We start from the raw sequence: 213,730 nt of genomic DNA on the forward strand, positions 1-213,730 counted from the left end.
ACTAACCCTTTTCACTCCCAGGAGTGAATTCGGTATCGGTTCGCTCACAGACGGCAACGTTTATATGCGACGAACCGTCAGTTGTGGTGAGCCATCGCGGAACCCATCACACCATCACTCCAACGGGAGCGATTTATGCATATCCAGGGCGACCATGCCGAGCTGGTCGTCGGAGGCCGTCTCGACGTCCGCAGCGCGGCGGACGCCCGTACCGTCCTGCACACCGCCGTGGACTCCGGTTGCGGCGATCTTGTGCTGGACCTGACAGCATTGGATTCGTGGGACGCCGCGGGGCTGGGCGTGATCATGGGAGCGCACCGAAGGGCGGGCCGGGTCAACCGACGGCTCGTGCTGCGGGGCGTTCCGCCACAGATGCAGCGGCTGCTCGTAGCCACACGACTGCACCGAATCCTGGCGATCGAGGCTGAAAGGTGATGTAAGGGGAGCGCAACGCCCCTGCCCTTCGGCAATACTGTCCGGGGCTTTAGAGTTCGGTTTCCGGCCTGCCACTCGGTGGGTCGAGGAGGGGAACCGGACCGGTCCGGCTAAGCGGACTACGGTGGTCCGACACGACCCCGTACGCGACGCATATGGGGGGCGGAAACAATGGACCCACACTCCGGTCGACCAGACGATCTCGCGGTACCAGAGCCCGAGACGGGTGCCGCCGACGAGACCATGGCGCTGGCGCGCATACCGCGCCCGCCGCGCGAGCCTGCCCCCGTCTTCGGCGGGGAGACCCTGTGGCCCGAAGGGGACCCGGGTCGCCCCGGTCCCGCCCGGGTCGTCCAGGTGGTCGCCGGCGACTTCCTGCTCACCGTCAACCCGGTGGACGGCAGCGAGGTCGCGCAGTGCCCGCCGGAGGAGCGGCGCGCTCCCGCGCGCCGCACCCCGCAGGACCGGCTGCGGCAGGCGAAGGACCGCCGCCCGCAGCTGCCCCCGGGCCCGCGTGCGCCCGAGCTGCCGCTGCTGGAGCGCGAAGAGGAACGGGAGCGGCTCGTCCGGTTGCTCGCCCGCGGCCGCTCCGTGCGGGTCACCGGCCCCTCCGGCGCCGGCCGCAGTTCGCTGCTGGACGTCGTCGCCGACGCCTGCGCCGACCTCGCGCCCGACGGGATACTGCGGCTGTCCGGCTACCGCCGCACCTCCGCCGACCTGCTGCAGGACCTCTTCTCCCTCGTCTACGAGGTCGACGGGTACCGCCCCGACCGCCCGCGGCTCCTGGAGCTGCTGAGCGACGTCGGCGCGATCGTCGTCCTGGACGACCTGGAATTCGGCGGCGCCGCGCTCGAAGAGCTGCTGAACGCCGTGCCGGAGTGCGCCTTCCTGATCACCGCGACCCCGGACGTCGCCGCCCCCGCGTCCGACTCGCTGATCGAAGAGGTCTTCCTGCCCGGCCTCACCCGCGTCGCGTGCCTGGCTCTGCTGGAGCACGTCGTGGAGCGCCCGCTCGACGAGGAGGAGGCCGCCTGGGCGGCAGACCTGTGGTTCGAGTCCGAGGGTCTGCCGCTGCGTTTCTTCCAGGCCGGTGCGCTGCTGCGGCAGCGCGACGTCCTGCGCAACCCGATCGAGGCCGAGCAGGAGTGGGACGACTCGGTCTGGACCTCGGGCTCAGGGCCCGAGGCCGACGGCCCGTTCGACGCCGAGCCCGCCGGTCGTATACCGCTGCCGTCGCTCGCCGAGAGCGCCGCGCCCGCCGAACTGCTCGCGTCCCGGCTGAGCGAGGCGGCCCAGCAGGCGCTGGACTTCGCCGTCGCGCTCGACGGCGAATGCCCGCACCCTTCGCACCTGCCCGCGCTCGTGGGCGACACCCACGGTGACGCCGCGCTCGGCGAGATAGCCGCCTGCGGCCTCGCCGTCCCCGTCGCCTCGCACTACCGGCTCGCCGCCGGGGTGCGTCAGCAGCTGTCCGTAGGACTCTCCACGGAGGCGGAGGACACCGCCCTCGCCCTCGCCGCGGCCCAGCACTACGCCTGGTGGGCGGGCCACCCCTCGGTCGCCCCCGAGCGGGCCGCCACCGAGGCCGAGGCGATCCTCGCCGCGATGGCCGCCTGCCGCGACGCCGGACACCCCAGCAACGCCGTCCTCCTCGCCCGCACCGCGGCCCCCGCGTTCGCCGGCGCGCTGCACTGGAGCGCCTGGGAGCGGGCACTGCGGATCGGGCAGGAATCGGCCCGGCTGGCCGGGGAAGTGGCCGAAGAGGCGTACTTCCATCACGAGTTGGGCGTCCTCGCGCTCTGCACCGGCAGCCTCGACCGGGCCCGGGCCGAGCTGGAGGCCTCCATAGCCCTGCGCGGGGCGCTCGCCGACCGCCAGGGCACCCTGGTGGGCCGCAGGACCCTTGCGCTCGTCAACGACCGTTCCAGCGGCTCCGTGGCGCTCACGCTGCCGGGCGCCGGCCTGGAGATACCCGGCGCCGGCCCGGACTCGCACCTCACGGCGTCCGCCGCGCCCGGCCGCGATTCCTACGAACCGCCCGTCACGGTCATCAGCAAGCGGCTCGCCGCGGGCGGCCCGCCGGCCCGCAGGACCGCACGGACCGTCTTCGGAAACTCCCGCCGCAACCTCCTCGCCGCGGGCGCGGGCGCCGCACTGGCGGCGATCATCGGCACGGTCGTCACGCTCGGCACCTCGGCGGGCAGCAGCGAGAACCGCAACGTGCCGAACAACGTGAAGCCGGTCGAGTCCGCCCAACCGGACGACCAGAACGCGGGCCTCCCCGCCGACCAGCAGACCTCCGACGGCACCACGTCGACGAAACCGGGCACCCCGACCACGGGCACCGCCCCGACGACCCCGGGCGGAGCGCCCGCTACGTCGGGCAAGCCGGGTACGGGCAAGCCGGGTACGGGCAAGCCGAGCACCCCGGGGTCGGGCGGCACCAGCGGATCGTCCTCCAGCGGGACGGGCGGTACCTCCGGCGCTGCCGGCGGGGCCGCAGGGGGAGGCACGTCGACAGGTGCGACCGGCGGCACCTCGTCCGGCACTTCGACCGGGACCAGCACGGGAACGAGCACCGGCACCTCGACCGGAACGTCGACCGGGACCAGCACGGGAACGAGCACCGGCACCTCGACCGGCACGTCGACCGGGACCACCACAGGTACGACCGGTGATCCCACCGGCGGCACCTCCACCGGGACCACCACGGGTACGACGGGTGACCCCACCGGCGGCACGTCGACCGGGACCACCACAGGTACGACCGGTGACCCCACCGGCGGCACCTCCACCGGCACTGGCGGCTAGGACGTAACGCGAAGGCCCCGGCCCCCGGACGTTCGCCCGGGTCGGGGCCCAGCGCGCCTAGCGTGATCCGCTCGTGAGCGGAACGGCCTGCGATCAGAACAGGCGGAGTTTGTCGTCCTCGATGCCGCGCATCGCGTCGTAGTCCAGGACGACGCAGCCGATGCCGCGGTCGGTGGCCAGGACGCGGGCCTGGGGCTTGATTTCCTGGGCGGCGAAGACCCCCTTCACCGGGGCGAGGTGCGGGTCGCGGTTCAGGAGTTCGAGGTAGCGGGTGAGCTGCTCGACGCCGTCGATGTCACCGCGCCGCTTGAGCTCGACCGCGACCGTGACGCCTTCGGCGTCCCGGCAGAGGATGTCGACCGGGCCGATCGCCGTCATGTACTCGCGCCGGATCAGGGTCCAGCCCGCACCCAGTACTTCCATGCGATCCGCGAGCAGCTCCTGGAGGTGGGCCTCGACGCCGTCCTTGATGAGACCGGGGTCGATCCCGAGCTCGTGCGAGGAGTCGTGGAGGACCTCCTCGATGGTGATGATCAGCTGCTCACCGGCCTTGTTCACCACCGTCCAGACACCGTCGTCGCCCACCTTGAGGGTGCACGGCGGGGACATCCAGTTGAGCGGCTTGTAGGCGCGGTCATCGGCGTGGATGGAGACCGAACCGTCAGCCTTCACGAGGAGCAGACGGGTCGCCGACGGAAGGTGGGCGGAGAGCTTGCCCGCGTAGTCCACGGAGCAGCGGGCAATGACGAGGCGCATGGTGGGCAACGCTACTCGACGCCCCGCCCCGTGCGCGATTCGCCCTCAAGAGGAGGGTCCGGGCGACTGTTGAAAATTGGCCGGTTGTGGGCGCTACCTCCTGGTGCGCCAGGACCGTGCCGCCTACCGTTGTATGTGGAAGCCGTCGTGCGGGAGAAGCTCGGCCGGTTTCCGGTCCATGTCCGTCTGGCCCCGCACATCGCGGGGTCACGAGAGGAGTACCCATGTCGCTCGACGTCTCACCGGCCCTCCTCGAACAGGCCGAGCGAGGCGAGGTCGACGAGAAGGAATTCGTCGACTGCGTCCGGACCTCCCTGCCGTACGCATGGGAGATGATCAGTTCACTGGTGGCGCAACTCAAGGTTGACGGTGGTTCCTTCGCCGACAACCAGGTGCCGCCGCCGGACGAACAGGCGCGCGGTCAACTGCTGCGCGCGCTGGCGAGTGACGCGATACGCGGTGCCCTGCAGCGCCATTTCGGGGTCCGACTCGCGTTCCAGAACTGCCACCGGGTAGCGGTTTTCCCGCTCGACCCGGCCGTTGACGGGAGTTACGGGAAGTTTACATCCGTTCGCTCCCAACTGCTCAACCAGTCACCGGAGTTCAGGGACTGCTGATCCTCGTGTGACAGCGGTTCACGTGCTCCCGCCTCCGGTTCAGGCCAATTGCGGGAGCACGTCGCTGCCCAGTCGCATGACGTTCTCCTCGGTGACAGCCAGATCTCCCGAACCCTCCACCAGCAGTGCGAAGCGGGTGATCCCGGTCCGCTCGGAGGTGGCCGCCAGCCGGTCGGCGCAGAGCTGGGCCGTACCCACCGGGTGGAGATCGCAGAGCAACTCCGTGTAGCTGAGCGGGTTCCGCATCGCGCGGGCGCTGCCGTCCACGGTCTGATGGGCCGCCAGCCCGCGTTGCAGCCAGCCGGGCATCGCCTTGACCAGCGCCTCGACCGCGTCCTCACGGCTGTCGGCGATCTGGACGACGCCCGCCGACACATGTTCGGCGCCGGCCGCCGCGACGACCTCGGGGGAGAGCCCCGCGGCCCGCGCCGTGAGCTGCCAGAGCTCGACCATCCCGGCCTTCTCCTCGTCGCCGCAGTGCATCCCGAGCAGCATCGGCAGACCGCGTTCCGCGGCCAGCCGGACGGAGTTGGGGGAGGTGCAGGCGACCACCACCGGGGGTCCCGGCTCGTCGAGCTCGTCGGGGCGCGGGACGACGGGCACCTCGCGGAACGCGTAGCGCGGCCCGTCCGCCCCGACCCGGGGCTCGCGCAGCCAGCGCATCAGCAGGTCGAGTGATTCCGGGAAGCCGTGCTCGAAGGCCTCGATGCCGGCGCCGAAGACCTCCAGGTCCACCCAGGGGCCGCCGCGCCCGACACCGAGGGTGAAACGGCCGCCGGAGGCTATGTGCAGCAGTGCCGCCTGCTCGCCGAGCGCCACCGGATGGGCGGTCGGCAACACGCTGACCGCCGTGCCGACCCCGATGGTGCTGGTGCGACCCAGCAGAAACGCAGCGAGCGTCACCGCGGACGGGCAGACTCCGTACGGAACGAAATGGTGCTCGGCCAGCCATACGGCGTCCAGCCCCGCGGACTCGGCCAGCTCGGCCGACCGTACGGCCCGGTGCAGCACCTCACCCTGGCCCTGGCCGGGGAACTGAGCCGCGAGAACAAAAGTCCCAACACGCATTGGTCACTCCCTCCTCTACAGGCACTAACGCTTGACACGTGCCAAAGGCACGGCCTACCGCAGCGATTTCATGATTTTCGGCAGTGGATGTCGGACAGGGCCGGGTGGGAGCGGGATCGGAGGTACGTCCGCCTCATGACCCGCCGCGTACTCTGGGACGAGCTGCCCCGATCCGACCGAACCGCGAGGTGTCCCATGTCGCCGCGTCGAAACCACCCGCGCGGTGGTGACAGCCCCGCCGACCGTCCCGGGGAGTCGGGTTCGGGCCGCGGCCCCGAGCGTACCGAGACCTGGCAGGGCGAGGAGTGGTCGGTTCGGCCGATCGCCGGAAGTGCCGCGGGCAAGAGCTACCGGTGCCCGGGCTGCGACCAGGAGATTCCGCCCGCCGTCGGCCACTTGGTGGCCTGGCCGGAGTACGGCGGGGGCGTCGACGACCGCCGGCACTGGCACCGGGCGTGCTGGAACGCGAAAGACCGCCGCACCACGAGGGTGCAGCGGTCCCGTAACGCACCGCGCTACTGAAAAAAGCGCTGTCAGACGTCGCGCTTGGCCAGTACCGCGTAGGCGCCGCCCAGGGCGATCGCCGTGATGATCGCCAGCAGCCCGAGGCCGGGCCAGCCGGTACTGGTGCCGCCGTCCATCGGGATCCGGTACATGGACGCGAGCCCGTTGAGCGCCGAGTACTTGATCAGGAAGTCGCGCAGCGAGTGCATGCTCTCGGCGAACATGAAGAGCGCGAGGATCAGCGGCAGCAGCACCACGCCCATCATGGCCGTGATCGCGCCCGCCGAGTGCCGCAGCAGGGTGCCGATCGCCAGCGAGAGCAGACCGAGCAGCGCCACGAACAGACCGGCGCCGACGGTGGCGCCCAGCCACTGGCCGCCGTGGGCGACGACCTTGCCGGCCTCGATCGAATCCCGCATCACCGAGTCCTCGTAGGCGGAGGACGGGACCTTCTGGTCCGACAGGGCCGCGGAGTTGATGAGCGCGGTGATCCCGCAGGCCGCAGTCGTCGTCACGAACGACAGGCCGAAGAAGACGATCGCCTTGGCCGTGAGCACCCGGGACCGGCTCGGGCAGGCGGTGAACGTCGTACGGATCATGCCGGTGCTGTACTCGGAGGTCACCACCAGGACGCCGAGGGTGATCACCGCGAGCTGGCCGAGCATCAGCCCGAACAGGCCGCCGCTGAGCAGCGGCGCCCCGACGTAGTCGCTGTGGGTCATCGCCAGGGTCACCAGCATGCCGATGCCGATGACGACGGCGAGCATCACGCTGAGCGTCCACACCGTGGAGCGCACCGTGCGGATCTTCGTCCACTCGGACTTCAGCGCGTGCGCGAGCGTGGTGTTCTGCACCGGGATCGGCGACGTGTACTGCTGGGCGTACGCGTAGGGAGCGCCGGGGGCGGGGACGGGGGCGGTCATCGGGCGTCCTCGCTGTCGGACTTGTTGAGGCTGGGAGCGGTGGGCGGCACCACGGGGGGCGCGGCGGGAGCGGCGGGAGCGGCCGGGGGAGCCGGCGCGGCCGGGGCGGCAGGCGCGACCGGCGGCTGCGCGGGCACGGCGGTGGTCGCCGCGTACGGCTGCGGCGGCGGTCCCGCCGGCTGCTGCCCGTACGGCTGCGCGTAGGGCTGGGCGGGCTGCGCCGACGGCTGGGTGTAGAGCTGCTGCTGGGCCTGCTGCGTGGGCGGATGACCCCAGCCGGCGGGCGCCTGCTGCTGGTAACCGGCCGGCGGGTAGCCGCCCTGCGGGTACTGCCCCTGCGGCGGGTAACCGGCCTGCTGGTACCCCTGCTGCGGGTGCGGGGCGGGCTGCTGCAGCCCCTGGCGCAGGTCCTCCGTGGAGCGGTAGTCCACCGCGCCGCTGGTCATCCGCATGTACGCCTCTTCCAGCGAGGCCTGGTGCGGCGACAGTTCCCAGAGGCGTACGTCGATCTCGTGCGCGAGGTCGCTGATCCGCGGCAGCTCCAGGCCGGTGACGCGCAGGGCGCCGTCCTGCTCGGGCTGCACGAGGCCGCCGGCCTCGCTGAGTGCCTTCGACAGCTTCTCGCGCATCCCGGCGTCGTCAGGGGTGCGGACCGTGGCGTGCGCGGTCGAGTTGCGGGCGATGAAGTCCTTGACGCTCATGTCGGCGAGCAGCTGCCCGCGGCCGATCACGATCAAGTGGTCGGCGGTCAGCGCCATCTCGCTCATCAGGTGGCTCGACACGAAGACAGTGCGGCCCTCGGCGGCGAGCTTCCGCATGAGGTTGCGGACCCAGAGGATGCCCTCGGGGTCCAGGCCGTTCACCGGTTCGTCGAAGAGCAGCACCTCGGGGTCGCCGAGCAGGGCGCCCGCTATGCCGAGCCGCTGGCCCATGCCGAGCGAGAAGCCCTTGGAGCGGCGCGACGCGACGTCCTGCAGCCCCACGACGCCCAGCACTTCGTCCACCCGGCGGGCCGGGATGCCGGACAGCTGCGCCAGGCACAGCAGGTGCTGGCGCGCGCTGCGGCCGCCGTGCACCTTGGCGTCGAGGAGCGCACCGACCCTGCGGGGGGCGTTGGTCAGCTGCCGGTACGGCTGGCCGCCGATGGTGACACGGCCGGCCGACGGGTCGTCCAGGCCCAGGATCATCCGCATGGTGGTGGACTTGCCCGAACCGTTCGGTCCGAGGAAGCCGGTCACGGCGCCCGATCGGACCTGGAACGACAGGTTGTACACAGCCGTCTTGGCGCCATAGCGCTTGGTGAGGCCCGTTGCCTCGATCATGCTTGCCCCTCGCCTTCAACCGGGGCACGTGCCCCCGTGAGGTTTAGGAGGCTACAGGGGCCCGAACGGTTCCAGCAGGGGTGTACTTCCGGTACCCGTGCCGGTACCGCTCACGCGTCACGGTTCTTGAGAATCAGATATCCGCCGAGCAGCGCGGCCACCACCCATGCCGCCATGATCGCGAATCCGGCCCAGGGGCCGTACGGCGCGGCGTTGTCGCCCACCTGCACCACGGTGGTGATCTGGCGGCCTGCCTGGTCGGGGAAGTACTTCGCCACCGTCTTCACCTTCGGCACCGCCGACAGGATCGGCGAGACGAGGAAGAAGAACGGCATCAGGATGCCCAGCCCGAGCATCGGGCTGCGCAGCATCGTGGCGACGCCCACGCAGAACAGCACCAGGAGCGTCATGTAGAGGCCGGTGCCGATCACCGCGCGCAGGACGCCGGGGTCGCCGATCGACGCTTTGTGGCTGCCGAGCAGCGACTGGCCGAGGAAGAACGAGATGAAACTGGTGGCCATGCCGACCACCAGGGCGAGCGCTCCGGCGACGGCGACCTTGGAGAAGTAGAACGAGGCACGCTGCGGGACCGCCGCGAGCGAGGTACGGATCATGCCCGAGCTGTACTCGCTCGCGATCACCAGGACACCGAAGACGACCAGTGCGAGCTGGCCGAGCAGAATCCCGGCGAAGCTGGTGCCCGTGGGGTCGAAGGTGAGCTTCTCCTCTGCGGAGAAGGTCTTGAACTGGCTGTTCACCACTGCGCAGATGATCGCGCTGAAGGCGACGGTGACGAGGAACGCCAGCGCCAGCGTCCACACCGTGGACCGTACCGTCCTGATCTTGGTCCATTCCGACTGCAGGACCGCGCCGGGAGCCGCCATGGTCAGGACTCCTTTCCGGTGCTGGGGGTGCTGTCCTTGCCGCCGGACCAGCCGGCGCCCCACTGCGGGGCGGCGCCGTCCGTGACGGGTACCGCACCGGCCGGGTCGCCGGCGAGGTGCCCGCCCGCGTGGTATTCCACCGAGTCGGCGGTGAGCTGCATGAACGCTTCCTCCAGTGAGGCCCGCTGCGGGCTCAGCTCGTGCAGGGTCAGCTGGTGCTTCGCGGCCAGCTCGCCGATCCGCGCGGGATCGCCGCCCTCGATCTCGAAGGAGCCGTCGCCGGTGACCACCGGGGTGATCTGCGCGGCGGCCAGCGCGTCCCGCAGCCGTTCCGGATCAGGGGTCCTGACCCGGACGTACGAGCGGGAGTTCATCGCGATGAAGTCGGCCATCGAGGTGTCCGCGAGCAGCCGGCCCTGGCCGATGACGACCAGGTGCTCGGCGGTCAGCGCCATCTCGCTCATCAGGTGGCTGGAGACGAAGACCGTACGCCCCTGGGCGGCCAGATCCTTCATCAGATTGCGGATCCAGTGGATGCCCTCGGGGTCGAGCCCGTTGACCGGCTCGTCGAACATCAGGATCTCGGGGTCACCGAGCAGGGCGCCCGCGATGCCGAGCCGCTGGCCCATCCCCAGGGAGAAGCCCTTGGACCGCTTCTGGGCGACCGAGGACAGGCCAACGGTCTCCAGCACCTCGGCGACCCGGGTGGCCGGAATGCGGTTGGACTGCGCGAGGCACAGCAGGTGGTTGTACGCGGTGCGGCCGCCGTGGATGGCCTTCGCGTCCAGGAGGGCGCCGATGTACTTGAACGGCTCGTTCAGGTCCCGGTAGTGCTTTCCGTCGATGCGCACATCACCCGCGGTCGGGTTGTCCAGGTCCAGCATCATGCGCATGGTCGTGGACTTGCCCGCGCCGTTCGGCCCGAGGAAGCCGGTCACCACGCCGGGGCGCACGGTGAACGTGAGGTGGTCGACAGCGGTCTTGTCCCCGTACCGCTTGGTGAGCCCCTGCAGTTCAATCATTGTCCCAACGTAATGTCCGCCCGGACGCCCGTCACGCCAAAAACCCCCATCCGAGGAGGACGGGGGCTTCTGGTGATGGGGGATCAGCGGGAGGGGTGTGCCCGCTTTTGTGGTGTTACCTGCTCTGCTGTGCCGGGACGCCGCGGGAGATCGGCTCCTCGTCGGCCGGGCCGGTGGCCGCGGCCACCGCCGCACCGGTGAGGGTGGCCAGCATCTCGCGGACGTTGGTCAGCTGGGCGTTGATGCTGTCGCGGCGGTTGGTCAGCGCCGCCAGCTCGCGCTCGGACTCGCTGCGGATCCGGTCGGCCTTCGCGTTCGCGTCCGCGACGATGTCCTCGGACTGGCGCTGGGCCGTCTCCACCGTCTGGCGGGCGCGGCGCTCGGCGTCGGTACGGAGCTTCTCGGCCTCGAGGCGGAGCTGCTCGGCGCGGTGCTCGATCTCCGCCAGGCGCTTCTCGGCCTTGGCCTGACGCGACGCCAGGTCACGCTCGGACTGCTCGCGGCGCTTGGCCAGGTTCGTCTCGAAGTCGGCTGCGGCCTGGGCGGCCTTGGCACGGGTCTCCTCGAAGAGGGCGTCGGCCTCCTCGCGCTTGGCCTGGGCGTCCTTCTGGGCCTCGCCACGCAGCTGCGTGGAGTCGGACTTCGCCTTGTCGACGATCCGGGCGCCCTCGTCCTCGGCCTTGGACTTGCGGTCCGCGGCGAAGGTCTCGGCGTCGTTGCGCACCTGGTTGGCGGCGGACTCCGCGAGCTCGCGGTGCTGCTCGGCCGCGCGGCGGGCCTCCTCACGAAGGTCCTTCGCCTCCTCCTCGGCGAGGCGGAGGATCTTCTCGACGCGGGCGCCGAGGCCGGCGTACGACGGCTCCGCGTCGTTGACCTGCGCCTGCGCGTTCTGGGTCTCGAGGTGTAGCTCCTCGATGCGCTTCTCCAGCGCGGTGATCCGGGTCAGTGCGCTATCACGGTCGGCGACGAGCTTGGTGATGCGGTCGTCCACCTGACCGCGGTCATATCCGCGCCGAACGAGTTCGAAGCCGAAGGGGGAGGAGGTGTCACTCATGGGGTTCCTGTCAATTCAGACCGGGTGAGGTGATAGAGGGAATCCTAGGGGCCCGGACGGCGTGTCACCGAGCCATTGCCTATTAGGTATGGAGAATGTCCGCTCAATCGAGTGGAGCATCGTCGTTGCGCTTGCCCCCCGAACGGGTGGTTCCGGCCCCCGCACCGGCGGTCACCGCGTTCTTCCCGGCTCCAGGGGTCTCGAATGACTCCAACGCCTCCAGGACGTCCTGGACACGGGAGATCTCGGCATTGATGTCCTGTCGGCGGCGCACCAGGATCTCCAACTCGCGCTTCCCCTCGGTGACCGTACGCTCCGCCTCGGCACGGGCCTCCCCCTTGATCCGCTCGGCATCCCGCTCCGCGTCGGCCTTCTTCTGCTCGGCCTCCTTGAGCAGCCCCTCGGCCTTCTTCACGGCGGCGATCCGTACCTTGCTCGCCTCGGACGAGGCCATGGACTTGAGCTCCTCGGCCTTCGCCTCGGCCTCGGTGAGCTGCTCGGTGGCGGCCGCGACCAGCTTGTCGACCCGCTCGCCGGCTGTCCGCATCTGCTCGGAGGACTCCTTGCGGGCCCGCTCGTGCAGCTCCTCGACCTCGGTCTCGACGCGGTTGCGCAGTTCCTCGGTGCGTTCTCTTATCGACGTGGCGTCCCGGCGCGCCTCGCCGAGCAGGGTGTCCGCGTCCGTACGGGCCCGCTCGACCAGTCCGTTGCACTCCAGCGTCGCCTCGGCGAAGATCCGTTCGGCCTCGGTGCGGGCGGCACCGACCATCGTGTCGGACTGCTCCTCGGCGGCGGCGCCGATCCGAAGCGCCTCGGCCTGCGCCTTGGCGATCAGCTCGTCCGCCTGCTCGGCGGCCTCGCTGCGGCGGCGGTTGGCGTCCTCGCGGGCCTCGTCGCGGATCCGGTCGGCCTCCGCGCGGGTCGCCTCCGACTCGCGCTCGGCGGTGTCCAGGGCGTCCTTGGCCAGGATGCCGAGACGTTCGGCCTCCTCGCGGGCCTTCGTGATCAGCTGGTCGGCCTGGCCGGCAGCGTCGGTACGGCGGCGGTTGGCGTCGTCACGGGACTCCGTGCGCAGCCGCTCGGACTCGTCGATCGCCTCGGAAACGGTGCGTTCCGCCAGCGACTTGGCGGCGTCCGTCTCCTCCTTGGCGTCGCGGCGGACCCGCGCGGCGTCCTCGGCGGCCCGCTCCCGTTCGGAGTTGGCGTCCGCGTGCAGCCGGTCGGCCTCGCCCTGGGCCTCGGTACGCAGCCGGTCGGCGGCGTGCTCGGCGGCGGAGCGCAGTCCGGCGATCTCCTCGGCAGCCTGCTCGTGCAGATGCGCGACGGCGTCACGGACCTGCTGAGCGGTCTGCTCGGCGGCGGCGACCAGTTCGGTGGCACGCGATTCGGCCTCGGCGACCAGCCGGTCGGCCTCGACCCCGGCCTCCTGGACCCGGGTTCGGGCCGACGCGAGCAGCTCCTCGCTCTCGCGGCGGGCCTGGGCCCGCTCCTGATCGGCCTCGCCGCGCGCGGCCGCGAGCAGTTCCTCGGCCTCGCGGCGGCGGCGGGCCGCCTCCTCCTGGGCGGCGGCCAGCGCCTCGCCGGCCTCGGTGCCGGTCCGCTCGGCGGCCGCGGCGGCCTCCGAGCGCAGCCGGTCCGCGGTCTCCTGCGCCTCGGTGCGCAGCTGTTCGGCCTCGGTCGCGGCGTCGGTACGCAGCCGCACCGCGATCGTCTCGGCCTCGGCGCGGGTCTGCGACGCGTCGGCCGCGGCCTCGTCACGCAGCCGTACCGTTTCGGCCTCGGCCTGCTCCTGCAGGACCCGGACCCGCTCCGCTGTCTCGTTCCGCAGCCGTTCCGCCTCGTCGGCGGCCTCGCGGCGCAGCCGTTCGGCCTCGCCACGGGCGTCGCGCAGCGCCTGCTCGGCGGTGGTGACGCGCTGCTCGGCCTCCTCGCGCAGCCGCACCAGGTCCGCCTCGGCGTCGGCACGCAGCCGCAGCGCGGTCTGCTCGGCCTCGCCGCGCTGCCGCAGCGCGTCGGCCTCGGCGTCGTCCTTGACCTGGCCGGCCTGCTGCTCGGCCTCGCCGCGCAGCGCGTCGGCCTCGGCGCGGGCCCGCTCCAGGGCCTCCTCGGCCTTCTTGTTCAGTGCGGAGGCACGCTCGGTGGACTCGGCCCGCATCCGGTCGGACTCGGCGGACGCGCCCTGGCGCATCTCGTCGCCGTCCGCCTTCGCCTTGGCCAGCAGGCCCTCGGCGGTCCTGGCGGCCTCCTCGATCTGCTGGACGGCCTCACGGCGGGCCTCACCGCGGATCCGCTCGCCCTCGGCGACCGCGTCGGCCCGCAGCTGCTCGGCCTCGCCGCGCAGCCTGCGCGCCTCCTCCTGCAGCTCGACGGTCTTGGCCCGGTACTCCTCGGTGTCGTCCTGCGCGGCGCCGCGCAGCTCCTGAGCGGACGCCTCGGCCTGGCCGCGCAGCCGCTCGGCCTCCGCCTCGGCCTCGCCGCGGATGCGCTCGGCCTCCTCGGCGGCCGCCCGGGTGGTGGACTGGGCGTCCTGGGACGCCTTCGTCAGCACCTCCTCGGCGCTCCTGGCCGCCTGGGCCAGCTGCGCCGCGGCGTCCTCGGACGCGGCGGACCGCGCCGTCTCCTGGGCCTCGGCCCTGACCCGCTCGGCCTCGGCGACCGCGTCGGCCCGGACCTGCTCGGCCTCGGCCTTGGCGGCCTCCGACTCCTTGGTCGCCTCCGTCACCATGCGGGCGATCTCGGCGCGGGCGGTACGGGTGCGCTGCTCGTTCTCGGCCTCGGCGGTGGACAGCCGCTTCGAGGCGGCCGTGTTGGCCTCCTCGCGCAGCCGGTCGGCCTCGGCACGGGCCTCGCGCAGCGAATCGTCCGCCTCGCGCATCCGCTCCTGGGCGAGCCGGGTGAGCTCGGTGGCCTCCTGGCGGGCCGCGTCGGACTCGCTGAGGGTGGAGGTGCGCAGCTGCTCGGCCTGGCTGCTGGCTTCCTGCGCCTGGTTGGAGGCCGCGTTCAGCAGCCGTTCCGCATCGGTCCTGGCCCGCCGCAGCAACTGCTCGGCCTCGGACTTCGCGGACTCCGCCTCTGCGGTGAGCCGCTCGCGGGTCTGCTCGGCGATCCGGGTCGCCTCGGCGCGGGCGGCGGCGAGCGCCGCCTCGGACTCGGCGCGGGTCTCGTCCAGCAGCCGGCGGGCCTGGGACTCGCTGCGGGCCCGCAGCTGCTCGGCCCAGGCCACGTTCTCGTTGACGTGGGTCTCGACGGTGGCCCGGCGCTCGCCCAGCTCCTCGTCGAGCTGACGGCGCCGGGCGACGGCCTCGGCATGCCATTCGGCCTCGAAGCGGGACTGGCGCTCGGCCTGTTCCTGCAGCAGGCGCTGGGTGGCGGCGCGCGCCTCGCGCAGCTCGCGCTCCGCGTCGGTGCGCAGCTGGTCCGCCTGGATCTGGGCGTTGCGCAGCAGCTGGTCGGCCTGGTGGCCGATGTTGTCGTAGGCCGGGCGGGCGGCGAGATTGCGGCGTGCCTCGTGAAGTTTGGCGCGCAGAACCTCGACCTGGTAGCCCAGGTCGTCGGCGTGCTCGACGGCCTTACCCCGCTCGGTGCGAAGCCGCTCCATCTCAGCTTCGAACAGCGAGAGGTGATCGTCGGCCTCGTAGCGGTCGTTGCCCCGCACTCCGCGGTCCCATCCGTCCCCTGGCGTTCTCACCCGCCAACCGGGTGAGACTCTCCGGAGCCCTGTTCGCACAGAGCCCTACGGAGAAGTGTGTCTGATCCACGCCGTGGAGCGGGCCGGTACCCCACGCCCACCCGTCGGCTGGGCCACTCTACCGGCCCAAGGGGGGCTGGGGTCAGTGGTCCTTGGCGGCGGTGACCAGCTCGGTGAGGACACCATGGCAGTCCTTGGGGTGCAGGAACGTGATCCGTGACCCCATGGAGCCGATTCGCGGCTCTTCGTAGAGCACCCGGACGCCCTTCCCCGCGATGTCCGCGGCGTCGCCGTCCACGTCCGCGGTGCCGAAGGCGATGTGGTGCACGCCCTCGCCGTTCTTTGCCAGCCATTTGCCGACCGCGGAGTCCTCGCGGGTCGGTTCCAGGAGCTGGAGGTAGGAGGCGCCGCCGTCGGAGGTCTCGTTGATCTTGAGCATGGCCTCCCGTACGCCCTGCTCCTCGTTCACCTCGGAGTGGTGGACCTCGAAGCCGTACGTGGCGCGGTAGAACTCGACGGTGGCGTCGAGATCGAAGCACGCGATACCGATGTGGTCGATGCGAGTCAGCATGGGAACAGTGCACCGCTACCTGACCCGGTAACGCAACGTGCGCGCGATCACACGTTCCGCCCGATGACCGCGCGCTTACCGCTCAGTACATTGACGGTAACCCTCGTTAACTTCTCTCTTCCTCTGCTGAAGGGGCCGCACCATGAGCCAGCCACGTACGTCCGTGATCGTCGCAGGTGCCAGAACTCCCATGGGAAGGCTGCTCGGATCCTTGCGATCCTTTAGCGGCGCCGACCTCGGGGGCGTCGCGATCAAGGCGGCGCTGGACCGCGCGGGGATCGGCGGCGACCAGGTGCAGTACGTCATCATGGGCCAGGTGCTGCAGGCCGGCGCCGGCCAGATCCCGGCCCGCCAGGCCGCCGTCAAGGGCGGCATCCCGATGAACGTCCCGGCCCTGACGATCAACAAGGTCTGCCTGTCCGGCCTCGACGCGATCGCCCTCGCCGACCAGCTGATCCGCGCCGGCGAGTTCGACATCGTCGTCGCCGGCGGCCAGGAGTCGATGACCAACGCCCCGCACCTGCTGCCGAAGTCCCGTGAGGGCTACAAGTACGGCGCGATCGAGATGCTCGACGCGATGGCGTACGACGGCCTCACCGACGCCTTCGAGAACATTCCGATGGGGGAGTCGACCGAGAAGCACAACACCCGCCTCGGCATCGGGCGTGCGGCCCAGGACGAGATCGCGGCCCAGTCCCACCAGCGCGCCGCCGCCGCGCAGAAGAACGGCCTGTTCGAGGCCGAGATCACCCCCGTCGAGATCCCGCAGCGCAAGGGCGAGCCGGTGATCTTCAGCCAGGACGAGGGCATCCGCGCCGAGACCACCACGGAATCGCTCGCCAAGCTCCGCCCCGCCTTCGCCAAGGACGGCACGATCACCGCCGGCACCTCCTCACAGATCTCCGACGGCGCCGCCGCGGTGGTCGTCATGAGCAAGGCGAAGGCCGAGGAGCTGGGCCTGGAGTGGATCGCCGAGATCGGCGCGCACGGCAACGTCGCGGGCCCGGACAACTCGCTGCAGTCCCAGCCCTCCAACGCCATCGCGCACGCGCTGGCCAAGGACGGTCTGACCGTGCAGGATCTGGACCTGATCGAGATCAACGAGGCGTTCGCCGCGGTCGCCGTGCAGTCGATGAAGGACCTCGGCGTGACACCTGAAAAGGTGAACGTCAACGGCGGTGCGATCGCCCTGGGTCACCCGATCGGGATGTCCGGGGCGCGGGTCGTCCTGCACCTCGCGCTGGAGCTCAAGCGGCGCGGCGGCGGAACGGGTGCCGCCGCGCTCTGCGGCGGAGGCGGCCAGGGCGACGCCCTGATCATCCGCGTCCCCGGCAAGTAGTAACGAGAGACGGAGCACTGATGGTGGACGTCGCCACGCTGGTCGAGCAGGCGCGGGAGGGCAGGCCGCGGGCCGTGGCCCGGCTGATCTCGCTGGTGGAGGGGGCGTCCCCGCAGCTCCGGGAGGTGATGGCCGCGCTCGCGCCGCTGTCCGGCGGCGCGTACGTGGTCGGCCTGACGGGCTCGCCGGGCGTGGGCAAGTCCACCTCGACATCCGCGCTGGTCACCGCGTACCGCAAGCGCGGCAAGCGGGTCGGGGTGCTGGCGGTGGACCCGTCCTCGCCGTTCTCCGGCGGCGCGCTGCTCGGTGACCGGGTGCGGATGTCGGAGCACGCCTCCGACCCCGGCGTCTACATCCGCTCGATGGCGACCCGGGGCCACCTCGGGGGCCTCGCCTGGTCGGCGCCGCAGGCGATCCGGGTGCTCGACGCGGCCGGCTGCGAGGTGATCCTCGTCGAGACGGTGGGTGTCGGGCAGTCCGAGGTGGAGATCGCCGCCCAGGCGGACACCTGCGTGGTGCTGCTGGCGCCGGGCATGGGCGACGGGATCCAGGCCGCGAAGGCCGGGATCCTGGAGATCGGCGACGTCTACGTGGTCAACAAGGCCGACCGGGACGGCGCCGACTCCACCGCGCGTGAGCTGAACCACATGCTCGGGCTGGGCGAGTCACGCGGCCCGGGGGACTGGCGGCCGCCGATCGTCAAGACCGTCGCGGCCCGCAGCGAGGGCATCGACGAGGTCGTCGAGGCCCTGGAGAAGCACCGCGCCTGGATGGAAGAGCACGGCGTCCTGGACGCCCGCCGCCGGCGCCGTGCCGCCAACGAGGTGGAGAACATCGCCGTCACCGCCCTGCGCGAGCGAATCGGCGACCTGCACGGCGACCAGCGGCTCGACGCCCTGGCGGAACGGATCATCACGGGCCACCTGGATCCCTACACCGCGGCGGACGAACTGATCGAGAGCGTCACGCAGGCGTAGGCTCCCGCCGCCACCTCAGCGGGGCAGTGACGCGAGAGCCCGGCCCCGCCCGCAAACCCAGCCCGCCTCGGGCAGGAAATCAACTGCGGCCGCGCGCCGAACGCAAGTGCTCCGCGATCGGCAGCAGCGCCTTGTGCAGCGCCGCCAGGTCCGCCGCCGGCAGCAGTCCGATGAAGTTCTCCCGGACCGACGCCACGTGATGCGGCGCGACCTTCCGCATCGTGTCCCAGCCGAGCTCCGTGAGCACGGCGTACAGCCCGCGCCGGTCGGACTCGCAGTTCTCCCGGCGGACCAGGCCGGTGCTCTCCATCCGGGTGACCTGGTGGGAGAGCCGGCTCTTGGACTGGAGAGTGACGCGTGCGAGATCGCTCATCCGCATGCGCCGGTCGTCGGACTCCGAGAGGTTGACCAGGATCTCGTAGTCGTTGTTGGTGAGGCCGAACGGCTGCAGGTCACGCTCCAGCTGGTGCATCAGCAGTCGGCTGACGTCGAGATGTGTGCGCCAGGCGCGCTGCTCGTCCTCGGTGAGCCACTTGGTGCCGTTCTCAGTCTCCATGTGAAGATTCTACATGTAGTTGAAAACCGTACGAACGGCCCCCGTAGTCAACCGGTCACAGCCCGAAGCGCCGCTGCAGATCGCCCAGCTGACCGGGCAGCCGCGGCACCTGTCCCTGCTGGCCGCCCGGCGCCCCCGGCACGCCCGCGCCCGGCACGCCGGGCCCGGCGGAGGCCGGCACGCCGCCGGTCGCCGTCTCCGGCATCAGGACCTCGGTGGACTGCAGCAGCACCTGACCGGCCCCGACGAACTCGAACTGGTGCTCCTCGCCCGACGTCCCGCCGATCCCGGTCAGCGCCCGCAGGCCGCCCAGGACGCCGCGCATGTAGCCGTGGTCGTAGTGGTGGCAGGGGGAGGGGCAGTCCGCCCAGCCGACCAGCGCCTGCGGGTCCACCCGGATCGGCGGCTCCACGAAGTGCACGGCCCCGTTCGAGGCGGCGACGAACTTGCCGGTCCCGATCAGGGTGAGGAAGCCGGGGATGATCGACTGCTTGAGCGCCAGGCCCGGCTGGAAGGCCAGCAGGTTGCCCGACCGGATGGTCAGGTTGCCGTTCTCCAGGTCGAACGAGTTGACGTCGTACGCGCGGTCCGCGAGCAGCAGCTTGCCCTGGCCCTCGGCGACCACCCAGTCCGCGGCGTGCAGCGGCGAGTGGAAGTTGGTGGCGACCAGCCGGTCGAGCCGGCCGTGGCCGATGCCGTGGAAGTCGATCTGCCCGTAATAGGCGATCATCTTCCCCTTCTGCAGGAACCACTGCCCCTTGAGCTCGACGCTGAACGCGTACGGGTTGACGTTGTCGTCCACCGGCAGCGTGTGCGGATCATGAATGACGGGCCCACCGGCCATCGCGGTCACAGCTTGTCCTCCGACGCCTGTACGTACACCGTGCCCTGGCCCGACAGTTCCAGCTGGAACGCCTCGCCCGAGCCCCGTCCGACCATGTCCCGCCAGCCCAGTGCCGTGGACAGCTTGTTGCGTACGTCGCCGCGGTGCGCGACGTACGCCTGCGGGTCGACGTGCACCGGGCCCTGGTGGGTGATCGGCAACTCGATGACGCCGCCGTGCGCCATGACGGCTACCGAGCCCTTGCCCTGCAGCGTGGTGGTGAACAGCCCCTGGCCGGTGACCTGGCCGCGGATCACGCCCATGACGCCGCCCTGCGAGCCCATGAACATCGTGGACTGCTGCAGCGTGCCGTCGAAGGCCAGCAGCCGGTCCGCCTCGACGTAGAGCGTCTCGCCGCTCAGGTCGATGGTGTGGATGTGGTGGCCGCCGTGCCCGAACATCACCGAACCCTGGCCCTCGACGGTCATCAGCGGCGTCGCCTCGTTGGCGACCCGCCGGCCGATCATCGAGGCGATACCGCCCTGGCCGCCCTGGATGTTCGGCGTGAACGACACCTCGCCGCGGTAGGCGAGCATCGCGCCGCGCTGGCTGAACAGCCGCTGGCCGGGCAGGATCTGCGCCTCGACCATCTTGGAATTGATCTTGGTGAACGGCACTAGAGCTGTCCCCCGATCGTGTTGCGCTCGCTGGGCTGCACGTAGACCAGCCCCTCGCCCTCGAAACGGATCTGGAAACTCTCCCCGGATCCCTCGCCCATCACCGTCCGCCAGCTGATGCCGGTCTGGAAGTGCTGCTGCAGATTGCCGGTGTGCGCCACGTACGCGCCCGGGTCGACCTGCAGCGGCATGCCCGCCGAGACCCGCAGCACGATCGCCGGACCGTCCGAGGTGATCGCGGCCTGGCCGACGCCCTCGACGGTCGTGGTGAACAGGCCGTTGCCCTGGCTCGCGCCGCGCAGCCCGGTGAAGGTGGTGCCGGTGCGCAGCCCGGGGTCGGTCGCCAGCAGGTTGCTGGCCTCGACGTAGAGCTTCTCCCCGTTCAGCCGCACCAGGTTGATCTCGCTCGCACGGTCGGCGAAGTAGCACGTGCCGTGCCCCTTCACCTCCATGACCTCCATGGATTCGCCGGTGAGCCGGCGGGTCACCATGCCGCGGATCCCCTCACCGCCCCCGGACATCTTTTTGAACGCCATCTGGCCGTCGTAGGCCACCATCGCGCCGTTCTTCGCCTTGACGGCGTCGCCGGTCATCTCCACGGCGAGTACTTTGCTGCCCTGCAATCGGAACATGGCCACGGTCAGACGCTATCCGTCCGTGCGGGAGCCGTCACCGGAATCGGGCGAACAGGCGCTTCCCCGGCTGCCACCTCGACCTCCAGCAGTGATGCGCCACGGCGCTCGGCCTCGAACGCCTCGACGCCGCCGCGCAGCCCGAACAGCCGCTTGGACAGCGCGATCCACAGCACCGCCAGCACGTTGAGGGTCAGCGTCGCGATCTTGACCCAGCTGACCTTCTCGGTCAGTTCGTAGACCTCCAGCGGCAGGAACGCGGCGGTCGCGACGACCGTCAGGTACTCCGCCCAGCGCTTGCCCCACCAGAGCCCGAACGCCTCGACGATCTCGATGAGCGCGTACACGAGCAGCGCGACGGCGACGATCACCAGCGTCGAGTGCTTGTAGTCGAAGGTCTTGCGGATGGTGTCGATGACCGGGGAGTGCTCCAGGTCGTAGTGGAAGTGCTTGGCGACCGGGCCGAAGACCGAGAGCTGATCCTCGAAGAGCTTGCGGACGGAGTCCTGGGAGTTGCTGAACTGCCACACCGCCCACGCGGCGAGCACGATGAAGACGCCGCGCACCAGCCGCTCGGCCGCCAGGAAGCGCAGGATGAACAGATCGCGCAGCGCCCGCCCGCGCGGTACCTCGGGTGCCTGGTCGGCCGGCCCCGAGCCGTGCGGCTCGCCCAGTGCGAAGTCACCGCAGCGCAGACAGCGCCAGACCTCGCCGACGGACGTGGTGGCGTGCAGCCGCTCGCGCAGATGGCGCTCGTCCGGCGCGTAGGTGATGTGGCCCCGGCGCGAGCAGTGGCGCCGGTCCCAGTCGAACTTCATCGGTCCCGTTCCCCCGGTTGTCGTCGTCCGTCGGTGTCTTTCACGTGTTCTACGTGGAGGGGGACGCTATCGCCCTCCCTCCGGTTCTCGACCCCCGGGGCGGGCCCAGGGGAGGAGGCGGCGATAAATGGACCGCCTTGTGATCACATTCACAGAGCATCCGGAGGATGCCCAGGCCTCTAGGCCGGGGAGGAATCCGGCTTCCTGCGTAGCGGGGCGGGGAGAACCGATTCGCCGGCGGGTGGATCGGCGGGAGTGGCCAGGGCGACCCCGGCAGGTGCGGGATGTCGGAGTTGATGGACAGCCGGTCGATACGTGTGCGATCGGTCACTCGTTCGTGTGATCGTCGGGGAATCCGAGCAGAGAAGCGAAAAACGCGACCCTACGGTCGCGTCATGACGACAACGGCCGCCGCCGACGGCGCCGGGCACGCCCGGTGCACCTACCGGCTTCGCGTGTCGTCCACCGCGCTCGCCGCGCTGTCGGGCGAGTGGGACCGGTGCCGGTGGATCTGGAACGAGTGCGCGGCCCGGTCCAAGAAGGCATACCGGGACCAGGAGAAGTGTGGTCCGGCCCGGCTCGACGCGATGCTGACCGAGGCCCGCAGCCGTCAGGAATGGCTGCGCGAGGGCAGCAGCGTTCCGCAGCAGCAGATCATCCGGGATTTTGCCAGGTCCCGCGCCAAAGCACTCAAGGACATCAAGGCCCGGTTGCCGGTCAAGCAGCGCGCGGGGATGCCCCGGTACAAGAAGAAGGCCCTGGCCGACCCGACCCTCAACTACACCCAGCGCGGTTTCCGGTTGAAGGACGGACGCCTGCACCTCGCGGGGGGTATTTCGCTGACGGTGGTGTGGTCGCGGGACTTGCCCGCCGACCCCACGAGCGTGCGTATCCACCGCGACAGCATCGGGCACTGGTACGCCTCCTTCGTCGTCAAGACACAAGCGCAGCCGCTCCCCGCGACCGGCGCCGCGCTCGGCATCGACTGGGGCGTGAAGGAAACCGCGACCACCACCAGCGACGACCACGACCTCCCCCATCCCGGGCACGGCAAGAAGGCCGCCGGGAAGCTCGCCGGATATCAGCGGATGATGGCCCGCCGCAAGCCCAAGCGCGGGCAGGCCGCTTCGAAGGGATACCGGAAGGCGAAGCGGCAGGCCGCGATCACGCACAAGAAGATCGCCCGGCAGCGACAGGACACTGCCCGCAAGTGGGCCAAGCGTGCCGTGACGGATTTCGATCAGCTCGCGGTGGAGGACTTCCGGCCGAAGTTCCTCGCCAAATCCACCATGGCCCGCAAAGCGGCCGACGCGGCGATCTCCGCCACCAAGCACGAACTGATCAACATGGCGCGCAAACACCAGCGCATCCTGCATCTGGTGCACCCCGCGCACACCACCATGGACTGCGGACACTGCGGAGCGAGAACCAAGCACGCACTCCCGCTGTCGGAACGTACCTACACTTGCACCGCGTGCGGAGCCGTCTCCCCCCGAGATAAGAACTCCGCCCGCGTGATGCTCGTCCGGGCTGGTCTCATCCCGGCTGGCGTTGATCGTGGAAGACCTGATAGCCCGCCGGGCCGCCAGGCAACGTGAGCCAGGAATCCCCCTCCTTGGGAGGGGGAGGATGTCAAAAGAACCGCCCCCGTCGATGATGAGGAATCCGTGGACATCAAGACCGCCTCCGCCCTGCGCCGGCTCCGCCTGGTCTCCGCCCCCGAGGCGGTCTCCTTCCTCCTGCTGCTGCTCTGCTCGATCCTGAAGCGCACCACCGACTTCAACGCCGTCCCGGTCATGGGCATGGTGCACGGGGTGCTGTTCGTCCTCTACGTCGTCCTCTGGGCCCTGGCCTGGTACCGGGCCAAGTGGACGCTGGGCCGCGGCGCGCTCTACGCGGTGCTGTCCGTGCTCCCCACCGGCGGTTTCTTCGCCGAGCGCATGCTGCGCCGCGAGGCCGAGTCGGAGATCATCGCCGCCCGTGCCCGCCAGGAAGGCGTCGTCGCGTGATCGTCGCCTTCTCGGTCTCCCCGCTGGGCGTCGGCGAGGACGTGGGCGAGTACGTCGCCGACGCCGTCCGCGTCGTGCGGGAGTCCGGTCTCCCGAACCGCACCGATGCGATGTTCACCTCCATCGAGGGTGAGTGGGACGAGGTGATGGACGTCGTCAAGCGCGCCGTCGCCGCCGTCGAGGCCCGCGCGCCGCGCGTCTCCCTCGTGCTCAAGGCCGACATCCGGCCCGGCGTGACGGACGGGATGACGTCGAAGGTCGAGACCGTCGAGCGGTTCCTCGCTCCCGCCGCGGATTCCGCCGCGGCCCCCGCCGCCGGGAGCTGACGGACGCCGCTACCCCCCGCCGGTGGCGAGGGTGAGGCCGAGCGGGGTCCTTTCGTACAGCACCCGGTGGCCGTCGCGGTGCGAGGTGAGCAGGCCCGCGTCGCGCAGCACGGACAGATGCGCGGAGACCGACGACAGCGCGAGGTCGTGACGGCGGGCGAGCGCGCTGGTGGTCGCGGGCGCGTCCAGGTTGGTGAGGATCGCCGCCCGGTTGGGACCCAGCAGCCGGATCAGCGGCTCGGCGGGCGCGGGGCCCGGCACGGTCCACAGGGTGGCGGTGCCGCGCGCCGGATAGACCATCGTGGCCTGCCAGGGCGGGTCGAAGCCGCTCACCACGTCCGGCCGGACGAAGACGCTCGGCACCAGCAGCAGCCCTTCGCCGCCCAGCGTCCTGACGTGGTCGGTCCGCTGGTCCACCGTGAGCGTGCCGTCCGACCAGCTCACCTTCGGGTGCAGATCGGCGAAGAGCCGCTCCGGGCCGCCGTCGGCCAGCCGGCGCGAGTGGAAGGCCACATCGGCCTCCAGCACGGCGCGCATCCGGGGCCAGAACGGGGCGAGGAGCGTGTCCCAGACCCGGGCCATCAGCTCCGCGAGCTCGTCCACCGTCCGCGCCGGGTCGTCGAGCAGCGCCCGGGCCCGTTCGTCGGCGGCGGCACCCGGGATCACCGCCAGCGCCCTGGCCAGGTCCGCGTGGGCCACGGCCGGGTCGGTGCCGCGGACCCGGGCCAGCTCCTCGTCTATCGTGGCGAAGACCCCGTCGGGCGGCGGGCACAGGAAATCCGGGTTGTGGCCGCGCCGCGGCATCACCAGCTCGAAGGGGCTGAGATCGAGCCCACGGGCCACCGACCGGACCTGTCGCAGCCACGGCAGGTGGTACCCCTGGCGCGCGGGTGTCCGGAGGGTACGGATCGCCTCCTGGGTCTCCCAGAGCGGTGAGATCGCGAACCGGGAGGACAGCACATCGTCGGCCGTGAAGTGCATGTGGAACGGCATGACGTCTCCCAAGTTTCGTTTTCAGCCGAAACAGTAGAAGCCATGTCCCGATGTCCGCCAGGCTGCGTCCATGACAACGGAAAACTCAGACTCGGGACTTCAGAAAAGTGACGAGCCGACGTGCGACGGGACAGCGGGGACGACGGCCGATCCCGTCGAGCCGCAGCCCGTCGGATATCGCACGGTGTTCGCGGTCCGTGAGTTCCGGCCGATCTTCGCCGCCCACGTACTGTCCATGTTCGGCAGCTTCTTCGCCGAGGTCGCACTGGCGGTACTGGTGTTCCAACGCACCGGGTCCCCGTTGCTGACGTCTCTGATCTTCGCGCTCGGCATGCTGCCGTACGCGCTCAGCGGGGTGCTGCTCTCGGGGGTCTCCGACCGGTACCCTGCCCGCCGGGTGCTCGTGACGTGCGACCTGCTCTGCGCGGCCTGCGTCGGCGTCCTCGCGCTGCCGTTCACGCCGCTGGCGCTGCTGTTCCTGCTGCGGGCGGTCCTTGCGATGATCACGCCGCTCTTCCAGGGGACGCGGGCCGCGAGCCTCGCGGACATCCTGGAGGGCGATGTGTACGTCCTGGGCCGTTCGCTGCTGAGGATCGTCTCGCAGAGCGCGCAGATCATCGGGTTCGGGATCGGCGGCCTGGTGCTGGTGGTGCTGTCGCCGCGCGCCGCGCTCACCGTGGCCGTGGGGACCTTCCTCTGCTCGGCCGCGCTGCTGCGCTTCGGCACCCTGGACCGGCCGGCGCGGGTCACCGGCAGCGGCTCGATGATGCGGCAGTCGCTTCTCGGCGCCCGCGAGTTGCTGAGCCACCGCAGGATCCGGGCGCTGCTGCTGTGGTGGTGGGTGCCGCCGATGTTCTTCGCGGTGGCCGAGGGGCTGGCGACACCGTTCGCCGCCGCGGCCGGCGCCGGTTCCGCCGGGGTCGGTCTGCTGCTGGCGGCGATGCCGGCCGGAACGGTGATCAGCGAGCTGGCGGCCGGCACGCTGCTGTCACCGGCCGCGCGCACCTGGATCGCGATGCCGCTCGCCGGCCTGGCCCTGGTGCCGATGGTGCTGTTCGCCTTCCACCCGCCGCTGCCGGTGGCCATCGGCATCATGCTGGTGGTGGGGCTGTGTTCCGCCTACGCGCTCGGGATGGACAAGTGGTTCGTCGAGGCGGTGCCGGAGGAGATGCGCGGCCAGGCGATGTCGTTGCTGGGCGCGGGCATGATGACGCTCCAGGGCCTCGGCATGACGATCGGCGGCGCGATCGCCGAGGTCGCCCCGCCGTACGCCGTGATCGCCGGCGCCGGGAGTCTCGGTCTGGTGAGCACGCTGCTGGTGCTGCGCTCCGTGGCGGCGACCGGCCGCGGTGTGGTGGAGGCGGTCTGAGGCAGGAGATTCCTTTGCCGCTGGTCGACGCGCGTAACACCTCCCGGGCACCGGCCGGTTCCGGCCGGCCGGCGCCGTACGGTTCAGCGCCGCGCCAGGTACGCGTTCATCGCCCGGTGCAGGGTCTTGTTGACCGCGCCCTGGAGCGGCAGCTCCCACTCGCCGAGCGTCTCCACCGCCTCGCCGCCGGTACCGAGCTTCCAGCGCAACAGTCCGAACGAGCGCGCGTCCGGGTCCAGGCTGTCCGGTACGCCCCGCATGTCGTACACGGACGCGCCCAGCACGTGCGCGTCGCAGAGCATCCGCCACTGCAGCGCGTTGCTCGGCCGCACCTCGCGGCGGTGATCGGCGGAGGCGCCCGTCTGGTACCAGACGCGGGACCCGTCCGGTGAGACGAGCAGGGTGTGCGCGGCGAGGATCTCGCCGCCGTGGCGGGCGGTGTAGAGCCGCATGGCGCCCGGCCGTTCCGCGTTCAGCACCTCGTACTGGCGCCGGTAGTAGGCCAGGTCGCGCCCCAGCCGGAAGCCGTCGCGCCGCTCCGTGACGCCCAGCAGCTCATGGAAGGCCGCCATCTCCTCCAGGCCCCCGACGGCGGTCTCCACCCCCGCTTTGGCTGCCTTCTTGACGTTCCGCCGCCATTCCTGGTTCAGCCCGGTCCACAGGTCGTCGAGGCCGCGGCCGGCCAGCGGTATCTCGAAGATCAGCCGGGGCTGGGCGTCCCCGTTGGCGCCGTCCTCGCCGCCGCGCCGCCAGCCCGCCTCGCGCAGCCGGTCGGCGACCGCGGCGCCCAGCGGGTCCACCAGGTCCGGCAGGACGTCGCCCATCCGGCGGCCGGGCGCCACCGCCTCCTTGAGGGTGCGCGCCGACCACCGCCGGTACGGCAGCGGCGGCCCCATCCGTACGGCGAAGGCGCCGGTGCCGCGCAGATGGTCCAGAAGCGGCTCCAGCAGGCGGTCCAGGTTCGGGTCGGACCAGTCCAGCACCGGGCCCTCCGGGAGGTACGCGAACGATCTCCGGGTGCCGGGCAGCTGCCGGTACAGCACCAGTGCCGAGCCGACCATCGCCCCGGTGTCGTCGAACCAGCCCAGACTCTCGGCCGACCAGCCCGGTTTGACCCGGGCCCAGGAGGGGCTCTGCAGGAAACTGACCGAGCGCGGGCCGCGCCGCCGCACGAACGCCAGGTGTTCGTCCTCCGGGACGGGACGCAGTCGCAGTCGTGGCGCCGGGCCGGGGAGGGCGTTGCGGGCGGCGTCCTGGTGGGTGGTCATCGTCAAGGTCGTCCTCCGCGGTGCGGTGGGCCTGGTGGCCCGCTCACCTCTCTCACGCCCCACAGGACCGCTATGTGACAGAGATGTTCGCGACAGCGCGCACCGGTTTCCCAAGCGGCCCCGGGACGGGCAGACTTCGGCGTCTGCGCGGCCGACGGCCGCGACCGGCCGGGGAGCACAACGGGTGACATCAGCAGTGGGCAGTGACGCGGGGACCGGCGATCCCGGCGGTCAGGACGCGGTGCGCAGCGCCCCCTTCGGCGGCCCCTGCCCGCCGGAAGCCGCAGCCCCTCCCGCTCCCATGGAGCCGGCCGCCGCCTCCTCCACCACGACCGACACCGCGGCCTCGCTGAAACGCAGCGGCAGCGTCATGGCCCTGGGCTCGCTCGCCTCGCGCGCCACCGGGTTCGTGCGCAGCGGCATCATCACCGCCGCGCTCGGCACCACCCTGCTCGGTGACGCGTTCAGCGTCGCGAACACCGTCCCGAACATCCTGTACATCATGCTCATCGGCGGGGCGCTGAACTCGGTGTTCGTCCCTCAGCTGGTGCGTGCCGCCAAGGAGCACGCCGACGGCGGCGCCGCCTACACCGACCGGCTGCTCACCGTCTGCCTGGCCGCGCTGCTGGTGATCACGGCCGGCGCCGCGCTCGCCGCCCCCTGGCTGGTCAGCGCGTACGGGCCGGACTTCACCAGTGCCCAGCGCGACCTGACGATCGCGCTCGCCCGGTACTGCCTGCCGCAGATCCTCTTCTACGGCGTGTTCACCCTGCTCGGCCAGATCCTCACCGCCCGCGACCGGTTCGGCGCCATGATGTGGTCGCCGGTCCTGAACAACGTCGTCGTCATCGCGGTGTTCGGCCTGTACCTCGCGGTCGCGCACGACACGACCGCCGCCGGCACCATGAGCGACGCCAACGCGCTGCTCCTGGGGCTCGGCTCCACCGCGGGCATCGCCGTGCAGGCCCTGGCGCTGATCCCGGCCCTGCGCGGCGCCGGATTCCGCTGGCGGCCCCGTTTCGACTGGCGCGGCTCCGGGCTCATGCAGCCCATGCGGGCCGCCGGGTGGACGCTGCTGCTGGTCTTCGTCAACCAGATCGCCTACTGGGTCGTCACCCGGCTCGCCACCTCGGCCGGTGCCCACGCGCTGGCCGGCGGCAGTCCCGTGGGTGTCGGCTTCGCCGCCTACAGCAACGCCTACCTGCTGTGGGTCGTGCCCCAGGGGATCATCACCGTCTCCCTCGTCACCGCCCTGCTGCCGCGGATGAGCCGGGCCGCCACCGAGGGCGACCACGCGCGGATCGGCGCCGACCTGTCGTACGGGCTGCGCGGCTCGGCCGCCGCGATCGTGCCGGCGGTGCTGGCCTTCCTGGCGCTCGGCCCGCAGATCACCGGGGTCGTCTTCCAGCACGGCCGCACCACCGACGCGGACGCCCAGGCCATCGCCTGGATCCTGATGGCGTTCGCCCTCGGCCTGCCGGCCTTCGCCGGCCAGTACCTGCTGGCCCGCGGCTTCTACGCGCTCGGCGACACCCGTACGCCCTTCTTCCTCAACGTCGTCATCGCCGCCGTCAACGCCGGGCTCGCCGTCGCCTCGTACACGCTGCTGCCGGCCCGCTGGGCCGTGGCCGGCATGGCGGGCGGTTACGCCATCGCCTGCTGCGCCGGGCTGGCGTGCACCACCTGGGTGCTGCGCCGGCGGCTGAACTGGCGGCCCGCGGTCCTGGGCATGCACGTCCGGCTGGCCGTCGCGTGCCTGCCGGGCGCGGCCGCCGCGTACGGGATCGCGCAGAGCAGCGGGCGGCTGCTCGGCACCGGCTTCGCCGGGGACTGCGCCGGGCTGCTGCTCGGCGGCGCCGCCCTCGGCTGCTCCGTTCTGGTCCTGGCGGGCCCGTTGCGGCTGACCGAGGTGCAGTCGCTGGCCGCCCCGGTCCTGCGGCGGCTGCCCGGCCGCTGAAAGTTTTCCTGATTTCGTTGTCACCTTTCGGGCCCGCCGTGCGTGTAGGTAGCGGGAGGGACATTGAACATCCGTACGACACACGCGCCTCCGGGGTGGGTGTGAGCCCGGGCGCGACGCCGCAGGACGACTTCGACGAGTTCTACGCCGTCACCGCGAAACGCCTGGTCGCCGCGGTGTACGCGGTGACCGGCGATCTCGGCGAGGCCGAGGACGCCGTGCAGGAGGCGTATGCCCGTGCGTGGCAGCGGTGGGCGAAGCTCACGGCCGAGGGGGACCCGACGCCGTGGGTGCGGACGGTGGCTCTGCGGCTGGCGGTGAGCACGTGGCGCAAGACACGCAACCGGGTACGGGCACACTTCAGGTACGGGGTGCCGGCGGATGCGCCCGCGCTGGCACCCGACCGGGTGGCTCTGATCGCCGCTTTGCGTGAGCTCGGCGAGGAGCAGCGCACGGCCGTCGTGCTGCACCATTTGATGGACCTGCCGGTCGAGGAGGTCGCCCGGGAGACCGGAGTGTCCAACGCGGCGGTACGAACCCGGCTCAGCCGCGCACGCAGGGCGCTGGGCGACCGGCTGACCGAGGAAGAGGAGGTGCCCCTCCATGGCTGACCCGCTCGACGACCGTCTCCGGGACCTGGCTCGCGACACCGAGCCGCTGATCCTCCTCGCCGGCCCCGCGGACGTCCGCAGGCGTGGGGAGCGCCGCCGTGCCCGGCGCCGGGTCGGCGCGGTGGCCGTGGTGGCCGCGGCCGCGCTGGCCGTCGGCTCCTGGGCGGTCCTGCCCCGGCTGGAGAGCGGCGCGCAGCCCCCGGCGGTCAGTGGTTCCCCCTCGCCGGACCCGCTGCCGACCGAGCCGCTGACCGGCGCGCTGCTCCGGCCGACCGCGCTGCCCTGGGACTCCTACTGGCACTGGCGCACCGTCGCGGGGGACGTCTCGGCGAAGATCCCGCTCATGCACTGCGGAACGTCGCTGTACGATCCGGCCTCGGCGAGTGTCCGTTTCTATCAGGGGAACGCGAACAGCAGCGCGCGGTACGCGATCCATGACCTTGGTGACGGGGCCAAGGCTGCTGCCGAACTGAACCGCATACGTGATGAATTGGGCAAATGCGGACTAGTTGCTGCCTACACTGGGAAGGAGGAGGGGACCATGGAGACCGTGTTCCGCGTCTATGCGACAACGAAGCTGGGCAGCCAGGTGAGCCAGGTCTGGCTGGCGGACCGGGGCCGGTACGTGTCGGTGCTCCAGGTGGTCATGCCGGCGAGCGCGCGCCCGAATCCGCCGTACTTCGACGGGACGCCGGTGCAGTGCATGGCGCGGTCCCTCGAGAAGCTCGTTCCCCCCTCCGTCCCGGCCACCCCCACCCCCAGTACTTCTCCGCCGTCCGCATTCGCCGGGGGCTCCGGGGGCTCGATCGGGGGCTCGGCCGGCGGCACCGGCCCGGCGACCGAGGGCGGCGTCCCGTCGGTCCCGCCGCCCGATCCGAAGTTCCCGCCGGACTACGTCCCCCCGACTTCTTCCGACCGCTGCTGATGAGGACATTTCCCGTGACACCCATACGAACGTCCCGCATTCCCTTTTCCCGTATACGTGCCCTGGCCGTGCCGGCCCTGCTGGCCGTCGCGCTGACCGCCTGTGGCGGCAGCGGTGGTGATGACAACGCCAAGGGCGGCAGCGACAAGGGCGGCGCCGGCGCCCCGGCGGCCGTGCCGGTCACCGTGTCGCCCGCCAACGGCAAGACCGGGGTCGACCCCGGCAGCCCGGTGAAGGTGTCGCTGACCGAGGGCACCATCGGCGCGGTGACCGTCACCGCCGCGGCCAAGAGCAACGACGGCGTCGAGGCCGTGGAGGTCACCGGCAAGCTGGACGCCACCAAGCACAGCTGGCTGTCCGACCGCACGATGACCCCCGGCACCGCCTACACGGTGAAGGTCACCGCGGCCGACAAGTCCGGCGCGCAGAAGGAGCAGACCAGCACCTTCACCACGCTGGCCGCGGCCAAGACCAACGGCGTCACCGTCACCCCGGTGGGCAACGCGGTGGTCGGCGTCGGCCAGCCGGTCTCCATCGCCTTCGACAAGCCGGTCACCAACCGCGCGGCCGTCGAGAAGCAGCTGTCCGTGACGACGACGCCCGCCGTGCAGGGCAGCTGGGGCTGGATCACCGACCCGCTGACCGGCACCCAGCGCGCCGACTGGCGGCCGGCCGCGTACTGGGCCAAGGGCACCAAGGTCACGATGACGGCCAAGCTCAGCGGCCTCGACACCGGCGGCGGCCGCTACCTGCGCCGCGATGTCACCTCCACCTTCACCATCGGCACCGCCCGGGTCTCCAAGGTCGACATCGGCGCCAAGAAGATGACGGTCACCGAGGACGGAAAGACCGTCAAGGTCATCAACATCTCGGCGGGCAAGAGCGACTTCCCGACCTGGAACGGCCGCATGGTCGTGCTCAGCAAGCAGTCCACGATCCACATGACGTCGACGTCGGTCGGCATCGCCACCAACAAGGACGCCGCGGACTTCTACGACAAGGACGTCAAGATGGCGGTGCACCTGACCACCTCGGGCACCTTCGTCCACGCCGCTCCGTGGAACGACGCCAACATGGGCAAGGCGAACACCAGCCACGGCTGCGTCGGGATGTCGGACGCGGACGCCAAGTGGTTCTTCGACAAGGCCGTCCGCGGTGATGTCGTCGAGGTCGCCGGATCGACCCGCGCCACCGTCGACAAGGGCAACGGCTACGGCGACTGGAACCTCACCGCCGAGGCGTGGGCGAAGCTGAGCGCCCTGTCCTGACCCGTCCTTGAATCCGTCCCGGGCCCGTTCCGGAACCGGTCGCCGAGCCTGCGCTCGCACCCGTTCCCGAACGGGCCCGGGTGTCTCCGGTTCCGATGGACGAGACAGCCTCTCCCACTATGTGACCGACCGGTAGGCTCATCGGCGTGCCGAAGCCCCTGAGCCTGCCCTTCGACCCCATCGCCCGCGCCGACGAGCTGTGGACCCAGCGCTGGGGACGCGTTCCGTCGATGGGCGCCATCACCTCGATCATGCGCGCCCAGCAGATCCTGCTGGGCCAGGTGGACGCCGTCGTCAAGCCGTACGGGCTGACCTTCGCCCGCTACGAGGCGCTGGTGCTGCTCACCTTCAGCAAGGCCGGCGAACTGCCGATGTCGAAGATCGGCGAGCGGCTGATGGTGCACCCCACGTCGGTCACCAACACCGTGGACCGCCTCGTCGGCTCCGGCCTGGTCGCCAAGCGCCCCAACCCGAACGATGGACGCGGCACCCTCGCCTCCATCACCGACAAGGGCCGTGAGGTGGTCGACGCGGCCACCCGGGACCTGATGGCGATGGACTTCGGCCTGGGCGTCTACGACGCCGAGGAGTGCGGTGAGATCTTCGCGTCGTTGCGCCCGCTGCGGATAGCCGCGGGCGACTTCGAGGACGGGCGCTGAAGCGTCCGGCGTTCGAGGAGGGGCGTGAGGGCGCCGGAATCGCACCGGTTACGCTCAATGCCATGAAACAAGGGACGCTGACCCGCTACCGCGTGATGGCCTATGTGACCGGCGTCCTGCTGGTCCTCCTCACCCTGGGCGTGATCGCGAAGTACCTCCTCGACATGAACGGCGCGGCCGGCTTCGTCACCGCCGTCGGGATCGCCCATGGCTGGCTCTACGTGGTCTACGTGGTGTTCGCCTTCGACCTGGGCTCCAAGGCGAAGTGGCCGCTGGGCAAGCTGGCCTGGGTGCTGCTGGCGGGCACGATCCCGACCGCCGCCTTCTTCGTCGAGCGCAACGTGACGCGCGAGGTGGCCCCGCTGGTCGTCGCCGCGAACGGCGAGCCGGCCCAGGTCTGACGCCCGTCGTGTGACACCTTGGACGTGACGTTTGGACGTGACGTACGGGGTGTGACACATGGCACGTGACGCATCGCACCGCCCTTCCCCGCAAGGGGTGGGCGGTTTGCCATCGACATTTACTAGGACGTCCTAGTAAATTCGAGGGTATGGACGCCGAAGGCATCGAAGAGGGCCGCCAGCGCTGGCAGGCCCGGTACGACGCGGCTCGTAAGCGGGACGCGGACTTCACCACGCTCTCCGGGGATCCGGTCGAGCCCGTGTACGGGCCCGCCCCCGGTGACACCGTGGACGGCTTCGAGCGGATCGGATGGCCCGGCGAGTACCCGTTCACCCGCGGTCTGCACCCGACCGGCTACCGGGGCCGTACGTGGACGATCCGGCAGTTCGCCGGCTTCGGCAACGCCGAGCAGACGAACGAGCGCTACAAGATGATCCTGGAGGCCGGCGGCGGCGGTCTCTCCGTCGCCTTCGACATGCCGACCCTGATGGGCCGCGACTCCGACGACAGCATGGCGCTGGGCGAGGTCGGCCACTGCGGTGTCGCCATCGACTCGGCCGCCGACATGGAGGTGCTCTTCGCGGGCATCCCGCTCGGCGACGTCACCACCTCGATGACGATCTCCGGCCCGGCCGTTCCGGTCTTCTGCATGTACCTGGTCGCCGCCGAGCGGCAGGGCGTCGATCCGGCCCTGCTCAACGGCACGCTGCAGACCGACATCTTCAAGGAGTACATCGCGCAGAAGGAGTGGCTCTTCGCTCCCGAGCCCCATCTGCGCCTCATCGGCGACCTCATGGAGCACTGCGCGACGGGCATCCCCGCGTACAAGCCGCTCTCCGTCTCCGGCTACCACATCCGCGAGGCCGGCTCCACGGCCGCGCAGGAGCTCGCGTACACCCTCGCCGACGGCTTCGGCTACGTCGAGCTGGGGCTGTCGCGCGGAATGGACGTCGACGCGTTCGCCCCCGGGCTGTCGTTCTTCTTCGACGCGCACCTCGACTTCTTCGAGGAGATCGCCAAGTTCCGCGCCGCCCGCCGCATCTGGGCGCGCTGGATGCGCGACGAGTACGGCGCCAAGACCGACAAGGCGCAGTGGCTGCGGTTCCACACCCAGACCGCGGGTGTCTCGCTCACCGCCCAGCAGCCCTACAACAACGTCGTGCGCACCGCCGTGGAGGCGCTGGCCGCCGTCCTGGGCGGCACCAACTCGCTGCACACCAACGCCCTCGACGAGACCCTCGCGCTGCCGAGCGAGCAGGCCGCGGAGATCGCGCTGCGCACCCAGCAGGTCCTGATGGAGGAGACCGGCGTCGCGAACGTCGCCGACCCGCTGGGCGGCTCCTGGTACGTCGAGGCCCTCACCGACCGGATCGAGGCCGACGCCGAGAAGATCTTCGACAAGATCAGGGCGCTCGGCGCGAAGGCGGTCCCCAGCGGCAAGCACTCTGTCGGCCCCATCACCAGCGGCATCCTGCGCGGTATCGAGGACGGCTACTTCACCGGCGAGACCGCCGAGTCGGCCTTCCAGTACCAGCGCGCCCTGGAGAAGGGCGAGAAGCGCGTCGTCGGCGTCAACTGCCACCACGGCTCGGTCACCGGTGACCTGGAGATCCTGCGGGTCAGCCACGAGGTCGAGCGCGAGCAGGTGCGCGTGCTGGCCGCCCGCAAGGCGGCCCGTGACGACAGTGCCGTCCAGGAGGCCCTCGCCGCCATGCTCGCCGCGGCCCGGGACGGCTCGAACATGATCGTCCCGATGCTGGCGGCAGCCCGCGCCGAGGCCACCCTCGGCGAGATCTGCGGTGTCCTGCGCGAGGAGTGGGGCACGTACACAGAACCGGCCCGCTTCTGAGCCGAGATCGGGGGCTCCGCTTCACCCCGGACGGGGGGAGCGGAGCCCACGAGCGCGTGTTCCGCGACCACAGCGAATAGGCTGGAAGCGGTTCGAAGAACACCGCTGGAGGGACCGCCGTGGAGTACGCCCGCATGCGTCTTATCGCCGATGAGTTGTCCACCAGGCCGGAAGCCTGGGCCGTTGAGATCAGCGGCGGAGAGATCATCATGATAACGAGCCCGGCGAAGCGGCATGAATTCATCTCGTTCCAGATCGCTGACCAGCTCAACGACCAGCTCAGGGGCACGACCCCGCGAGTGATCGCGCAGTCCGGTGCCGAGATCGAGGACCCGCGCGGGGCAGCAGCTCTGCGCCGTCCGGACATCACGATCCTTCCCATGGATGTCCTTGATGAGGACGGCGACACCGTTGACCCCGCGGATGTGACGGCAGTCGTGGAAGTCGTATCGAGGTCGAACCCGGAGAACGACTACGAGGGCAAGACCCGCGACTACGCGGTGATGGGTATCCCCTACTACCTGCTTGTGGATCCCCGCAAGGGCACCGGTCTTGTCCTGTCCCAGCCGCGCTCCACGCCGGAGGGTCAGCGGTATGCGGCCCGCGTCGAGTTCCTGTTCGGTGAGACGGTGCAGGTGGGCGAATGGCACGTCGATACGGAGGGCTTCCCGTTGTACGGAGCGCCGGGCGCCGGCAGCCGGTAAGGCACCTGCGTGCCGGGGCGGCTCGCGGGCGGAGCGGGGGGCGTTGCTTCCGGCGGGGGATCTGGATCACGATGGCCGCGTCCATGGAGCACGACCGGAAGGCAGCACATGTCCCTCGAAGCGACCGTTGGAGACGACGGGATGATCTACATCCGCGAGACCGACGAGCCGGAGATCGTGGCCGTCACCAGTCCCGCCAAGTGGGAGGCGTTCGTGAAGGGCGTCAAGGCGGGGGAGTTCGACGCGTTCGCTGAGGAGCCGGACACGGCTTAGAGCTTGCCCTCAGCCCGGTCCTGTCGCGGCGGATCCTGGAAGCTCACCCGGAACAGGGCGCCGCCGCCCGGTGCGGGTTCCGCCGTGATGGTGGCGCCATGGGCGTGGGCGATCTGCCGGGCCATGGCGAGGCCGAGGCCCGAACCGGGCAGTGCGCGGGCGGAGTCCGCGCGGTAGAAGCGGTCGAAGACGTAAGGGGCGTCCTGCGGGGCGATCCCCGGCCCGTGGTCGCGGACGGTCAGCTCCACCACCTCCCCCTCCCCGGGACGGGACCCGGAGCCGGTCCGGGTGAGGGCGACCTCGACCGGGGCTCCCGGCGGGCTGAACTTGGCCGCGTTGTCCACGAGGTTGGTCAGCAGCCGGCTGAGCCGGGCCGGGACGCCGGGGACGTGCGCCTGCGCGGCGGCCGGGTCCGTGGCGAGGGTGAAGGGGACGTCGGGCCAGTGGCCGCGGGCGGCCCGTACGGCATGGCCCGCCAGGTCGGCGAGGCCCACGTCCTCGACCAGCGGCAGCGGTTCCTCGTCCCGCGCCAGCTCGATCAGGTCGTTGACGAGCTGGGTGACCTCGCGCAACTGCCGCTGCAGAGCGCCGGAGGCGCGGTCCCGCTGGGCGTCGGTGAGCCGGTCGGCGCGCGCCAGCAGGTCGGCGTTGGTGCGCAGCGCTGTGAGCGGTGTGCGCAGCTCGTGCGAGGCGTCGGCCACCAGCCGGCGCTGCGCCATGACGGACTGCTCCAGCTCGCCGAGCATGGTGTTGAAGGCGGTGGCGAGCCGGGTGACCTCGTCCTGGCGGTGTTCGGGACCGGCCGGGATCTCGATCCGGTGCCGGGCGTCCCGGGTGGCGGCGATCCGCTCCGCCGTGGCCGTCAGCCGGGCGACCGGCGCCAGTCCCGTCCGGGAGACCCAGTAGCCGAGGAGGGCGGCGAGCAGCACCCCCGTGCCGCCGACGCCCGCGAGCAGCCAGGCGGCCTGCCGGACGCCCTGCTCGACGGTGTCGGACCGCACCGCCACCTGCAGCGCCCGGCCGCCGCCGAAGCCGCTGGTGAACATCCGCGCCGGATGCCCGGACAGCGTGATGTTGCTGAAGTACGCCGGACGGTCGCCGGCCGCGACCTCCCGCACCGGCGCGGAGACCGGCAGCGGATACGGCTCCCGCGGGTCGGCCGCCGGGTCCGCCGGGACGATCTGCGAGCAGGCGGGCGCCGACAGGAACACGCACTCCCCGGCCACCACCTGCGGGCTCTCGCCGCGGTGCTGCTGCTTGACCAGCGTCGCCGACTGGGTGAGATGCAGATCCAGTTGGTGGACGAGTTCGTAGCGGATGACGAAGAAGGCCGCCGCGCAGACCCCGACCGCGACCAGGGCGACGGCGGCGGACGCCGCGACCGCCAGCCGGGTGCGCAGTGGCCGGTGCCGGCGCCAGCGCGCCATCCCGCGGGTCCCCGTCACCCGAGGTCCAGCCGGTAGCCGACGCCGTGCACGGTCTGCACCAGCCGCGGCTCGCCGCCCGCCTCCAGCTTCCGCCGCAGATAACCGATGTAGACGGCCAGCGAGTTGGAGTCCGGGCCGAAGTCATGGCCCCAGACCCGCTCCAGGATCACCTCGCGCGGCAGCGCCTGGCCCGGATGCCGCATCAGCAGCTCCAGCAGCGCGAACTCGGTACGGCTGAACTCCAGCGGGCGGCCGCCTCTGCTGCCGGTGCGGGTGACCGGCTGGACGACCAGATCCGCGTACGAAAGTTCCGGTTCCTCGCCGCCCCCCGACGCGGCCCGGCGCAGCAACGCCCTTAGCCGGGCCAGCAGTTCGTCCAGTGCGAACGGCTTGACGAGATAGTCGTCGGCGCCCGCGTCCAGGCCGTCGACCCGCTCGCTCACCGAGTCGAGCGCCGTGAGGACGAGCACGGGCGTACGGTCGCCCAGCCCGCGCAGCCGCCGGCAGACCGCCAGCCCGTCGAGCACCGGCATCATCACGTCCAGCACGATCGCGTCCGGCTGCCAGGCCGCCACCTCCGACAGCGCGGCGAGCCCGTCGGCGGCCCCGCGCACCGCGTAGCCCTCGACGGTGAGGCCGTCCTCGACGGCGGCGCGTACCTCGGGTTCGTCGTCCACGACGAGGATGCGGGCGGGCGGTGGTGCAGTGTCCATGGGCCCAAGGGTCCCAAACCGGGCTCTTAGAACCCTCTTAGACCGTCCCGTCAGCGTTGCGGCCATGCGGACCTCACAGGACATTCCACTGTCAGTGGTCATCGGGGCGGGCGGCACCGGTGGGCACATCTATCCAGGACTGGCACTCGCCGACGCGCTGCGCCGGGCCGATCCACGGGCGGTCGTCACCTTCGTCGGCACCGAACGCGGGCTGGAGACCCGGCTGATACCGGAAGCCGGCTACCGGCTGCACACGGTCAACATGATCCCGTTCGACCGGTCGCTCGGCGCCCGCCGCTATCTGCTGCCGGCCGCGCTGCTGAGCTCGGCGGTGCGCTGCCGGACGATCCTGCGCGAGCAGGGCGCGCAGATCGCGGTGGGGATGGGCGGCTATCCCAGCGCGCCGGTGATCCTCGGGGCGCGGCTGGCGGGGCTGCCGAGCCTGGTCCACGAGTCCAACGCGGTGCCGGGCCGCGCCAACCAGTTCGCGGCCCGGCTCACCCCGAACATCGCGCTGGCCTTCGACCGCAGCCGCGCGCATCTGCCGTCCGGCAGCACGGCGGAGACCGTGGGCATGCCGCTGTCCGGGCCGCTGGCCACCCTGGACCGGGCCGCCCTGCGCGGCCGGGCCCGCGCCGAGCTGGGCGTACCGGCCGGGGCCCGGCTGGTCCTCGTCAACGGCGGCAGCCTGGGCGCCACCCGGCTGACCGACGCGGCGATCGGACTCGCCGCGCGCTGGCGGGACCGGAACGACGTACGGCTGCTCATCAAGACGGGCCCGGCCGCGCTCGCCGAGGCCAGGACCCGGCTGGCCGGGAACCCGGTCGCCGAGGCCGTCCCGTACCTGGACCGGATGGACCTCGCCTACGCGGCCGCCGACCTGGTGATCTGCCGGGCCGGGTCCGCGACCATCGCCGAACTGGCCACGACCGGGGTGCCCGCCGTGCTCGTCCCTTATCCACACGCGCCCGGCGACCACCAGACGCACAACGCCCGCGTCCTGTCCGACGCCGGGGCCGCCGTGCTGCTCCCCGACGCCGAAGCGACCGCCGACCGGCTGGCCGCGCTCGTCGAGCCGCTGCTGCGCGACCCGCGCCGGCTCGCCGCGATGAGCGGCGCCGCCGACCCCGGCACCCACGCCCGGGCGGCCGATCTGCTCGCCGCCAAGACTCTCGAACTGAGGAACGCCGCATGACAGCGACCACATCTTTGAACCCTGTCGACTGGACCGGCCGCACCGTCCTGGTGACCGGCGCCGAGGGCTTCATCGGCAGCACCCTGGTCGACCTGCTGGTCGAGCGCGGCGCGAACGTCCGCGCCCTGGTGCACTACAAGCCCTACGGCGAACGCGGCCACCTCGCCGGCTATCTGCGGCCGGACAGCCCCGTCGAGATGCTCGCGGGCGATGTCCGCGACGCGGGCCGCGTCATGGACGCCGTCGACGGCTGCGACACCGTCTTCCACCTCGCGGCACTGATCGGCATCCCGTACAGCTACCAGGCCCCCGAGGCCTATGTGCAGACGAACGTGGCCGGCACCCAGAACGTCGCCGGTGCCTGTCTGCGGCACGGAGTGCGCCGGCTCGTCCACACCTCCACCAGCGAGGTCTACGGCAGCGCGCTCACCGTGCCGATCAGCGAGAGCCACCCGCTGCAGCCGCAGTCCCCGTACTCCGCCTCGAAGATCGGCGCGGACATGACGGCGCTGTCATACTTCCACTCCTTCGAGCTGCCCGTCACGGTCGTCCGGCCCTTCAACACCTACGGCCCCCGGCAGTCCGCGCGCGCCGTCATTCCGGCGATCCTCGCCCAGCTGCACTCCGGCGCCCGGCAGATCCGCCTCGGATCCCTCGCGCCGACCCGCGACTTCACCTACGCCACCGACACCGCCGCCGGCTTCCTGGCCCTGGCCGGCTGCGACCGGGCCCTCGGCGAGGTCGTCAACCTCGGCACCGGCCGCGAGGTCTCCATCGGCGACATCGCCCGCTCCCTGATCGCCGCCTCCGGCCGAGAAGCGGAGATCGTCGTCGACCCGGCCCGCCTGCGCCCCTCGGGCAGCGAGGTCCAGCGCCTGCTGTCGGACAACTCCCGGGCGCGCCAGTGGGCGGGATGGGAGCCACAGGTGTCCCTGGAGGAGGGACTGCGCCGCACCTCGGAGTGGGTCGCGGAGAACCTGAACCTCTTCGCGACGGACCGCTACCAGGTGTAGAGGCGGCCCCGGGTCAGCGGATGGCCGCCAGGCCGCCCAGCAGCAACGTCGTGAAGGTGCGGGCCCAGGCCGCGTCCACCGGTTCGCCGCTGACCAGGGTGCGGTGGACGACGGCGCCGGCGATGACGTCGAAGATGAGGTCGATCTGGGTGGCGGTGTCCGTGCCGTGGGGGCCCAGCGGCGGGCCGTCCGGCGGGAGTTCGCCGCGCTCCTGGGCGCGCCGGCGGCCGAGGACCACGAGGCACTTCTGCCGGTCCACGATGGCCTCGCGGATCCGCCGCCGCAATGCTTCGTCGTGGGTGGACTCGGCGACGACGGCCATCAGGGCGGTCCTGGCCTCGGGGAGCGCGAGCAGCGCCGCGAACTGCAGCACCACGTCCTCGATGTCGGCCTGGAGGCTTCCCCGGTCGGGCAGCTCCAGTTCGTCGAAGAGCACCGCGACCGCGTCGACGACCAGCTCGTTCTTGCCCGCCCAGCGGCGGTAGAGGGTGGTCTTGGCGACGCCGGCCCGGGTGGCGACATCGCCCATCGTCAGCCCGCCCCAGCCCAGTTCGACCAGGGCGGCCCTGGTGGCTTCCAGGATCGCGTGGTCGGCGTCGGCGCTGCGGGGGCGGCCCGTCTTCTTCGCTGAAGTGCCGTTGTGCATGGCTGGGACCATACCGGCCAGTACGCCGGGTGGCCCGCGACCGCTCCGTGACCGGGATCACGCCGCCCCGCGGGGTTGAAGCTTGCGGGGACCGGACAGTTTGGAGTTACGCTACGACTCGTAGCGAAAGAGCGATGACCACTGGCGCAGGTGGGGACCCACGCCGAGAAGGACACTCTGGAACAGCGGTGGAGGCTCCCGGCTGTCCGCGATCCGGCGGACGGTTCGGGGGCCGTTCACACTTTTTTACGACGAGGGGGGAGGATTGACCTCATGCAGCCACGGAACATGTCCATGAGCGGCGTGGTCGACCTCGCCGCGCTGAAGGCGGCCGGTGAGGCCAAGGCGAAGGCCGAGCAGGCCAGGGCGCAACGGCAGGACGCCGGCGCCCCCGCCCCTTCCGCCGCCTCCCCGCTCGTCATCGATGTCACCGAGGAGACTTTCGAGAGCGAAGTACTGCAGCGCTCCTCCGAGGTCCCGGTCGTCATCAGCTTCTGGGCCGAACAGGCCGAGCAGAGCAAGCAGCTCAACGAGACGCTGGAACGGCTGGTCGGCGAGTACGCCGGCCGCTTCCTGCTGGCCCGCGCCGATGTGTACGCCAACCAGCTGCTGTTCCAGCAGTTCGGCGCCCAGGGCGTGCCGGCCGTCTTCGCGGTGCTCGCCGGTCAGGCGATGCCGCTCTTCCAGGGTGCGGCCGCCGACGACCAGATCCGCGAGGTGCTGGACCAGCTGATCGCCGTGGGCGAGCAGCGCTTCGGCATCGTCGGCGCTCCGGTCGAGGCGGGCGCGGCTCCGGCCGCCGCCGCCACCCCCGAGCCCCGGCCCGCCACTCCGCAGGAGCTGGCGCTGTCCGCCGCGCACGACGCGCTGGACGCGGGCGATCTGGGCGGCGCCGTCCAGGCGTACCGGAATGTGCTGGCGGACGAGCCGGCCAACGCCGAGGCCAAGCTCGGCCTGGCCCAGGCCGAACTGTTGCAGCGGGTGCAGGACGCCGACCCGCAGGCGGTCCGCAAGGCCGCCGCCGACAACCCCGCCGATGTGCCGGCCCAGCTGGCCGCGGCGGATCTCGACCTCGTCGGCGGGCATGTCGAGGACGCCTTCGGGCGACTGGTGGACACCGTGCGCCGTACGGCCGGTGACGACCGGGACGCGGCACGGCTGCGTCTGCTGGAACTCTTCGACGTCATCGGCACCGACGACCCCCGCGTGGTGACAGCGCGTGTCGCACTGGCTCGCGTCCTGTTCTGACCGCAGCTGATTCATCGATACGGCGACCGCACTTTACGCAATCGTGATGAAGTGCGGTCGCTGTTACTTCCGGTAAGAGAGTGACCCCTTTTCTTCCGGAAATCTTTCTCTTTGTCGGACATTCACGCCCTCGCCGCAACTACGCTGCGTGATATCGCGACGTTTGATGATCGCGCTCTCGACATCCTTCCGTTACTCGCTGGTAACGAGACCTCTTGTGCAGCGGCTGGGAATGGACCACCATCGGCCAAGCTCGGTCCTGTTCCCCCGACCATCCGGCAGCCAGCTGGTGCGGCTGGGGGCGACCCCCAGCGGTAGCCGGGGGAGGGTCCCCACCGAGTGGAAGTGCACGGCGTAACTGCCGCCGCTTCCGGACAGGGGGGTCTCTGCCCACCCAGCAGGGCCTGTCCAGCAGGTTGCGCGAGAGCGTGGCCAGTGGTTGTCGCTCGGGGGTGATCGCTGATGATTCGGACTGCGCCGTCCGCATACCCGCGGACCGGCCTTCGATGACGGCGCTCCCTTTCCCGAGGACGTAGCTCTTCTCCCCATCCCGGCCCCGGATCTCCATATCCGGCCGGATGTGTACGTCCGATCAGGAGGAAAGTCATGGAGTCGGTCGTTAGAGGCGGCACCAAGTGGAAGCGGTTCGCCGTTGTCATGGTGCCGGGTATTGCTGCCACGGCAGTGATCGGCATGGCGCTCGCACAGGGCGCGCTCGCCGCGTCGTTCGCAGTGTCCGGCCAGAACTTCAAGGTCAGCGCTGACGAGCTGCACGGCTTCGGGTTCGTCCAGTACGGCGCGATGGACGCCCAGGTCGGCGGCACCACTGTGCCGGTCGCGGTCTCGGGCTTCCACTCCGCCGACATCACCAAGATGTGCCAGTCCGTTATCACGCATGTCCCGGTCTTCGGCGATGTGACGCTGCGGCTGGAGGCCGGTGGCAAGGGCACGCCGGTCCACGCCGAGAACCTGTACATCGACCTGGACCAGCTCAACGCGGACGCGTCGTTCACGAACATCAACATCGGTGTTCCGGCAGGCGCGGCGGGCAACAACAAGGACGCCACGGGCATCGACGGCCCGCACAAGGCCGGCCAGGGTCCGCAGAACCCGGGCGCCTTCGCCCAGGAGGCCCAGGAGGCCACGCTGACCAAGGTGCAGCAGACCGCTTGGGCGACCAGCGCGGGCACCTTCAAGCTCAGCGGATTGAGCCTGTCGGTCAAGAAGGGCAGTAACGAGTGCTACTAGGCACTTGACCGGTCGGGTGAGGGGTTTGCGCCCCTCACCCGGTCGCCCTCCAACTTTCTTGCGCAAAAAAGTCAGTCCCAGGGAGCTGTTCCATGAGTGCCGAGTCGACAGGGCTGCAGGGTCACGAACCAAACGCCTTCCATACCGCCCACACGCGTTTCCGTAACTGGCGGTGGCAGCGGCCGTTCTGGGCGGGCCTGCTGACCCTCCTGGGGGGCATCCCCATCGCGTACCTTCCGTACGCGAACCTGACCCTCGGCCAGCTCACCGTGCGGATGTCCACCACGGCGGGCGCCGGGTCGCTGATCATCGGCATCCTGTTGATGGTGCTCGGGCTGACCATGTGGTTCCAGCCGGTCGTACGCATCTTCGCGGGTGTCGCCGCGATCCTGTTGGCACTGGTGTCGATCCCCGTGTCCAACTTCGGCGGATTCCTGATCGGCTTTCTGCTGGGCCTGGTGGGCGGTTCCCTCGGCATCGCCTGGGCGCCCGGAGTTCCGGCGGCCGACGCTCCCGGTCAGTCGGCCCAACTGCCGGACGGTGCGCCGACCGGTGGCCACGACTCCGGCCCGGAGCCCGAGTACCACCCCGCACCACAGCTGGAGAAGCACTCGGTGTCGCCGGGTGCCGGAGTGGACGAAGTGACCACAGACGACCATGGGAGGCGTAGTGCGGGGTGACGAGGCTCTGCCGGCCGACGGCGACGGACCCCGTACGAGACTGGTGCCGCGCCACGCGGCGCCGAGGAAGTCGCTCTTCACCAAGCTCCAGATGCCCGCGGGCAAGGCGATAGCCATCGCCGCGATGCCCACAGCGGTACTGATGGGCATGGGCATAACCCCGCATCTCGCCCTCGCCGACGAGATGCCGAAGAACCCCTACGCTCCCGGTCCGTGTGTCACGCAGTCCGACACGCCGGCACCGGATGCCACCACAGCCAAGCCGAGCGCGACGCCCTCCGCGACGGAGAGCTCCGCGCCCAGCACGAAGCCGAGCTCCTCGCCGAGCCCGTCCGCGAGCACGGCCGAGCCGAAGAGCGCCCTCAAGGCGCTGCCGAAGACCGTGCCCACGACCGCATCGAAGACCGGGCCGACGGCCACGCCGAGCGCGGCTCCGAAGGCGACGCCGAGCCCGACGAAGTCCTACAACCCGTGGGACCCGCTGGGTGTCGGTGACGCGATCAAGGACGTCCTCGGTCTGAACAAGCCGGCCGCCCCGACGACGGCGCCCACCACGGCACCGCCGACGACCGCTCCCACGACGGCGCCGCCCAAGGCGCCGAGCACGACTCCTGCCAAGGCACCGGCGGCGAAGCCGTCGTCCACGGCGACCACGGCGGCGAAGTCCGCCAAGGCAGCGGCGGACGCGGCGGCCAAGGCGGCCGAGAAGTCGGCCACCGCCACCCCGTCGGCCACCCCGACCACCGTGGACGGCAAGACCCCGTTCCCGTGTCCGACGCACGACGCCAAGGCGCTGGCCGACGCGCCGTACGAGACGGAGCACGGTCTGCTCCCGGACCAGCCCTGGTACCTGGAATCCAGCGTGCTGACGCTGAAGGGCCTGGACTACAAGGGCATCGTCACGGTCCGGACGACCAACGGCACGATGAAGAAGGTCCTGAAGTTCACCGCGTCCTCGCTGGACATCAAGGATCTGCACCAGCTCGTCAACGGCCCCGGCTACGTCCACCACGTCCAGGGTCCTGGCACGACGTCCACGATCCAGAACGGCACGGTGACGATGTACACCGAGGAGCTGAAGGGCAACCTCTTCGGCCTCATCCCGGTGACGTTCAGCCCGGACACGCCCCCGCCGATCAACGTTCCGCTGGCGGTCTTCACGAACGTCAAGATCCGCCAGGCCGGACAGTTCGGCGGCACGCTGCACATCAGCAACCTGCACCAGTCGATCACCAAGGGCACCTACCCGTAACCGAGGGCGCCCCCAGAGACCCGTCCGGGAGCCGCACAAACGCCGAGGGCGCCGAACCCGTCAGGGGTTCGGCGCCCTCGGCGCATTGCGTGCCACGACCTTCCGTGCCACGACCTTCCGTGCCACGACCTTCCGTGCCACGACCTCCGTGCCGCGACGCCGTGTGCGGCGGCGTCGCGTGCCGGGCGGCTACTTGCGGATGTCGTCGCCCAGGTGGTGCACCCGGACCATGTTGGTGTTGCCGGGGACGCCGGGGGGCGAACCGGCGGTGATGATCACGGTGTCACCCGCGTTGTACTCCTTGAGCTTGAGCATCTCGGTGTCGACGACGTCCACCATGGCGTCGGTGTTGTCGACGTACGGGACCACGTACGTCTCGACGCCCCAGGTCAGCGCGAGCTGGTTGCGGGTCGAGGGGTCGGTGGTGAACGCCAGCACCGGGGCCGGGACGCGGTAGCGGGCCAGCCGGCGGGCGGTGTCGCCGGACTGGGTGAACGCGACCAGGGTCTTGGCGTCCAGGAAGTCGGCCAGCTCGGCCGCGGCGCGGGCCACGGCGCCGCCCTGGGTGCGCGGCTTCTTGCCGGGCGCCAGCGGCTGCAGGCCGCGCTTGAGCAGCTCCTCCTCGGCGGCTTCGACGATGCGGGACATCGTCTTGACCGTGTCGATCGGGTACTTGCCCACGGAGGACTCGGCGGAGAGCATGACCGCGTCCGCGCCGTCGAGGATCGCGTTGGCGACGTCGGAGGCCTCGGCGCGCGTCGGGCGCGAGTTGGTGATCATCGACTCCATCATCTGGGTCGCGACGATCACCGGCTTGGCGTTGCGGCGGCAGAGCTCGATGAGCTGCTTCTGGACGACCGGCACCCGCTCCAGCGGGTACTCCACGGCGAGGTCGCCACGGGCGACCATGACCGCGTCGAAGGCCATGACCACGGCCTCCATGTTCTCGACCGCCTGCGGCTTCTCCACCTTGGCGATGACGGGGACCCGGCGGCCCTCCTCGTCCATGACGCGGTGGACGTCCTTGACGTCCGAGGCGTCGCGGACGAACGACAGGGCGACCATGTCGACGCCCATCGCCAGCGCGAAGCGCAGGTCCTCGATGTCCTTCTCGGACAGCGCCGGGACGTTCACGGCCGCGCCGGGAAGGTTGATGCCCTTGTGGTCGGAGATCACTCCGCCCTCGACGACCAGACACCGCACCCGGGGGCCCTCGACCTGGATGACCCGCAGGGCGACGTTGCCGTCGTTGATCAGGATCGGGTCGCCCTTGCTGACATCGCCGGGCAGGCCCTTGTACGTGGTGCCGCAGATGGTCTTGTCGCCGGGGACGTCCTCGGCGGTGATGGTGAACTCGTCACCCGAGACCAGCTCGACGGGTCCGTCGGCGAACTTGGCCAGCCGGATCTTGGGGCCCTGCAGGTCGGCGAGGACGCCGATCGCACGGCCGGTCTCCTCGGCGACCTTGCGCACGCGCTGATAGCGCTCCTCGTGCTCGGCGTGAGTTCCGTGGCTGAAGTTGAAACGGGCCACGTTCATGCCGGCCTCGGCCAGCGTCTTCAGCTGGTCGTAGGAGTCGACGGCGGGTCCCAGGGTGCAAACAATCTTTGCTCGGCGCATGGGCGCAATCCTATCGGGTTTGTTCCGCTCCGGAATATTCCTGGGGCGTCGTGGGTATGAAGCGAGGTCAGCGTTGGGCGAGCGCATAGGTGGCACGGGCGATCTCGAGCTCTTCGTCGGTGGGGATCACGGCCACCGCGACTCTGCTGGTGTCCGTGGAGATCAGCCGCGCGGCATGGCCGCGGACGGCGTTGCCCACGGCGTCGACCTCGATACCGAGGGTCTCCAGGCCCTGCAGGGCCGCTTCGCGCACCGCGGCGGAGTTCTCCCCGACCCCGGCGGTGAAGGCGATGGCGTCCACCCGGCCCAGCACGGCGGTGTACGCGCCGATGTATTTGCGCAGGCGGTGGATGTAGATGTCGAACGCCAGCCGGGCGGCCTTGTCGCCCTCGGCCATGCGGCGTCCGATCTCGCGCATGTCGTTGTCACCGCACAGGCCGAGCAAGCCACTGCGTTTGTTGAGCAGGGTGTCGATCTCGTCCACCGTCATTCCACCTACGCGCGCCAGGTGGAAGACTACCGCCGGGTCGAGATCGCCCGAACGGGTGCCCATGACCAGACCCTCCAGCGGCGTCAGCCCCATCGAGGTCTCCACGCAGGTTCCGCCCGCCACCGCGGAGGCGGAGGCGCCGTTCCCCAGATGCAGCACGATGACGTTGACCTGGGACGACTCCTTGCCGAGCAGCTCCGCTGCGGCGCGCGAGACGAACGCGTGCGAGGTGCCGTGGAAGCCGTAGCGGCGGATCTCGTAACGGTCCGCCGTCCCGGTGTCGATCGCGTACCGGGCGGCGTGCTCGGGGATCGTCGAGTGGAACGCGGTGTCGAAGACCGCGACCTGCGGCAGGTCCGGGCGCAGCTCGCGGGCGACCTTGATGCCGGTGATGTTCGCCGGGTTGTGCAGCGGGGCGAGCGGCACCAGCTTCTCGATCGCCGCGACGACCTCGTCGGTGATCAGCGTCGGCTCGGTGAAGCGGGTACCGCCGTGCACGACGCGGTGGCCGACCGCCGCCAGCTCGGGGGAGTCCAGGCCGAGGCCCTGCCCGTCCAGCTCGGCGGCGATGATGTGCAGGGCGGCGTCGTGGTCGGCGACCTCGCCCTCGCCGATCCGCTCGACCAGCCCGGCGGCGAGCCGGCTGTCCGCGCCGGGACCGGCGGCCATGTCCAGCAGCTGGTACTTGACGGAGGACGAGCCGGAATTGAGGACGAGGACGCGGGAGGGGCTGCCGGCCGGTCCTGCGGGGCTGCTCACTGGGTGTCTCCTTCGCCCTGCTGCCGCGCCGGGGATTCGCCCTGCGCCTGGATGGCCGTGATGGCGACCGTGTTCACGATGTCCTGGACCAGAGCACCGCGCGACAGGTCGTTGACCGGCTTGCGCAGGCCCTGCAGCACCGGACCGACCGCGACCGCGCCGGCCGACCGCTGGACGGCCTTGTAGGTGTTGTTGCCGGTGTTGAGGTCGGGGAAGACCAGCACGGTGGCCTGGCCAGCCACCGCCGAGTCCGGCATCTTGGTGGCCGCGACCGACGGTTCGACGGCCGCGTCGTACTGGATCGGACCGTCGACGGCCAGGTCGGGGCGGCGCTCGCGCACCAGCTCGGTGGCCTTGCGGACCTTGTCGACGTCCGCGCCGGAGCCCGAGGTTCCGGTGGAGTACGACAGCATCGCGATCCGCGGCTGCACACCGAACTGGGCGGCGGTTGCCGCCGCCTGGATGGCGATGTCAGCCAGCTGCTCGGCGTCCGGGTCCGGGTTGACGGCGCAGTCGCCGTAGACGAGGACCTTGTCGGCCAGGCACATGAAGAACACCGAGCTGACGATCGCCGCGCCCGGCGCGGTCTTGATGATCTCGAAGGCCGGGCGGATGGTGGCCGCGGTGGAGTGCACCGCGCCCGACACCATCCCGTCGGCCAGGCCCTCCTGCACCATCAGGGTGCCGAAGTACGAGACGTCGGCGACGACGTCGTAGGCCAGCTCGTAGGAGACGCCCTTGTGGGCGCGCAGCTTCGCGTACTGCTCGGCGAACCGCTCCCGCAGCGGTGAGGTCTGCGGGTCGACGACGGTGACGCCCGGCTGGTCGAGGGAGATGCCCAGGTCGGCGGCCTTCTTGCGGACCGCGTCCTCGTCGCCGAGCAGGATCAGGTCGCACACTCCGCGCCGCAGCAGCACCTCGGCGGCGCGCAGGATGCGCTCCTCCGCGCCCTCCGGCAGCACGATGCGGCGGCGCTGGGAGCGGGCCCGTTCGATCAGGGTGTGCTCGAACATCATCGGGGTGACGCGCTCGCTGCGCGCGACCGACAGCCGCTCCGTCAACTCGGCGGTGTCCACGTGGGTTTCGAACAGCCCGAGCGCGGTCTCCGCCTTGCGCGGGGTGCCCGCGCCGAGCTTGCCGTCCAGCGCGAACAGCTCGGCGGCGGTGGGGAAGCTGCCGGCCGCGACCGCGATCACCGGGGTGCCGGGCGCGAGCCGCGCCGCCAGCGCCAGGATGTCCGGGCCCGGCCGCTCGTCGAGGGTGAGCAGCACGCCCGCGATCGGCGGGGCACCGGCCGAGTGCGCGGCGAGCGAGCCGATGATGAGGTCGGCGCGGTCCCCGGGGGTGACCACCAGACAGCCGGGGGTCAGCGCGGGCAGGAAGGCCGGCAGCATCGCGCCGCCGAAGACGAAGTCCAGCGCGTCGCGGGAGAGCCCGGCGTCATCGCCGAGCAGGACGTCCGCGCCGAGTGCCTCGACGATCTGCGCCACGGTGGGCGCCGACAGCGCGGGCTCCTCGGGGATGACGTAGACGGGCACCTCGGGCCGGCGGGCGAGCCGGCGGCCGGCCTCGTCCGCCTCCGCCGGGCCGACGCGGTTGGCGACCATGGCGATGACGTCGCAGCCGAGGTTGGTGTAGGCGAGGTAGGCGTTGCGGACCTCGGCGACCACCGATTCGGCCGTCTGGTCGATGCCGCCGATCACCGGCAGCACGGAGGCGCCGCATTCGTTGGCGAGCCGGGCGTTGATGCCCAGCTCCGCCGGAAGATTCGTTTCCGCGAAGTCGGAGCCGAGAATCAGCACCGCCTCGTACTCCCGGGCGACCTCGTGGAACCGGTCCACCAGCCGGGCGGTCAGCGCGTCGCGCCCCTGCTCGGCCTGGAGGGCCGCCGCCTCCGCGTACCCCATGCCGTAGACCGTGGACGGGTCCTGGGACAGCCGGTAGCGGCTGCGCAGCAGATCGAACAGCCGGTCGGGCCCGTCGTGCATCAGCGGCCGGAACACCCCCACCCGGTCGACCTGGCGGGTCAGGAGCTCCATCACCCCCAGTTCGACCACCTGGCGGCCGTCGCCGCGGCCGATCCCCGTTACATAGACGCTGCGCGTCACGCGCGTTCTCCGATCCATCGTCGCGCTGGGTTGCTGCTCATCGCTGCCGGCTCACCACTGCTTCCCGCCACTGCTCTCTTCGTGCCGCGCTCCGTTCCCGGTGCGGCCGCTCTCCCGTTCGTACCTACTCCAAGACGCTAACGCGACGCTGGTGCCGTCGCTTGCCGGCACAGGGCCCGCGCGGAGGTGCCCTTCGACCCTCCCCACGATGCCATTCGCCTGCTCACCAGCGAAAACACCGGGAGGAGACTGGAAAAGTCCACCAGCGGAACAGCTCCAGTGCAAGGACAGGTGAGTCGGACATGACCGCGACGCAGCCGGAGAAGGCAGCCGCCCGGGCACCCGGGACACAGCCCCCCGCGCCCTGGGAGGGCTTCAGGGGCGGACTGTGGCGGGACGCCGTCGACGTCCGTGACGTCATCCGGTCGAACTGCACGCCCCACGAGGGCGACGGCTCCTTCCTGGCTGGTCCGACCGAGCGTACCGAGAAGGTCTGGCACCGGGTGAAGTCTGGCACCGGGTGCTGGGGATGCTCCCGCAGGAGATCGCCCGCGGCATCCACGACGTGGACGTGCGGACGCCCTCCGCCATCGACGCGTTCGCCCCCGGCTGCATCGACGAGGACCTCGACCTGATCGTCGGGCTGCGGACCGACGCCCCGCTCAAGCCCGCGATCATGCCCAAGCCTCGCCGGCTGTCCGCTGAGCCGCCTGTACTGCCACAACCCGGACACCATGCCGATGCGCGGCGGTACCCGCACCCCCGCCGACGAGATCGTCGAGAAGGCCGCCTCGTTCATTCACCCCGTTCATCCCCGCCGCTGGCGGCGGCGCCACCGTCAGCGGCGGCGAACCGCGGCTGCAACCGGTCTTCACCGGTGAGCTGCTGCACCGCTTCCGGCACGAACTCGGCCTGCACACCGCCCTGGACACCTCCGGCTTCCTGGGCAGCCGGGCCCACGACGCGCTGGTGGCCGACACCGACCTCGTCCTGCTGGACATCAAGTCCTGGGAACCGGGGCTGTACCGGGAGCTCACCGGGCGCGAGCTGCGGCCGGCCCTGGACCTCGCCCGCCGGCTGGAGACGCTCGGCAAGGAGGTCCGGGTGCGCTTCGTCGTGGTACCGGGACTGACGGACGGCGAGGCCGACGTCGAGGGCGTGGCCGCCTTCGCCGGCGGCCTGCCGAACGTCACCCGGGTGGACGCTTTGCCCTTCCACAAGCCCGGTGCGGGAACGTACGAGGCGCTCGGCAAGAGGTTCCCGCCGGCCGCCACCCCGTCGCCGGATCCGCAGGTCATGGACCGGGTACGGGCCCAGCTCCGGGCGCACGGCCTGCACATGGTCCGACCTTCGCCCCACGGGCCGGCGGAAGCGGGGATGCGAGGTGGTACGCATCTCCGCACGGTTCCCATAGGGTGAAATAAGGTGATGAGAGAGGAGTGTCGGTGGAGATCCTGGCGACCGGAGTGCAGAAGGACGAGCGGCCCCTGCTGGAGCGGGATTTCGCCGCCCGCTACCAGCTGCGCTGTCTGGAGACCTTCCTGACCATCGACACCGTGCCGCTCGCCGCAGGCTACGAGATCGTCAGCACCAGTGTGAACGCGCAGCTGGACGCCGACGTCCTGGAGGTGCTCGCCGAGGGCGGCACCAAGCTGATCGCCCAGCGGTCCACCGGATTCAACAACATCGACCTGGACGCGGCCGAACGCCTCGGCCTCACCGTCGCCCGCGTCGCCTACTACTCCCCGTACTCGGTGGCCGAATTCGCCTGGACGCTGGCCACTGCCCTCAACCGCCGGATCGTCCGCGCCGCCACCCGCACCCGCGACTTCGACTTCCGCCTCGACGGCCTGCTCGGCCGGGACTTCCGGGGCCGTACGGTCGGCGTCGTCGGCACCGGCAAGATCGGCGCGGCGTTCACGAGGATCGCGCACGGCTTCGGGATGAAGCTGCTGGGCTGGGACGTCGTACCCGATCCAGCCTGTGTCGAGCTGGGCATGGAGTATGTCGAACTGGACGTGCTGCTCACCGAGTCCGACCTGATCTCCCTGCATGTACCGCTGCTTCCCGACACCCACCACCTCGTCGGCGCGCACGCGCTGGCCCGGATGAAGGACGACGCGATCCTCATCAACTCCAGCCGCGGCGGGCTCATCGACTCCGCGGCCCTGGTCGAGACGCTGCGAGCCGGCCGGCTCGACGGCGTGGGCCTGGACGTCTACGAGGAGGAGGCCGGCGTCTTCTTCTTCGACAAGTCGTTGGAGATCATGACGGACGACACGCTGGCCCGCCTGCTCACCTTCTCCAACGTCCTGATCACCTCGCACCAGGCCTACTACACCGTGGACGCGCTCGACCAGATCGTCGAGGCCACGGTCCGCAACGTCGACGACTTCCTGGCCGGCCGGGTCGGTGCCGGCACCCTGGTCCCGAAACGCCCGGCGAGCCCGGCCCCCGCCCCGTGACACCCCAGGCCCCGAAACCATCCAGGAGAGACCAGCCCATGCGTATCGGAGTCCTCACCGCAGGCGGCGACTGCCCCGGCCTCAACGCCGTGATCCGATCGGTCGTGCACCGCGCGCTCACCGGGCACGGCGACGAGGTCATCGGCTTCGAGGACGGCTTCGTCGGGCTGCTCGAAGGCCGCTACCGCCCGCTCGGCCTCAACTCGGTCAGCGGCATCCTGGCCCGCGGCGGCACCATCCTCGGCTCCGCGCGCCTGGAGCGCGGCCGGCTGCGCGAGGCCGCGGACAACGCCGAGGAGCTGTGCCGCCAGTACGGCATCGACGCCCTCATCCCGATCGGCGGCGAAGGCACCCTGACCGCCGCCAAGATGCTGTCGGACGCCGGAATGCCGGTCGTCGGCGTGCCGAAGACCATCGACAACGACATCTCGGCCACCGACCGCACCTTCGGCTTCGACACCGCCGTCATGGTCGCCACCGAGGCCATCGACCGTTTGAAGACCACCGCCGAATCGCACCAGCGCGTCATGGTCGTCGAGGTCATGGGCCGGCACGCCGGCTGGATCGCCCTGGAGTCCGGTATGGCGGGCGGCGCGCACGGCATCTGCATCCCGGAGCGGCCGTTCGACCCCGCCGACCTGGTCGCGATGGTCGAGGAGCGCTTCGCCCGCGGCAAGAGGTTCGCCGTCATCTGCGTGGCCGAGGGCGCCCACCCCGCCGAGGGCACCATGGACTACGGCGTCGGCGAGGTCGACAAGTTCGGGCACGAGCGGTTCGCCGGCATCGGCACCCGGCTCGCCGTCGAACTGGAGGAGCGCCTCGGCAAGGAGGCGCGTCCCGTCATCCTCGGCCACGTGCAGCGCGGGGGCGTCCCGACCGCCTACGACCGGGTGCTGGCCAACCGCTTCGGCTGGCACGCCGTCGAAGGCGTCCACAAGGGCGCCTTCGGGCACATGACCGCGCTGCGCGGCACCCAGATCGAGATGGTGCCGCTCGCGGACGCGGTGGTGGAGCTGAAGCGGGTCCCGGACGAGCGGATGGACGAGGCCGAGTCGGTGTTCTGACCCGGCCGTTCCCTGGCCGCTTCGCCGGGACCGCTTCCAGGGCCCGTTCCAGGGCGGTGGTTCAGCCGATGGTGAGGACGATCTTCCCGGTGTGGTGGCCGTGCTCGCTGGCGCGGTGCGCCTCGGCGGCGTCCGTCAGCGGGTACGTGCGGGCGATGCTCACCTGCAGCGAACCCTCCGCGTGCAGGGCCAGCGCACCGGCCAGCGCCCCCTCGGTGCGGTCCTGGCCGGGGCCGCCGCTGGAGAAGCGCACCTGGTGGGCGGGGGCGTGCATCGCGTCGGCGATGGTCACCACCCGCTCCGGGCCGCCGGCCAGCTCCACCGAGACGCCCAGCACGTCCCGGCCCGCCGCGTCCAGGACGGCGTCGACGGGGCCGCCGGACACGGCGCGGACCCGCTCGGCCAGGCCGTCGCCGTATGTCACGGGAACGGCGCCCAGCGAGCGCAGGTACTCGTGGTTCGCCTCGCTCGCCGTGCCGATGACCCGGACGCCGCGGGCCACCGCGAACTGCACGGCCAGCGTGCCGACGCCGCCGGCCGCGGCGTGGATCAGCAGGGTCTCGCCCGCTTTCACGTCCAGCAGTTCCAGGGTGCGCCAGGCGGTCTCGGCGGCGACGGGCAGCGCCGCGGCCTCGGCCCAGGACAGCGAGGCGGGCTTGACCGCCAGCCGGCCGGCGTCGACCACCAGCTGCTCGGCGTAGGCGCCGGCGACCGGGCCGAAGACCTCGTCGCCGACCGCCAGGCCGGTGACGCCCTCGCCGACCGCCTCCACGGTGCCGGACGCCTCCAGACCGGGTACGTGCGGCAGTTCCACCGGGAAGACGGCGGAGACCGCGCCGCTGCGGATCTTGCAGTCGAGCGGGTTCACGCCGGCGGCGTGCACGGTCAGCCGCACCTGGCCCGGTCCGGGAGCGGGCACCTCGATGTCGGTGGGCTGCAGGACGTCGGCGTCGCCGTACGCCGCGAACGCAATGGCCTTCGTCATGGGAACGCACTCCTCAAAGTGGTGGACAGCACCGAACCGTTCCGGCCCGGCCTCGTCGTGGTGTTCACAGCCTGGCCCGCGCGTCCCGGAAACCCGCCCCGCCTTTCGGACAGTCCCAGCTGTCCGAAAAGCCAGGCCGTAGCCGCAGCGCGCCCAGTTCCGTTGACGCTATGGAATCCAGCGGCTGGAACGAACCGGAACACGCTCTGACCGTGGCCCTGGAAGTCGTCCAGGCCCCGCTCGGCCAGACCCTGCCGACCCACATCTCGTACGGGGACACCGCAACCGGGCCATCGCCGAGGACCTGCACATCAGCGAGTCCACGGTGAAGTTCCACGTCGCGAACATCCTGAACAAACTCGATGTCGACACCCGCGGCGAGGCCGCGGCGCTGGCCCGTTCCGGGGGGACATTGCGGCGGCTTGAGGGGCGATTCACCAGAAGTACCCCGAACGGACCATGTACTTGATCCGGTGGGCACCGGCGGTGCAGTCTGATCCATCCGACGACGGCGGCGGATGAGGGAAGGTGCCCCGCGTGGCGACGACAGCGGACGAGGCGCCCGGCTACGGCTCCGGTCACGGCGCGGGCGACTGGCGGTGGACGCTGTTCTGCTGCCTGGCGGCCGCGGGTCTGCTCGGCGGCGCGCTGGGCGGCACTCTCTTCGAACTCACCGAGTACGGGCAGTACACCTATCTCGCCCTCGGGCCGATCGTCGGTGGCGCGCTCGGAGCGGTCTCGGGCGGTCTGGCCGGCGGGCTGCTGGTCTGTCTGCCGCCGCGCTGGGCGTTCGCCCCGGGGACGGCGCCGTCCTCCGCCGCCGCGGTGGTGGTCCTGCTGGAGCTGGGCACCGTCGACGCGTTCACCTCCGAGGGCGCCGTCGAGCAGTTCTTCTCCGGCGGCCCCGGGCTGCCGATGCTGCTCGTCCCGGCGCTGGCCGCGGCCGGTGTCGCGCACGTGGTGGCGCGCGGCTGCCGGCGGTTCGGCGGGGCGTTCTCCGGCAGCGCATGACCGCGCCCCGGGCGACAGCTCGGGGCTGCGGGCCGGGGCGCGGAATCCATCCGTGCGACAGGTGCGGTGTCAGCCGGTCTCAGCCGGTGTAGACCGCGAGCGCCTTGGTGAAGTCCCAGTTGTTCTGGCTGATTCCGCTGCAGGCGTCCGCGTCGGTGCCGGAACCGCACTTGCGGTCGCGGTTGACGGACCAGAAGCTGACGCGGGCCAGGTGGTGGCTGGTCGCGTAGGAGACCATCGACTTGAAGTTGGCGAGGGTGACCTTCTCGCCGGCGCTGTCGGTGATGCCGTTCATCGAGGAGAAGCCGACCTTGCGGTAGGCCGCGTCCGAGGAGAGCCCGTAAGCGCTGGCGACGGCGTTCTTCAGACCGTCGACCGCGGACTTGGTGGTGGCCGCCATGTCGACGGCGCCCTGGTCGTAGTCGAACGGCATGACCGCCCAGCCGTCCGCGTTCAGCCCGGCTGCGGCGCCCTTCTTGATCAGGTCCTTGCCGTTGGAGTCGGGCCCCGTGGGGGTGGTTCCGAAGGTGATGTACACCTTCACGTCGCTGTTGTTGGTCTTGATGATCTTCAGGGCGTCCACGGTGCGCTTGCGGACCGTGGAGTTCTCGACCGCCGAAGCCTCGATGTCGATGTCGATGGACTTCAGCTTGTAGGCGGTGATCGCCTTCTGGTACGCGCCGGCCAGTGCGGAGGCCGAGGTGCACTTCTCTTCGAGCTTGTTGCCGCTCCAGCCGCCGAAGGAGACGGTGACATCGCCGCCCGCGTTGCGGATCGCGTTGATCGTCGACGCGTCGGTGCCTCCGGTGAGCGCGCGGCTCCCGTCCCACTTGGGATTACAGCCGCCGTCGGAGAGCATGAAGGCCATCGTGAACTGCTTGATGCCGGTGGCCGACATGACGGACGTCGCGGACGGCGGGGTGCCCCAGCCGAGGTACAGGTACGGGGCCGCGATGCCGCTGGGGAGAGCGGCGGCGGCCTGCGGGGCGGCCTTCGCGGCGGTGGGGGTGGTGGCCTGGGCGGTCGCGCCGAGCGCGGACGCCGCGGCGAGCCCTACGGTCGCGGCCAGCGCGATGCGGCCGCGGCGGGAGTGCGGGAAGACGAGCATGGGGGAGAACTCCTAGCGTGTACGGGAGTTGGCTCTGGGAATGCTGCGTGAACGCTAGTGGTCCTGCATGCCTGCGACAAGAGATTGGTTAGGAAAGTTTCCTATTGCCATGGGAAGAAGAGCCGTTCAGCCGCCGGTACGGCCGTCCCGGCCGGGCCCCGCGGACCAGCGGTAGCTGAGCTCCGGCCGCCCCACCTGCCCGTACTGCGGGCTGCGCACCGCGCGCCCGGTGTCCACCAGATGTTCCAGATAGCGCCGGGCGGTGATCCGCGAGACACCGACGGCCGCGGCCGCCGCGTTCGCCGAGATCCCGCTCACCGCCTCGCGCAGCGCTGCCGTGACCGCCTCCAGCGTCGGGGCGCTGAGCCCCTTCGGCAGCACCGGTGACTCCGGGCTGCGCAGCGACGCCAGCGCCCGGTCCACCTCGTCCTGCCCCGAGGCCTCGCCCCCGGCCAGCTCACGGCGGAACCGGGCCCACCGGTCGAGGCGGTCGCGCAGGGTGGGGAACGTGAACGGCTTGAGCAGGTACTGCACGACGCCGGCGGACACCGCCTGCCGCACCACCCCGAGGTCGCGGGCGGACGTCACCGCGATGACGTCGGCGGTGTGACCGGCCGCCCGCATCGCCTGGACGACCTGCAGACCGTGCCCGTCCGGCAGATGGAGGTCGAGCAGCACCAGGTCCACCGGGTGCTGGCGGAAGAAGCGGAGCGCGTCCCCGCCGGAGTGCACCGTGCCGACGACCGTGAAGCCGGCCACCCGCTCGACATACAGCCCGTGCGCCGCGGCGGCGATCGGATCGTCCTCGACCACCAGGACCCGGCTGGTGCCGGGGCTGTGCACGGTCTTCTGTCCGGTGTGCGCGATGTCGCTCATGTCCGTGCCTCCCGCTGCAGCGGCATGCGGACGGTGAACACCGCACCGCCCCGGTCGTCCTGCCCCAACTCGACCGTGCCGCCGCCGCGCCGTGCGGCCTGCTCGACCAGGGCCAGGCCGAGCCCGCGCCCCTCGCTCTTCGTCGTCCAGCCGCGCTGGAACACCTCGCGCAGCACCTGGGGGTCCACACCGCGCCCGGTGTCGGTGACCTTCAGCAGCAATTCGTTCCCTTCGGTCCGCGCGGTGACCGCGACCTTCGGCCGGCCGGTGCCCTCGACAGCGGCGTCCAGGGCATTGTCGACAAGATTGCCCAGGATTGTCACGAGGTCGCGCGCCGCGAATCCGTCGGGCAGGACGCCGTCGTCGATCCGGCTGTCCTCGGTGACGGTCAGCTCGACCCCGCGCTCGTTGGCCTCGGCCGCCTTGCCCAGCAGCAGCGCGGCGAGCACCGGTTCACCGACGGCGCCGACGACCTGGTCGGTGAGGGCCTGCGCCAGCTCCAGTTCAGCGGTGGCGAAGTCCACCGCCTCGTCCGCGCGGCCCAGTTCGATCAGCGAGACCACGGTGTGCAGCCGGTTGGAGGCCTCGTGCGCCTGGGAGCGCAGCGCCTCGGCGAAGCCCCGCACCGAGTCCAGCTCGCCGGTCAGCACCTGCAGATCGGTGTGGTCCCGCAGGGTGACGACGGTGCCCCGGCGCTCCCCGCCGAGCACCGGTGAGGTGTTGACGACCACGACCCGCTCGGCGGTGAGATGCACCTCGTCGACGCGGGGCTCGGCCGCGAGCAGCGCGCCGGTGAGCGACGCGGGCAGCCCGAGGCCGTCCACGTAGCCGCCGACGACCTCGCCGGTGAGACCGAGCAGTTCGCGGGCCGCGTCGTTGCAGAGCAGCACCCGGCGGTCGGCGCCGAGCAGGATCAGCCCCTCGCGCACCGCGTGCAGGGTCGCCTGGTGGTAGTCGTACATCCGGCTCAGTTCGGTGGCGGCCATGCCGTGCGTGTGGCGGCGCAGCCGGGCGTTGGCGAGGTACGTGCCGAGGCCGCCGATCGCGAGCGCGGCGGCCGCGACGGCGATCAGTACGGTCAGCTGGCCGCGCACCTCGTGGCTGATCGCGTCCACCTTGATGCCGACGCTGACCAGCGCGATGACCCGGCCGCCGGGCCCGTCGCGCACCGGTGCCACGACCCGCACCGACGGGCCGAGCGTGCCGGTGTACGTCTCGGTGAAGGTCTCGCCGCGCAGGGCCCGCGCGGTGTGGCCGAGGAACGGCTCGCCGATCCGCTGCGGGTCGGGGTGGGTCCAGCGGATGCCGTCAGGCGCCATGATCGTCACGAAGTCCACGCCGGCGTCGGCGACCACCCGCTGCGCGTACGGCTGGAGCACCGTGCTCGGATCGGTGCCGGGCGCCGCGAGGGCGGCCTGCCGGACGGTGGGGGAGTCGGCGATCGACGCGGCCGCCGCCCGCACCCGGCCGTCCGCCCCGTCCTCGGCCCGGCTGTGCGCCTGGACGTAGGCCAGCACCGCGCACCCCGCGACGACGACGGCCACGATCACCACCTGCATGGCGAACAGCTGGCCGGCGAGGCTGCGGGGACGCGAGGGAGCGCGCCGGATCATCGGCATGCCCCACAGTCTGCACGCCCTACCGAGAACTCAATGAACGCAAACGTGACCCCGGTCACGCGGCCGCGCATAGTCACCGAAGTTACCGAGACCTCGGGAGGCAGACGTGACGACGCAGAGCCGCGACGTGACCACGCAGAGCCGCAAGAAGGACCGTACGCACTATCTGTATCTGGCAGTGATCGCGGCGGTCGTCGCCGGGATCGTGCTGGGACTGGCCGCACCCGGTGTGGCCAAGGAGTTCAAGCCGCTGGGCACCGGCTTCGTGAACCTGATCAAGATGATGATCTCGCCGATCATCTTCTGCACGATCGTGCTCGGCATCGGATCGGTGCGCAAGGCCGCCAAGGTCGGCGCCGTGGGCGGGCTCGCGCTCGGCTACTTCATGGTGATGTCGACGGTGGCGCTCGCCATCGGCCTGGTGGTCGGCAATGTGCTGCACCCGGGCAGCAGCCTGCACCTGACCACGGCGGCGAAGGCGGCCGGGCACAAGCAGGCGGCCGGCAGCGAGGGGACCGTCGACTTCCTGCTCGGCATCATCCCCAAGACGATGGTGTCGTCCTTCACCGAGGGCCAGGTGCTGCAGACGCTGCTGGTCGCGCTCCTGGTCGGCTTCGCCGTTCAGGCGCTCGGAAAGGCCGGGGAGCCGGTGCTGCGGGGCGTCGGGCATATCCAGCGGCTCGTCTTCCGGGTGCTGTCGATGATCATGTGGGCGGCGCCGGTGGGCGCGTTCGGCGCCATGGCGGCGGTGGTCGGCGAGACCGGCACGGGCGCGCTGAAGTCGCTGGCCGTGATCATGATCGGCTTCTATGTCACCTGCGCGATCTTCGTGGTCGTGATCCTCGGCACCCTGCTGCGGCTGGTCGCCGGTGTGAACCTCTTCCACCTGCTGAAGTACCTCGGCCGCGAGTTCCTGCTGATCCTGTCGACCTCGTCGTCCGAATCGGCCCTGCCGCGGCTGATCGCCAAGATGGAGCACCTGGGCGTCAGCCGCCCGGTGGTCGGTATCACCGTGCCGACCGGCTACTCGTTCAACCTCGACGGCACCGCCATCTATCTGACGATGTCCTCGCTGTTCATCGCCGAGGCGATGGGCGACCCGCTGTCGGTCGGCCAGCAGATCTCCCTGCTGCTCTTCATGATCATCGCCTCGAAGGGCGCGGCCGGTGTCACCGGCGCCGGCATCGCCACCCTGGCGGGCGGCCTGCAGTCGCACCAGCCCGCCCTGGTCGACGGGGTCGGCCTCATCATCGGCATCGACCGCTTCATGAGCGAGGCCCGCGCCCTGACCAACTTCGCGGGCAACGCCGTCGCGACGGTCCTCGTCGGCACCTGGACCAAGGAGTTCGACAAGGACCGCGCCGTCCGGGTCTTCGCCGGGGAACTGCCCTTCGACGAGTCCACCCTGGTGGACGACCACGCCGAGGCGGCCCCGAAGGTCGACACAGCGGAGACGGCCGACACGATGCCGGCCCCCAGGGACCACGAAACCGTGAAGGCCGGTTAGCGGTTCGCGCAGGGCGGTCAGGGGTTCTGCAGGCCGGCCCAGAAGCGTTCGCTGACGGTGTCCAGGAAGGCCCGGCCGCCCGCGCCGCCCGACGCGGGTACGTCGTTGCCCCAGTTGAGGGTCGCGACCATCACGGACTGGTACTCCGAGTGCATGCCGCGCAGCACCGGTTCGATCCGGTGCCGGGGCAGCGGCACCAGGGCCGTGACGGGTTTGACGTACGCCTGCCAGCGGGTCGCCACGGCTTCCCGCAGCAGTGCGTCCAGCCGCTTGTCGCCGCCGGTGACCGTCAGGAGTTCCGGCAGCGACAGGCCGAGCACGTCGGCCAGTGCCGCGGTCTGCCGCTCGTTGCCGGTCCAGCGGCCCTGGACCTCCATGCGTTCGTAGTCGGAGATCGGCATGCCGACCGCCCGCGCCAGGTCGGAAGGGGCGATACCGCGGGCCCAGCGGTGTTCCAGCAGGGTGGTCGGCGTGCTCATGAGATCGGACGGGTCGCACCACAGGGCGCCGGCCAGAGCGGGCAGCTCGGAGGCGCGCGGCACGAGTTCACCGCGCTCCCAGGCGGCGATGGTCTCGGGCCGTACGGGGGTGCCGTAGGAGGTCCACATGGCATGGGCGATGTGGGAGTGGTTCATCCCGAGCTGGGCACGCAGCCGTCTGATCGCCGATGCGTCGAACGGCAGCCGGGGCGGATCAGAAGAGGGTCGGTGCACGGGGTCAGCGTAGGGGTGCCGGTGCCGCGTCCCCATGGTGCGGACCACCGAACCGGGGCGCGTGAATACGCCACCGGTTCGGAGGAACGTACGAGTGCGGAGGTCAGGCCGGTCGCAGCCAGACCGTGGCCAGCGGCGGGAGGGTGAGCAGGAGGCTCTGCTCCTGCCCGTGCCAGGACGTCGGTTCGGCCTTGAGCGGGTGCCCGGTGCTGCCGGTGGCGGTGCCGCTGCCGCCGTAGCGCGCGTCGTCGGTGTTCAGCACCTCCTGCCAGGCCCGGTCGGGAACACCGATCCGGTAGTTCTCGCGGACCACCGGTGAGAAGTTGCTGACGCACACCAGCGGTTCGCCGTCCGCGTCGTAGCGGAGGAACGAGAAGGTGTTGTCCTCGGCCGCGCCGCCGTCGATCCAGGCGAAGCCGCCCGGGTCGGTGTCGCGCTGCCAGAGGGCCGGCGTCGCGTTGTAGGTGCGGTTCAGCTCCCGGACCAGATCGCGGACCCCGCGGTGGTCGGCGGCCGCCGCGTACGTCTCGTCCAGCAGCCACCAGTCGGGCCCGTGGTCGTGCGACCACTCCGCGCCCTGCGCGAACTCCTGCCCCATGAAGAGCAGCTGCTTGCCCGGATGCGCCCACATGAAGCCGAGGTACGCGCGGTGGGTGGCGCGCTGCTGCCACCAGTCGCCGGGCATCTTCGAGACCAGCGAGCGCTTGCCGTGCACGACCTCGTCGTGGGAGATCGGCAGCACGTAGTTCTCGGAGTAGGCGTAGACCATCGAGAACGTCATCTCGTGGTGGTGGTACTTGCGGTGCACCGGCTCCTTCGCCACGTACTCCAGCGAGTCGTGCATCCAGCCCATGTTCCACTTCAGCCCGAAGCCGAGCCCGCCGGAGTCGGTGGAGCGGGTGACGCCGTCCCAGGCGGTGGACTCCTCGGCGATCGTCACGACCCCCGGGCAGCGCCGGTAGACGGTCGCGTTCATCTCCTGCAGGAACGCCACCGCGTCCAGGTTCTCCCGGCCGCCGTGCTGGTTGGGCGTCCATTCGCCGTGCTCACGCGAGTAGTCCAGGTAGAGCATCGAGGCCACCGCGTCGACCCGCAGGCCGTCGATGTGGAACTCCTCGCACCAGTAGACGGCGTTGGCCACCATGAAGTTCCGGACCTCGGTGCGGCCGAGGTCGAACTCCAGGGTGCCCCAGTCCGGGTGCTCGGCGCGGTTCGGGTCGCCGTGCTCGTAGAGCGGGACGCCGTCGAAGTTGGCCAGCGCCCAGTCGTCCTTCGGGAAGTGCGCGGGCACCCAGTCCATGATCACGCCGAGCCCCGCCCGGTGCAGCGCGTCGACGAGGAACTTGAAGTCGTCGGGGGAGCCCAGCCGCGAGGTCGGCGCGTAGTACGACGTCACCTGGTAGCCCCAGGAGCCGCCGAACGGGTGCTCGGCCACCGGCATCAGCTCGACATGGGTGAACCCCAGGTCGGCGACGTACGTGGGCAGCTGCTCCGCCAGCTCGCGGTAGGTCAGACCCGGCCGCCAGGACGTCAGATGCACCTCGTAGACCGAGAACGGCGCCTGGTGGACGGGGACCGCGGCGCGCCGGGCCATCCAGTCGGCGTCGTTCCAGGTGTGGTGCGAGGAGGTGACGATCGACGCCGTCGCGGGCGGCAGTTCGGTGCTGCGGGCCATCGGGTCGGCCTTCAGCGTGCGGCCGCCGTCCGGGCGGGCGATGTCGAACTTGTACGCCGTCCCGTCGCCGACCCCCGGCACGAACAGCTCCCACACGCCGGTGGAGCCGAGCGAGCGCATCGGGAAGCCGGTGCCGTCCCAGAAGTTGAAGCCGCCCGCGACCCGCACCCCGCGGGCGTTGGGCGCCCAGACGGCGAACCGGGTGCCGGTGACGCCCTGGTGGGTCATCGGCCGGGCGCCGAGCGCCTCCCACAGCTGCTCGTGGCGGCCCTCACCGATCAGGTGCAGGTCCAGCTCGCCGAGCGAGGGCAGGAACCGGTACGGGTCCTGCACGGGGTGCTCGCCGTCCGCGTACCGCACCAGCAGTTCGTACTCGGGGATCTCCCGCAGCGGCAGCACCCCGGCGAACAGCCCGTCGCCCTCGTCCAGCAGTTCCGCGCGCAGTCCCTTCGCGGTGACCGCCACTCCCAGCGCGTACGGCCGCAGCACCCGGAACAGCACGCCGCCGGTCACCGGATGGGCACCGAGCAGCCCGTGCGGGTCGTGGTGCGCACCGTCCAGCAGCCTGCCACGGTCCGCGTCGTCCAGCGGTTCCGCGGGCCGGACGCCGCGGACCGCGACCCGCGCCGGAGCGGCGTCCTGGGTCGAGGTGGCGGGCGGCGAGACCGGCCTGGCCGGCACGACAGGGGCGGCGGGCGCGGCGGGAGCCGCGGGAGCCGCGGCCGGGGGGCCGGGCCGGGGGGTGGTGATGGAGCCCGGGTCCCGGGTCTCGCCCCGGGACGGCGGAACGGCCTCCGTCGTCTGCCGGGGAGCGCTCCCCGAGGCGGGCGGGCGGGTCACCCCGGACTCGTATCCCCGTGCGGCGGCCTCCGACACCGCCGGAGCCGGAGCCGGGGCAGGAGCAGGAGCAGGCGCCGGAGTCACTGCGGGTGTGGGCGCGGGCGCCGGCGCGGCGGGCGTCACGGGAGCCGGCGGCCGGCCGAGCGGCTCGCCCGGCGCCTTCTCCGCCGGGGATACGGCGGTGGTGGGCACGGCGGCGGGCGCGCCCGGCGTGAGGGGAGACGGCTGGCGCTCGGTCACGGTGTGATCCTCCTCGGAGGGGGGTTGGATGCGAGGCGGTCGATGGCTGACATCGGAATGGGGAGCCAGGCGGGGCGGTGCCGGGCCTCGTACAGGACTTCGTAGACGGCCTTGTCGGTCTCGTAGGCGCGTATCAGTACGGGCTGGTCGCGCGGATCGGTGCCCGACGTCGCGGCGTAGCCGGTGCAGAACGCGTCCCGGTGCCGTTCCGCCCACGCGCCGGCGGTCGGTGCGGCCGGATCGCGGTGCCGGGCGGCGTAGTCGAAGGAGCGCAGCATCCCCGCGACGTCCTGTACCGGTGGCGCCGGCAGCCGGCGCTCCGACAGCGGACGCGAGGGCTCGCCCTCGAAGTCGATCAGCAGCCAGTCGTGGTCCGCGGTGCGCAGCGCCTGGCCGAGATGCAGATCGCCGTGGATGCGCTGGGCGGCCACCCGCGCTCCGGTGCCGCCGAGTTCCGACAGGTCGTGGAAGGCCGCCCTCAGCCGGGTGCGGTACGGGCGCAGCTCCGGGACCTCGGCCGCGGCGGTGTCCAGCCGCTGCGCCATGGTCGCCGCGATCAGCTGGATCCTGCGGCGGTCCAGCGAACCGGTGGGCAGCGCGCGGGCCAGCGCGGCATGGACCTCGGCGGTGGCGGCGCCCAGGGCGCGGGCGTCGGCGGTGAACTCCGTACCGTCGTCCATCGCCCGCAGGGCCAGCTCCCAGCCGTCGGCCGACCCGGGCAGATAGCGCTGCAGCACGCCGAGCGTCGCGGGTTCCGCGCCGATGCCGTCCGGGGTGCCGGCCGGCTCCGGCAGTTCCAGCGCCTCGAACCAGGCGGCCGGCGCCGCGACCCGCCGGGAGCCGTCGCGGGCCAGGGCGAGGGAGAGTTCGAGGTCCGGGTTGGCGCCGGGGGAGACCCGGCGGAACACCTTGAGGATGTACTCGTCGCCGTAGATGACCGAGGTGTTCGACTGCTCGGCGGTGGACAGCCGCGGAGCCAGCCCGGCCGGGACGGTGGCCGACGGCTCGGTGAGGAAGCGCAGCCGACCGGTGCGGCCGGGGGCGCGGAGACGTTCCAGCAGCACCGCGGTGAGCCGCGGGTCGTACAGCCCCTCGTAGATCGTCAGACCGTCGAGTGGCCCGCCGGTGGCCTGGCCGACGGCGGCGGGCGCGAGCGAGGGCGGGAGCAGCGTGCGGGTGCCGAGCAGCAGTTGGTAGCAGTCGGCGCGGCGGCCGGCCTGCTCCACGTCGAGCAGCAGATGGAGCAGGCCCGGGGTGCCCAGGCGGCCGCCCAGGGGCAGCAGTTCGGTCGCCGACACCAGGTCGAAGCCGGTGATCGGCCGGCCCTTGCCGGCGAACCAGCGCTGCTGCGGTAGCCATTCCAGCAGCAGTGGGCTGAGCGAGTGCAGCAGCCCGGGGGCTGTGGCCGGTGAACGGCCGGTGGTAGGAGAGGTGCGGGTCCAGGAGCTGTCCGACATGACGTCCTTTCCCCGGGGAATCGCGCACCCTGCCCGGAAGCGTGCGGCGGGGAGTGCGCGTAAGCCTCCCGGATGACGGGCGGTGGCTGTCCGGCGACACGGGGAGCCTGCCCCGGCCGGGTGACAGGAAACCGCCGTACGGGCCCGCCCGGAGGGTGTTCCGGGCGGGCCCGCCGGTCGGGGGCCGGCGGCCTGGGGGTAACTCCCAGCGGTAGCTGGGGGAGCTACACGGGGTCGCGGCGCAGCCGGAACCAGTAGAAGCCGTGACCGGCGAGGGTCAGCAGATAGGGCAGTTCGCCGATGGCGGGGAACCGCACCCCGCCGATGAGCTCGACCGGGTGCCGGCCGCTGAACGTCCGCAGATCCAGCTCGGTGGGCTGGGGGAAGCGGGAGAAGTTGTGGACACACAGGACGAGGTCGTCGCCGTATTCCCGCAGGAACGCCAGTACAGCGGGGTTGCTGGAGGGCAGTTCCGTGTAGGAGCCGAGGCCGAAGGCCGGGTTCTGCTTGCGGATCTCGATCATGCGCCGGGTCCAGTGCAGCAATGAGGACGGGCTGCTCATCGCCGCTTCGACGTTGGTGACCTGGTAGCCGTAGACCGGATCCATGATGGTCGGCAGATAGAGCCGGCCGGGGTCGCACGAGGAGAAGCCCGCGTTGCGGTCGGGCGTCCACTGCATCGGGGTGCGGACCGCGTCCCGGTCGCCGAGCCAGATGTTGTCGCCCATGCCGATCTCGTCGCCGTAGTACAGGATCGGCGAGCCGGGCAGCGACAGCAGCAGTGCCGTGAACAGTTCGATCTGGTTGCGGTCGTTGTCCAGCAGCGGGGCGAGCCGGCGGCGGATGCCGATGTTGGCCCGCATCCGCGGGTCCTTGGCGTACTCCGCGTACATGTAGTCGCGCTCTTCGTCGGTGACCATTTCGAGGGTCAGCTCGTCATGGTTGCGCAGGAAGATGCCCCACTGGCAGGTCTGCGGGATGGCCGGGGTCTTGGCCAGGATTTCCGAGACGGGGTAGCGCGATTCGCGGCGCACGGCCATGAAGATGCGCGGCATCACCGGGAAGTGGAACGCCATGTGGCACTCGTCGCCGCCGCGCTGGAAGTCGCCGAAGTAGTCGACGACGTCCTCCGGCCACTGGTTGGCCTCGGCGAGCAGCACGGTGTCCGGGTAGTGCAGGTCGATCTCGGCGCGGACCCGCTTCAGGAACTGGTGGGTCTGCGGCAGGTTCTCGCAGTTGGTGCCCTCCTGTTGGTAGAGGTAGGGCACCGCGTCGAGCCGGAAGCCGTCGATCCCCAGATCGAGCCAGAACCGCAGCGCGGCCAGGATCTCCTCCTGGACCTGCGGGTTCTCGTAGTTGAGATCCGGCTGGTGGGAGAAGAACCGGTGCCAGTAGTACTGCTTGCGCACCGGGTCGAAGGTCCAGTTGGACGTCTCGGTGTCGACGAAGATGATCCGCGCGTCCTGGAACTCCTTGTCGTCGTCCGCCCAGGTGTAGTAGTCGCCGTACGGGCCGTCCGGGTCGGAACGGGACTGCTGGAACCAGTCGTGCTGGTCACTCGTGTGGTTCATGACGAAGTCGATGATCACGCGCATGCCGCGCTGGTGCGCCGCGTCCACGAACTCCACGAAGTCGGCGAGGTCGCCGAATTCCGGGAGCACGGCGGTGTAGTCGGAGACGTCGTAGCCCCCGTCGCGCAGTGGCGAGGCGAAGAAGGGCGGCAGCCACAGGCAGTCCACCCCGAGCCATTGCAGGTAGTCGAGCTTGGCGGTGATGCCCTTCAGGTCACCGACACCATCGCCGTTGCTGTCCTGGAAGGACCGCACGAGGACTTCGTAGAACACCGCCCGTTTGAACCAGTCGGGATCTCGGTCCTTTGCCGGTGTGTCCTCGAAGGTGTCGGGAACGGGTTCGTTGACGATCAACTGAGTGACCCTCCGATCGAAGGAGACGGTCGCAGATGAACGATGTGCGCGGGCGTACGGCCCGGTTCGAGGCGCACATAGTTTTCCCTGCCCCAGTGGTAGGTCTCGCCGGTGAGCTCGTCGCGCACCGGGACGGACTCGTGCCAGGTCAGGCCGAGCTCCGGCATGTTCAACGAGACGGTGGCCTCCTGGGTGTGGTGGGCGTCGAGGTTGACGACCACCAGTACGACGTCCTCGCCGCTGCGCTTGGAGTACGCGAGCACCGCGTCGTTGTCCGTGGGGTGGAAAGCCAGCTCACGCAGCTGCTGCAGGGCCGGATGGCGGCGCCGCAGCCGGTTGAGCCGTGTGATGAACGGGGCCAGCGAGCGTCCTTCCGCCTCGGCCGCGGCCCAGTCGCGGGGACGCAGCTCGTACTTCTCCGAGTGCAGGTATTCCTCGCCGCCGTGTCGTACGGCGTCGCCCTCGTACAGCTCGAAGCCCGCGTAGACCCCCCAGGTGGGTGACATCGTCGCGGCCAGCACGGCGCGCACCTCGAACGCGGGGCGGCCACCGTGCTGAAGGTACGCGTGCAGGATGTCCGGCGTGTTGACAAAGAAATTCGGCCGCATGTAACTGGCCGCGTCCCCGGACAGCTCCGTCAGGTAGTCGGTCAGCTCCTCCTTGGCGGTGCGCCAGGTGAAGTACGTGTACGACTGCTGGAAGCCGATCTTCGCCAGGGTGTGCATCATCGCCGGCCGGGTGAACGCCTCGGCCAGGAAGATCACGTCGGGATCGGTGCGGTTGATGTCGGCGATGACCTTCTCCCAGAAGACCACCGGCTTGGTGTGCGGGTTGTCGACCCGGAAGATCCGTACGCCGTGCTCCATCCAGTACCGCAGGACGCGCAGCGTCTCGCGCACGATGCCGGGCATGTCGGCGTCGAAGGCGATGGGGTAGATGTCCTGGTACTTCTTCGGCGGGTTCTCGGCGTAGGCGATGCTGCCGTCGGGCCGGTGGGCGAACCAGTCCGGATGCTTGTCGACCCAGGGGTGGTCGGGGGAGCACTGCAGGGCGAAGTCGAGGGCGATCTCCAGCCGCAGCTCGCGGGCCTGCTCCACGAAGAAGTCGAAGTCCTCGATGGTGCCCAGATCGGGGTGGATCGCGTCGTGCCCGCCCTCCGGCGAGCCGATCGCCCAGGGGCAGCCGACATCGTCCGGGCCCGCGACGAGGCTGTTGTCCGGGCCCTTGCGGAAGGCCGTGCCGATCGGATGGATCGGCGGCAGGTACAGGACGTCGAAGCCCATCGCGGCGACGGCCGGCAGCCGTTCGGCCGCGGTGCGGAAGGTGCCGGACCGCGGCGGGCTGCCCTCCTTGACGACCGCGCCCTCGGAGCGCGGGAACAGCTCGTACCAGGAGCCGAACAGCGCCCGCCGGCGCTCGACCTGCAGCGGCATCGGACGGGAGGCGGTGACCAGCTCCCGCAGCGGGAACCGGTCGAGGACGGCGGTGACCGCGGGGGCCACGGCCGCGGCGTGCCGTTCCGCCGCGGTCCTGTTCTCGTCGAGCAGTACGTCGACGGCGGCGAGTACGGCGGCCCGGCCGTCGTTCTTGGGCACCCCGGCGGCGGCCAGCTCGTGCAGCCGGGCGCCCTCGGCGAGGACCAGGGCGGTGTCGATCCCGGCCGGGATCTTGATGCCGGCGACATGCCGCCAGGTGGTGACCGGATCGCTCCAGGCCTCCACGGTGTACGTCCAGCGGCCTTCCGCCGGCGGGGTGACGTCCGCGCCCCACCGGTCGGTGCCGGGGGCCAGCTCCCGCATGGGGGTCCAGGGTCCCGAGCGGCCGTTGGGGTCGCGCAGCACGACATTGGCGGCGACCGCGTCATGGCCTTCGCGGAAGACCGTGGCGGTGACCTGGAAGGTCTCGCCGGCGACCGCTTTGGCCGGCCGGCGGCCGCAGTCCACGAGCGGGCGGACGTCGAGGACGGGGATGCGACCGATCATTGCCTCACCTGGGAGCGCTGGGGAGTGGACAGGAGGGGGATGCTCCGGAGGCTGCTTGCGCCGGCGGGCGGCGGCGCGGCGGGCGGCTTCCTTGCGTGCTCCCGCTCTTTGTATCTGCTCCTGTGGACGTGTTCTCGCGTGCATGGCCGCTCCTGTCCGCGTTCACTCGGTTGGAGGGTCGGGCGAATGGCGGAGTCATGAGGGGGATGAAGTGACTCCGCATTGCCGGGAGCCTTCCCATTGGATGGCAGTCAAAAGCTCCCGGGAAGGGGTACCGGTGCGTACTTTGCGGGGAGTTGGAGAAGCCGTCCGGCCCCGCAGGACGGGAGGGGCCGGACGGCTGGTCGGTGAATATGCCGGAGGACGGTCAGAGCGGGCGGCTGGACCAGGTCTGCCAGGGCTGCGCGGCCACCCAGCCGGCGATGGAGGTGAGCTTGATCCCCAGCCCCTGCTCGGCCTCCCGCGGGTCGCCGTCCATCAACCGCTCGTCCGTGCCCTCCGCCATGTAGTGGTAGATCCCGGCGACGCCGGCGGCCGCGTTCGGGCCGATGGCCTTGGCCAGCGCGGCCTCGAAGGCGGCGGGCGGCAGGGCCTGGTACGCGACGGGCCGGCCGAGGCCCTCGGCGAACGCGGCGGCGAGTTCGTTCCCGTCGACGGCCTGTCCGCCGCCGATGTCCAGGACCCGGCCGTCGAGGCCGTCGTTGAAGAGCGCGGCGGCCACCGCGACCGCCAGGTCGTCGTGCGAGATCCAGGCGATCCGCCGGTCGGCCGGCAGCGGGTACGCGAGCACGCCCTCGTCGACCAGGGCCGGCCCGTTCCAGGGACTGAACAGGTTGTCGAGGTACACCGGTGGCCGCAGCACGACCAGCGGCACACCGCAGTCCGCCAGCACCGCCTCGGCGATCCGGCGGGTCTCGAACGCGGCCACTCCGGCGGTGTCCGAGGGCACGCGGGTGTTCGCGTTGTACACGATCCGGGTCACCCCGGATTCGAGCGCGGCCTCCGCGATGTGCATCGCATACGTCTCAATACGTAGGGGGTCGTACTCCAACGGCATGGTCACTACTGCGTGTGTGGCGCCCTTGAACGCCCACATCACGTCGTCCCGGCTACCGAGGTCACCGGCCACGAACGAGACCCCCGCGATGTCCGGGCGCGCTACGGCCGGCCGCCGCGTCAGGCTGCGGACCCGGTGCCCGCGTCCGGCGAGCAGCCGGGCCACGGCGCCCCCCTGGAAGCCGGTCGCTCCCACGACCAAGCAACGCTGGTGAATCTCCTCCGACATCGGTGTGTCGCCCTTCGCTAGAATGAATCAGCGATTCCGCCTCACCTCAGGCTGGTCGGGGCGCACAGGGGCGGCAATAAGCAAACCGGGACGGGGATTAAGGGTTCGTCCATGGAATCTGGCGGGAACGACCTCCTCAGCGAACTGCTCAGGCCACTGCGCCTGACCGGCGTGTTCGACAGCCTCTGGACGGTGCGGGCGCCCTGGGCGATCGAGGGGGACTCCGAGCAGAGCTGCGCGATCCTGCACTACATGGTCGAGGGCGACTGCTGGATCAGCGCGGGCGACTGCCCGCCGATCCAGCTCCACCAGGGGGACTTGGCGGTCTTCCCCACCGGGACCGCGCACCGCCTCTCCGATCTGCCCGGCCGGCAGGGCGTCCCGCTCAGGGCGGTGCTCCCGGAGCGCGAACCCGGCACGTCAGGAGTGCTCGTCGTGGAGGGCACCGGCGAGCGGAGCCGCATCCTGTGCGCCGGACTGCACTACGACGCGACGGCCGCGACCTCGCTGTACCGGGCGCTGCCGTGGTCGCTGGTGCTGGACCGGACGCAGGTCGACAAGGAACCGCTGCTGCGCGACACCCTCGCCTCGCTCGCCGCCGCCGAGCGGCGCGGCGAGCCGGGATCGCAACTCGTCACCCTGCGGGCGTTCGAGATGGCCTTCGTGCTGGCGCTGCGCCCGCTGCTGCGCGAGCTCTCCGACAACCCGGCCGTGCTGCCCGCGCTGCGTCACCCGGGCATCAGCAGGGCGCTCATCATCGTCTCCACCCGCTTCTCGGAACCGTGGACGATCGAGGCGCTGGCCCGCGAGGTCGGCATGTCACGGTCGGCCTTCACCGCCACCTTCCGGGAGCTGGTGGGCGAGGCGCCGGCCCGGCATCTGACCGGGCGTCGGATGCAGGAGGCCGCCCGGCTGCTCACCGAGACGGCGGTTCCGCAGGCGGCCGTGCCGCCCCGCGTCGGCTACCAGAGCGCGGTCGGGTTCCATCTGGCGTTCCGCAAGTGGTTCGGGACAACGCCTGGTGAATACCGCGGCAACTGGCCGGTTCATAAACGGGACCGGCAGGACGTTCATTGATTAGCACACGTGTATGAGGCAGTCTCTTCAACGGCGCGTCGAAGATCGTTGAGGAGACACGGTGACCAGGTCCGGCCAGGAGTACAAGGATTCGCTGCGAGACGGACGCGAGATATGGATCGACGGGGAGCGGGTCAAGGACATCACCCGCCACCCGGCCTTCCGCAACACCGTCGACTCCATCGCGGGACTGTACGACCTCTCCCACGACTCCGCGCACTCCGCCGTACTCACTGAAGGCGGCGTCCACCGGGCCTTCCTGATACCCCGTTCGTACGAGGACCTGGTCGCCCGCCGAAAGGCGCACAAGGTGTGGGCAGAGGCGAGTTTCGGCTATCTCGGCCGCACTCCCGACTACATGGCGGCCGGGATCGCGGGCTTCGCGGCGGCGCCGGGGCTGTTCACCACGGACACCTTCGACGGCGCTCCGAACGTCGCGGCATACCACCGGCGGATGTCGGAGGGCGATCTCTATCCGACGTTCACCATCACCAATCCGCAGATCGACCGGACGAAGTCCGCGGCCGAGCAGGAGCGCGACGACCTCGTCGTCCGGGTGGTGGCGGAGCGCGACGGCGGCATCGTCGTCCGCGGCGCCAAGATGATCGGCACCGCGGCGGTCTTCGGCAACGAGGTCCTCGTCGGCACCATCGAGCCGCTGGCCCCGCAGGACGTCGAGCACGCGCTGTGCTTCTCGATACCGGTCGACACCCCCGGCCTGAAGTTCATCTCCCGCACCTCGTACGAGGCCCAGGCCCGCAGCGTCTTCGACAACCCGCTCTCCTCGCGCTTCGACGAGAACGATGCCCTGCTGGTCTGCGAGGACGTCTTCGTCCCGTGGGAGAACGTGCTCGCGTACCGCAACGTCGACGTCTGCTTCGGGCAGTGGTGGCAGACCCCCGCGTACGTGAACTTCGTCCACCAGGCCGCCACCCGCTTCTGGACCAAGCTGGAGTTCCTCACCGGCGTCGCGATCCTGCTCGCCAAGGCCAACAACACCTACCAGCTGCCGCCGGTGCAGACCCAGATCGGCCGGCTGATGGGCTGGGTGGCGCAGGCCAGGTCGATGGTGCTGGCCGCCGAGGCCGGGTACGAGCAGGTCGACGGCGGACGCGGCGGCGTGATGCCCGACAAGGAGATCTCCTACGCCCACCGGATCATGGCCGGTGACCTCTACCCCAGGGCGATCAGCGAGATCAAGCTGCTGGCCGGTGGCGGTGTCATCCAGCTCCCCGCCTCCGCGCAGGACCTGCTGCACCCGGAGATCGGCCCCGTCATCGCGAAGTACATCCGCTCGCCGGGACACCCGGCGCAGGACCGCGTCAAGCTGCTCAAGCTCGCCTGGGACGCGCTCGGCACGGAGTTCGCCGGACGGCACGAGCAGTACGAGCGCTTCTACCACGGCGCCCCGCACGTCTATCTGCTGCAGCAGGCGTGGGAGGGCGACACCGGTGCCTGCGAGAGCCTGGCCCGGACCTGCCTCGACGGGTACGAACTGCAGCCGCTGCCCCGGGCCTGAGGCGATGGTGCATCGACGCGGCCTCGCGCTCGCCCTGCTGGCCTCGACCCAGCTCCTGCTGATCCTCGACACCGCGATCATCAACGTGGCGCTGCCCTCCATCGGCGCCGACCTCGGCACCGACGCCGCCGGCCTGTCCTGGGTCGCCAACGCGTACCTGATCACCTTCGGCGGCTTCCTGCTGCTGGCCGGCCGGGTCGCCGACCTCGTCGGCCACCGCCGGCTCTTCACGGCCGGACTGGCGCTGCTGTCCGCCGCCTCACTCGGCGGCGCCTTCGCCGGCGACAGCCGGCTGCTCGTCGCCGCCCGCGCCCTGCAAGGGGTCGGGGCGGCCTGCGCGGCCGCCGCGGCCTTCGCGCTGGTCCTGCTGCTCTTCGCCGAGGGACCCGAACGGCACCGCGCCCTGGGCGTGTTCGCGGCGCTCGGGGGGCTGGGCGGCGCGCTGGGCACGGTGCTGGGCGGCGTCCTCACCTCCGGCCTCGGCTGGCGCTCCACGTTCGTCCTGAACGTTCTGGTGGGTGCGGCGCTCATCGCCCTGACACCGGCCGCGCTGGCCCCCGTCCTGGCCCGCCGTGAGCGGACCGCGGCGGCGCCCGGCGCCCTCCGGGACTTCGACCTCGGCGGCGCCCTCACCGCCACCGGCGGCCTCAGCCTGATCGCGTACGCGCTGGTCGACGCGGGTAGCGCGGGCTGGACCGACAGCGGCACCCTCCTCGCCGGAGCGGCCGGACTGGCCCTGCTGACGGCGTTCGCGGTCGTCGAGACCCGCGCCGCCCGTCCGCTGGTTCCGCCCGGTGTGCTCGGCCGGCCGGCGCTGCGGCTGGCCAACATCCTCAGCGCGCTGGCACAGATGGCGCTGTTCCCGATGTTCTTCCTCGTGAGCCTGTATCTGCAGAACGTCCTGGACTACGCACCGGTCACCGGCGGACTCGGACTGCTGCCGCTGTCGATCGTCGTCGTGCTGACCGCGCCGCAGACCGGACGGCTGGTCTCCCGCTTCGGACTGCGCCCGGTGATGACCTCCGGCTTCGCGCTGGTGGCCGCCGCCATGGTGTGGCTCGCGCTGTCGCTGTCGCCGGACGGATCCTTCGCCACGACGGTCCTCGCCCCCAGCCTGCTGATCGGGATCGGGCTGCCGCTGGTCATGGTGACCACCAACGTCGCCGCGACCGCGCAGGCCGGACCCGGCGAGACCGGACTGGTGTCCGGACTGATCAACACCAGCCAGCAGTTCGGCTCCGTCCTCGGCCTCGCGGTACTCGTCGCGGTGGCCGCGGCGCACACCCGGACCGCGGGACCCGGAGCGGCCGCCGAAGCCGCCGGCTTCCGCACCGCGCTGCTCGCCGGCGCCGCCTTCGCCGCGGCCGCCACCCTCCTGACGCTGCTGCTGCGCAGCCCGTCGCGGGAGAAGGCCGACCCCACACCCAGCACACACACATCCCTGTGACCCTCGGAATGACGGTGCCCCACATGTCTGTGCTCCACGTGCTCCAAGGGCAAGAGCCCTATTACCGGATCGAGGAGATACGCGGTGTCGACCCGCTGGGAGCGGACGAGGCCTGCGAGAAGCTCCGCGTCATGAACGCGGACGGCGATGTGTCCGGCATGGTCACCGCGCTGCGCGAACTCCTTCCGGCCACCGACGTCCTGGACGACTTCTCCACCGTCGAGAACCTCGCGGCGATGCGGGACCTGGGCATCTTCCTCGGCTCCGTCAAGCGGCACGGCACCGAGCCGCTCGACGCCGTACCGGAGGCGCTGCCGGTGCTGCGCGCGCTGGGCCGCCGTACCGGCATGGTGCCGCGGGACACCGTCCACCACTACACGGCCTGGAACCCGGTCGGCGCCCGCCAGCGCATGTACACCGGGGACCCCATGGAGGCCTGCCTCCAGGACGCCGTCCGGATGGTCTTCCCCAGCCTGTGCGCCTCGCTGGACGCCTGCTCGGAACTGGCCACCCTCGAACCCCACGACAGCCGCTTCTCGTCCTGCCTCGACCGGCTCGCCGGACTCGTCCAGGCCATGGTCGACTCGATCGACTTCACCATCGCCAACGTCTCACCGGTGTTCTTCGCCCGGGTCCTGCGCCCCTACTTCGAGGAGATCACCCTCGACGGCCGCGAATACCTCGGCCCGGCGGCGGCCCAGGTCCCGCTCTGGCTGGTCGATCTGACCCTCTGGCAGTCCGACCGCAGCACCGGGCGGTACGAGTCCTTCCTCACCGAGTCGGTGCCCTACAGCCTCCCGGCCTGGCGTACCTTCCACGCGCGGTACCAGGGCAGCCCCTCCGCGGTGGGCAAGCTCTCCTTCGCGATCAGCTGGGAGGAGGCGGACCGGCTGCCGCCCACCCTGCGGGCGAGCGCCGTCGCGCTGGCGCGGGTGCTGCGCATCCTGAAGACCTTCCGGGCCCGGCACATCCGTATCGCCCGTGAGGCGTACAGCGACGAGGTGCGGCTGTACGACTACGGGAGCGGCGGCGCACCGGTCGAACTGCTGCGCTCCGTACTCGACCTGACCCGCGAGAACGAGACGCTGGTCCGGCGCTCCACCGAAGGGGAACGATGAACCGCATCGTCATCGCGGGAGGCGGCATCGCCGGCCTCACCGCGGCACTCAGCCTGCACGCCGTCGGCCGCACCGACGTGATGGTCGTCGAGGCCGCCCCGGAGATCCAGCCGGTCGGCGCGGGACTCAACATCATGCCCAACGCGGTCCGTGAACTGGCGGCCCTGGGGCTGTACGAGGAACTGGCCGCCGTGTCGGTACCCACCAGCGAGCTGCGCTACTACCACAGCAGCGGCAGCCTCGTCTGGCAGGAGCCGCGCGGCACCGGCGCCGGGTACCGCTGGCCGCAGCTGTCGATCCACCGCGGTCAGCTGCAGAACGTGCTGTCCCGCGCGGTCCGGGAACGGCTCGGCCGCGCGGCGGTCGTCTCCGGCGCCCGGGTGGACGACTTCACCGAGCTGCCCGGCGCCCAGCTGCGCGTCGCCATCAGGGACCGGGCCAGCGGCGCCACCACCGACATCGGCGCGGAGATCCTGATCGGCGCGGACGGCATCCGCTCGGCGGTCCGCTCCGCCATGTACCCCGGCGAGGGCGAACCGCCGTGGAACGGCATGCTGGTCTGGCGCGGGGTGTCCTGGATGCCGGCCGACCGCGTCGGCACCTTCATGTTCATCGCGGGGAACAACCGGCAGAAGGCCGTCGTGTACCCGATGACGATTCCGGCCGCGCCCGGCGAGAAGGTGCTCGTCAACTGGGCGCTGGCGATGCCGGCGGAGCAGGACGGCGCCCCGGACCGCAGCGACTGGAACCGCCCGGTGCCCACCGCCAAGTTCCGCCACCACTACGAGGGCTGGGTCTTCGACGGGGTCGATGTCGGCGAGGTCGTCGATGCCGCCGAGGCCGCCTTCGAGTACCCGATGGTGGACCGTGAGCCGCTGGTGCGCTGGACCTTCGGCGGGGCGACGCTGATCGGCGACGCCGCCCACGCGATGTACCCGATCGGCTCGAACGGCGCCACCCAGTCGATCATCGACGGCCGCGCCCTGGCGCACGCGATGGCCGCCCACGAGGACCCCGCGCGGGCCCTGCTGGCCTACGAGGCGGAGCGCCGGCCGCCCATGACCGAACTGCAGCGCTCCAACCGCCGGCTGGGCCCGGAGGTGGTCATCAACATGGCCCACGAACGGGCCCCCGACGGCTTCACGGACATCCACGACGTGATCCCGCGCACCGAACTGGAGACGATCGCCAGGAGCTACGCCGTGGCCGGCGCGTTCGACCCGGCCACGGTGAACCAGGGTTCCCCCTACGACGTCGGAGCTGTCCGCGCCGTCCAAGCCGTCCGGGCGGTGCGCTGAGCGGGTCGCGGGCGGGACGGGCGGCTCAGTCGAAGGAGAGCGAGCCCGTCCGCGTCCGCTTGAGCTCGAAGAAGTCCGGGTAGCCGGCCAGCGACCGGACGCCGTCGAAGACGCGGGCCGCCTCCTCGCCCCGGGGGATCGAGTTCAGCACCGGGCCGAAGAAGGCGACGCCGTCGACATGGATCGTCGGTGTGCCGACGTCGTCACCGACCGGGTCCATGCCCTCGTGGTGGCTCTTGCGCAGCGCTTCGTCGTACCGGGGATCGGTGGCCGCGGCGGCCACCTCGGCGGGCAGCCCCACCTCGGCCAGCGCCTCCTTGACGACGGTGTCGAAGTCCTCGCGGTTGCCGCCGTTGTGTATCCGGGTGCCCATGGCCGTGTACAGGTCCCGGAGCACACCCTCGCCGTGCTGCTCTGCGGCGGCGATCGCGACCCGCACCGGGCCGAGCGAGCGGTCCACCAGATCCCGGTACCACTCGGGCAGCTCGCGGCCCTCGTTCAGGACGAACAGGCTCATCACGCGGAAGCGCAGCTCGATGTCCCGCCGCTGCTCGACCTCGAGGATCCAGCGGGAGGTGATCCAGGCGAAAGGACAGGCGGGATCGAAGTAGAAGTCGACTTTCGCGGGCTGGACTTGGGAGGTAGGAGAGGTCATGCGGCGATGCTAACCGGCACCTCTGACAGCCCGCCGGGCCCTGCGCCGCCCGGTGCCCACCCCGCGCCGCCCCGCGCGGTGACGCGCCGCCCGAATGCCCCGGCGCACGTCCGTTCGGGCGTTTGAACGACCGGATCGTGGATAGCGGACGGATCGCGGGGCGGGACCCGGCTACCGTCGTAGCGTGAAGGCAATCCGTCGTTTCACCGTGCGAACTGTCCTGCCGGAACCGCTGCGTCCGCTCGGCGAACTGGCACAGAATCTGCGCTGGTCCTGGCACCCGGAGTCCCGGGAGCTGTTCCAGACCGTCGACGAGGAGGGCTGGCGGGCCGCTGCCGGAGACCCGGTACGGCTGCTCGGCGCCGTCTCCAGGGAACGGCTCGAGGCCCTCGCCCAGGACCGCAGATTCCTGCGCCGTCTCTCCTCCGCCTCCGAGGACCTGACCGACTACCTCACCAATCCGCGCTGGTACCAGGGGCAGTCCTCCGAACTGCCCGCCGCCATCGCCTACTTCTCGCCCGAGTTCGGGATCACCGCGGCCCTGCCCCAGTACTCGGGCGGCCTCGGCATCCTGGCCGGGGACCACCTCAAGGCCGCCAGCGACCTCGGTGTGCCGCTGATCGGCGTCGGACTGCTCTACCGGCACGGCTACTTCCGCCAGAGCCTGTCCCGCGAGGGCTGGCAGCAGGAGCACTACCCGGTCCTCGACCCCAACGAGCTGCCGCTGAGCCTGCTGCGCGAGCAGGACGGCACCCCCGCCCACGTCGTCCTCGCCCTGCCCGGCGGCCGGTCGCTGACCGCCCACATCTGGAAGGCCCAGGTGGGCCGCGTCCCGCTGCTGCTCCTCGACTCCGACGTCGAGGAGAACCACCGCACCGAACGCGATGTCACCGACCGCCTGTACGGCGGCGGCAGCGAGCACCGGCTGCTGCAGGAGATGCTGCTGGGCATCGGCGGGGTGCGCGCCGTGCGTGCGTACTGCCGGCTCACCGCGCACCCGGCCCCCGAGGTCTTCCACACCAACGAGGGCCACGCCGGATTCCTCGGCCTGGAGCGCATCCGCGAACTCGGCGGGGAAGGGCTCGCCTTCGACGCGGCCGTGGAGGCGGTACGGGCCGGCACGGTCTTCACCACCCACACGCCCGTCCCCGCCGGGATCGACCGCTTCGACCGCGAGCTGGTCGGGCAGCACCTCGGCGACGGCGGCGAACTGCCCGGTGTCGACATCCAGCGGGTGCTGGAGCTGGGCATGGAGACGTACTCCGGCGGTGACGCGAACGTCTTCAACATGGCGGTGATGGGGCTGCGGCTGGCCCAGCGCGCCAACGGCGTCTCCACCCTGCACGGCGCCGTCAGCCGGCAGATGTTCGCCGGGCTGTGGCCCGGGTTCGACGCCGACGAGGTGCCGATCGCCTCCATCACCAACGGGGTGCACGCCCCCACCTGGGTGGCCCCCGAGGTCTTCCGGCTCGGCGCCCGCCAGATCGGCGCGCAGCGCGCCGAGGACGCCCTGATGATCGGCGAGACCCAGCGCTGGGAACCCGTCGCCGAGATCCCGGACCCGGCCGTGTGGGAACTGCGCCGGGTGCTGCGCGAGCAGCTGGTGGAGGACGTACGGCGCCGGGTGCGTGCCTCCTGGCGGCAGCGCGGCGCCGGCCAGGCCGAGCTGGGCTGGGTCGACGGCGTCCTGGACCCCGACGTCCTGACCATCGGCTTCGCCCGCCGGGTCCCGTCCTACAAGCGGCTCACCCTGATGCTCCGCGACCAGGACCGGCTGATGGACCTGCTGCTGCACCCCGAGCGGCCGGTCCAGATCGTCGTCGCGGGCAAGGCCCACCCGGCGGACGACGGCGGCAAGCGGCTCGTCCAGGAACTGGTGCGCTTCGCCGACGACCCGCGGGTCCGCCACCGCATCGTCTTCCTGCCCGACTACGACATGGGCATGGCCCAGCACCTCTACCCGGGCTGCGACGTCTGGCTCAACAACCCGCTGCGCCCGCTGGAGGCGTGCGGCACGTCAGGGATGAAGGCCGCCCTCAACGGCTGTCTCAACCTGTCCGTGCTCGACGGGTGGTGGGACGAGTGGTTCGACGGCAACAACGGCTGGGCCATTCCGACCGCGGATGGCTTCGCGGACGACGATCCCGACCGCCGGGACGACGTCGAGGCGGCGGCGCTCTACGACCTCGTCGAGAACCAGGTCGCCCCGCGCTTCTACGACCATGACGCGAACGGCCTGCCCGCCCGCTGGATCGAGATGGTCCGGCACACCCTGGTGACCCTGGGACCCAAGGTGCTCGCGGGACGTATGGTGCGCGACTACGTCGGGCAGCTCTACGCCCCGGCCGCCCTCGCGCACCGGGCCATCGCCGGCGACGCCGCCCGGGAACTCGCGGCCTGGAAGGCCCGGGTCCGCGGCGACTGGCACCGGGTCACCGTCGACCATGTGGAGACCGGCTCCGTGGGCGGATCCCCCGAGCTGGGCTCCACCCTGACCCTGCGGGTCCAGGTGACCCTCGGCGACCTCGACACCAGCGACGTCGACGTCCAGGTGCTGTCCGGGCGGGTGGACGACGCCGACCGGATCTCCGACCCGGCGATCGTCTCCCTCAAGCCGTCCTCCCAGCCCGACATCGAGGGGCGCCGGCTGTACGAGGGTCCGCTCACCCTCGACCGGCCCGGGCCCTTCGGCTACACCGTCCGTGTCCTGCCCACCCACCCGCTGCTCGCCGCCCCCGCGGAGCTCGGCCTCATCGCCACTCCCGCCGAATCCGAGGGTATGACGACGGGCATACTCCGCTGACCCGGCACGCATGACAACGCGACGGCCGGTACCAGGGACTCCCTGGTACCGGCCGTCGCGTTCGTCAGTGGTGCCGCTGTGCGGTCAGGCCGCGCGGCGGCCGCCGCCCGCGCCGTCCTCACGACGGGCACGACGGCCCACGGCGCCACCGCGGCCGGCGGCCGTGCGGCTGCCGGCGGCGGGGCGGCCGGGGGTGCCGCCGCGGCCGTTGACCCCGGCCCGGCCGGAGCCCGCCGCTGCGCCCTCGGCGTCGGTACGGGGGCGTCCGCCACGGCCACCACGGGTGCTGCCCGCGCTGCGCGGCGTGCCCGTCGGAGCGGCGGTGGTGCCCGCGCCGGCAGTGGCCGCGCCGGCGGGGCGACGGCCACGGCCGCGCGTCCCGGAGACCTTGTTCGTCTTCGGCTTGGCGGCTTCCTGGGCGGCGGCGTGCACCGGGTCGTGAATGGTGACGGCACTGCCGGACGGCTTGCGGGCACCGGTGACGCGCACCAGCTCGGGGTCGCCGGGGCGGACCCGCGCGGTGTGCGGCTTGATACCGGCCAGCGCCATCAGGCGGGCGTTCTCCCGGCGCTGCGCGGGCAGCACCAGGGTGATGACGGTGCCGGACTCGCCGGCCCGCGCGGTACGGCCGCCACGGTGCAGGTAGTCCTTGTGGTCGCCGGGCGGGTCCACGTTCACGACCATGTCGAGCCCGTCGATGTGGATACCGCGGGCGGCGACGTTGGTGGCGACCAGCGCGGTGGCCTTGCCGGTACGGAACTGGTCCAGGGCACGGTTGCGCTGCGGCTGGGACTTCCCGCCGTGCAGGGCGACGGCGGTGACGCCGGCGGCCAGCAGGTGCTTGGTGAGCCGGTCGGCGCCGCGCTTGGTGTCGACGAACATGATCACGCCACCCTCGCGGGCGGCGATCTCGGCGGTCACGGCGCGCTTGGTGTCGTCGTCCACGTGCAGCACGTGGTGCTCCATGGTCGTCACGGTCGCGGCCGACGGGTCGACCGAGTGCGTGACCGGGCTGTGCAGGAAGCGCTTGACCAGCCGGTCGACGTTCTTGTCCAGGGTGGCGGAGAAGAGCATCCGCTGGCCGTTCGGCTTCACCTGGTCGAGCAGCTTGGTGACCTGGGGCAGGAAGCCCATGTCGGCCATCTGGTCGGCCTCGTCCAGGACGGTGATCTCGACCCGGTCGAGCATGCAGGCCCGGCGGTCGATCAGGTCGGCGAGCCGGCCCGGGGTGGCGACGAGGATCTCGGCGCCGTTGCGCAGCGCGGCGATCTGGCGGGTGATGGACGCACCGCCGACCACCGTCGTCTGGCGCAGCCCGAGCACCTGGGCGTAGGGCGCGAGCGCCTCGGTGACCTGGGTCGCGAGCTCACGCGTCGGCACCAGGACGAGCGCCAGCGGGTGCTTGGCCTCGGCCCGCTGCCCGGCGGTGCGGGTCAGCATCGGGAGCCCGAAGGCGAGGGTCTTGCCGGAGCCGGTACGGCCACGGCCCAGCACATCCCGGCCGGCGAGCGCGTCGGGCATCGTCGCGGCCTGGATCGGGAACGGCTCGGTGACGCCGTTGGCGTTCAGCGCGGTGACCAGCGCGGGAGAGATGGAGAGTTCTGAGAACAACTTCAAGGGGGAACCTTCCTCGTGACGGAGACGAGGGAGGACCCTCGGCGCCAGGGGCCGTCCGGCGGATCGCGGACTGCCTCTTCGACGCCTGCGGACCGGCGTCCTGCGGCGCTCATCGGAGCGCCGCACTTGTTTTGTTTCCGCTGCGCGCGAGAGGCCCGCACCGTGCGGTGCGGGCCTCTCGCTACTGGGCGCGATGAGCGCTCAGGGGTGCCTCAGAGAGGGCGGATGTTCTCGGCCTGCGGGCCCTTCTGGCCCTGCGTGACGTCGAACTCGACCTTCTGGCCCTCGAGCAGCTCACGGAAGCCCTGGGTGGCGATGTTCGAGTAGTGGGCGAAGACGTCAGCGCCGCCGCCGTCCTGCTCGATGAAGCCGAAGCCCTTTTCGGAGTTGAACCACTTCACGGTTCCGGTAGCCATGTCTGTCTCCCTAATGGGTGCAGTTAATACAGCACCCGCACTTTACGGATGCCGCGTCGCCGCGATGATCTCCCCACACCGGACATGACGCCGGTAAAACAAATGTGCGCCTGGCCGCAAGGACCGGGCGCACATGGAGTTCATGGGTACCACAACTGCAACGCAGCCCACTGTACCAGAAACGTCGCGGACGATCATCCCGAAAGCGGTCGCGCCGCATGACCTCCGTCACACAGCGCGACCGCCGTTCTCGAGCCGTTCAGTCGGTCCGGAGTGCCCTCAGAGGATCCTCAGGGCGTCCGTTCCGGGTCAGAAGGTGAGCTTCCAGCTGTTGATGTAGCCGCTGTCGACGCTGTACACGTCCTGCACCTTGAGCCGCCACGTGCCGTTCGCGACCTCGCTGGAGGCGTTGACCGTGTAGGTGGCGACCACGTTGGCCGCGGAGTCCGACCCGCTGGAGTTCTTCAGCCGGTAGGTGCTGCCGTCGGGGGCGACCAGGTCGATGACCAGGTCACCGCGGTAGGTGTGGACGATGTTGACGCCCACCTGCAGGGTGCTCGGGGCGTTGCCGGTACGTCCGGTCACCGCGATGTTGGAGTAGACCGCCGCGCCGTGGTCCGGGATCGAGACGTCGGTGGTGTTCTCGAAGACGTTGCCGCCACCACCGGTGGGGCTGATCGTCCAGTTGAACGTGGCCGAGCCGGTGGCGTTGGTGGAGTCCTTCGCCGTGACCGTCACGCTGTTGTTGCCGACCGTGGTCGGCGTGCCGGAGATCAGGCCGCTGGAGGCGTTGATCGACAGGCCGGCCGGCAGGCCGGTGGCCGTGTAGGTCAGCGCGCCGCCGTTGGTGCTGCTGGCCTGGATCTGCAGGCTCGCGGCGGTGTTCACGACGGTGTTCTGGTCGGCCGGCTTGGTGACGGTGACGCCACTGGTCGGCACCCGTGCGCCGACGCCGATGGCGGCCCAGGTGTTGGCGACCGTGTTCCACGTCGCGCTGCCGGATCCGTACAGGTCAGCAGCGGCCTGCAGGCTCTGGGTGCGGGCGGCCGCGTAGTTGGTGGTCGAGGTGAAGCGCTCGCTCAGCGCCTTGTACCAGACCTTCGAGGCGGCGTCCCGGCCGATGCCGGGGACCGGCAGGCTGTCGGCGGTCGGGCTGTTGTACGTGACGCCGTTGATGACCTTCGTTCCGCTGCCCTCGGAGAGCAGGTAGAAGAAGTGGTTCGCCGGGCCGGACGAGTAGTGCACGTCCAGGTTGCCGATGCCGGAGTACCAGTTGTCGGGCGACGTCCCGTCGCGCGAGGGCTTGTCCTGGTAGCGCAGCGGGGTGCCGTTGCCGTTGATGTTGATCTTCTCGCCGATGAGGTAGTCGCCGACGTCGCTGGCGTTGTTGGCGTAGAACTCGACCGAGGTGCCGAAGATGTCGGACGTCGCCTCGTTGAGGCCGCCGGACTCACCGCTGTAGTTGAGACCCGCGGTGGCGGCAGTGACGCCGTGGCTCATCTCGTGGCCCGCGACGTCGAGCGAGGTCAGCGGGTCGGCGTTGCCGCTGCCGTCGCCGTACGTCATGCAGAAGCAGCCGTCGTCCCAGAAGGCGTTGACGTAGGCGTTGCCGTAGTGCGTGCGGGAGTACGCGCCGACACCGTCGTTGCGTATGCCGTTGCGGCCCATCACGTTCTTGTAGAAGTCCCAGGTCTCCTGGGCGCCGTAGGCCGCGTCGACGCCCGCGGTCTCGGCATTGGACGTGGTGCCGTTGCCCCACGTGTCCGAGGACTTCGTGAAGAGGGTACCGGTGCCCGACGTGCCGTGGTTGAGGTTGTAGGTCTTGTGCCCGCCACGGGTGTTGTCGGTCATGCTGTACGTCGAGCCGGACAGCGTGGTGCCGAAGGTGACCTGGCCGCTGTACTGGCTGTTGCCGACGCCGGTCTCGATGCCCTGGTACTCGAAGAGCCGGGAACCGGTCTTGGCGTCGGTGATCACGTGCAGCTGGTTCGGGGTGCCGTCGTCCTGCAGTCCGCCGACGACGGACTCCCAGGCCAGTGTCGGCACGCCGGTGGCCGCCCAGACGACCTTGCGCGGGGAGCCGGCCAGGGCCGGGCTCTTCGCGCCGTCCGCCTTGGCCCGGCTGATCGCGAAGGACTTCGCGGAGTCGGCGGTCGTGGTGGCCGTGGTGCTCGACACCGCGATCTCGGCGTTGGTCGCCCGGTTGACGCTCGTGGTGGCGCCGGCCGGCGTGCTCGCCACGACCAGGTCGCCGCCCAGGACGGGCAGGCCGTCGTAGGTGCGCTGGTAGCGGGTGTGCACGGTGCCGTCGGCGTCCCGCAGAACGCTGGTCGGGATGAGCCGCTCCTTGGCGCCGAGCCGCAGTTCGCCCGCGGTGCGGGCGACATTGGCGTTGGCGTCGGCCAGCAGCGTCGCGCGCTGGGTGGCCGAGAGGGCGGCCGGCAGGGCGCCGGAACGGGGCTGAACGTGGGAAGCGCTCTGTGCGTCGGTGCCGGCCGCGGCGGTGCCCGAGGGCAGCGCTACGGCTAGCAGTGCGGCGGTGGCGGCGAGTGCGCCTGCCGCGACTGCCTTGCGGGGGGATCGTCTCACTACGGAACTCCTTCTGCGGCGGCCGCGGGGTCGGGCCGTGAACAGACGGGCAGGTGGGGTTGTGTGCTGCCCGGGTAGAGCGACGTGCGGGTGGGACGTGCGTGACCGCTGCTGCTGCACAGACCCGTGGTGCTGTTGGGGGAGTGCTGTACGGCGGCTGCGGGAAGAGTGCCACTGTTTACCGGTACATGTCATTGGGGTGGCGAAAACTTGGCCGATTTCCGTCCGTTGACCGATGCGCGGCGCCCGTTATACGGACGCCGCTGCGTCGAATCGCGGACCGGTCCGGTCGCGGCCAGGTCAGCGGGCCGGTACCGGGCCGCCCCGGTCAGACCAGGCTGTCCCGCCAGGCCTCGTGCAGATCCGCGAACCGGCCATGGTCCGCGATCAGTTCGGCGGGGGCCCCGTCCTCGACGATCCGGCCACCCTCCATGACCAGCACCCGGTCGGCGATCTCCACCGTCGAGAGCCGGTGCGCGATGATCACCGCGGTCCGGCCGCGCAGCACCGTGTCCATCGCGTGCTGCACCGCTCGTTCACCCGGCACGTCCAGCGAGGACGTCGCCTCGTCCAGGATGAGGACGGCGGGATCGGCGAGCAGCGCCCGCGCGAAGGCCACCAACTGCCGCTGGCCGGCGGAGATCCGGCCGCCGCGCTTGCGGACGTCCGTGTCGTAGCCGTCCGGCAGCGCGGAGATGAAGTCATGTGCTCCGATCGCTTTCGCGGCCCGCTCGACCTCCTCGCGTCCGGCATCGGGTCTGCCGATCGCGATGTTCTCAGCGACCGTCCCGGAGAACAAGAAGGCCTCCTGGGTCACCATCACGACTCCGCGTCGCAGCTCCGGAAGCGCGAGTTCCCGCAACGGGACGCCGTCCAGCGTGATCCGGCCGTCCGTCGGGTCGTAGAAGCGGGCCAGCAGCTTGGCGAGGGTGGACTTGCCGGCGCCGGTCGCCCCGACCACCGCCACCGTCTGCCCGGCCGGAATCCGCAGATCGAAGACCGGGAGGATCTCGCCGCCGGTGCGGTACGCGAAGCGCACGCCGTCGAAGAGCACCTCGCGGCCCGGCAGCTCGCCGCCGCGGCCGGGCAGCTCGCGGGGTTCCTCGGGTTCGGGCACCGAGGGGCGCTGCGCCAGCAGGCCGGCGATCTTCTCCAGCGACGCGGCGGCCGACTGGTACGAGTTGAGGAACATCCCGAGCCGGTCGATGGGGTCGTACAGCCGCCGCAGGTACAGCACGAACGCCGCCAGCACCCCCAGCGCCAGACCGCCGCCCGCCACCCGGTACGCGCCCCACACCACGATTCCGGAGATCGCCGCGTTGGCCATCAGCCGGGATCCGACGACATAGCGCGCCATCTCCAGGATCGCGTCCCCGTTGATCCGCTCATGGGTGCCGTTGAGCTCGGCGAAGTCCGCCTCGTTCGGCTTCTCGCGACGGAACGCCTGGACCGGCCGGATGCCGTTCATCGTCTCGGTGAACTTCACGATCACCGCGGCGATGGCCGTGGACCGCTTGCGGTAGACGACCATCGAGCGCTTCTGGAAGGACCGGATCATCAGATACAGCGGGGCGCAGGAGAACAGCGCCGCCAGTCCCAGCTTCCAGTCCAGCCAGAGCAGGATCACCGAGATGTAGACCGACGACAGGACGACGCCGAGCAGCTCCTCCATGCCCTCGGTCAGCAGCTCGCGCAGCGATTCGACGTCCGAGGTGGCGCGCGCGATCAGCCGGCCCGAGGTGTAGCGCTCGTGGAAGTCCAGGCTGAGCGCCTGCGCGTGCCGGAAGATCCGGCCGCGCAGATCGATCAGCACATCCTGGCTCACCCGGGCCGCGACCCGGATGAACGCCCGTTGCAGCAGCCCGGAGGCCAGCGCGCAGCCCAGGTAGACGCAGGCGAGCAGGATCAGCGGGCCGTGCCGGCCGTCGCGCAGCGCCGGGATCGCCCGGTCGATGGCGTACGCCACCAGCAGCGGCCCGGCCTGCACGGCGGCCTGCTGCACCAGCAGCAGCACCGTCGCCACCCAGACCCGGCGGGTGTGCGGCGTCAGCAGCGACTTCAGCAGGGTGAGCTGCGCGCCCTTGGGGGAGGGGAGCACATCCTTCGTGAACGGGTCGTCCGGGGCCGGCGGCCGGATCGGGTCGTCCACGGCGCCGGCCGGCTCCTCCCCGGAACCGGCCTGCCCGGTCTGTTCGGCCACGGAGGTCATCGGGCCACGCTCCTCTCGCCGTCGCCGGACATCAGATGGCGGTACTCCGCGCTGTCGGTCAGCAGTTCGTGATGGGTGCCGACGGCCGTGATGCGGCCCTCGGACATCAGGGCGACGCGGTCGGCGAGCATGACCGTGGACGGCCGGTGCGCCACGACGAGCGCGGTGGTCTCCGCCAGGACCTCGCGCAGCGCGGCCTCGACGAGCGCCTCGGTGTGCACGTCCAGCGCGGACAGCGGGTCGTCCAGCACCAGGAAGGCCGGACTGCCGACGACGGCACGGGCCAGCGCGAGCCGCTGCCGCTGGCCGCCCGACAGGCTCAGCCCCTGCTCGCCGACCTGGGTGTCCAGACCGTGCGGCAGCCGGGCGACGAAGTCGCACTGGGCCGTCTCCAGCGCCCGCAGGACGGCGGCCTCGTCGGCGCCGCCCGGCCCCGCGCCCATCGCCACGTTCTCCCGCACGGTCGCGGAGAACAGCGTCGGCTCCTCGAAGGCGACCGCGACCAGTTCGCGCAGCCGCTCCCGGGACAGCAAGGCGATGTCGGCGCCGTCGAGCGTGATCCGGCCACCGGTGGCGTCGTGCAGCCGGGGGATCAGCGCGGTGAGCGTGGTCTTGCCGCAGCCGGTGGCGCCGACCAGCGCCATCGTCTCGCCGGGGCGGATGTGCAGATCGATGCCGTGCAGCAGGTCGGGGGTGTTCTCCGGCGCGTCCGGGTAACGGAAGCGGACGTCCTCGAACCGCACCCCGTCCAGGGCCCCGGCGGGCTCGGCGCCGAGGCCGGCGGCGTCGGCCTCCGCGGCGTCGATCGCCTCGAAGAACCGGTCGGCCGCCGTCGCCGACTCGTTGCTGATCGCCAGCAGGAAGCCGAGCGACTCCACCGGCCAGCGCAGCGCGAGCGCGGTGGTCAGGAACGCGACGAGGGTGCCGGCCGAGAGCTCGCCGTCGGACACCTGCATGATCCCGAGGATCAGCGCCGCGCCGATGGCGACCTCGGGCAGCGTCATGATCAGCGCCCAGATGTCCGCCAGCAACGTCGCCTTGTGCAGTTCGGTACTTCGCAGCCCGTGCGCCTTCGCCCGGAACGCCTCGGTCTGGCTGCGGTGCCGGCCGAACGCCTTGATGATCCGCACGCCGAGCACCGACTCCTCGACCACCGTGGCCAGGTCGCCGGCCTGGTCCTGCGCGGAGCGGGCGGCCAGCGAGTACCGGGCCTCGAACACCGAGCAGAGGATCACCAGCGGGACGATCGGCAGCAGCAGGACCAGCCCGAGCGTCCAGGCCTGGGAGAACAGGATCGCGAAGCCCAGCACGATCGCGGCGCCGTTCACCACCAGGAACACCAGCGGGAACGCCAGGAACATCCGCAGGATCTGCAGGTCCATCGTGGCGCGCGACAGCAACTGCCCGGAGGCCCAGCGGTCGTGGAAGGCGACGGGCAGCCGCTGCAGATGCCCGTACAGGGCGGAGCGCATCGACGCCTCGACGCTCGCCAGCGGCCGCGCCACCAGCCAGCGCCGCAGCCCGAACAGCCCGGCCTCCAGCAGGCCGAGGAGCAGCAACACGCCGCCGCCGAGCCACACCCCGGACGGGTCGTGGTCCGCGACCGGGCCGTCCACCATCCATTTCAGGACGAGCGGGATCAGCAGCGCCATGCTCGACGCGAGGACGGCCGCCACCGCGGAGCCGGCCAACCGGCCGCGGATGGGGCGTACATACGGCCACAGCCGCAGCAGGGAGCGGACGGCGGATCGGGGTCCGGGGGGCGCGGGGTCAGAAGTCGCTTCAGGCATCGATTCGACGATACGGGCGACCACCGACAGCGCTCATCCGGTTTTTCCGGCCGGTTGTGCCACCCGCCGCAGATTGCGGATCGCCGGCACCGACAACAGCGACACACAGACCACCAGGGACACCACGCTGCCCGCCAGCAGCACATGGCGCGCGCCGAACGCGGACGACGCCGGCCCGGACAGCGCCTGGCCCACCGGCAGCATCGCGACCGACCCGGCGACCTCGTAGGCGTGGATCCGGTTCAGGATCTCGCCGGGCACCTGGGTCTGCACGCTGGTCGCCCAGTTCACGCCCCAGTACGCCCAGGCGGAACCGGCGACGAAGATGCAGCCGCAGATGGCCGGTACCGGCAGGTGCAGACCGACGGACGCCGGGTACAGCGCGCTGCCGAAGAGGGCGGTGGCTCCCGCCCGCAGCGGGAAGTGCGACCGGAACCGCATCGCGAGCAGCGCACCGAGCGCGGTGCCCGCGCCCAGGCAGGAGTTGACCAGGCCGTACGCCTTCGGGCCGTGCGCCGGCAGGATCTCACCGGCCGTGAGCGGCGTCACCGGGCCCATCACCGTCACCATGAAGACCATCCAGATCACGATGACCGTCCACATCCAGGTGCGGCCCCGGAACTCCCGCCACCCCTCGACGAGATCGGCCCGGAAGGTACTGGTCTTCGGCCCGGTGGTCTCATGGGCGACCGGCGGCAGCCGGAGCAGGAACACACAGACCGCGCTCACCCCGAAGGTGACCGCGTCCACCGCGATCACGCCGCCCGCCGACGCGAACGCCACCAGCAGCCCGGCGACCGCGGGACCGGCCAGCGCCATCATCGACTCGGCGGTCCGCACCACCCCGTTGGCACCCTGCACATCGGTGGCGACCCGCGGCACCGTACTGGCCACGCCGGGCTGGAACATCGCCGCGGCGACCCCGTTGACGGCGGTGATCGCGCACACCTGCCACAGCACCACGTGGTCGGCGAAGAACAGACCGGCCAGCAGCGCCATCATGCCGAGCCGTACGAGGTCGGCGCCGATCATCAGCAGCCGGGCGTTGAACCGGTCCGCGATCACGCCGCCGAATATCACCAGCCCGGCGAAGCACCCCATGTACGACGCCATCACCAGCCCGATGGCACCGGCCCCGTACCCGTACTGCAGCAGCCCGGCGGCCATCGCCACCGGCAGCATGGAGTCGCCGAGCATGGCGACCGAGCGCGCGGTGAAGTACAGCCGGAAGTTGGCCGACCACAGCCCCGGGCCCTTCGCGGGCGCTGTGACGGACCCCGCCGCCGGCCCGGTCGGCGGATCGATGAGGAGAGGGTTCTCGCAGGGCTGTGGCGCGGAGGAGGTCACAGGGATCGAGTGTGGACTGGACCAATTCTCCGTGTCCAGGGGTTTCAGTGGCTGGACGTCCGTGGGGCCGGAGTGGTGGTGGCCGGGAGGGCGCGCAGCAGCAGGAGGGAGCGCCCCGGCACCGTCACCGAGCCGCCCGCCGGGTATCCGGTGCCCGGTGGCCGGGACTGGTCCTCGGCGGTGGTGTCGAGGAGGAGTTCGTAGGAGTCGGCCCAGGGGTGGCCGGGGAGGGCGAAGCGGGCGGGGCGGTGCGAGGCGTGGGCGATGATCAGGAAGCTGTCGTCGGTGATGGGGACGCCCTGGGCGTCGCGCTGCGGGATGTCGTCGCCGGAGAGGTACATGCCGATGGTGTGCGACGAGGCGAACCAGTCGTCGTCGGTCATCTCCTGGCCCCCGGCGGTGAACCAGGTGAGGTCGGGCAGCCCGCCGGGGGTCTGGGAGCGGCCGGAGAAGAACGCGCGGCGGCGCAGCACCGGGTGGGCGCGGCGCAGTGCGATGACACGCGCGGCCAGCGTGCTGAGCCCCCGCCAGTCGGGGTCGTCCAGCAGCGACCAGTCGATCCAGCTGATCTCGTTGTCCTGGCAGTACGCGTTGTTGTTGCCGCCCTGGGTGCGGCCCATCTCGTCACCGGCCACCAGCATGGGGACGCCGGTGGACAGCAGCAGCGTCGAGAGCAGGTTGCGCAGCTGCCGGCGGCGCAGGGTGTTGATCCCGGGGTCGGTGGTCGCGCCCTCGGCGCCGCAGTTCCAGGAGCGGTTGTCGTGGGTGCCGTCGTTGTTGTTCTCGCCGTTGGCCTCGTTGTGCTTGGACTCGTAGGAGACCAGGTCGCGCAGGGTGAAGCCGTCGTGCGCGGTGATGAAGTTGACCGAGGCGTACGGCCGCCGGCCGCCCCAGGCGTACAGGTCGCTGGAGCCGGAGAGCCGGTAGCCGAGGTCGCGTACGTCGTGCTGGGCGCCGCGCCAGAAGTCGCGCACCGCGTCCCGGTAGCGGTCGTTCCATTCCGTCCACAGCGGGGGGAACGCGCCGACCTGGTAGCCGCCCATCCCGACGTCCCACGGCTCGGCGATCAGTTTCACCCGCCGCAGGACCGGGTCCTGGGCGATGACGGCGAGGAACGGCGAGAGCATGTCGACGTCGTGCATCGAGCGGGCGAGCGCAGCGGCGAGGTCGAAGCGGAAGCCGTCGACGCCCATCTCCGTCACCCAGTAGCGCAGCGAGTCGGTGATGAGCCGCAGGACGTGCGGCTGCACGACGTGCAGGGTGTTGCCGCAGCCGGTGTAGTCGGCGTAGCGGCGCGGGTCGTCCTGCAGCCGGTAGTAGCCGCGGTTGTCGATCCCGCGCAGCGAGAGCGTCGGGCCCAGCTCACCGCCCTCGGCGGTGTGGTTGTAGACGACGTCCAGGATGACCTCGATACCGGCGGCGTGCAGGGCGCGCACCATCCGCTTGAACTCGCCGACCTGCTCACCGCGGGTGCCGCCGGCCGCGTAGCCGGAGTGCGGCGCGAAGTAGCCGATGGAGTTGTAGCCCCAGTAGTTCTTCAGCCCGGCCCGCTCCAGGTGCTCCTCATGGGCGAACTGGTGGACGGGCAGCAGCTCGACGGCGGTGACGCCCAGCCCGGTGAGGTGCTCGATCGCGGCCGGGTGCGCCAGCCCCGCGTAGGTGCCGCGCAGCTCCTCCGGTATGCCGGGATGGCGCTTGGTGAAGCCCTTGACGTGCAGTTCGTAGATGACGGAGTCGGACCACGGCGTCTTGGGACGGTGGTCGTCGGACCAGTCGTCGTCATCGTGGACGACGACGCCCTTGGGCACGAGCGGGGCCGAGTCCCGGTTGTCGCGGACGGTGTCGGCGATCTGCCGCTCCGGCCAGTCACGGACGTGCGCGTAGACCTCGGAGGGCAGCGTGAAGTCGCCGTCCACCGCGCGGGCGTACGGGTCCAGCAGCAGCTTGGCGGGATTCCAGCGGGCGCCGGTCCACGGGTCCCAGCGGCCGCTGACCCGGTAGCCGTAGCGCTGGCCGGGCAGCACGCCGGGCACGAAGCCGTGCCAGATCTCGTGCGTCAGCTCGGTGAGCGGCGCCCGGGTCTCGGTGCCGTCCGCCTCGAAGAGGCACAGCTCCACGGATTCGGCGCCGCCCGCCCACAGCGCGAAGTTGGTGCCCGGCCGGCCGTCGGGGCCGGTGCGGAAGCGCGCGCCGAGCGGTTCGGAACTGCCGGGCCAGACCGTACGGGGCGCGCTCCCGGGCTCGGGGCCGCCTGCCGCCCCGGGGTCCGGGGTCGTCCCCGGAGCCTGCTCCTGAGCGGGCCCGGGGACGGCCGGCGGAGGGCTCGTCCGCAGGCCGTTCGGCCGGGGGACCGCCTCAACGGCCTCCATGGCCTCGTGCTCGCGTGTCTCTGACACGTGCTCGCCTCCCGCGGCTCGACAGGATCCAGCCGTACGCGACCGCGGCCACGGTACGGCGGAACCCCACGCGTCCCACTAAAGCCCTGGCCGGGCGCGGCCCTTCCCGGCGTCCCGTGCCGGGTCGGTGCCGTCTCCTCCTACCATTCCTTCCCCTCCGGACGCGTGCAGTCACCCGTGTGATCGGTGTCGTCCCTGTTGCCCTGCTGTTCCCGTACACATGGGCGGTGACACGTTTCCCCGGGGGTGCCGCTCTCGTTGACCCTGCGTGACGAATGTGGTGAGGCGCGCCCTGCGCGCCGGGGCGGGACTGGTAGGAGCGGTAGTACTCGGCGGGCTCCTCGCCGGATGCGGGGCGGGAGGCGGTGGCGACGTCGGCAGCAGGAGCGACGACGCCGCCCCGAGGGACGTCGTCCCGCAGGTGTCGGAAGCGGTCATCAGCATCACGCCGGACGACGCGGCGCACGATGTGCTGCCCGACGGGCAGCTGCGGGTCGGAGTGGAGAAGGGCGAGTTGACGCAGGTCAAGGTGGCCGACGCCGAGGGCGTACCGGTCCCCGGCACCCTCGCCGCGGACCACAGCGGCTGGCTGCCCACGGGCAAGCTGGCGCTCTCCACCCAGTACACGGTGGACGCCTACGCGGTGGACGGCCAGGGCCGCCGGGCCGCCAAGCACGCCGTGTTCACGACGCTGGTGCCCAAGCACAAGTTCATCGGCTTCTACACACCCGAGGCCGGATCCACCGTCGGTACCGGCATGATCATCACCATCAACTTCAACCGGCCGGTCACCGACCGTGCGGCGGTCGAGCGGGCGATCACCGTCCACGCGAAGCCCGCGGTGGACGTGGCCCCGCACTGGTTCGGCAGCCGGCGCCTCGACCTGCGCCCCAGGAAGCACTGGCGGGCCGGCACCGAGGTGACCATGTCGCTGCGGCTCAAGGATGTCGAGGGCGCCGACGGCATGTACGGCACCCAGTCCAAGGACGTCCGGTTCACCATCGGCCGCGACCAGACCAGCACCGTCGACGCGGACGCGCACACCATGACCGTGCGGCGCGAGGGCCAGTTGTTCAAGACGCTGCCGATCTCGGCCGGCAGCCCGGGGCACCCCACGTACCAGGGCACGATGGTGATCGCCGAGAAGTTCGCCCTCACCCGGATGAACGGCCAGACGGTCGGTTTCGGTGGGGAGTACGACATTCCGGATGTTCCGCACGCCATGCGCCTCACCCGCTCCGGGACGTTCCTGCACGGCAACTACTGGGCCGCGCCCGGGACCTTCGGCGTCACCAACACCAGCCACGGCTGTGTCGGGCTCGCCGATGTGAAGGGCGGCCGCTCGACGACGCCGGCGGGCTGGCTCTTCGAGCACTCGCTCGTCGGCGACACCGTCGAGGTGATCAACTCCCACGACCGCACGGTCGCGGCGGACAACGGCATGGGCGGCTGGAACCTCAGCTGGCAGGAGTGGCGCGCGGGTTCCGCCGCGTCCCTCGACTCCGCCGCGTCCCCGGAATCCGGCTCCAACCCCTGACGCGGCGCTCCCCGCGGTCCCTTCCGGGCCCGGTCCGCCCCCGGTCGACCACCGGGTGGGGGCCGGGCCCGGAGTCCGTTCCGGAAGCGGTTCCGGGGCCGGATCCTGCCTCGTGGCGCGTTCACAGCACACTGGGACGGAATGGTGACATTCCCGTGTCACCGGGCCTACCTTGCGTGTGATTATCTGTCGTTTGCGTGAGCGGTATTACGCGCAGAAGCCCCAGCGGCTCTGCAGCGGCCACGCACAGGGGGGTCAGGGTCGGATCGGCCGGGCAGAATCGCTACCAGGGGTGCCGTAGCTGGGCATTCCGGACGCGTGGGCGGGCGGCCGTGTGAGGGGAGCAGAAAGTTGAAGCCGATACAGGCGGCGCCGGGCGCCAGGCAGACGTTGCTGGCACTGGCGCTGGGGGCGCTGCTGTTGATGACCACCGCATGCGGTGGCGGCGGCACGAACACCGGCAGCACCGGCGGTGCCGGTGGTAACAAGCCGGCCGGTGCGCAGGCCGGCACGAGCGCCGACACCAAGGCCTCGGCGGCGGTGGTCACCATCACGCCGAAGGACGGCGCGAACAACGTGGCCACCAGTGGCGCGTTGAAGGTGACGGCCGCGAGCGGCAAGCTCACCTCGGTCATCGTCAAGGACGACAAGGGCACGTCGGTCAAGGGCGAGACAGCCGCGGACGGTGCCAGCTGGGCGCCGGACGAGCACCTGGGCACCTCCACCAAGTACACGGTGGACGCGATCGCCAAGGACGCCGACGGCCGTGAGTCCGCCAAGCACGCGGTGTTCACCACGATCACGCCGAAGGATTCCTTCGTCGGCTTCTACACGCCGGAGGACGGCCAGACCGTCGGCGTCGGCATGGAGGTCTCGCTCAACTTCAACCGGGCGATCACCAACAAGAAGGCCGTCGAGGCGGCCGTCCAGGTCACCGCTTCTCCGTCCGTCCCCGTCAAGGGCCACTGGTACGGCAACCAGCGTCTGGACCTGCGCCCCGAGCAGTACTGGGCGGCGGGCACCAAGGTGACGCTGAGCCTGCGGCTGGACGGCGTCGAAGGCGCCCCCGGCGTCTATGGCAAGCAGTCCAAGGACGTGAAGTTCACCATCGGCCGCAGCCAGGTCAGCGTGGTCGACGCCGCGAAGCACACCATGACGGTCAGCCGTAACGGCTCGGTGATCCGCACCATTCCGATCAGCTCGGGCGCCCCGGCGCACACCACGTACAACGGCAAGATGGTGATGACCGAGAAGTACGACGTGACCCGGATGAACGGCGACACGGTCGGCTTCGGCGGCGAGTACGACATCAAGGACGTACCGCACGCCATCCGCCTGACCAACTCGGGCACCTTCATCCACGGCAACTACTGGGCGGCCAAGTCGATCTTCGGCAACTCCAACACCAGCCACGGCTGTGTGGGGCTGTCCGACACCCGCGGTGCCGGTGACCCGTCCACCCCGGCCGCCTGGTTCTACAACCAGTCGATCGTGGGCGACGTCGTCCAGGTGATCAACTCCAAGGACAAGACGGTGCAGTGGTACAACGGCCTCAACGGCTGGAACCTCTCCTGGAGCGAGTGGACCAGCTGACCCGCTGACCAGTCGATGTGACCTCCGTCGCCGGGCGGGCCTGTTCTTCGGGCCCGCCCGGCGAAGTAGTCTCCGGACCATGACTGTGAGCCTCGAAGTCGCCGAAGGCGTCGGCACGATCCGCATCGACCGCCCGCCGATGAACGCACTGGACATCGCCACCCAGGACCGGCTGAAGGTGGTCGCGGAGGAGGCGGGGCGGCGCGACGACGTACGCGCCGTGATCGTCTGGGGCGGGGAGAAGGTGTTCGCCGCCGGCGCGGACATCAAGGAGATGCAGGCCATGTCCTACGAGGGCATGGTCGACCGCTCGCGCGCCCTCCAGGAGTCGTTCACCGCGGTCGCCCGCATCCCCAAGCCGGTGGTCGCCGCGATCACCGGCTACGCGCTGGGCGGCGGCTGCGAACTGGCGCTCTGCGCCGACATCCGCGTCGCGGCGGAGAACGCCAAGCTGGGCCAGCCGGAGATCCTGCTCGGTCTGATCCCGGGCGCCGGCGGCACCCAGCGGCTGAGCCGCCTGGTGGGTCCCTCCCGGGCCAAGGACCTGATCTTCACCGGCCGGATGGTGAAGGCCGAGGAGGCGCTGGCCATCGGCCTGGTCGACAAGGTCGTGCCCGCCGAGCAGGTCTACGCCGAGGCGCGCGCCTGGGCGGAACGCCTCGCCCGCGGCCCGGCGTACGCGCTGCGCGCGGCCAAGGAAGCGATCGACGGCGGTCTGGAGACCGACCTGGAGACCGGGCTGACCATCGAACGCACCCTGTTCGCCGGTCTGTTCGCGACGGCCGACCGCGAGACGGGCATGCGCAGCTTCGTCGAGGACGGACCGGGCAAGGCGAAGTTCCGTTAGTCCTGTCGTGCCGACGGGTCGGCCGAGGGTCCGCCGTGGACCCTCGGCCGGCCCATCACCCCTCTTTCGAGGGCCTGTTGACGTTGGGCCGACCGGGTGGGCCGACCTTAACGCAGTCTTAAGCGAACCTTAAAGAATCCCTGCCCTCAGTAGCCTGTAGCTGATCGTCAACGACTCATCACTGCAGGTCATCACGGCTTCTCGAGGGCGATCATTGTCCATGGCATATGCCTGAACACGCTTATGGAACCCCTCATTCCGGTCGGCCAATTCCCCCGGATCCACCCCGAACCGCCTCCTGTGCGGCCATGATGAACGCATGGCGGGCCGGGGAGCATCCGAGCAACCGCAGCGGGTGAGCATCGCCGCTGCGGCGTGGCCGTCGGCGGCCGCCGACGAGGCCGCTGCCAAAGCCCTCGATCTGGTCGGGGATCCGTCGGTGGAAGAGGTCCGGCTGACCTCGCGCCCCGAATCCGCCTCGACCGCGCGCCGGCTCTCCGTCTCGGTGCTGCGCCGGTGGTCGCTTCCGCAGCTCTCCGACACCGTCGAGTTACTGGTCTCGGAACTCGTCGGCAACGCCGTCCGGCACACCGGCGCCCGCACCTTCGGGATCCGGATGCTGCACCGCCGCGGCTGGATCCGCGTCGAGGTCCGCGATCCCTCGCGGGCGCTGCCCTGTCTGCTGCCGGTCCGCGAGCTCGACATCAGCGGCCGCGGCCTCTTCCTCGTCGACAAGCTCTCCGACCGCTGGGGCGTCGACCTCCAGCCACGCGGCAAGACGACGTGGTTCGAACTGCGCGTCCTGGACCGCTGAGCGCCCGTTCTCCGCCACAACGCGAAGAAGCCCTCCGGTGTCGCAGTGCGACACAGGGAGGGCCTCTTCGTACCGCCGCGGAGCAAGGGGGGTGTGGTCCGCGGCGCCTTGGGAACGGCTCAGCCCGGGTCAGTGGGGGCCGTTGGCACCGACTCTGACACAGGGGGTACGGAGCAGGCAAACCCACATATCGGACATTAGCTAATATTCTTCATCAATCACTTGCGTATAAGGGAGTGAACTGCGCCACTTGCCTTGTAAATAGCGGATAAGCAGTGTATCGATCTTGCATTCGAACGATTCGCTATGCAGTGGAGCGTATGGGCCGCGCGCCCATCAAGGGAGCCGCCGCCGCGCGCAGCTCGTCGCTCAGCGGGCTGGGGCGCAGGGTGGCCGGGTCCAGCTTGACCTGGGCGCGGCGTCCCGACGCGTGCACCACCTGGTGGTCGGCGGACAGCACGTGGAAGCCGTAGACGATGCTGGTGCGGCCCAGGTGCTCGATCCAGATGTGCACGGCCCCGTCGCCCGCGCCCAGGATCGGCGCCAGGTACTCGATGCGGAACTCGCGCACCGCGAGGAAGGTGTCGTCGTACTCGGTGCGGTCGGCGGTGTACGACCAGCCCCGGTCGACCCAGTAGGCGGTGATCGCGCGCTCGACGAACAGGGCGTAGCGGGCGTTGTGGACCATTCCCAGGGCGTCGAGATCGTCGAAGTGGATCTGGACGGGGAAGATCTGTGCGGCCGGTGCCTCTTGGGTGGCCGGTGGCTGGGCGGTGGTCGTCATGTCTCAGCTCTCCGGGAGGATCGAAGGGTCGGTGCAGCAGGATCTGAGCCGTTCCAGGACGGCCCGGTGCGCCTGGGCGAGGACGGTGGCCCGGTCCATGAGCCGGGAGCGGGTGACGACGGCCTCGCCGAGCGCGTCGATCTCGAACGTCAGCTGCGCGGCGTCCACGTCCGCCCGCAGCTCGCCGAGGGCGATCGCCTCCTCGACGAGGTCCTGGATGTGCCGCACCCAGTCGACGATCGACTGCGCGACGCGGTCGCGCACCGCGCCCGGCCGGTCGTCGAACTCCGTCTGCACCGCGGCGAAGAAGCAGCCGCCGGGCAGTACGTCCTCGGCGTAGAAGGCCAGCCGTGCCTCGTGCAGCGCGAGCAGCCGCCGCACGCCGGCCGGTGCGTCCTGCGCCGGCCGCATCACGAGCGCGCCCCACTGCTTGCGGGCCCGGTCGATCACGTCGAGCTGGAGCTGCTCCTTGTCCCGCCAGTGTGTGAACAGTCCGGACTTGCTCACCCCGAGCGCTCCGGACAGCCGTGCCAGCGAGAGTCCGTCCAGTCCGTCCACCGAGGCGAGCGCCACGGCCGTGTCCAGCACGGCTTGCCGCGTGCGCTCTCCGCGTACGCGTCTGCCGTCGGGCCGCTCGCTGTCTGCCATGGCCTCACCGTAACAGAAAGACGACCGACCGGTCGCACTTATTGTTGGGCCCGGAAACCCCGATAATCTGAGCCCGACCATCAGGCACAGAGAAGGGGCGGGTCACGTGGCGGACATCGAGGCAGCGAAGAGGGCATTCGGCCGGTATGACCTCGACAAGGACGGTCAGATCACCGCGGCCGAGTACAAGAAGGTCATGGCCGAGCTCGGGGACTTCCACACCACCGAGTCGGTCGCCCAGGCCGTGATCAACGCCGACGACACCGACGGTGACGGGCAGCTCTCGTGGGACGAGTTCTGGGCCAAGCTGCAGGGCTGACGCACAGAAGTGGGGCCCGGCACCATGACCGGTGCCGGGCCCCACTCGTTCCTGTTCCTGCCGCGAGGGCGGGTCTCGCTCAGACGATGTCGTAGAAGCCTTCACCGTCCATGTACCGCGCCGACAGGATGTTGTGCATGACGACGCTCTCGGTCTCGTGCACGAGGTACACGCGCATCGGGTACGTCCAGTCGTCGATCGAGCGGTGGATCTCGTCGCCGGGGTGCACGTTCAGCGTGATGTCGTGGAAGCTCTCCAGCCCGCGGAGCTCGGCCATCTTCGGATAGCCGACGAGCTTGCCGGCCGCCGGCGAGACCATGTTGACGATCCCGGCGTGCCGGGCGAGTTCATATCCGGCTTCCCAGCGCTCCAGGAAGCGCTCGGGGTCGACGTACGCGTCCACGGTCCAGTCCAGCTGGCTCTCGCCGATCGCGCCCTTGGCCGGCACATGCACGTCCGCACCGCAGATCCGGGCGGCGCTCTCGACCAGCCGCGGGCCCTGCGGCGTCAGCTTGAGCTCGGTGTGCGCGGGACCGTTGCGCACCCCCAGGGCGTCCAGGACCAGGCAGTTGTACTCGACCAGCGCGTCCTGCTCCACGCCATGACGGGGCATCAGCTGGGCGCCGGCCGCCATGTCGTGCACCCCGTTGGCGCCGAGGTGGTGCATCTTCCAGATGTCCGTGACGTGGTGCTTCCCGTCCAGGCTCACGGTGTTCACGATGTACTCGCTGCCGACCAGGTACTCCTGCGCCAGCACCGCGTGGTTGTGCAGCTCCAGCGCGCTCTCGGAGCCGAGCAGCGCCTCGAACGCGGCGCGCACCTGGTCCGCGTCGTCGCAGAAGAAGATGCCGTCGCTTCCCGCGCTCTTCAACGGCTTCAGCACGACCCGGCCTTCGGCCTCGCTGTGCCAGGCGAGCAGCGTGTCGAGGTCGGTGGCCAGGATCTGGCCGGTGCCCGGCACCCCGGCCTCCTTGACCGTCTCCATCATGCGGAACTTGTCCCGGCGGGACGGGCTCAGCGCCGTGCCGTTCGTCCGCAGGCCGAGCGCCTCGCTGAGCACGTCCGCGACCTCGACCCCGCTCTCGATGCCCGCCAGCAGACTGACCGGCGCGTGCGCGGCGAGGGCCGCGACCGTCGCGGCGACATCCCCCGCGTGCACGATGTTGGCGGTGAAGTCCGAGGCCCGGAAGCTCTTCTCGTACACCATCGGAATCGCCGGGGTGCTCTGGACGTGGACGCATTCATAGCCGCGCGCCTGGAAGAGCGGGGCAAGGGATCGTGCGCTCGAATACGCGTCGACGATGACGACCACGCGGGGAGCGGCGGGCTTGACGGTCATTCTTACCTCACCAATGGGCGATCCGGCAGGACGGACGGGGCGACGCGGGCTGGTCACTCGATTCCCAGGGCGGACATCATCGGGCGCAGCTTCGCGCAGGACTCCGCGTACTCCGCCTCGGGATCGGAGTCGGCCACGATGCCGCAGCCGGCGTACAGCGAGGCGGAGGGGCCGTCGACCAGGGCGGACCGGATGGTGACCGCGAACTGGCCCTGCCCGGAGCCGTCGGCCCAGCCGACCACTCCCGCGTACCAGCTCCGGTCCAGCCCCTCGTTGTCGGAGAGCCAGCTCAGCGACTCCTTGCGGGGGTGGCCGCCGAGGGCCGGGGTCGGGTGGAGACGGTCGACGAAGTCCAGGATTCCCGCGGTGGAGTCCGCGGCCAGCTCGCCGCGGACCTTCGTGGACAGATGCTGGACGTTGGCGAGCTTGACCACGCTCGGCTCCGCGTCGGAGGCGACATTGACGCACGAGTCCCGCAGCGCGTCGCGGAGCATCTGCACCACGACGTCGTGCTCGTGCTGGATCTTGGCGCTGCCGGCCAGTTCGAGGGCGAGAGCCGCGTCCTGTTCCGGGGTGAGCCCGCGGGGCGCCGTACCGGCCAGTCCCAGCGCGTGCACCGCCCGGCGGTTGACCCGTACGAGGTATTCGGGGGTCGCGCCGAGGAAGGTGTACTCCTCGTGGTCCACCGCGAAGACGGTGGTGCCGGGATAGGCGCTGCGCAGCCGGTTCACCGCGGTCGGCACGTCGAACGGGCTGGAAGCTGTGACCCGCAGCTCGCGCGCCAGCACCACCTTCTCGAAGTCGCCGTCCCGGATCCGGCCGGTCGCGCGGCGGACCAGGCCCTTCCAGTGGTCGGCGTCGGGCAACTCGGCGCTGGTGTGCGTCCGTTCGTCCGCGTACGCCAGTTTCCGGGCTTCGGCGGCGGCTTCGGGCGGAAGGCAGAGGTCGGCGAGGTGGAGCAGGCCGTTGGCCACCTGCTCGGGGTCGCTGTCGTGCAACAGAACGGCGTTCAGGCGCAGTTCGGCCGGGCCGGGCCGGTCGGCGGCGGCCTGGTCGGGCACCGTGCCACGGATCTGCAGGGCGGGCACCCACATCAGGGCGTCCGGAAGGCGTCCCTTCTCCGGGGCGTTCTCGGGGCTGAAGGCGAAACCGCCGATGGCCAGCGGGCCTTCGCCCGTGGGCAGTTCGGCGACCGCCGTTCCGCCGGTGACGAGGTCCCGGGTCAGCGCCTGCCATCCGTCGCGGACGGACGCGACACGGTTCTCGCCCCGTCCCCGCAGATCGCGCGCCGATCCGATCGCGACGACGGATCCGCGGTCCCATGCCGACTGCCACAGGAACGAACGCGGCGTACCGCGACGGGCACGGCTCCAGATGGCGACGGGGTCGGCGAGGGTGAGCGGTTTGGCCCAGCTGACGAGGACCAGACGCTGGCTGCGGCGGGCCTGGTCGAGGGCGCGCCGGCAGGTGGCGAGGAGGCTGTCCCGGTCGGCGCGGTCGAGCAACGCGACGGGTCGTTCACGGGTGACCACTGGTGCGGCAGCGGAGGTCATGCCTAGTACACCCCTTCGACAGCGGTCTGGCCGCCGGCCACGGTGAGCGGCCTGATGTCGGCCAGCCCGTCCTGGGGGTACTTCGCGGTGGGTGCGATGCGCAGTACGGAGTCGCGCTCCAGCGTCCAGGGCAGCAGCAGGTCCCGGGAGACGAGGCTGATCTTCGCCTGCCCGCGCTCGCCGTGGGCCACGGAGGTGCCGGTGTTCTCGGGGTCCACCACCTTGACCCGGCTGAACGGGTGGAAGGGGATGAAGACACAGCGTTCGTCGTCCCGTTCGCCGTCCCGCGGGCGCTGCGGGGCGATGCCCATCATGGTGTTGCCGTACAGGCCGACCACGGCGGCATCGGGGAAGAGCTCGTCCTCGAAGACCCGGAGCGTCTCGGGGCTCACGCTGGTGCCGGCCCAGATGATGCCGCGCACCTTCCGCTGCACCAGATCCAGCAGCTTCTCGTCGGCGGCCAGCGCTTCGAGCACCGGCGGGGTGGCGAAGAGGACGGAGACGGGCTGGGTGGAGAGGATGTCCTGGGCCTGCGCCAGGATGTGCTTCACATAGCGGGCGGCCTCATCGGTCCTGCCCTGCTTGACGCTGTTCTTGACCCAGCGCGGGTCGAAGTCGATGTAGTGGCAGAACGTGCCGCGCATTTGCGCCAGCAGCCCGATGGAACGGCCGACGATGTGCGGTCCGGTGGGGCCGAGATGCAGCCAGTGGCCCTCGCCCTCGCCCGGGACCTTGTGATCGGCGAGCACCTCGCTCACCCAGTGGACACCGTTGCGGCGCGACCGCGATTCCACGATGCGTTTGGGCCGTCCCGTGGTGCCCCCGCTGTCGAAGACCTGGAAGTCCCAGCCCTCCCTGCCGATCCCGGCGGGGACCAGCGCGTCGACCGGGACGTCCTTCCACTCGTCGCTGACGTCCGGGAAGAGGTCGAGGTCGTCCCAGGTGTGGACGTCGGTGAGCGGATTGAAGTCCAGCTCGGCCGCGCGCTTCACCCAGTACGGCGAGCCGGTGGCGGGGGAGAAGTGCCACTGCATCGCGGCGTGGATGAAGTCCTCAGGCGCGAGATCGGCGGTTAACGGGTCGACGATGTGCTCGGACATGCGGTGTCTCCAAGGAAGGTGGGGATCAGACCCGGGCGAGGGAGTGGGTGAGGGCCGGCGACAGGGTGCGCCCCACGGCCTCCACGACCGGCTTGAGCCGGCCCATGAGGGTGCCGAACTGCTCACCGCTGAGGGCCTGGGCGCCGTCGCACATCGCGTTCGAGGCGTCCGTGTGGACATCGACGATTAGTCCGTCGGCGCCGCACGCGGCCGCCGCCAGGGACATCGGCGCGACGAGGTGCGGCTTGCCCGTGCTGTGGCTCGGGTCGACGATCACCGGCAGATGGGTGAGCCGCTTGGCCTCGGCCACCGCACTGAGGTCCAGGGTGAACCGGGTGCCGCGCTCGAAGCTGCGGATACCGCGCTCGCACAGGACGACGTCGCTGTTCCCCATGTGCAGCACGTACTCGGCCGCGAGCAGCCACTCCTCGATGGTGGCGGACATCCCGCGCTTGAGGAGGACGGGCCGGCCGGAGGCTCCCGCCTCGCGCAGCAGCTCGAAGTTCTGCATGTTGCGCGCACCGATCTGGAGCATGTCGCTCTCCTCGGCGACGGATTCCACGTCTCCCGGGGTCACGACCTCGGTGACGACCGGCAGGCCGGTCCGCTTCCGCTGCTCGGCGAGGAGGGTCAGCCCCGCGAGTCCCAGCCCCTGGAAGCTGTACGGGGAGGTCCGGGGCTTGAACGCGCCGCCGCGCAGCATGACGGCGCCGCTCGCGACTACCGAGTCCACCACGGCGTTCATCTGCGCCGGGCTCTCGACCGCGCAGGGACCGGCGATGACGGCGAATCCGGTGCCGCCGAACACCGCTCCGCCGGCGGAGCCGAGCGTCACCTGGGTGTCCTCGGGACGGAACACCCGGCTGGTCAACCGCTGCGATCCGGACACCACGACCACCCGGTCGACGCCGGGCGCCTTCTCCAGAACCGTTGCCAGATCAGGCCCGTCGGTTCCTTCTGTGATGAGCACTGTGACGCCCGCCACAGTGCTGGATATCGGAATCAGGCCACTGCCCCGAAGTAATTCATTTACGGATTCAACTTGTTCGCGGGCAGCCTGCGGACTCATTACCACAATCATGGGAGTGCCTTCCAAGGGACTGTCGGGAGTGCTCCGATGGAGCTCAGGGGGAGTGCCACCCAGTCGTGGTCGTGGCATCGCTTTTCACTGAGACTCGTCCCCCCGGAAAGATCTTCTTCCGGACAGTAACCCAGAAGTGAAGGGATTGCCAAGCGTATTCTTCCTGTGCTGTCATCGCCGTGCCGTCCTCAGGCAGGGCGGATGCCGTTGGCCGAAAGATGTTTCGTTGGCCGAAACCGAACAACATGAACAGCGGGGGTACGACATGAAGATGGTCGATATCAGCCAGGGTTGGTACGAGGGAATGCCTTCCTATAACGCCTCGTGGTATCCGAAGTTTGGTATACGCAAGGCGATGACCCCGGAGACCGACCCGGCCGGCGGCGGCCGGACCTTCTCGGATCTGCAGATTTTCCCGCACAACGGAACCCATGTGGAATCCGGATTCCACTTCTACGAGGACGGCGCGAAAATCGACGAGGTCCCGCTGGAGACCTTCGTCGGCCGGGTGGTCATCGCGGACCTTTCCGGCCACCGTGACCTCGACCCCGTCACCGGCGACGAACTGGAGAAGGCGGTCCGCGACGTATGGCAGGCCGGGGACCGTCTGCTGATCCGTACCGACCACCCGAACCGGTACCTGGGGCGCGAGGACTACTGGGACAAGCCGCCCTATCTCACCCTGTCCTCGGCGGACTGGATGGTCGACAACGACGTCCGGCTCGTCGGCATGGACTGCATCACGGAGCGGCCGGACGACCGCAGCGGGCAGGTGCACCGGCGGCTGCTGGCCGCCAACATCCCGATCCTGGAGAACATCCAGAACCTCGACCAGATCGACAACCAGGTCGCCCAACTGATGGCGCTTCCCATCAAGATTTCCGGCGTGGAAGCCGCCCCGGCCCGCGCCGTGGTGTTCGACGGATGGCCGGTCTGACCCCCTCGGCGGAACACTCACACAAGGGGGTCCACATGGCTGGAAATCAGACAGCCGTTTCTCTGAAAGAAGCCGGGAACCAAACAGCCGCCGCCATCGACGAAGGCCTCGAAGCGGCGCTGGATCTGCTCGGTGATCCATTACCGGACACCGGCAGAGGCGACCGTGTCGTCATCAAGCCAAACACGATCCAGCGAAAACCGGGTTTTCGGACAGGCTCGTGTCTGCGGCCGGAACTGCTGCCGGCGCGGGCTATACGCGCGTCCGCGCGCGGTGCTGAAGTTCGCATTGCCGGGTGCACCCGGGTGCACCAGGAACTACCGCGCGAAAGCCAGTTCCACAAGTGCGCTCCGGTGGCCGGTTCCGCCGGCCCGCCGTTACGCATTGTGCAGGTTTGCAGCGCAAGATCGTTGCGGGCGCTGAACGCCGTTCCCGATATCGTCACCGAGGGTGATTTCTTCTCGCGTCCCCTTTCCCGGCCGGTACCCGAGGAGTTGGTCTGACGTGTTGTCCATACCCGTGCTCCGCGACGGGGAGGAGCGGAGCTCCCGCGACACGCGTGTGCTGCACGGCGTGAACGGCGCTCCCCTTGCCACCGTCCATGAAGCACCCGCCCTGGTGACCAGGCTCACCGTCAAACGCATGCGCGAAGCACCGCGGATGACGTCGGACGAGCGCCTCGCGGTGCTCGCCGACGCGGGCCGCCGGTTCGCCGGGGCCACCCTGGGCGGACAGACCCCGGAGGAGTACTGCCGTATCCAGGCACTCGTCTCCGGTGTGCCCATCAGCGTGGCCCGCCAGACCCTCGGCCGGATGCAGAACGACTGCGGGCTGCTCGGCGACGTCGTCGCGCGGCAGTCCCCGGTCGGCGCAGGCCGCACCGCCCGCTGGGTGCGCCGCGGTTCCGTCTTCGGTGTCGTGGCCCCCAGCAACCACCCGGCCACCCACGGAGCCTGGCTCCAGGCCGTGGCGCTGGGGTACCGGGTCGTGGTGCGCCCTGGCACCCGTGACCCCGTCACCCCGCTGCGCCTGGTCCGGGCGTTGCTGGAGGCAGGTCTCGATCCCGGCTGGATCAGCCTGCTGCCCGGGTCGCACGCCGCCGCCGACGCTCTCGTGGACGCGGCCGATCTGGCCCTGGTCTACGGCAGCGAGGCCACGGTGGCCCGGCTGCGCGGCAACGACCGGGTGCTGGTCCGCGGTCCCGGCCGGAGCAAGATCCTCGTGGACGGTCCGGTCGACGAGGCGGTCCTGGACCATCTCGTCGCCGAGATCTCCGCGGACGGCGGGGTGCGGTGCACCAACACCACCGCGGTCCTCACCTCGGGCGACCACCGTGCCCTGGCCGAGGCGTTGGCCGAAAGACTGGCCTCGCTGCCGGCCCTTCCGGTCACCGACGAGGGGGCCGTCCTTCCCGTCCGTCCCCGCAAGGAGGCGGCGGGCCTGCGGGCGGCCCTCGACCGGGCGGCACAGGGCGCCGTCGATCTGACGGAGCGGTACTACGAGGCGGACGGCGGTCCGGTGACCGTCGTCGACGAGGACGCCGCGGCCCTGCGGCCCGCGGTGATGTGCGTGGACCGGTCCGACCACCCGGGGCTCGGCACGGAACTGCCGTTCCCCTGCGTATGGGTGGCGCCCTGGCAGCCGTCGGAGGGCATCGGCCCGCTGGACGACTCCCTGGCCCTGACCCTCCTCACCGACAACGCGGCGCTCGTCGACGAAGCCCTGGACACCCCCGGCATCCGCACGGTCCTGCACGGCAGGGTCCCGGGCTGGTACCGGGATCCGTATCTGCCGCACGACGGGTACATCGGGCAGTTCCTCAAGGAGGCCCGTGGTTTCGCCGGGTCGTGAAACCAGCGGTGCCCCGACCGACCGCTCCCAGGTCATTCAGAAGATAGTGAGGTGATGGACATGTCTGCTGCCTGTCCCGACATCCCGATCGTCGTCCTTCCCGAGAACAACGTGGTGCGCGGCCGCACCAGCCCGGCCGCACCGGTCGGTACCGCCCTGACCACGGCCACCGACGCGCTGATGCGTCTGCACGGCGAACTGCTGAACCCGGCGGGAGCCGGCGACGCGGTCCGCAAGGCGATGGACGCGGCGGTCGAGGAGACCGACCGGCTCGCCGTCGAGGCCATGGTCGTCCCCATGGACGCCGCGGCGCTGAAGCCGATCGTTCCCAACCACGAGTACTTCGGGGTCCGCACGGCGCCGGTCGACGACGCCCGGCTCGTCTCGGAAGTGACGACGATCATCGCGCGGACGCTCCGCGATCTGCGCGACGCGCGGCTGGATCTGAACGATCAGGCCTACGAGGTCCACGCCATGGCCAAGATCCTGGAGGGCCTGGCGCCGCGCGACGCCGCGGCGCCCTCCGGCGGGACCCCCACGGGGGGCCGGAGCCCGTACGTTCCGGGCAACGACGAGCTGACGCGGTGGGTCATCACCCACCACTTCTACTTCGTGCTCAACCTCGCGGCGGCCGAGGCCGTCTCCCGGGCGGCCGCCGGGCTGGTGGACGGGGACCGCGACGCGGCCTTCGACGCCCTCCAGGAGGCGATCGCCTATGTCCGCGGCTTCACCGCGGCCATGATCCACTCCGGGGACATGTCGGCTCCGTGCTACGACGCGAAGGTCCGCCCGACCATGCAACCGCCGGCCGTGCCGGTGGCACTCACCGGCCGGACGCAGCCCGAGCACAAGGCGTTCCGCAAAGCCATGCGGAACCTCGTCAAGGTCTCCGCGCAACCCTTCGCCGAACTGGCGGCGACCGACCCCGAACTGGCGCTCGCCCGCGACGCGTTGCTCGAGGCCGATCTGCAGGACATCGAGCGGCACATCAGCGTGACGGCCGGTCTGGTCGGTGACGACCGCTCGATCGTCCAGGGCGAGGCGTCGGCCGAGAGCGCGGTCGGCGTGCTGCGCACCATGCGGCACTCCCGGGCGGAGCTGTACCGCGACCTGATGAGGTTCGGTGACCCGGTGACCCTCATCGGGGCCTGAACGACGCAGAGTTGACCGGGCGGTCCGGCCGGGGTCGTCCTCACCGACGATCCCGGCCGGACCGCCCGCCCCCCCGTCCCCCCGGAAGGGAACAGCGTGACGAAGACCGCACAAGTCCGTGCCGAGGCACCTCCGTTCACTCTCGTGGCGACCCTGGCCGGGCTGTCCGCGCTCGGCCCGCTGTCGATCGACATGTACCTCCCCGCGCTGCCCGAGCTCGGCAGGGACCTCGGCGGCGGCGCATCCCTGATCCAGCTCACCCTCACCGCCTGCCTCGTCGGGCTCGCGCTCGGCCAGGCGGTGGCAGGCCCCGCCAGCGACCTGCTGGGACGGCGCCGGCTGCTGCTCGGCGGCGTCATCGGCTACACCGTGGCGTCGCTGCTGTGCGTCATCGCGCCGAACGTCTGGTTCCTGATCGCGTTCCGGCTGCTCCAGGGCGCCTCGGGCGGCACCGCGATCGTGATCGCCCGCGCCGTGGTCCGGGACCGCAACGAAGGGGCCGCGGCGGCCCGCTTCTTCGCCAGCCTCGTCCAGGTCAGCGCGCTCGCGCCGATCGTGGCGCCCCTGGCCGGCGGGGCGCTGCTCCAGATCATGCCCTGGCGCGGGCTGTTCGCCGTCATCACCGGGCTCGGCGCGGTGCTGGTCGTCGTCGTGTACCGCGGCATGCCCGAGACGCTGGCACCGGAGGACCGGCGCGGCGACGGGCCCAAGGCCGTGCTCGTGACGTTCGGCAAGCTGGCCGCCGACCGGGCCTTCGCCGGCTACATGCTCACCGGCGGGCTGGCCTTCGCCGCGATGTTCACGTACATCTCCGGATCGCCGTTCGTGATCCAGGAGGTCTACGACCTGCCCCAGCTGGCGTTCGCCGGCATCTTCGCGGCGAACGGCGCGGGCATCGTCATCGCCGGCCGCGTCGGCGCCCGGCTGCTGGACCGGCACGGCTCCCGCCGGCTGCTCGGCATCGGTCTGACCGTCGCCGCCGTCGGCAGTCTGACCGTGGTGAGCTCTCTGGCGGCCGGGCTCTGGACGCTGCTGCCCGGCCTCTTCCTGGTGGTCGCGCCGATCGGGCTCATCCTGCCGAACTCGATGGCCCTCGCACTGTCCGGCCGCCCCCCGCGGATGGCGGGCACCGCCTCCGCCCTCATGGGCCTGGCCCAGTTCGCCCTCGGCGGCCTCGCCGCCCCGATGGCCGGCCTCGGCGGTTCCGACACCTCGGTCCCGATGGCCCTGGTCATCGCCGGCCTGAGCCTGTCCGCCCTCGCCGCCTTCCGGCTGACCCCGCGGCCGCCGGTGACGGCCTGAACCCCTGGCCCGGTGAGCCTCGCCGACCGTTGCCAGAGATCGTCCGGCAACAAGCGGAACGCGTGGTGCGGAGTCAAGGGCCGCACTGCGCGGAAATCACGGCGGTCCAGGGTGAGTACGGCATCGCTGCGGTACTCGGCGGCCAGAGCCACGTTCACCGCGTCCGCGAGGTCCAGGTCCAGGTCGGCGTAGCGCCGTTGGACGGCTTGCGCCGTGCGCTAACGCATGTACTTTTCGTCCGATACGGAGTGTGAGCGGGTCAGCACTCGATGACGTTGACCGCGAGGCCGCCGCGGGCGGTCTCCTTGTACTTGACCTTCATGTCGGCGCCGGTCTCCTTCATGGTCTTGATGACCTTGTCGAGAGACACGTGGTGCCGGCCGTCGCCGCGCATGGCCATTTTGGCGGCCGTGATGGCCTTCACCGCGGCCATGCCGTTGCGCTCGATGCACGGGATCTGGACGAGGCCGCCGACCGGGTCGCAGGTGAGGCCGAGGTTGTGCTCCATGCCGATCTCGGCCGCGTTCTCGACCTGCTCGGGGGAGCCGCCCAGCACCTCGGCGAGGGCGCCGGCCGCCATCGAGCAGGCGGAGCCGACCTCGCCCTGGCAGCCGACCTCGGCGCCGGAGATGGAGGCGTTCTCCTTGAAGAGCATGCCGATCGCGCCGGCGGCGAGCAGGAAGCGGACGACGCCCTCCTCGTCCGCGCCGGGCACGAAGTTCATGTAGTAGTGCAGAACGGCCGGGATGATGCCGGCCGCGCCGTTGGTGGGCGCGGTGACGACGCGGCCGCCCGCGGCGTTCTCCTCGTTCACGGCCATCGCGTAGAGGGTGACCCACTCCATCGCGAGAGCGGCCGGGTTGCCCTCGGCGCGCAGCTGGCGGGCCGAATTGGCGGCGCGGCGGCGGACCTTGAGGCCGCCGGGGAGTATGCCCTCGCGGGACATGCCGCGCGAGACGCACGCCTGCATGACGCCCCAGATCTCCAGCAGCCCGGTACGGATCTCGGCCTCGCTGCGCCAGGCCTTCTCGTTCTCCAGCATCAGGGCGGCGATCGACAGGCCGGTGTCGCGGGAGAGCCGCAGCAGTTCGTCGCCGGTGCGGAAGGGGTGGCGCAGCACGGTGTCGTCGAGCTTGATCCGGTCCTGGCCGACCGCGTCCTCGTCGACGACGAAGCCGCCGCCGACCGAGTAGTACGTCTTCTCCAGGAGGGGCGCGGCGTCCGCGTCGTAGGCGAAGAGCGTCATGCCGTTGGCGTGGTACGGCAGCGAGCGGCGGCGGTGCAGGATCAGCTGGGACGAGGCGTCGAAGGGGATCTCGTGGGCGCCGAGCAGGTTGAGGCGGCCGCTGGTGCGGATCCGCTCCACCTCGGCGTCGGCGGTCTCGACGTCGACCGTGCGGGGCGAGTGGCCCTCCAGGCCCAGCAGGACCGCCTTCGGGGTGCCGTGGCCGTGGCCGGTGGCGCCCAGCGAGCCGAAGAGCTCGGCGCGGACGGCGGCGGTGTGGGCGAGCAGGCCCTCGTTCTTGAGCCGGTGGGCGAAGATCCCGGCGGCACGCATGGGTCCGACGGTGTGCGAGCTGGACGGGCCGATACCGATCGAGAACAGGTCGAAGACCGAGATGGCCACGAGAAACTCCTTGGTTGCGCAGACGCCGTTGTCTGCCGGGTGGTGCGCGGGACAGGTGGTGCGGGAGGCATGGTGCGGGGCACCGGCTCACCTTCCAGTGTGCGCGGTGCCCCGACCTGACGCGTACGACGGTCCGATTACAGTCCGGGGTACAGCGGGTGCTTCGCCGCCAGTGCGGAGACGCGGGCGGACAGGCTCTTGGCCAGGTCCTCGTCGAAGTCCGGCTTCAGGACCTCGGCGATGATGTCGGCGACCTCGGTGAAGTCCTCGGTGCCGAAGCCGCGGGTGGCCAGCGCCGGGGTGCCGATCCGCAGCCCCGAGGTGACCATCGGGGGACGCGGGTCGTTCGGGATGGCGTTGCGGTTGACCGTGATGCCGACCTGGTGGAGCCGGTCCTCGGCCTGCTGCCCGTCGAGCTCGCTGCTGCGCAGGTCGACCAGGACCAGGTGCACGTCGGTGCCGCCGGACAGCACCGAGACGCCGACCTCGGTCAGGTCCGGCTGGACCAGCCGGTCGGCGAGGATCTTGGCGCCTTCGAGGGTACGGACCTGGCGGTCCTTGAACTCGTCGGTGGCCGCGGCCTTGAAGGCCACCGCCTTGGCCGCGATCACGTGCTCCAGCGGGCCGCCCTGCTGGCCGGGGAAGACCGCGGAGTTGATCTTCTTGGCGTACTCGGCCTTGGAGAGGATCACGCCACCGCGCGGGCCGCCCAGGGTCTTGTGGGTCGTGGTGGTGACCACGTCCGCGTACGGCACGGGCGAGGGGTGCAGCCCGGCCGCGACGAGGCCCGCGAAGTGGGCCATGTCGACCATCAGGAGGGCGCCGACCTCGTCCGCGATCCGGCGGAACTCGGCGAAGTCGAGCTGGCGGGGGTAGGCCGACCAGCCCGCGATGATCAGCTGCGGACGGTGCTCCCTGGCGAGGCGCTCGACCTCCTCCATGTCCACGAGGCTGGTCTTCTCGTCGACGTGGTAGGCCGCGACCTTGTAGAGCTTGCCGGAGAAGTTGATCTTCATGCCGTGGGTGAGGTGCCCACCGTGCGCCAGATCCAGGCCGAGGATGGTGTCGCCCGGCTTGATCAGGGCGAACATCGCGGCGGCGTTGGCCTGGGCGCCGGAGTGCGGCTGCACGTTCGCGGCCTCGGCGCCGAACAGCGCCTTGACCCGCTCGATGGCGAGCGTCTCGATGACGTCGACGTGCTCGCAGCCGCCGTAGTAGCGGCGGCCGGGGTAGCCCTCGGCGTACTTGTTGGTGAGGACCGAGCCCTGGGCCTCCAGGACGGCGACCGGCGCGAAGTTCTCCGACGCGATCATTTCGAGGGTGGACTGCTGACGGTGCAGCTCGGCGTCGACGGCGGCGGCGACGTCCGGGTCGAACTCATGAAGGGAGCTGTTCAGGAGCGACATGGGATCTTCCTGGTCGAGGTCGGTTTCGAGCTCCGGACCCGGGGGCCCGGATCGAGGTCCGGGAGGGATCAGCCGCCGGTGAAGGCGGAGTACTCCTCGGCGGAGAGCAGGTCCGAGGGCTCCTCCGTCGTCTTCACCTTGAACAGCCAGCCGCCCTCGAAGGGGGCCGAGTTGACGAGGGAGGGATCGTCGACGACGTCCTGGTTGACGTCCGTGACCTCGCCGGTTACCGGGGAGTACAGGTCGCTGACCGACTTGGTCGACTCCAGTTCGCCGCAGGTCTCGCCGGCGGTGACGACGGCTCCGACCTCCGGGAGCTGGACGAAGACGACGTCGCCGAGCGCGTCGGCGGCGTGTGAGGTGATGCCCACGGCGGACACTCCGGCCTCAGAGGCGGAGAGCCACTCGTGCTCCTTGCTGTAGCGCAGCTGCTGGGGGTTGCTCATAACGGAATTCTCCCGGATGTGAAGGGGTGCTCGCGCAGGGGTGGGCGGGTCGGTCAGCGCTGGCGCTTGTAGAAGGGCAGCGCAACCACCTTGTGCGGCTCTTGAGCGCCACGGATGTCGACGGCCACGCCCTCGGTGCCGGGCGTGGCGTGGGCCGCGTCGACGTAGGCGATGGCGATCGGCTGTCCGAGGGTCGGGGAGGGCGCACCGGAGGTGACCTCGCCGATCACGGCGCCGCCGGCGGCGGTGACCGCGAACCCGGCGCGCGGGACCCGGCGGCCCTCGGCGACCAGGCCGACCAGCTTGCGCGGCGGCTGCGCGGCGGCCCGCTCGGCGGCGGCGGTGAGCGCGGTGCGCCCGACGAAGTCGCCCGGCTTGTCGAACTTCACGACACGGCCGAGCCCGGCGTCGAACGGCGTGGTGGCGGTGGTCAGCTCATGCCCGTAGAGCGGCATGCCGGCCTCCAGGCGCAGCGTGTCGCGGCAGGACAGGCCGCACGGGATGAGGCCGACGCCGGCACCCGCCTCGGTGATCGCCTTCCACAGCGCCTCGGCGTGCTCGGGCGCCACGAAGAGCTCGAAGCCGTCCTCGCCGGTGTAGCCGGTACGGGCGATCAGCGCGGGGACGCCCGCGACGGTGCCGGGCAGGCCCGCGTAGTACTTGAGCCCGTCCAGGTCGGCGTCGGTCAGGCCCTTCATGATGCCGGGGGACTCGGGGCCCTGGACGGCGATCAGCGCGTACGCGTCGCGGTCGTCGCGGACCGTGGCGTCGAACGCCGCGGCGCGCTCGGTGACGGCGTCCAGGACGACCTGGGCGTTGCCGGCGTTCGCGACGACCATGTACTCGTCCTCGCCGAGGCGGTAGACGATCAGGTCGTCCACGATCCCGCCGTCCTCGGCGCAGATCATCGTGTAGCGGGCCCGGCCGACCGCGAGGGCCGAGATGTGGCCGACGAGCGCGTAGTCCAGCGCTTCGCCCGCCTCGGGACCGGTGACGGTGATCTCGCCCATGTGCGAGAGGTCGAACAGCCCGGCGCGCGTGCGGACGGCGGTGTGCTCGTCGCGCTCGCTGGCGTAGCGCAGCGGCATGTCCCAGCCGGCGAAGTCGGTCATCGTCGCGCCGAGCGCACGATGCAGGGCGTCGAGCGCGGTACGGCGCGGGGCGTCGGTGGGCGGCTGGCTCATCAGTCGGGCTCCCGGTGCAGGCGTGGCGAGACTCTCATGGCAATGACAAAGAATGACGAAACCCCGAAGGAAGGGGCCTCCCCATCTGTCATCGGAACCTGAGAGGTTCACCGCGGCCTGGTGGGGCCCCGGCTTGCACCTTGGGTGGGTCGGACCGTGAACGGGCCCGACCGCTTTTCAGATGTGCCTCGCCCGCGCGGTGACTGTGCCTGAGAGATTCAAGGGAGGACTTGCTCCTTCGGCGCCCTGCTCATGATGGCAGGGACTCTCCCGCGCGGCCTCGAACGGCCAGTATGCAAGTTGTGGCGCTCATCATTGCATGCGGCGGAAGCCACCGGGCCTCTGGGGAAACCCTTTGCTTGCCATTACCCTCTCTTTACTGACAGTGGCCGGGTTCCACCGGGGCCCGGTCGAGGCCGAGGCCGGCAGGCCGGCCTCGGGGAGGTGGGGGCTGTGCAGGGGGACGAGCGGTGGGCCGGGACGACGCTGCGCTACCCGGCGGGGGACGTGCTGGTCGTGTCGGGACTGCCGGGCAGCGGCAAGAGCACGCTCATGCGGCGCGCGGTCGACGAACGGGACGGCGCAGGGGATCCCGGAGGAGCGGTCCGCCGGATCGACTCGCAGGACGTACGGCTGCACTGGGAGGCGCTGATGCCGGCCCTGCTCCCGTACGCGGCGTACCGCCCGCTGGTACGGCTCGACCACTACGCGAGGCTGCGCCGGGCGCTGCGCACCGGCGCCAGCCTCGTCGTCCACGACTGCGGCTCGCTGGCCTGGGTACGGCGCTGGCTGGCCCGGGACGCCCGGCGCCGCGGCCGGGGGCTGCACCTGCTGGTGCTGGACGTCCCGGAGGACGCCGCCCGCGCCGGCCAGCTCGCGCGCGGGCGGATGGTGTCCGGGTACGCCATGGCCCGGCACCGCAGGGCCGCCCGGCGGCTGGTGGCGCTGGCCGGGCCCGGCGGACGGCCCGACGGCTGTGTCTCCGCGCTGCTTCTGGACCGGCCCGCGGCGGGTGCGGTGCGGCGGATAGTCTTCGGCGGCGGCCGGGCCGGATCCGAGGCGTCACCGGTGGCCGTTACCGCGGATCAGGGCAGTTGCCAACCGGGTTACCGCTAGGGTTCCGGCAGGGCGGCAGACGTCGGGAACGGCGGTCGCCGGCCGCACGCAGCAGACACTCAGGCCCTATCCCGCGAGGCACAGCGCAGTGAACACGCAGCTTCCGCCGCCCCCGGCCACCGCTGGAGGCGCCCCCGGCCCGGCCGACGCATGGCCGGCCAACGAACTCGAAGCCGTCCTCGCAGCGAGCGTCGGCACTCCGGGTGTGAACGCCCGGCTCCTCGAAGTGCTCGGCCGCTCCCAGCTGTGGGTTCCGCTGCCCAACGGCGGCGGGCCCGGCAGCCGGGACCTGGACCTGCCGTCCTTCGAGATCGACGGCACCCTGTACATACCGGTGTTCAGTTCCGAGCACCAGTTCCTGCGGGCCGCCCAGGGGATGGCCTGCACCGTCGCACCGGCCCGCGAGTTCGCCCGCGGGCTGCCCCCGGAGGTCGGCATCGCCGTCAATCCGGGCGGGACGGCCGGGATCCCGCTGCCGCCCCCCGCCGTCCAGGACCTCTGCCGGTCCGACCGCGACCCGCGGTCGGCGACCGGCGGCCGGGTCCGGCTGTGGGAGCCCGAGCCGGACGACGAGCCGGTCGACTTCCTCGCCGCCGCCGCGGGCGAGTTCGCGGTCACCCCGGTGGTGCTCTCCGCGCGGCGCGCGGTGGCCAGCGTCGAGGGCGCGCCCCCGCAGCTGTTCGTCGGCGTCGAGCTGGACCGCTGGCAGGACGAGGACCGGGCCGCCGCGATGGACGCGCTGGGCCGCGCACTCGGCGCCGTACCGCTGCCGCTGCCGGTGCAGCTGGTATTGCTGGACATCGCCCAGGACCCCGTCGGCGACTGGATGCTGGAGCGGGTCCGGCCCTTCTTCGGACGGGACTGAGCCCGTGCGCTGTCTGCGGGGGCGCACAACCTGGTTTGATGGCGGGCGGTGCACAGGCGTGCGCCGGACCCGGTGACACCGGTGACGGAGAGAAGGGGCGGACCCACGTGATCGCGGGCGCGCAAGGCGGTGCGGCGGCAGCCGGCCACGTCGAGCAGATGCTTCGACAGGTGGCGCCCGGACGATTCGACGCCTACGAGGATCTGCTCGTGTCGCTGGCCGGCGGCCAGGTCTGGATGCTGCTGTGGCACGGCTCACCCGGATCACCGGACGCCCAGTACGGGAACATGGAGATCGACGGCTACGGCTACGCGCCGGCCGTCACCTCCCCCCAGGAGCTCGCCACCAGCGGCTGGAACCGGGCCCATGAGATCGTCCAGGGCCGCGACATCGCGACCGCCCTGTTCCCCGAGCGCTGGGGACTGTGGCTGAATCCGCACGCCCCCGGCGGCGGCGTCGGCATCCCCTGGCTCGACCTGCGCCGGATCGCCACCGGCCTCGAACGGCTGCCCGCCGGACCGCTGCAGATCGGCGAGCCCGCCCTGCAGATCCCGCAGTTCTACGCCCTGCTCTCGCAGCACGCCCACCGGACGCCGGCCGTACGGTCGCTGCGCCGCGCCTGGGTGCAGCCCGCGCTGGGCGAGCCGTATCTCGCCATCGGCCTGGACATGTACGACTCCTCGCCACAGGCGGTGGAAGCGGTACGCCTGATGATGCAGCAGTCGATCAGCGGAGTGCCGGACGGGCTGGCCGTCTCCACGGTCGCCATGGCGGACGAGTACGACCCCGTCGCCATGTGGATGCGGATGAACGGCCAGCCCTTCTTCGACCGTGAGGCGCACGCCGCCTCGGGCCCGGCCCCCGCGGCCGCCTGGGGCTGGCCGCAGCAGGGCTGGCCGCAGGGCCAGGCGCCCCGCTAGGGGCCGGTCGAGGGTTCGCTACGCGCCGCTGAGCGCCGCGCCGATGAGGCCGAGCGGCGGGCTGCCGAGGTCCAGCAGCGCGCCGTGGAAGCGTTCCAGCGAGAAACCGGACCCCCAGTCGCGGCGGGCCCGCTCGCGTAGTCGCATGATCTCCAGCTTGCCCCAGGTGTAGCGCCCGTAGGCGGCGTCGAAGGTGCCGCGGCGGGCCTCGGAGGCGGCGCCGGCGCGGGCCAGGTGGGCATCGCGCATGAAGAGCTCGGTGGCCTCGTCGACCGTCATCGCGCCGGTGTGCAGACCGATGGCGCAGGACAGCCGGGTGACGCGTACCAGCGCCTCCAGGGCCACCCCGATGGCGAACCGCGGGTCGCGGGCCCGGAAGCCCTCTTCGAGGCAGACCTCCTCGACGTAGTGCGCCCAGCCCTCGCAGAAGGACAGCGAGTGCAGGACCCGCCGGACGGGCGTGGGCGCGCGGCGCAGTGAGCGCCCGTGCGCGAAGTGGCCGGGGGCGACCTCGTGCACGGTGATCGAGGGGAGGCTGGTGCGGCTGAAGACGGTCAGCCACTCCTCACGCTCGGAATCCGGCCAGTCCGGCTCCGGCGGGGTGACGTGGTACCAGGAGGCGGCGTCGGGTTCGCCGGGCGCGGCCCAGGACATCATCGCCATCGCCCAGCGGCGGGAGGGCGGTGCGGGGCCGACCAGGCAGTCGCCGTCGAGATGCGGCACCAGCCGCTTGGCCCGGGTGAACTCGATGACCTCCTCGGTCAGCCGGGCGGCCTCCGGGATGACGCCGTCGGCCGCCGGGTGGTCGGCGAGGAGCTCCGCGATCAGTTCGTCGACGTCGCGGTCCGGGTCGAGCGCGCGACAGGACTCGGTCAGCAGCTCCGTCAGCCGGTCCCGTTCGCGGGCCGCCTCGTCCGCCAGCGCCGTCAGGTCGACGGGCAGGCCCTCCTGACTGCCCATCAGGGCGGCCAGCGCGGCGCCGCCGAGCCGAGGGTCGGGATCGCCCGTCTTCGCCGCCCGGGCCACATGCGCCACCAGCCGCTCGTGCGCGGGGAGCGCCGCGGCGGCCTCGGGGCCCTGGTCCGGGTGGAGTCCCGCGGCCAGCCCGCGTACGGCGCCGAGGAGCGCGCCCGCGACCGGGGCGCTCACCCGGTCGAGCGAGCTGATCGCGGCGTCCACCGCCTCCGGCCACTGCGCCAGGTGCTTGAGCCGGGCGGCGGCTCGCTCCTGCCGGGGGGCGTACTCGCGGTCGTAGGAGGCCAGTTCCAGGTTGGACAGATGGGGGTACGGGTCGCGGCGGTGCAGCTCCAGCTCGCCGTACTGCACCTTCAGCGCGTTCTCGAAGACGGACAGGTGCGCGTCGTCATGGCGCTCGCGCGCGCCGTGCGGGGCCGGGCGCCCGCGCCGCGCGTGCGCGAGGGCGGACAGTCCGCGCCGGACGCCGGCGGGTGACAAATCCTGCACCCGCCCGTCGTACTCGTGCAGACCGGCCATTTCCCGGACAGTGGGGATCATCAGGTCGCACACCGCATGCAGCCGATCATTCATGTGCCGACGTTACATCCGGCGCGAGCCCCATAACGGACGATGATTCACCAGATCACAGTTGCGCATCCATTCGTTGTGAGGTCTGGCGGGTGATCGCGGACTGGATGAAGACTCTCGCCGCAAGGGGCTCGCGGCCCCGGCGAACACCTGCTCCGCCTGCACCAACAGCACCGCCTGCACCGCCTGTTTTCCCTGCAATTGAGCATGGCACAGCACCAGCAGCACGACTGATGAGTGAAGAGTAAAGCCGCTACAGCGGCGGGCGCGCGCCGGTTATCCGCCGGCGAGAGGGGTCAGTTTCACCATGACCGCACCGATCGAGACCACTGCCGCACAGGCCGGGGCGCAGCCCGAAGCCATTCTCAGTGGGGTCAAGAAGAGTCAGATCGAGGGACGTTCCCTCGGCCAGATCGCCTGGCTGCGCTTCCGGCGCGACAAGGTGGCCGTGGCCGGCGGCATCGTCGTGATCCTCCTGGTGCTGCTGGCCGTGCTGGCGAAGCCGATCGAGTCGATCTTCGGCCTGGACCCCAACGCGTTCCATCAGGACCTCGTGGACCCGGTGCTTCTCGCGCCCAAGGGCGCCTGGGGCGGCATGAGTTGGGAACATCCGCTCGGGGTCGATCCACAGTTCGGCCGCGATCTGCTGGCCCGGGTGATCGAGGGATCATGGGTGTCGCTGCTCGTGGCGACCGGCGCGACGATCCTGTCCAACGTCATCGGTACGGTGCTCGGCGTCATCGCCGGCTACTACGGCGGCTGGGTCGACAGCGTGATCAGCCGCATGATGGACACCTTCCTGGCCTTTCCGCTGCTGCTCTTCGCGATCTCCATTTCGGCTTCGCTGCAGGACGGCGCGTTCGGACTGGACGGACTTCCGCTCCGCATCTGCGTACTGATCTTCGTCATCGGATTCTTCAACTGGCCCTACATGGGTCGAATTGTGCGCGGGCAGACCCTCAGCCTGCGTGAACGTGAGTTCGTGGAAGCCGCCCGCAGCCTGGGTGCCCGCGGTCCGTTCATTCTTTTCCGTGAGCTGCTCCCCAACCTTGTGGCGCCGATCCTCGTGTATTCGACGCTGCTGATTCCGACCAACATCATTTTCGAGGCCGCACTGAGCTTCCTCGGGGTCGGAATCGCCCCGCCGCAATCGTCCTGGGGCGGCATGCTCACCAGCGCGATCGATCTCTACGAGGCCGATCCGCAATACATGATCGTGCCCGGCCTGGCGATCTTCGTCACGGTCCTGGCATTCAACCTGCTGGGCGACGGGCTGCGCGACGCCCTCGATCCCCGCAGCAAGTGACCCCGCGGCGCGACCTTCCGCGCGCGGCTGTGTATCTCCACCGAACGAGGGGGCTTTCCTCGGCATGAACAGCAGAAAAGCGACAGCGGTGCTGGCGCTTGCCACGGCTCTGGCCTTGGGAGCGTCCGCTTGCAGCAGCAGCGACAAGACCACCGACAAGGGAACGGGGACGAGCGCGGGTACCGACGCCGCCCTCACCCAGGTCGTCAACAAGAGTGACAAGGCCGGTGGGACGGTCTCGTACGAGCACTCCGACGTGCCCGACTCGCTCGACCCGGGGAACACCTACTACGGCTGGGTGCAGAACTTCTCCCGGCTGTACGGCCGCACGCTGGTCACCTTCAAGCCCGCCGCGGGCGCCGAGGGCCTGCAGATCGTCCCGGACCTCGCCACCGGTCTCGGCAAGGCCAGCGCCGACGCCAAGACCTGGACCTACACGATCCGCAAGGACGTGAAGTACGAGGACGGCACCCTCGTCACCTCCAAGGACGTCAAGTACGCGATCGAGCGCAGCAACTTCGCGCCCGAGGCGCTGTCCAACGGCCCGACGTACTTCAAGGCGTACCTGGTCGGCGGCGACGCGTACAAGGGTCCGTACAAGGACAAGAGCCCCGGCGGGCTCGCGTCCATCGAGACCCCGGACGACTCGACGATCGTCTTCCACCTGAGCAAGCCCTTCGCGGACTTCGACTACCTGGCGACGTTCTCGCAGACCGCACCCGTGCCGCAGGCCAAGGACACCGGCGCCCAGTACGTGAAGCACATCATGTCGACGGGCCCGTACAAGTTCGAGTCCTACGACGACGGCAAGAGCGCCGTCCTGGTGCGCAACCCGATGTGGTCGAAGGCGATCGACCCGCTGCGTCCCGCGCTCCCGGACAAGATCACGATGAAGTTCAAGGTGAACGGCGTCACGATCGACAAGGACCTGCTGGCCGGCACCATCACGGTCGACGCGGCCGGCGCGGGTGTGCAGCCCGCGAGCCAGCCGTCGGTGCTGAGCGCGGCGAACAAGAAGAACACGGACAACTCGTACGCGGGAGCCACGTCCTACGTGGCGCTGAACGTGAACGTGAAGCCGTTCGACAACCCGGACTGCCGTAAGGCGGTCCAGTGGGCGATCGACAAGACCTCGGTGCAGACCGCCGCGGGCGGCAATGTGAAGGGCGACGTCGCCACCACGCTGCTGCCGCCGTCGGTCAACGGCTACAGCAAGTTCGACCTGTACCCGACCCCGGGCAACAAGGGCGACACCACGAAGGCCAAGGCCGCGCTGACCGCCTGCGGCCAGCCCGGCGGCTTCACCACCAACCTGTCGGCGCGTTCCGACCGGGCCTCCGAGATGGCGGCGGCGACGGCGATCCAGAACTCGCTGAAGGCTGTCGGCATCACGGTCAACATCAAGAGCTTCCCGGCCGGTAAGTACTTCTCCAACTTCGCGGGTGTCCCGGACTACGTCCACTCGCACGGCCTCGGCATGATGATGATGGCCTGGGGCGCCGACTGGCCGACCGGCTACGGCTTCCTCGACCAGATCATCGACGGCAGCGCCATCAAGCCCTCGGGCGGCAACAACCTGATGGAGCTGAACGACCCGACGATCAACAAGGCCCTGTCGGACGCCATCGCGAACACGGACAGCGCCGCCCGCACCAAGGCGTGGGGCGACATCGACAAGCTGACCATGGAGAACGCGTCCGTGGTGCCGCTGCTGTACCGCAAGAACCTGCTCTACCGGCCGCCGTCCGCGACCAATGTCACGGTCACGCAGGCCTTCCTGGGCATGTACGACTACCTGCTGATCAGCTCCTCCAAGTAATCGGAAGGCAGGTGAAGGCATCGGTGTCCGCCGGGCCGGGTGACCCCCGGCCCGGCGGGCCCGGCGCCGCACGGCTGTGACTGCGTACATCATTCGACGCGTGATCGCCGCTTTGCTGCTGCTGCTGGTCGTCAGCGCGGTCACATTCGCGATCTTCTTCCTTCTGCCGCGCCTCGGCGGGCAAACCACCACCCAGTTGGCCACCCAGTACGTCGGCAAGGACGCCAACCCCGAGAGCATCGCGGCGGTCAAGAAGAACCTCGGCTTCGACCTGCCGCTCTACGAGCAGTACTGGCACTTCATCAAGGCCATCGCCGTCGGGGCGAACTACAAGTTCGGCCCGGACGCGTCGGTCTGCCACGCGCCCTGCTTCGGCTACTCCTTCAAGAGCCACATCGAGGTGTGGCCCGAGCTGAAGTCCCGTATTCCGGTCACGTTGTCACTGGCCATCGGTGCCGCCGTGATCTGGGTGATCTCCGGGGTGGCCATCGGTGTGCTGTCGGCCCTCAAGCGCGGCTCGTTCTTCGACCGGTTGTCGATGGGTGTCGCGCTGGCCGGCGTCTCGCTGCCGACCTTCTTCACCGGAATGCTCGCGCTGGGCTTCTTCCAGTACAACTGGCACATCTGGGACAACGTCCAGTTCGTGCCCATCTCCGACGATCCGTTCCAGTGGGCCTGGAACCTGGTCCTGCCCTGGTGCAGCCTGGCCTTCCTCTACTCCGCCCTCTACGCGCGGCTCACCCGCGCCGGGATGCTGGAGACGATGGGCGAGGACTACATCCGCACCGCGCGGGCCAAGGGGCTGCGGGAGAGCAGGGTCGTCGCCAAACACGGGCTGCGGGCCGCACTCACCCCGATCGTCACGATCTTCGGCATGGACTTCGGTCTGCTGATCGGCGGCGCCGTCATCACCGAGAACGTCTTCTCCTTCAAGGGGATCGGCGCCTACGCTGTCGACGGGATCAGGGACAACGACCTGCCCATCGTGCTCGGCGTGACCATGGTCGCGGCCTTCTTCATCATCATGTGCAGTCTCCTGGTGGACCTGCTGTACGCCGCTATCGACCCCAGGGTGAGGTACTCGTGAGCACCGCCGGCAGCGATCCGCTGCGGAAGGACAGCGACCGCGACCCGTTGCGCAAGGAGGACGGGCCGGCTCCGAGTGCGGGGGCCACGGTCGGCGAGCCGGTGCTCACCGCCCGGCCGGACACCGCGGAGGCCTTCCTGGCGGTACGCGATCTGAAGATCCACTTCAATACCGACGACGGCCTCGTCCGGTCGGTCGACGGGATCAGCTTCGATCTCCAGCGCGGCCGGACGCTCGGCATCGTCGGGGAGTCCGGCTCCGGCAAGTCCGTGACCTCGCTGGGCATCATGGGCCTGCACCGCACCGCCAAGGCCAGGATCTCCGGCGAGGTGTGGCTGGACGGCGAGGAGCTGATCGGCGCAGACCCCGACCGGGTACGGCGGCTGCGCGGCATGAAGATGGCGATGATCTTCCAGGACCCGCTCTCGGCGATGCACCCCTACTACACGGTGGGCGCGCAGATCGTCGAGGCCTGCCGGGTGCACCAGGACGTCAGCAAGCAGGTCGCCCGCAAGCGGGCGATCGAGATGCTGGACCGGGTCGGCATCCCCGAGCCGCACCAGCGGGTCGCCGACTATCCGCACCAGTTCTCCGGCGGTATGCGCCAGCGCGCGATGATCGCGATGGCGCTGGTCAACAACCCGGAACTGCTGATCGCCGACGAGCCGACGACCGCCCTGGACGTCACCGTGCAGGCGCAGATCCTGGACCTGATCCGGGACCTGCAGAAGGAGTTCGGCTCCGCGGTCATCATGATCACGCACGACCTGGGCGTGGTGGCGGAGCTCGCCGACGACCTGCTGGTGATGTACGCCGGCCGGTGCGTCGAGCGCGGTACGGCCGAGAAGGTCTTCACCGAACCGCAGCACCCGTACACCTGGGGCCTGCTGGGCTCCATGCCGCGCATGGACCGCGAGCGGACCGAACGGCTCAACCCGGTCAAGGGCGCCCCGCCCAGCCTGATCAACGTGCCGTCCGGCTGCGCCTTCCACCCGCGCTGCCCGTACGTCGGGCTCAACGGCGGTTCCAGCGAGACGATCGTGCCGGAGCTGCGGGAGACCGCGGCCGGGCACTGGTCGGCCTGCCACCTCGGCGAGCAGGACCGGGACCGGATCTGGACCGAAGAGATTGCGCCCAAGCTGTGAAGGACCAGGCCGTGCCTCAAGAAGACGTGAAGATCCCCCAGCAGTCCACCGCGGGGGCGGAGCCCCTGCTCAGGGTCACCGGCCTGGTCAAGCACTTCCCGATCACCAAGGGAATGCTGCGCCGGCAGGTCGGCGCGGTGCAGGCGGTCGACGGGATCGACCTGCAGGTGGCGGCGGGCCAGACGCTCGGCGTGGTGGGGGAGTCGGGCTGCGGCAAGTCCACCATGGGCCGGCTGATCACCCGGCTGCTCGAACCCACCGGCGGGAAGATCGAGTTCCAGGGCCGTGACATCACCCATCTGAGCGTGGGGGAGATGCGACCGCTGCGCCGCGATGTGCAGATGATCTTCCAGGACCCCTACTCCTCGCTCAATCCGCGGCACACCATCGGCACCATCGTCGGAGCGCCGTTCAAGCTCCAGAAGGTGGCGACGGAGTCGGGCGTGAAGAAGGAGGTGCAGAACCTCCTGGAGCTGGTCGGCCTCAACCCCGAGCACTACAACCGCTATCCGCACGAGTTCTCCGGCGGGCAGCGGCAGCGCATCGGGATCGCGCGGGCGCTCGCCCTCAAGCCGAAGCTGGTCGTCGCGGACGAGCCGGTCTCGGCGCTGGACGTCTCCATCCAGGCGCAGGTGGTCAATCTGCTGGACGACCTGCAGAGCGAGCTCGGGCTGACGTACGTGATCATCGCGCACGACCTGTCCGTCATCCGGCACGTCTCGGACCGGATCGCGGTGATGTACCTCGGCAAGGTCGTCGAGGTGGCGGACCGCGAGGCGCTCTACGGGCAGCCGATGCATCCGTACACCAACGCGCTGCTGTCGGCGGTGCCGGTGCCGGACCCGAAGCGGCGTACCGCGCGGCAGCGGATCCTGCTGACCGGCGATGTGCCGTCGCCGATCAACCCGCCGTCCGGCTGCCGCTTCCACACCCGGTGCTGGAAGGCGACCGAGGTGTGCTCCACGCAGGAGCCGCCGCTGATCGCGCTCGCCACGGGACACGAGGTGGCGTGCCACCACCCGGAGAACGCTCCGGCGAAGGCCCAGGAGAAGAACGCCCAGGGGAAGGGCGCGGAGAACGGCCCGGCGATCGGTAATCAGCCAACTGACCTTTAGTGCATGACCACTTAGCGAAAAGTCATGGTCATGACGAGGGGGGAGGGTGCAGAGTCGGCGCGTCACTGTTCGCGTCCGAAGGGCAGACCCCCATGGCACCCTCCCGTCCGGCCCGACTCCTCGGCACCGCACTCGCTGTCATCAGCGTCTCGGCCTGTCTGATCTCCGGCGCCCCCGCGTCGGCAGCCGCCTCGCACAGCCCCAAGCCCGGCGCCCCCGGCATCGGGGACCCGTACTTCCCCCAACTCGGCAACGGCGGCTACGACGTCGCGCACTACGGGCTCGACGTCTCCTACGACCCGGCCAGTGACCGGCTCGACGGCCGGGCGGCCGTCACCGCCCGCGCCAACCAGAACCTCTCCTCCTTCGACCTCGACCTGCAGCAGCTCACCGTCACCTCGGTCAGCGTGGACGGCAAGCCGGCGCGCTTCACCCGCAGCGGCGACGAGATCGTCATCACCCCGCGGCACGCGCTGCGCAAGGGGCAGGAGTTCACCACCACCGTCGTCTACGGCGGAGTTCCGGAGCCGCTGAGCGGCCCCATCGTCTTCGGTTCCAACTACGGGTGGATGAAGACCACCGACGGTGTCTTCGTCGCCTGTGAGCCGAACGCCGCCTCGACCTGGTTCCCCGGCAGCGACCATCCGGCCGACAAGGCCACCTTCGACATCCGGATCAGCGCCCCCAAGGGCCTCAAGGGCGTCTCGAACGGCGTGCTCACCTCCCAGTACGACAAGGGCTCGCGCACCGTCTCCACCTGGCGTGAGTCCCGGCCGATGGCCACCTACCTCGCGACCGCCACCATCGGGAAGTTCGACGTCAAGACCGGAACCACGCCGGGCGGCATACCGATCTACGTCGCCACCGACCCGGTCCTCGCCAACGGCCCGGTGGACGTCTACGCCGTCACCGCCGAGGCCACCGACTACTGGTCCCAGGTCTTCGGCCGCTACCCCTTCGAGGAGACCGGCGCGATCGTCGACGACATGCCGGAGGCCGGGTTCTCGCTGGAGGTGCAGTCCAAGCCCGCCTACTCCGCGGTCCGCAGCGAGTCCACGATCGTCCATGAACTGGCCCACCAGTGGTTCGGCGACTCGGTGAGCGTCGAGCAGTGGAAGGACATCTGGCTCAACGAGGGCTTCGCGACCTATGCCCAGTGGCTGTGGACCGAGCACCGGGGCACCCGCTCCGCCCACGACGCGTTCCTCGCCGCGTACAACGGCCGCCCCGCCACGGCCGCCTTCTGGCAGATCGACGTCGCCGACCCGCAGCGCGACACGATGTTCGCCGACGCCGTCTACACCCGCGGCGCGATGACGCTCCAGATGCTCCGCGAGAAGATCGGCGACGCCGCCTTCTTCAAGCTGCTCAAGACCTGGACCTCGCAGCACCGCTACGGCAACGCGAACACGGCCCAGTTCACCGCGCTCGCCGAGAAGGTGTCCGGACAGCAGCTGGACGATCTGTTCGGTACCTGGCTCTCCACGAAGGGCAAGCCGGCCCTGTCGTAGGAGACCATATGGCGTGATCTCGGAACTCTTCTCCCCCTCCGTCCAGCACACGCTCGATATCGTCGGCATCTTCGTCTTCGCGATCTCGGGCGCGCTGGCCGCCGTCCGCAAGAACTACGACGTGTTCGGCATGGCCGTGCTCGCCGAGGTGACCGCGCTGGGCGGGGGGATCTTCCGGGACCTGATGATCGGGGCGGTGCCGCCCGCCGCCTTCAGCGACCTCGGCTACTTCAGCACCCCGCTCTTCGCCACGGTGCTGGTGTTCTTCCTGCACCCCGAGGTCGAGCGGATCAACACCACCGTGAACGTCTTCGACGCCGCCGGCCTCGGCCTCTTCTGCGTGGCCGGCACCGTCAAGGCGCACGACTACGGCCTCGGCCTGGTGCCGTCCGCCGCCCTGGGGCTCGCCACGGCGGCGGGCGGCGGCGTGCTGCGCGACCTGCTCGCCAACGAGGTGCCGTCGCTGCTCCGCTGGGACCGCGACCTGTACGCGGTCCCCGCCATGGTCGGCTCGATCATGGCGGCGCTGCTGATCAAGTTCGACGCGCTCACCGGGTTCACCAGCGGCGCCGCGGTCGTCAGTGCCTTCCTGCTGCGGCTGTGCGCCATGTACTTCGGCTGGCGCGCGCCCCGCGCCTGGCACCGCAGGAGCAGGGCGACGAGCGAGGAGGAGGCGCGGCAGGCGATGTAGGGCGCCCGCCCGGGCTCCGGGCTACCGTCCCAGCGCCGCACCGCCGTTGATGTGCAGGATCTGGCCGGTGACGTACGCCGCCTCGGGGGAGGCCAGATACCGGATGGCCGCCGCGATCTCGCTGGGCGCGCCGGGCCGGCCGGTCAGGGTCTGGGAGACCCGCGACGCGACGAAGTCGGGCGTCGCACGGTCGCCGAAGAACTCGGTGTCGCCGACGAAGCCCGGCGCGACCGCGTTGGCCGTCACCCCGTCGGTGCCCAGCCGCTGCGCCAGCTCGAACGTGTAGGCGTGCAGGGCCGCCTTGGCGCCGCCGTAGGAGCCGGGGCCGCGGAGCGCGGCGATCGAGGACAGATGCACGATGCGCCCGCCGGGCCGCCGGATCTGCGGCAGCAGCGCCTCGGTCAGCAGCACCGCGGTGAGCACGTTGGCCTCGAAGTTCCTCCGGTAGCCGGCCGCGATCCCCTCCAGCGTCCCGTCCGAGGACGAGGCGACGTTGCCGCCCGCGTTGGTGACGATCACGTCGACCGGGCCGTCTCCTTCGACGAACCGCGCCGCGTCCCGTACCTGCTCCGGGTCGCTGAGGTCGGCGGCGGTCCAGCTGACCAGCCCGTCGCCGTGCGTGGCGTTGAGCTTGTCCGCCGTCTCCCGCAGCAGCTCGGCGCGCCGGCCGATGATGACGACCCGGTCGCCGTCGGCCGCGAACGCCTCCGCGGTCGCGAGCCCGATGCCTGTGCCCCCGCCGGACACCACTACCCGTCGTCCCACTGTGTACTCCGTCAGGTATATGAACTCGAGTCATGTCCTTGGTTGGAAACTAGGGAGCGGGCTCATCTGTGTCAAGGGTGTTCCGGTCGGTCGAATGAGGTCCAAGGAGCTGGACAAGACGGTGCTACTGGCGGGTAACATTCACGCCATGGCATATGCGGCAGCTCAGGCGACCATCGGGGACAGCGAATTCGACCGGGACACGGCGGTCGTCCCGCGACCCGGTGAACCCGGTGTCTACGACGCCGACCTCTCGGCGGGCTGGACCATCATCCAGGCCGTCAACGGCGGCTATCTGCTCGGCGTGATCGGCCGCGCCCTCCAGCAGGCGCTGCCGCACCCCGACCCCTTCACCGTCACCGCGCACTACCTCACCGCCTCCCAGCCAGGCCCCGCGACGATCCGCACCGAGACCGTCCGCGCCGGCCGCACCCTGTCCACCGGCCAGGCGTCGCTCTTCCAGACCGACGCGGAGGGCCGCGAGGTCGAGCGGATGCGGGTCATGGCGGCCTACGGCGACCTCGACGCACTGCCGGACGACGTGCGCACCGCCGCCGCCGTTCCGCCGATACCGCCCTACGAGGAGTGCTTCGGCGCCGACGCGGCGCCCGCGGGCGGCGGCGCCATCGCCGGCTCGACCGCCATCATCCAGCGCCTCGACCTGCGGCTCGACCCCGCCACCGCCGGCTGGGCGATCGGCGCCCCCTCCGGCAAGGGCGACATGCGCGGCTGGCTCGGCCTGGCCGACGGCCGCGACCACGACCCGCTCTCGCTGCTGCTCACGGTCGACGCCCTGCCGCCGACCGCCTTCGACCTCGGCATCAAGGGCTGGGTCCCGACCGTCGAGCTGACGGCGCACATCCGCTGCCGCCCCGCGCCCGGTCCGCTGCGCGTCTCCATCACCACCCGCAACCTGGCCGGCGGCTTCCTCGAGGAGGACGCCCAGGTCTGGGACAGCGCGGACCGCCTGGTCGCGCAGTCCCGTCAGCTCGCGCGGGCCCTTCTGTCCTGACCGTCGCCCGGGTCGGTCCCGACAGCCGGCCGGGCGACCGTAGAATCGGCGTCATCATGGCCTACCTCGACCACGCCGCCACCACGCCGATGCTGCCGGAAGCGGTGCGGACGATGACCGCGCACCTCACGGTCACCGGCAACGCCTCCTCGCTGCACGCACCCGGGCGGCGGGCCCGGAGAACCGTCGAGGAGTCCCGGGAATCGCTCGCCGAGGCACTCGGCGCCCGCCCCAGTGAGATCGTCTTCACCGGCGGCGGAACCGAGTCCGACAACCTCGCCGTCAAGGGCCTGTACTGGGCCCGCCGGGCCGAGGACCCGCGCCGGGTCCGGGTGCTGGCCAGCCCCGTCGAGCACCACGCCGTCCTGGACGCCGTCGACTGGCTCGTGGAGCACGAGGGCGCGCGCGTCGAGTGGCTGCCGGTCGACGCGTACGGCCGGGTGCATCCCGACGCGCTGCGCGAGGCGATCGAACGCGACCCCGGGACGGTCGCCCTCGCGACCGTGATGTGGGCCAACAACGAGGTCGGCACGATCATGCCGGTCCGCGAGCTGGCCGCGGTCGCCCGCGAGCACGGCGTCCCGCTGCACGCGGACGCGGTCCAGGCGTTCGGCCAGGTCGAGGTCGACTTCGCGGCCTCCGGACTCGACGCCATGACCGTGACCGGCCACAAGATCGGCGGCCCCTACGGCGTCGGCGCGCTCGTCCTGCGCCGCGAGCACACGCCCGTCCCGCTGCTGCACGGCGGCGGCCAGGAGCGCAGCCGCTCCGGCACCCTCGACGTCCCGGCCATCGCCGCCTTCGCGACGGCCGGGACGCTGGCCGCCGAGCGGCGTGAGCAGTTCGCCCGCGAGGTCGGCGCCCTGCGCGACGAGCTGGTGGCGAAGGTGCTCGCCGCCGTCCCGGAGGCCGTACTCAACGGCGACCCGGCCCCGGAGGGCCGGCTGCCGGCCAACGCGCACTTCACGTTCCCCGGCTGCGAGGGCGACTCACTGCTGCTCCTCCTCGACGCCCAGGGCATCGCCTGCTCCACCGGCTCCGCCTGCACGGCCGGCGTCGCGCAGCCCAGCCACGTCCTGATCGCGATGGGCCAGCCCGCCGACCGCGCCCGCGGCTCCCTCCGCTTCTCCCTCGGCCACACCACCACCCAGCCCGAGATCGACGCCCTGGCCGCGGCGATCGGCCCGGTGGTGGAACGCGCCCGCAAGGCCGGCCTCAGCTGACGTCCTGCGGACGGCTTCGGGAGGAAAGCGGCCGGGCTGATCCCGGCACGTTCAGCCGGCCCGGCGGAGCGGTTCCGGCTGGGCGCAGCCGCATCAGTCCCTGGGTCCAGTGACGTCAGCCTCTGCGGGCACCCCCGGACGAAGTCCGGGGGAGGACACCGATCGGCTCGGGGACGGCCCCAGCCACAACCAGCCCGCCCGGCGTTTGAGGGCGCCCTCCGCAGGCGCAGGAGACCCGCCGGGCTTCGGGTCGGACCCAGCCACGAAAGCCCGCCCGGCGTCTGAGGGCGCCCTTCCGGCCCGCGCCGGTAATCCCGTCGAACCGCGCCGGAGCCGCAACGTACTCTGGAGGGGTTATGACTGACTCCCCCCGCGACGCTCGTCGCCTGCGCGTCCTGGCCGCCATGAGCGGCGGCGTCGACTCCGCGGTCGCCGCGGCCCGCGCCGCCGAGGCCGGCCACGACGTCACCGGTGTCCATCTGGCCCTCTCGGCGAACCCGAAGTCCTTCAGGACCGGCGCCCGCGGCTGCTGCACGGTCGAGGACTCCCGTGACGCCCGGCGCGCGGCCGACGTCATCGGCATCCCGTTCTACGTGTGGGACCTGGCGGACCGCTTCCGTGAGGACGTCGTCGACGACTTCGTCGCGGAGTACGCGGCCGGCCGCACGCCCAACCCGTGCCTGCGCTGCAACGAGAAGATCAAGTTCGCGGCGCTGCTGGACAAGGCGATCGCGCTGGGCTTCGACGCCGTCTGCACCGGCCATTACGCGACCGTCGTGATCAACGACGACGGCACCCGTGAGCTGCACCGCGCCTCGGACGCCGCGAAGGACCAGAGCTATGTGCTCGGCGTGCTCGACGAGCGCCAGCTCGCGCACGCGATGTTCCCGCTCGGGGACACCCTCACCACCAAGGACGAGATCCGCGCCGAGGCCGAGCGCCGCGACCTGGCCGTCGCGAAGAAGCCGGACAGCCACGACATCTGCTTCATCGCCGACGGCGACACCCAGGGCTTCCTCGCGAAGCACCTCGGCAGCGCAGAGGGCGAGATCCTGGACGAGGACGGCACCAGTCTCGGCACCCACAGCGGAGCGTTCGGCTTCACCATCGGGCAGCGCAAAGGGCTGCGCATCGGCACCCCCGCCGACGACGGCAAGCCGCGCTACGTGCTCGACATCTCGCCGGTGAACAACACCGTCACCGTCGGCCCGGTCGAGGCGCTGGACGTCACCGCACTGACCGCCATCAAGCCCCGCTGGTGCGGCACCCCGCCCACCGGCCGTGCCACGTACACCGCGCAGCTGCGCGCCCACGGCGAGGACGTTCCCGTCACCGCCGAGCTGGTCGACGGCGAACTGCTGGTGGAGTTCGACGGCGAGCCGGTGCGCGGCATCGCGCCGGGGCAGGCCGTGGTGCTCTACGACGGCACCCGCGTCGTGGGCTCCGCGACCATCGCCACCACGCAGCGGGCCCGCGCGGGCGTCGGTGCGGGCGCCGGTGCCGGCTCCGGTGGTCAGGCTTAGGACCCGCCGCGCCGCCTCGTAGGGTGGCGGGCATGAACATCTGTGTCTTCATGTCCGCCGCCGATCTCGACGAGCGCTACACCGTCCCCGCGCGCGAGTTCGCCGGGCTGATCGGCCGTGGCGGCCACACCCTCGTGTGGGGCGGCTCGGAGTCGGGCCTCATGAAGGTGGTGGCGGACGGCGTGCAGGAAGCGGGCGGCCGGCTGGTCGGCGTGTCCGTGGAGTTCCTGCACACCAAGGCGCGCAAGAACGCCGACGAGATGCTGATCACCGCGGACCTCGCGGAGCGCAAGGCGCAGCTGCTGCTGCGGTCGGACGCGATCGTCATCATGGTCGGCGGTACGGGCACCCTGGACGAGGCGACCGAGATCCTCGAGCTGAAGAAGCACGGCCTGCACACCAAGCCGGTCGTGCTGCTGAACGCGGCGGGGTTCTACGACGGCCTGAAACTGCAGTTCCAGCGGATGGACGCCGAAGGCTTCCTGCCGCTGCCCCTGAGCGACCTGGTCTTCTTCGCCGAGGACGGCGCCGAGGCCATGGCATACCTGGAGGAGAACGCGTGAGCACGCATCTGATCACCGGCGCCGGTTCCGGCATCGGCGCCGCTGTCGCCCGGCGGCTGCTGGACCGCGGCGACGAGGTGCTGCTCCTGGCGCGGGACGCCGGCCGGGCCAAGGAGCTGGCGTCGCGCTTCGCCGGCGCCCGCACCCTCGTCGGCGACCTGGCGGAACCGGCCCGGCTGTCGTGGGCCTTCGCCCACCAGCCGATGCCGGACCGGCTCGACTCGCTGCTGCACATCGCGGGCATCGTCGAGCTCGGCGGCATCGGCGAGCTCACCGCGAAGGTCTGGCAGCAGACCCTCGCCGTCAACCTGATCGCGCCGGCCGAGCTGACGCGGCTGCTCCTGCCGCAGCTGCGGATGTCGCAGGGCCACGTGGTCTTCGTGAACTCCGGGGCAGGGCTCAACGCGCATGCGAACTGGGGGGTGTACGCGGCGAGCAAGCACGGCCTGAAGGCGGTGGCGGACTCGCTGCGGCAGGAGGAGCACGGGAACGGGGTGCGGGTGACGAGCGTGTACCCGGGGCGGACGGCGACCCCGATGCAGGAGAAGGTGCACCATCAGGAGGGGGCGGAGTACGACGCTTCGCGCTGGATCGACCCGGAGTCGGTGGCGACGGCGATGCTGGCGGCCATCGATCTGCCGCGGGATGCGGAGATCAACGATCTGACGATCCGGCCGGGTCGCTGAGGCGGGTTGGTCGGTCGGGGGCCGGGCCCTCCGGGGTGGGGCTTCGAAATCGACTATTTACGAGCCTGGCGGCTCACAAATAGCTCGGCAGCATTTCGAAACCCCACCCCTGCGGGCCCGGCCCCCTCACGTTCGTGCCTCGGACGTGCCGGTCTCTTCGGGGTGCGGGCCCGGCCCCCTCACGTCACCGCACTGCTGCGGGTTGGGGTGGGAGTCCGCGACCTGTGGGTCTCGTACGCTTCGTGCGTGAGTACGGATGCGAAGTTCACGCTGCCCGCTGGTGCCGCTACCGGTGTCGGGTCGATGCCCGGAGGTGATGCGCGGGAGGCCGCGCGGACCGCTACCGGGGCGGTGGAGGCGCTGCCGTTCCTGCCGGAGCTGCCTGCGAGGGGGCCCGGGGCGGACATGATCGGGCGTTCGCTCGGGATGCTGGTCGATCTGTACGCCCGGGTGGAGCCCAGCGGATGGCGGTTCGGGGACCGGCCGGGGCGGGACAGCCGCCGGGCGGTTGCCTGGCTGGGGGAGGACCTGGATGCCCTGGAGGAGTTCACCCAGGGGTTCCAGGGTCCGCTGAAGGTGCAGGCCGTCGGCCCGTGGACGCTGTCCGCGTCGGTGGAGCGGCCCAACGGCGAGGCCGCGCTCGGCGACCCCGGCGCCGTCCGGGACCTGGCCGGGTCGCTCACCGAGGGGCTGCGGCTGCATCTGGCCGACCTGCGCCGGCGGGTGCCCGGTGCCGAGTTGGTGCTGCAGCTGGACGAGCCGTCGCTGACCGCCGTGCTGCGCGGGCACGTGCGGACGGCGAGCGGGTACCGGACGTACCGGGTGGTGGACCGGCAGGTGGCCGAGGACATGATCCGCGGCCTGGTCGAGGCCGTGGACGTGCCGGTGGTCGTCCACTCGTGCGCGCCGGACGTCCCGTTCCGGATGCTGCGGCGGGCCGGTGTCTCGGGCATCTCGTTCGATTTCGCGTTGCTGACGGAGAGTGACTGGGACGCGTTCGGTGAGGCGGTCGAGGGCGGTACGGCGCTGTTCGCCGGTGTCGTGCCGGGCACGGACACCGGATTGTCGGACCCTGCCGGTAGCGTGAGTGGTGTTCGGGCGCTGTGGCGCAGGCTGGGGCTGGATCCGGGGGCGTTGGGCACCTCCCTGGCGGTCACCCCTTCCTGCGGTCTGGCGGGGGCCTCGCCGGCCTATGCCCGTGCCGCGCTGGTGCACTGTGCCAAGGCGGCACGATCGCTCGTCGACAACCCTGAGTGAGGAAGGACAGGACCGCCGTGGAGATTCCTGCCGAAGTGCGCGAACAGCACGCTCAGTTGGCCGAGCAGGTCGAGGAGCACCGCTTCCGCTACTACGTCAACGACGCGCCGGTCGTCAGCGACGCCGAGTTCGACCGGCTGCTGCGGCAGCTGGAGGCGATCGAGGACGAGCACCCCGGCCTGCGCACTCCGGACTCGCCCACGCAGAAGGTCGCGGGGGCGTACCAGACGGATTTCACCTCGGTCGTGCACCGCGAGCGGCTGCTGTCGCTGGACAACGCGTTCGACGACGAGGAGCTGTCCGGCTGGGCGGACCGGGTCGCCGCCGAGCTCGAGGGCATCCCGTACCACTTCCTGTGCGAGTTGAAGGTGGACGGCCTCGCCGTCAACCTCACCTATGAGTACGGGCGGCTGACCCGCGCCGCGACCCGCGGCGACGGCCGCACCGGCGAGGACATCACGCCGAACGTCCGCACCATCTCCGACATCCCGGACCGGCTCTCCGGGAGCCGGATCCCGGAGCTCGTCGAGATCCGCGGCGAGGTGTACTTCCCCGGCGAGGAGTTCGAGGCGCTCAACGCCCGGCTGGTGGAGGCCGGCGACAAGCCGTTCGCCAATCCGCGCAACGCCGCGGCCGGCAGCCTGCGGCAGAAGGACCCGCGGGTCACGGCCTCCCGGCCGCTGCACATGGTGGTGCACGGCATCGGCGCCCGCGAGGGCTTCGACATCGACTGCCAGTCGCACGCCTACGAGCTGCTGCACGAATGGGGTCTGCCCACCGCGACGCACAACAAGGTCGTCGGCTCCCTCGACGAGGTGCGGGAGTTCATCGCCTACTTCGGCGAGCACCGGCACGACGCGGTGGAGCACGAGATCGACGGCGTCGTCGTCAAGGTGGACGAGATCCCGCTGCAGGGCCGGCTCGGGTCGACGTCCCGGGCGCCGCGCTGGGCGATCGCGTGGAAGTACGCGCCCGAGGAGGTCAACACCAAGCTCCTGGACATCCGGGTGGGCGTGGGCCGCACCGGCAGGGTCACTCCCTACGCGGTCGTCGAGCCGGTCACCGTCGCCGGCTCCGAGGTCGAGTTCGCGACCCTGCACAACCAGGAGGTCGTCAAGGCCAAGGGCGTCTTCATCGGCGACACCGTGGTGCTGCGCAAGGCCGGTGACGTCATCCCGGAGATCCTCGGCCCGGTGGTCGATCTGCGGGACGGCAGCGAGCGCGAGTTCGTGATGCCGGCCGAGTGCCCGGACTGCGGTACGGCGCTGCAGCCGATGAAGGAGGGGGACATCGATCTGCGGTGCCCCAACGCCCGGTACTGCCCGGCGCAGTTGCGCGAGCGGATCTTCTACCTGGTGGGCCGCAAGTGCCTCGACATCGAGAACTTCGGGTACGTGGCGTCCACCGCGCTCACCCAGCCGCTGGAGCCCTCCGAGCCGCCGCTCAAGGACGAGGGCGATCTGTTCGACATGAACATCGAGCAGTTGCTGCCGATCCGGTCGTACGTCCTCGACCAGGACACCGGGCTGCCCAAGCGGGACGCCAAGACCGGCGACGAGAAGATCGTCACCTTCTTCGCCAACCAGCAGGGCGAGCCGAAGAAGAACGCGCTGGCCATGCTGGAGAACATCGCCGCGGCCAAGGACCGGCCGCTGGCGCGGATCATCACCGGGCTGTCGATCCGGCATGTCGGGCCCGTCGCCGCTGAGGCGCTGGCCAGGGAGTTCCGGGACCTCGACCGGATCAGGGACGCCGAGGAGGCCGAGCTGGCCGCGGTGGACGGGGTCGGCGGGACCATCGCCGCCTCGGTCAAGCAGTGGTTCGCCGAGGACTGGCATCTGGAGATCATCGAGAAGTGGCGTGCCGCCGGGGTGAAGTTCACCGAGGAGGGCTCGGACGAGGGCCCGCGGCCGCTCGAAGGACTCACCGCCGTCGTGACCGGCACGCTCACCGGCCACACTCGGGACGGGGCGAAGGAGGCGCTGACCTCGCTCGGGGCGAAGGTCACCGGATCGGTCTCCAAGAAGACGGACTTCGTGGTGGTGGGGGACAACCCCGGCTCGAAGTACGACAAGGCCGTCCAGCTGAAGGTGCCCATCCTCGACGAGCCGGGCTTCGCGGTGCTGCTGTCCGAGGGTCCGGAAGCCGCCCGGGAGGCGGCGGTCAACCCGGCCGAATAACCCGGCGCCAATCACCCGTTCGGCCTATATCCGAACGTTCCGGGTGCGGGGATCCCATTCGGGCAACCACGGTCGATCGGTGCCCGAGGCAGCCTTCTGCGGCCTACTGTTGAGAGGCGCGCCGGAAGGGCATGAACCTTCCAGCAGCCTTTGCGGGTATCCGCTGCGGGCACGGCGCGGTGGACCCGGGTGTCGCACCAGGCTGTGAGAGGGACAGGAATGGAACCGACGGAGGGCGCCGGACCGGCGCAGCGGCTGCGTTGGCCGGCCGCGCCGGTACTGCCCCCGGCGGTTTTACGCATCGCGGTGGTGGCGGTCGCGGGACTCGCACTGGCGGCCGGCGTCCTGGGCGCCGTCCATGAGGGCCGGGCGCTCTTCCCCGGCGGCACCGTCGGCTGGGCGTTCGCCGTCCTGACCGGCATCATCGTCGGCCATCTGGTGGCGATGGGCCGCGACCGGTGGTGGGGCGGCACCGGCTCCGGCGCGGCCCTCACCCTGGCGATGCTGCTGCTCTACGGCTGGGTGCCGTCGGTGCTGGTCAGCCTGGCCGTCGTGGTGCTGGTCGGCGCCGCCCGCCGGCACCGCTGGCGGCAGGCGCTGCTGCACGGCGCCGTGGACATACTCGGCGTCGGCACGGCCTCGCTGACCCTGGCCTGCTTCGGTGTGCACCCCTCGGTGGCCACGCCCTGGCACCCCGAGGACTGGGGTCTGGCGGCCGGTCCGGCGATCGTCGTCACCGCTCTGGCCTACCTGACCGCCACGCGTGCGCTGCTCTGGTACGCGGTCGCCCCGCGCGGCGGCGGTCTGCCGACGGTGGCCCGCACCGCGCTGATGCGCCAGGGGATGGTGGGCGTCGCCCTGCTGGGGCTCTCCCCGCTGATCCTGGTCGTCGGCTGCGACATGCCGGTCCTGCTGCCGCTGTTCGCCGTCCCGCTCATCGCCCTGGACTCGACGCTGTGGATCGCGCACGCCCGCGCCGAGGAGCAGCTGCGCGACCCGCTGACCGGGCTGCCCAACCGCCAGTGGCTGCTGGAACGCGCCTGGACCGCACTGGACGACGCGGAGCGCAACAGCGAACGCACCGCCCTGATCCTCATCGACCTCGACAAGTTCCGGTCGGTCAACGACACCCTCGGGCACCTGGCCGGCGACCGGCTGCTGCTCCAGGTCGCCGACCGGCTGCGGCTCGCGCTGCCCCGCGGCGCCGAGGCGGCCCGGCTGGGCGGCGACGAGTTCGCCGTCCTGCTGCCCTGCTGCGACTCCCCGACCCGCGCCCAGCGCATCGCCCGCGCCCTGGTGGCGGCCCTCGGCTCACCGCTGAGTCTCGACGGGCTGACCCTGGTGCTGGAGGCCAGCGCCGGTGTGGCGGTCTTCCCCGACCACGCGGTGGACGCCGAAGGGCTGCTGCGGCGCGCGGACGTGGCGATGTACCAGGCCAAGCGCGACCGCAGCGGCGTCGAGGTCTACGAGGCGACCCGGGACGGCAACACCCCGGACCGGCTGGGCCTGTTGGGCGATCTGCGCCGGGCGCTGGACTCGGGCGACGTCGAACTGCACTACCAGCCGAAGGTCTGCTTCGACGGGAAGATCGCCGGCCTGGAGGCGCTGGTGCGCTGGGAGCACCCGCAGCGCGGCCGGGTCAATCCCGAGGAGTTCATCGCCATGGCGGAGACCTCCGGGCTGATGCCCCAGCTGACCGAGTACGTGCTGGAGACGGCGCTGGGCCAGGTCGCCCGCTGGCGCAAGATGGGCCTGGACGTACCGGTCGCGGTGAACGTCTCGCCGCGCGATGTGCACAGCCCCGGCTTCGCGGGCGCGGTCGCCGCGCGGCTCGCCCGGCACGGCGTCCCGCCCGGCTCACTGCAACTGGAGATAACCGAACACGTCCTGCTGGAGGATCCGCAGCGGGCCGCCGACACCATGGCCGGGCTGACCGGGCACGGCGTGAAGATGTCGCTCGACGACTTCGGCACCGGCTACTCCTCCCTGGTCCACCTGCGCAAACTGCCGGTCAGCGAGCTGAAGATCGACCGCTCGTTCGTGGCCCGGCTGGTCCTCGACAACGAGGACGCCGAAATCGTCCGCTGCACCGTCGACCTCGCACACTCGCTCGGCCTGCTCGTCGTCGCCGAGGGCGTGGAGGACGACGAGACCTGGGAGCGGCTGCGGGACCTGGGCTGCGACGCCGTACAGGGCTGGCTGGTCGCCGCCGCGATGCCGCCCGACGAGGCGACCGCCTGGCTGCGCGCCCGCGGTGAGCACGGCTGGCGGCGCCCCAACGCGCTGGAGCGTGAGCCGGAGCCGGAGCACGCACCGGTGGCGGACGCGGACCAGCCGTCCGGGCAGGCCGTGCCGTAGTACGGGCCGGTTCCCGCCACGCTGTGGGCCGCACCGGCGGCCCGCGGCCTTAACCGTTTCGTCGCCAGGGGGTCCGCCCCCATAGGATTGGGCGCGAAACCATCGAACTCACCCCCAGAGGATCGCTGCATGCCTGGCATCACACGCGAGGAGGTCGCCCACCTCGGCCGGCTGTCGCGTCTTGAGCTGAAGGACGAAGAGCTCGACCACTTCGCCGAGCAGCTCGACGTGATCATCGGCGCGGTCGCCCGCGTATCCGAGGTGGCCGGCGAGGACGTACCCCCGACCTCCCACGCGCTGCCGCTGACCAATGTCATGCGCCCGGACGAGGTCCGGCCGTCGCTGACCGCGGCCGAGGCGCTCTCCGGCGCCCCGGCGCAGGAGCAGCAGCGCTTCAAGGTGCCGCAGATCCTGGGGGAGGACTAATCACCATGACTGACCTGACCAGGCTCACCGCGGCCGAGACCGCCGACGTCGTCGCCACCGGCAAGGCCTCCGCCGTCGAGGTCGCCCAGGCGCACCTCGACCGCATCGGCGCCGTCGACGAGAAGGTGCACGCCTTCCTGCACGTCGACACCGAGGGCGCGCTCGACGCCGCCCGCGCCGTCGACGAGCGGCGCGCCAAGGGCGAGAAGCTCGGCCCGCTGGCCGGCGTCCCGCTCGCGCTGAAGGACATCTTCACCACGAAGGGGATCCCGACCACCGTCGGCTCCAAGATCCTCGACGGCTGGATCCCGCCGTACGACGCGACGGTGACCAAGCGCCTCAAGGACGCGGGCATCGTCATCCTCGGCAAGACCAACATGGATGAATTCGCCATGGGGTCCTCGACCGAGAACAGCGCCTACGGCCCGACCGGCAACCCGTGGGACCTCACCCGGATCCCCGGCGGCTCCGGCGGCGGCTCGTCCGCGGCGCTCGCCAGCTACCAGGCGCCGCTCGCGATCGGCACCGACACCGGTGGCTCGATCCGCCAGCCCGCGGCCGTCACCGGCACGGTCGGCGTCAAGCCGACCTACGGCGGCGTCTCCCGCTACGGCATGGTCGCCTTCTCGTCCTCCCTCGACCAGGGCGGACCCTGCGCCCGTACGGTCCTGGACGCGGCGCTGCTGCACGAGGCGATCGCCGGCCATGACCCGCTGGACTCGACGTCCATCGACGCACCGGTCCCGGCCGTCGTCGAGGCGGCCCGCAACGGCAACGTCAAGGGCATGCGGATCGGCGTCGTCAAGGAGTTCGGCGGCGAGGGCTACCAGGCCGGCGTCATGCAGCGGTTCAACGAGTCCGTGGAGCTGCTGCGCGAGCTGGGCGCCGAGATCGTGGAGATCTCCTGCCCCTCGTTCAAGCTGGCGCTGCCCGCGTACTACCTGATCGCGCCGTCCGAGGCCTCGTCCAACCTGGCCCGCTTCGACGCCATGCGCTACGGCCTGCGGGTCGGCGACGACGGCACGAAGTCCGCCGAGGAGGTCACCGCGCTCACCCGCGAGGCCGGCTTCGGCGACGAGGTCAAGCGCCGCATCATCCTCGGCACGTACGCGCTCAGCTCCGGCTACTACGACGCGTACTACGGCTCGGCGCAGAAGGTCCGCACGCTGATCTCGCGCGACTTCGAGGCCGCCTTCGGCACCGTGGACGTGCTGGTCTCGCCGACCACCCCGACCACCGCGTTCCCCATCGGCGAGCGCGTGGACGACCCCATGGCGATGTACCTCGCCGACCTGTGCACCATCCCGTCCAACCTGGCCGGCAACGCGGCGATGTCCGTGCCGTGCGGCCTGGCTCCCGAGGACGGGCTCCCGGTCGGGCTGCAGATCATCGCCCCGGCCATGGCCGACGACCGGCTCTACCGGGTCGGTGCCGCGGTCGAGGCCGCGTTCACCGGACGATGGGGTCACCCGCTGCTTGAGGAGGCACCCGCGCTGTGAGCACCCTGAAGAAGGCCAAGGGCTTCAAGAAGAGCAAGCTCGGCCTGTACATCTCGATCGGCACCACGCTCTTCGGCGCCGTGAGCACCATCAAGCAGGCACGCAACGCTCAGGGCGAGCACGACCGGTTGATGCTGGCCGACGCCGTGATCAGCGCCGCCGCCATCGCCACCGGCCTGGCACTGCTCGTCCGCGAGCTGCGCAGCCTCGCCGACGACGACGTCCTGGCGGACTGAGAGGTAGTGGAATGACCGTCATGGACCTGGAGTCCTACGAGGACGCCCTGTCGGTGTACGACCCGGTGATGGGCCTTGAGGTCCACGTCGAGCTCGGCACGAAGACCAAGATGTTCTGCGGCTGCTCGACCACCCTCGGCGCCGAGCCCAACTCCCAGACCTGCCCGACCTGTCTGGGCCTGCCCGGCTCGCTCCCGGTCGTGAACGCGATCGGCATCGAGTCGGCCATCAAGATCGGTCTCGCGCTGAACTGCGAGATCGCGACCTGGTGCCGTTTCGCGCGGAAGAACTACTTCTACCCGGACATGCCGAAGAACTTCCAGACCTCGCAGTACGACGAGCCGATCGCCTTCAACGGCTATCTGGACGTCGCACTGGAGGACGGCGAGATCTTCCGGGTCGAGATCGAGCGCGCCCACATGGAGGAGGACACCGGCAAGTCCCTCCACGTCGGCGGCGCGACGGGCCGTATCCACGGCGCCTCGCACTCGCTGCTCGACTACAACCGGGCCGGTATCCCGCTCATCGAGATCGTCACCAAGCCGATCGAGGGCGCGGGGGCACGGGCTCCCGAGGTCGCCAAGGCGTACGTCGCCGAGCTGCGCGAGCTCATCAAGGCGCTGGACGTCTCCGAGGCCCGGATGGAGCAGGGCCAGATGCGCTGCGACGTGAACCTGTCGCTGCGCCCGCACGGCCGTGAGAAGTTCGGCACCCGCTCGGAGACGAAGAACGTCAACTCGCTCCGTTCGGTCGAGCGCGCGGCGCGCTACGAGATCATGCGGCACGCGGCGGTGCTCAACTCCGGCGGCACGATCGTGCAGGAGACCCGGCACTTCCACGAGGAGGACGGCTCCACGACGGCCGGCCGCATCAAGGACAACGCCGAGGACTACCGGTACTTCCCGGAGCCCGACCTCGTCCCGATCGCCCCGGCCCGTGACTGGGTCGAGGAGCTGCGCGCCGGACTTCCGGAGCTGCCGCGGGTGCGGCGGGACCGGCTGAAGACCGAGTGGGGCATCTCCGACCACGAGATGCAGTCGGCGCTCAACGCGGGCGCGATCGATCTGATCACCGCGACGATCGACGCGGGCGCCCCGGCCGACCAGGCCCGTAAGTGGTGGATGGGCGAGCTGGCCCGTGCCTCGAACGAGACCGGCAAGGAGCTGGCCGATCTCGGTATCTCGCCGGCGCAGGTCGCGCGCGTGACGGCGCTGGTCGCCGAGGGCTCGCTCAACGACAAGCTGGCCCGCCAGGTCATCGAGGGTGTCCTCGCCGGCGAGGGCGGTCCTGACGAGGTCGTGGAGAAGCGCGGTCTCAAGGTCGTCTCGGACGAGGGCGCGCTCGGCGCGGCCGTGGACGAGGCGATCGCGGCCAACGCCGCCGTCGCCGACAAGATCCGCGCCGGCAACCTCGCGGCCGCCGGCGCCCTGATCGGCGCGGTCATGAAGCTGACCCGCGGCCAGGCCGACGCCAAGCGCGTTCGGGAGCTCGTCCTGGAGAAGCTCGGGGTTCAGGGCTGACCCGAGCAGTCGAAGACGCGTTCGAACGGTGAAAAGGCGGTCCCCGGTGGGGGCCGCCTTTTCCCTGTGAGGAAGCGCACGAAACCACCAAAGGATCATTTTTCGCTGCAAGAGTGACAGCCGCACCTGAAGTGTTCTTTGAGGGCTATTCCCTGAAAGATCCACCCGAGATACCCAGGGAAGCAGGGAATGGCCGCACTCGCCCGGTGGTGTCTCCGCCGTCGTCTCACCGTCGTTCTGCTGTGGATCGTCGCGCTCGCCGGCCTCGCCGCCGGTGCCGCCCTCGCCGGTTCCGCCTACTCGAACGACTACGGGATACCGGGCACCGAGTCCGGCCGGGCGACCGCCCTGCTGGAGCAGGCCTTCCCGCACCAGGCCGGCGACTCGGACACCATCGTCTGGCACACCGACGGCACCGGCAGCGTCCGCGCCGACGGCGTCGAGCAGCGGATGACCAGGACCCTCGACCGGATCGCGAAACTCCCCGGCGTCGCCTCGGTGACCAACCCGTACAGCCCCGAGGGCGCCGGACGCATCAGCCATGACGGCCGGACCGCCTACGCCGACGTCACCTTCGGCAGCGCCGCCGACGACATCGGCGCCGGCCAGGCCAAGGCCGTCGTGGACACCGCGAAGGCCGCCGAGGGCGGCGGACTGCGGGTCGAGCTGGGCGGCACCGCCGTCGCGGCCACCGAGAGCGGCAGCGCCCACCTCAGCGAACTGATCGGGATCGGCGTCGCCGCCGTGGTGCTGCTGCTGGCCTTCGGCTCCTTCGCCGCCATGTGCCTGCCGATCGCGACCGCGCTGATGGGCGTCGGCACCGCTTACATGGGCATCGAGCTGCTCGGCCATGTGATGACCGTGGCCGACTTCGCACCGATGCTCGGCATGCTCATCGGCCTCGGCGTGGGCATCGACTACGCGCTGTTCATCGTCACCCGGCACCGCAGAGGTCTCAAACGCGGCCTGTCGGTGCGCGACGCGGCCGAGCAGGCCGTCAGCACCACCGGCCGCGCGGTGGTCTTCGCGGGCGGCACGGTCTGTGTGGCGCTGCTCGGCATGCTCATCCTGCAGCTCAGCTTCCTCAACGGGGTCGCCGTCGCGGCGGCGCTCACCGTCATGCTGACGGTGGCCGCCTCGATCACCCTGCTGCCCGCCCTGCTCTCCATGATCGGCATGAAGGCGCTCAGCCGCCGGGAGCGGCGCCGGCTGACCGAGCACGGCCCGCAGCCCGAGGTGCCCACCGGGCTCGCCGCCCGCTGGTCCGCCTTCGTGGAGCGGCACCCCAAGCTGCTCGGCAGCCTGGCCGCGGCCGTGATGCTCGTCCTCGCGCTGCCCACCCTCTCGCTGCACCTCGGCACCTCCGACCAGGGCAACAATCCGGCCGCCAGCACCACCCGGCAGGCCTACGAGCTGCTCGCGGACGGCTTCGGCCCCGGCACCAACGGGCCGCTGACCCTCGTCGCGGACCTCCAGGGCGCCGATGCCCGGCTCGCCCTCGACCAGCTGCCGCAGACCCTGCGCGACACCCCGGGCGTCGCGTCGGTGACCTCCGCGACCGTCAGCGGCGACACCGGCGTGATCACCGTCGTCCCGGACACCGCACCGCAGTCCCGGGACACCTCCGAGCTGGTGAACCGGCTGCGCGACGACGTGCTGCCGCAGGCCGAGGACGGCTCCTCGCTCCAGGTGTACGTGGGCGGCCCCACCGCGAGCTACGACGACTTCGCGTCCGTCATCATCGGCAAGCTGCCGCTGTTCATCGGGGCGGTCGTCGGCCTCGGCTGTCTGCTGCTGCTCCTGGCGTTCCGGTCCATCGGCATCCCGCTGAAGGCGGCGGCGATGAACGTCGCCGCGGTCGCGTCGTCCTTCGGGATCGTCGTCGCGATCTTCCAGTGGGGCTGGGGGAGCGAGTTCCTGGGCCTGGGTGCGGCCGGCCCGATCGAGCCGTTCCTCCCGGTGATCATGGTCTCGGTGCTCTTCGGACTGTCGATGGACTACCAGGTGTTCCTGGTGAGCCGGATGTACGAGGAGTGGCTGGAGACCAAGGACAACCGGCGCGCGGTACGCGTCGGGCTCGCCGAGACCAGCCGGGTGATCAACTCGGCCGCGGTCATCATGATCGCGGTCTTCCTGGCCTTCGTGCTCAGCGGCGACCGGGTCATCGCGATGTTCGGCATCGGCCTGGCGGCGGCCGTCGCGCTGGACGCGTTCATCCTGCGCACCCTGCTGGTGCCGGCGCTCATGCATATGCTCGGCGGCGCCAACTGGTGGCTGCCGGGGTGGCTGGACCGCCGGCTGCCCAGAATCAGCATCGAACCGCCGGCGGCCCCGGCCCCCGCCCTGGCCCCCGCTCCCGTCCAGCTGCCCGGACCCCGGACAGCCGAACGGGAGCCGACGCCTACTTCTTGAGCATCGGGTTGCCGAGCGCTGCCGTGCCCTGGTCCTCGCAGTACTGAGCGGCCGTCTTCCGGTCGTACTCGATCCGCAGGCGCAGCGCGCCCTTCACATCGACGGTGATCTTCTCCGTCGTGCCGAGCACGAGCTTCTTGAGGGCCAGCCGCTTGCCGTCCGCGGTGATGGTCAGCCCGACCGCCGCGTTCTTCGAGGTGTCGAGCAGCCCGGCGTCGACGGTGAAGGTCGTCCACGCCCGGTTGAGGTTGAACTCCTCGAAACCGGTCTCACAGGCCGTCGTCACCTTGGCGTCCGTGTACTCCTTGGTGTTGACGGTCGCCGGGATCTCGTCGAACGCGTCGTTCCCGGAGGCGTCCACCCAGTTCATGGCCGTCAGGGAGACGTTGTCGCCCTCGGTGATCGAGGTCGGCTTGCCCGAGCCGGAGTCCGAACCGGACGGTTCGGGGGAGGATGCCTCGTCGGACGGCGACGCACTCGTCGGGTCCGCCGTCGTCGTCGGCGGCGAACTGATCTGCTGCTGCGCGGAGGTGCTGGTCTTGGGGTCGGCCGCGTCGTCCTTCTTGTCGTCGCCCATGAACTTGACGGCGACCAGCGCCCCGGACGCCATCAGGACGACCGCGAGAACCGCGGCCAGGATCAGCGGGCCCTTCTTGCCGCGCTTGGGCGGCAGCGGGGTCGCCGCCGTCGCCGGACCGGGGCCGGGACCCGGGCCCTGCGGCGGGGGCTGCTGGTGGAACGCGGCCACCGGCGGCTGCACCTGCTCCGGTACCTGCGTCGGTGTCGGCGCCTGCGCTCCGAGCACCACCGTGGGCCTGGTGTCCGTCACCGGGTCCCCCTCCGGCGGCGCCGGGATGTACGAGGGCGGCGGCGTGTGCACCGGCGGTGCGTGGACCGGCACGGGGACGGGGGCCGGCCGGTCCGGGAGCGGCGGTACGGCCGGCGCCTGGCCGGGCGGCGGCGGGGCGGCGTCCGCGACCGGGACCGCGTCCTTGGGTCCCGAGGTGCGCGGAGTGCGCGTCGTCGAGATCACCGCCGGGCGCAGCTCACGCACCCACGCGGAGAGCGACTCCGGCCGGTTCGCCGGATCCGTGGCGAAGACCGCCGCGATCCGTGCCGCCCGCTCCGGCTCAAGACCGGCCAGCTCGGGCAGCGCCAGCAGCGCGGCCCTGACCTGCTCCGGCATGGTGGCCGGCGACTCCCCGCTGAGCAGGAAGTACGCGAGGGCGCCGAAGGCGTAGCGGTCGGTGGCCGCGCTGCGCTTGCCCTCGAAGACCTCCGGCGCGGCGAACCCGGGGGTGAACCACACCTCGGCCGTCTGGTGGTCCGCGGTCAGCTTGCTCAGACCGAAGTCGACCAGCGTGGCCTGGCCGTTGGCGTCGATCATGACGTTGCCGGGGGAGAGGTCGCCGTGCACGACCGAGCGGCCGGAAGGAGTGGCGGAGCCCGTGTGCAGCCAGTCCAGGACGTCGGCGAGCTGCTCCAGGCAGCGCACGGCCTCGCGGCGTTCGGCGGGGGTGTCCAGGGCGCGCTCGGCGCGCCAGTCACGCAGGTCGAGGCCCTCCACATGGTTCATGACCAGGTACAGGGCGCGGCCCGCCGCCTCCGGGGCGGCCTCACCCGTACGGTGCGCGGACGGACCCTCGAAGTGCTCGCGGATGCCGACCACACCGAGGCGGTTGACGAACCGCAACAGCTCGGCCTGCTCACGCCATTTGGAGCTGATCCGGTCGAACTGTTCCTGCGACAGCGTCGTTTTCGAATCGAGCACCTTGACGACGACAGGTTCGGTGCCACCGCCGAGTTCGATCTCGGCGAGGTAGAGCACGGCCTCGCCTCCGCGGCCGATGGATCGCAGCAGGCGGTAACGGTCGGGTGCGCCGTCAGGGCCGATGTACAGACCGGTGTCCACTTGGTGTTTCTTCCCTCCCCCTATATCCCTGGAGTCCCGCGGAAAACATTGCGGCCAGGGGGAGTTCAGGTTGCCGCGCACGACTCGGGCAGGTCAAGCGCAGTTGCCGGGCCGTAACACGGGGATCGCACTCAGCGAGCTCTCAGGCTCCTCTCAGAAACGGAACCTACGGTTTCGTCCCATGGACACCACGAAGACCGACGCACTGGACAAGGCCGTCACCGACCCGGAGACCAAGGACAGCACGGAGAGCACGGACTCCACGGCCACCGCGGCGGACGACCGGGACGCGGCCGTCCCGGCGCAGGGCAGCACCGAACCGGACGCACGCGACGAGGACGGCTTCGACGAGGACGACCACGACGACGAGCCGGCCGGAACGCAGGGCGCGACCGGTGTGCTGGCCGCCGCGGGCTCGGTCGTCGCGGTCGGGCTGGGCATCTCGTCGCTCACCGGCACCTGGATCGGCGACCTCATGAAGGACCGCGAGCAGCTGATCGGCCAGATCAAGACCTCGGGCGGCTCGGTGCACGCCCAGCTCGCCGCCGGCTACGGCACCCCCTGGCACACCGTGGCGCTCTTCAACGGCATCTTCGCCCTGGTCGCCATCCTGGTCGCCGCCGTCGTCCTGTTCCGTCCGGGCCGGCCCGCCGCGGCCGGGAACCACTGGAGCCAGGCGCTCGCGTGGGGCGGTCTGATCCTCGGCGTCCTCGGCCTGCTGATCGCCGGCGTCATGTGGTTCGACGTCTTCACCGACCTGCCGGTGGTCGCCGCCACGCCTCAGCAGTGAACGCCTCAGCAGAGAACTCCTCAGTGGTGAACCCCTCAGCTGTGAACCCCTCAGCAGTGAACTAAGGCCCCCCGTGCTGGTAAGGCACCGGGCCTAAGTACCCCCGGCGACCGGAGTTCGGGCAGCTGCCCGATGTGGCGCACCCCCCTTGGGGACGAGGCTTGTCCCAGCGGAACAAGCCGCACAGCCAAGGGGAACACACCATGTACGAGCTCGAACTCCACAAGGTCCGCGCCACCGAACTCCAGCGCCGGGCGCGGGACGAGAACCAGGCCCGCGCGGTCATCGCCGTCCGCCGGAGCGAGCGCCAGGCGCAGCGCGCGGCACGCCGCGAGGGGCGGGTGAACACGGACGCCGGCCGGGTGGGCCGCGCACTGCGCGGCGTACGGCACCACGCGGCGTCGTGAAGTGATATCCGGTACTGCGCTGTCGGACTGCCGTGCGATGCTCAGCAATGTGCAGACCCAGTCCGTCAGCCCCGTCTTCGTCGGCCGCGACAGCGAAATGACCCGCCTCGCCGATGCGCTCGCCCGCGCCCGAGCGGGCGAGCCGCAGGGCCTGGTCGTCAGCGGTGAGGCCGGCGTCGGCAAGACCCGCCTCACCGAGGAATTCCTCGCGGCCGCCGCCCTGTCGGGCGCGGTCACCGCCGTCGGCGGCTGTGTGGAGATCGGTGCGGACGGCCTGCCCTTCGCACCGGTGTCCACCGCCCTGCGCTCGCTGTACCGGCAGCTCGGGGACGAACTGACGGCCGCGGCCGGCAACCAGGCCGGCGAGCTGTCACGGCTGCTGCCCGAGCTGGGCGAGCACCGCGAGATGACGCGCGAGGGGCGCGATTCGCAGGACGACGACGGCCGGGTACGGCTCTTCGAGCTCACCGCCCGGCTGCTGGAGCGGCTGGCCGCGGACCGCACCGTCGTCCTTGTCCTGGAGGACCTGCACTGGGGCGACCGCTCCACCCGCGAGCTGCTCGCCTACCTCTTCCGGTCGCTGCACCGCGGCCGGCTCGTGATCGTGGCCACCTACCGGTCCGACGACATCCACCGCAGGCACCCGCTGCGGCCCTTCCTCGCCGAGCTGGACCGGCTGCGCACCGTCGACCGGATCGAGCTGTCCCGGTTCAGCCGCGCGGAGGTCCGCTGCCAGATCACCGGCATCCTGGCCGCCGAGCCCGAGGGCGGCATGGTGGACCGGGTCTTCGAGCGCTCCGACGGCAACCCGTTCTTCGTGGAGGAACTGGCCGTCAGCATCCAGCAGGGCTGCAGCTCCGGGCTGAGCGACTCGCTGCGCGACCTGTTGCTGGTGCGGCTCGAAACGCTGTCCGAGGATGCCCAGCGCGCCGCGCGGATCGTCGCCGAGGGCGGCACCACCGTGGAGTACCCGCTGCTCGCCGCCGTCGCGGGGCTCTCCGAGGACGACCTCATCGAGGCGCTGCGCGCCTGCGTCGGCGCCAACATCCTGCTGCCCTCCGAGGACGGCGACGGCTACCGCTTCCGGCACTCCCTGGTCCGCGAGGCGGTCAGCGACGATCTGCTGCCCGGTGAGCGCAGCCGGATCAACCGCCGGTACGCCCAGGCCCTGGAGGCCGGCCCCGGCCTGGTCCGCACGGACGAGCGGGCCGCCCGGCTGGCCAGCTACTGGTACTACGCGCACGACCCGGCCAAGGCGCTGCCCGCCGTGCTGCGCGCCTCCGTGGAGGCCCGGCACCGGCACGCCTACGCCGAGCAGCACCGGCTGCTGGAGCGGGCCCTGGAGCTGTGGGAGGACACCCCCGAGGAGATCCGCGGCGAGCTGCGCCCCGCGGACTACGCCGAGGTCTATCCGCCGTGCGGCTGCCACCCCGACACCCCGCTGAGCTTCCTCGACCTGCTGGCCGAGATCACCGTGTCCGCCCGGCTCAGCGGTGAGCCCGAGCGCGCCTTCGCCGTGGCCAAGCGCGCGCTCCGGCTGATCGACGACACGACGGACGCGCTGCGCGCCGCCTGGTTCCGGGCCCAGCGCTCGCGACTGGTCCAGGACCTGGGCCGCGGCGACGGCTGGGAGGACGTGGGCCGCGCCCAGGAGCTCCTGCGCGGCCTGCCGCCGTCCGCCGTGCACGCCGACGTCCTCGCCTTCGCCGCCGCCTGGATGATGATCCACAAGTCCGGTGAGGAGGCCATCGCCACGGCGGAGCGGGCCGTGGACCTGGCCCGCCTGGTCGGCGCCCGCGAGACGGAACTGAACGCCCGGCTGACCCTCGGGCTGCTGCACGCCGACTCCGGGGACGTCGAGGGCGGTCTGGTGCTGGCCGAGGACGTCTGCCGCGAAGCGCGCAAGCTCGGACTGCCCGGGCTCATCGGCCGCTCCCACGGCAACCTCGCCTCGGTCCTGGAGGGCGTCGGCCGGTCCCATGACGCCATCGCGGTCGCCACCGAGGGCATCGAGCTGGTCCGGGAGATCGCCACCCGCAGCGTCCGCGCCTATCTGCGCGGCAACGAGGGCGAGTCGCTGTTCTCGCTCGGGCAGTGGGAGCGCAGCGAGGCGGCGGTCCAGTGGGCCCGCACCAACGGGTCCGGAAGGATGGCGGCCGGCGGACAGACGATGTACCTGGGCTTCCTCGCCCTGCGCCGAGGCCGGACCGGGGCGGCCGACGAGTACGCGAAGTCCGCCCGTGAGAGCTTTCTGCACGACACCCAGCCGCAGCACCTGATCCCGATCCGCACCCTGACGCTGGAGATCGCCGTCCGGCGGGGGCGCTTCGACGAGGCGCGTACGGTCCTGGCCGACGCCCTCGACGAGGGCCTGGTGCCCGGCACGTCCCGCTACTGGTGGCCGCTGCTGGCCGCCGGCGCCGCCGCCGAGGCGGACGCGCCGTGGATGACCGTCGACGACCAGGACCGCGCGGCGCACCTGAGGCGCATCCGCACCACCGCGGCGTCGCTGCCCCGGCTCGCGCCGGTCTGGGAGGCGTACGCGCTGCTCGTCGAGGCCGAGCTGGCCCGCGCCGAGGGGCAGCCCGCGCCCGAACGGTGGGCCGCCGTGGTCCGCGCCTTCGAACCGGTGGGGCGCCCGTACGAACTGGCCCAGAGCCGCTACCGGTGGGCCGAGGCGCTGCTGGCCACCGGGCACGAGACCGGGGAGGCCCGCGAGGCCAGGGAGAGCCGCGAGGAGGCCGGCGCGCTCCTCACGCTCGCCCACACGGCCGCCGGGACGCTCGGCGCGCGCCCGCTGTCCGACGAGGTCGCGCTGCTCGCCCAGCGCGCCCGGCTGTCGCTGCACGAGCCGGACGGCAGGGACGCACGGGACGGCGCGCGGGCGGTCCCCGCAGCGGACGAACCCGCCGACCCGGCCGAGGCGCTGGGGCTGACGGCGCGCGAGCGCGACGTGCTGCGGCTGGTCACCGACGGCCGGACGAACCGTCAGATCGCCGAGGAGCTCTTCATCTCGCCGAAGACGGCGAGCGTGCACGTCTCCAACATCCTGGCCAAGCTCAACGTCTCCGGCCGGGGCGAGGCGGCGGCACTGGCGCACCGGCTGCGGCTGTTCACGGTTCCGTCCGTATGACGACCGTCCCGGACTCGAGGTCTATCGACCCGCGTCCGGGATCGTTGTCGCCGGTGTCCTCGCGGGACAGCGCCAGCCGGTTCCGCTCGTCGTCGGTGTGCTTGCGTCCCGGGGTGAACAACTCATCGAGGGGATTGAACATCGCGCACCTTCCCGCTGTCAGCCGACCTTGAGCCGCAGAATGCGGTCGTCGCCGGGCTTGGGGGTGCCCCGCCCGTCCGTGTTGCTCGTGGTCAGCAGCAGGGTGCCGTCCTCCACGGTGACCACGGTACGCAGCCGCCCGTAGGTTCCTGTGAAGAACGCCTGCGGGGCCGCGGCGGCCTTCGTGCCGTCCAGCGGGATGCGCCACAGCCGCTCGCCCTTCAGCGAGGCCATCCAGATGCAGCCGGCGGCGTAGGCGATGCCGCTGGGGGAGGCATCGTCGGTGTGCCACTGCGCGACGGGGTCGACGTACCCCGCGCGGTGCGCCTGGCCCTCGACGACCGGCCAGCCGTAGTTCTTGCCCGGCTCGATGAGGTTCAGCTCGTCCCAGGTGTTCTGCCCGAACTCCGCCGCCCACAGCCTGCCCTGGGCGTCCCACGCCAGGCCCTGCACATTGCGGTGGCCGTACGAATAGACCACGGAGTCGGCCTCGGGGTTGCCGTGCGCGGGCTGCCCGTCCGGGGTCATCCGCAGGATCTTCCCGCCCAGCGACGTCTTGTCCTGGGCCAGCGGCTGGTTCCCGCTCTCACCGGTCCCGGCGTAGAGCATCTTGTCGGGGCCGAAGGCGATCCGGCCGCCGTTGTGGTTGGTGCCGCTGGGGATGCCGCGCAGGATCGTGTCCGGCGCCCCCAGCTGCTGGCCGACGGGCCGGGACGGGTCGTAGAGCATGCGCGCGATGCGGTTGTCGTCGGCGGTGGTGAAGTACGCGTACACCAGCTTGTCCGCGCCGAACGACGGGGAGATCGCGAGCCCGAGCAGCCCCCCCTCGCTGCCCGGCGTCCCGCCGGCCACCCCCGGCACCGAGCCGACCTCGGTGGTCTTCCCGGTGGCCGGATCGGTCCTGAGGATCTTCCCGGTGTCCCGGGAGGCGACCAGCAGGGCCCCGTCCGGGAGTTCGGCCACTCCCCAGGGCGTGGTGAGGCCGGTGGCGACGGTCCCGGTCACGGTGGCGGTACCGGTCGCGGGAGCGGCGGACTCGGAATCCGACGGCTCGGCGGTCGCCGTGGGAGCGGCGGCGGTGGAGGTGGCGGGCCGTGACGTGGCCGGCGGCTCCGGCACCGCGCCGTCGGGGGAGGAGCAGCCCGCGAGCAGCGCGGCGGCGAGCACGGACGTCACGGCGGTCACGGTGGTCGCGGTGGTGGTACGGCGGTGCACGGTGGGTCCTCCCTCGTGGTGTCCCGCGGCGGCATCACCGGGCTCCGCCCCGCGATGCCGGCCTGGGACTCGGGGACGACCCCCGGGAAATTGCAGCACACAACGGGCCCACAGCGCCCGGCTCTTCGCGGTTCCCATGGCCCGCCTCCGGTTGTCGTCGGTCCGCCCGCCCGCGGCCCCCGCGACCCGGTCGCCCGCCGTCTCTCCCGCCCGTCCGTCCCAGTCTCCCGTCCGCCCGGCGAGCCCGTACCGTCAGTCCCAGGAGCCCCGTACGGCGGGCAGCCCGGCGATCTCCGCGAAGTCCGCCGGCTCCAGGCGCAGCGCCGCCGCCCCCGCGTTCTCCGCCGCCCAGCGCTCGGTCTTGGTGCCCGGCACAGGGACCACCGCGGGCCCCTGGCCCAGCACCCAGGCGAGAGCGACCTGGGCCGGAGTCGCGCCGTGCCGTTCCGCGATCCGCCGCAGCCCCGCCACGATCGGCTGGTTGGCGGCCATCATCTCGGCCGTGAACCGGGGGTGCCGGGCCCGCAGATCGTCCGGCTCGAAGCCCTGTCCCGGGGTGAGGGTGCCGGTGAGGAAGCCGTTGCCGAGCGGCATCGCCGCCATGAACCCGACGCCGCGCGCCGCGCACCACGGCACGAGCGCCTCCAGCGCCTCGGTGGACCACACCGACAGCTCCGCCTGCACACAGCTCACCGGGAAGACCTGCTGCGCGCGCACCAGCTGCCGGATCGTTTCCTCGTGCATCCGCCCGCCCGTCTCCCGCCGCCACCCCGCTGAGGATGCGCTGCGCGCGCCCCCCTTATTGGTACGCCGGTTTCCGCGCGCCCCGACCGCGCACAGCCCCAGCGAACGCACCTTGCCCGCCGCCACCAGCTCCGCCATCGCGCCCCAGGTCTCCTCGACCGGGACCTCCGCGTCGATCCGGTGCAGCTGGTACAGGTCGATGACATCGGTCTGCAGCCGCCGCAGCGACGCGTCGCAGGCCCGTTTGACGTAACCGGGACGCCCGTTGGCCACGATGTGCTGCTCGCCCACCAGCAGACCGCACTTGGTGGAGACGAACACGTCCTGACGGCGCTCCCGCAGCACCCGCCCGACCAGCAGTTCATTGGTGAAGGGCCCGTACATGTCGGCCGTGTCCAGCAGCGACGTCCCGCTGTCCAGCGCCGTGTGCACCGCCCGCAGGGACCCCTCGCCGTCCTGCCGCGAAGCGCTGTACGCCCAGCTCATGGGCATGCATCCCAGGCCCACGGCGCCCACTTCGAGAGCTGCTGCACCGATTGTCCTGCGCTCCACCTGGCCTGCCCTCCTCACAGCGCCCCAACAGGGGCGTGGACCAAGGTAACGTCCCCCTCGGACAGTGCATCGCATAGCCTCCTGACCATGGCTGACACGTTGCTGAACCACCGGCCCCAGGTCTGGCTGCCCATCGCGGCCGAGGAGATCGGCCCGCTGCCCACCGACCTGGACTACGTCTTCTGGGACGGCGCCGACGCGTACCCGGCGGACCCGTCGACCGCCGCGTTCTACGTCGTCCCGTACATGAAGGGGGCGGAGGTCGCCGCCCGGCCGCTGCCCCGGATGACGGGCCTCCGCGTCGTACAGACCCTGAGCGCCGGCACCGACCAGGTCGCCGGGCATCTCGGGCACCTGCCGCCCGGCGTACGCCTCTGCAACGCCCGCGGGGTGCACGAGGCGAGCACCGCGGAACTCACCCTCGCGCTCACCCTCGCCTCGCTGCGCGGCATCCCGCGCTTCGTCCGCGGCCAGGACGCCGAGGAGTGGCACGACGGCTTCTACCCCGCGCTCGCCGACAAGAGCGTGCTGATCATCGGTTACGGCTCGATCGGCAGTGCGATCGAGGACCGGCTCACCCCGTTCGAGTGCGACGTCGTACGGGTCGCCCGCACCGCGCGCCCCTCCCCGCGCGGCCCGGTGCACGCCCTCGCCGAATTGCCCGAACTGCTGCCGGAGGCCGATGTGGTGGTGCTCAGCACCCCGCTGACCGAGGCGACCAGAGGGCTGGTGGGAGCGGAGTTCCTGTCCCGGATGAAGGACGGCGCACTCCTGGTGAACGTCGCGCGCGGGCCCGTGGTCGACACCAAGGCGCTGCTCGCCGAACTGGAGTCCGGACGACTGCGTGCGGCACTCGATGTCACGGACCCCGAACCGCTGCCCGCCGGACACCCGCTGTGGCACGCTCCGGGCCTTCTCATCAGCCCGCACGTCGGCGGCAGCACCTCCGCGTTCCTCCCGAGGGCCAAGCGGCTGCTGCGCGCACAGTTGTTCCGTTTCGCCACAGGGGAGCCGCTGAGCAACCTGGTCACCACCACCTGACGTCGCAGGTGGAGGGCGTGCGGCACCCGGTGACTGCACTGCGTGGTGGTGATCTCCCTTGCGGTTACGCTGTGTAGAGGAACTATGTCCCTGAGTGACGAGTCTGGTGTATCGTCCCGACCGGGGGACGCGTCACGGATGCCCATGGGTTGACGGCGGCGCGCGAAAGGTCAGCAAGCGAGGGGGGCGACGGGTGATGCACGGCCAATGGCGAGACGACCTGACGCGGTGCAGCGGCGCACCGCGACAGCGATACGGGACCACACGGTGAGCTCGACCGGGGCGGTGATCGCTCAGCCACCCGCCCACACCGGCCGGGCGGCGCTCGTGCCGCAACTCCTGGTCGCCGTGCTCTGCGGAGGCTACGCGACCGGCGCCGCGGTGGGCTGGGGATCGGCCTGGATCGCCGACATCATGGGCGACTTCGGGCTCGCCGCCGCCGCGGCCGCGGCCAGTGTCTCCTCGTTCGTCTACGCCCGGACCCTCGCCGGCCGCCAGCGGCCCACCTGGTTCCTGTTCGCCGGCTCGTCCGCGATGGTGGCGCTCGGCAACGGCACCTGGGGCTGGTACGAGGTGGTGCTGGACGGCACGCTGCCGAAGACCTCGATCGCCGACTTCTTCTTCCTGCTCTTCGCCCCGCCGGCGATCATCGGTCTGCTGATGCTCGCCAAGCGCCCGGTCACCCGGGCCGGCTGGGTGTGCCTGGCGCTGGACGCCTGGCTCGTCGGCGGCTCGCTGCTCACCCTGGCCTGGAGCCTCGCGCTCGCCAACGACGCGAGCCTGAACGGGCTCAGCGCCGCCCAGGCCGCGCTGCGGCTCGCCTACCCGCTGCTCGACATCGCGCTCGCCAGCATGGTGCTGGCGCTGCACTTCCGGCGCTCCCCGGCCAACCGCGTCGCGGTCAACACCGCGATCGCCGCCCTCGCGCTGACCGTGCTGTGCGACGCGCTGTTCCGCTCCCCGCTCTGGCGCGAGCACTACCAGTCCGGCCACATCCTGGACGCCGGGTGGTTCGCCGGCAGCATGCTCCTCGCCTACGCCCCCTGGGCGGGCCGGCGGGACGCCGCCCGGCTGGAGCCGCGCTCCCGCGCGCACTCCAGCCGCAAGGTCGCCGGCTCGCTGGCCGCCCTCGTCCCGTACCTCGCGGCGGGCGTCTGCACCCTCGGCATCCTGTACAACGTGATCAGCGGCCGGAAGACCGACCATGTGGTGCTCTTCACCGGCTGCACCGTCGTCCTCGCGCTCGTCGTCCGCCAGGGCATCATGCTGCTCGACAACATCTCCCTCACCCAGGAACTGGCCCAGAAGGAGAACCACTTCCGGTCCCTGGTGCAGGGCTCCAGTGACGTCATCATGATCGCCGCGCCCACCGGCGTGCTGCGCTACGTGAGTCCGGCGGCCCGGGGCGTGTACGGGCGGGACGCCGAGGACATGGTGGGCACCGAGCTCGCCTCGCACATCCATCCCGAGGACCTGGGGCGGGTGGTGCACGAGGTCCGCAGGTTTCTCGCCGCCTCGCCCGCCGCGGAGCCCGCTACGCGCATCGAATGCCGGATCCGCGCCGGCCGCGGCCGGGACGGCGGCGGCTGGCTCAACGTCGAGTCCAGCGTCAACCGCTACCAGGGCGGGCTGATCTTCAACAGCCGCGATGTGACCGAACGGGTGCGATTGCAGGCCCAGCTCCAGCACAACGCCTCGCACGACCCGCTCACCGATCTGCCCAACCGGGCCCTGTTCACCGAGCGGGTGAGCCGGGCCCTCGGCGGCCGGCGCAGCGGCGACGGCGAGGCGGCGGTGCTCTTCGTCGACCTCGACGGTTTCAAGGCGGTCAACGATACGGTCGGCCACCAGGCCGGCGACGAGCTTCTCGTCCAGGCGGCCCGGCGGCTCCAGGAGTCGGTCCGGTCCGGGGACACGGCGGCACGATTGGGCGGCGATGAATTCGCCGCCCTCATCTGTGGCGGGAGCGCCGACCGGCAGCTCCGGGAGTACCAGATCCACGAGATCGCCGACCGGCTGCGCTCCGCGCTCTCCGAGCCGTACCGCGTGGAGTCCGGCGAGGTGCGGGTCGCGGCCAGCATCGGGGTCGCCTTCGCCGAGCCGGGGATCACGCCCAGCGAGCTCATGCGCAACGCGGACCTGGCGATGTACCGCGCGAAACAGGCGGGCAAGGGCCGGGTCGAGATGTACGCGCCCCAGATGCAGGCCGACGTGGTGCGCCGCGCCGAGCTGGCCACCCGGCTGCGCAACGCCCTGCACGACGGGGAGTTCACCCTGCTGCACCAGCCCGTCGTCGAGCTGCGGACCGGCCGGGTGGCGGCCGTCGAGGCGCAGGCCCGCTGGCGCTCCGCGCAGGGCATCCTCTTCACCCCCGCCGAGTTCCTGCGGGTGGCGGAGGACACCGACCGCACCGCGGAGCTGAGCCGCTGGCTGCTGCAGGAGGCGGTCGAGCAGGCCGCGCTGCGGCACGGCTCGGGCCATGCCGTGCCGGTGGCCGTCCGGATGTCCGTCCGCCGGCTGATGCACCGGGACCTGCCGCTCGGCAACATCGAGACGCTGCTGAGCCGCCATGAGCTGCCCGCCGGCGGACTGGTGCTGGAACTGACCGACAACGACCCGCGGATCTCCCTGGAGGAGCTGGAGCGCAGGCTCTCGGCGCTGCGCCGGCTCGGCGTGCAGATCGCGCTGGGCGGCTTCGGCACCGGATACGCCGCGATGACCGCGCTGCGCACCCTCCCGGTGGACCTGCTCAAGATCGACCGCAGCTTCGTGGAAGGAATCGTCGAGTCCGCCCGGCTGCACAAGATCACCGCGGGCATGCTGCGGATCGCCGAGGACCTGGGCATCCGCACCGTGGCGGACGGGGTGGACCGGCCCGAGCAGGTGATCGCGTTGCGCGCCATGGGCTGTACGCACGGCCAGGGCATGGCCTTCTCCGGTCCGCTCGACGAACACCGGCTGAGGGGCTCGCTGGCCCGTGGCGGCTACCCGGTACCTCATGGTTCCATCGCCCTGACCGGCGGCCCACTGCCCGTGCGGCACACCGGAAGCACCGGAACGGGTGATCCCCTTCGCTCAAATGCTGAGACGCCCGTCCCACCCGCTTGACACTCCGAGGGGTCCAGGGGGAGGGTCGTGTCCATGCGCACCCGAATTCTCGTACTTGGAAAGCGCGTCGGCTGACCGAGGCCCACCATCGCCTTGGAAAACGCACCGACGCGCTCCCCTCGCTTGCCTGACGGCACGAGGGGTTTTTTGTTGCCTGGCACCCAGAAGAAACTCATCTTCGAGAGAAGAGAACGCAGATGACCGAGCAGGCCACCGGGGCCCCCCATCCGCAGCAGCGGGCCCGCAGCGGGGGACAGCAGCCCACCACTCCCGAGCGCATGACGGGCGCGCAGTCCCTCATTCGTTCGCTCGAGGCGGTCGGCGCCGACACCGTATTCGGTATCCCTGGCGGTGCGATCCTGCCGGCCTACGACCCGCTGATGGACTCCGTCAAGGTCCGCCACATCCTGGTCCGCCACGAGCAGGGGGCCGGCCACGCCGCCACCGGCTACGCGCAGGCCACCGGCCGGGTCGGCGTGTGCATGGCCACCTCGGGTCCGGGCGCCACCAACCTCGTCACGCCGATCGCCGACGCCCACATGGACTCCGTCCCGCTGGTCGCGATCACCGGCCAGGTCGCCTCCAAGGCGATCGGCACCGACGCCTTCCAGGAGGCGGACATCTGCGGCATCACGATGCCGATCACCAAGCACAACTTCCTGGTGACCAAGGCCGAGGACATCCCGCGGACGATCGCCGAGGCGTTCCACATCGCCTCCACCGGCCGTCCGGGCCCGGTCCTCGTCGACATCGCCAAGGACGCGCTGCAGAACCAGACGACCTTCTCCTGGCCGCCGCAGATGGACCTGCCGGGCTACCGCCCGGTGACCAAGCCGCACGCCAAGCAGATCCGTGAGGCCGCCCGGCTGATCAACGAGGCCAAGCGTCCGGTGCTGTACGTCGGCGGCGGCGTCATGAAGGCCCGCGCCACCGCAGAGCTGCGGATCCTGGCCGAACTGACCGGCGCCCCGGTCGTCACCACGCTGATGGCGCTCGGCTCGTTCCCCGACAGCCACCCGCAGCACGTCGGCATGCCCGGCATGCACGGTGACGTCACCGCGGTCACCGCGCTGCAGAAGTCCGACCTGCTGATCGCGCTCGGCGCCCGCTTCGACGACCGGGTCACCGGCCGGCTCGACACCTTCGCCCCGTTCGCGAAGATCGTGCACGCCGACATCGACCCCGCCGAGATCGGCAAGAACCGCGCCGCGGACGTGCCGATCGTCGGCGACGCCCGCGAGGTCCTCGCCGACCTGATCGTCGCGGTCCAGGCGGACCACGAGGCCGGCCACAAGGGCGACTACGCCGACTGGTGGAAGGACCTCAACCGCTGGCGTGACACCTACCCGCTGGGCTACGACACCCCGGACGACGGCAGCCTCTCCCCGCAGCAGGTCATCGAGCGGATCGGCCAGCTGGCCCCCGAGGGCACCCTGTTCGCGGCCGGCGTCGGCCAGCACCAGATGTGGGCCGCGCAGTTCATCAAGTACGAGAAGCCCAACACGTGGTTCAACTCCGGCGGCGCCGGGACCATGGGGTACGCGGTGCCCGCGGCGATGGGCGCCAAGGCCGGCGTCCCCGGCGCGACCGTCTGGGCGGTCGACGGTGACGGCTGCTTCCAGATGACCAACCAGGAGCTGGTCACCTGCGCGCTCAACAACATCCCGATCAAGGTCGCCATCATCAACAACGGCGCCCTGGGCATGGTCCGCCAGTGGCAGAACCTCTTCTACGGCGAGCGGTTCTCCAACACCGTGCTGCACGCCGGTGAGACCAACTCCGACAGCGGCTCGACGGTCGGCGTCGGCTCGACGGTGAACCGCGGCACCCGCGTCCCGGACTTCGTCAAGCTGTCCGAGGCGATGGGCTGCGTGGGTCTGCGCTGCGAGAGCCCGGACGAGCTGGACGCGGTCATCGCCAAGGCCAACTCGATCAACGACCGCCCGGTGGTCGTGGACTTCATCGTCCACGAGGACGCCATGGTGTGGCCGATGGTCGCGGCCGGTACCTCCAACGACGAGATCCTGGCCGCCCGCGATGTCCGCCCGGACTTCAGCGACGGCCAGGAAGACTGAGGCGCAGGACCGAGAGAAGGAACGAAGCGACATGTCCAAGCACACGCTCTCCGTCCTGGTGGAGAACAAGCCCGGCGTCCTCGCCAGGATCACCGCGCTGTTCTCCCGCCGCGGCTTCAATATCGACTCCCTCGCGGTGGGCACCACGGAGCACCCCGAGATCTCCCGCATCACGATCGTCGTCAACGTGATCGACGAGCTGCCGCTGGAGCAGGTCACCAAGCAGCTCAACAAGCTGGTCAACGTTCTGAAGATCGTAGAACTGGAGCCCGCAGGAGCCGTTCAGCGTGAACTCGTTCTGGTGAAGGTGCGGGCCGACAACGAGTCCCGTTCCAAGATCGTCGAGATCGTCCAGCTGTTCCGCGCCAAGACCGTTGACGTCTCTCCCGAGGCCGTCACGATCGAGGCCACCGGCGGCGCCGACAAGCTCGAAGCGATGCTCAAGATGCTGGAACCCTTCGGCATCAAGGAGCTGGTGCAGTCCGGCACCATCGCCATAGGGCGTGGCGCCCGGTCCATCACCGACCGCTCGCTGCGGGCCCTCGACCGCTCCGCGTAGTGACAGCGCACCGCGTGGCCGCTCCGGCGGCGACGCGGTACCGCATAGCGAGACCGACAAGCTTTCTTCCGCCCACCGGACGTACTGTGTGGGCAATCCACCAGAACCAAGGAGATATCCCAAGTGGCTGCCGAGCTGTTCTACGACGACGACGCCGACCTCTCCATCATCCAGGGCCGCAAGGTCGCGGTCATCGGATACGGCAGCCAGGGCCACGCCCACGCGCTGTCGCTGCGTGACTCCGGCGTCGACGTGCGCGTCGGCCTGCACGAGGGTTCCAAGTCCAAGGTCAAGGCCGAGGAGCAGGGCCTGCGCGTCGTCTCCGTCGCCGAGGCGGCCGCCGAGGCCGACGTGATCATGATCCTGGTCCCGGACCCGCTCCAGGGCAAGGTCTACGAGGAGTCCATCAAGGACAACCTCAAGGACGGCGACGCGCTCTTCTTCGGTCACGGCCTCAACATCCGCTACGGCTTCATCAAGCCGCCGGCCAATGTCGACGTCGCCCTGGTCGCCCCGAAGGGCCCGGGCCACCTGGTCCGCCGCCAGTACGAAGAGGGCCGCGGTGTCCCGTGCATCGCGGGTGTCGAGCAGGACGCGACGGGGAAGGCGTTCGCGCTCGCCCTCTCGTACGCGAAGGGCATCGGCGGCACCCGCGCCGGCGTCATCAAGACCACCTTCACCGAGGAGACCGAGACCGACCTCTTCGGTGAGCAGGCGGTCCTCTGCGGCGGCGCCTCCGCGCTCGTCAAGGCGGGCTTCGAGACCCTCGTCGAGGCCGGCTACCAGCCCGAGATCGCGTACTTCGAGTGCCTCCACGAGCTCAAGCTGATCGTGGACCTCATGTACGAGGGCGGCCTGGAGAAGATGCGCTGGTCGGTCTCCGAGACCGCCGAGTGGGGCGACTACATCACCGGCCCCCGCATCATCAACGACCAGACCAAGGTCGAGATGAAGAAGGTCCTCGCCGAGATCCAGGACGGCACCTTCGCCAAGAACTGGATGGCCGAGTACGAGGCCGGTCTGCCGAAGTACAACGAGTACAAGAAGGCCGACCAGGACCACCTGCTGGAGACCACCGGCAAGAAGCTCCGCAAGCTCATGAGCTGGGTCGACGACGAGGCGTGAGCCTCATCGGGTGCGGGGCGGTCGCAGTGGCCGCCCCGTACCTTGTCCACGGCGTACAGCCACGTGCGGGTGATCCTTCCACCAAGGCACAAGTCGCGCTCGGCGGCGCCGATACACTGCAACTACAAAGCGCGTCAGGCTCACAGCGTCGTGCGTCTTCCACGCGGCATGCCATCCCCTCCCTCCCTGGAGCGTCCGCGGGACCGGCCGCCCACGAAGGACAAGTGAGGACCACGTGAGCCAGAAGCCTGTCGTACTCATCGCCGAAGAGCTGTCGCCTGCCACTGTCGACGCACTGGGGCCGGATTTCGACATCCGGCACTGCAACGGCGCCGACCGGGGTGAGTTGCTCTCCGCGATCAAGGATGCCGACGCCATCCTGGTCCGCAGCGCCACCAAGGTGGATGCGGAAGCCATCGCCGCCGCGCCCAAGCTGCGAGTCGTCGCCCGCGCGGGCGTCGGTCTGGACAATGTCGACGTGTCCGCCGCCACCAAGGCCGGCGTGATGGTCGTCAACGCCCCGACCTCGAACATCGTCACCGCCGCCGAGCTGGCCTGCGGCCTGCTCATCGCCACCGCCCGTAACATCGCGCCGGCCAACTCGGCGCTGAAGAACGGCGAGTGGAAGCGGAACAAGTACACCGGCGTGGAGCTGGCCGAGAAGACCCTCGGCGTCGTCGGCCTCGGCCGCATCGGCGCGCTGGTCGCCCAGCGCATGTCCGCGTTCGGCATGAAGATCGTGGCCTACGACCCCTACATCCAGCCCGCTCGCGCGGCCCAGATGGGTGTCAAGATCCTCAGCCTGGACGAGCTGCTGGAGGTCTCCGACTTCATCACCGTCCACCTGCCGAAGACCCCCGAGACCCTCGGCCTGATCGGTGACGAGGCCCTGCACAAGGTCAAGCCGTCGGTCCGGATCGTGAACGCCGCGCGTGGCGGGATCGTGGACGAGGAGGCGCTCGCCTCGGCCCTGAAGGAGGGCCGCGTCGCGGGTGCCGGCCTGGACGTCTACGCGAAGGAGCCGTGCACCGACTCCCCGCTCTTCCAGTTCGACAACGTGGTGGCCACCCCGCACCTGGGCGCCTCCACCGACGAGGCGCAGGAGAAGGCCGGCATCGCCGTCGCCAAGTCCGTCCGCCTCGCGCTCGCCGGTGAGCTCGTACCGGACGCGGTCAACGTCCAGGGCGGCGTCATCGCCGAGGACGTACGTCCGGGCCTGCCGCTCGCCGAGAAGCTCGGCCGGATCTTCACCGCGCTGGCCGGCGAGGTCGCCGCCCGCCTCGATGTCGAGGTCCGCGGTGAGATCACCCAGCACGACGTGAAGGTGCTCGAACTCTCCGCGCTCAAGGGCGTCTTCGAGGACGTCGTCGCCGAGACCGTCTCCTACGTCAACGCGCCGCTGTTCGCCCAGGAGCGCGGTGTCGAGGTCCGGCTGACCACGTCGAGCGAGTCGCCCGACCACCGCAACATGGTCACGGTGCGCGGCACTCTGACGGACGGCACGGAGGTGTCGGTCTCCGGCACGCTGGCCGGTCCGAAGAACATCCAGAAGATCGTCGCCGTCGGTGACGAGGACGTGGACCTGGTCCTCGCCGACCACATGGCCTTCCTCCGCTACACCGACCGCCCCGGCGTCGTCGGCACGGTCGGCCGCATCCTCGGTGAGGCCGGCGTCAACATCGCGGGCATGCAGGTCGCCCGCGCGGCCGTCGGCGGCGAGGCCCTCGTGGCCCTGACCGTCGACTCCTGCATCCCGCCGGCCGCCCTGGCCGAGATCGCCGAGGAGATCGGCGCCACGTCGGCCCGCGCGGTGGACCTCACGGACTGACCGCAGGTCACCGACCGACCGAGGTCACGACGTCAGCGACGAAGCCGCCCTTCACTCGTATGAGGGGCGGCTTCGTCATTCCCTCCCGCTACGCTGAACGCTGCGGACAGAATCCCGTCGATGGGAGGAATCATGACTGCCGAACCGCTTCCGGCCTGGGCTTTCCCGCCCCCGGGCGGGTTCACCGCGGACGACCTCGACCGTATCCCCGATCTCCCGCCGCACACAGAGCTGATCGACGGGAGCCTTGTCTTCGTGAGTCCGCAGAAGTATTTCCACATGCTGGCCGTGGATCTGTTGAGCACTTTCCTGCGACAGGCGGCCCCGGAGAAGTTCCGTGTACTGCGCGAGATGACCATTACCGTGAGCAGGAGCAATCGCCCTGAACCCGATATCTCGATCGTCCGGGCCGAGGCCGTGTCGGAATCGGCGAATGAAACCGGTTATCAGGCCTCGGACGTCGTTCTCGCCGTCGAAGTCGTCTCGCCCGAATCCGAGGACCGGGACCGCAAGCGCAAGCCCCAGCTCTACGCGGAAGCGGGTATCCCGCACTTCTGGCGGGTGGAGAAGGGTGAGGGCCGGCAGCCGGTCGTCTACGTCTACGAGCTCGACACGATGACCCATACCTATGTTCCGTCGGGCATCCACCACGAGCGGCTCAAGGTTCCCGTCCCCTTCACCATCGATATCGACCTCACCGAGATCGACCGTCTCTAGGCTTCCCGCAAGACGGCACATCCGGCCGATCACAGCCGCGCGGCCTTCAGCGCCATGTGGAGCAGCAGCCGGTCCTCGCCCTCGTCCAGGTCGAGGCCGGTGAGCTGCTCGATGCGGGAGAGGCGGTAGTAGAGGGTCTGCCGGTGGATGGCGAGGGCGGCGGCCGTGCGGCCCGCCTGGCCCGCGCAGTCCAGGTAGACCTCGGCGGTGCGGGCCAGCTCGCGGTGGGACGGCTCCAGCAGCGGGCGTACGGCGGGGTCGGCGGAGGAGCCGCCGGGGAGCGCCGAGAGCATGCGGTACGGGCCGAGGCCCGCCCAGTCGGCGACCGGCGCGAGCCGGGGCTGGGCCCGTGCCGCGCGGGCCGCACCGGTCGCCTGCCGCCATGCCTCGGACAGTCCGTCCAGCCCGCGGGCCGGCTCGCCGATACCCGCCACCGCGCCGGGCGAGCTCGAGGTCTCCAGCAGCCGGGCGGCGGCGGTGCGGGCGGGGGAGAGGTGCTGGACGGAGCGGAGCCGGACGAGCACGGCGAGCGGGTCGGCGGCCGGGACCGGGCCGGGGGTGGGCGGCCCGTGGGCCGGGACCCGGCAGAGGGCTGCGGCGCCCGGGATCGAGCGGATCCCCGGCAGTTCCGCCGAACCGTCGTCCGCGCCGTCGGCGGTATCCGGCCCGGCGCTGCTGTCCAGAGTGGGCGGGGCCGTCCAGCCAAGAACGCACACCAGCGCGTGCACCTCGTCCGCGTCCGGGCCGAGCGCCGCGCTCAGCGCGTCCCGCGCGGCCTCGCGCCGCTGGCCGGGGCCCGCCGTCAGTGCCGCACGCAGTTCACGGCCGACATCGGCGCCCGCCCGGGACTCGGCGGCCAGCCGGTCGCCGATCCGGTCGCAGACCTCCATCGCGGCGACGAGCCGCGGATCGGGATCCGGTCCGGCGTCCGAATCGTCGAGCAGCCACACATAGCCGTGCACGATGCCCCGATGGCGCACCGGCAGGCAGATCCGGCCCCGGACGACGCCCGCGTCGGGCGCGGCGGGGATGCGCACCGGGCCGGTGGCGCGGGCGATGCCGAAGCGTTCGAACCAGGACCGGACCTCGGCCGTCGAGCGCCGGGTCAGGATCGACCGGGTGCGGACGGGGTCCATCGCACCGTCGTCGCTGTCGTGCGCGCCGAAGGCGATCAGCCGGAAATCGCGGTCCTCCAGGGTCGCGGGCGCGCCGACGAGAGCGGACACCTCGTCGACCAGTTCCTCGTAGTCACCTCGCACCCCGCCATTGTCTCTTACATCTGTATGAGGGATGCCGCACGGATGCGTGACAGGTGTCGATGGTTCACGGGGTAGGTGAACCCTAGATTTCGCGGTGTCGCTGCCTGTTCATGCTCTGATCCTGAAGGAGCCCCCGTGCTCGGTCCCGTGTTGCTCGCCGCCTCGCGCAGCGACCGCATGCGTCGCATCGTCGCCGCCGCGCCGATCACCCGTCCCGTGGTGAACCGTTTCGTCGCCGGCGACGAACTGCATCCCGCCATGGACAACGTCCGCGAGCTCACCGCCTCCGGCCTGGAGGTCACCCTCGACCACCTGGGCGAGGACGTCACGGACGAGGCCACCGCGCACGCGACCCGCGACGCGTACCTGAGCCTGCTGCGGGCGCTGGAGACCGAGGGCCTCGGCACCCGCGCCGAGGTCTCCGTGAAGCTGTCCGCGTTCGGGCAGGCGCTGCCGGACGGCGGCCACGACATCGCGCTGGAGAACGTCCGCGAGGTCGCGGAGCTCGCCACCGCGATCGGCACCACGGTCACCCTCGACATGGAGGACCACACCACGGTCGACTCCACCCTGGGGATCCTCGCCGAGCTGCGCAAGGAACACCCCGACACCGGCGCCGTCATCCAGTCGTACCTGTTCCGCACCGAGGACGACGCCAGGAAGCTGGCCGTCGCCGGCTCGCGCGTGCGTCTGGTGAAGGGCGCCTACAAGGAGCCCGCGAGCGTCGCGTTCCAGTCCAAGGCCGAGGTCGACAAGGCGTATGTGCGAGTCCTGAAGATCCTCATGGCCGGTGACGGCTACCCGATGATCGGCTCGCACGACCCGCGCATGATCGCCATCGCCCAGGAGCTGGCCGCGCGCTACGACCGCAAGCCCGGCAGCTACGAGTTCCAGATGCTCTACGGCATCCGCACCGCCGAGCAGCGCCGCCTCGCGCACGACGGCGAGCGCATGCGCATCTACGTGCCTTACGGCGCAGACTGGTACGGATACTTCATGCGCCGCCTCGCGGAGCGTCCGGCCAACCTCGCCTTCTTCCTCCGTTCCTTCCTCCCCAGCCGCTGAGCCCACCCGTCACCCGCCGCCACCCTTCCAACGAGCGCTGCGCGCGCCCCCTTCACTCTCAACCTCGCTGAGTAACCCTCATCCCCGCTGCGAAACCCTCACCCCAAAGGAGCGCACCTCGATGGATGCTGTGACCCAGGTCCCCACGCCGGTGAACGAGCCGATCCACTCCTACGCCCCGGGATCCCCCGAGCGCGCCCGGCTCGAAGCGAAGCTGAAGGAGCTGGCCGGCAATCCGATCGACCTGCCGATGACCATCGGCGGCGAGCAGCGGATGGGCGGCGGCGAGCGCTTCGACGTCGTGCAGCCGCACAATCACAGCGCCCGCATCGGCACCTACGCCAACGCCACCGCCAAGGACGCGCAGGACGCCGTCGACGCCGCCCTCGCCGCTGCCCCGGCCTGGCGCGCGCTCTCCTTCGACGACCGCGCCGCGATCATCCTGCGCGCCGCCGACCTGCTGTCGGGCCCGTGGCGCGAGACGCTCGCCGCCTCGACGATGCTCGGCCAGTCGAAGACCGCCCAGCAGGCCGAGATCGACTGTCCGTGCGAGCTCGTCGACTTCTGGCGCTTCAATGTCTCCTTCGCCCGGCAGATCCTCGCCGAGCAGCCGATCAGCAGTGCCGGCGTGTGGAACCGCAGCGACCACCGGCCGCTGGAAGGCTTCGTCTACGCGATCACGCCGTTCAACTTCACGGCCATCGCGGGCAACCTGCCGACCGCCCCCGCCCTGATGGGCAACACCGTCGTGTGGAAGCCGTCCCCGACGCAGACGCACGCCGCCGTGCTGCTCATGCGGGTGCTGGAGGCCGCCGGCCTCCCCAAGGGCGTCATCAACCTGGTGACCGGTGACGGCATCGCCGTCTCCGAGGTGGCGCTCACCCACCCGGACCTGGCCGGCATCCACTTCACCGGCTCGACCAAGACCTTCCAGCACCTGTGGAAGACGGTCGGCACCAACATCGAGAACTACAAGACGTACCCGCGTCTTGTCGGCGAGACCGGCGGCAAGGACTTCGTCGTCGCCCACCCCTCCGCCGACCCGGCGATCCTGAAGACCGCGCTGACCCGTGGCTCCTTCGAGTACCAGGGCCAGAAGTGCTCGGCCTCCTCCCGCGCCTACATCCCGCGCTCCATCTGGGAGAACGGCTTCAAGGAGGAGTTCGCGGCCGAGGTCGACGGCATCACCATGGGTGACGTCACCGACCTGTCGAACTTCATCGGCGCCGTCATCGACGAGCGTTCCTTCGCCAAGAACAAGGCGGCCATCGACCGCGCGAAGTCCGACCCGACGATCGAGGTCGTCGCCGGCGGCACCTACGACGACTCGGTCGGCTACTTCGTCCGCCCGACCGTCCTGGTCTCGACCGACCCGGCGAACGAGATCTTCCGCGACGAGTACTTCGGCCCGATCCTCGGCATCTACGTCTACGACGACGCCGACTTCGACACCATGCTCGCCCAGATGGAGTCGGTCTCGCCGTACGCCCTCACCGGCTCGATCATCGCCCAGGACCGCGCCGCGGCCGTCGACGCGATGGAGAAGCTGCGCTTCGCCGCCGGCAACTTCTACATCAACGACAAGTCGACCGGCGCCGTCGTCGGCCAGCAGCCCTTCGGCGGTGGCCGCGCCTCGGGTACGAACGACAAGGCCGGCGCCGCGTCCAACCTGATGCGCTGGACGTCCACCCGCTCCATCAAGGAGACGCTGGTCCCGCCGACCGACTACCGGTACCCGCACCAGGGCTGATCAGGCCCTTAGCGGCCCCACCGCGGGCCGACGCAGACCGCCGCCCCCGTATTCCGGTCCCCATCCGGATGCGGGGGTGGCCTGCGTTCGGGTGGTCTCCGTCTCAGATAGTAGGAAGTCCGAGTAACTGTGGAGACATAACTGCCGCGCTGACCTAGCTTTGTAGATGCCGAACGAATCGCTCCACCAGCGATCGGCGGATGCGAACCAGCGCCCTTCACGCAGGTCACCCCCTGCCGCGCACGTTCCCCGCCCCGTTCTATGGCGACAACCATCTCCTTGATCTTCCTTTGGAGCTGATCACCATGGACGAGACCGCACGCGAGAACGCGATGAAGGCACTGCAGCGCTCGCTCGACCGCCGGGACAACGGCGGCAGCACGGGCCACGAGGCTCGTTAGCTCGGGCGCAGCCAACAACGAAGCGGTCCTCAAGCGCCGGACGGGCTGAAAAGCCCGTCCGCCGCTTGAGGATGTTGCTCAGCGAGCCTTGCGCGCCACCGTGAAGTGGTCGACGCGCTCACCGGTCTCCGCCAGCGCGGACACCGTCAGCGTCGACGTCCGGCCGGACGACGCCGGCTCGACCTCGACCGCGATGAACGAGTAGCCCGTGTAGCGGACCCGGGACCAGGCGACGGTCTCGGTGACCTTGCCGCCGCCCTTGGCCGAGTGCCAGGTGGTGACGGAGTCGACGTTGTGCTCGTGACCCTCGTACGAGTCGGGCGCCGGGAAGTCGTAGAGGCTGCGGCCCGCGCCGCCGGCCGTCACGTAGACGACGCCGTCCTTCTCGGGGTGCACCGTGTCGCCGATGGCGACCGGCTTCGAGACCTTGCCGCCGCGGATCGCGTCGGTGCGCTCGTAGACGTGGTTGTGGCCGTTGACGACCAGGTCGACCTGGTGCTTCTCGAAGAGCGGCACCCACTTCTCCTGCACACCGCCGTCGGAGGCGTGCGAGTTGGTGGTCGAGAAGGCGCAGTGGTGGAAGAAGACCACGATGAAGTCGATGCCGCGCTGCCTGCGCAGCTCACCGAGGCGCTTGTCCAGCCACGCGGTCTGCTTGCCGGCGCTGATGTCGTAGTTGGCCGGGATCTCGTACGAGACGTCGTTCGCGTCGAGCGCCACCACAGCGGTGTTGCCGTAGACGAAGGAGTACGCGCCCGGCTGGTTCTTCGCGTCCGGGCCGTTGCCCGGCAGGCTCCAGCGCGCTTCCTGGCCGCCGTAACCGTTGGGGGAGTACCAGGCCTCCATGTCGTGGTTGCCGGTCGTCACCATCCACGGGACACGGGCCGCGACGGACTCGGTCTGGGCCAGGAACTGGTCCCAGGTCCGCGCGTCGTAGACGGAGGAGTCGGACTGCTGGCCGGAACCGGCCGGGTCGGCGTAGCAGATGTCGCCGGCGTGCAGGTGGAACGCCGGGTTCTGCGCCAGGATCAGGCTGTCGTTGGCGAGCGCGTGGTAGCTGACGCCCTGGTCGCCGAAGGCGGTGAAGGTGAACCGCTCACCGCTGCGCGCGGGCGCGGTGGTGAAGGTGCCGATGGTGCCGAACGCCTGGCCGGCGGCCGGGTCGAAGCCCTCGTGGCCCACACCGTAGTAATAGGTCGTGCCGGGGTGCAGCCCGTCCAGCGCCGCGTGCAGGTAGTACTGGTCCACCGGCGGCAGCTTGCTGTTGGAGCAGCTGCGGGGTGTGCAGCGCGCGGACCTCGGCCTGGATCTTGTGGCTGAGGGCCCAGGGCTTGAGGCCCACCCGGATGAACGGCTTCTTGACGGCCAGCGGGACCTGCCAGGAGACCCGGAACTGGGTCTTGGGGTCCGCGCCGAAGGCGAGGTGGCGCCCGAAGGGGGCGACGAGGGAGCCGCTGACGTGATGCCCGGTCGCGGGCTTGCTCAGCAGCGTGGGGGAGGCGGCGGCCGCGGTGCCGCTCAGCAGTCCGGCCCCCGCCACCGCACCGGCGGCAGCGACGGTGCCGCGCATGACCCCGCGGCGGGTCAGCCGGGAGCGCAGGTATTCATGCTGTTCGGCCATGCTCATCCGGTCGGCGAGCTTGTCCGCAATACCCATACGTGGTGTGTCCATGCCGCGCAATCTCGCATTGCCGTTCGACACTTGGTCGTACTCCGGATGAACGGTGCATGGCGACCCTCCCATATGTCCGTCATGCGGACACCATGTGTCATTCAATGGGACGCCGAGTAGGGTTTCCGCCATGTCTCGCACCCTCAGCCTCGCAGTGATCCCCGGTGACGGAATCGGCCAGGAGGTCGTGGCCGAAGGCCTCAAGGTCCTTGCCGCCGCCCTCCCTTCGGACGTGAAGCTGGAGACGAAGTCCTTCGATTTCGGCGCCAAGCGCTATCACGCCACGGGTGAGACGCTCACCGAGGACGATCTGACGCAGCTCAAGGAGCACGACGCGATCCTGCTCGGCGCGATCGGCGACCCGTCCGTGCCGTCCGGAGTGCTGGAGCGCGGCTTCCTGCTGAAGCTCCGCTTCGCCTTCGACCACCACGTCAACCTCCGCCCCAGCAGGCTCTTCCCCGGCGTGGCCACCCCGCTGGCCGGCAGCCCGGACATCGACTTCGTCGTGGTCCGTGAAGGCACCGAGGGCCCGTACACCGGCAACGGCGGTTCCATCAGGACCGGCACCCCGCACGAGGTGGCCACCGAGGTCAGCCTGAACACCGCGTTCGGCATCGAGCGCGTGGTGCGTGACGCCTACGCCCGCGCCCAGGCCCGCCCGCGCAAGAAGCTCACGCTGGTCCACAAGAACAACGTGCTGGTCTACGCCGGCCACCTGTGGACGAACATCTTCAACAAGGTCGGCGAAGAGTTCCCCGACGTGACCACGGACTATCTGCACGTGGACGCGGCGACGATCTTCCTCGTCACCGACCCCGCGCGCTTCGACGTGATCGTCACCGACAACCTCTTCGGCGACATCATCACCGACCTCGCCGCCGCCGTCTCCGGCGGCATCGGGGTCGCCGCCAGCGGCAACATCAACCCCAGCGGCGATTTCCCGTCGATGTTCGAGCCGGTGCACGGCTCCGCCCCGGACATCGCCGGCCAGAGCAAGGCCGACCCGACCGCGACGATCCTGTCCGTGGCCCTGCTGCTCCAGCACCTGGGCTACGCCGACGAGGCCGCCCGCGTCGAGAAGGCCGTGCACGCGGACCTCGCCGAGCGCTCCGCCCCGCGCAGCACGGTGGAGGTCGGCGACGCGCTGGCCGCCCGAGTAGCCGGCTAGCGCCCGCCCGTCTCCCGCCACCGCCCTTCCAGGGAGCGCTTCGCGCGCACCTACCCCTCTGGCCCCCCTGGGCCAATCCCCCGGCCGGGTGCGACCATCGACCCCGGGCCGCACATTTATGCCGATGGCCCCATCGCTGCGATAATCAGCGGTGGGGCCGCTGTGCGAGGGGAAACTCGGACGTCCAAGCACTGGGACGGCGGGTGCGGTCCGCCATGACCTCACGGTGAAGGACACGCAGACATGACGACGACGCCCACGATCGAGCTCAAGCCTTCCTCGCACCCGCTGTCCGACGCGGAGCGCGAGGCGATCCTCGCCAACCCCGGGTTCGGCCGCCACTTCACCGACAACATGGTGACGATCCGGTGGACCGAGGGCCGTGGCTGGCACGACGCGCAGCTCGTGCCGTACGCCCCGCTCTCCATCGACCCGGCGAACATGACGCTGCACTACGCGCAGACGATCTTCGAGGGCCTGAAGGCGTACCGCCAGCCCGACGGCACGGTCGCCACCTTCCGTCCCGAGGCCAACGCCAAGCGCTTCCAGGACTCCGCGCGCCGGCTGGCCATGCCCGAGCTGCCCGTCGAGACGTTCATCGAGGCCGTGGACGCGATCGTCGGCCAGGACAAGGCGTGGGTGCCCAGCGCGGGCGAGCAGTCGCTCTACCTGCGGCCGTTCATGTTCGCCACCGAGGTCGGGCTGGGCGTCAAGCCGGCCAACGAGTACCTCTTCATGGTGATCGCCTCACCGGCCGGCGCGTACTTCGCCGGCGGCGTGAAGCCGGTCTCCGTCTGGCTCTCCGAGGAGTACGTGCGCGCCGCGCCCGGCGGCACCGGCGCCGCGAAGGCCGGCGGCAACTACGCCGCGTCCCTCATCGCCCAGGCCCAGGCCATCGAGCACGGCTGCGACCAGGTCGTCTGGCTGGACGCGATCGAGCGCAGCTGGATCGAGGAGATGGGGGGCATGAACCTGTACTTCGTGTCCGGCAACAAGATCCTCACCCCCGCCCTGACCGGCTCGCTGCTCCCCGGCATCACCCGCGACTCGCTGCTGAAGATCGCCGCGGACCTGGGCTACGACGTCAACGAGGGCCGGATCTCCGTCGAGGACTGGAAGCGCGGCTGCGCCGACGGCACCATCACCGAGGTCTTCGCCTGCGGCACCGCCGCCGTGATCACCCCGGTCGGCTCCGTCAAGTCCACCCGAGCCGACTGGACCGTCGCCGACGGCAACCCCGGCAAGGTGACGATGAAGCTCCGCGAAGCACTCCTGTCCATCCAGACCGGCACGGCCCCGGACCCCCACGGCTGGATGCACCAGCTCGGCTAGGACCCGCACATCTTCGGCCAGGTTGTGCCCACCCGTTCCGCAAGGCGGAACGGGTGGGCACAACCGACCACCGGCCCGCACGGGCTTGTCAGACCTGCTGCACGAGCGCCCGCTCCGTTTCCTTCGCCGGAAGCGGATGCGGGCGTTTGGCGTTCAGCGCGAGATACGCGCCGGCCGTGACAGCCGCCGACAGCAGGAAGCTGAAATCGATGCCGCCGGTCCACGAAACGAGCGGTCCGCTGTAAAGCGGCGTATCCACGGCCAGGAGGCCGATCACCGCGCCGGAGGCCCAGGCGGCGGTAGCCGCGACGTTCCAGCCGCCCCGGTACCAGTACAGCCCCCCACGCGTCCCCCGGTTGAAAACCTGCAGCGCATCGGTGTCGTAGCGGCCTCGAACCCGCACGAACCCCAGCAGCGTCACCACCGCCCAAGGCGTCCCCACCGCCGTCAGCAACAGCACGAACGACGTCATCGCGTCCTGCGCCGCCCACGCGAAGTGCCCCAGGAAGACCAGTGCGGTGGAGAAGGCCGCCACGACGTACGTGGCCTGCGTCCGGGACGCGCGGGGCAGGATCGCGTCCAGGTCGAGGCCCATGCTGTAGAGCATCAGGCCGGCGTTGCCGACCGAGCCCGCCGAGGCGTTGGCCAGCAGTAGCGCGAGGTACCAGGCGGGGGCGGCGGCCACCAGCGGGCCCGCGTAGTCGTCGGCGGCGCCGACGGCCAGGGCGGTGAACGTGCCGAACAGCTGCGGCACGAGGAGCCCGACGACCAGGCCCAGACAGGTGGACCAGAAGACCTTGCGCTGACTGAAGCGGCGCGGCGAGATGTAGCGCGTGTAGTCGCCGAGCAGCGTGATGAAGGCGATGGGCCCGCTCAGCCCGGCGGACACGGCCGCGAGCAGCCAGGTCGGCCAGAAGCCGCCGAGCAGGTACGTGGAACCTTCCACCGGTGAGGTGGTGAAGCTGCCGGCGTAGGCGATGAAGCCGATGAGCAGCAGCACGGTGAGGCCGACGGCCAGGGCGCGGCTGAGCCGCAGCAGCATCCGGTAGCCAAAGACGGCGGCGGTCGCGGTGCAGGCGGCGAGGGCCGCGTAGACGACGGCGTAGCTCGCCGCGCCGGTCGGCAGGCCGAAGAGCCGGTTGAGGCAGCCGACGACGGCGTCGCCGCCGACCCACAGGGTCAGGGCGGTGTAGCCGAGCGAGAGCAGCAGGCCGATGACCGATCCGAGCAGCCGGCCGCGTACCCCGAAGTGGGCGCCGCTGCTGGTGGAGAGGTTCGTGGCGCTGCGCAGCGATACGAGGGCGAGCGGCGCGGTCAGCAGCGTGCCGACCAGGGTGCCGGCCGCCAGGGCGCTCACCGAGGCCCACCAGCCGAGGCCGAAGGAGACCGGCAGCCAGCCGAAGACGATCACTCCCAGGGCGAGATTCGACCCGAGCAGGATGCTGACCAGATCGCGCGGGCCGCTGGTGCGCTCCTCGTCCGGAACGGTGTCGACTCCGCGTTGCTCGATCTGCATGGGCGGTCTCCCTACGGGGTTCCTGTCGTCTTTGAACGCCATTCAATGTCTCCCACCTATGGCCTACGGTCAATACTTCCCGTCGACGGGATGAATTGTTAGAGTGGTGTTCTAACCCTTCGAGAGGCGCGACATGCGACTGACCCCGACCGAGCGGGACCGCCTGCTGCTGTTCGGTGCCGCCGAGCTGGCGCGGGCCCGCCGGGCCCGCGGCCTGCTGCTGAACGTGCCGGAGGCGACCGCGCTCATCGCCGACACCGTCTGCGAGGCGGCCAGGGACGGCCGCCGGCTGGCCGAGGCCATCGCCGCGGGGAAGGCGGTCCTCGGGCCCGAGGACGTGCTGCCCGGGGTGGCCGACGTGGTCAGGGAGGTGCACGTCGAGGCCGTCTTCGACGACGGCTCCCGGCTCGCCGTGATCACCGCGCCGATCGGCGGGGGATCGCTCGGCGACGACGCGCCCGGCGCCGTACTGACCGGCCCCGCGGTCCCCGATCGGGCTCCGTCCGTGACGGTGAGCGTGCACAACACCGCGACCGTGCCGATCAGCGTGACCTCGCACTTCCACTTCTTCGAGGCCAATCCGCGGCTGGACTTCGACCGGTCCGCCGCCTACGGCATGCGGCTCGCCGTCCCGGCGGGCTCGTCGGTGCGCTTCGGCCCGGGGGAGTCCGCGCCGGTGGGCCTGGTGCCGATCGGCGGTGCCCGGGTCGCGATCGGCTTCGCGGGTCTGGTGGACGGCCCGCTGGACGCGCCCGGTGCCCGCGAGGAGGCCCTGCGCAGAGCCGCGGCCTGCGGCTACCTCGGCACCCAGCCCCCGACCCCCACCCAGCCCCCGACCCCCACCCAGCCCCCGGCCCCCACCCCGCCCCCGAACCCGACCCCGTTGGAGGACGGCTCATGACCGGAATCGACCCGCGCGAATACGTGGCGGTGCACGGTCCCCGCGCCGGGGACCGGGTGCGGCTGGGCGACTCCGGGCTCGTCATCCGCGTCGAGTCCGACGCGCAGTTGCCCGGTGACGAGTTCCTGGCCGGCTTCGGCAAGACCGCCCGCGACGGCATGCACCTCAAGGGCGCCGCGGTCCGCGACACCTGTGACGTCGTGATCAGCAACGTCGTGGTGATCGATGCCGTCCTCGGCATCCGCAAGGTGTCCATCGGCATCCGCGAAGGCCGGATCTCCTCGATCGGCCGGGCGGGCAACCCGGACACCCTCGACGGGGTCGATGTCGTCGTCGGGACCGGCACCAGCATCGTCTCCGGCGAGGGCCTGATCGCGACGGCCGGATCCGTGGACACCCACGTCCATCTGCTCTCGCCGCGGATCATGGAGGCCTCGCTGGCCTCCGGCGTCACGACGATCATCGGCCAGGAGTTCGGCCCGGTGTGGGGTGTCGGCGTCAACTCGCCCTGGGCGCTGCGGCACGCGTTCAACGCCTTCGACGCCTGGCCGGTCAACATCGGCTTCCTGGCCCGCGGCTCGTCCTCCGACCCGGCTCCGCTGGTGGAGGCGCTCGCCGAGGGCGGCGCCTCCGGCTTCAAGGTCCACGAGGACATGGGCGCGCACACCCGCGCGCTGGACACCGCGCTGCGCGTCGCCGAGGAGCACGACGTCCAGGTGGCGCTGCACAGCGACGGCCTGAACGAGTGCCTGTCGGTGGAGGACACCCTCTCCGTCCTGGACGGCCGCACCATCCACGCCTTCCACATCGAGGGCTGCGGCGGCGGGCATGTCCCCAACGTCCTGAAGATGGCGGGCGTACGGAACGTCATCGGCTCGTCCACCAACCCCACGCTGCCCTTCGGACGGGACGCGGTCGCCGAGCACTACGGCATGATCGTCTCGGTCCACGACCTCAAGCCCGACCTGCCGGGCGACGCGGCCATGGCCCGTGACCGGATCCGCGCCGGGACGATGGGCGCCGAGGACGTGCTGCACGACCTGGGCGCGATCGGCATCACCTCCTCCGACGCCCAGGGCATGGGCCGCGCCGGCGAGACCGTCCGCCGCACCTTCCAGATGGCCGGGAAGATGAAGGCCGAGCTGGGGCCGATGGAGGGCGACGGGCCCGCCGACGACAACGCGCGCGTGCTGCGCTACATCGCCAAGCTCACCATCAACCCCGCCATCGCCCACGGCCTGGCCCACGAGATCGGCTCCCTCGAAGTCGGCAAGCTCGCCGACATCGTCCTGTGGAAGCCGCAGTACTTCGGCGCCAAGCCGCAGATGGTCCTCAAGTCCGGCTTCCCCGCCTACGGCGTCACCGGCGACCCGAACGCGGCCACCGACGACTGCGAACCCCTCGTCATCGGCCCGCTGTTCGGAGCGCACGGCGCGACCGCGGCCGATCTGTCGGTCGCCTTCGTCGCCCGCGCCGCGGTCGAGTCCGCGAACGACCGGATGCCGACCCGGCGCCGCCGGGTGGCGGTGCGCGGCACCCGCGGTATCGGCCCCGCCGACCTGCTGTTCAACTCGCGCACCGGCCAGGTCGACGTGAACGGCAGCACCGGCCTGGTCACCCTCGACGGTGACCCGCTGCGCTCGGAACCCGCCGACCAGGTGTCCCTCAGCCGCCTGTACTTCTTGTGACAAGGATCCGCACCATGAACACGACCCCTGCAGCCGACGGCTTCCGGATGCCCCCCGAGTGGGCCCCGCACGCCCGCACCTGGATGGCGCTGCCGTCCGCCAGCACCACCTTCGCGGACGGCGAGGACCTCGACGTATCCCGTCGCGCCTGGGCCGAGGTGGCCCGCACCATCAGCCGCTACGAGCCGGTCACCGTGCTCACCACCCCCGGTGACGGCGACAGGGCCCGCGCGCTGCTCGGCCCCGGTGTCGACGTCGTGGAGCAGCCGCTCAACGACGCGTGGATGCGCGACATGGGCCCGACGTTCCTGGTCCGCGACGGCGAACTGGCCTCCGCGAACTGGGTGTTCAACGGCTGGGGCGCCCAGGAGTGGGCGCAGTGGGACCAGGACTCCCAGGTCGGCGCGAAGGTCGCCGAGCTGGCCGGTGCGCGCGCCTACGCCTCGTCGCTGGTCAACGAGGGCGGCGGCATCCACGTCGACGGCGAGGGCACCGTCCTGCTCACCGAGACCGTCCAGCTCGACCCGGGCCGCAACCCGGGCTGGACCAAGGAGCGGGTCGAGGAGGAGCTGCACGCGTACCTCGGCACGACCAAGGCGATCTGGCTTCCGCGCGGGCTGACCGCCGACTACGGACTCTTCGGCACCCGCGGCCATGTCGACATCCTGGCCGCGTTCGTCCGGCCCGGCACGGTCGTCGTGCACAGTCAGCAGGACCCGTCGCACCCCGACCACGCGGTGTCGCAGGAAGCGATCAAGCTGCTCCGCGACGCCACCGACGCGCGCGGCCGCGCCCTGGAGGTCGTCGAGCTGCCCGCCCCCTCGGTCACCGAGGAGGACGGAGAACTGGTCGACTACTCTTACGTGAACCACTACCTGTGCAACGGCGCCGTCGTGCTGTGCTCCTTCGACGACCCGGCCGACCGGGTCAACGCGGAGATCTTCGGCCGGCTCTTCCCGGAGCGCGAAGTGGTCCCGGTCGACGCCCGCACGATCTTCGCGCACGGCGGCGGCATCCACTGCATCACGCAACAGCAGCCCCAGGTGTGACCCAGGGATACATCGTCGGAGGACAGGGTGACCGGACAGCCCCGCGCCAGGCGGCGGCTCAAGCAGCCCCGTGAACTGGTGATGGCGGCCGCGATGACGGCCATCGCGGAGCACGGTCTGGCCGAACTCACCCTCGCCGGTCTCGGCCGCGAGGTCGGTATGAGCAGCGGTCACGTCCTCTACTACTTCGGCAGCAAGGACGAGCTGCTCCTCCAGACCCTGGAGTGGAGCGAGGAGCAGCTCGGCGCCCAGCGCCGCGCCCTGCTGTCCAAGCCGCTGCCCGCCCGCGAGCGGCTCGACCTGATCATCGACCACTACCTCGCCGACGGCCACCGCGATCCGCACTGGGTGCTGTGGTCCGAGGTCTGGACCCGCTCCCAGTTGGGCGAGGAAGGCCTCCAGCGACAGCTCTCGCTCGAACTGGCCTGGCACCGGGACCTGGTGGCGCTGGTCGCCGAGGGCATCTCCCGCGGCGAGTTCCGCGCCACCGACCCCGAACGCTTCTCCGTCCGGCTCCGCGCGCTGCTCGACGGCTTCGGCACCCACCTGGTCGTCGGCCTCCCCGGCACCGACCGCGAGGCGGTGCTCGGGCACGTCCGGGAGTTCCTCCAGGAGGGCCTGTTCGCGCCCGCCGCGTAGGCTTTCGCGGCTACCGTGGAGAGCGTGACCGCCCTCGTCGTCGCCGTTGTCGGTGTCCTCGGCACACTCCTGACCGCCCTGCTGGCGCACCGCGTTGCCGCCAGGAATGGCAACCGTGCGGAGCGGAAGGCATCGAACGCGCAGCTGAACCAGTCGATCCGGCGGTATCACGACGCGCTGTCCGGCTGCCTGGCCGTGCGGAGCGACGCCCTCGAGGTCGCGCGCCGCCAGGTACTGGAGGAGGCGCGCGCTGCGAACCGCGAGACGTACGCGGAGGCCCAGATGGTCATCAGCGACGCGGTGCTGGTCTCCGCGGCGGAGCTCATCGGGCGGCTGAACCGGGTGTACTCGCTGCTCACGCCCGCCGGCGGCGAGCAGCCGTCGGGGGAGCGGCGGAGCGAGGCGGAGACCGAACTGGCCGGGTGCTCCGACGATCTGTATGCGCTGCGCCAGCAGATGCGCCGCGATCTGGGCATCACCGAACTGCCGCCGCAACGGCCGGCGCCCCCGCGGCCGGGGCCCACCCGGTACTCCGGGGGAGGCGGGGGCAGCAGCGCGGGTCCGTGAGCCGGCGCCGCCGGAGGCGGTCTTGCGGGGGAACGGTCGGTTCCGGCACGGTCGTTGACCATGGGCACCACGGAACGCGCCGACGGTCAGCAGCACTGGAAGAAGATCTGGGTCGGCTCGGCCGGCAACATGGTCGAGTGGTTCGACTGGTTCGTGTACTCGACGTTCGCGACGTACTTCGCGGCCTCGTTCTTCCCCAAGGGGGACGAGACCGCCCAGATGCTGAACACGATGGGCATCTTCGCGGTCGGCTTCTTCATGCGGCCGGTGGGCGGCTGGCTGCTCGGCCGGATCGGCGACCGCAAGGGCCGCAAGGCGGCTCTGACGCTCTCCGTCTCGCTGATGTCGGCGAGCGCGGTGCTGATCGCGGCGGCGCCGACGTACGCGGTCGCCGGGTACGGCGGCGCGGCCGTCCTGCTCGTGGCGCGGCTGCTGCAGGGTCTGTCGGTCGGCGGTGAGTACGCGGCGAGCGCCACGTATCTGACAGAGGCGTCGGCGCCCGGCCGCCGCGGGTTCGCCTCCAGCTTCCAGTACGTGTCGATGACCGTCGGGCAGATCATCGGCCTCGGACTGCAGCTGATCCTGCAGCACACGATGTCCGACGGAGCGCTGCACAGCTGGGGCTGGCGGATCCCGTTCATCGTCGGCGCCGCCGGCGCGGCCATCGTCTTCTACCTGCGGCGCAACATGCTGGAGACGGACGTCTACGAGGGGGCGTCCGCGGAAGCGGGCGAGGCCGGGGAGGACAGCGGCACCCTGGGGACGCTGTGGAAGCACCGGCGCGAGGCGTTCCTGGTCATGGCGCTCACCATGGGCGGCACCGTCGCGTACTACACGTACACCGTGTACCTCACGAAGTATCTGTCCAGCAGCGCGGGCCTGCCCAAGCAGACCGCGACCCTCGTCAGTTTCTGCGCGCTGACGGTCTTCGCCTGTCTGCAGCCGCTCGCGGGAGCGCTGTCGGACCGCATCGGCCGCCGCCCGCTGCTGATCACCTTCGCGGTCGGCTCGACCTTCCTCACCGTCCCGATCATGACGATGCTCCGGCACGTCAGCGGCTTCTGGTCGGCCCTGGGGCCGGCCCTGCTCGCGCTGGTGGTCGTCACCGGCTACACGTCGATCAACGCCTGTGTGAAGGCCGAGCTCTTCCCGACCCACATCCGCGCCCTGGGCGTCGCCCTGCCGTACGCCCTCGCCAACGCCCTCTTCGGCGGCACCGCGGAGTACGTTGCGCTGTGGTTCAAGAAGGGCGGCATCGAGTCCGGCTACTACTGGTACGTGGCGGGCTGCGCGGCCGTGTCGCTCGTCGTCTACCTGTCGATGCGCGAGACGAAGGAGATCGATCTGCACCGGGTGGGCCCCGACACGCGGGACCGTGAGAAGGCGCTCGCATCCTGAGACGGGCCGGAGCGCGGGGGCAGGTCTGTGCCAGACTGCCTTCGTGCTCTCCAACGTCATCATTATGGACAGCGCACGCCGGTCCGCAGTGAGCGCCCCGTAGAAAACGTACGGCAGCGACCACCGTGTCCCAGACCCGCGTGCAGACCTCTCGCATCCGCGAGAGGTTTTTTCGTTTCCCGGCCCACCCACGCCGGACGCGAAGCGCGAGGGATCATTGGGGGCAAGTGGAGACGGGTCTTCCGGTAGCCACTCATCCGACAGGAGTCTCACCACCATGACAGCCGCATTGGACGACAGCTTCCATGTCTTCGACACCACGCTGCGCGACGGCGCGCAGCGTGAGGGGATCAACCTCACCGTCGCGGACAAGCTGACGATCGCCCGGCACCTGGACGACTTCGGGGTGGGCTTCATCGAGGGCGGCTGGCCGGGCGCCAACCCCCGCGACACCGAGTTCTTCGCCCGTGCCGCCACCGAGCTGGAACTGCGGCACGCCACGTTGGTCGCCTTCGGTGCCACCCGCCGCCCCGGCGGCAAGGCCGCCGAGGACATGCAGGTCAAGGCGCTGCTGGACTCCCAGGCTCCGGTGATCACGCTGGTCGCCAAATCCCACGACCGTCATGTCGAGCTGGCGCTGCGCACCACGCTGGAAGAGAACCTGGAGATGGTCCGCGACACCGTCTCCTACCTGCGCGAGCAGGGAAGGCGGGTGTTCGTCGACTGCGAGCACTTCTTCGACGGCTACAAGGCCAACCCGGAGTACGCGAAGCAGGTCGTGAGGACCGCGCACGAGGCCGGCGCCGACGTCGTCGTCCTCTGCGACACCAACGGCGGCATGCTGCCCGCACAGGTACAGGCCGTGGTCGGCCTCGTCCTCGCCGACACCGACGCGCGGCTGGGCATCCACGCCCAGGACGACACCGGCTGCGCGGTCGCCAACACCCTCGCCGCCGTCGACGCGGGCGCCACCCACGTGCAGTGCACGGCCAACGGCTACGGCGAGCGGGTCGGCAACTCCAACCTCTTCCCGGTGGTCGCCGCCCTGGAGCTCAAGTACGGCAAGAAGGTGCTCCCCGAGGGCGCGCTGGCCGAGATGACCCGCATCTCGCACGCCATCGCCGAGGTCGTCAACCTCGCGCCGTCCACCCACCAGCCCTACGTCGGCGTCTCCGCCTTCGCGCACAAGGCCGGTCTGCACGCCTCCGCGATCAAGGTCGACCCGGACCTCTACCAGCACATCGACCCCGAGCAGGTCGGCAACACCATGCGGATGCTCGTCTCCGACATGGCGGGACGCGCCTCCATCGAGCTCAAGGGCAAGGAACTCGGCATCGACCTCGGCGACGACCGCGAGCTCGTCGGCCGGGTCGTCGCCCGCGTCAAGGAGCGCGAGCTCCAGGGCTACACCTACGAGGCGGCCGACGCCTCCTTCGAACTGCTGCTGCGCGACGAGATCAACGGCCGCCCCCGCCGCTACTTCCGCGTCGAGTCCTGGCGCGCGATCGTCGAGGACCGCCCCGACGGCACCCACGCCAACGAGGCCACGGTGAAGGTGTGGGCGAAGGGCGAGCGCATCGTCGCCACAGCGGAGGGCAACGGCCCCGTCAACGCCCTCGACCGCGCACTGCGCGTCGCCCTGGAACGGATCTACCCGCAGCTCGCCGAGCTCCAGCTGGTCGACTACAAGGTCCGCATCCTCGAAGGCCGCCAGGGCACCGACTCCACCACCCGCGTCCTGGTCACCACCAGCGACCGCAAGGGCGAGTGGAACACGGTCGGTGTGGCCGAGAACGTGATCGCCGCGTCCTGGCAGGCGCTGGACGACGCTTACGCGTACGGGCTGCTGCGGGCGGGCGTCGACCCGCAGGAGTAATGGGGCCCGGGGCCCCCGTCAGCTGGTGGCGGGGGCCTGTCCGGTGGACCCGGTTCCGGTCTTGTCCGGGTCCGGGATGCAGCGGATGCTGCGGACGAATGCGTCCAGGTCGGGGAGGACTTCCAGGAATCGCTGGTGGTCCCACGACATCAGGAAGACGTGCACGTCCGTGTCGAAGTCGTCGTCGCGGAAGATGTAGTTGACCTGGTCGTACTGACCGATTTCGGTGACACCGCTCCACTGGGCCTTGACGCCCCGACCGAGCGCTTCGGTCTCGAACCACTCCGCAACCGGTTGGACCGTCGCGCTCTTGGTGCCGAAGTAGCTGTAGTGCTGGAACGCCTCTTCCCTGGTTCCTTCACGCTTCCACAGTGCGATGGCGACCGCGACCGGCATCTTCGTGTAGTCGGGGCAGTGAAAGTACAGCTTGTGCGCAGCCACGCTGCCGACGATTTCGCTCTGCCCCCGGACCAGGGCTTGCGCGAAGGGCAGAACTTCCTTCTTCACGACCTTCTTGGTCAGCTCCCGGCCGCCACGAAGGAAGCGGTCACCGGCGTAGTCGAAAGCCCACTCGGCGGCATCCGCCCATTTGGTGCCCTTGAAGGCAAGAGGGATGGGAAACCAGACGTCCCGGTCGTAGTCGATCCGGGCCCAGTTCTCCGTCGACTTGCGGTGGTCGAAGCTCACGCGTCCTCCTGCTGGTACTTCCACCGGAACGTGCTCATGATCGCATCGAACAGCGCGCCGAGGAGTTTTGCGATGTCGTCGTCGGGGCTTCCCCCACCGAATGTGGAGAACGAGGAGAGCAGCCAGCTGTCGGCGGTTCCGGGCACGGGAAGTATGTACTCGATGCGCCGCGACGCGTAATCGACCTCGCGTTCCGGATCGGCGTCGTAGTTCCGTTCCGTCCGGATGCCGGAGCACCCGGCGATTTCCACCGGCTCCCCACCCCGAGTCGTCGACAGTACTTCGGCCAGCACCTGCTGGGGATCAGGTGCGTCGAGCCGCCCGAATTCGACGTAGGAGATCAGGAACGAGGCCGGAAGGTTCTGCTCGCGGTTTCCCATGGGCAGGAAGAGATCGACGCCCGCGTTTTGACGCGCCTGGTTGATCACCTTTTTCAGCCGCGCCTCCAACTCCCGCCGGTACTGGGCGACCTGATCGCGTCCATGCTTCGCGAAGGCGCGGTCGAGGAGGGCGGCGATGGCCTTGTCCGTGCCCCGCTGGACCGGGATCTTCTCCCACTCGTCCGGGACGACCAGCCGGTATCCGCTCACTGTCATGAGCCGACCTCCACGGTGGTCAGTTCCTTGAACTTGCCGAATATGGGCAAGGGCTTCGAGGTGTCGCCTTCCACCACCGGGTGCAGGAGATCGCCGTCGAACCCCTTGCCGTGCACCAGGTTCCCGATGAAGTTGAACGTGTCGCTGCCGCCCGCCCAGTGGCTGAACTCGTCGGCCGCATTGGCGGCGCCATTGATGATCCGCACCGTCTTCAGGAAGCCGCCCGCGCGAGTGAGCGCGTTGGGGAACAGCCGGGTGTTCGGGAACTCCTCAGCGAGTTGGCGGAGTTTCGTCATGTTCTCCAGGACTTCCTTCTCGCCGCCGGCGAGGAACTTCTGGCCGACCGCGGTGCCGTAGTCGGACAGCGAGGACCACAGTCGGGTGAAGCCTTCCTGGTCCGCGCCTTCTGCCATGTCCGCGCCTTCGGCCAATGCCCGGCTCGCGTTCGTCCCGCCCTCCTCGCCCTCCGCTCCGGCGCGCGTCGCGTTCGCCACTCCCTCGGCGAACTCCGTCGAGCCGTCCAGCAGGCCCTTCGCCCAGGCCGCGGTGCCCAGGGTGACGATGGCGAAGGCGTCCATCGCCACGTCCGTCCAGGAGCCGTCGCCGGTGAGGGCGACGGCGGTATGGCCGAGCAGGGCGGCCAGCATCAGTCCACCGAGCAGGGCGGTGACGATGTCCAGGCCGGGGATGAAGAGCGAGACGATGATGAGGGCGGTGACGATCCAGGTACAGATGTCGGCGAGCAGCTTGATCAGCCCGGCATGCTCATGGATGAAGTCTTTGATCCCGTCCCACCGGCTGTCCTTCAAGCCGTCGTGTTCGGTGTCCTCGATCTTCTGCATCCAATGGTGGGCACGTTCGTCCCGATGGCTCTTCGTATGCGCCAACTGCGTTTTCGCCTGCGCCAGTTCGCCCTGGGCAGCCTGTTTCGCGTGGTCCAGGACGTCCTTGTGGTGTTGCTGCTCCGGGGTGAGTTTCGGCGCCGGCTGCCCGGGCGCCGGCTTCGCTTCGGGGGAGTTGGCGGTCGGCGCGACGGCCTGGGCCTTGGTCAGGGCCTTCAGCGACTCGGACTGGCAGTGGTCCAGGTCGTCGGCCCAACTGCCCAAATACCCGGACACCGTCTCGTACCGGGTGGCGACCTTTCCCAGGTCGCCCTTGAGTTCCGAAGCGGTATCGCGGAGCTTGTCGGCGAACTTGCCGACGTTCTCGTCGCCTGCGATATCCGTCAACAGGCCGATCTGATCGCGGATCGTCTCGGCCATTTTGCTGAGTCGCTTGGCTTCGGCTCGAACCTCGTGCGGTTCCCCGGGTATCGGGTCCTGGCTCTCGTCGAGCACGGCCCATTCGTAGTCCGGCGGCCTACTCATGCTGCTGGTTCTCCTCAGACGTGAACATGCTGGATCGACTACTGGCGGGGGGAGACGGGGCTACTTCTTCTTGCCTGCTCCGTCGAGGCCGTCTTCGAGCTTCTTGTCCACGTCCTTGAAGGCTTCCATGGTCTTCTCGGCCATCTCGCCCATCGCCTTCACCTTGTCCAGCAGCTTGTGCCGGTGGTAGTCCCAGTTGCTGGCGAAGTCGTGCATCGCGTGAGCGATGTCACCGGAGCCGAGAAATTCCTTGATTTCCTTCTGGCGCCCGCCCGTGTCCCCCAGCTCCCGCTGGATCGTCTGCAGGCTCTTCGTCGATTCTTCGAGCCTGTCGTAGGACACTTTGAGGTCCGCCATCCCCGCAACCATTCCGCTCGCCCTGGTCATGATCTGAATGCCGGGGAGGATTTCGCGGCATGCGGGCGCGCCACATCAACTGCGGGAGTTCCCCTGTTCGGCAATCCATTGATCGTTTCAAGCCCACGGGGGCCGGACAACCTGGAGCTCGCAAAGAACGGTAAAGACCTGGCCTATTCCTGACTCACGGTGACCAGGCGCTGCGGACCGGGCGGCGTCGTACGCCTACGCGGTGAGGTCGGCCCCGGCGGCGAAGGCGACGAAGCGGGTCCAGGCGGCGGGCGAGACCGTCAGAGCCGGGCCGTCAGGGTCCTTGGAGTCACGGATGTGCACGGCCTGGGGGTGGGCGGCGACGGGTCCATGCTGTGCGATCGCCCCAGCGGCCCACCAACACAGCGCCAACGCCTCCGCGGGCACGGCCTGTTACCCGTCCGGCCACCCTCTGGCGGACGCGCGTAGAACTCGGGCACACTCGTCACGCACCAACAGCGGCACCTGCACAACCGCCCCACCGGTTGCACGTATCCCGCAGGAGGTTCCCATATGAGTCCCAGCAGAGTGATGAAGCTCCGCAGGGTGCTGAGCGCGCTCGTTCTCGCGCTCGGTGTCCTGTTCGCCCCGGGGGTCGGCATCGCCGCCTCCCACGACGCCTACGCGGTCAGCAAGCTGACACACGCACAGGCCACGTCCATGTTCAGCTCGGCGGGGATCACCTGGTCCTCGTCCGGCGGCTGCTCCAACCGCAACGTCTCCACCTGTACGTCCTTCGACCAGCTCAACCTGGCCACCGCGCAGGGTGCCGTCACGCTCAAGCACGCGAGCGGCTGCGCCCTGAACATCACCGGCGGCACGGAGACCGGGCACGCGAGCGGCACGTACAGCCACTGGAACGGCTACAAGCTCGACTTCGGCAAGAACACCTGCATCACCAACTACATCCACCGGTTCACGTACATCGGGCTGCGGGGCGACGGTGCTCCGCAGTACAAGTCCGGGTCGGGGAACATCTACGCCGACGAGGGCAGCCACTGGGACGTCCTCTACTACAACTGCGGCGGCTGCTGAGAGTTCCGAACGAGCCGGTCACGGCCCGCACCGCCCGTGACCGGCTGCCTAGGTGCGGAGCACCGTGCTCAGAGCCCGGTCTGCCACTGCCACTGCTGGTCGGGGTGGCCGTGGCAGTCCCAGATGACCAGGGCCGTGCCGTTCGCGGTGCTTCCGTTGTTGGCCAGCCCCACACACTTGTGCGCGCCGGCGAGACTGTGCCAGAGGTAGCTGTCGGCCTGTGCGTCGGCGTTGGCGGTCCCGGGGAGGACCAGTGCTGCGATTCCGGTCGCCGCCGCTAACAGCCCTAGCCGATATTTCAGACGAGATCTCATGAGCGATTTCTCCCTCGGATCAGTGGAAACTGCGTGACGGCCAGATTTCCGGCAAGCCCTTCGGCCTGTCCACAGACGTTCCGCTGAACGGAACCAGCGGCGCTTTTCTCAGCCAGGTGCCGTGACGTCCGGCGAGGACGCTCCCTGGAGCCGGCGCCGGCGCCCTAGCCCGCGGCCGGACCGGCCAGTACCCGCAGCAGTCGTGCCACCTCGTCCGTGACGGCGGAGCGCCCCGGGCCGAGGTACTTGCGGGGGTCGGTCAGTTGCGGCTGTGCCGTCAGCGTCTCGCGCACCGCCGCCGTGAAGCAGGCGTTGAGGTGGGTGGCGATGTTGACCTTCACCATGCCGTGCGTGACGGCCCGCGCCAGGTCCTCGTCCGAGACGCCCGACGAGCCGTGCAGGACGAGCGGCACCCTGACATCGGCTCGCAGCCGTCCGATCAGCTCGAAGTCCAGCGCAGCGGTCCGCGTGCTCATCGCGTGCGACGTGCCGACGGCGACGGCCAGGCCGTCCACGCCGGTCGCCGCGACGTACGCCGCCGCCTCGGCCGGATCGGTGCGCACGCCCGGCGCGTGCACCCCGTCCTTGCCGCCGACCTCGCCCAGCTCGGCCTCCAGCCAGACGCCCGCGCGGTGGCAGTGCTCGGCCACCGAGGCGGTGACGGCCACGTTCTCCTCGTAGGGCAGCGTCGAGGCGTCGAACATCACCGAGGTGAGGCCCAGCGCGACGGCCTGCTCCACGAGCATGCGGTCGGTCGCGTGGTCGAGGTGGACGGCGACCGGTACGGAGGCGGCGCGGGCGATGGCGAGGGTCGCGGCCGCGACCGGCTCCAGGGCGCCGTGGTAGAGCACCGCGTTCTCGCTGATCTGCAGGATCACCGGCAGACCCGCGCGCTCCGCGCCCGCCGTGATGGCGGTGGCGTGCTCCAGCTGGATGACGTTGAACGCGCCGACCCCCCGGCCGGCGGCCATCGCGGGGCCGGTGATCTCACCCGTGGTGACCAGTGGCATGGGATCCCCTTCAAGCAGTCGGATTCAGGTAGTCGGACGGAAGCAGGCGGAGCGCGTCAGGACAGAACGACGGAACGCGTCAGGTTGCGCGGGGTGTCGGGGTTGAGGCCGTTCGCCTCGGCGATGGCGACGGCCAGCCGCTGCACCCGGATCAGATCGGCCAGCGGGTCGGTGCCCGAGGCCTCCAGCGTGCCGCCGGTGCGCGCCACGTCCCCGTCCAGGCCCTCCGGGAGATCGCCGAAGACCCAGGCGATCCGGTTCGGGCCGGTGATCGAGATGGGGCCGTGCCGGTACTCCATCGCGGGGTACGACTCGGTCCAGGCGCCCGCCGCCTCCCGCATCTTGAGGCCGGCCTCCAGCGCGATGCCGTAGGACCAGCCGGTGCCCAGGAAGCTGAACTGTTCGGCGCCCAGCAGGTCCGGCGACAGCACCTCGGCGATCGCGCGGCGCGCGTCGGCGACGGCGGGCGCGATGTCCTCGCCCAGGTGGGTGCGGAGCAGCGCCAGCACGCTGGTCGCGAAGCGGGTCTGGACGACGGACTTCTCGTCGGCGAAGTCCAGCACGACCAGGTCGTCCACGAGGTCCACGATCGGGGTGTCCGGATCGCCGATGACCGCTGTGGTCCTGACCGTTCCGCGCGTCCCGCCCGTCCCGCGCACCTTGCGGAGCAGTTCCAGCACCTCGGTGGTGGTGCCGGAGCGGGTGATGGCCACGATCCGGTCGTAGTCGCGGCCGTAGGGGAACTCGGAGGCGGCGAAGGCGTCGGTCACGCCCAGCCCGGCGCGCTCGCGCAGCACGGCGTACGACTGGGCCATGAACCAGGAAGTACCGCAGCCCACGACCGCGACCTTCTCCCCGGTGGCGGGCAGCAGGCCCGCGACCTCGGGGATGAGTCCGGCGGCGCGCTCCCAGCACTCGGGCTGGGTGGCGATCTCTTCCGCGGTGATCGACATGGAGGTGCCGTCCCTTCGTCGTTCCGTCCGTCAGGTCGGACGGTACTGGATGCCCCGCCCGGATCCGGTGGCGAGGTGGAAAAATGGACTAGACCAGATGGATGGACCGCAGAACCGGTCGACGGAACCGGTCGACAAAACCGGTCGACGGAACCGGCCAGTGGAGCCGGCCTGTGGAACCGGCCGGTCAGCCGAGGTCGGGTTCGGTGCGGATCTCGACGAACGGTCCGGCGTGCCCGTCGAGTTCGAGGACGGCGATCTCGTTGCGGCCGGGACGCAGCAGAGGCCACGGCACGTAGAGGGTCCGCTGCGGGCCGCGGTCCCAGTAGCGGCCCAGGCAGAAGCCGTTGACCCAGACGTAGCCCTTGGTCCAGCCGGGCAGCGCGAGGTAGCCGTCCGCGGGCACGTCGACGTCCAGGAAGCCGCGGTGGAACGCGGCGGGGGCCGGGCTGCTTGAGGCAGCGGCGGCGCCCCACGGCAGGCTGTCCGGCGTCCCGTCGCCGAGCGGCACCGGCTCGGCGGTCCAGCCGTGCAGGTACTGCTGGGTGTGCAGCACGCCCGACAGGCCCTTGCGGTCGCCGATCGCGGCACCGTAGTTGACCCGGCCCATGGACTCGACGAGCAGCTCCAGCCGGGCGGCCGACCCGTCCACCGCGATCTCCGGCCGCTCGTCGCCGTCGCGTTCCAGTACGGCGGCCTGTGCGCCGTCCACGAAGACGTGCGCCCGGTCGGCCAGCCCCTCCAGGGTGAGCGGATACGCCTTGCGGGGGCCGGGGATGCTGGTCCGGTAGAGCACCAGGCCGTGGGCCAGGCCGAGTTCCTCGAAGGACGGCGGCACCGGGGAGTGGACGGTGCCGGTCGAGAGCTGCCCGATGACGTCGAACAGCGGTACGGACTCGGTGAGTTCGATCCGGGCGGGCGCCAGCAGCGGCGGCATCGGCTCGGGGTCCGGCGCCGGCTGTTCGGCGTAGGCCGCGAGCACCTCGCGGAACGCCCAGAACTTGGGGGTGGGCGCGCCGCGCTCGTCGATCGGCGCGTCGTAGTCGTAGGACGTGATCGTCGGCTGGTAGCCCTCGCCGGTGCGCGGGTCGGCGGTGTTGGCGCCCGCCCAGGTACCGAAGTTGGTGCCGCCGTGCGCCATGTAGAGGTTGACGGAGGCGTCGTTCTCCAGGATCTCGCGCAGCGCGCCGGCGGCGTCCTCGGGGGAGCGGACGGTGTGCTTCTCACCCCAGTGGTCGAACCAGCCGTTCCAGAACTCCATGCACATCGCCGGGTCCTGCGGCCGGAAGCGGCGCAGCTCGCCGAACGCCTCGGTGGCGCGGCTGCCGAAGTTGACGGTGGCGAGATGGCCGGGGGCAGCCCCGCCAATGAGGAAGAAGTCCTCCGGACCGTCGGAGGTGAACAGCGGGACGTCGATCCCGCGCGACCTCAGGCCGTCGGCGAGGTACTGCAGGTAAGCGCTATCCGTACCGAATGACCCGTATTCATTTTCTATTTGGACCATCAGCACATTTCCGCCCCTGGTGGTCTGATGGGCCGCGATCATCGGGATCAGCCGGTCGTACCAGCGGTCCACATGGGCCAGGTACTGCGGGTCGGCGACCCGCAGCCGCAGGTTGCGGTCGGCCAGCAGCCACCAGGGCAGTCCGCCGTTCTCCCACTCCGCGCAGATGTACGGGCTGGGGCGCACGATCGCGTGCAGGCCGGCCTCGGCGGAGGCGCGCAGGAAGGCGTCCAGGTCGGCGATGCCGTCGAAGTCGTACTCGCCGGGGCGCGGCTCGTGGAGGTTCCACGGGACGTACGTCTCCACGGTGTTCAGGCCCATCGCGCGCAGCATGCGCAGCCGGTGCGGCCACTGTTCGGGGAGTGTGCGGAAGTAGTGCAGTGCGCCGGACAGCAGGCGCAGGGGGCGGCCGTCGAGGGAGAAGCCCTCGGGTGACATCTCGAGCATGAGGGTTCTCCGGTGCTGTGACGTGCTGCTGCGGTTGGCGTCAGCGTGATCGTAAGTGGGCGTTCCTGTCGCCACAATCCAAAGAATCAAACAGTGTTCAATCCGTTGTGGGGTGCGGAACGCCCGTGATAGAAACCGCTTACTAGAGAGAAGTGAAGCACACCGTCGTCTTCGCCCATGGAGGTTCCAACCGCCATGCCCTCCCCCTGGTCCCGCCGGACATTCCTCGCCGGAAGCGGCGCCGCGACCGTTGCCGCAGGCCTTCCCGCCGCCTCGCCCGCTGCCGCCGCACCTGCTGCCACCGCCCCCGCCGCGGCCGCCACCACGGAGGCCGCGGACGCCTTCGACACCCTGCGGCTGCGCTGGCGCGCCCTCACCCTGGGCACCGGATTCGACGCCGCTGCCGAGCCGTACGCGACGAAGCTCGCCACCCTCGGCACCGCCGCGCGCACCTCACTGGCGTCCATGGCCCCGGCCACCGGATCGCTCTGGCCCGACCAGCCGCTGAGCAGCACCGCCTCCATCACCGGCAGTTACGCCCGGCTCAACGAGATGGCGCAGGCCTGGGCCCAGCCCGCCACCGGCTCCACCGCCGACCCGGCGCTGATCGCGGCGGTCGTGCGGGGCCTGGACCACCTCTACGGGCAGGTCTACAACGAGAACACCACGCCGTTCCTCCCCAACTGGTGGGACTGGCAGATCGGCAGCCCCCGGCTCCTGCTCGACACGGTGACCGTGGCCTACGACGCGCTGAGCGCGGCTCAGACCGCCTCCTACCTGCGGGCCGTCGACCACTTCGTGCCGGACTCCGCCGTCGGCTCGTACTCCGGCACCAGCACCGGCGCGAACCGGGTCGACCTGTGCCGGGTCATCGCCACCCGGGGCGTGCTGGGCAAGTCGGCGGCGAAGCTGGTGCTGGCCCGCGACGCGCTGTCGCCGGTCTTCCCGTACGTGACGACCGGCGACGGGCTGTACGCCGACGGCTCGTTCGTCCAGCACACCTATGTCGCGTACACCGGCTCCTACAGCGAGGTGCAGATCGACGGCCTGGCGCGGCTGTTCGCCCTGCTCGCCGGCTCCACCTGGGCGGTCACCGACCCGAACCGGCAGATCATCCTGGACTCGGTCGAGAAGGCGTACGCACCCTTCCTCTACAACGGCCTGGTCATGGACGCCGTCTCCGGGCGCGCCATCAGCCGGGGCGTCGCCACCACCGATCCCACCCGTATCCAGGGCGACGACCACCGGCGCGGTCATCCGCTGCTCGCCCACATCGCGCTGCTCGCCGAGGGCGCGAGCGCCAACGAGCGGACCCGCTGGCAGGGCCTGGTGAAGGGCTGGATCCAGCGCGACTACTACAGCCCGGTGCTGGCGGACGCCAAGCTCGGCACAGCCGACCTCGCCCGGCTGCAGGCCATCGCCGACAGCGCCGTGACCGCGGTGGCGGAACCCGTCGCGCACCGGCTCTTCACCGGCATGGACCGGGCCGTCCACCGCCGCGCCGACTGGGCCGCCGCGATCAGCATGGCCTCGAAGCGCATCACGTACTACGAGAACGGCAACGGCGAGAACCTGCGGGGCTGGCACACCGGCTCGGGCATGCTCTCCTGGTGGGGCTCCACCTACGGCAACGGCCAGTACAGCGACGCCTTCTGGCCCACCGTCGACCCGTACCGGCTGCCCGGCACCACGGTGTCGAAGAAGGCACTCGCGGACGGGGAGGGCGGCGCGTGGGGCGCGGCGCGGCCGGACGTGACCTGGGTCGGCGGCGCCACGGACGGAGTGTTCGCGGCGGTCGGCCAGCACCTCAAGGGCCTGTCGAGCACGATGAGCGCCCGCAAGTCGTGGTTCTGTCTGGACGACACGGTCGTCTGTCTCGGCGCGGGCATCACCAGCACCGACGGCACGGCCGTCGAGACCGTCGTCGAGAACCGGAACCTCGGCGCGACCGGCACCCACGGCCTCGCCGTCAACGGCACCACGCAGTCCACGGCGCTCGGCTGGTCCGCGACCCTGGCCGGCACCACCTGGGCCCGGATCACCGGCTTCGGGGGCTATGTCTTCCCGGGCGGCGGGGGAGCGACGGTGAAGGCGGTGCGCGAGGCGCGCACCGGCACCTGGGCCGCCATCAACACCGGCGGCACGACCGATGCGCTGACCCGCCGCTATCTCACCCTCTGGCTCGACCACGGCGTGAACCCGACCAACGCCTCCTACGCCTATCTCGTCATGCCGGGCGCGACCGCCGCCGCCACCGCGGCCCGCGCCGCCGCCACCGGCTGGCTGGTGACCCTCGCCAACACCGCCGCGCAGCAGGGCGTCTCGGTGCCGTCGCTGGGGTTCACCGGGATCAACTTCTGGTCGGCGGGCACCGTCGGCGGCGTCACCGCCTCGCTCCCGGCCTCCGTCATGATCCGCGTCAGCGGCACCACGGCCACGGTCTGCGTCTCGGAGCCGCCCCGGTCCGGCGGCTCGCTCGACATCACCTGGAGCCGGCCGGTGTCCGCCGTCACCTCCAAGGACGCCACAGTCACCGTCACCGGCACCGGGGCCTCACTGCGGCTCACCATCGCGCCGGGCACCACCGGGGCGACCCACCGGGCCACGGTGACTCTGGCGTGACACGCGGTCTAAATGATTCGTTCACGCGGGCAGCTTGCTCGTAAGGTGCCCGCGTGACGGATGACAGGACGCAGGACAACACGCCCACCGGCCGGTACAACGGCAGGCTGGAGATCCGGCCCGCGGACATCGGGGACGCGGTTGTCATCGCCGAGATCCACCTGGCGTCACGCGCCGGCACCATGCCGTACCTCCCTCCGCAGCAGCGGAGCCTGGAGGAGGTCGCGTGGTGGGTGGAGAACATCGTGCTCACCGAGGGCCAGGCCTGGGTGGCGGTCGACTCCTACGGCGAGGTGCTCGGCTACGCCGCGCTGGAGGGCGACATGCTGGAGCAGCTGTACCTGCGGCCGGAGGCCCGCCGCCGGGGCGTCGGCTCGGCGCTCCTCGGCGAGGTGCGGCGCAACAGTCCCGACGGCCTGTCGCTGCACGTCTTCCAGGCCAACACCGGCGCCCGCGCGTTCTACGAGCGGCACGGCTTCACCGTCCTGGACACCAACGACGGCAGCCGCAACATGGAGAACCTGCCCGACATGACGATGCGCTGGATTCCCGGCACGGGCACGGGCACGGGTACGGCTACGGAGTAGGGAGCAGGGAGCGTTGGCCAGGGCATACGGCCGGGCTGCTGACACGCGGTGACCAACGGCACACATACTGGCCGGTAACGTGCGGCAGTGGTGGCCGTAGGGTGATCGCCGTACGCTCCTCCCCACCCTCGACCGACATCCGGGAGACCGCATGCGTTCCGCGAAGGACTTCTTCCGCCCGCTGGCCGTAGGGGCTCCGGCCCCGGTACGGGAGGTGCCGTTCCGGCCCTCGCGGATGATCCACTTCTTCGATCCGGGCAACGAGAAGATGGCTGCCAAGGTCCCCTCCATCGCGCCCCAGGTGGACGTGCTGCTGGGCAACCTGGAGGACGCCATCCAGGCCGACCGCAAGGAGGCCGCCCGGAACGGGCTCGTGCAGATCGCCAAGGCGACGGAGTTCGGCGACACCCAGCTGTGGACGCGGATCAACAGCCTGGACTCGCCGTGGGCGCTGGACGACCTGCTCACCCTGGTCACCGAGATCGGCGACAAGCTCGACGTCATCATGGTGCCCAAGGTCGAGGGCGCCGAGGACATCCACTACGTCGACCGGCTGCTGGCGCAGCTGGAGGCGAAGGCCGGCATCACGCGGCCGATCCTGGTGCACGCCATCCTGGAGACCGCGACCGGCGTCGCGAACGTCGAGGAGATCGCCGGCGCCAGTCCCCGGATGCAGGGCATCTCGCTGGGCCCGGCCGACCTGGCCGCCAGCCGCCGGATGAAGACCACCCGGGTCGGCGGTGGCCACCCCGGCTACCTGGTCAGGGAGGACCCGAACCCGTCCGACGCCGACGCCCCGCGCGCCACGTTCCAGCAGGACCTGTGGCACTACACGATCGCCCGCATGGTCGACGCCTGCGCGGCGCACGGGATCCTGCCGTACTACGGGCCCTTCGGCGACATCCGCGACACCCTCGCCTGCGAGGACCAGTTCCGGAACGCCTTCCTGCTCGGCTGCGTCGGCGCCTGGAGCCTGCACCCGGTGCAGATCGCCATTGCCAAGAAGGTCTTCTCGCCCTCCCCGGCCGATGTCGCCTGGGCCCGCAAGGTGATCGACGCGATGGGCGACGGCACCGGCGCCGTCATGATCGACGGCAAGATGCAGGACGACGCGACGTACAAGCAGTGCCTGGTGGTCTCCGAACTGGCCGACACCCTCGCCGCCCGCGACCCCGAGCTCGCCGAGGCGTACGCCGCGGCAGAGAAGGAGTGACGACCATGACGGACAGCACCCTCCGCCCCCGCCGCTCCGTGCTCTACATGCCCGGGGCCAACGAACGCGCGCTGGAGAAGGCCAAGACGCTCCCCACCGACGCGCTCATCCTCGACCTCGAGGACTCCGTGGCGCCGGACGCCAAGGCCGACGCCCGCAAGCGCGTCGCGGCCGCCGCCGCGTCCGGGGAGTACGGCTACCGCGAGGTGACGATCCGGGTCAACGCCCCGGACACCGAATGGCACGCCGACGACCTGCGTGCCGCCGCCGAGGCCGGCCCGGACGCCGTCGTCGTCCCCAAGGTCGACTCCCCGGAGACCGTACGGGCCGTCGAGCGCGCCCTGGAGGCGGCCGGCGCCCCCGACCGCACCGCGATCTGGGCCATGATCGAGACGCCGCAGGCGATGTTCGACGCCCGCGCCATCGCCGCCGCGAGCGAGCGGCTGACCGTCCTGGTGATGGGCACCAACGATCTGGCCAAGGAACTGCACGCCGAGCACGTCCCCGGCCGGGCCCCGCTGCTGACCGGTCTCTCGCTGGCGCTGCTCGCCGCCCGCGCCACCGGCAAGACCATCTTGGACGGTGTCTACAACGACGTGCAGGACCTGGCGGGCTTCGAGGCCGAATGCCTCCAGGGGCGCCAGTTCGGATTCGACGGCAAGACCTTGATCCACCCGAAGCAGCTGGAGCCCTGCAACCGGCTCTTCGCACCCTCCGACGATGCGGTCGCACACTCCCGCCGGATCATCGAAGCCTTCGATCAGGCCACGTCAGAGGGGCGCGGCGTGGTCACGGTCGACGGCCGGATGATCGAGAACCTGCACGTCGAGGACGCCCGCCGGATCCTCGCGCTGGCCGGAGCGGTCGCCGGACGGTAGGGCGAAAGGTACAAAAAACCGGGTCCCGCGTGCCATGCGCGGGGCCCGGTCCTCTTTTGGTTCTGTCGATACCCGCCATGAAGTCGGAGCGGACACTGTACGAAGTGGACCCCCCGTTCGCGGGGGTCCCGCTCGTACTGTCGATACATGAGCTTTCTGGAAGAGGTGCCCGTCGAGGTGAACGACGCTCGCGGGCGCGTGGCCGAGCTTCGCGCGATCCGCGAGCAGGTCCTGCGCGGCCCCAGCGAGCGGGCGACCGAGGCGCAGCGCGCCAAGGGCAAGCTGACCGCACGCGAGAGGATCGCGCTGCTGCTGGACGAGGGCTCCTTCAACGAGGTCGAGCCGCTGCGCCGGCACCGCGCCACGGGCTTCGGCCTGGAGGCGAAGAAGCCGTACACCGACGGTGTCATCACCGGCTGGGGCACCGTCCACGGCCGGACCGTGTTCGTCTACGCCCATGACTTCCGGATCTTCGGCGGCGCGCTCGGCGAGGCGCACGCCACCAAGATCCACAAGATCATGGACATGGCCATCTCCTCGGGCGCCCCGCTGGTGTCGCTGAACGACGGCGCCGGCGCCCGTATCCAGGAGGGCGTCTCGGCGCTCGCCGGCTACGGCGGCATCTTCCAGCGCAACACCCGGGCCTCGGGTGTCATCCCGCAGATCTCCGTGATGCTCGGCCCGTGCGCGGGCGGCGCGGCCTACAGCCCGGCGCTGACCGACTTCGTCTTCATGGTCCGCGAGACCTCGCAGATGTTCATCACGGGACCGGACGTCGTCCAGGCCGTGACCGGCGAGAAGATCTCCCAGAACGGGCTCGGCGGCGCCGACGTCCACTCCGAGGTCTCCGGCGTCTCGCACTTCGCCTACGACGACGAGCAGCACTGCCTCGAAGAGGTCCGCTACCTGCTCTCGCTGCTCCCGCAGAACAACCGGGAGAACCCGCCCGCCACCGAGACCTCCGACCCGGCCGACCGCCGCGGCGACGTCCTGCTGGACCTCGTGCCGGCCGACGGCAACCGCGCGTACGACATGCGCAAGGTCATCGAGGAGATCGTCGACGAGGGCGAGTACCTGGAGATCCACGAGCGGTGGGCCACCAACATCATCGTCGCGCTCTCCCGGCTGGACGGCCAGGTGGTCGGCATCATCGCCAACCAGCCCAACAGCATGGCGGGCGTCCTGGACATCGCGGCGTCCGAAAAGGCCGCGCGTTTCGTCCAGATGTGCGACGCCTTCAACATCCCGCTCATCACTCTCCTGGACGTACCCGGCTTCCTGCCGGGCGTCGACCAGGAGCATGGTGGGATCATCCGGCACGGAGCGAAGCTGCTCTACGCGTACTGCAACGCCACCGTGCCGAGGATCTCGCTGATCCTGCGCAAGGCCTACGGCGGCGCCTACATCGTCATGGACTCCCAGTCCATCGGGGCCGACCTCACGTACGCCTGGCCCACCAACGAGATCGCGGTGATGGGCGCCGAAGGTGCCGCCAATGTCATCTTCCGCAAGCAGATCGCCGAGGCCGACGACCCCGAGGCCATGCGTGCCCGCATGGTCAAGGAGTACAAGGCCGAACTGATGCACCCCTACTACGCCGCGGAACGCGGTTTGGTGGACGACGTCATCGACCCGGCCGAGACCCGCGAGGTGCTCATTCGCTCGCTGGCGATGCTCCGGACCAAGCACGCAGACCTGCCGTCGCGCAAGCACGGCAACCCGCCGCAGTAATGGAGACCACCTTGAGTACTCCCGCCGACACCCTGGCCCCCGACGCTCTGGCCCCCGACACCGTGACCCCGGACACCCTGGTCCGCGTCGAGAAGGGCCACGCCAGCGCCGAGGAGCTCGCGGCTCTCACCGCGGTCCTGCTGGCCCGCGCCGCCGCCAACGGCCACGCCGCCACCAGCTACGAGCAGCCCCGCTCCACGGCCGGCTGGCGCCGCCTGGAGCGCACTCCGGGCTTCCGCAGCTCGCACAGCTGGCAGGGCTGATCCCGCCGGTACGTCCCTGACGTGCCTCAGCACGACAGAAACACCGCAGAACGACAGAACGCCGGGCGGCCCCCGTAGGGGCCGGCCCGGCGTTTCTCGTTTGGGGGGATCCTCAGCGCAGGCGCGCCATCAGCGCGTGCTCCACCAGGGTGATCAGCGCGGACTTCGCCTCACCGCGGTTGCGGGCGTCCGTGGTGATGATCGGTGCCTCGGGCCCGATCTGCAGGGCCTCGCGCACCTCCTCGGGGCCGTACGGCTGGTGGCCGTCGAAGCCGTTGAGCGCGATCACGAACGGCAGGCCGCTGTTCTCGAAGTAGTCCACGGCCGGGAAACAGTCCGCGAGCCGCCGGGTGTCCACCAGGACGACGGCGCCGATCGCTCCGCGCACCAGGTCGTCCCACATGAACCAGAAGCGGTCCTGGCCCGGGGTACCGAACAGGTACAGGATCAGGTCCTCGTCCAGCGTGATGCGGCCGAAGTCCATCGCCACGGTGGTCGTGGTCTTGTCGGGCGCGTGCGTCAGGTCGTCGATACCGGCCGACGCGGAGGTCATCACAGCTTCGGTGCGCAGCGGGTTGATCTCCGAGACGGCACCGACGAACGTGGTCTTGCCCACGCCGAACCCGCCCGCCACCACGATCTTCGCGGAGGTCGTGGAGCGGGTCGCCCCGTTAGAGCTTGCGAAGTCCACTGAGCACCCTTTCAAGCAATGTCACTTCTGGCTGACCACCCGCGGACTCGTCGCCACCGGGCTGGTGGACGGCGACCAGCCCGGCCTCGGCCAGGTCGGCGACGAGAATACGGGCGACACCGAGAGGGATCGTCAGCAGTGCGGAGATCTCCGCCACCGACTTGATCTCCCGGCAGAGAATGCAGATCCGCTGGTGCTCCGGCAACTGCCCCCGCAACTGCACCGGGTCGGCCGTGGTGCTGACCAGCGCCTCGATGGCGAGCTGGTAGCGCGGCCGGGTCCGGCCCCCGGTCATGGCGTACGGCCGCACCAGCCCGGAAGGGGCCTGGGCGCGCTGCCGGCCGGGCCGTGCCGGTGCCTGCGGCGGATCGTACGGCTGGATCCGGGGCTGGCGGTAGCGCGGCTCGGGGTCAGGAGTCGGAGCCGAGGGGAAGTTGTAACGGTTCAGAGGCGGCTGCTGCTGCTGGCTGCCGTACGGATCTCCGCCTGGTGGCGTTGTCACGGTTCCTCCTCCTGATGAAGGTTGTGGGGGCTGCGTTCCCGCACCCTATGGGTACGGGGACGCGCCCGCACGCCTGTCCGTTAGTTGAGCAGGCACCTAGTTGAGAAGACTGCTAATTGAGCAAACTGCCTTGAAGTTCGGAGCGGAGGTCGGGGGTGAGGACGGTCCCGGTCCGGTCGACCAGCAGGGCCATCTCGTACCCGACGAGGCCGATGTCGCACTCGGGGTGAGCGAGTACGGCGATCGAGGAACCCTCGGAGACGGACATGAGGAAGAGGAATCCGCGTTCCATCTCCACGACCGTCTGGTTGACGGCGCCGCCTTCGAAGATGCGGGAGGCTCCGGCGGTGAGCGAGGTCAGGCCGGAGGCGACGGCGGCGAGCTGGTCGGCGCGGTCACGAGGGAAACCCTCGGACATCGCGAGCAGCAGGCCGTCGGCGGAGACCACCACCGTGTGGGACACCCCAGGGGTGTTGTCCACGAAGTTGGTGATCAACCAGTTCAGATTCTGTGCCGCCTGGCTCATCGGACTCAACTAACGCTCCTGGTTCTGAGGGCCACCGTAGTGATGGTCGGGGGCCTGGCCGTTCGTGTCAGTTCCCGCAGTGCGTCCCTGCTGGACGCCACGGCGCAGATTGCTCAGCCGGCCGCGGACGTCCTCCGGCGCGCGGGAGACCTGTGGGCCGCCCTGCGGAGTCTGCTGTGCGGTACCCGCGACCAGGTTGGCCTTGGGTACTCGACGGGGCAGGCCGGAGGGGGTTACCCCACCCGCCTTGGGTTCGCGGACCTGTTCGGCCCGCTGCCAGTGCTGGTCGTTCTGGGAACGCCAGTCGGTCTCGGCCTCTTCCGGCGCCTGTTCCGGCTCCGGATCGGGCTGGGGGACCGGCTGGACCGCCGGCTCCGCCGCCACCTGGTCCGGTTGCGGCCACTGCCGGTCGCGGCGTGGCAGGCCGGCATCCGTCAGCGAGGGGGAGCCTACGCTCTCCGGCGCCCCGAAGGGGGCCCCGGGAACGGAATCCGGCGCCTGCTGATCCTGCTGGGCGACGGGCTGCGCCCAGTCGTCCAGCACGGGTGGGACGGGAGCTCCGGAAGGTGCGGGCTGGACCGGGAAGTCCTGCTGCCACTCCGGCTCGTAGGACGACGGCTGCTGGTACGCGGGCTGCGCACCGTACGGGTCGCCCTGACCGTTGTACTCCGGCTGGCCGGCGAAGTCCTGCCCGCCGAAGTCCTGCCCCTGGAAGTCCTGCGCCGGGTAGCCCTGGCCCTGGAAGTCCTGGCCCGGGGCGTAGCCGCCGTCGTACTGCGGCTCGTACCCCTGCTGGTCCTGCTGTCCCCGCTGCCGCGGGATGTCGTCGCCGAACATCGCGACGTCCTCCGGCCGTTCCGAGGCCGAGGCCTCCAGTTGGGCACGGCGCTCCTCGCGCTGCAGCGAGCGGCCGACGGGGTCGAGCTGCCCGGGGGCGCCGGAGGCCGTGAACGCGGACTCGTCCGACCGCTCGTACTGGGAGTCGTCGAAGCCCAGCTCGGCGGCGGTCGGCTGGTAGCCGAACTCGGCGGTCGAGTGCTCGGGGACGATGCGCGACACGGTGAAGTCCGAATCGTCGTCCTCGGGCAGCTGGTCCTCGCCGCCACCACCGTGGGTGATCGGCTCCGGGAGCATGACGAGCGAGGTGGTGCCGGCCTGCTCGCCCGAGGGGCGCAGCTGGACGCGGACACCGTGCCGGTCGGCGAGCCGGCCGACCACGAACAGGCCCATCCGCTGGGAGATCGCGACGTCCACGGTCGGCGGGTCGGCCAGCTTGTGGTTGATGTCGGCGAAGTCCTCGGCGGTCAGGCCGATGCCCTTGTCGTGGATCTCGACCATGACGCGGCCGTCCGGCAGCCGGGTCGCGGTGACCCGCACCTTGGTCTGCGGCGAGGAGAACGTGGTGGCGTTCTCCAGCAGCTCGGCCAGCAGGTGCACGAGGTCGGTCACGGCGGTGCCGTGGATTTCCGTCTCCGGTATCCCGACCAGCTCGATGCGCTCGTACGCCTCCACCTCGGAGGCCGCCGCGCGCAGCACGTCGACGAGCGGGACCGGCTGGTTCCAGCGGCGGCCCGGCTCCTCGCCGGCGAGGACCAGCAGGTTCTCGCCGTTGCGCCGCATACGGGTGGCGAGGTGGTCCATCTTGAACAGGTTCTCGAGCTGGTCCGGGTCCGCCTCGTTGTTCTCCAGCTCGGTGATCAGCGTGAGCTGTCGCTGGATGAGGCCCTGGTTCCGGCGCGAGAGGTTGGTGAAGATCGCGTTGACGTTGCCCCGCAGCAGAGCCTGCTCGGCGGCGAGCCGCACGGCCTCGCGGTGCACCTGGTCGAAGGCGCGGGCGACCTCGCCGATCTCGTCGTGGCTGGTGATCGGGATCGGCTGGACCGTGGTGTCCACCCGGCCCGGGTCGGTGCGCGACAGCTGGTCGACCAGCCCCGGCAGCCGCTGTTCGGCGACGTCGAAGGCGGCGTTGCGCAGCTTGCGCATGCTGCGGCTCATGTTGCGCGCCATCATGCCCGCGATGATGAAGGCGACGATCAGGGCGAGGACGACGATGGCCGCGTTGATGATCGCGTCGGTCTTGGCGCTGGAGGAGATGGTCTCGGCGTCGCCCACGGCCGTTTCTGCGAGGTTCTGCTCGACGGTCCGGTACGCGTCGAAGGCGAGCGTGTTGCTGGCGAACCAGCTCTCCGGGGTGATGCCCTCGGCGCGGAGCTCCTTGGCCGACTTGTCCGAGGCGATCTCGGCGACCATCTTCTCGATGCCCGGCGGGGGCACGAACGTCTGACCGGCCTGCTCGGCCTGCGCGGCGGCGGCCGTGAGCTGCTCCTTGCCCTTCTTCTCCGCGGCGGCCTGGGCGTCCTTCAGGTGCTGGGCGTCGGCGGGGGTACCGCCGCCGCTGTACTCCTGGAGCGCGATGCCCTGCAGGTAGAGGTACGAGGTGAGGGCGGTCTGCTGGAGCTTCTTCTCCCTGGCCGGCACCTGGCCCTCGACCAGGATGTGCATGCCGATGGAGCGGCTCAGCGACTCGGCGGCCTTGGCCAGCGAGATGGCGTAGAGGGTGCGGCCGTAGCTGGTGATGTTCCCGGTGCCGAGGTTCAGCTCGTTGGAGAGTTCCATCAGCGGGTGCTGCACGCTGACGTACGCCTCTTCGGTCTGCTTGTCGGGCAGCTGCCGGGTGTAGGCGGCCTTGCGGATGGTCTGCAGGCGGGGCTCCGCCTTGCGGAAGCCCTCCACGCGGCGCTCCAGGGAGGCGGAGGCGGGCATCTGGTCGACGGCTTCGTTGAAGACCTGGGCGGCGGCGTCGGTGGCCGCGTAGGCCCCTGTCACCACCGGGTCGTCCCGCCTGCCCTGCACCAGGGGAACGACCGTGACGTCACGTTCGTTGATCAAGGCGTGGCTGTAGCCGGCCGCCGCGCGCACCAGGATGGCGGTGCGCTTGGCGGCGTCCGCCTGCTGCCAGGTGTGCACGGAGTTCTGCACGGTGAAGCCGCCCATGACGAGGGCGACGAGTACCGGGATGAGGAGGATGGCGTTCAGCCTGGTGGCCACCCGCCAGTTGCGCACCGCGAAACGGCTGCCGGACCCGGCAGGCTCCGGGGTGGCGACAGCGGTCGCGTCGGGCACGCCCTCGTACCGCTGGGGCGGTGTGAAATTGCCCCGGGGGCCATCCGCGGAGCCCGGCTCTGCTCGCCTCGTGTCCCTCACTTGACCAACAACCTCTCGGCGACAACACAGCAAAGTGCCGTTACTACTCTCGGGTTCTGCGAATTTCAGCACGTCATGGGGGTAGTAGCCAAACGTCGTACAAAGTGCAACGAACACTCGAACACGCTGACATAAATAGGGCATAAGCTCTTTGGGGTGCCAAATCGCACGACTGGTATCACCGCAACGGAACCAGTCGAGCGCGGGGGGTGTTCGCCACCCGTCGATTCTCTGTCGAAACGTTATGAACGCAAGAACCGGCCGTGTCAAATGACACAGCCGGTCCTGGGGACAACTGGCAACCATGAAGGCTTACTTGAGTCGAGCCAGCAATGCGTGCTCCACGAGCGTGATCAACGCGCTCTTCGCCTCGCCGCGGTGGCGGGCGTCCGTGGTGATGATCGGAGCCTCGGGCCCGATCTGCAGCGCCTCGCGTACTTCCTCCGGCCGGTAGGGCTGGTGGCCCTCGAAACCGTTGAGGGCGACGACGAACGGCAGGCCGCTGTTCTCGAAGTAGTCCACGGCCGGGAAACAGTCCGCCAGCCTGCGGGTGTCGACCAGCACGACGGCGCCGATCGCGCCCCGCACCAGGTCGTCCCACATGAACCAGAAGCGGTCCTGGCCCGGCGTACCGAACAGGTACAGGATCAGGTCGTCATCGAGGGTGATTCGGCCGAAGTCCATCGCCACCGTGGTGGTCGTCTTGTCCTGGACGTGGCTGAGGTCGTCGATCCCGGCCGACGCGGAGGTCATGACGGCCTCCGTGCGCAGCGGGTTGATCTCCGAGACCGCGCCGACGAACGTGGTCTTGCCCACGCCGAAGCCGCCCGCCACCACGATCTTGGCCGAGGTGGTGGACCGGGCCACAGGCGGGCCGTAAGCCGCCTGCGGTTGCGGTCTAGAGCTTGCGAAGTCCACTGAGCACCCTTTCGAGCAGTGTCACATCAGGCTGTCCGCCGGCCTCGCCACTGCCCGGCTGGTGGATAGCGACCATGCCGGCCTCGGCGAGGTCGGCCACGAGAATGCGGGCCACGCCGAGCGGGAATCCCAGCAGCGCGGAGATCTCCGCGACCGACTTGATCTCCCGGCAGAGGTGGCAGATCCGCTGGTGTTCGGGGAGCAGCCCCTGGTACTGGCCCGCATCGGCCGTGGTGCTGACCAGCGCCTCGATGGCGAGCTGGTAGCGCGGCCGGGTACGGCCACCGGTCATGGCGTACGGCCGCACCAGCGGCTGGTCGCCTTCATCCCCGTACGGCGCGTGGTGGGACGCGCCGTACGGGCCCGGCGAGGCGGGTGGCGGGGTCATGAGGGTCCTCCGTGTCCGGGCAAAACGGTCTCGGTGCAGGAAGTACGCATCGTGCGGTGAAAACGTGATCAGAGCAGTCAGTGCATCAGGCTGCCCTGGAGTTCGGAGCGGAGGTCGGGGGTGAGGACGGTCCCGGTCCGGTCGACCAGCAGGGCCATCTCGTACCCGACGAGGCCGATGTCGCACTCGGGGTGAGCGAGTACGGCGATCGAGGAACCCTCGGAGACGGACATGAGGAAGAGGAATCCGCGTTCCATCTCCACGACCGTCTGGTTGACGGCGCCGCCTTCGAAGATGCGGGAGGCTCCGGCGGTGAGCGAGGTCAGGCCGGAGGCGACGGCGGCGAGCTGGTCGGCGCGGTCACGAGGGAAACCCTCGGACATCGCGAGCAGCAGGCCGTCGGCGGAGACCACCACCGTGTGGGACACCCCAGGGGTGTTGTCCACGAAGTTGGTGATCAACCAGTTCAGATTCTGTGCCGCCTGGCTCATCGCACTCAACTATCGCTCCTGGTTATTCGTGCCGAAGCCCCGGCCGTCGGTGTTGCCATTGCCTGCCTCGCGGCCCTGCTGGATGCCACGCCGGAGGTTCGTCAGCCGGCCGCGCACATCGTCGGGCGCCCGGGAGACCTGAGGACCGCCCTGCGGCGCCTGCTGGGGGGTTGCCCCGCCTGCGACCAGGTTGGCCTTGGGTACCCGGCGCGGCAGACCGGAGGGAGTGACCCCGCCCGCCGACGGCTCGCGGACCTGTTCGGCCCGCTGCCGGAGTTCGTCGTTGGGAGAGGTGCGCCAGTTCGGCGTCTCCCGGGGCGCCGGCTGGGTCGGCTGGGCCGGAGTGACCGGCCGCGCCTGGACCGGAGCCGGTGCGGGCTGTTCGGCCCGGGCCCGCTGGGGCTGCTGCTGCGGCTGGGCCGGCGGCGTCTGCCGGGGCTGCGGAGCGGGACGGGCCGGAGCCGCGGGCGCGGCGGCGGTGGGAGCGGCGGGCGCCGCCCGTTCCACGTGCACCTGCTGCATCCGCTCGGCCTGACCGGTACGGAACCAGTCGGACTCCATCGTTGCGAAGATCGGCGTGGGCTCGTCACCGCGCGGCGGGGCCGGCGGCAGTGCCATCGGCTCGTTGACCGGCGGCAGTTGCGGCTCGACGCCGCGGTTCGGCTGCCGGTTGGCCTGCTGTGGGTAACCCTGCTGCTGATTGCCCTGCTGGCCGTTCTGCGACGGCTGGCCCTGCTGCGGCGGCCGGTTCCCGTTGAACCCGCCCGCGGCCGGAGGCCCGCCGCGCTGCGGCAGACCCTGGGCCGGGACGTTCTGGCCCGGGTACGGCTCGGTCAGCGACCGGTCGCCCGCCGGGGGAGTGCCGACCACCGGGAACTGCCCGGTGTCGGTCCGGCCGTCGGGGTAGCCGGGGCCGGCCTGCTGCCGGCCGGCCGGCAGCGGGAACTCGCCGGTACCGCTGTTGTCGGGCTGCGCGGGGCGCTGGAACTCACCCGTGGACTCCGGCTGGTACCCGTCGGGGCGAGCCCCGCCGCGTACCGGGGCCGGGCCCGGTGCTCCGCCGAAGACGTCGGAACGGAAGCCGCCGGGGCCCGCGTCCTGCGCGGTGGGCGCGGGGTACGGGTTGTTCGTCGGGGAGAACGGGTCGCCGAGCGGCAGACCGGCGTCCTGCCGGGAGCCGGCACCCGGGTTCGGGCGCTGGTAGTCGCCCCGCGGCTGCGGCTGCTGCGGTGCCGGGCGTGAGCCGGGCGGCGGGCCGTCGAAGTCGGGGCGCTCGAACCTGGCGGTGGACTCCACGTCCTCGTGGCCGCGCGGAGCGTCCATCGCCGGGCCGCGGTCGGCCGGAGCGGGGAAGCCCTGCTGCGGGTTCCCGCTGCGCTGCGGCTGGCCCTGCGGGGGCTGGCCGCCCTGCGCCCAGCTCGGTCCGGACGGCTGCGGCTGGCCCTGCGGCTGGCCGTTGTGCTGGCCGCCGCGCCGGGTGCCGGTGCCGCCCTGGCCACCGAGGCCGGGGCCGCCGCCGGAGTTCAGCGCCGGGCGCTGCCCGCCGCCCGCGACCTGGCCGCGCTGCGGCGGCCGGCCGACCTGTCCCGCGGGACCGGCGGGGGCACCGAAGGCGTTGGTGGCGGGGGCGCCGGGGCCGTTGGGCGTACCGGGCATGCCCGTCGCGATCGGGCCGCGCTTGCCTGCGGCCGCGTTCTTGGCGTTCTGGCCGCCCTGCGTGACGTCCACCGGCAGCATGACGAGCGCGGTGGTGCCGCCGGAGTCCGACGGGCGCAGCTGGATGCGGATGCCGTGTCGCAGGGACAGCCGGCCGACCACGAACAGGCCCATGCGGCGGGAGACCGAGACGTCCACGGTCGGCGGGTTCGCGAGCCGCTCGTTGATGTCCGACAGGTCCTCGGGCGAGAGCCCGATGCCGGTGTCGTGGATCTCGATGAGCACCCGGCCGTCCGGCAGCGCGTGGCCGGTGACCTTCACCTTGGTCTGCGGGGAGGAGAACGAGGTGGCGTTCTCCAGCAGCTCGGCGAGCAGGTGGACGAGGTCGTTGACGATACGGCCGGTGACCTCGGCGGCGGGCACCGAGGTGAGCTCGATGCGCTCGTACTGCTCCACCTCGGAGGCGGCGGCACGGAGCACGTCGACCAGCGGGACCGGGCGGGTCCAGCGGCGGCCCGGCTCCTCACCGGCGAGGACGAGGAGGTTCTCGCCGTTCCGGCGCATACGGGTCGCGAGGTGGTCGAGCTTGAAGAGGCTGGACAGCTGGTCCGGGTCCTGCTCGCGGCTCTCCAGCTCGGAGATGAGCGAGAGCTGGCGCTGGATGAGGCCCTGGCTGCGGCGCGAGAGGTTGGTGAACATCGCGTTGACGTTGCCTCGCAGGAGCGCCTGCTCGGCGGCGAGCCGGACGGCCTCGCTGTGGACCTCGTCGAACGCGCGGGCGACCTGGCCGATCTCGTCCCGGCTGTGGATACCGATCGAGACGACGGACGTGTCGACGTCCTGCGGGTCGGACTCCGACAGCTGCTTGACCAGCTCGGGCAGCCGCTTCTGGGCGACGTCCTGGGCGGTCTCCTGCAGCCGGCGCAGGGAGCGGATCATCGAGCGGGCCACGATGAAGGCGCCGACGACGGCGACACCGAGGACGATCAGGATGATCGCACCGTCGATGATCGCCTGGCGCTGGGCCTCGCCCCGCAGCTTGAGGGCCTGCTGCTGCATCTCGTTGAGCAGCGACCGCTCGATGTTGGTCATCGCCTGGATCTTGCTCCGGGCGGCGTCGTCCCAGTCGCGGTAGGTGGCTCCGGTGGCCTGGAAGGTGTTGATGCCGCCCTTGGAGTTCAGGATCCGGGTGGCGTTGGTGTCGTGGTTCTTGATCGTGTCGTTGCCGCCCTCGAGGGGGGCCATCAGCTCGACGGAGTCGGCGCCGCCGTAGATCTTCCCGAACCGGGTCAGCGCGGTCTTCTCGGACTGCGCGGCGGCCTTCGCGTACTGCCAGTCGTTCTCCGAGAGCGTGACGCCGCCCTGCGGGGCGAGCGCGGCGCTGATCACCGCGCGCTGGATGGATTCGAACTCCTTGGCGGAGGAGAACGCGGCCAGCGCGCGGGTGCTGCGGATCATTTCCTGGTTGCTGGTCGCCTGCGCCATGTCCTGGGACAGCGAGAGCAGCGACTGGATCAGCGAGTCGTACTTGTTGACCGTCAGCGCGATGTACTGCGGCTGCTGGTAGGCCTGGTCACGGATCTCGTTGATGCTGCCGAGCTGCTGCTCGATCGCGAGCAGGGTGGAGCGGACACCGACGAAGACCTGGTCGTTCGGGTCGACGTCGTCGGTGGTGCTCTGGAAGAGCTTGCGGTAACGGTCGGTCGTCTCCCGGGAGGCGCCGACGGCGTCGTCGCTCTTGCCGGTGCCGGAGGACATCGGTCCCGCGGAGCGGTCCCGTTCCTCCTGCAGCGCGCCGGCGAGGTCGGTCGCGTGCTCGGTGATCTCGGTGAGCTGCTTCATGTGCTCGAGCTGGGCGATGTTGTCCAGCGAGCTGGAGATACGCAGCGCACCGAGCGAGGTGGCCGCGACCACCGGCAGGGCGAGCAGAGAGATCAGACGGGTGCTGATCCTCCAGTTGCGCATGGCTATTCGGGGGCCTGGCTTACCGACACCGCCCGTGATCCGGCCGGCGTCGATGCCGCTGTGCGTGCTTGAGCGTCCGGCGGCCGCGGTGTTCACGGCGTCGTCGGATCGCTGCGGCGACGGACCGCTGTTGGCTCCGCCGGGCTGCTCCGGGTCGCCCGCAGCGCCGCTGTCCCTCTTGAAACGTCCCTGCACTAGCGTCGCAACCTCTGGACCAGGCGTCCCCCGCATGTGCGGCGGGACGGTGTCGAGTCATGGGGGCCCCGGTGATCCCGGAGTAGGGATGACCGACGATGCCCTTCACCGCCACTCGATGCTCGTACGCGCCCCCTGACGCGCTGGCTTCGATTGATGTGGCGGTCCGGGGAATTCCAGCACAGTGCAGGATCTCCAACAAGGGCCGCAGCCCAGTCAATGACATGAGTGACTGACTGCGCCGGTCCGGGCACAGAGCGTTCAGGTCCGTTTCGGCGAAAGCCCGCGATTCTGGAACTTTTGGGCACCGAAGGGCGCTCCGGGCAGGGCGAACGGCTCGTGTCCGGGTGGAGGGTAAGGTCCGTGAACTCCCGTAATGTCCGCTTGGTGGAGGGGCGCGGACCGCCCGATTCGGGCCTTATGCCGGGTAGTTCGTGAGCAAAATCACAACGAGATCGTTGCCTGGGTCGCGTAAATCGGGGAACTGTCGCCACTAGCCTGGATCTTTACGCACGGCAGCGTTCTGTAAACCAGTGCACCCAGGTGACCCCGCAGACCCGCGTCGCAACCGGCGCCCCGACCCCCTGAGGCCCAGACACCCCATGAAGACCACCATGCTGTTCCGCCCGATCGCCAACCCGCGCCGCACCACCCTCATGCACCTCAAGGATGCCGAGGAACTGCAGGCCCCGGTGATCGCGGCCGAGGACATCATCGGCGACGAGCTGCCGCAGCAGACGGCCAACCCGCGCCGCACGATCCTCATGGACGCGCCCACCGCCTGAACCACGGGCAGCGGCGGAAATCAGCAGGGTGCGCCCGGGGCCTCACGTTAACCTGGAGAGATCCAGTCTTCGGCCAGTGAGGGGCAGCAGCTTCCCGTGCGCATCGCCAGGTTCTCCATCGACGGCAATGTCGCCTTCGGCGCGGTCGAGGGCGACCCGACCGTCCCCGACGGTCTCGTCCTCGACATCATCAAGGGCATCCCGTTCGCCGAATTCGAGCTCTCCGGCACCAAGGTGCCGCTGAGCAAGGTCCGGCTCCTTCCGCCGGTGCTCCCGAACAAGGTCGTCGCCATCGGCCGCAACTACGCCGAACACGCCGCGGAACTGGGCAACGAGGTCCCCGCGGTCCCGGTCGCCTTCTTCAAGCCGTCCACTTCCGTGGTCGGATCCGGTGACCCGATCGTGTACCCCTCGTTCTCGAACGAGGTGCACCACGAGGCCGAGCTGGCCGTCGTGATCAGCCGGCTGTGCCGCGAGGTCCCGCGCGAACGCGTCAAGGACGTCATCCTCGGCTACACCTGCGCCAACGACGTCACCGCACGTGACGCGCAGCGCGCCGAGGGCCAGTGGGCCCGCGCCAAGGGCTTCGACTCCGCGTGCCCCCTCGGCCCCTGGATCGAGACCGATCTGGACCCCTCCGACCTGGCCATCACGGCCACGGTCAACGGCGAACTGCGCCAGGCGGGCCGGACCAGCCAGATGGTCCGCTCGATCGAGGACCTGATCGTGCACATCACCGAGGCGATGACGCTGCTCCCGGGCGACGTCATCCTCACCGGCACCCCGGCAGGCGTCGGACCGCTCAACGTCGGCGACGAGGTCGCCGTCTCCATCGAAGGCATCGGCACTCTCACCAACAAGGTGATCAAGCGTGGCTAGCGCATCCCCCGTACGCGTCCGTTTCTGTCCCTCGCCGACCGGCAACCCGCATGTGGGCCTGGTCCGCACCGCCCTGTTCAACTGGGCGTTCGCCCGGCACCACCAGGGCAAACTGATCTTCCGTATCGAGGACACCGACGCGGCCCGGGACTCCGAGGAGTCCTACCAGCAGCTGCTCGACGCGATGCGCTGGCTCGGCTTCGACTGGGACGAGGGTCCCGAGGTCGGCGGCCCGCACGCCCCGTACCGGCAGTCCGAGCGCATGGACATCTACGCGGACGTCGCGAAGAAGCTCCAGGACGCCGGGCACGCCTACGACTGCTACTGCACCACGCCCGAGCTGGACGCCCGCCGGGCCGCCGCCCGCGCCGCAGGCAAGCCGTCCGGCTACGACGGCCACTGCCGTGACCTCGGCGCCGAGCAGATCGCGGCCTACCAGGCCGAGGGCCGCACGTCGATCGTCCGCTTCCGGATGCCGGACGCGCCGATCACCTTCACCGACCTGGTGCGCGGCGAGCTGACCTTCACCCCGGAGAACGTGCCCGACTTCGGCATCGTCCGGGCCAACGGGGCGCCGCTCTACACGCTGGTCAACCCGGTGGACGACGCGCTGATGGAGATCACGCACGTGCTGCGCGGCGAGGACCTGCTGTCCTCCACCCCGCGGCAGATCGCGCTCTACGGCGCCCTCGCCGAGATCGGCGTCGGCAACGGCACCACCCCGGCGTTCGGCCACCTCCCGTACGTCATGGGTGAGGGCAACAAGAAGCTCTCCAAGCGCGACCCGGAGTCCTCGCTCAACCTGTACCGCGAGCGCGGCTTCCTGCCAGAGGGTCTGCTCAACTACCTGTCGCTGCTCGGCTGGTCCCTCTCGGCCGACCAGGACCTCTTCTCGATGGAGGAGATGGTCGCGGCCTTCGACATCGCGGACGTCAACGCCAACCCGGCGCGCTTCGACCTCAAGAAGTGCGAGCACATCAACGCCGAGCACCTGCGGATGCTGGACGTGAAGGCGTTCATGGCGGCCTGTGCCCCGTGGCTGAAGGCGCCGTTCGCACCCTGGGCCCCCGAGGCGTTCGACCAGGCGGCCTTCGAGGCCATCGCCCCGTACGCCCAGACCCGCCTCCAGGTCCTCTCGGACATCACGGCCAATGTCGACTTCCTCTTCCTGGACCAGCCGGCCGAGGACGAGGCGTCCTGGCAGAAGGCGATGAAGGAGGGCTCCGACGCCCTGCTGCGCACCGCCCGCGCCAAGCTCGCCGACGCGGATTGGTCCGACCCGGAGTCGCTGAAGGGCGCCGTGCTGGCGGCCGGCGAGGAGCACGGCCTGAAGCTCGGCAAGGCCCAGGCCCCGGTCCGCGTGGCGGTCACCGGCCGCACGGTCGGCCTGCCGCTCTTCGAGTCCCTGGAGGTGCTCGGCCGCGAGCGCACCCTGGCCCGCGTCGACGCCGCACTGGCGAAGCTCGCCGGCTAGGGCCTGTCCGGTCCTGGGGCTGACGGCTCCGGGGCCACCGTCCTAGGGTTGGCGGCATGCCGATCCGTGCGGTCCTCTGGGACGTAGACGACACCCTGTTCGACTTCACGACAGCCGACGAGCAGGGGTTTGTGCAGCATGTGGTGGCCGAGGGCCTGGCCGGCGGATCCGAATCCGCCGGCCAGGCCCTCGGTCGTTGGCAGTTGATCACCGCGCGCCACTGGCAGCGTTTCGCGGACGGAGCCGTCGACTACGAGGGCCAGCGCCGCGACCGGGTCCGCGAGTTCCTGGGTGAGCCGCTGAGCGACGCGGAGGCGTCCGCCTGGTTCTCCCGTTACGTCTCCCACTACGAGGCCGCCTGGGCCCTGTTCCCGGACGCCTCGCCCGCCGTGGCGGCGCTGGCGCCCGGCTACCGGCAGGGAGTTCTGTCGAACTCCAGCACCGTCCACCAGGAGCGCAAGCTGCGCACGCTCGGGCTGCGGGACCGTTTCGAGGTGCTGCTGTGCGCGGCGGAGCTGGGGGTGAGCAAGCCCGCCGCCGGGGCGTTCCTGGCGGGGTGCGCGGCGCTGGGCCTGCCGCCCGCCGAGGTGGCGTACGTCGGCGACCAGCCCGAGATCGATGCCCGTGGTGCGGACGAGGCGGGTCTGTTCGGCATCTGGCTGGACCGCCGGGGCACCGCCGCGGGACCGGATATCCCGTCGGGCCTGCGAAGGATCATCGGACTGGCTGAGCTGCCCGCGCTGCTGGCTGCGAATACCGGTTTTGGAGCCCCGTCCCCCATCGGGTAATGTTCTTCCTGCGCCGCCCAACCGGGCCGAAAGGCCAGGCCGGAAGCGCAACATCAAACAAACCCCCGGCCAGGGGGTTGTGTTTTGGTGGGGTATGGTGTAATTGGCAACACGAGGGTTTCTGGTTCCCTTATTCTAGGTTCGAGTCCTGGTACCCCAGCGCAGTACAAAGCAAGTGCGAGCCCCCGTTGTGTAGCGGCCTAGCACGCTGCCCTCTCACGGCA

179 protein-coding genes, 1 tRNA gene, 4 pseudogenes and 2 riboswitches (1 of these 186 running past the window's edge) are annotated in these 213,730 nt (G+C 70.8%); of the genes and pseudogenes, 105 read left to right on the forward strand and 79 right to left on the reverse strand.

Annotation, left to right across the window (positions count from 1 at the left end; all coding sequences use genetic code 11):
- The 3 genes from C6N31_RS14925 to C6N31_RS14935 all read left to right on the forward strand — a co-directional run.
- Window positions 1–5, forward strand: partial view of a 3-hydroxyacyl-CoA dehydrogenase family protein gene (locus C6N31_RS14925; RefSeq protein WP_138355951.1) — the end only. 844 nt of this gene lie to the left of the window's left edge; the window shows 5 of its 849 coding nt (coding positions 845–849); its start codon lies beyond the left edge, outside the window; the stop codon is at window positions 3–5.
- A gap of 130 nt (window positions 6–135) precedes the next feature.
- Window positions 136–435 (forward strand): STAS domain-containing protein, encoded by a 300-nt coding sequence (locus C6N31_RS14930; protein ID WP_138355950.1) that lies wholly within the window; start codon window positions 136–138, stop codon window positions 433–435.
- A 243-nt stretch (window positions 436–678) separates the two neighbouring features.
- Window positions 679–3,246, forward strand: coding sequence for an ATP-binding protein (locus C6N31_RS14935; protein WP_198357677.1), 2,568 nt, complete (start codon window positions 679–681; stop codon window positions 3,244–3,246).
- A 93-nt stretch (window positions 3,247–3,339) separates the two neighbouring features.
- Here C6N31_RS14935 and nucS read toward each other — a convergent pair whose 3' ends face one another.
- Complete coding sequence (gene nucS / locus C6N31_RS14940; protein WP_198357678.1) at window positions 3,340–4,002, reverse strand: endonuclease NucS; 663 nt, start codon at window positions 4,000–4,002, stop codon at window positions 3,340–3,342.
- Between the two features lie 224 nt (window positions 4,003–4,226).
- Here nucS and C6N31_RS14945 point away from each other — a divergent pair, with 224 nt between their 5' ends.
- Complete coding sequence (locus C6N31_RS14945) at window positions 4,227–4,619, forward strand: SCO5389 family protein (RefSeq protein WP_138357354.1); 393 nt, start codon at window positions 4,227–4,229, stop codon at window positions 4,617–4,619.
- A gap of 39 nt (window positions 4,620–4,658) precedes the next feature.
- Here C6N31_RS14945 and C6N31_RS14950 read toward each other — a convergent pair whose 3' ends face one another.
- Window positions 4,659–5,687 carry an LLM class flavin-dependent oxidoreductase gene (locus C6N31_RS14950; protein WP_138357355.1) on the reverse strand — a complete coding sequence of 343 codons (1,029 nt, stop codon included), beginning with the start codon at window positions 5,685–5,687 and terminating at the stop codon, window positions 4,659–4,661.
- Between the two features lie 195 nt (window positions 5,688–5,882).
- Here C6N31_RS14950 and C6N31_RS14955 point away from each other — a divergent pair, with 195 nt between their 5' ends.
- On the forward strand, window positions 5,883–6,209 hold the full coding sequence (locus tag C6N31_RS14955) for an Rv1322 family protein (protein ID WP_138357356.1): 327 nt from the start codon (window positions 5,883–5,885) through the stop codon (window positions 6,207–6,209).
- A gap of 11 nt (window positions 6,210–6,220) precedes the next feature.
- Here C6N31_RS14955 and C6N31_RS14960 read toward each other — a convergent pair whose 3' ends face one another.
- From C6N31_RS14960 to mce, 7 genes are all read right to left on the reverse strand, one after another.
- On the reverse strand, window positions 6,221–7,114 hold the full coding sequence (locus C6N31_RS14960) for an ABC-2 transporter permease family protein (protein ID WP_138357357.1): 894 nt from the start codon (window positions 7,112–7,114) through the stop codon (window positions 6,221–6,223).
- A complete protein-coding gene (locus C6N31_RS14965) occupies window positions 7,111–8,436 on the reverse strand; it encodes an ABC transporter ATP-binding protein (RefSeq protein WP_198357679.1) in 1,326 nt (441 codons plus the stop codon). The genes C6N31_RS14960 and C6N31_RS14965 overlap by 4 nt, the downstream gene beginning before the upstream one ends.
- Before the next feature lie 110 nt (window positions 8,437–8,546).
- A complete protein-coding gene (locus C6N31_RS14970; protein ID WP_138357151.1) occupies window positions 8,547–9,320 on the reverse strand; it encodes an ABC transporter permease in 774 nt (257 codons plus the stop codon).
- Window positions 9,321–9,322: 2 nt separating this feature from the next.
- Complete coding sequence (locus C6N31_RS14975) at window positions 9,323–10,342, reverse strand: ABC transporter ATP-binding protein (protein ID WP_138357150.1); 1,020 nt, start codon at window positions 10,340–10,342, stop codon at window positions 9,323–9,325.
- Window positions 10,343–10,457: 115 nt separating this feature from the next.
- Entirely contained in the window at window positions 10,458–11,396 is a 939-nt protein-coding gene (locus C6N31_RS14980) for a coiled-coil domain-containing protein (protein WP_138357149.1), read from the reverse strand.
- A 103-nt stretch (window positions 11,397–11,499) separates the two neighbouring features.
- The gene (gene scy / locus C6N31_RS14985) at window positions 11,500–15,051 is read right to left on the reverse strand and encodes a polarized growth protein Scy (protein WP_138357148.1); all 3,552 of its coding nucleotides are present in this window, start codon (window positions 15,049–15,051) and stop codon (window positions 11,500–11,502) included.
- A gap of 175 nt (window positions 15,052–15,226) precedes the next feature.
- Entirely contained in the window at window positions 15,227–15,655 is a 429-nt protein-coding gene (mce, locus tag C6N31_RS14990; protein ID WP_138357147.1) for a methylmalonyl-CoA epimerase, read from the reverse strand.
- Window positions 15,656–15,818: 163 nt separating this feature from the next.
- Between mce and C6N31_RS14995 the strand changes: the two genes are divergently transcribed.
- Together C6N31_RS14995 and meaB are read left to right on the forward strand one after the other, a co-directional pair.
- Entirely contained in the window at window positions 15,819–16,994 is a 1,176-nt protein-coding gene (locus C6N31_RS14995) for an acetyl-CoA C-acetyltransferase (protein WP_198357703.1), read from the forward strand.
- A gap of 20 nt (window positions 16,995–17,014) precedes the next feature.
- Window positions 17,015–17,971, forward strand: a complete 957-nt coding sequence (gene meaB / locus C6N31_RS15000; protein WP_138357146.1) for a methylmalonyl Co-A mutase-associated GTPase MeaB — start codon at window positions 17,015–17,017, stop codon at window positions 17,969–17,971.
- A 79-nt stretch (window positions 17,972–18,050) separates the two neighbouring features.
- Here the strand turns inward: meaB and C6N31_RS15005 are convergent, their stop codons facing one another.
- The 5 genes from C6N31_RS15005 to C6N31_RS15025 are packed head-to-tail and all read right to left on the reverse strand — an operon-like array spanning window position 18,051 to window position 21,477.
- Window positions 18,051–18,527 carry a MarR family winged helix-turn-helix transcriptional regulator gene (locus C6N31_RS15005; RefSeq protein ID WP_138357145.1) on the reverse strand — a complete coding sequence of 159 codons (477 nt, stop codon included), beginning with the start codon at window positions 18,525–18,527 and terminating at the stop codon, window positions 18,051–18,053.
- Between the two features lie 55 nt (window positions 18,528–18,582).
- Window positions 18,583–19,371 carry an AIM24 family protein gene (locus C6N31_RS15010; RefSeq protein ID WP_138357156.1) on the reverse strand — a complete coding sequence of 263 codons (789 nt, stop codon included), beginning with the start codon at window positions 19,369–19,371 and terminating at the stop codon, window positions 18,583–18,585.
- Window positions 19,372–19,376: 5 nt separating this feature from the next.
- Window positions 19,377–20,027 (reverse strand): AIM24 family protein, encoded by a 651-nt coding sequence (locus tag C6N31_RS15015; protein WP_138357144.1) that lies wholly within the window; start codon window positions 20,025–20,027, stop codon window positions 19,377–19,379.
- Complete coding sequence (locus C6N31_RS15020) at window positions 20,027–20,665, reverse strand: AIM24 family protein (protein ID WP_138357143.1); 639 nt, start codon at window positions 20,663–20,665, stop codon at window positions 20,027–20,029. The genes C6N31_RS15015 and C6N31_RS15020 overlap by 1 nt, the downstream gene beginning before the upstream one ends.
- A 2-nt stretch (window positions 20,666–20,667) precedes the next feature.
- On the reverse strand, window positions 20,668–21,477 hold the full coding sequence (locus C6N31_RS15025) for a DUF2127 domain-containing protein (RefSeq protein WP_198357680.1): 810 nt from the start codon (window positions 21,475–21,477) through the stop codon (window positions 20,668–20,670).
- A 395-nt stretch (window positions 21,478–21,872) separates the two neighbouring features.
- Here C6N31_RS15025 and C6N31_RS15030 point away from each other — a divergent pair, with 395 nt between their 5' ends.
- From C6N31_RS15030 to C6N31_RS15040, 3 genes are all read left to right on the forward strand, one after another.
- Complete coding sequence (locus tag C6N31_RS15030; RefSeq protein ID WP_198357681.1) at window positions 21,873–23,075, forward strand: RNA-guided endonuclease InsQ/TnpB family protein; 1,203 nt, start codon at window positions 21,873–21,875, stop codon at window positions 23,073–23,075.
- Window positions 23,076–23,144: 69 nt separating this feature from the next.
- Window positions 23,145–23,486 (forward strand): DUF3817 domain-containing protein, encoded by a 342-nt coding sequence (locus tag C6N31_RS15035; protein ID WP_138357140.1) that lies wholly within the window; start codon window positions 23,145–23,147, stop codon window positions 23,484–23,486.
- Entirely contained in the window at window positions 23,483–23,812 is a 330-nt protein-coding gene (locus tag C6N31_RS15040) for an MTH1187 family thiamine-binding protein (protein WP_138357139.1), read from the forward strand. Before C6N31_RS15035 ends, C6N31_RS15040 begins: the two co-directional genes overlap by 4 nt.
- Before the next feature lie 9 nt (window positions 23,813–23,821).
- Here C6N31_RS15040 and C6N31_RS15045 read toward each other — a convergent pair whose 3' ends face one another.
- Entirely contained in the window at window positions 23,822–24,805 is a 984-nt protein-coding gene (locus tag C6N31_RS15045) for an ArsR/SmtB family transcription factor (RefSeq protein WP_138357138.1), read from the reverse strand.
- A 70-nt stretch (window positions 24,806–24,875) separates the two neighbouring features.
- Here C6N31_RS15045 and C6N31_RS15050 point away from each other — a divergent pair, with 70 nt between their 5' ends.
- Complete coding sequence (locus tag C6N31_RS15050; protein ID WP_138357137.1) at window positions 24,876–26,174, forward strand: MFS transporter; 1,299 nt, start codon at window positions 24,876–24,878, stop codon at window positions 26,172–26,174.
- Window positions 26,175–26,257: 83 nt separating this feature from the next.
- Here the strand turns inward: C6N31_RS15050 and C6N31_RS15055 are convergent, their stop codons facing one another.
- Window positions 26,258–27,442, reverse strand: a complete 1,185-nt coding sequence (locus C6N31_RS15055) for a lipid II:glycine glycyltransferase FemX (protein WP_138357136.1) — start codon at window positions 27,440–27,442, stop codon at window positions 26,258–26,260.
- A gap of 301 nt (window positions 27,443–27,743) precedes the next feature.
- On the opposite strand from C6N31_RS15055, the gene murJ reads away from it, so the two are divergent.
- The 9 genes from murJ (at window position 27,744) to C6N31_RS15100 (ending at window position 36,090) form a co-directional block, all read left to right on the forward strand.
- Window positions 27,744–29,399, forward strand: a complete 1,656-nt coding sequence (murJ, locus tag C6N31_RS15060) for a murein biosynthesis integral membrane protein MurJ (RefSeq protein WP_138357155.1) — start codon at window positions 27,744–27,746, stop codon at window positions 29,397–29,399.
- Window positions 29,400–29,500: 101 nt separating this feature from the next.
- Complete coding sequence (locus C6N31_RS15065; RefSeq protein ID WP_138357135.1) at window positions 29,501–30,010, forward strand: SigE family RNA polymerase sigma factor; 510 nt, start codon at window positions 29,501–29,503, stop codon at window positions 30,008–30,010.
- Window positions 30,003–30,935, forward strand: a complete 933-nt coding sequence (locus C6N31_RS15070; RefSeq protein ID WP_138357134.1) for a hypothetical protein — start codon at window positions 30,003–30,005, stop codon at window positions 30,933–30,935. Before C6N31_RS15065 ends, C6N31_RS15070 begins: the two co-directional genes overlap by 8 nt.
- 14 nt (window positions 30,936–30,949) lie before the next feature.
- Window positions 30,950–32,203, forward strand: coding sequence for a L,D-transpeptidase (locus C6N31_RS15075; RefSeq protein WP_244809436.1), 1,254 nt, complete (start codon window positions 30,950–30,952; stop codon window positions 32,201–32,203).
- Window positions 32,204–32,349: 146 nt separating this feature from the next.
- Window positions 32,350–32,862 carry a MarR family winged helix-turn-helix transcriptional regulator gene (locus C6N31_RS15080; protein WP_138357132.1) on the forward strand — a complete coding sequence of 171 codons (513 nt, stop codon included), beginning with the start codon at window positions 32,350–32,352 and terminating at the stop codon, window positions 32,860–32,862.
- A 62-nt stretch (window positions 32,863–32,924) separates the two neighbouring features.
- A complete protein-coding gene (locus C6N31_RS15085; protein WP_138357131.1) occupies window positions 32,925–33,263 on the forward strand; it encodes a DUF3817 domain-containing protein in 339 nt (112 codons plus the stop codon).
- A 149-nt stretch (window positions 33,264–33,412) separates the two neighbouring features.
- On the forward strand, window positions 33,413–35,113 hold the full coding sequence (gene icmA / locus C6N31_RS15090; RefSeq protein ID WP_138357130.1) for a coenzyme B12-dependent isobutyryl-CoA mutase large subunit: 1,701 nt from the start codon (window positions 33,413–33,415) through the stop codon (window positions 35,111–35,113).
- 119 nt (window positions 35,114–35,232) lie between these two features.
- Window positions 35,233–35,817 carry a Uma2 family endonuclease gene (locus C6N31_RS15095; protein ID WP_138357129.1) on the forward strand — a complete coding sequence of 195 codons (585 nt, stop codon included), beginning with the start codon at window positions 35,233–35,235 and terminating at the stop codon, window positions 35,815–35,817.
- Window positions 35,818–35,925: 108 nt separating this feature from the next.
- A complete protein-coding gene (locus C6N31_RS15100; RefSeq protein ID WP_138357128.1) occupies window positions 35,926–36,090 on the forward strand; it encodes a DUF397 domain-containing protein in 165 nt (54 codons plus the stop codon).
- On the opposite strand, the gene C6N31_RS15105 is transcribed toward C6N31_RS15100, so the two are convergent.
- Complete coding sequence (locus tag C6N31_RS15105; protein ID WP_138357127.1) at window positions 36,087–37,535, reverse strand: sensor histidine kinase; 1,449 nt, start codon at window positions 37,533–37,535, stop codon at window positions 36,087–36,089. The two genes, C6N31_RS15100 and C6N31_RS15105, sit on opposite strands and share 4 nt — an antisense overlap.
- Window positions 37,532–38,230 carry a response regulator transcription factor gene (locus C6N31_RS15110; protein ID WP_138357126.1) on the reverse strand — a complete coding sequence of 233 codons (699 nt, stop codon included), beginning with the start codon at window positions 38,228–38,230 and terminating at the stop codon, window positions 37,532–37,534. Before C6N31_RS15110 ends, C6N31_RS15105 begins: the two co-directional genes overlap by 4 nt.
- A gap of 64 nt (window positions 38,231–38,294) precedes the next feature.
- Between C6N31_RS15110 and C6N31_RS15115 the strand changes: the two genes are divergently transcribed.
- Both C6N31_RS15115 and C6N31_RS15120 read left to right on the forward strand, forming a co-directional pair.
- Window positions 38,295–39,425 (forward strand): UDP-N-acetylglucosamine--N-acetylmuramyl-(pentapeptide) pyrophosphoryl-undecaprenol N-acetylglucosamine transferase, encoded by a 1,131-nt coding sequence (locus C6N31_RS15115; protein WP_138357125.1) that lies wholly within the window; start codon window positions 38,295–38,297, stop codon window positions 39,423–39,425.
- The gene (locus C6N31_RS15120; RefSeq protein ID WP_138357124.1) at window positions 39,422–40,438 is read left to right on the forward strand and encodes a GDP-mannose 4,6-dehydratase; all 1,017 of its coding nucleotides are present in this window, start codon (window positions 39,422–39,424) and stop codon (window positions 40,436–40,438) included. The genes C6N31_RS15115 and C6N31_RS15120 overlap by 4 nt, the downstream gene beginning before the upstream one ends.
- 13 nt (window positions 40,439–40,451) lie before the next feature.
- Here C6N31_RS15120 and C6N31_RS15125 read toward each other — a convergent pair whose 3' ends face one another.
- Window positions 40,452–41,084: a TetR/AcrR family transcriptional regulator gene (locus C6N31_RS15125; protein ID WP_138357123.1), complete on the reverse strand. Its 633-nt coding sequence runs from the start codon at window positions 41,082–41,084 to the stop codon at window positions 40,452–40,454.
- 273 nt (window positions 41,085–41,357) lie between these two features.
- Between C6N31_RS15125 and C6N31_RS15130 the strand changes: the two genes are divergently transcribed.
- The 4 genes from C6N31_RS15130 (at window position 41,358) to C6N31_RS15145 (ending at window position 45,512) form a co-directional block, all read left to right on the forward strand.
- Window positions 41,358–42,332: a tetratricopeptide repeat protein gene (locus tag C6N31_RS15130; RefSeq protein ID WP_138357122.1), complete on the forward strand. Its 975-nt coding sequence runs from the start codon at window positions 41,358–41,360 to the stop codon at window positions 42,330–42,332.
- Between the two features lie 606 nt (window positions 42,333–42,938).
- Window positions 42,939–43,580 carry a DUF6230 family protein gene (locus C6N31_RS15135; RefSeq protein WP_138357121.1) on the forward strand — a complete coding sequence of 214 codons (642 nt, stop codon included), beginning with the start codon at window positions 42,939–42,941 and terminating at the stop codon, window positions 43,578–43,580.
- 92 nt (window positions 43,581–43,672) lie between these two features.
- Window positions 43,673–44,260 (forward strand): DUF6114 domain-containing protein, encoded by a 588-nt coding sequence (locus tag C6N31_RS15140; protein ID WP_232485221.1) that lies wholly within the window; start codon window positions 43,673–43,675, stop codon window positions 44,258–44,260.
- Window positions 44,250–45,512: a hydrogenase expression protein HypF gene (locus tag C6N31_RS15145; RefSeq protein WP_138357120.1), complete on the forward strand. Its 1,263-nt coding sequence runs from the start codon at window positions 44,250–44,252 to the stop codon at window positions 45,510–45,512. The genes C6N31_RS15140 and C6N31_RS15145 overlap by 11 nt, the downstream gene beginning before the upstream one ends.
- Window positions 45,513–45,701: 189 nt before the next feature.
- Here the strand turns inward: C6N31_RS15145 and pyk are convergent, their stop codons facing one another.
- From pyk to pta, 3 genes are all read right to left on the reverse strand, one after another.
- Window positions 45,702–47,132 (reverse strand): pyruvate kinase, encoded by a 1,431-nt coding sequence (gene pyk / locus C6N31_RS15150; protein ID WP_138357119.1) that lies wholly within the window; start codon window positions 47,130–47,132, stop codon window positions 45,702–45,704.
- A 67-nt stretch (window positions 47,133–47,199) separates the two neighbouring features.
- Window positions 47,200–48,381, reverse strand: coding sequence for an acetate kinase (locus tag C6N31_RS15155; RefSeq protein WP_198357682.1), 1,182 nt, complete (start codon window positions 48,379–48,381; stop codon window positions 47,200–47,202).
- Window positions 48,378–50,489, reverse strand: coding sequence for a phosphate acetyltransferase (pta, locus tag C6N31_RS15160; protein WP_138357117.1), 2,112 nt, complete (start codon window positions 50,487–50,489; stop codon window positions 48,378–48,380). Before pta ends, C6N31_RS15155 begins: the two co-directional genes overlap by 4 nt.
- A gap of 529 nt (window positions 50,490–51,018) precedes the next feature.
- Here pta and C6N31_RS45550 point away from each other — a divergent pair.
- A pseudogene (locus tag C6N31_RS45550) lies at window positions 51,019–51,114 on the forward strand (hypothetical protein); the annotation flags it as partial.
- Window positions 51,115–51,284: 170 nt separating this feature from the next.
- Here the strand turns inward: C6N31_RS45550 and C6N31_RS45160 are convergent.
- Window positions 51,285–51,407 carry a hypothetical protein gene (locus C6N31_RS45160; protein ID WP_269770778.1) on the reverse strand — a complete coding sequence of 41 codons (123 nt, stop codon included), beginning with the start codon at window positions 51,405–51,407 and terminating at the stop codon, window positions 51,285–51,287.
- Between the two features lie 51 nt (window positions 51,408–51,458).
- Here C6N31_RS45160 and C6N31_RS15170 point away from each other — a divergent pair, with 51 nt between their 5' ends.
- From C6N31_RS15170 to C6N31_RS15180, 3 genes are read left to right on the forward strand one after another with little or no spacing between them, the layout of a single operon-like run.
- Window positions 51,459–51,908: a radical SAM protein gene (locus C6N31_RS15170; RefSeq protein WP_368860180.1), complete on the forward strand. Its 450-nt coding sequence runs from the start codon at window positions 51,459–51,461 to the stop codon at window positions 51,906–51,908.
- 26 nt (window positions 51,909–51,934) lie between these two features.
- Window positions 51,935–52,954: a 2-hydroxyacid dehydrogenase gene (locus C6N31_RS15175; RefSeq protein WP_164607134.1), complete on the forward strand. Its 1,020-nt coding sequence runs from the start codon at window positions 51,935–51,937 to the stop codon at window positions 52,952–52,954.
- A 38-nt stretch (window positions 52,955–52,992) separates the two neighbouring features.
- Window positions 52,993–54,018, forward strand: coding sequence for an ATP-dependent 6-phosphofructokinase (locus tag C6N31_RS15180; RefSeq protein WP_164293403.1), 1,026 nt, complete (start codon window positions 52,993–52,995; stop codon window positions 54,016–54,018).
- Window positions 54,019–54,079: 61 nt separating this feature from the next.
- Here C6N31_RS15180 and C6N31_RS15185 read toward each other — a convergent pair whose 3' ends face one another.
- A complete protein-coding gene (locus C6N31_RS15185; protein WP_198357683.1) occupies window positions 54,080–55,003 on the reverse strand; it encodes an NADP-dependent oxidoreductase in 924 nt (307 codons plus the stop codon).
- A 184-nt stretch (window positions 55,004–55,187) separates the two neighbouring features.
- On the opposite strand from C6N31_RS15185, the gene C6N31_RS45165 reads away from it, so the two are divergent.
- Window positions 55,188–55,472 (forward strand): response regulator transcription factor, encoded by a 285-nt coding sequence (locus C6N31_RS45165; protein WP_269285177.1) that lies wholly within the window; start codon window positions 55,188–55,190, stop codon window positions 55,470–55,472.
- A gap of 68 nt (window positions 55,473–55,540) precedes the next feature.
- The gene (locus tag C6N31_RS15195; RefSeq protein WP_138357112.1) at window positions 55,541–56,014 is read left to right on the forward strand and encodes a hypothetical protein; all 474 of its coding nucleotides are present in this window, start codon (window positions 55,541–55,543) and stop codon (window positions 56,012–56,014) included.
- 79 nt (window positions 56,015–56,093) lie between these two features.
- Here the strand turns inward: C6N31_RS15195 and C6N31_RS15200 are convergent, their stop codons facing one another.
- From C6N31_RS15200 to C6N31_RS15210, 3 genes are all read right to left on the reverse strand, one after another.
- The gene (locus C6N31_RS15200; RefSeq protein WP_138357111.1) at window positions 56,094–57,122 is read right to left on the reverse strand and encodes a chitinase; all 1,029 of its coding nucleotides are present in this window, start codon (window positions 57,120–57,122) and stop codon (window positions 56,094–56,096) included.
- 126 nt (window positions 57,123–57,248) lie between these two features.
- Entirely contained in the window at window positions 57,249–57,998 is a 750-nt protein-coding gene (locus C6N31_RS15205; protein ID WP_164293406.1) for a response regulator, read from the reverse strand.
- On the reverse strand, window positions 57,995–59,617 hold the full coding sequence (locus C6N31_RS15210) for a sensor histidine kinase (RefSeq protein ID WP_232485222.1): 1,623 nt from the start codon (window positions 59,615–59,617) through the stop codon (window positions 57,995–57,997). Before C6N31_RS15210 ends, C6N31_RS15205 begins: the two co-directional genes overlap by 4 nt.
- Before the next feature lie 106 nt (window positions 59,618–59,723).
- Between C6N31_RS15210 and C6N31_RS15215 the strand changes: the two genes are divergently transcribed.
- Window positions 59,724–61,124 carry a cation:dicarboxylate symporter family transporter gene (locus C6N31_RS15215; RefSeq protein ID WP_381586239.1) on the forward strand — a complete coding sequence of 467 codons (1,401 nt, stop codon included), beginning with the start codon at window positions 59,724–59,726 and terminating at the stop codon, window positions 61,122–61,124.
- A 17-nt stretch (window positions 61,125–61,141) separates the two neighbouring features.
- Here C6N31_RS15215 and C6N31_RS15220 read toward each other — a convergent pair whose 3' ends face one another.
- The 6 genes from C6N31_RS15220 to C6N31_RS15240 all read right to left on the reverse strand — a co-directional run bounded on the left by C6N31_RS15220 (window position 61,142) and on the right by C6N31_RS15240 (window position 71,241).
- Window positions 61,142–61,837: a helix-turn-helix domain-containing protein gene (locus C6N31_RS15220; protein ID WP_244809438.1), complete on the reverse strand. Its 696-nt coding sequence runs from the start codon at window positions 61,835–61,837 to the stop codon at window positions 61,142–61,144.
- Between the two features lie 103 nt (window positions 61,838–61,940).
- Window positions 61,941–64,592, reverse strand: coding sequence for a 1,4-alpha-glucan branching enzyme (gene glgB / locus C6N31_RS15225; RefSeq protein ID WP_307811403.1), 2,652 nt, complete (start codon window positions 64,590–64,592; stop codon window positions 61,941–61,943).
- On the reverse strand, window positions 64,589–66,049 hold the full coding sequence (locus tag C6N31_RS43820; protein ID WP_138354877.1) for a maltokinase N-terminal cap-like domain-containing protein: 1,461 nt from the start codon (window positions 66,047–66,049) through the stop codon (window positions 64,589–64,591). Before C6N31_RS43820 ends, glgB begins: the two co-directional genes overlap by 4 nt.
- 224 nt (window positions 66,050–66,273) lie before the next feature.
- The gene (gene treS, locus C6N31_RS15230; protein ID WP_138354878.1) at window positions 66,274–67,974 is read right to left on the reverse strand and encodes a maltose alpha-D-glucosyltransferase; all 1,701 of its coding nucleotides are present in this window, start codon (window positions 67,972–67,974) and stop codon (window positions 66,274–66,276) included.
- Window positions 67,971–69,956: an alpha-1,4-glucan--maltose-1-phosphate maltosyltransferase gene (locus C6N31_RS15235; protein ID WP_187145027.1), complete on the reverse strand. Its 1,986-nt coding sequence runs from the start codon at window positions 69,954–69,956 to the stop codon at window positions 67,971–67,973. Before C6N31_RS15235 ends, treS begins: the two co-directional genes overlap by 4 nt.
- A gap of 367 nt (window positions 69,957–70,323) precedes the next feature.
- The gene (locus tag C6N31_RS15240) at window positions 70,324–71,241 is read right to left on the reverse strand and encodes an SDR family oxidoreductase (RefSeq protein WP_138354880.1); all 918 of its coding nucleotides are present in this window, start codon (window positions 71,239–71,241) and stop codon (window positions 70,324–70,326) included.
- Window positions 71,242–71,352: 111 nt separating this feature from the next.
- On the opposite strand from C6N31_RS15240, the gene C6N31_RS15245 reads away from it, so the two are divergent.
- The 5 genes from C6N31_RS15245 (at window position 71,353) to C6N31_RS15265 (ending at window position 77,700) form a co-directional block, all read left to right on the forward strand.
- A complete protein-coding gene (locus C6N31_RS15245) occupies window positions 71,353–72,318 on the forward strand; it encodes an AraC family transcriptional regulator (protein ID WP_138354881.1) in 966 nt (321 codons plus the stop codon).
- Between the two features lie 61 nt (window positions 72,319–72,379).
- Window positions 72,380–73,837 (forward strand): 4-hydroxyphenylacetate 3-hydroxylase family protein, encoded by a 1,458-nt coding sequence (locus C6N31_RS15250; RefSeq protein WP_138354882.1) that lies wholly within the window; start codon window positions 72,380–72,382, stop codon window positions 73,835–73,837.
- Window positions 73,838–73,841: 4 nt separating this feature from the next.
- Window positions 73,842–75,284 carry an MFS transporter gene (locus tag C6N31_RS15255; RefSeq protein ID WP_138354883.1) on the forward strand — a complete coding sequence of 481 codons (1,443 nt, stop codon included), beginning with the start codon at window positions 73,842–73,844 and terminating at the stop codon, window positions 75,282–75,284.
- A gap of 23 nt (window positions 75,285–75,307) precedes the next feature.
- Window positions 75,308–76,402 (forward strand): monodechloroaminopyrrolnitrin synthase PrnB family protein, encoded by a 1,095-nt coding sequence (locus tag C6N31_RS15260; RefSeq protein ID WP_187145028.1) that lies wholly within the window; start codon window positions 75,308–75,310, stop codon window positions 76,400–76,402.
- A complete protein-coding gene (locus C6N31_RS15265) occupies window positions 76,399–77,700 on the forward strand; it encodes a flavin-dependent oxidoreductase (RefSeq protein ID WP_138354884.1) in 1,302 nt (433 codons plus the stop codon). The genes C6N31_RS15260 and C6N31_RS15265 overlap by 4 nt, the downstream gene beginning before the upstream one ends.
- Before the next feature lie 25 nt (window positions 77,701–77,725).
- On the opposite strand, the gene C6N31_RS15270 is transcribed toward C6N31_RS15265, so the two are convergent.
- Entirely contained in the window at window positions 77,726–78,355 is a 630-nt protein-coding gene (locus C6N31_RS15270) for a mycothiol-dependent nitroreductase Rv2466c family protein (protein WP_138354885.1), read from the reverse strand.
- Window positions 78,356–78,539: 184 nt separating this feature from the next.
- Between C6N31_RS15270 and glgP the strand changes: the two genes are divergently transcribed.
- Window positions 78,540–81,158 carry an alpha-glucan family phosphorylase gene (gene glgP / locus C6N31_RS15275; protein ID WP_138354886.1) on the forward strand — a complete coding sequence of 873 codons (2,619 nt, stop codon included), beginning with the start codon at window positions 78,540–78,542 and terminating at the stop codon, window positions 81,156–81,158.
- Window positions 81,159–81,242: 84 nt separating this feature from the next.
- Here glgP and C6N31_RS15280 read toward each other — a convergent pair whose 3' ends face one another.
- From C6N31_RS15280 to glgX, 7 genes are all read right to left on the reverse strand, one after another.
- Window positions 81,243–82,970 (reverse strand): DEAD/DEAH box helicase, encoded by a 1,728-nt coding sequence (locus C6N31_RS15280; RefSeq protein WP_138354887.1) that lies wholly within the window; start codon window positions 82,968–82,970, stop codon window positions 81,243–81,245.
- 17 nt (window positions 82,971–82,987) lie between these two features.
- Window positions 82,988–83,191, reverse strand: a complete 204-nt coding sequence (locus C6N31_RS15285) for a cold-shock protein (protein ID WP_138354888.1) — start codon at window positions 83,189–83,191, stop codon at window positions 82,988–82,990.
- A gap of 309 nt (window positions 83,192–83,500) precedes the next feature.
- Window positions 83,501–85,780, reverse strand: a complete 2,280-nt coding sequence (locus tag C6N31_RS15290; protein WP_244809439.1) for a M4 family metallopeptidase — start codon at window positions 85,778–85,780, stop codon at window positions 83,501–83,503.
- Between the two features lie 328 nt (window positions 85,781–86,108).
- The gene (locus C6N31_RS15295) at window positions 86,109–87,989 is read right to left on the reverse strand and encodes an ABC transporter ATP-binding protein (protein WP_138354890.1); all 1,881 of its coding nucleotides are present in this window, start codon (window positions 87,987–87,989) and stop codon (window positions 86,109–86,111) included.
- Window positions 87,986–89,779 (reverse strand): ABC transporter ATP-binding protein, encoded by a 1,794-nt coding sequence (locus C6N31_RS15300; protein ID WP_138354891.1) that lies wholly within the window; start codon window positions 89,777–89,779, stop codon window positions 87,986–87,988. The genes C6N31_RS15295 and C6N31_RS15300 overlap by 4 nt, the downstream gene beginning before the upstream one ends.
- Before the next feature lie 33 nt (window positions 89,780–89,812).
- Window positions 89,813–91,126, reverse strand: a complete 1,314-nt coding sequence (locus C6N31_RS15305) for an MFS transporter (RefSeq protein WP_381586248.1) — start codon at window positions 91,124–91,126, stop codon at window positions 89,813–89,815.
- 44 nt (window positions 91,127–91,170) lie between these two features.
- On the reverse strand, window positions 91,171–93,522 hold the full coding sequence (glgX, locus tag C6N31_RS15310; RefSeq protein WP_381586249.1) for a glycogen debranching protein GlgX: 2,352 nt from the start codon (window positions 93,520–93,522) through the stop codon (window positions 91,171–91,173).
- 268 nt (window positions 93,523–93,790) lie between these two features.
- Between glgX and C6N31_RS15315 the strand changes: the two genes are divergently transcribed.
- From C6N31_RS15315 to C6N31_RS15330, 4 genes are all read left to right on the forward strand, one after another.
- Window positions 93,791–95,059 (forward strand): L,D-transpeptidase, encoded by a 1,269-nt coding sequence (locus C6N31_RS15315; protein ID WP_138354892.1) that lies wholly within the window; start codon window positions 93,791–93,793, stop codon window positions 95,057–95,059.
- A gap of 318 nt (window positions 95,060–95,377) precedes the next feature.
- On the forward strand, window positions 95,378–96,652 hold the full coding sequence (locus C6N31_RS15320; protein WP_381586251.1) for a L,D-transpeptidase: 1,275 nt from the start codon (window positions 95,378–95,380) through the stop codon (window positions 96,650–96,652).
- Between the two features lie 79 nt (window positions 96,653–96,731).
- Complete coding sequence (locus C6N31_RS15325; RefSeq protein WP_138354893.1) at window positions 96,732–97,499, forward strand: enoyl-CoA hydratase/isomerase family protein; 768 nt, start codon at window positions 96,732–96,734, stop codon at window positions 97,497–97,499.
- A gap of 319 nt (window positions 97,500–97,818) precedes the next feature.
- Entirely contained in the window at window positions 97,819–98,313 is a 495-nt protein-coding gene (locus C6N31_RS15330) for an ATP-binding protein (RefSeq protein ID WP_138354894.1), read from the forward strand.
- 304 nt (window positions 98,314–98,617) lie between these two features.
- On the opposite strand, the gene C6N31_RS15335 is transcribed toward C6N31_RS15330, so the two are convergent.
- Together C6N31_RS15335 and C6N31_RS15340 are read right to left on the reverse strand one after the other, a co-directional pair.
- Entirely contained in the window at window positions 98,618–99,097 is a 480-nt protein-coding gene (locus C6N31_RS15335) for an acyl-CoA thioesterase (RefSeq protein ID WP_138354895.1), read from the reverse strand.
- A gap of 3 nt (window positions 99,098–99,100) precedes the next feature.
- Window positions 99,101–99,745, reverse strand: a complete 645-nt coding sequence (locus C6N31_RS15340; protein ID WP_198357685.1) for a TetR/AcrR family transcriptional regulator — start codon at window positions 99,743–99,745, stop codon at window positions 99,101–99,103.
- A 106-nt stretch (window positions 99,746–99,851) separates the two neighbouring features.
- Here C6N31_RS15340 and C6N31_RS15345 point away from each other — a divergent pair, with 106 nt between their 5' ends.
- Entirely contained in the window at window positions 99,852–100,064 is a 213-nt protein-coding gene (locus C6N31_RS15345; RefSeq protein WP_198357686.1) for an EF-hand domain-containing protein, read from the forward strand.
- Window positions 100,065–100,143: 79 nt separating this feature from the next.
- Here the strand turns inward: C6N31_RS15345 and C6N31_RS15350 are convergent, their stop codons facing one another.
- The 4 genes from C6N31_RS15350 to aroF are packed head-to-tail and all read right to left on the reverse strand — an operon-like array spanning window position 100,144 to window position 105,137.
- Window positions 100,144–101,403: an ATP-grasp domain-containing protein gene (locus C6N31_RS15350; RefSeq protein ID WP_164296628.1), complete on the reverse strand. Its 1,260-nt coding sequence runs from the start codon at window positions 101,401–101,403 to the stop codon at window positions 100,144–100,146.
- Between the two features lie 53 nt (window positions 101,404–101,456).
- On the reverse strand, window positions 101,457–102,956 hold the full coding sequence (locus C6N31_RS15355) for an isochorismate synthase (protein ID WP_198357687.1): 1,500 nt from the start codon (window positions 102,954–102,956) through the stop codon (window positions 101,457–101,459).
- A 2-nt stretch (window positions 102,957–102,958) separates the two neighbouring features.
- A complete protein-coding gene (locus C6N31_RS15360) occupies window positions 102,959–104,056 on the reverse strand; it encodes an AMP-binding protein (RefSeq protein ID WP_138354900.1) in 1,098 nt (365 codons plus the stop codon).
- A gap of 25 nt (window positions 104,057–104,081) precedes the next feature.
- Window positions 104,082–105,137 carry a 3-deoxy-7-phosphoheptulonate synthase gene (gene aroF, locus C6N31_RS15365; protein ID WP_164296632.1) on the reverse strand — a complete coding sequence of 352 codons (1,056 nt, stop codon included), beginning with the start codon at window positions 105,135–105,137 and terminating at the stop codon, window positions 104,082–104,084.
- Window positions 105,138–105,408: 271 nt separating this feature from the next.
- On the opposite strand from aroF, the gene C6N31_RS15370 reads away from it, so the two are divergent.
- The 5 genes from C6N31_RS15370 (at window position 105,409) to C6N31_RS15390 (ending at window position 110,379) form a co-directional block, all read left to right on the forward strand.
- Window positions 105,409–106,074: a cyclase family protein gene (locus C6N31_RS15370; protein ID WP_269770774.1), complete on the forward strand. Its 666-nt coding sequence runs from the start codon at window positions 105,409–105,411 to the stop codon at window positions 106,072–106,074.
- Between the two features lie 35 nt (window positions 106,075–106,109).
- Window positions 106,110–106,577, forward strand: a complete 468-nt coding sequence (locus C6N31_RS15375) for a hypothetical protein (protein WP_198357688.1) — start codon at window positions 106,110–106,112, stop codon at window positions 106,575–106,577.
- Window position 106,578: 1 nt separating this feature from the next.
- On the forward strand, window positions 106,579–107,925 hold the full coding sequence (locus tag C6N31_RS15380) for an aldehyde dehydrogenase family protein (RefSeq protein WP_198357689.1): 1,347 nt from the start codon (window positions 106,579–106,581) through the stop codon (window positions 107,923–107,925).
- A gap of 60 nt (window positions 107,926–107,985) precedes the next feature.
- Window positions 107,986–109,077, forward strand: coding sequence for a 3-methyl-L-tyrosine peroxygenase-related protein (locus C6N31_RS15385; protein ID WP_138354904.1), 1,092 nt, complete (start codon window positions 107,986–107,988; stop codon window positions 109,075–109,077).
- A 96-nt stretch (window positions 109,078–109,173) separates the two neighbouring features.
- Window positions 109,174–110,379 (forward strand): multidrug effflux MFS transporter, encoded by a 1,206-nt coding sequence (locus C6N31_RS15390; protein ID WP_138354905.1) that lies wholly within the window; start codon window positions 109,174–109,176, stop codon window positions 110,377–110,379.
- 35 nt (window positions 110,380–110,414) lie between these two features.
- On the opposite strand, the pseudogene C6N31_RS43825 reads toward C6N31_RS15390, so the two are convergent.
- The 5 genes and pseudogenes from C6N31_RS43825 to gcvT all read right to left on the reverse strand — a co-directional run.
- Window positions 110,415–110,591: pseudogene (locus C6N31_RS43825) on the reverse strand (PIN domain-containing protein); the annotation flags it as partial.
- A 47-nt stretch (window positions 110,592–110,638) separates the two neighbouring features.
- Complete coding sequence (locus C6N31_RS15395) at window positions 110,639–112,006, reverse strand: L-serine ammonia-lyase (RefSeq protein WP_138354911.1); 1,368 nt, start codon at window positions 112,004–112,006, stop codon at window positions 110,639–110,641.
- A gap of 137 nt (window positions 112,007–112,143) precedes the next feature.
- Window positions 112,144–113,412 (reverse strand): serine hydroxymethyltransferase, encoded by a 1,269-nt coding sequence (gene glyA / locus C6N31_RS15400; RefSeq protein WP_138354912.1) that lies wholly within the window; start codon window positions 113,410–113,412, stop codon window positions 112,144–112,146.
- Between the two features lie 68 nt (window positions 113,413–113,480).
- The gene (gene gcvH, locus C6N31_RS15405) at window positions 113,481–113,858 is read right to left on the reverse strand and encodes a glycine cleavage system protein GcvH (RefSeq protein WP_138354913.1); all 378 of its coding nucleotides are present in this window, start codon (window positions 113,856–113,858) and stop codon (window positions 113,481–113,483) included.
- Between the two features lie 53 nt (window positions 113,859–113,911).
- Entirely contained in the window at window positions 113,912–115,042 is a 1,131-nt protein-coding gene (gene gcvT / locus C6N31_RS15410; RefSeq protein WP_138354914.1) for a glycine cleavage system aminomethyltransferase GcvT, read from the reverse strand.
- Between the two features lie 75 nt (window positions 115,043–115,117).
- A riboswitch (glycine riboswitch) is annotated at window positions 115,118–115,229 on the reverse strand.
- Window positions 115,230–115,325, reverse strand: a riboswitch (glycine riboswitch). It abuts the riboswitch before it with no gap.
- 170 nt (window positions 115,326–115,495) lie between these two features.
- Between gcvT and C6N31_RS15415 the strand changes: the two genes are divergently transcribed.
- From C6N31_RS15415 to C6N31_RS15425, 3 genes are all read left to right on the forward strand, one after another.
- Entirely contained in the window at window positions 115,496–116,158 is a 663-nt protein-coding gene (locus tag C6N31_RS15415; RefSeq protein WP_187145029.1) for an AAA family ATPase, read from the forward strand.
- A gap of 88 nt (window positions 116,159–116,246) precedes the next feature.
- A complete protein-coding gene (locus C6N31_RS15420) occupies window positions 116,247–117,023 on the forward strand; it encodes an enhanced serine sensitivity protein SseB (protein WP_187145030.1) in 777 nt (258 codons plus the stop codon).
- A gap of 158 nt (window positions 117,024–117,181) precedes the next feature.
- Window positions 117,182–117,943, forward strand: a complete 762-nt coding sequence (locus C6N31_RS15425) for an enhanced serine sensitivity protein SseB C-terminal domain-containing protein (protein WP_138354947.1) — start codon at window positions 117,182–117,184, stop codon at window positions 117,941–117,943.
- An 18-nt stretch (window positions 117,944–117,961) separates the two neighbouring features.
- Here the strand turns inward: C6N31_RS15425 and C6N31_RS15430 are convergent, their stop codons facing one another.
- Together C6N31_RS15430 and C6N31_RS15435 are read right to left on the reverse strand one after the other, a co-directional pair.
- Entirely contained in the window at window positions 117,962–119,491 is a 1,530-nt protein-coding gene (locus tag C6N31_RS15430) for a DUF885 family protein (RefSeq protein WP_138354916.1), read from the reverse strand.
- Window positions 119,492–119,500: 9 nt separating this feature from the next.
- Window positions 119,501–119,716: a hypothetical protein gene (locus C6N31_RS15435; RefSeq protein ID WP_138354917.1), complete on the reverse strand. Its 216-nt coding sequence runs from the start codon at window positions 119,714–119,716 to the stop codon at window positions 119,501–119,503.
- A 79-nt stretch (window positions 119,717–119,795) separates the two neighbouring features.
- Between C6N31_RS15435 and C6N31_RS15440 the strand changes: the two genes are divergently transcribed.
- The 7 genes from C6N31_RS15440 (at window position 119,796) to C6N31_RS15470 (ending at window position 128,162) form a co-directional block, all read left to right on the forward strand.
- Complete coding sequence (locus tag C6N31_RS15440) at window positions 119,796–120,794, forward strand: ABC transporter permease (protein ID WP_138354918.1); 999 nt, start codon at window positions 119,796–119,798, stop codon at window positions 120,792–120,794.
- Window positions 120,795–120,858: 64 nt separating this feature from the next.
- The gene (locus C6N31_RS15445) at window positions 120,859–122,613 is read left to right on the forward strand and encodes an ABC transporter substrate-binding protein (protein WP_138354919.1); all 1,755 of its coding nucleotides are present in this window, start codon (window positions 120,859–120,861) and stop codon (window positions 122,611–122,613) included.
- Window positions 122,614–122,689: 76 nt separating this feature from the next.
- The gene (locus C6N31_RS15450) at window positions 122,690–123,700 is read left to right on the forward strand and encodes an ABC transporter permease (RefSeq protein WP_138354920.1); all 1,011 of its coding nucleotides are present in this window, start codon (window positions 122,690–122,692) and stop codon (window positions 123,698–123,700) included.
- 101 nt (window positions 123,701–123,801) lie between these two features.
- Window positions 123,802–124,845, forward strand: a complete 1,044-nt coding sequence (locus tag C6N31_RS15455; RefSeq protein ID WP_138354949.1) for an ABC transporter ATP-binding protein — start codon at window positions 123,802–123,804, stop codon at window positions 124,843–124,845.
- An 11-nt stretch (window positions 124,846–124,856) separates the two neighbouring features.
- On the forward strand, window positions 124,857–125,960 hold the full coding sequence (locus C6N31_RS15460) for an ABC transporter ATP-binding protein (RefSeq protein WP_244809441.1): 1,104 nt from the start codon (window positions 124,857–124,859) through the stop codon (window positions 125,958–125,960).
- Window positions 125,961–126,052: 92 nt separating this feature from the next.
- On the forward strand, window positions 126,053–127,471 hold the full coding sequence (locus tag C6N31_RS15465) for a M1 family metallopeptidase (protein ID WP_138354921.1): 1,419 nt from the start codon (window positions 126,053–126,055) through the stop codon (window positions 127,469–127,471).
- 13 nt (window positions 127,472–127,484) lie between these two features.
- Window positions 127,485–128,162 carry a trimeric intracellular cation channel family protein gene (locus tag C6N31_RS15470; RefSeq protein WP_138354922.1) on the forward strand — a complete coding sequence of 226 codons (678 nt, stop codon included), beginning with the start codon at window positions 127,485–127,487 and terminating at the stop codon, window positions 128,160–128,162.
- A gap of 21 nt (window positions 128,163–128,183) precedes the next feature.
- Here the strand turns inward: C6N31_RS15470 and C6N31_RS15475 are convergent, their stop codons facing one another.
- A complete protein-coding gene (locus C6N31_RS15475; protein WP_138354923.1) occupies window positions 128,184–128,927 on the reverse strand; it encodes an SDR family NAD(P)-dependent oxidoreductase in 744 nt (247 codons plus the stop codon).
- A 148-nt stretch (window positions 128,928–129,075) separates the two neighbouring features.
- Between C6N31_RS15475 and C6N31_RS15480 the strand changes: the two genes are divergently transcribed.
- From C6N31_RS15480 to C6N31_RS15540, 13 genes are all read left to right on the forward strand, one after another.
- A complete protein-coding gene (locus C6N31_RS15480; protein ID WP_138354924.1) occupies window positions 129,076–129,939 on the forward strand; it encodes a thioesterase family protein in 864 nt (287 codons plus the stop codon).
- A gap of 56 nt (window positions 129,940–129,995) precedes the next feature.
- On the forward strand, window positions 129,996–131,162 hold the full coding sequence (locus C6N31_RS15485) for a cysteine desulfurase family protein (RefSeq protein ID WP_138354925.1): 1,167 nt from the start codon (window positions 129,996–129,998) through the stop codon (window positions 131,160–131,162).
- A 356-nt stretch (window positions 131,163–131,518) separates the two neighbouring features.
- Window positions 131,519–132,685, forward strand: a complete 1,167-nt coding sequence (gene mnmA, locus C6N31_RS15490; RefSeq protein ID WP_138354926.1) for a tRNA 2-thiouridine(34) synthase MnmA — start codon at window positions 131,519–131,521, stop codon at window positions 132,683–132,685.
- Between the two features lie 32 nt (window positions 132,686–132,717).
- Window positions 132,718–133,248 (forward strand): LOG family protein, encoded by a 531-nt coding sequence (locus tag C6N31_RS15495; RefSeq protein ID WP_138354927.1) that lies wholly within the window; start codon window positions 132,718–132,720, stop codon window positions 133,246–133,248.
- Window positions 133,245–133,934 (forward strand): SDR family oxidoreductase, encoded by a 690-nt coding sequence (locus C6N31_RS15500; RefSeq protein WP_138354928.1) that lies wholly within the window; start codon window positions 133,245–133,247, stop codon window positions 133,932–133,934. Before C6N31_RS15495 ends, C6N31_RS15500 begins: the two co-directional genes overlap by 4 nt.
- Window positions 133,935–134,180: 246 nt before the next feature.
- Entirely contained in the window at window positions 134,181–135,191 is a 1,011-nt protein-coding gene (locus tag C6N31_RS15505; protein ID WP_138354929.1) for a methionine synthase, read from the forward strand.
- Between the two features lie 17 nt (window positions 135,192–135,208).
- Window positions 135,209–137,371 (forward strand): NAD-dependent DNA ligase LigA, encoded by a 2,163-nt coding sequence (gene ligA / locus C6N31_RS15510; RefSeq protein ID WP_138354930.1) that lies wholly within the window; start codon window positions 135,209–135,211, stop codon window positions 137,369–137,371.
- Between the two features lie 219 nt (window positions 137,372–137,590).
- Window positions 137,591–139,729 carry a putative bifunctional diguanylate cyclase/phosphodiesterase gene (locus C6N31_RS15515; RefSeq protein ID WP_198357690.1) on the forward strand — a complete coding sequence of 713 codons (2,139 nt, stop codon included), beginning with the start codon at window positions 137,591–137,593 and terminating at the stop codon, window positions 139,727–139,729.
- 129 nt (window positions 139,730–139,858) lie between these two features.
- Window positions 139,859–140,155, forward strand: coding sequence for an Asp-tRNA(Asn)/Glu-tRNA(Gln) amidotransferase subunit GatC (gene gatC / locus C6N31_RS15520; protein WP_138354932.1), 297 nt, complete (start codon window positions 139,859–139,861; stop codon window positions 140,153–140,155).
- A gap of 5 nt (window positions 140,156–140,160) precedes the next feature.
- Entirely contained in the window at window positions 140,161–141,654 is a 1,494-nt protein-coding gene (gene gatA / locus C6N31_RS15525; protein ID WP_138354933.1) for an Asp-tRNA(Asn)/Glu-tRNA(Gln) amidotransferase subunit GatA, read from the forward strand.
- On the forward strand, window positions 141,651–141,890 hold the full coding sequence (locus C6N31_RS15530) for a hypothetical protein (RefSeq protein ID WP_138354934.1): 240 nt from the start codon (window positions 141,651–141,653) through the stop codon (window positions 141,888–141,890). Before gatA ends, C6N31_RS15530 begins: the two co-directional genes overlap by 4 nt.
- An 11-nt stretch (window positions 141,891–141,901) precedes the next feature.
- On the forward strand, window positions 141,902–143,410 hold the full coding sequence (gene gatB / locus C6N31_RS15535; RefSeq protein WP_138354935.1) for an Asp-tRNA(Asn)/Glu-tRNA(Gln) amidotransferase subunit GatB: 1,509 nt from the start codon (window positions 141,902–141,904) through the stop codon (window positions 143,408–143,410).
- Between the two features lie 189 nt (window positions 143,411–143,599).
- Window positions 143,600–145,822 carry an MMPL family transporter gene (locus C6N31_RS15540; RefSeq protein ID WP_138354936.1) on the forward strand — a complete coding sequence of 741 codons (2,223 nt, stop codon included), beginning with the start codon at window positions 143,600–143,602 and terminating at the stop codon, window positions 145,820–145,822.
- Here C6N31_RS15540 and C6N31_RS15545 read toward each other — a convergent pair.
- Window positions 145,812–147,734 carry a serine/threonine-protein kinase gene (locus tag C6N31_RS15545; RefSeq protein ID WP_138354937.1) on the reverse strand — a complete coding sequence of 641 codons (1,923 nt, stop codon included), beginning with the start codon at window positions 147,732–147,734 and terminating at the stop codon, window positions 145,812–145,814. The genes C6N31_RS15540 and C6N31_RS15545 overlap by 11 nt on opposite strands.
- 181 nt (window positions 147,735–147,915) lie before the next feature.
- Between C6N31_RS15545 and C6N31_RS15550 the strand changes: the two genes are divergently transcribed.
- The 3 genes from C6N31_RS15550 to C6N31_RS15560 all read left to right on the forward strand — a co-directional run bounded on the left by C6N31_RS15550 (window position 147,916) and on the right by C6N31_RS15560 (window position 152,064).
- Complete coding sequence (locus tag C6N31_RS15550) at window positions 147,916–148,524, forward strand: hypothetical protein (RefSeq protein ID WP_198357691.1); 609 nt, start codon at window positions 147,916–147,918, stop codon at window positions 148,522–148,524.
- 203 nt (window positions 148,525–148,727) lie between these two features.
- Window positions 148,728–148,931 carry a hypothetical protein gene (locus C6N31_RS15555; protein ID WP_138354939.1) on the forward strand — a complete coding sequence of 68 codons (204 nt, stop codon included), beginning with the start codon at window positions 148,728–148,730 and terminating at the stop codon, window positions 148,929–148,931.
- A gap of 37 nt (window positions 148,932–148,968) precedes the next feature.
- Complete coding sequence (locus tag C6N31_RS15560; protein ID WP_138354940.1) at window positions 148,969–152,064, forward strand: helix-turn-helix transcriptional regulator; 3,096 nt, start codon at window positions 148,969–148,971, stop codon at window positions 152,062–152,064.
- Here the strand turns inward: C6N31_RS15560 and C6N31_RS15565 are convergent.
- The 3 genes from C6N31_RS15565 to C6N31_RS15575 form a co-directional block, all read right to left on the reverse strand.
- The gene (locus tag C6N31_RS15565) at window positions 152,045–152,206 is read right to left on the reverse strand and encodes a DUF6191 domain-containing protein (protein WP_187145031.1); all 162 of its coding nucleotides are present in this window, start codon (window positions 152,204–152,206) and stop codon (window positions 152,045–152,047) included. The genes C6N31_RS15560 and C6N31_RS15565 overlap by 20 nt on opposite strands.
- 17 nt (window positions 152,207–152,223) lie before the next feature.
- Complete coding sequence (locus C6N31_RS15570) at window positions 152,224–153,420, reverse strand: PQQ-dependent sugar dehydrogenase (protein WP_307811405.1); 1,197 nt, start codon at window positions 153,418–153,420, stop codon at window positions 152,224–152,226.
- 252 nt (window positions 153,421–153,672) lie between these two features.
- Window positions 153,673–154,716 (reverse strand): aldo/keto reductase, encoded by a 1,044-nt coding sequence (locus C6N31_RS15575; protein ID WP_198357693.1) that lies wholly within the window; start codon window positions 154,714–154,716, stop codon window positions 153,673–153,675.
- Between the two features lie 87 nt (window positions 154,717–154,803).
- Here C6N31_RS15575 and C6N31_RS15580 point away from each other — a divergent pair, with 87 nt between their 5' ends.
- The 7 genes from C6N31_RS15580 to C6N31_RS15610 all read left to right on the forward strand — a co-directional run bounded on the left by C6N31_RS15580 (window position 154,804) and on the right by C6N31_RS15610 (window position 165,169).
- Window positions 154,804–155,757 carry a 2-hydroxyacid dehydrogenase gene (locus tag C6N31_RS15580; protein WP_138358730.1) on the forward strand — a complete coding sequence of 318 codons (954 nt, stop codon included), beginning with the start codon at window positions 154,804–154,806 and terminating at the stop codon, window positions 155,755–155,757.
- 267 nt (window positions 155,758–156,024) lie between these two features.
- Entirely contained in the window at window positions 156,025–158,865 is a 2,841-nt protein-coding gene (locus tag C6N31_RS15585; RefSeq protein WP_244809871.1) for a putative bifunctional diguanylate cyclase/phosphodiesterase, read from the forward strand.
- Window positions 158,866–159,062: 197 nt separating this feature from the next.
- On the forward strand, window positions 159,063–160,940 hold the full coding sequence (locus C6N31_RS15590; protein WP_138358734.1) for an acetolactate synthase large subunit: 1,878 nt from the start codon (window positions 159,063–159,065) through the stop codon (window positions 160,938–160,940).
- Window positions 160,941–160,971: 31 nt separating this feature from the next.
- Window positions 160,972–161,499 carry an acetolactate synthase small subunit gene (ilvN, locus tag C6N31_RS15595; RefSeq protein WP_138358736.1) on the forward strand — a complete coding sequence of 176 codons (528 nt, stop codon included), beginning with the start codon at window positions 160,972–160,974 and terminating at the stop codon, window positions 161,497–161,499.
- Between the two features lie 123 nt (window positions 161,500–161,622).
- Entirely contained in the window at window positions 161,623–162,624 is a 1,002-nt protein-coding gene (gene ilvC / locus C6N31_RS15600) for a ketol-acid reductoisomerase (RefSeq protein ID WP_138358738.1), read from the forward strand.
- A 235-nt stretch (window positions 162,625–162,859) separates the two neighbouring features.
- On the forward strand, window positions 162,860–164,452 hold the full coding sequence (gene serA, locus C6N31_RS15605) for a phosphoglycerate dehydrogenase (RefSeq protein WP_138358740.1): 1,593 nt from the start codon (window positions 162,860–162,862) through the stop codon (window positions 164,450–164,452).
- A 132-nt stretch (window positions 164,453–164,584) separates the two neighbouring features.
- Entirely contained in the window at window positions 164,585–165,169 is a 585-nt protein-coding gene (locus C6N31_RS15610) for a Uma2 family endonuclease (protein WP_138358742.1), read from the forward strand.
- 29 nt (window positions 165,170–165,198) lie between these two features.
- Here the strand turns inward: C6N31_RS15610 and C6N31_RS15615 are convergent, their stop codons facing one another.
- Entirely contained in the window at window positions 165,199–166,428 is a 1,230-nt protein-coding gene (locus tag C6N31_RS15615; protein WP_138358744.1) for a PucR family transcriptional regulator, read from the reverse strand.
- Window positions 166,429–166,563: 135 nt separating this feature from the next.
- Between C6N31_RS15615 and C6N31_RS15620 the strand changes: the two genes are divergently transcribed.
- Window positions 166,564–167,493 carry a proline dehydrogenase family protein gene (locus C6N31_RS15620; protein ID WP_138358746.1) on the forward strand — a complete coding sequence of 310 codons (930 nt, stop codon included), beginning with the start codon at window positions 166,564–166,566 and terminating at the stop codon, window positions 167,491–167,493.
- Window positions 167,494–167,614: 121 nt separating this feature from the next.
- On the forward strand, window positions 167,615–169,243 hold the full coding sequence (gene pruA, locus C6N31_RS15625; RefSeq protein WP_198357694.1) for an L-glutamate gamma-semialdehyde dehydrogenase: 1,629 nt from the start codon (window positions 167,615–167,617) through the stop codon (window positions 169,241–169,243).
- Between the two features lie 479 nt (window positions 169,244–169,722).
- Here pruA and C6N31_RS15630 read toward each other — a convergent pair.
- A pseudogene (locus C6N31_RS15630) lies at window positions 169,723–171,316 on the reverse strand (purple acid phosphatase family protein).
- 130 nt (window positions 171,317–171,446) lie between these two features.
- Between C6N31_RS15630 and C6N31_RS15635 the strand changes: the two are divergent.
- Both C6N31_RS15635 and C6N31_RS15640 read left to right on the forward strand, forming a co-directional pair.
- Window positions 171,447–172,484 (forward strand): 3-isopropylmalate dehydrogenase, encoded by a 1,038-nt coding sequence (locus C6N31_RS15635; RefSeq protein ID WP_138358752.1) that lies wholly within the window; start codon window positions 171,447–171,449, stop codon window positions 172,482–172,484.
- Window positions 172,485–172,727: 243 nt separating this feature from the next.
- Window positions 172,728–173,816, forward strand: coding sequence for a branched-chain amino acid aminotransferase (locus C6N31_RS15640; protein ID WP_138358754.1), 1,089 nt, complete (start codon window positions 172,728–172,730; stop codon window positions 173,814–173,816).
- Window positions 173,817–173,904: 88 nt separating this feature from the next.
- Here the strand turns inward: C6N31_RS15640 and C6N31_RS15645 are convergent, their stop codons facing one another.
- Window positions 173,905–175,332, reverse strand: coding sequence for a cytosine permease (locus C6N31_RS15645; protein ID WP_138358756.1), 1,428 nt, complete (start codon window positions 175,330–175,332; stop codon window positions 173,905–173,907).
- Between the two features lie 133 nt (window positions 175,333–175,465).
- Between C6N31_RS15645 and ureA the strand changes: the two genes are divergently transcribed.
- The 7 genes from ureA to cimA all read left to right on the forward strand — a co-directional run bounded on the left by ureA (window position 175,466) and on the right by cimA (window position 183,450).
- Entirely contained in the window at window positions 175,466–176,233 is a 768-nt protein-coding gene (ureA, locus tag C6N31_RS15650) for an urease subunit gamma (RefSeq protein ID WP_198357695.1), read from the forward strand.
- Window positions 176,230–177,921 (forward strand): urease subunit alpha, encoded by a 1,692-nt coding sequence (locus tag C6N31_RS15655; RefSeq protein ID WP_198357696.1) that lies wholly within the window; start codon window positions 176,230–176,232, stop codon window positions 177,919–177,921. Before ureA ends, C6N31_RS15655 begins: the two co-directional genes overlap by 4 nt.
- A gap of 14 nt (window positions 177,922–177,935) precedes the next feature.
- Window positions 177,936–178,970, forward strand: coding sequence for an agmatine deiminase family protein (locus C6N31_RS15660; protein WP_198357697.1), 1,035 nt, complete (start codon window positions 177,936–177,938; stop codon window positions 178,968–178,970).
- Window positions 178,971–178,997: 27 nt separating this feature from the next.
- On the forward strand, window positions 178,998–179,609 hold the full coding sequence (locus C6N31_RS15665) for a TetR/AcrR family transcriptional regulator (RefSeq protein ID WP_244809446.1): 612 nt from the start codon (window positions 178,998–179,000) through the stop codon (window positions 179,607–179,609).
- A 24-nt stretch (window positions 179,610–179,633) separates the two neighbouring features.
- Window positions 179,634–180,176 (forward strand): hypothetical protein, encoded by a 543-nt coding sequence (locus C6N31_RS15670; protein WP_138358224.1) that lies wholly within the window; start codon window positions 179,634–179,636, stop codon window positions 180,174–180,176.
- 60 nt (window positions 180,177–180,236) lie between these two features.
- Complete coding sequence (locus C6N31_RS15675; protein WP_138358223.1) at window positions 180,237–181,574, forward strand: MFS transporter; 1,338 nt, start codon at window positions 180,237–180,239, stop codon at window positions 181,572–181,574.
- A gap of 277 nt (window positions 181,575–181,851) precedes the next feature.
- Window positions 181,852–183,450: a citramalate synthase gene (gene cimA / locus C6N31_RS15680; protein WP_138358222.1), complete on the forward strand. Its 1,599-nt coding sequence runs from the start codon at window positions 181,852–181,854 to the stop codon at window positions 183,448–183,450.
- A gap of 18 nt (window positions 183,451–183,468) precedes the next feature.
- On the opposite strand, the gene C6N31_RS15685 is transcribed toward cimA, so the two are convergent.
- The 5 genes and pseudogenes from C6N31_RS15685 to C6N31_RS15705 all read right to left on the reverse strand — a co-directional run.
- Window positions 183,469–184,137, reverse strand: coding sequence for a hypothetical protein (locus tag C6N31_RS15685; RefSeq protein ID WP_138358220.1), 669 nt, complete (start codon window positions 184,135–184,137; stop codon window positions 183,469–183,471).
- On the reverse strand, window positions 184,134–184,733 hold the full coding sequence (locus tag C6N31_RS15690; protein ID WP_138358218.1) for a hypothetical protein: 600 nt from the start codon (window positions 184,731–184,733) through the stop codon (window positions 184,134–184,136). Before C6N31_RS15690 ends, C6N31_RS15685 begins: the two co-directional genes overlap by 4 nt.
- Window positions 184,730–186,100 (reverse strand): hypothetical protein, encoded by a 1,371-nt coding sequence (locus C6N31_RS15695; protein ID WP_198357698.1) that lies wholly within the window; start codon window positions 186,098–186,100, stop codon window positions 184,730–184,732. The genes C6N31_RS15690 and C6N31_RS15695 overlap by 4 nt, the downstream gene beginning before the upstream one ends.
- 60 nt (window positions 186,101–186,160) lie before the next feature.
- Window positions 186,161–186,457 (reverse strand): hypothetical protein, encoded by a 297-nt coding sequence (locus C6N31_RS15700; protein ID WP_198357699.1) that lies wholly within the window; start codon window positions 186,455–186,457, stop codon window positions 186,161–186,163.
- 225 nt (window positions 186,458–186,682) lie between these two features.
- Window positions 186,683–186,811 (reverse strand): annotated as a pseudogene (locus C6N31_RS15705) (DUF397 domain-containing protein); the annotation flags it as partial.
- A 207-nt stretch (window positions 186,812–187,018) separates the two neighbouring features.
- Here C6N31_RS15705 and C6N31_RS15710 point away from each other — a divergent pair.
- Window positions 187,019–187,522, forward strand: a complete 504-nt coding sequence (locus C6N31_RS15710) for a hypothetical protein (protein WP_138358232.1) — start codon at window positions 187,019–187,021, stop codon at window positions 187,520–187,522.
- Window positions 187,523–187,590: 68 nt separating this feature from the next.
- Here the strand turns inward: C6N31_RS15710 and C6N31_RS15715 are convergent, their stop codons facing one another.
- From C6N31_RS15715 to C6N31_RS15730, 4 genes are all read right to left on the reverse strand, one after another.
- Window positions 187,591–187,836, reverse strand: coding sequence for a ricin-type beta-trefoil lectin domain protein (locus C6N31_RS15715; RefSeq protein ID WP_138358210.1), 246 nt, complete (start codon window positions 187,834–187,836; stop codon window positions 187,591–187,593).
- Between the two features lie 164 nt (window positions 187,837–188,000).
- Window positions 188,001–188,846 carry a class II fructose-bisphosphate aldolase gene (locus tag C6N31_RS15720; protein ID WP_138358208.1) on the reverse strand — a complete coding sequence of 282 codons (846 nt, stop codon included), beginning with the start codon at window positions 188,844–188,846 and terminating at the stop codon, window positions 188,001–188,003.
- Between the two features lie 56 nt (window positions 188,847–188,902).
- A complete protein-coding gene (locus tag C6N31_RS15725; RefSeq protein WP_138358206.1) occupies window positions 188,903–189,799 on the reverse strand; it encodes an SIS domain-containing protein in 897 nt (298 codons plus the stop codon).
- A gap of 187 nt (window positions 189,800–189,986) precedes the next feature.
- Window positions 189,987–191,750 carry a glycoside hydrolase family 35 protein gene (locus tag C6N31_RS15730; protein ID WP_198357700.1) on the reverse strand — a complete coding sequence of 588 codons (1,764 nt, stop codon included), beginning with the start codon at window positions 191,748–191,750 and terminating at the stop codon, window positions 189,987–189,989.
- 195 nt (window positions 191,751–191,945) lie between these two features.
- Here C6N31_RS15730 and C6N31_RS15735 point away from each other — a divergent pair, with 195 nt between their 5' ends.
- The 6 genes from C6N31_RS15735 (at window position 191,946) to C6N31_RS15760 (ending at window position 199,044) form a co-directional block, all read left to right on the forward strand.
- Complete coding sequence (locus C6N31_RS15735) at window positions 191,946–194,372, forward strand: polysaccharide lyase 8 family protein (RefSeq protein ID WP_198357701.1); 2,427 nt, start codon at window positions 191,946–191,948, stop codon at window positions 194,370–194,372.
- Window positions 194,373–194,425: 53 nt separating this feature from the next.
- Window positions 194,426–194,959 (forward strand): GNAT family N-acetyltransferase, encoded by a 534-nt coding sequence (locus C6N31_RS15740; protein ID WP_307811407.1) that lies wholly within the window; start codon window positions 194,426–194,428, stop codon window positions 194,957–194,959.
- A gap of 151 nt (window positions 194,960–195,110) precedes the next feature.
- Window positions 195,111–196,172: an HpcH/HpaI aldolase/citrate lyase family protein gene (locus C6N31_RS15745; protein WP_138358200.1), complete on the forward strand. Its 1,062-nt coding sequence runs from the start codon at window positions 195,111–195,113 to the stop codon at window positions 196,170–196,172.
- Between the two features lie 5 nt (window positions 196,173–196,177).
- Window positions 196,178–197,050, forward strand: a complete 873-nt coding sequence (locus tag C6N31_RS15750) for an HpcH/HpaI aldolase/citrate lyase family protein (RefSeq protein ID WP_138358198.1) — start codon at window positions 196,178–196,180, stop codon at window positions 197,048–197,050.
- Window positions 197,051–197,197: 147 nt separating this feature from the next.
- Window positions 197,198–198,781, forward strand: a complete 1,584-nt coding sequence (locus tag C6N31_RS15755; protein WP_138358196.1) for an acyl-CoA carboxylase subunit beta — start codon at window positions 197,198–197,200, stop codon at window positions 198,779–198,781.
- The gene (locus C6N31_RS15760; protein ID WP_138358194.1) at window positions 198,781–199,044 is read left to right on the forward strand and encodes an acyl-CoA carboxylase epsilon subunit; all 264 of its coding nucleotides are present in this window, start codon (window positions 198,781–198,783) and stop codon (window positions 199,042–199,044) included. Before C6N31_RS15755 ends, C6N31_RS15760 begins: the two co-directional genes overlap by 1 nt.
- Before the next feature lie 112 nt (window positions 199,045–199,156).
- Here C6N31_RS15760 and C6N31_RS15765 read toward each other — a convergent pair whose 3' ends face one another.
- From C6N31_RS15765 to C6N31_RS15800, 8 genes are all read right to left on the reverse strand, one after another.
- Window positions 199,157–199,735, reverse strand: a complete 579-nt coding sequence (locus C6N31_RS15765; protein ID WP_138358192.1) for a GTP-binding protein — start codon at window positions 199,733–199,735, stop codon at window positions 199,157–199,159.
- Entirely contained in the window at window positions 199,716–200,237 is a 522-nt protein-coding gene (locus C6N31_RS15770; RefSeq protein ID WP_138358190.1) for a DUF742 domain-containing protein, read from the reverse strand. The genes C6N31_RS15765 and C6N31_RS15770 overlap by 20 nt, the downstream gene beginning before the upstream one ends.
- A 112-nt stretch (window positions 200,238–200,349) precedes the next feature.
- Window positions 200,350–200,763, reverse strand: a complete 414-nt coding sequence (locus C6N31_RS15775; protein WP_198357707.1) for a roadblock/LC7 domain-containing protein — start codon at window positions 200,761–200,763, stop codon at window positions 200,350–200,352.
- Window positions 200,764–200,772: 9 nt separating this feature from the next.
- A complete protein-coding gene (locus tag C6N31_RS15780; protein WP_381586281.1) occupies window positions 200,773–203,967 on the reverse strand; it encodes a sensor histidine kinase in 3,195 nt (1,064 codons plus the stop codon).
- A 312-nt stretch (window positions 203,968–204,279) separates the two neighbouring features.
- On the reverse strand, window positions 204,280–204,885 hold the full coding sequence (locus tag C6N31_RS15785) for a GTP-binding protein (RefSeq protein WP_374117340.1): 606 nt from the start codon (window positions 204,883–204,885) through the stop codon (window positions 204,280–204,282).
- Window positions 204,866–205,273 carry a DUF742 domain-containing protein gene (locus tag C6N31_RS15790; protein ID WP_138358185.1) on the reverse strand — a complete coding sequence of 136 codons (408 nt, stop codon included), beginning with the start codon at window positions 205,271–205,273 and terminating at the stop codon, window positions 204,866–204,868. The genes C6N31_RS15785 and C6N31_RS15790 overlap by 20 nt, the downstream gene beginning before the upstream one ends.
- A gap of 77 nt (window positions 205,274–205,350) precedes the next feature.
- Window positions 205,351–205,764: a roadblock/LC7 domain-containing protein gene (locus C6N31_RS15795; RefSeq protein WP_138358229.1), complete on the reverse strand. Its 414-nt coding sequence runs from the start codon at window positions 205,762–205,764 to the stop codon at window positions 205,351–205,353.
- Window positions 205,765–205,773: 9 nt separating this feature from the next.
- Complete coding sequence (locus C6N31_RS15800) at window positions 205,774–209,580, reverse strand: sensor histidine kinase (RefSeq protein ID WP_198357702.1); 3,807 nt, start codon at window positions 209,578–209,580, stop codon at window positions 205,774–205,776.
- Between the two features lie 602 nt (window positions 209,581–210,182).
- On the opposite strand from C6N31_RS15800, the gene C6N31_RS15805 reads away from it, so the two are divergent.
- The 5 genes from C6N31_RS15805 to C6N31_RS15825 all read left to right on the forward strand — a co-directional run bounded on the left by C6N31_RS15805 (window position 210,183) and on the right by C6N31_RS15825 (window position 213,666).
- Window positions 210,183–210,365, forward strand: a complete 183-nt coding sequence (locus tag C6N31_RS15805; protein WP_138356494.1) for a hypothetical protein — start codon at window positions 210,183–210,185, stop codon at window positions 210,363–210,365.
- 96 nt (window positions 210,366–210,461) lie between these two features.
- Window positions 210,462–211,244, forward strand: coding sequence for a fumarylacetoacetate hydrolase family protein (locus C6N31_RS15810; protein WP_138356493.1), 783 nt, complete (start codon window positions 210,462–210,464; stop codon window positions 211,242–211,244).
- Window positions 211,237–212,718: a glutamate--tRNA ligase gene (gene gltX / locus C6N31_RS15815; protein WP_138356492.1), complete on the forward strand. Its 1,482-nt coding sequence runs from the start codon at window positions 211,237–211,239 to the stop codon at window positions 212,716–212,718. The genes C6N31_RS15810 and gltX overlap by 8 nt, the downstream gene beginning before the upstream one ends.
- A gap of 56 nt (window positions 212,719–212,774) precedes the next feature.
- Window positions 212,775–213,506 carry an HAD family hydrolase gene (locus tag C6N31_RS15820; RefSeq protein ID WP_164297872.1) on the forward strand — a complete coding sequence of 244 codons (732 nt, stop codon included), beginning with the start codon at window positions 212,775–212,777 and terminating at the stop codon, window positions 213,504–213,506.
- 88 nt (window positions 213,507–213,594) lie between these two features.
- Window positions 213,595–213,666: transfer RNA gene (locus tag C6N31_RS15825), tRNA-Gln, on the forward strand.
- Window positions 213,667–213,730: the final 64 nt, after the last annotated feature.

This window comes from Streptomyces fildesensis (assembly GCF_016107395.1).
In the GTDB taxonomy this organism is placed as follows: Bacteria; Actinomycetota; Actinomycetes; order Streptomycetales; family Streptomycetaceae; genus Actinacidiphila; species Actinacidiphila fildesensis.

What these genes read in the sequence shown, in the direction of transcription:
- C6N31_RS15580 (WP_138358730.1), top strand. Translation starts at nt 154,804, where the DNA reads ATGGCTGACACGTTGCTGAACCACCGGCCCCAGGTCTGGCTGCCCATC.
- glyA (WP_138354912.1), bottom strand. Translation starts at nt 113,412, where the DNA reads ATGTCGCTCCTGAACAGCTCCCTTCATGAGTTCGACCCGGACGTCGCC.
- C6N31_RS14935 (WP_198357677.1), top strand. Translation starts at nt 679, where the DNA reads ATGGCGCTGGCGCGCATACCGCGCCCGCCGCGCGAGCCTGCCCCCGTC.
- C6N31_RS14980 (WP_138357149.1), bottom strand. Translation starts at nt 11,396, where the DNA reads ATGAGTGACACCTCCTCCCCCTTCGGCTTCGAACTCGTTCGGCGCGGA.
- cimA (WP_138358222.1), top strand. Translation starts at nt 181,852, where the DNA reads ATGACAGCCGCATTGGACGACAGCTTCCATGTCTTCGACACCACGCTG.
- C6N31_RS15820 (WP_164297872.1), top strand. Translation starts at nt 212,775, where the DNA reads ATGCCGATCCGTGCGGTCCTCTGGGACGTAGACGACACCCTGTTCGAC.
- C6N31_RS15690 (WP_138358218.1), bottom strand. Translation starts at nt 184,733, where the DNA reads ATGACAGTGAGCGGATACCGGCTGGTCGTCCCGGACGAGTGGGAGAAG.
- C6N31_RS15610 (WP_138358742.1), top strand. Translation starts at nt 164,585, where the DNA reads ATGACTGCCGAACCGCTTCCGGCCTGGGCTTTCCCGCCCCCGGGCGGG.
- C6N31_RS15025 (WP_198357680.1), bottom strand. Translation starts at nt 21,477, where the DNA reads ATGAAGTTCGACTGGGACCGGCGCCACTGCTCGCGCCGGGGCCACATC.
- C6N31_RS15185 (WP_198357683.1), bottom strand. Translation starts at nt 55,003, where the DNA reads ATGACGAAGGCCATTGCGTTCGCGGCGTACGGCGACGCCGACGTCCTG.
- C6N31_RS15540 (WP_138354936.1), top strand. Translation starts at nt 143,600, where the DNA reads ATGGCCGCACTCGCCCGGTGGTGTCTCCGCCGTCGTCTCACCGTCGTT.
- C6N31_RS15355 (WP_198357687.1), bottom strand. Translation starts at nt 102,956, where the DNA reads ATGACCTCCGCTGCCGCACCAGTGGTCACCCGTGAACGACCCGTCGCG.
- C6N31_RS15340 (WP_198357685.1), bottom strand. Translation starts at nt 99,745, where the DNA reads ATGGCAGACAGCGAGCGGCCCGACGGCAGACGCGTACGCGGAGAGCGC.
- C6N31_RS15240 (WP_138354880.1), bottom strand. Translation starts at nt 71,241, where the DNA reads ATGTCGGAGGAGATTCACCAGCGTTGCTTGGTCGTGGGAGCGACCGGC.
- C6N31_RS15330 (WP_138354894.1), top strand. Translation starts at nt 97,819, where the DNA reads ATGGCGGGCCGGGGAGCATCCGAGCAACCGCAGCGGGTGAGCATCGCC.
- C6N31_RS15375 (WP_198357688.1), top strand. Translation starts at nt 106,110, where the DNA reads ATGGCTGGAAATCAGACAGCCGTTTCTCTGAAAGAAGCCGGGAACCAA.
- C6N31_RS15645 (WP_138358756.1), bottom strand. Translation starts at nt 175,332, where the DNA reads ATGCAGATCGAGCAACGCGGAGTCGACACCGTTCCGGACGAGGAGCGC.
- C6N31_RS15135 (WP_138357121.1), top strand. Translation starts at nt 42,939, where the DNA reads ATGGAGTCGGTCGTTAGAGGCGGCACCAAGTGGAAGCGGTTCGCCGTT.
- C6N31_RS15100 (WP_138357128.1), top strand. Translation starts at nt 35,926, where the DNA reads ATGTCCCTCGAAGCGACCGTTGGAGACGACGGGATGATCTACATCCGC.
- C6N31_RS15070 (WP_138357134.1), top strand. Translation starts at nt 30,003, where the DNA reads ATGGCTGACCCGCTCGACGACCGTCTCCGGGACCTGGCTCGCGACACC.
- C6N31_RS15715 (WP_138358210.1), bottom strand. Translation starts at nt 187,836, where the DNA reads ATGAGATCTCGTCTGAAATATCGGCTAGGGCTGTTAGCGGCGGCGACC.
- C6N31_RS14960 (WP_138357357.1), bottom strand. Translation starts at nt 7,114, where the DNA reads ATGACCGCCCCCGTCCCCGCCCCCGGCGCTCCCTACGCGTACGCCCAG.
- C6N31_RS15445 (WP_138354919.1), top strand. Translation starts at nt 120,859, where the DNA reads ATGAACAGCAGAAAAGCGACAGCGGTGCTGGCGCTTGCCACGGCTCTG.
- C6N31_RS15030 (WP_198357681.1), top strand. Translation starts at nt 21,873, where the DNA reads ATGACGACAACGGCCGCCGCCGACGGCGCCGGGCACGCCCGGTGCACC.
- C6N31_RS14975 (WP_138357150.1), bottom strand. Translation starts at nt 10,342, where the DNA reads ATGATTGAACTGCAGGGGCTCACCAAGCGGTACGGGGACAAGACCGCT.
- pruA (WP_198357694.1), top strand. Translation starts at nt 167,615, where the DNA reads ATGGATGCTGTGACCCAGGTCCCCACGCCGGTGAACGAGCCGATCCAC.
- C6N31_RS15565 (WP_187145031.1), bottom strand. Translation starts at nt 152,206, where the DNA reads ATGTTCAATCCCCTCGATGAGTTGTTCACCCCGGGACGCAAGCACACC.
- C6N31_RS15515 (WP_198357690.1), top strand. Translation starts at nt 137,591, where the DNA reads ATGGAACCGACGGAGGGCGCCGGACCGGCGCAGCGGCTGCGTTGGCCG.
- C6N31_RS15465 (WP_138354921.1), top strand. Translation starts at nt 126,053, where the DNA reads ATGGCACCCTCCCGTCCGGCCCGACTCCTCGGCACCGCACTCGCTGTC.
- C6N31_RS15735 (WP_198357701.1), top strand. Translation starts at nt 191,946, where the DNA reads ATGCCCTCCCCCTGGTCCCGCCGGACATTCCTCGCCGGAAGCGGCGCC.
- C6N31_RS15050 (WP_138357137.1), top strand. Translation starts at nt 24,876, where the DNA reads ATGACAACGGAAAACTCAGACTCGGGACTTCAGAAAAGTGACGAGCCG.
- gatA (WP_138354933.1), top strand. Translation starts at nt 140,161, where the DNA reads ATGACTGACCTGACCAGGCTCACCGCGGCCGAGACCGCCGACGTCGTC.
- C6N31_RS15205 (WP_164293406.1), bottom strand. Translation starts at nt 57,998, where the DNA reads ATGAGCGACATCGCGCACACCGGACAGAAGACCGTGCACAGCCCCGGC.
- C6N31_RS15120 (WP_138357124.1), top strand. Translation starts at nt 39,422, where the DNA reads ATGACAGCGACCACATCTTTGAACCCTGTCGACTGGACCGGCCGCACC.
- C6N31_RS15270 (WP_138354885.1), bottom strand. Translation starts at nt 78,355, where the DNA reads ATGACCTCTCCTACCTCCCAAGTCCAGCCCGCGAAAGTCGACTTCTAC.
- C6N31_RS15550 (WP_198357691.1), top strand. Translation starts at nt 147,916, where the DNA reads ATGGACACCACGAAGACCGACGCACTGGACAAGGCCGTCACCGACCCG.
- C6N31_RS15200 (WP_138357111.1), bottom strand. Translation starts at nt 57,122, where the DNA reads ATGCTCGTCTTCCCGCACTCCCGCCGCGGCCGCATCGCGCTGGCCGCG.
- C6N31_RS43820 (WP_138354877.1), bottom strand. Translation starts at nt 66,049, where the DNA reads ATGTCGGACAGCTCCTGGACCCGCACCTCTCCTACCACCGGCCGTTCA.
- gcvH (WP_138354913.1), bottom strand. Translation starts at nt 113,858, where the DNA reads ATGAGCAACCCCCAGCAGCTGCGCTACAGCAAGGAGCACGAGTGGCTC.
- C6N31_RS15385 (WP_138354904.1), top strand. Translation starts at nt 107,986, where the DNA reads ATGTCTGCTGCCTGTCCCGACATCCCGATCGTCGTCCTTCCCGAGAAC.
- C6N31_RS15745 (WP_138358200.1), top strand. Translation starts at nt 195,111, where the DNA reads ATGCGTTCCGCGAAGGACTTCTTCCGCCCGCTGGCCGTAGGGGCTCCG.
- C6N31_RS15760 (WP_138358194.1), top strand. Translation starts at nt 198,781, where the DNA reads ATGGAGACCACCTTGAGTACTCCCGCCGACACCCTGGCCCCCGACGCT.
- C6N31_RS15370 (WP_269770774.1), top strand. Translation starts at nt 105,409, where the DNA reads ATGGTCGATATCAGCCAGGGTTGGTACGAGGGAATGCCTTCCTATAAC.
- C6N31_RS15425 (WP_138354947.1), top strand. Translation starts at nt 117,182, where the DNA reads ATGCTTCGACAGGTGGCGCCCGGACGATTCGACGCCTACGAGGATCTG.
- C6N31_RS15710 (WP_138358232.1), top strand. Translation starts at nt 187,019, where the DNA reads ATGAAGCTCCGCAGGGTGCTGAGCGCGCTCGTTCTCGCGCTCGGTGTC.
- C6N31_RS15140 (WP_232485221.1), top strand. Translation starts at nt 43,673, where the DNA reads ATGAGTGCCGAGTCGACAGGGCTGCAGGGTCACGAACCAAACGCCTTC.
- ilvN (WP_138358736.1), top strand. Translation starts at nt 160,972, where the DNA reads ATGTCCAAGCACACGCTCTCCGTCCTGGTGGAGAACAAGCCCGGCGTC.
- C6N31_RS15720 (WP_138358208.1), bottom strand. Translation starts at nt 188,846, where the DNA reads ATGCCACTGGTCACCACGGGTGAGATCACCGGCCCCGCGATGGCCGCC.
- C6N31_RS15495 (WP_138354927.1), top strand. Translation starts at nt 132,718, where the DNA reads ATGAACATCTGTGTCTTCATGTCCGCCGCCGATCTCGACGAGCGCTAC.
- C6N31_RS15555 (WP_138354939.1), top strand. Translation starts at nt 148,728, where the DNA reads ATGTACGAGCTCGAACTCCACAAGGTCCGCGCCACCGAACTCCAGCGC.
- C6N31_RS15255 (WP_138354883.1), top strand. Translation starts at nt 73,842, where the DNA reads ATGGTGCATCGACGCGGCCTCGCGCTCGCCCTGCTGGCCTCGACCCAG.
- C6N31_RS15725 (WP_138358206.1), bottom strand. Translation starts at nt 189,799, where the DNA reads ATGTCGATCACCGCGGAAGAGATCGCCACCCAGCCCGAGTGCTGGGAG.
- C6N31_RS15775 (WP_198357707.1), bottom strand. Translation starts at nt 200,763, where the DNA reads ATGAGCCAGGCGGCACAGAATCTGAACTGGTTGATCACCAACTTCGTG.
- C6N31_RS15485 (WP_138354925.1), top strand. Translation starts at nt 129,996, where the DNA reads ATGGCCTACCTCGACCACGCCGCCACCACGCCGATGCTGCCGGAAGCG.
- C6N31_RS15285 (WP_138354888.1), bottom strand. Translation starts at nt 83,191, where the DNA reads ATGGCTACCGGAACCGTGAAGTGGTTCAACTCCGAAAAGGGCTTCGGC.
- C6N31_RS15560 (WP_138354940.1), top strand. Translation starts at nt 148,969, where the DNA reads ATGCTCAGCAATGTGCAGACCCAGTCCGTCAGCCCCGTCTTCGTCGGC.
- C6N31_RS15325 (WP_138354893.1), top strand. Translation starts at nt 96,732, where the DNA reads ATGACTGTGAGCCTCGAAGTCGCCGAAGGCGTCGGCACGATCCGCATC.
- gatC (WP_138354932.1), top strand. Translation starts at nt 139,859, where the DNA reads ATGCCTGGCATCACACGCGAGGAGGTCGCCCACCTCGGCCGGCTGTCG.
- C6N31_RS15265 (WP_138354884.1), top strand. Translation starts at nt 76,399, where the DNA reads ATGAACCGCATCGTCATCGCGGGAGGCGGCATCGCCGGCCTCACCGCG.
- C6N31_RS15055 (WP_138357136.1), bottom strand. Translation starts at nt 27,442, where the DNA reads ATGACCACCCACCAGGACGCCGCCCGCAACGCCCTCCCCGGCCCGGCG.
- C6N31_RS14945 (WP_138357354.1), top strand. Translation starts at nt 4,227, where the DNA reads ATGTCGCTCGACGTCTCACCGGCCCTCCTCGAACAGGCCGAGCGAGGC.
- C6N31_RS15130 (WP_138357122.1), top strand. Translation starts at nt 41,358, where the DNA reads ATGCAGCCACGGAACATGTCCATGAGCGGCGTGGTCGACCTCGCCGCG.
- C6N31_RS15660 (WP_198357697.1), top strand. Translation starts at nt 177,936, where the DNA reads ATGAACACGACCCCTGCAGCCGACGGCTTCCGGATGCCCCCCGAGTGG.
- icmA (WP_138357130.1), top strand. Translation starts at nt 33,413, where the DNA reads ATGGACGCCGAAGGCATCGAAGAGGGCCGCCAGCGCTGGCAGGCCCGG.
- C6N31_RS15045 (WP_138357138.1), bottom strand. Translation starts at nt 24,805, where the DNA reads ATGCCGTTCCACATGCACTTCACGGCCGACGATGTGCTGTCCTCCCGG.
- mnmA (WP_138354926.1), top strand. Translation starts at nt 131,519, where the DNA reads ATGACTGACTCCCCCCGCGACGCTCGTCGCCTGCGCGTCCTGGCCGCC.
- C6N31_RS14965 (WP_198357679.1), bottom strand. Translation starts at nt 8,436, where the DNA reads ATGATCGAGGCAACGGGCCTCACCAAGCGCTATGGCGCCAAGACGGCT.
- C6N31_RS15085 (WP_138357131.1), top strand. Translation starts at nt 32,925, where the DNA reads ATGAAACAAGGGACGCTGACCCGCTACCGCGTGATGGCCTATGTGACC.
- C6N31_RS14955 (WP_138357356.1), top strand. Translation starts at nt 5,883, where the DNA reads ATGTCGCCGCGTCGAAACCACCCGCGCGGTGGTGACAGCCCCGCCGAC.
- C6N31_RS15295 (WP_138354890.1), bottom strand. Translation starts at nt 87,989, where the DNA reads ATGACCTCCGTGGCCGAACAGACCGGGCAGGCCGGTTCCGGGGAGGAG.
- C6N31_RS15750 (WP_138358198.1), top strand. Translation starts at nt 196,178, where the DNA reads ATGACGGACAGCACCCTCCGCCCCCGCCGCTCCGTGCTCTACATGCCC.
- C6N31_RS15235 (WP_187145027.1), bottom strand. Translation starts at nt 69,956, where the DNA reads ATGATCGGTCGCATCCCCGTCCTCGACGTCCGCCCGCTCGTGGACTGC.
- C6N31_RS15335 (WP_138354895.1), bottom strand. Translation starts at nt 99,097, where the DNA reads ATGACGACCACCGCCCAGCCACCGGCCACCCAAGAGGCACCGGCCGCA.
- C6N31_RS15635 (WP_138358752.1), top strand. Translation starts at nt 171,447, where the DNA reads ATGTCTCGCACCCTCAGCCTCGCAGTGATCCCCGGTGACGGAATCGGC.
- nucS (WP_198357678.1), bottom strand. Translation starts at nt 4,002, where the DNA reads ATGCGCCTCGTCATTGCCCGCTGCTCCGTGGACTACGCGGGCAAGCTC.
- pyk (WP_138357119.1), bottom strand. Translation starts at nt 47,132, where the DNA reads ATGCGCCGAGCAAAGATTGTTTGCACCCTGGGACCCGCCGTCGACTCC.
- C6N31_RS15695 (WP_198357698.1), bottom strand. Translation starts at nt 186,100, where the DNA reads ATGAGTAGGCCGCCGGACTACGAATGGGCCGTGCTCGACGAGAGCCAG.
- C6N31_RS14950 (WP_138357355.1), bottom strand. Translation starts at nt 5,687, where the DNA reads ATGCGTGTTGGGACTTTTGTTCTCGCGGCTCAGTTCCCCGGCCAGGGC.
- C6N31_RS15430 (WP_138354916.1), bottom strand. Translation starts at nt 119,491, where the DNA reads ATGAATGATCGGCTGCATGCGGTGTGCGACCTGATGATCCCCACTGTC.
- C6N31_RS15700 (WP_198357699.1), bottom strand. Translation starts at nt 186,457, where the DNA reads ATGGCGGACCTCAAAGTGTCCTACGACAGGCTCGAAGAATCGACGAAG.
- C6N31_RS15360 (WP_138354900.1), bottom strand. Translation starts at nt 104,056, where the DNA reads ATGTCCGAGCACATCGTCGACCCGTTAACCGCCGATCTCGCGCCTGAG.
- C6N31_RS15180 (WP_164293403.1), top strand. Translation starts at nt 52,993, where the DNA reads ATGCGTATCGGAGTCCTCACCGCAGGCGGCGACTGCCCCGGCCTCAAC.
- C6N31_RS15245 (WP_138354881.1), top strand. Translation starts at nt 71,353, where the DNA reads ATGGAATCTGGCGGGAACGACCTCCTCAGCGAACTGCTCAGGCCACTG.
- mce (WP_138357147.1), bottom strand. Translation starts at nt 15,655, where the DNA reads ATGCTGACTCGCATCGACCACATCGGTATCGCGTGCTTCGATCTCGAC.
- C6N31_RS14930 (WP_138355950.1), top strand. Translation starts at nt 136, where the DNA reads ATGCATATCCAGGGCGACCATGCCGAGCTGGTCGTCGGAGGCCGTCTC.
- gcvT (WP_138354914.1), bottom strand. Translation starts at nt 115,042, where the DNA reads ATGAGCCAGCCGCCCACCGACGCCCCGCGCCGTACCGCGCTCGACGCC.
- C6N31_RS15125 (WP_138357123.1), bottom strand. Translation starts at nt 41,084, where the DNA reads ATGCACAACGGCACTTCAGCGAAGAAGACGGGCCGCCCCCGCAGCGCC.
- gatB (WP_138354935.1), top strand. Translation starts at nt 141,902, where the DNA reads ATGACCGTCATGGACCTGGAGTCCTACGAGGACGCCCTGTCGGTGTAC.
- C6N31_RS15010 (WP_138357156.1), bottom strand. Translation starts at nt 19,371, where the DNA reads ATGGCCGGTGGGCCCGTCATTCATGATCCGCACACGCTGCCGGTGGAC.
- C6N31_RS15755 (WP_138358196.1), top strand. Translation starts at nt 197,198, where the DNA reads ATGAGCTTTCTGGAAGAGGTGCCCGTCGAGGTGAACGACGCTCGCGGG.
- C6N31_RS15480 (WP_138354924.1), top strand. Translation starts at nt 129,076, where the DNA reads ATGGCATATGCGGCAGCTCAGGCGACCATCGGGGACAGCGAATTCGAC.
- C6N31_RS15300 (WP_138354891.1), bottom strand. Translation starts at nt 89,779, where the DNA reads ATGCCTGAAGCGACTTCTGACCCCGCGCCCCCCGGACCCCGATCCGCC.
- meaB (WP_138357146.1), top strand. Translation starts at nt 17,015, where the DNA reads ATGGTGGACGTCGCCACGCTGGTCGAGCAGGCGCGGGAGGGCAGGCCG.
- C6N31_RS15590 (WP_138358734.1), top strand. Translation starts at nt 159,063, where the DNA reads ATGACCGAGCAGGCCACCGGGGCCCCCCATCCGCAGCAGCGGGCCCGC.
- C6N31_RS15260 (WP_187145028.1), top strand. Translation starts at nt 75,308, where the DNA reads ATGTCTGTGCTCCACGTGCTCCAAGGGCAAGAGCCCTATTACCGGATC.
- C6N31_RS15675 (WP_138358223.1), top strand. Translation starts at nt 180,237, where the DNA reads ATGGGCACCACGGAACGCGCCGACGGTCAGCAGCACTGGAAGAAGATC.
- C6N31_RS15350 (WP_164296628.1), bottom strand. Translation starts at nt 101,403, where the DNA reads ATGACCGTCAAGCCCGCCGCTCCCCGCGTGGTCGTCATCGTCGACGCG.
- C6N31_RS15440 (WP_138354918.1), top strand. Translation starts at nt 119,796, where the DNA reads ATGACCGCACCGATCGAGACCACTGCCGCACAGGCCGGGGCGCAGCCC.
- C6N31_RS15795 (WP_138358229.1), bottom strand. Translation starts at nt 205,764, where the DNA reads ATGAGCCAGGCGGCACAGAATCTGAACTGGTTGATCACCAACTTCGTG.
- C6N31_RS15115 (WP_138357125.1), top strand. Translation starts at nt 38,295, where the DNA reads ATGCGGACCTCACAGGACATTCCACTGTCAGTGGTCATCGGGGCGGGC.
- murJ (WP_138357155.1), top strand. Translation starts at nt 27,744, where the DNA reads ATGGAGCCGGCCGCCGCCTCCTCCACCACGACCGACACCGCGGCCTCG.
- aroF (WP_164296632.1), bottom strand. Translation starts at nt 105,137, where the DNA reads ATGATTGTGGTAATGAGTCCGCAGGCTGCCCGCGAACAAGTTGAATCC.
- C6N31_RS15730 (WP_198357700.1), bottom strand. Translation starts at nt 191,750, where the DNA reads ATGCTCGAGATGTCACCCGAGGGCTTCTCCCTCGACGGCCGCCCCCTG.
- ureA (WP_198357695.1), top strand. Translation starts at nt 175,466, where the DNA reads ATGCGACTGACCCCGACCGAGCGGGACCGCCTGCTGCTGTTCGGTGCC.
- C6N31_RS15110 (WP_138357126.1), bottom strand. Translation starts at nt 38,230, where the DNA reads ATGGACACTGCACCACCGCCCGCCCGCATCCTCGTCGTGGACGACGAA.
- C6N31_RS15805 (WP_138356494.1), top strand. Translation starts at nt 210,183, where the DNA reads ATGAAGACCACCATGCTGTTCCGCCCGATCGCCAACCCGCGCCGCACC.
- C6N31_RS15790 (WP_138358185.1), bottom strand. Translation starts at nt 205,273, where the DNA reads ATGACCCCGCCACCCGCCTCGCCGGGCCCGTACGGCGCGTCCCACCAC.
- C6N31_RS15005 (WP_138357145.1), bottom strand. Translation starts at nt 18,527, where the DNA reads ATGGAGACTGAGAACGGCACCAAGTGGCTCACCGAGGACGAGCAGCGC.
- C6N31_RS15640 (WP_138358754.1), top strand. Translation starts at nt 172,728, where the DNA reads ATGACGACGACGCCCACGATCGAGCTCAAGCCTTCCTCGCACCCGCTG.
- C6N31_RS14970 (WP_138357151.1), bottom strand. Translation starts at nt 9,320, where the DNA reads ATGGCGGCTCCCGGCGCGGTCCTGCAGTCGGAATGGACCAAGATCAGG.
- C6N31_RS15210 (WP_232485222.1), bottom strand. Translation starts at nt 59,617, where the DNA reads ATGCCGATGATCCGGCGCGCTCCCTCGCGTCCCCGCAGCCTCGCCGGC.
- C6N31_RS15655 (WP_198357696.1), top strand. Translation starts at nt 176,230, where the DNA reads ATGACCGGAATCGACCCGCGCGAATACGTGGCGGTGCACGGTCCCCGC.